Origin of the sequence: uncultured Brachybacterium sp. (assembly GCF_947500705.1) — a bacterium.
In the GTDB taxonomy this organism is placed as follows: domain Bacteria; phylum Actinomycetota; class Actinomycetes; order Actinomycetales; family Dermabacteraceae; genus Brachybacterium.
Window position 1 is genome coordinate 1 of record NZ_CANMSY010000005.1, and the last position, 228,674, is coordinate 228,674.

The window sequence follows — 228,674 nt, forward strand, 5'->3', positions numbered from 1 at the left end:
TGGTGACTCCACTCGGCCGCGTTGTCGAACAGCGCCTTGTACATGGCCTCGAACTCGCCCTGCTCTCCGGCGGCCTCAGCCGCCTTGGCGGCTTCAACGGAGTTGCCGTGCAAGGGCAGGTAGCGGACCACGAAGGTCACCCGGTCGCCGTATTCGGCACGAATCTCTTCGACCGCGGGATACAGGGATAGACAGGCTTCACATTCGAAGTCGAGGTACTCCACGAAGACGGCCTCGCCACCTTCCGAAAGCCGCGGGCTGTCCTCTCGAACGAGCTGACCCGTCGCGGTTCCCGTGGCCTCCGAGGGTGCCGTCTGATCTTCCTTGGGGTCGAGAAAGATCACGAACCCCGCGAAGACCAGGGCGGCTACGGCGATCAGCCCCAATGTGAGCTTGACACTCCTGCTCATGCGGGTCCTCCTGTGGTCGTCGGCTTTCGCAAATCGTCTCGGACGTGGCTGGGTGACTCCTGCGCAGCGGCGTGGCTGCGTGTCCGGGCGGCGCGCATTCCGTTGGCAATGACGGCCACCTCGGCGACCTCATGGACCAGGACGACCGCAGCGAGACCGAGGACTCCACTCAGTGCGAGGGGGAGGAGCACGACGATGATCAACAGCGACAGGGCAATGTTCTGGGTGATGATGCGCCGTCCACGACGTGCATGGTCGAAGGCGGCCGGGAGGAGGCGCAGGTCGTGCCCGGTGAATGCGATGTCGGCCGACTCAATGGCTGCATCCGAACCGGTGGCGCCCATCGCTATCCCGATGTCCGCGGCGGCCAGTGCTGGGGCGTCGTTGATGCCGTCACCAATCATCGCCACCGGAGCAGTGCGGGAGAGCTCGCTGATCGCGGCAGCTTTATCCTCGGGGCGCAGCGCGGCCCGGACGTCGCTGATCCCGGCCTGGGTTGCGAGGGCTTGCGCGGTGCGCAGGTTGTCTCCGGTGAGCATGGTGATCCCGATGCCTCGGTCGCTGAGGGTGCGGATCACCTCGGGAACTTCCGGCCGCAGCTCATCGCGTACTCCGATCGCCCCGACCGGCTCATGCTCGTGGTGCACGATGACCACGGTCATGCCCTGAGTCTCGAGTTCCTCTACTCGCTCCGCGAGTGCGCCCGATGCCAGCCAGCGCGGGCTTCCGACCGTGATCACGGCTCCGCCCACGACTCCCTGGATTCCCTGACCAGCCAGCTCCGTCACTTCGGTCGCCTTCGGTGCTTCGGGTGCAGCGGCGGTGATCGCGGCTGCCAGCGGGTGGGTACTGTGCTGCTCGAGCGCGGCCGCCCAGGCCACTACCTCGCTTTCGACTGCATCGGCAGTGAGGACGGCGGTGACGGTCGGCTGATTACGAGTCAGGGTGCCTGTCTTATCGAGAGCGACGTGGCGGATGCCGCCAAAGCGTTCGAAGATCGCACCGGACTTGATGACCACCCCGAACTTGCTGGCCGAGCCGATCGCCGCGACCACGGTGATCGGTACGGAAATCGCTAGCGCGCACGGCGATGCGGCGACCAGGACCACCAGTGCGCGGGTGATCCACAACTCCGGATCGCCGAGTATCGATCCGATCAGCGCGACCAAGGTCGCAAGGATCAGCACCCCGGGAACCAAAGGGCGGGCGATGCGGTCGGCGAGACGGGCGCGGTCGCCCTTTTCGGCTTGGGCCTGCTCGACCAGCTCCACGATAGTGGTCAGCGAGTTGTCCGTCCCCGCTGCGGTCGCCTCGACCTCGAGAGCTCCGGCGTTGTTGATCGCCCCTGCCGAAACCGCATCGCCAGGTTCGACCTCGACGGGAATCGACTCCCCGGTGATCGCGGAAGTGTCCAGACTGCTGTGCCCTGAGCGCACAATCCCGTCGGTCGCGATCCGCTCACCGGCGCGCACCAGCATCACCTGACCCGCTGTCAGCTCCCGTGCGGCGATCGAAGTCCACGCACCGTCGATGGAGACGGACGCGGTGTCGGGGACCAGCTTCAACAGGGCCCGCAGCCCGCCACGGGCCCGGTCCATCGCCTTATCCTCCAGCGCTTCGGCGATCGAGTAGAGGAACGCCAGTGCCGCGGCTTCCTCGACGTAGCCCAGGATCACCGCACCGACCGCGCTGATCGTCATCAGCAGACTGATGCCGAGCCTGCCCTTGAGCAGTGCCCGGATCGCGCCGGGCGTGAACGTTGAGGCGCCTAGAAGCAGGCCACTCCAGAAAAACGCAAGGGCGGGTATCTCCGCGCCGGACCACTCACAAAGGAGGCCAGTAAGAAACGCGATCCCGGAGAGCACGGGAAGGAGCACCTCGCGGTCCTTCCACCAGGGCCCGTCACCGTCGTCGTGATCGTCGACGTCGACGCTGTTCACCTGCGGATCCGTCACCGCGCTCACGCGAGAGCCCCCGCATCGCAGCAGCCCGGGACCGGGCAAGCAGGATTGAGGCACACGGCACTCTCATCGACCGCGAGAGTCACCTCGACCAGCGCGTTCAAGGCCGCGGTGAGGTGCGGATCGGAGATTTCATACCGGGTCTGCCGTCCCTCCGGCTCGGCGACCACGATCCCACAGTCCCGTAGACAACTTAGATGGTTCGATACGTTCGACCGCGTCAACTCAAGCTCGCGTGAGAGCACTGCTGGATAGCTCGGAGCCTCCAGAAGTGTCAGCAAGATTCGTGACCGCGTCGGATCTGCCATCGCACGGCCCAGGCGGTTCATGATGTCCAAACGAGAAGCAATAGTCAGCACAGGCTGACCATACAGTAGTCGCTGACCACTATGGAAGATCATGGCCGGAGCCAGGGTTCCCGCACCGGCCTCTCCACTGCTGCCGGTGCGTAACCGTGCATCAGTCCCCGTCAATGCAGGGCAGGACGATCATGTAGGTCACAGCGATAGAGCTAGACCTTCGAGTCGACTGGAAGGTCTAGCCTTCGGTGGTGCGAATCTCCGAGGTCGCAGCCCGGTCGGGTGTTCCCGCGACCACGCTGCGCTACTACGACACCATCGGTCTCATTGGGGCCCGCCGGGAAGCCAACGGGTACCGGTCCTATGACGACACCGTGTTAGAGCGCCTGGCCTTCATCGAGGCGGCCAAAGCCCTGTCACTGCCGCTCACCGAGATCGCGGGCCTGCTGGTCGTGGTCGAGGAGGAAACCTGCACGCAGGTCCGTGAGGCCCTGGCTCCCCGGCTGGCCGACCGCCTCCGAGAGGTCGATGAGCACCTCGCGGCGCTACAGCGGCTGCGGAATCAACTCGACTCTGCGAACCAGCGCGTCACCGCATGCCCGGACAGCGGCGCCGCGTGCCGCAGCGAATGCATCCTCCTAGATGACCGCCACCAGCCCTGTACCTCCCGTGACGCCCACGAAGGAGATCCCCGACTGTGAATCGCCTTGTCTCCTGGTGGGACACCCACCAGATCACCCTGTACCTGGCCGCTATCGCAGCCGGCGCCACACTTGGACTGGCTGCGCCAGGGCTCGCGCCGACGTTGGAGCACTCCATCGAGCCGGTGTTGATGCTGCTGCTGTTCGCCACGTTCCTGAGCGTGCCCCTGATCGAACTCGGCCAGGCATTCCGCGACCGGAGGTTCTTAGGCACCGTGCTCGTGGCGAACTTCGCGATCGTGCCGCTGCTGGCCTGGGCGCTATCACGGTTCGTCGCGGACGACCAAGGGCTCCTGCTCGGCGTGCTTCTGGTGCTGCTGACCCCATGCATCGACTACGTCATCGTCTTCACAGGCCTGGCTGGCGGAGCGCACGCGAAACTGCTGGCAGCAGCGCCCTTGCTGATGCTCCTCCAACTGGCGTTGTTGCCGCTGTACCTGTTCGTTTTCGCGGGCCGCGAGGTCGTCGGCGTGATCGACGTGGCCCCGTTTGTGGAAGCGTTCGTGCTGCTGATCGTGGTGCCGCTGGCCGCGGCGACGGCCGTGCAGGCGCTGGCGCGCCGTCACCAGTCGGGCCGAGCCATCGAAGGCGCAATGGCGCGGGCCATGGTTCCGCTGATGATGATCACCCTCGCGACCGTGATCGGTTCCCAGATCGCTGCGGTCGGCTCGCAGATCGGGACCCTGGCACGCCTCCTCCCCCTCTACACCGGATTCGTCGTTGGGGCTGTTCTCATCGGTGCGGTTGCCTCAAGAGCCACGAGGCTGGATACGCCATCGACGCGGGCGGTGATGTTCTCCGTCTCCACCCGCAACTCCCTGGTCGTCCTTCCCCTCGCACTGGCCCTCCCAGACGCATTTGCGATCGCGCCACTCGCAGTTGTCACCCAGACCCTGGTCGAACTCATCGCCATGGTCATCCTCGTCCGAATCGTGCCCGCAATCGTCCCGGGGACCAAAGAAACGGCCGTCCCGTAACCGACTGCCTCGAACTTGAGCGCTCTGTCCCCGCCGGGACTTTCGTGACAGACCTGCCTGCCATGCAGCGCCGAACACCTCAACAGGACATCCGGAAGACCTACTCCCTGGCCAACCGAGCACCTGCGGCACGAGATCCGAACACCTTCGCGCGAGGGTCGGCCGCGAGAACAATGCTCAACCGAACGATACCGTCCCCCGGCAATGGCTACGGACTGTTGCGCGCCTACCTCGCGACGAGCCGGGACCGGGCGGTCGAGTGAGACCCGGCCCTCAGCATCGCTCCGCGCACGCAGGCGCCGGTCGTGCTGTTCGCGCGTCGGAGACTCAGAGTCATGCTGGGAAGTCCTTCTGAAGGTCGGTCGAGAAGCGTGGCGGAGCATCAGCGGACGAGCCGGACCTCGGCGAGGTCGAGCGTCTCGTCGACGTGGCGGGCACCATCAGGAGTGAAGCCGTTGCGCTCATAGAACCGGCGCGCACGAGGGTTCTCCGCGGCGACCCAGAGCTGAGCAGGAACGTCGGCAGGAAGCACTGCCTCGAGCAGGGCCTGGCCGGCCCCGCTGCCGTGGAGCGCGGAGAGCACATAGAGCGAGTACAGCTCCCGGTCGCGCACCGGTGCATGTGGGCCGATCTGCCGCCCGGTATGCGCGATGGCGAGGCCGATGATCTGCCCAGCGGATTCCGCGACGGTCACGGCAACTCCGCCGTCGAGCCATCGCTGCCAGGTCGCAGCACGCTGCTCGAGCGTGTCGGTCTCCCAGTGCGAGGCCGGAAGCAGCTCGGAGTAGGTCTCGACCCATGAGGTGTGATGCACCGTCGCGCAATTGCGAGCATCGTCTGCGGTGGCGGGACGGATGCTGAAGGCTGGGCGCGGATCGCGCTGCCAGCGCACCCACGCAGCAGCCGTTCCAGGCCACGGGGCGGCGGCCGGGACGAACCCTTCCCGCTCGTAGAAGCGGCCGGCATTCGAGTTCTCCGAGACGTACTCGGTGAGCAGACCGCGCCCCCGCGCCCGTGCCCGATCCTTCGCGGCGGAGATCAGCTCATGCCCGATTCCTGAGCGCTGCTGCGAGGGCAGGACGTAGAGCTTCCATAGGACCAGGTCGTCCCCGAGCTCCGCGACCTCAGCCATGCCCACGACCCCCTGCGCGGTCTCGGCAACGTCGATGTCGCCGGCCTCGATGGCGGCACGGAGAGCATCCGCGCTCCAGTAGGTGTCCAGGGCGTCGAGGACATAGCGGGCGCCCTTGAGCGGCCCGTAGGTGGGAGGCCATGTCGAGAAGCCGATGAAGCGCACCGCGTCGAGGTCCTCAGCGACGGCCCGACGGATCGTGATGCTCATGACCGGCATGTATACCAGCCCCCGCGCTGATCGGCCCAGTCGCCACCTCCTGCGCTCTGCGGCCGTCCCGACGCCGTCTGTCACACCCCTCCCAGAGGCTTCGCATATACGTTCGAAGTCACGACCTGGACACCTTGAGCGCCACCCCTTCGGGGCGTACAGTTCGAACCCCTGTTCGAACATGTGTGCGAGGGGAACGGCGAGAGGCGGAAGGAGGAATCACGATGGGCACAGCACTCCAGATGGAGGATCGCGAGGAGCGTCTGTCCCGGGCTCGGGCGGCGCTGGGGGCGGCTGAGCGCTCCGCCGCGCGCTGGGGCGGGAGGATCGACCGCACCGCCCTGCAGTCGTCGGCGCCCCCTGTCGCAGAGCCCGCTGCGGGACCCGCCGATGACGGCCTCGGCACCCGTCTGCCGGTCCCAGGGCCGCTCGAGTCACTGTTCCCGCGCGGCAGCCTGCGCGCCGGCGGCTCCGTGGCGATCGAGGGTGCCGCGACCACCTCGCTGCTGCTGTCACTCGCGGTCGCCGCGGCGGGGGAGGACTCCTGGTGCGCGATCGCCGGCATGCCCGATCTGGGCCTGCGCTCCGCTCTGGACGCCGGTCTGGATCCCTGCCGCCTCGCCCTCGCCCCGGCGGGCGGCGACCAGCGCCCCCAGGTGCTCTCCGCCCTGGCCGACGGTGTGGGCGTGCTCGTGCTCGGCCCCGACCTGGACCTCGCCCCCGCGCTCTGGCGCAGCCTGCTGAACCGGGCCCGCACCGCCGACACCCTGGTCCTCGCCGCCACTCCGCCCGGCCGCGCCGACCTCACCCTGCGCGCCATCACCCGGGGCTGGGCAGGGCTCGGGACAGGCTCGGGCCGACTGCGCAGGCGCCGCCTCGAGATCATCTCCGACGGGCGGGGGATCACCGGGCAGCGCACCACCGAGGTGCTGCTGCCTCAGGTGCGCGGCATGATCGCCGACGCCCCGCACTCGCAGGGCGCAGAGGCCACGCAGAGCTCCGCACGGAACCGTGCGAGCACGGAGCCGGTGCGTCTGCTGCGCCCGGTGCGGAGGGCGGGCTGATGAGCACACCTGTGATCGCCACCGCGACCCGCACCGTCGCCGTCACCGTCCCGGACTGGCCGCTGCTGGCGGCGCTGGACCGCCACCAGCGTCGCAGCGAGAGCGAGGCGGAGGCTGTGAAAGAGACAGCGAGAAGGGCAGAGACAGGGGAGGCCCCGCCCGTGCTCGATCTCGCCGCCGCTCCGGTGATCCTGCTGGACCAGCACCGCGTCACCCATGCCGGGGCCGCCGCCCAGGCGGCCGGGGTGCTGCCGGGGATGAAACGTCGCGCCGCCCGCGCCGCCTGCCCCGAGGCACTCGTGCTGGAGGCAGACCGAGAGCATGAATCCGCCCTGTTCGAGCTGGTCGCCGCCGCAGTGGATACGATCGCCGCCGGGGTCGACGTGCTGCGTCCCGGGGTGCTGCTGATGTCCGCCCGCGGCCCCGCCCGCCACCGGGGCGGCGAAGGGCCCCTGGCGGAGCAGATCCTTGATGCGGTCGCCGAGCTCACCGGCTGGGACTGCACCGTCGGGATCGCCGACGGCCCTTTCGCCGCGCTGCTCGCCTCCCCGCGCGGGCGGATCGTGCGCGAGGGCCGCAGCGCCGACTACCTCGCCCCGCACCCGATCCAGACCCTGCGCAGCGCGCCCGTCGGCCCCGGCTGGGGACATCGCGGCCAGCCCTCAGCCACCCGCCCGGAGCGCAGGCTGGACCTCGCCGAGACCGTCGACCTGCTGCAGCGGCTCGGCATCACCACTCTCGGGGATCTCGCTGCGCTCCCATCAGCTGCCGTCGCGGATCGCTTCGGGCCCGACGTCGCGACCCTGCACCTGCTGGCCCGCGGCGAGGAGCCCACCCCGCCCGCGGCGCACCATCCCACCCAGCCGATCCTCGCCGAGACCACGCTGGAGACCCCGCTGGTGCGCACCGACCAGGCGGCCTTCATCGCCCGCCCGCTGGCCGAGCAGCTGCACGCGATGCTGGTCGCGAACGGCCTGGTGTGCACCCGGCTGCGGATCGTGGCCCGCACCGAGGGCGGCGAGGAGATGGAGCGCACCTGGCGGCACGACGGGGCGCTCACCGTCGCCGACGTCGTGGACCGCATCCGCTGGCAGTGCGACGGCTGGATCACCCGCGCCCGCCTGGGCGGGCCCGCGACCGGCGCGATCACCCGGATCGGCCTGCACCCGCTGCAGCTGGCCCCGGCCGGGGAGAACGCTCCCGCCCTGTGGGGCAGTGCCGGGGAGGCGACCCAGCGCGCCTCCCGCGCCCTCGCCCGAGCCCAGGGTCTGGCGGGGGAGGATGCGGTGCAGGTCCCCGCCCTCGCCGGCGGACGGCTGCTCGCCGAAGAGGTGACGCTGGTGCCCTGGCGCAGCGAGAAGCCCGCCCGGCGCGGAGGCCCTTGGCCCGGCTCCCTGCCGCGCCCGGTGCCCGCCACCGTGTTCCGCGAGCCGCCCGCGGTGCACCTCGAGGATGCCTCCGGCCGGCCCGTCGTGGTCACCGCCCGCGGACTGCTGAGCGCCCCACCCGCCCAGCTGCTGGTCAGCGCGCCCGGCACCCCGGCCCTGCAGCGGGCGGGACTGCGCGCCGGCTCCGGCTATCCGGTGCTCGGTCACGGCGCCCCCACCGTGATCGACGAGCGCTGGTGGGCGCGGGACGGCCACCGCGCCGCCCGCCTGCAGCTGGTGGTGCGCGGCGCGAGCGCCGAGGAGACCGCGGTGCTGGCGCTGTCCCGCACGGGGGAGTGGACGCTGGAGGGGTTGTATGACTAGGGAGAATCACTGATGGCCCGCTGGTTCCTGGGCCCCCCCGCGTGGAAGGACATCGAGGCGGTCCTCTCGGACCGTCCGGCGGAGCTGGTCTCCCCGCCGGTCGTCATCGAGCACACCGGGAAGGCCTCCGATGACGCGTATCGGCCCGCGCGCGCCGTCGACTATGCGGAGCTGCATGCCCACTCCCACTTCAGCTTCCTCGACGGCGCCTCGAGCCCCGAGGACATGGCCGCGCAGGCCGCGAGGCTGGGGCTCGGCGCGCTCACCCTGGTCGACCATGACGGGCTGCCCGGTGCGGTGCGCTTCGCCAAGGCCGCGGCGGAGGCGGGGATCGCCACCGTCTTCGGGGCCGAGCTGACCCTGGGCCTCGAGCCCGGGGCGGAGGCGGCGAGCGCCACCCCGGTGATCTCCGCGTCACGGACCGGCGTCCCGGACCCGGAGGGGGAGCATCTGCTGGTGCTGGTGCGCGACACGGACGGCTACCGGCAGCTCTCGGCCGCGATCGCCCGCGCCCACCTCGACAGCAGGCAGAAGGCCGCCCCGCGCTACCGGCTCGCCGAGCTCTCCCGGCTCGCCCGCGAGGGGCACTGGCAGATCCTCACCGGCTGCCGGAAGGGCTCGGTGACCCGCGCCGCGGCACCGCACCTGGAGGCCGGGGACCTCGAAGCGGCAGCCCACGCCGCCGCAGAGGCCATCACGCGCCTGCTGGAGCTGTTCGGACCCGGCAACGTCGCCGTCGAGCTGATCGCCGGCGGCGGGGGAGAGGCGGACGAGCTGCACGACGCCCTCGCCCAGGGCGCGCGCCTGGTGCGCGAGAGCCACGGCCTGGACGCGGTCTCCCTGCCGCTGGTGGCGAGCACTAACGCCCACTACGCCCGCCCGGCGGACAAGCGCCTGGCGGACACCCACGCCGCCCTGCGCGCCGGGGTCCCGCTCGCCCAGGCCGACCCCTACCTCTCCTCCCGTCCCGCGCACCTGCGCAGCGGCGAGGAGATGGCCCAGCTGCTGCCCCGCTATCCCGGCGCGATCGCCCACGCCGCGCGGCTGGGCCGGGACTGCGCCCTGGACCTGCGGCTGCTGGCCCCGGATCTGCCGCCCTTCCCGGTGCCGTCGGGGCATGACGAGGCCAGCTGGCTGATGGAGCTGGTGGAGATCGAGGGGCGCGAGCGCTACGGGCCCCGCCCGACGGCGGAGCGTCCCGAGCAGATCCCGGGGGCGTGGGCGCAGATCGACCACGAGCTGAAGGTCATCATCGACCTGCACTTCCCCGGCTACTTCCTGATCGTCCATGAGATCGTCGACTTCTGCGGTGGGGAGGGGATCCTCGCCCAGGGGCGCGGCTCGGCCGCCAACAGTGCGGTCTGCTACGCGCTGGGGATCACCGCGGTCGAACCCGTCGGCCACCACCTGCTGTTCGAGCGGTTCCTGGCGCCGGAGCGGGACGGCCCGCCGGACATCGACATCGACATCGCCTCCGACCGCCGCGAGGAGGTGATCCAGCACGTCTACGACCGCTACGGGCGGGAGAACGCCGCCCAGGTCGCCAACGTCATCACCTACCGGGCCAAGCTCGCGGTGCGCGACGCCGCCCGGGCGCTCGGCTACGACCCCGGCGCACAGGACGCCTTCGCCAAGCGGATCGAACGCTCCTTCTCCTCGCTCGCCGACGCCGACATCCCCGCCGACGTGATCGAGCTCGCCCACCGGCTGCGCGATGCCCCCCGCCACCTGGGCATCCACTCCGGTGGAATGGTGCTCGCGGACCGGCCGGTGATCGAGGTGTGCCCGGTGCAGTGGGCCGCGATGGAGAACCGCTCCGTGCTGCAGTGGGACAAGGAGGACTGCGCCGACGCAGGACTGGTGAAGTTCGACCTGCTGGGGCTGGGGATGCTCACGGCGCTCGACCACGCACTGCAGATCGTCGCCGAGCACCACGGCCAGCACTTCGAGCTGCGCACCCTGCCGCAGGAGGACGAGGCGGTCTACGACATGCTGTGCGAGGGGGACAGCGTGGGCGTGTTCCAGGTGGAGTCCCGCGCCCAGATCTCCACCCTGCCGCGGCTGCGACCCCGGGTGTTCTACGACCTGGTGGTCGAGGTGGCACTGATCCGGCCCGGCCCCATCCAGGGCGGCTCCGTGCACCCCTACATCCGGCGCCGGAACAAGGAGGAGGAGGTCACCTTCCTCCACCCGAGGCTGGAGAAGTCCCTCGGCCGCACGCTCGGGATCCCGCTGTTCCAGGAGCAGCTGATGCAGATGGTGGTCGACGTCGCCGACTTCAGCCCCGCCCAGGCCGATCAGCTGCGCCGGGCGATGGGCTCCAAGCGCTCCACCCAGAAGATGCTCGAGCTCTCCGACGCACTGTTCGAGGGAATGGCCAAGCACGGGATCGTGGGGGAGGACGCCGACGCGGTCCACCGCAAGCTGCTCGCCTTCGCCAACTACGGCTTCCCCGAGTCCCACGCCTACTCCTTCGCCTACCTCGTCTACGCCAGCTCGTACCTGAAGTGCCACTACCCGGCGGCGTTCACCGCGGCGCTGCTGCGCTCCCAGCCGATGGGCTTCTACTCCCCGCAGTCGCTGGTCGCCGATGCTCGCCGCCACGGCGTGCTCACGCGCGGACCCGACGTGCTGCGCAGCCGTGCCCGCACGGATCTGGAGACCGACGAGGAGCATCACGGCTACCGGATCGAGGGCGAGCTCCGCCCCCAGATCCAGGGGGAGGCCGCCGCGGCCGGGCCCGCGATCCGGCTGGGCCTGGACCAGGTGCGCGGGATCAGCACCGAGACTGCGGAGGCGATCACGGGGGAGCGGGAGCGCGGCGGGGCCTTCGTCTCGGTCCCGGATCTCGCCCGACGGGTGCGGCTGACCGCCCGGCAGCTCGAAGCGCTGGCCACCGCCGGGGCGCTGGACGCTCTGGCGAGCTCGCGCCGGCAGGCGCTGTGGGCCGCGGGGGCTGCCGCGCAGGAATCCCCGGGCACCCTGCCGCATCTCGCGATCGGTGCGCAGGCGCCGATGCTGCCGGGGATGAGCGAGGCGGAGCTCGCGACCGCCGATGCCTGGGCCACCGGCATCACCCTGGACGACCATCCGATGGCGCTGCTGCGCGAGCGGCTCACGAAGGACGGGGTGCTCTCGATCGTCGGCACCCGCGAGGCGGAGGACTCCACCCGGATCCGGGTCGCCGGGGTGATCACCCATCGCCAGCGCCCGGCGACAGCCGGGAACGTCACCTTCCTCAGCCTCGAGGACGAGACCGGGATCCTCAACGTGGTCTGCTCCCAGGGTTTCTGGGTGCGCCACCGGGCGCTGCTGCGCACCGCCCGGTCGGTCGTGCTGCGCGGCATCGTGGAGAACCGCACCGCGGCGGTGAGCCTGCTCGCCGACGACGTCACCGCCCTGGACCTGGCCGCGGCGGGAAGGTCCAGGGACTTCCAGTGACTCAGGCTGCCGCCGGGACCGCCCCCGCGCCCACCCGCACGGAGCGCCGCGCGAAACGGGCCCTGCGCGAGGCCACCAGTGTCAGCAGCAGCGAGACCGCCGCCCACGCAACGATTGCCAGCAGGGTGCTCGAGGTGCTCACCAGCGATCCGCCGAGCGCCGCATGGACCAGGCCCTGGGTGACGATCGACAGCGGCATCAGCGAGCCGATCGACTGCAGCAGCTCCGGGGCGGTCTGCACCGGCACGATCCCCACCAGCGTCACCACCTGCAGCACCATCAGCACGACCGAGGAGATCCGGCCGATCCGGTCGCCCAGGAGCGTCAGCAGCATCTGGTGCAGCGCGGCGAACATGACCGCCCCGGCGAAGGCCACCAGGCCCACCGACAGCGGGGATAGCGGCGAGATGCCGATGGCGGTGAGCACCGCCAGCACCGCGATGGTCTGCACCACCGCGATCAGCAGCGCCGGTGCCAGCGAGCGCAGCACCACCTGCCACATCGGCAGCGCCCGGTCCAGCAGGCTGCGCCGCAGCGCGGGCAGCAGCAGGAAGGTGCCGAAGGCGCCCAGCCACAGCGCGAGCGCGGTGACGAAGGGGAAGGTGGCGGTGTCCGCGCCGTTCGCCTCATTCTGCCGCTCCGCCTCGGTGCCGACGGGAGCGGCGGCCATCTCACCCATCCGGGTGCGCTCGCTCTCGGTGTACGAGGGCACGGAATCCGCACCCTCGCGCAGACCGCCGGCCAGCTCCTCGGTGCCCTCGGCGAGACCGGTGGTGCCCTCGGCCAGCTCCTCGGTGCCGTCCGCGAGCTCCCCGGAGCCGTCGGCCAGCTGCTGACTGCCCTGCGCCAGCTGCTGCGCGCCGGTGCCGAGCTCGGTCGCACCCTCGGCCAGCTGATCGGTGCCATCGGCCAGCGCTCCGGCACCGTCGGCGCTGGTCCGGGCGCCGGTGGCGAGCTGTGAAGCGCCCTCGGCGAGCTGATCGACGCCGTCGGCGTACTGCACCAGCCCGTCATGCAGGCCGCTCACCCCGCTCACCAGCTCCCCGGCGCCGTCAGCGCTGGTACGGGCACCGGTCGCGAGCTGCTGGGCCGCGGTGGTGAGACCGGGGTTCTCGGCGGTGCCGTCCCCGTCGAAGACGGTCCCGATGCCCTGGGCGTAGGTCGCCACGCCCTCGGTGCCCTGGACCAGTCCCGGCTGCTCCTCGGTGCCGTTGAGGCCATCGGCGATCTGCTGGACGCCGCCCGCAGCGGTGCTCGCGCCATCGCCCACGCTCTGCGCGGTGGCGGTCAGGCCGGGGTTCTCGGCGGTGCCGTCGCCGTTCACGATGGTGTCGAGACCGCTGGCGGCCTCGCCCACCCCGGCGACATAGCCGGTCATCCCTCCAGCCTGCTGGCACAGGCCCTGGGCCTCAGGATCATCGGGGTAGCGCTCGGCGAAGCTGCACGCGGACTCCAGCATGGAGTCGGACAGTGCGCTCATGCCGGGATTCTCCGCAGTGCCGTCGCCCTCCACGAGCCCGTCGATGCCGCCGGCGACCTCCTCCACGGACTCGGAATAGGTGACCACGCCCTGCGCCCCCTGGGCGAGGCCCGGCTGCTCGGGGGTGCCGGCGAGCCCGTCGGCCGCCTGCTGCGCGCCCTGGCCGAGCTCCGCGGTGCCCTCCGCGACGCTCTGTGCAGTGGGGACCAGGCCGGGGTTCTCGGCGGTGCCGTCGCCCGTGACCGCAGTCCCGACCTGGGAGACGCCGTCCGCGAACTGCTCGATGCCGGTGGCGAGCTGATCGGCGCCGGCCTCGAGGCCCGGGTTCTCCGGGGTGCCGTCGCCTTCCACGCCGGCGGCGAGCAGGGAGGCGCCATCGAGCAGACCCGGCTGACCGTCGGCGCCGTTCATCCCCTCTTGCAGTCCGAGGACTCCCTCGGCGAGATCCTCGCTGCCCGTGGCCAGCTCATCGAGGCCGTCGGCGAGCGTGCGGGTCCCGTCGGCCGCCTGCCAGGTGCCATCGGCGAAGGTCCACACCCCGCCGGAGAACTCCTGCGCGCCCTCGGCCGCCTCCTCGCTGCCGTCGGCGAGGGTGCGGGTGCCCTCGGCGAGCTCCTGGGTGCCCTCGTCGAGATCGTTCGTGCCCTCGGACAGCTCTTCTGCACCGTCGGCGGCGTCGCTGAAGCCCTTGCCGAGGTCGTTGAAGCCGAGGTAGAGGCCATCGAGGTACTGCTGCGCCATCTGCCCGCCCATGGTGGAGGCGGAGGCCTCGGCGACAGCGGTGCCCACCAGGGCGTTGATCTGGCCGCTGGCATCGTTGGTGGTGACCTCGAGAATCGCCTGGGTGGCCTCGGGGGTGCCGATCGTCGCCAGATCCTGCGAGAAGTTCTCGGGGATCACGACCACGGCGGAGTAGGTGCCGTCCTTCAGACCCTGCTCGGCGTCGTCCTGGCTGGTCAGCTGCCAGTCGAAGCCGGTGGTCTCCGGGGTGTCCTGCCCCTCGACGGTGCCAGGCTGGGTCAGCGCTCCCGCCAGCAGCCGACCGAAGGGAACGGTCTGGACCTCGCCGTCGGCGTCCTCGATCTCCGCGCCCGCATCGAGGTTCACGACCGCGGCGGGCACCGTGTCCAGGCGGTCCACGCGCCCGCTGAGCGCCCACATGCCCAGCGCCGCCACCAGCAGGGGCAGCACCAGGACGACGATCAGCGTGCGGGGGTGCGTCAGGCGGTTCATGCGAGGGCTCCTTCGGGGGACGGCGCAGCATCGGTGGACGGCGCAGCGTCAGGGGACGGCGCGGGGGAGCGTTGGACGGACAGGGCGAGCAGCCGGCGAGGATCGCGCAGGCTTCCCAGCAGGCGACGTTCGGCGTCGACGGGATGGTCGGCGCGCGAGCCGACGATCACCGTGGCGCCCTTCTCCAGCAGCGCGTCGAGGCGCTCGATGAGGGTGTCGTCGTTCACCGTGGCGGCGTGGGCGAGGTCCTCGATCTGTTCGATGACGATCACCGCCCGGCCGATGCCGCGGCCATCGATCTCGGAGAGTCGGGACGCGACCGGTGCGCCGGCGCCGATCCAGTGGGCACGGCCCTGGATCGCCCCGAGGTCGTCGGGGGCCAGGCGGTCGTGGACGGCGAGGATGCCGGAGGCCGGGGTGTGGCGGCCTGCGGCGAGCGCGAGGAAGGTCGCGCGCGCGGCGTCATCGGGTGCGCGCACCACCAGCAGGGTTCCCGGAGCGATGGAGCCGGTGAGCGGCCCCACGGTGCCGGAGGCGCCGAGCAGCGGCGCGACGACCTGGTCCAGGCGCAGCGCGTTCTCTCCGTTCTCCTCGGTCCAGCGACGGTGCTCGAGCACCGCGGCCAGCCCCTCACCCTCGACATCCACCGTCGGCAGCGCCCGGGACAGCCATCCCGGCAACCACCAGGCGTGCCGGCCCAGCAGCGCGAGCACCGCGGGCACGAAGGTCATCCGCACCACGAAGGCATCGACCAGCACTCCGACCGCGAGCGCCACGGCGATCGGCTGCAGCATGAACCAGCCGGAGGTCACGAAGCCGGCGAACACGGCGACCATGATCAGCGCCGCGGCGGTGACCACCGGGGCGTTGGCGGTGAATCCGCGTTCGATCGCGCCGCGGGCATCGCCGGTGTGCACGAACTCCTCGCGCATGCGGGAGACCAGGAAGACCTCGTAGTCCATGGCCAGGCCGAAGAGCACGCCCATCACCATGATCGGCATGAAGGAGACGACCGGGCCGTTGACGTCGACGAACAGCGGACCGTTGAACCACCCGTACTCGAACACCATCGAGGTCACGCCGAACGCCGCGGCGACCGAGAACAGATAGCCGACGGATGCCTTGAGGGGCACCCAGATGGAGCGGAACACCAGCGCCAGCAGGATGAGGGAGAGGCCCACCACGAACAGCGCGAAGGGCAGCAGGGCGTCGGAGAGCTTGTCGGTGACGTCGATGCCGACCGCGGTCGCGCCGGTGACGGTGACGTCGGAGATCGACAGCTCGTCCTCCCAGCCGTCGGCGCTGCCGCGCAGCGCGGCGACCAGGTCCTTGGTGGACTGGTCGGTGGGTCCGCCCTCGGGGATCACGATCACCACGGCCAGGTCGGCGCCCCGGTTGGGGGTCGCCATCTGGATCTCCTTGACATGGTCGAGGGAGGCGATGTCGCTCTCCAGCTCGTCGACCACGCCGAGTGGATCAGTGGTGTTGATGATGTCGGCGGTGACCAGCAGGGGACCGTTGTAGCCGGGGCCGAACTCCTCGGCGACCAGGTCGTAGGTGTCCCGGGCGGAGGTGCCCTGCGGCTCGGTGCCGAGGTCCGGCAGCGCCAGCTCGAGGTCCTTGATCGGGATGGCGAGGGCGCCGACGCCGATGATCACCAGCAGGATCGTCAGCGCAGGCACCTTGGTGACCAGGCGCACCCAGGTGCGGCCGAAGCTGCGACGGGGCCGTGCCTCCGGATCCGGGGCCGGCAGCCTGCCGCCGTGCTCCGCCATCCGTCGACGGATCTTGCGGGGGCGCAGCCGCTCACCGAGGATCCCCATCATCGCCGGGAGCATGGTGAGCGCGACGACCACGGACAGGGCGACAGTGGCCGCGGCGGCGACGCCCATCACCGTGAGGAAGGGGATGCCGGTGATGAACAGTCCCACCAGCGCGACGATCACGGTCATGCCGGCGAAGATCACTGCGCTGCCGGAGGTGGCCAGCGCCTTGCCGATCGATTCGAGGACGTCATCGCCCTGGCTGAGCTGGTCGCGGTGGCGCGAGAGGATGAACAGCGCATAGTCGATGCCGACGGCGAGGCCGAGCATCGCGCCGAGCGCGGTGGTCACCGAGGGGATCTCGACCCCGGCCGAGAGTGCGACCAGGGCGAGCATCGAGACGCCCACGCCGACGATCGCGGTGATGATCGGGATGACCGCAGGGATCAGCGAGCGGAACACGATCGCGAGGATCAGCAGCGCGACGATGACGCCGATCACCTCACCGGCGCCGAAGGGGATCTCCGCGCTCTGGAGCACCTGCCCGCCGATATGGGTGCCGAGCGAGGGGGTCTCCGCCTCCTCGACCAGCTGCGTGATCTCGGCGATGGACTCTGCGGGGTACTCCCCGTCGTACGGTGCCATCTGGAACTGGGCGATGATCGCGGTGTCGTCCTCGGTGCGCGTACCGGGGGCGAGGTCATCGAAGGGTGAAGGCGCCGCCGCGACGCCGTCGACGGCGGCGATCTCGCCCATCAGCGCCTCGATCTCGTCCTGATGCTCATCGACCGTGACGCCGTCGGGGGTCACCAGCACCACCTGGCCGGCGGTGCCGCCCAGCTCCGGGAACCGCTGGGCGAGAGCATCGATGCCGCGCTGCCCCTCGGTGCCGGGGATCTCGATGTCGGTGGCGAAGGTGCCGCCGAGGCCGACGGCGAGGCCGCCCACGATCAGCAGCAGTGCGATCCAGGCGCCGACGATCTTCCAGCGCAGGGAGGCCATCAGACGACCGAGGCGGTACAGGGACGAGGACACGAGACCTCCAGGACGGCACGAGCAGGGGGAGACGTCGGGCCCCACTGGAGACGCCCACGCATTCGATACACGAACGTATCGGTGCGATAGTATCGGCTGGTCCGCACGGACTTCAACGCCAGCTGCGCATTGCCGGGGTGAGAGTCATCCCACCCCAGCCCGCCCCCAGCGGCCCCACCGCACCCCCACGAGGAGCCATGAGCGATCTGTTCGAGCCGCTGCCTGAGTCCGCCGGCACCCGGCGCCGGGAGAACACGCGCGCCAAGCTCGTGCGGGCCTCGCTCGAGGTCTTCGTCGAGAAAGGTGTCGACGGTGCGACGGTCGACGATCTCGCCAAGGCGGCCGGGTTCACCCGCGGAGCCTTCTACTCGAACTTCTCCACCAAGGAGGAGGTCTTCACCGCTCTGTTCGACGAGGTGACCGCAGAGCTCATCGGCATCGCGAACAGCTCCGTCGAGGACGCGGTGGCCCAGGCCTCCGCTCAGAACTCCCGGCGACTGCCCGACCTCGACGATGCCGGCGTGATGCTCGCGGTGTTCGAGGGGATCCGACCCTTCGGCCGCCAGTGGTATCTGCTCTATTCCGATGCGATCGCGCACTCCCTGCGGGACGAGCAGATGCGGGTGGAGCTCGCCGTGCAGCGTGAGCGGCTGCGAGACGAGATCGGGGCCATGCTCTCGCTGCGGCTGGAGGCGTCCGGGGCCCGCGCACTGCTGGCACCGGAGGACCTCGCGCAGCTGCTGATCGGCATCTTCATCGACCTCATGCTGCGCGAGCACATGGAGCAGCGGGACGTCACCGAGCTTGCTGCGACCACCATCCTGGGCACGCTGCAGGCCTTCATAGCGCCGCGCGCGGACTGAGCACCGCGAGCGAGCGAGGGTCCCAGTTCGGGGTGGTCTGACCGTTTCGCCGCGACACGCCGGGTTCAGCAGCGACGGCTCCCCCGGGGAGCGGTTCCGCGTACGGTGGCCGCGGTGTGACGCTCGTCGCACGGTCTTTCCCTGCTTTCCCAGCTTCCCCAGCTTCCCTGCTTCCCCAGGAGACGCCATGTCGTCCTATCGACCCCGTCATCTCACCCCTCCTCCCGTTCCCACCGAGCCCGTCGGTGCCTCACGCCGGTCCGTGCTCCGCGGCGGAGTCCTCGGCGCCGCGGCCCTCAGCACTGGAGCAGCCGCGCTCGCGGCCCCGGCCGCGAATGCGGCCGGCATCTACGGCCAGGACGTCTCCGGCTGGCAGGGAGAGGTCGACTGGGCCGCCCAGGCCGAGCTCGGCTCCCGTTTCGCCTATGTGAAGGCCACCGAGGGTCGCAGCTATCGCAGTCCAGCCTTCGACCACCAGTACTCCGGTGCCGGGAATGCGGGTCTCGTACGCGGCGGCTACCACTTCGCCCGCCCCGACTCCGGCGGCCCCGAGGAGCAGGCGGACTTCTTCCTCAACAACGGCGGCGGCTGGAGCGAGGACGGCATCACCCTGCCCGGCATGGTCGACTTCGAGGGATATCACGGCCTGCCCCGGGACTACGGACTCTCCCAGCAGGAGATGCGCGACTGGATCGTCGGCTTCTCGAACCACTACCGCGAGCAGACCGGCCGGCGCCCGGTGATCTACACGAACCTGCACTGGTGGAACGACGTGGTGGGGGACTGGACCCCGAAGAACTCGCCGCTCTTCCTCGCCTCCTACAGCTCCTGCCGCCCCAGCACCCTGCCGGGACGCTGGTGGGGCTGGGAGATGTGGCAGTACTCGGAGTCCGGCCCGTTCGCCGGGGATTCGAACCTCTGGCATGGCAGCGAGGAGCAGTTCGCGCGCTTCGTCGGCGAATACGACTACGGCGCCGACGGCATCTGAGCCGACGGCAGCTGAGCGATACGTCGCACCGGACGGGCCGGGCCCTGACCTCATGGTCTCGGCCCGGCCCGCTGTGTACCCTGCCCCGGTGACTCAAGAACACAGCCCCCGCACACCGTCTCCCGCCCAGCACTCTGGAAGCCCGGCCGGCGCCGTCTACGCCGACCGGGGCAGCTCTCACTTCGACATACTCCTCGCCGCCATGGTCACCGTGGTCGTGCTCTCAGGGATCGGAGCTGCCAAAGGCGTCAGCTTCGGAAACATCCCCGGCACCGGCTTCGAGATCATCACCGATGGCGGCTTCTTCCTCTTCCCCCTCGCCTATGTGCTCGGCGACATCATCACCGAGCTGTACGGCGCCCGCAGCGCTCGCCGCGCGATCATCACCTCCTTCGCCGTCAGCATCCTCGCCTCGATCAGCTATCAGGTGATCATCGCGCTGCCCCCGTTCCCCGACGAGTACGGCCTGGCCAAGCAGGAGGCGCTCGAGCTCGCGCTCGGACCGGTGTGGATCGTGGTGCTCGCCGGGCTCGCAGGCTTCCTCGCCGGGCAGAGCCTGAACTCGTTCGTGGTCACTCGCATGAAGCAGCGGATGGGGGAGCGGGGCCTGATCGCCCGGCTGTTCACGTCCTCCGGCCTCGGCGAGCTCGTGGACACGATCATCTTCTGCTCGATCGCGTCGGTCGCGATCGGCATCACGACCTTCGAGCAGTGGGCCGAGTACACGATCCTCGGTGTCGTGTACAAGGTCGCCGTCCAGTACGCGATGATCCCGGTGACCGCCGCGGTGATCCGTTGGTTGAAGCGCACCGACCCCAGCTACCAGCGACGGCTGGCCGAGGCGCAGGAGTCCGCTGCCTGAGTCGGGCTATACGCATCGCAAGCGCTTGCATAGGATGGTCGGATCGAGCCGGGCGGGATCCCTGTGATCCCCCTGGCTCGACGTCTGACTGCCCGAAAGGAACACCCCGTGGCTCCCGCCGCCGACGACATCTCCCGCGAGGACGCTCGCGAAGAGCCGACCACCTCCACCGGCTCCCTTCCCACGATCACCGGCTCCATCCCCACCATCACCGGCGCGATCCCCGTGCTCGAGGATCCGGCGGACCACGAGATGGCCCGCCTCCCCGATGAGGAGCAGCTCAGCCGCACCCGCAGCAAGGTCACCGCGATGGTGATCCTCGTGCTCACCACGCTCAGCGCGATCGGCCCGCTCGCCACCGATATGTACATCCCGGCCTTCCCGGAAGTGGCTGAGGAGCTCGGCAGCACCGCCTCGATGATGCAGCTGACGATCACGGCGTTCTTCCTCGGCACCGCGAGCGGACAGGTCGTCGCGGGCCCTCTCTCGGACCGCATGGGCCGCCGTATCCCGCTGCTGATCGGCATCGTGCTGTGCCTGGTGGCCTCGATCGGCTGCGCCCTCGCCGGGGATGTGGAGATGCTCCTGGTGATGCGAGTGCTGCAGGGGATCGGCGGCGGCTTCGGCATGGTGCTGGGCCGCGCCGTGCTCATCGACATGACCGACGGCCCGGAACTGTTCCGGATCATGAACATCATGCAGGGCGTGGGCGGCGTCGCTCCGATCGTCGCACCGCTGCTGGGCGGCCTGATCCTCATCGTCGGTCAGTGGCGCGAGATCTTCCTGGTCATCGCCGCGATGTCGCTGGTCTCGCTGCTCGGGGTGATCTTCCTGATCCCCGAATCCCTTCCGGTCGCACGCCGTCACTCCGGCGGGTTCCGCACCTTCCTGAGGAATGTCCGGTCGCTGCTGCGCCGCCGGATCTTCGTGGCCTACCTGCTGGTGAACGCGTTCTCCGCCTTCGCGCTGATGGCGTACGTCTCGGCCTCCTCCTTCGTGGTCCAGGAGATGCTCGGATTCACCTCCACCGAGTACTCGGTGAGCTTCGCGATCAACTCGATGGGCATGATGGCGCTCTCGCTGCTCTCGGCGCGGCTCACCCGCACCATCCACCCGCGCGCGCTGATCCGCGTGGGTCTGATCGCGGTGTCGCTCGCGAGCTTCGCGCTGCTGATCGGCAGCCTGTTCCTGGACACCCCGGCGTGGATCGTGCTGCCGGCGTTCTTCTTCACCGTCGCGCCGCAGGGCATGATCTTCGGCAACGGCGGCGCCCTCGCCTCGGACCAGGCGCGCGAGTTCGCGGGCACCGGGTCGGCGATGCTCGGCCTGGGATTCTCCTTCTCGGCCTCGATCGCGGCGCCCCTGGTGGGCATCGCAGGCACGCAGTCCTCACTGCCGATGGCGATCACGATGGTGGTGGGAAGCCTGATCTCGGCGGGGTTCTTCATCATGGCCGGCCGGGGGAGCGGCACCGCGAACCCCCACACGGCCACGGCCTGAGCAGACCTGTCGAGCAGAACTGTCGAGCGAAGCTGTCGAGAGGAGCCGGCGATGATCCTGCCCGAGGTGCGCGATCCGCGCATGGTGACGGTCCGTCGTGGGGGCACCCTGCAGGACGAGCACCATCGGCTGCTGGCCCGCTGGGCGGCCGACTGCGCGGAGCACGTGCTCGTGCTGTTCGAGACCGTCCAGCCGGGCGACGCGCGTCCCCGGGATGCGATCGTCGCGGCGCGCGCCTGGGCCGACGGCGCGATGCCGATGATGCGCGCCCGGGCGCTCGGCGGGCACGCGATGGGCGCCGCCCGCCCGCTGCGCGGTGCCGCTCGCTTCGCCGCCTATGCCGCTGGGCAGGCCGCCTGCGTGGGCCACATCGCCGAGCATGATCTGGGTGCCGCCGCCTATGCGCTCAAGGCCGTACGCAGCGCCTCCGGCGATGACGCGCTGAGGAGCGAGCGGGACCGGCAGCGCGCCCGGTTGCCGGCAGCAGTGCGAGAGCTCGTGCTCGAGGACCAGCGGAGTCGGGACGCGATCTGCTGGTCGCTCTTCTCGCTGTGAGCCGGCGTCGTCCTGGTCAAGCCTCGTCGCGCGCGAGCATGGCGAGGTCGCGCACGGCGTAGCGCAGATGCTCGACCTCCTCGGTGAGCACCACCCGCAGACAGCGCCGCACCCGGTACTCGCGCTCGGGATAGCCGGGCCCGGGGTGCCGGTGCACACCCGGTCCAGCTCGTCCTCGGTGAGGTGGGTGAGCAGATGCTCCACGTCGGCCCGCCGTGCTGCGCGCACCTCCAGCACCTGCGCGAGCGTCGGCTCCGCCGCAGGGTCGAGCCCCAGCTCATCCACGATCTCGCGCGGGGTGCCTCCCGCCGGCAGGCCCCACGGGTGGTGCGGTGAGGGCTCGGCCAGCACGGCGGTCCCGATCCACGTATCGGCCGCGAAGCGCAGGTGCCGCAGCGTCTGCACGAGCGACCACTCGCCGTTCACCGAGGCGTGCGCGCGGGCCGACGGCGCCTCTCGCAGTGCGCTGAGCAGCTCGTCCCACCTGGCCTGCACGATCTGCCAGGCCCCACGGAAGTCCTCCGGAGTCTCTGCCTCGCGCGCCTCCCGGCGGCCCGGGTTGCGCGCATCGAGCACGCCCTGCACGTGCGCCGTGACGTCGACGTCATGGACGACGTCTTCTGCAGGGCGCCGCTCACGCTCACCGTGGTCCCGATGCTGTCGAGGATCCGCAGCCCGTCGACCTGGCTGTCACGGATCTCGAGGTCCCGCAGGTCGCCGCCGGTGATCCGTGCACCGCGCAGCATGAGGTCCCCAAGGAGCCGGCCGGGGGAGTCCGTGTGGTCCATGCGGATCAGTCTGCGGTCTCCGCCCGACGCACGGAAGGCTTCCCGGCGGACAGCCGAACCGATCCTGGCCAGCAATGATGCAGAGAACCTGCAGGTCAGGAGCATGTTTTTCGGGAGGATGGTGGGGGAGCGGCCGGTGGGTATGCACGGTGACGATCTGGCGAAACTGCATACAGCGTTTACGGTACGTAGTTCGGCGTTCACCTCTAAGATGCTGTGTTCGAGCTTCCGCTGCCAATGGCGAGTAAATGCCGTACCGAGCGCCAGGACGCCGAAGCTCTGGCGCAGGCGCAGGCGCATCAGCATCGGCGATCCGGCATCTGCGCCTCGACATCTGCACCTCGGCATCATCGTTAGTCGGCGCGCGAACCCGTCGTCGAATCGGCCCAGGCGACGGAACGGGTGACGGAACGACCCCCGGCCGCCGGGTCAACCCCTTCCATGCGTCGCCGATAATGCACGTTATGTAAAGTGGTGCCGGAGCGACGCCACAAGAGGGCACTCCGGACGGTCCTGCACCCTGCGCCCGGCGTCCTGTTCAGCTCACGCCGGCTCTACGGTCATGACCATGACGCAGTTCTTCAGCCCCTTGGGTCGGTCGTAGGCGAAACCGAGCCGCTCGTACAGACGGCGGGTTCCGTTGTACAGGAACGACGAGGACATCTTCTTGGTCTGGTGGGTCAGGTCGTGCGGATAGCTCTCGACCCTCCCGCCGCCTGCCATCGCGATCTGCTCCAGCGCTCCGGTGATCGCCAGCTCGGTGACACCCTGGCGCCGGTGGCGCTTGTCGACGAAGACACAGGTGATCCGGAAGTCCGGCGTGGTCGTGCTGGTGGCGTCGTACTGCTTGCGGTGGTGGATCGTCGGCAGCTCCTCCGGGGTGCCGTACTCGGCCCAGGCGATGGCCTCATCGCCGTCCATGACCAGCGCAGCGTGCGCCGTCCCCTGCTCGACATGGGCCTTCTTCAGCAGGCGATTGCCCTCGAAGCTCTCCCCGCGCCCTTCGCAGTCAGGATGGAAGTACAGGCACCAGCAGCCTCCGAAGATGCCGTTGTGCCGCTGAACCAGGGCCTCGAAGGCAGGCCAGGTCCGGATGTCCAGGGGCTCGATGCGGTACGTCGGTCCGTCGGGCATGTCAGTCCCTCATGCTCGCCGCGGGCGCCGGAGCGCACACGGCTCCCCTGTTGCCGTCCTGGTCGGCGATCACCACGAGCGAGGGTGCCTGTCCGTCATCGACGACGGTCCCACCGGCGGCAACGGCCGCCGCGATCCGCTGCGGTGCGACCTCCGGAGTCACGTACACCTCAAGATGGAACCGTTGCGCCAGGTCCAGGTCCTTCTGGGTGACCCACTGGACGATGTACTCGGTCTCCCCCTCGCGATAGATCGCGTCGTCACTGACCAGCTTCAGATCGACATGACCGGCGTCCATCGTCACTCGGGGATGATGTCCGAGCTCGGTTCCGACCTCGCCGATGTCCACGAGGAAACGCGCTCCCGCTTCGAAGTCGTCGATGAGATACCGGGCGTGCAGGCCCTGGGCGAGCTGGCACCAGTCCTTCAGGTGGGCTGCGGCGATCTGAGCTGTTCCGAGCATGTCCATGCGCTTGAGCGTAGGCGCGGCCCCACCCAGCCACCAGTCCCCTGCTCACCTCGATCTGCTGGCCGAGGGTCTCGAGTGCGCCGTGCTCAGAACGCGGCGACGACGCCCTGTCCGTCGGACCAGGTGGCGAGCAGCCGCACGGTGCCGTCGAGATCACCGATGGTGCGGGCGATGGTGAACGGCGCGCCCTCCAGCAGCTCGTCGCCCGTCGGCGGCTGCTCGCCCTCGTCGACCTCGAGGCTGAGTGTCACGCTCTGCGGCAGCGTCTCGCTCAGCGTCCCATCCTCGTCGTGGATCTCCAACACTGCCTGCTGCTGCTCCCCGCAGATCGCGCGACGGAAGCAGTCCAGCGCGGTCTCATCGGCCAGGCCGTCGTAGACGAAACGCTCCCCGAGCACCGAATGCTGCATGGTGGCCAGCAGATGCTCGTCAGCACCGTCGACCCGGGCCGGTCGATAGGTCAGCGGCAGATGGTAGGTCGTCTCCCCCATGCGCACCAGATGGCACTCCACGCCGACCTCACCCTCGGGGTCATCGAAGCGGTAGGTACCGAGCAGCTCGAGCTCACCGGTCTCGCCCCAGGAACGCTCGGACAGGAAGCTGTGCAGGATCTCGGTCTTGTTGGGGCTGAGCTCGGCCCGGTAGATGATCGCCATGTCTCCACGGTAGTGCCATGCTCCCCCGCGACACGCATGAGAGCTCCCACATCGGAGGTTCCTCGGGACCTCATCAAATATTCATAGACTTCCCGCATGACGCCCAGTTCGCCTGAGACGCACCACTTCCGCCCCTTGACTCTCCACAAGGTGGCGCTCTGGCTCATCGCTGTGGCCGCGGCGATCATCGTGATCGCCCTGGTGTTCCTGCTCGCGCATCAGCGCACCACCGGAGTGCTCTCGCAGAACCTGCACACGGTGTTCTGGTATTTCGATGTGGGGCGCGAGTACAACATGGCCACCTGGTACAACTCCGGGCTGTGGCTGCTGGTGGGTGCGCTGTCCGCGGCGATCGCGGTCGCCCGCTCGGCGCATCGCCGCTCCTGGTGGTTGCTCACCGCAGTGGCGCTGTTCGCCTCTGTGGATGAATACCTCGAAGTGCATGAGCGCCTGGACCTGCCGGCGGACCGTCTGCTCGAGCGCCTGCCCTTCGACCTCGGATTCTCGTGGGTGCTGTTCGGTGCACCGATCGCACTGGTGATCGGGGTGCTGCTGCTTCGCCTGGTCCTCGCCCTGCCCGCCCGGGCTCGCAACGGACTGTTCCTCGGTGGGGCGCTCTTCCTGCTCGGCGCGATCGGTGTCGAGAGCATGAACGGGATGATCCTCGCCGGCAACGACCACATCGTGAACAACGCCTACATCTACGGCACGATGCTCGAGGAGCTGTTGGAGATGAGCGGTGTCGCCGTCGCCTTCGCGTCCCTGCTCAGCCTCTTCCAGCATGATGCGCGCAACGGGATGCTGCGCCTGGATCCTGCGGTGCTGCCTCCGGTCAAGCCGCGGGAGGGATCGCCAGCTCCCCGCTGATCCGACCGTCGGCCATCGTGAGGAAGTGATCCGCCCACCAGTAGGCGGGTGAGCCTCAGCGGGACCCGGCCGCGTCGCCCAGGGGCACCAGCACCGGTTCGGTGCCCGTCGGGGAGAACTGCAGCACTGCAGCGCCGGGGTGAAGCTGTGGATCGCGCCGATAGCGCTCGTAGAGGGTGCGCTCGACCTCCATGTCCCCGGCGTCGGCGGCCACCAGCTGCGCGGCGATCTCGTCGAGCATGATGAGCAGTCCCTCCCCGTGCGACTCCCCCGGCGGTGGGATCGCGCCCCAGCCGTCCCAGAGCAGCAGTTCGTCCCCATAGCGGTGCGCGAGCTCCCAGAAGAGTTCGGAGAGCACGAAGTCGGCACCGCTGAGCGGATGATCGGGGGCCACGCCGTACGAGGAGGGGTCCAGCGAGCCGTCCCGCAGGTTGAGGTAGGCCTCGGCCGCGGTGGTGAAGGGTGCATCCGGGCCGGTGGCCAGGTCCAGCGGGTCCGGGAGCAGGCCGAACTCCGGGGCGACCTCGGGATCGAAGCGCCGCCAGCGCTGCCCGTCGAACATCTCCGCCACCACGTGGTCGTGATGCCACCCTTCGCGGAAGTAGTCGGCGAAGCCGACGCGGCTGCGCGCCGGGATCCCGTGATGGCGCAGGATGCTCACGGCGAGCAGTGTGTGGTCGCGGCAGCAGCCCTGCAGTCGATCCCCGATCGCCCGCTCCGCGGTGAGCGGCAGTCCCGGGTGGCGCTGCTGGTCCAAGGAGAGCTGCGCGGCGACCCAGCGCAGGTCCACGTCCGCCCGGCTGCTGGCGGGCAGATGCTCGGCCTCGGCGCGGTAGTGGGCCAGAAGGGTTCGCACCACCGGCCCGATGGCTTCCGGTACGGGTGGGATCTCGTCGAAGAGCGCCGCATGTTCGCCCGGGTCGCTGAACACGGTCTGGGGAGTCCAGTCCGAGGGGACGGGCAGGGTCGAGAGCGTCAGTGCCATCGATCCAGTATGGAGGCGGTGCTCGCCCGTGTCACCGCTCAGGCCGGTCGAGCAGTGACCGGACGGCGTGCAGCGAGGTGACCCGCTCGGCGTCCCCGGCATCCAGCTCGATGCCGGCGGTCTCCAGCAGCACCCCGCGCACACCCGCGGCACGGGCCGCGATGACATCACCGGGTCTGTCGCCCACCGCGAGGCAGTCCATGGGCGCGAGCGAGTGCCTTGCCAGGAGGGCGAGCACCATCGCCGGATCGGGCTTCCGCGCGAAGCCGTCGGGTGCGCAGACCAGGTCATCGATCGGCAGCTCCAGCGCCGTGAGCAGTGCGGTGGCGCTGCCCCGTTCCCGGTGCGTCGCCACCAGGTTCAGGCCGCCCGACCCGTGCACCGCTGCGAGCAGCTCCCGGGCTCCGTCCATCACCGCGGGCGGATGCTCCTGCCAGTGCTGCTTCGTCGCCTCATAGGCGGTGCGCAACCGGCGCTCCGACACCTCGTGCCTGGCGGCGAGGGTGCTGATCGCGTGGGAGCTCGAGATGCGCGTCAGCTGCCCCACCTCGCCCATCAGCTCCTCGCCGGGCTGCGGATCGAGCGCCGAGGCGAGGGCACGGTCCACATCGGGATAGGTGTCCACCAGAGTGCCGCCGAGGTCCCAGATCACTGCTCGCATCCGAACAGTCTGTCAGGGAGCGGACTGATTCGTCGCCCGCGCGGCTGCCGGTGTTCACTGAACCGGTGCCCCTGCTCGATCAGCTGCTCCAGCTCTCCGCCCTCACGCTCGTGCTGCTGATCGGCGCCGCGTTCGTGGCGGGCTGGGTGGATGCGGTGGTCGGAGGGGGCGGGCTGATCCAGCTGCCCGCACTGCTGACGGCTCTGCCGGCCGACGCCTCCACCGGCGCGGTGCTGGGCACGAACAAGGTCGCCTCCGCGGCGGGTACTGCCATCTCCTCCTGGACCTACGTCCGACGGATCACCCCGGTGGTGGCGACCGCCGTGCCGCTGGTGCTGTGCGCGCTCGCCGGGAGCGCCCTGGGCGCAGGCCTGGCGTCCTACCTCCCCCGGCCCTGGCTCTCCCCCATCGTGCTGGTCGCGCTCCTCGCCGTGGGCACCTATACCCTGCTGCGGCCCGCGATGGGGCTCGTGCACGAGCCCCTCCACAGCGGCCGTGCCCATGTGCTGCGCTCGGGCGGGATCGGTGGCGCGGTGGGCGTGTACGACGGGATCCTCGGTCCCGGAACCGGCACCTTCTTCATCATCGCGATGGTCGCGCTGCTGGGATACGGCTTCCTCGAGGCGAGCGTCCACGCGAAGGTCGCGAACCTCACCACCAACCTCGGCGCGCTGCTGGTCTTCGGACTGCAGGGCGAGGTGTGGTGGATCCTCGGGACGGTGATGGCGCTCGCGAACCTGACCGGTGGCTACCTCGGGGCCCGGCTCGCGCTCAAGCTCGGATCGAGGTTCGTGCGGGTGGTGTTCCTGGTAGTCACCGGCGCGCTCGCGCTGCGCCTCGCGGTCGATTCGGTGGCGCTGCTCACGTGATGTGTCCGCTCAGGATGGAATAGGCCTGCCGCGGATCTCGTTGCAAAGAGCGTCACCCGCGCCGCTTCTCCCGCGGCCTGTCGCCCTGGAGGTCATGATGGATCCGACGACTCTGTTCACCTACGAGCGTCACGTCGACTCGCGCGCCCTGCGCGGCCGGACCCTGCTCATCACCCTCGGCGCCTACAGCGATGCCGGCGATGCCCAGCGGATGGTCGACGATCAGCTGCTCAACACCCTCTCCAGCCGCGTCGTGGGCCGGCTCGACATGGACCAGGTGTTCGACTACGCGGGCCGTCGCCCCGAGGTGACCCTCCAGCTCGACCACTTCACGGAATACGAGAAGCCGGAGATCCTCCTGCACGAGGTGACCGCGCTCGACGGCGAGACCTTCTTCCTGCTCACCGGGCCGGAGCCGTCGTTCCAGTGGGAGCGTGTCGCCGGCGCGCTGCGGATCGTGGTCGAGCAGCTGGGCATCGAGCGCACCCTGCTGCTGCAGGGTTTCCCGGCGCCGGTCCCCCACACCCGTGAGCTGCCGGTGACCCGTTTCGCCGGCGACCCGGACTCGATCACCGTGCGCCGCACCATGCCGGGCAGCTTCCGGCTGCGTGCCCCCTTCACCGCGCTGCTGACCATGCGCCTGGCCGAGGGCGGCCATGAGGTGGTGGGGCTGACGGTGCACGTCCCCCAGTATCTGCACGAGATGACCTATCCGGATGCGGCGATCGCCCTGCTCGGGGCGATCACCGAGGAGCAGGGACCGGAGCTCCCCCTGGACGCGCTCGAGTCCCAGGCAGGGCCGGTGCGCGAGGCGGTGGCGGCACAGATCGACGCCCAGCCCCAGCTGCAGGAGATGGTCCAGAGCCTCGAGAAGAGATTCGATCGCATGATCACCTCCGGCGCCAACGCCGAGGTCCCCACTGCGGACGCGATCGCCGCCGAGGTCGAGGAGTACCTCGCGAGCTTCGACGCGGAGGGCGAGGACGGCGAGAGCACCTCGGACCCCGACGGGCCGGACGCCCCGGGCACTCCCGAGGCGCAGAGCGGGCCCGGCACCTTCGACGATCCTGAGACCCCACCCGCCGGTGCACCGAGCGATCCGGATTCTCCGAGCAGACCGACGGACACGCAGGATCCGGAAGCCTGAGCAGCGGGCTGACGCTCACGAGGCCCCACGCCGCGTGGGTGCTGACACCGGGTGCTGACACACTGCAGAACGCTGGTCCTGCTGGAGAGGTGAGCCCGGTCGGGCCGCTCGAACTGAGGTGTCGCCGAGCTCGGGCGCACCCGCACGCAGCGATCATGCCTTCGCGACGACAACCCTCCGGAGAGAACCTCAAGACGGTTGTCCTGAATCTGCGCCGGATCTTGCGCCAATCCTCATCGGTTCCCGACGGATGACTTGAGGTGGCCGCGGTGGAATCGAGTCAACGGGGGTCATCACGTCCTGATCCTCTCCGGCCCAGCCGCATAGAGGTATAGCCCATGAACTGCAGAGCAGGACAACCGATGAACGCCGTCGAGCTCACCGACCCCGACGGCGACGCTCTGACGATCACCTCGGACTCCGCGGGCATCTGGATCACGTGCAGCAGCGGCGGGGAAGAAGTCACGGTCGGACCATTCCCATCGGGCGGGTTGAGCGATGCCCTGGCCGAGGTTCGTCTCACGTCGAACGAGCTGCAGCGGAGCGTCGCATAGCGGCGGAGCAGCGCGCTTCAGCGCAGCGGGAGCGACTCCCCCGGCATCTCCCACGGCAGCTCAGGATCCACCACGGCGGTGACCTGGATGCCGGTGAGCGTGACGTTCCCTGCCAAGGTGGTCATGAAGGCGGTGTCCGCCGCGTCCTGGCCGGTCGCGATCCGCACCATCGAGGCGCGAGGCGCCAGATGCGTCGCATCGACCACCTGCCACGTGTCGTCGACCAGCGCCTCGACCACCAGGTGGAAGTCCATCGGACTGAGCCCTGGTGCATAGACGGACGAGCACCGGGCGGGGATCCCGCTCGCGCGCAGCAGCGTCGCGGTGAGATGGGCGTAGTCGCGGCACACCCCCTGACGCGCCAGGTACGTCGAACGGGCGGAATCCGTGATGGTGCTCGAGCCGGGCACATAATCCAGGTGGTCGTGCACCCAGTCGACCACCGCCTCCACGGTGCCTGCTCCGGTGGTGTCGCCGACGATCTCCGCGGCGATCCGCTCGAACTCATCGACCTCGCAGTAGCGCGAGGGACGCAGATGCAGCACGGCATCCGACTCGTCGCTCGGCGGCACGTCGGCAGCGCCCACCCCTGTCGCCTCGTAGACGATCTCCACCGCCCCCTCGGGAAGGCCGTGCAGCAGGTGCAGCCGGCTGCCGAAGCGGTCACGGGTCTCGGTGACAGGATGCTCGACCCCGTCTGCGAGAACCTGCAGCGACTCCTCCGCAGCAGGGGCGTCGGAGACCGCCACCAGCAGGGCGATGTCGGTGCCTGCGGCCACTTCGGCCCTCATCCACGCGCGCACATGTCTTTTCACCCCTCCAGTGTCCAGCATCTGGGAGGCGGAGGCGCGCGCTGCCGCCTGCCTTTGCCGGTGCGTGATCTGGCACATAGAGTTGTGACCCAGTCGTCACCACCTATTCCCCGGTCCTCCGGTCCGGTTCCAGGAGCAGCAGTGCAGATCTCCGTCCAGCTCTACAGCGTGCGCGAGGCATTCGCCGCCGACCCTGCGAGCACCCTCCAGCGACTTGCCGAGATCGGGTTCACCAGCGTCGAGCCCTACGGTCTGATGGACCATGCGGAGACCCTCCGAGAGCTGCTGCCGCAGTACGGGCTGACCGCCCCCTCCGCCCACGTCTCGCTGCTCGGAGCCGAGGATCCCGCCGAGGTCTTCGCCACCGCCGCCGCGCTCGGCGTGCGGACGGTGATCGACCCGCATCGGGACCGCGCGCACTGGACGCGCGAGGACGACATCCGAGCCACCGCCGAGCGGCTGGGCGAGCTCGCCGGGATCGCTTCGGACAACGGGGTGCGCGTCGGCTATCACAATCACGACTTCGAGGCCCGCCCGGTGTTCGAGGGGCGCTGCGGCCTGGAGGTCCTGGTCGATCATCTCGATCCGCGGGTGGTGCTCGAGCTGGACACCTTCTGGTCCGCCGTCGGCGGGACCGACCCGGCCGCCCTGCTGGACCGGCTCGGCCAGCGCATCCAGCTCGCCCATCTCAAGGACGGCCCCCTCCAGGGCCAGGTGCGCGATCAGCTCAGCCTCGGCGACGGCGAGATGGACGTGCCCTCGATCCTCGCGGCCGCCCCCTGGCTCGAGCTCGGGGTGATCGAGTTCGACGGCTACGACGGAGACATCTTCGAGGCCGTCACCCGCTCCTATCGCGTGCTGACCCAGCATCTCCGCGAGGCCCAGGCATGAGCCGGACCACCGGCCTCGTCGGAGTGGGCATCATCGGCGCGGGCGTCATCGCCGCCCAGTACCTCACCCACTTCGCGCAGATGCCCGTGGACTTCGATCACGCGGCTGCCACGCTCTGATCTGCAGCACCCCTGCCCCGCTGTTCCTGAGAACCACCCCGAGAAGGAGCATCACCCCATGTCCCATCCGCACACCCTGTTCACCGGCCAATGGGCCGACCTCACCCTCGACGAGGTCGCCGAGCTCGCAGCCGGCTGGGGATATGACGGGCTCGAGATCTCCGTCTCGGGCGAGCACCTGGACGCCTCGCGCTGGGACGACGACGAGTACGTCGCCGAGCGACTGGGGATCCTGGAGAAGCACGGGCTGAGGTGCTGGGCGATCTCCAACCACTTCAAGGGCCAAGCGGTCTGCGATGACCCGATCGATTTCCGCCACCAGGCGATCGTCGGCGCCGATGTCTGGGGCGACGGCGACCCCGAAGGCGTGCGTCAGCGCGCCGCCGAGGACATGAAGAACACCGCCCGGCTCGCGCAGAAGCTGGGCGTGAAGACCGTCATCGGCTTCACCGGCTCGAAGATCTGGAAGTACGTGGCGATGTTCCCGCCCGTCTCCCAGGACGTCATCGACGAGGGCTATCAGGACTTCGCCGACCGCTGGAACCCGATCCTGGACGTCTTCGACGACTGCGGGGTGCGATTCGCCCACGAGGTTCACCCCTCGGAGATCGCCTACGACTACTGGACGACCCGACGCACCCTCGAGGCGATCGGCCATCGCGAAGCCTTCGGCCTGAACTGGGATCCCTCGCACTTCATGTGGCAGGAGATCGACCCGGTCTCCTTCATCACCGACTTCGCGGACCGGATCTACCACGTCGACTGCAAAGACGTCCGGGTCCGCACGACCGGACGCAACACTCGCCTGGGCTCGCACCTGCCCTGGGGCGATCCGCGCCGGGGCTGGGACTTCGTCTCCTTCGGTCGGGGAGATGTGCCCTGGGATGCAGCATTCCGTGCGCTGCGCTCGATCGGCTACGACGGACCGCTCTCGATCGAATGGGAGGACGCCGGGATGGATCGGCTCCACGGCGCGAAGGAGGCCATCGAGCTGCTGCGCAGCCTGGACTACCCCGCCTCCGAGTTCTCCTTCGACGCCGCCTTCTCCCAGGAGGGTTGAGATGAACGACCACGGAAGGAACTCCGGAACTGAGCGCGAGGAGTTTGCGGCGACGTTCCTCGCCCTCGGCCCCACGGCACCGACGATCCTGCCGGGCTGGGATGCCGCCGCTCTTCTGGAGCATCTGCACCTGCGGGAGCGGGCACCGCACCTGATGCTTGCGCACCGGCTGCCGGGTCCCCTGGCCGGGCGAGTCCGAGCGGCGCTCGAGCGCTACCGCAGGACTCCCTGGGAACAGCGGGTGGCGGGCTTCCGCGCCGGCCCCGGCCCCCTCTCCCCCATCGGCCGACTCGATGCGCTCAGCGGCCAGTCGGAGCTGCTGATCCATCACGAGGACCTGCGCCGGGCGCAGGACGGCTGGGAGCCCCGGCGCCTTCCTGCCGCACAGGCCGAAGATGCGTGGCGGGCGGTCGGCCTGATGGCGCCGCTGACGATGTCGGTCCGCGCTGATGTCACCCTGGTCTCCTCACTCGGGGGCAGGCGCCTGCGCGCCCGCCACTCGGACGGGAGCCTGCGGGTCCATGGCGAGCCGCTCGAGCTGCTGCTGTGGGTCAGCGGCCGCGATGAGGTGGCCAGGGTGCAGGTCCACGGGGAGCCGGCAGCGCTGCGCGCGCTGCAGGACGGCCGACGAGGTCTGTGAGGAGTGGCAGGCGGGCCCGTGCGACCCGGCCTCAGCCGCGCTCGAGCAGGAACAGCCGCGGGTGGTGACCCTTCTGGAAGAACCGGTGCTCGCCGACGGGGCGCCAGCCGGCGGGTGAGGTCTCCAGCACCCGCTGCATCCTGGTGATCTCGTGGGTGAGCACGCCCAGCCGAGCCTGCGAGGCGGCGAGCTCTGCGGCCCGGCGCAGCAGCGCGGTCAGCAGCTCCTCGTTCGTCTCGTGCTCGCCGTGCAGAGTGCCCCAGGGCGGGTTGGTCACGAAGCGGGAGAAGCCCGGCTCGAGGTCCACCTGCAGCACGTCACCCACCAGCCAGTCCACCTTCCCCTTGCGTCGGGCGGCGCGCTGGTGCTCACGGGCGGCGTCGATCGCGGCGGGGTCCAGGTCCACTCCGACCGCCCGCGCCGGCGCCACCTCGTGCAGCTGCTCCACCAGGAAGGTGCCGGAGCCGCAGGTCATGTCCAGCAGCGTGTCGTCGGCCCCCACCTGGAGCTGATCGAGAACGGTCGCGGCGACGGTCGCATTGACCGCTCCAGGGTAGTCCACCGTGCGCCAGGCACGGGTGGCCAGCGGTCGAGGGGTGGTGCGCAGCAGCACCTGCCACGTCCCGGCTGGGGCTCCGCGCCGCACCCGCATCACCAGGTCGCCGTTCTCGGCGACCGGCACCTCGGCGAGTTCGGCGACGGCAGCGGCCAGGCGGCGCATATCGGGCGTGTCGGCACCGGCGGCCTCGAGGCGGAGTCCGTGGAAGCGCATCCTGGGCCGCTGGCGACGCACGTCCTCGAGCAGCTCGCCGAGCCGCTGCTGGACGGAGGTCTCGAGCAGCTCACGCGGCCGACGGGCAGGAACTGTAAGGCCTGTGGAGGCCGCGACCACGCGGCGCAGTCCCCGCACCGCATCGAGGTCGGAGGTGCTCAGCACCAGCTCGGTCGGTCCGACCAGACGTGCGAAGCCGAGCCGGCCCGCCTCCTGCAGGGCGCTCGCGCCGCAGCCGTCGAGCACCTCGAGCACCAGCTCGTGGGTGATCTGTCCCATCGATTCCCCCTGATCAGCTGTTCTTCGAATGATTCAGGCAGGTTACCGCCCGTCGTGGCGTCGGCGTGCAGGTGTGGTCGGTAGACTGCGGAGCGTGTTCATCGTGAGTGTGTGTTCCCTGAAGGGCGGCGTCGGCAAGACGTCCGTGACCCTGGGCCTGGCCTCTGCCGCCCTGCATCAGGGGGTGAACACCCTCGTGGTCGATCTGGATCCTCAAGGCGACTCGACCCTGGGGCTGCTCGGCGAGCCGGCGAGCACGCTGGACATCGCCGAGGTGCTGTCCTCGCCGCGCACCGAGACCGTCGACCGGGCCATCATCGAGACGCCCTGGGCGGCCGGAGCGGCCTCCCACCTGGACATCATCCCGGGCTCGAGCCGCTCGTCGATCATGGACTCCCCCGCACCGACACCCAAGGACGTGCGCCGCCTGCAACAGGCCCTCGACAAGCGCTCCCACCAGTACGACATCGTGCTGATCGACTGCCCGCCCTCGCTCAACGGCCTCACCCAGATGGCGCTGGCGGCCTCCGATCGCTCCCTGGTGGTCGCGGAACCCGGATTCTTCGCGGTGACCGCTGCGGATCGGGCGTTGAAGCTCGCCACCGAGATGCACGAGGACGGCATCGCGCCTCGGCTGCAGCCGCTGGGCCTGGTGGTCAACCGCTACCGCCCGCGCTCGGTCGAGCATCAGTACCGTCTCGCGGAGCTGCGGGAGCTGTTCGGCGACGCCGTGCTCGAACCCATCATCGAGGAGCGCGTCGGGCTCCAGCAGGCTCAGGGCGGCGCCGTGCCGCTGCACCGCTACGAAGGGGCTTCCGGCAAGCGCCTCACCGAGGACTTCGACGCCCTGCTCACCACCGTGATGGATTCACGCCAGAACTCCTGAGGCGCGGCGGGTCCTGCATCCCAGCAGGCCCTGCGCATCTGCTCCGCACAACAGAACGGCGAGCCCCTTCCCAGGGCTCGCCGTTCTGCTGTGCATCGGTCGTGCGGGCCGGCTCAGCCTGCCTGGCGGGAGCGGCGGCGTGCGGCCAGCTCGTCCTGGAGCGCGAGTGCCGCATCGTCAGCAGGGTTGACACCCGGCAGGCTCAGCAGGTCGTTCTCCACCTCGCGCCAGACCCGGCCCACGGCGATGCCGAACACGCCCTGGCCGCCCTGGACCAGGTCGAAGATGTCCTCGGCGGAGGTGCACTCGTAGACGGAGGCGCCATCGCTCATCAGGGTGATGCCGGCGAGATCGTCGATCCCGCGCTCGCGCAGAGCGCTGACGGCGACGCGGATCTGCTGGAGGGAGACGCCGGTGTCGAGCAGGCGCTTGACGACCTTCAGCACGAGGATGTCGCGGAAGCCGTAGAGGCGCTGGCTGCCGGAGCCGTGGGCGGCGCGGACGCCCGGTTCCACGAGCCCGGTGCGCGCCCAGTAGTCGAGCTGACGGTAGGTGATGCCCGCGGCCTTGCACGCGGCGGGGCCGCGATATCCGAGCTCACCCGGCGTATCCACGATGTCGTCGAAGAGCACGCCCTGGGCTGGCTCTGCGGGGACGGTGGACTGCTCAGTGCGATCATCGCCAGTGGCGTTCACGGGTACCTCCGGGTTCAGGCTCTCCGAGGGGGAAGGGTGAGAGCACCTGCTCAGAGTAGCGCGAAGTGCCCGTCGGTCGACAGCAACGCGCCGCCCGAAGGTCACGGAGAGGTGACGGCCCTCTCCCGGTCAGCGATCCCGGAGTGCGGTCCGCAGCACCGCGCCGTGCACGGTGATCATCGATTCGCCCAGGTCGCGTGCGAAGTTCTCGGCTTCCCCGCGTGCGGCGGAGTCGCCGGCGCGGGAGCGCGGGCTGGCGACCGAACGGATCATGTGCGCCTGCCTCTCCGCGGCGGTGCGCAGCATCACCAGGTGGCGTGGATGCAGGCCCTGCTCGGCCAGGTCCCGAGCTGCGCCGACGAGCTCCAGCTCGGTGGAACCGTAGAAGAGGGCACCATCGCCGAGCAGCCCGTACTGCTCGAGCTCTGCGAGGAAGGCCTCATCGACCGAGGCCTCACGGGCGAGGCCCCGCCGGTCCAGACGCACCGCCTGGAGCGAGGCGGTGGGGCCGGGGCGGGAGGCGATCGACGTGACCTCGGAGTCGACCCCGTGCTCGAGTAGGTGCTCCTTGATGACCTTGAGCGGCCAGAAGCGGTCCCGCTGGGCGCGCAGCACGAAGCGGAGACGGTCCACGTCCTCGCGGCTGTACTTGCGATAGCCCGTGCCGCTGCGCTCCGGGGAGATCAGGCCCTCGGACTCCAGGTAGTGCAGCTTCGAGTGCGCGAGGTCCGGGAACTCATCGCGCAGCATCTCGAGCACCTGCCCGATGCTCAGGCGCGCTGCAGCGGGAGAGCTCGGCCTGCGCGCGGCGGAGGCCGGCATCAGGTCAGGCCGTCCCGTGGAACAGGTGGTAGGTCAAGCGGTACTTGCCGATCTGGACTTCCTGACCGGCGTGGAGGCGAGCCTCGTCGACCCGGTCCTTGCCCACATAGGTTCCGTTGAGCGAGCCGAGATCCCGGACCAGGAAGCCATCGCCGTCACGCACGAAGGCGGCGTGCTTTCGCGAGACCGTCACGTCATCGAGGAAGATCTCGCTCTTGGGATGGCGTCCCGCGATGGTGGTCTCGGAGTCGAGCAGGAAGCGGGCGCCGAGGTTCGGGCCCTTCTGCACGATCAGCAGCGCACTGCGCGGGGGCAGGTTCTCGATCGCCCGGCGATCCTGGGACGAGAGACCGGGCTCGGTCTCCTCCAGGGGATCGTTGGGCGAGATCGCACTCAGCTTCGACGTGTGATCGAGATTCTCGTCGTTCCACTCGGTGTTCCCTGACACCTCGCACCCCTTCCTGGCCTGCAACGGACCCTGCGCAATGGCGCACAGGATTCGGCTCCACCATCTTTGCATGCGAATCGCCCTGTGGGGGACCTTCCAGGCGTGGTGACGTCAAGAATTGACGATCACTTGACCACCTGGGAGTGTTCGGGGTCCTTCAGCGGGACGGTGGCCTCCACCCGGACCCCGTCGTCGGCGGTGGCCGCGAGGGTCCCGCCGTCCCCGGCGACCGAGTCCGCGGCCCCGCCCGGGATCCGCAGCGCGGGCTCCATCACGGAGGGGTCACCGATCGCTCGGATCTCATAGGGCGCCTCGATCTCCGTGCCGTCCACCCGCAGGGAGCCCGTCGGGGTCGTGGTGACGGAGCTCGAGGCGATCACCCGGACATCCTCGATCTGGATCACCTCCGCCCCTGCGTTGCGCAGCTCCTGGATCACTCCCAGGAGAGTGGACGCGCGCAGCTCGCCGTTCGGGTCGTCGATCGAGACCACGACTCCCCGACCCTCGGCCGGGGCGGTCCCCGCGAGGATCTCGAGGTCCTCGAGGCGCTCCTCGGCGGCGTTCTGTGCGGCGACGTCGTCCTCCTGGCCGGAGCGCAGGGCCTCCAGGGTGCGATCGAGCTCCGCGTTCTCGACCTCGAGATCAGAGGCATGCCGCCCTGACTCGTCCAGCAGCCGCACCAGCTCCTGCTGGCTCGCGCCCTCGAGGGAGTCATCGCCCTGGCGCACCTGAGCGGCGATCGAGAGCCCGAGCAGGAGGCACAGCAGCCCCACGATCAGCTGGGAGAGGTTCGCCTGCGGGCGGAGGATGTCACCCAGCCGTCGCCAGACCAGCTTCTGCTGCGCCGGGGAGTCGGGCCTGCGGGTGCCGTCGCTCATGACCGGAACAGCAGGCGTCTGATCGCCGCCGCATTCGAGAAGATGCGGATCCCGAGCACCACGATCACGGCGGTGGAGAGCTGCGAGCCGACTCCGAGCTGATCGCCGAGGAACACCAAGAATGCTGCGATCAGCACGTTGAACAGGAACGAGGTGATGAAGACGTGGGAATCGAAGGCGCCGTCGAGGCTCGCTCGCAGACCGCCGGCGAGGGTGTCCAGGGCCGCCACCACCGCGATCGGGAGATACGGCTGGAGCACAGCGGGGACATCCGGCTGGACGATCACCCCGAGCACGATGCCCAGCACCAGTCCGAGAATGGCGATCATGGGGTTTCCTCCTCGGCGCCGCTGCCGGCGGTCGATGGCTGGGTCGAGCTGGGGGTCGGCGGGGTGTCCGGGGCACCTTGCGTCTCGTCGTCGAGCACCGAGGCTTCCCGGAGGGTGCCCACGGCGCGCGCCGGCACGGTGAGCTCCTCGCCGTCCTCCCAGGACATGCGGATGCCGTAGCGGGTCGAGATCTCGGTGAGGTAGTCGCCGGTCTCAGCCTTGAGCACGCTGGTGCGCAGCTGCTCGGAGCTGCCGAGCGCCGTGATCCTGTACGGCGGGGACAGGGGGCGGAAGTCGACCAGGACCGCGGAGCCCGCGGTCCGGATCGCGGTGGTGGCGGTGATGCGCTGGCCGTTGATGGCCACGGCCTCCGCGCCGGCGGCCCACAGCCCGTTCACGGCGATCTGCAGGTCCCCATCGGTCACGCGGTTCACGGTGCCGGCGCCGCCGCCGGGGCTCGACGGCAGCGGGGCGGAGTCTTCGAGCTCCAGGACCGTTCCCGGCCCGCTCAGCGCCACCCCTCCCCCGGCCCGCTCATAGCTGACCAGCTGGTCCGAGGCCCCGGCGTCGGTGCTGTCGAGGATGACGCCCTGGGCGTCGGCGATCTGGCCCTCGAGCTCGGCCTGGCGCTGCTCCAGCTGCTCGGCCTCGGTGCGGGTCTCGAGCACCTCCTGTTCCAGCAGGTCGCGCGGGCTGTCCTGCGCCCCGGCCTCGTGGCGCAGATCGAGCACGGAGACGGCGACCGCGAAGCCCAGCGCCAAGGCCAGCAGCAGGGTCACCCCCCGCATGATGCGGTTGTCGGGAGGTGCGGCCTCGGCGGCCGGATGCTCGTCCTTCCGCAGCGTGTCCACGCCGTACGGGTCCGCAGTGAGTGCGCGCAGCAGCGAGGTCGGCGAGTACGGCGTCTCGCCGTGCGGGGTCTCGTGCTCGCGTTCGCGCATGTCAGCAGTGTAGGAGCGGCAGCAGTGCGGAGCCGTCAGACCCGCGGGACATCCAGCTGCTCACCGAGCAGGGCCGAGAAGTCCGTGCGGCCGGCATCTGGCGTCTCGGGCGCGCTCGCCTGGACCAGGTATCTGCTCACGGTGGCGGAGAAAGGTCCCTTCCGCACCTGTGCCTGGAGGTGTTCGAGCATGTCCCGGTAGCCGTCGACATCGAAGTCCTCCGGGGCATCCCAGGGGGCCCGGCGCAGGTAGCGCAGGAAGGTCGGCACATCGTCGAACTCGAAGTGGCCGTGGAAGGTGTCTGCACGGTCCACGCGCAGGCCGGCTCTGGTGAGTGCGTGGACCGTGCTCTCGAGAGTCTCCTCTTCCTTCGGATCATCCATGCCGAACAGCTCGCGGATCTCGTGGCCGTCGTCTCGGCCCACCTGCTGGGTGAGGAAGGTGCCGCCGGGGCGGAGCAGCCGGGCGACGTCCGTCGCGTCGAAGGCTCCATGACGGTTCAGCACCAGTCCGAAGGCGGCGTCGGCGAAGGGCAGGCGCGATCCGGCGGCTTCCGGGTCGTGCTCGTGGACCTCGATGCCCAGCGGCGTCAGGCGCTCCCGGGCGGCAGGCAGGTGGGAGGCCCGTCCCTCGGTCGCGGTCGTCCCCTCCGGCAGCACATCCGCGAGGGAGGCGAGCACCTCTCCCCTGCCGGTGCCCAGGTCCAGCACCCGGTCCGCCATCGGGGCGAGGTTCTCCACCAGGGTGCGCCACCGCCACGGCGGCTCCGTCTCCCGAAAGCCGGCGAGGGCGGAGACGTCCCACCCCGTCGGCTGCTCCGCGAGGGCCTCTCGCCAGCGCTGCAACTGCTGCTCGTCGGTCATCATCGATCCTCCTGCGCGTCGGGTCCCGCTGGGTGGATGGTCTCGGCCATGGCGGGGGCACGGCCTGCGCCCACTATCGCATCCGCGTCCTCGCGGGCGGGTACGGCGCAGGTGCCGCAGGTCACGCACCGTCCGATTGGCTCCTAGGGCCCTGCTCGGGGTACTGTGATCCTCGGTCCTCCGGTGACGGAGGATCACGCAGGATCTCGGGCTGTGGCGCAGCTTGGTAGCGCACTTGACTGGGGGTCAAGGGGTCGCAGGTTCAAATCCTGTCAGCCCGACCGAGAGAGGCCGCTGACCAGTGACAACACTGGTCGGCGGCCTTCTTCATGTCCGCCCCCTTCGCCCGTGGCTGTCATTTGGCTGTCATGCCGTTCGGAGGCTGTCTGCCTGGCTGTCGCTCGGGCGAGCTCGCGGTCGCGGGCGGCGTCCATGGCGTCGGCGACCTCGTCGAGGCGGTCGGGCCACAGGTGGCCGTACACGTCGAGGGTCATCGAGGCATCGCGGTGACCCAGCATGGTCCGCACGACCTGGACGTCGGCCCCGGCGGCGATAGCTGAGGACGCGGCGGTGTGCCGGAGCTTGTGCGGGGTGAGGCCTCGCCCGGCGAGGCCGGCGTCGCTCGCGGCGTAGACGAACACGCGGTTGCGCCAGTTCCCATCGTTGACCGCTCCCCCGCGGGCGGCTCGAAACACGAACGCGTCAACGGGCTGGTCCTCGAGCAGGGGGCCGAGCGCGTCGACGACGGCTCGGGTGAGCGGGACGGCGCGGCGCTCGTGGTTCTTCGGCGTGTCGAGGACCCGGTTGCTGTCGGCGTCGATGGTCCACGTCTGCCGGACGTGAGCCCGGCGCGCGGCGAGGTCGACGTCACCGACTCGGAGCGCGGTCGCCTCGCCAATCCGAACGCCCGCGTAGGCGAGGAACAAGACCAACGCCCGGTCGGTGCGCGCGCCGGTGACCCCCTCGGCCGCGGTGGCGAGCGCTTCGACCTCGGCGTGATTGAGGAACACCATCTCCTGGTGCTCGGGCCGCGGCCGCTTCACCTTGTGCGCGGCGTTCGAGCCGACGCGCCCGGTATCGACCGCCCACTCGAGCACGGCGCTCGTGAGCGTGGTCAGGTGCTTGATCGAGTTCGCGGCGAGTGGGCCACGCTGGACCTGGCGGACCGTTTCACCGGTGCCACGCTTGACATACTCGGCGGGCGCGCGCCCGGCGGCGAGGTCGGCGACCCATGCGGCGACCTCCTCGCGGGTGATGGTGCCGACTCGGCGGTGACCCCACTGGGGTAGGACGTAGGTGCGAGCGTCGCGCCGGTAGCGGGCGAGGGTCGCGCCCTTGAGGTCGACCCGGGCGGCGAGCCAGGTGTCCCACAGCGCCCCGAACGTGACCTGCCCCGCATTCGGGTCGCGGTAGGTGCCGTCCCGGGTCGTGGTGCCGACATGCTCGGCGTAGTTCTGGGCGTCGACCTTCCGGGTGAACGCCTTGGTGCGGCGGCGGCGGGTGAGTGTGCCGCCGGGGCCGGGCTCCTCGGCCCACCAGAACACCTGCCAGCGTGAGCCCTTGCCGTGGCGGGCGGTGGGCTTGCCGTCCTTGCCCTTCCAGCGGTCGTCAATCCATGCGCGGGCCATTGTCAGGCCTCCTGTTCGATGACGGCCTCGCCGACGTGCGGGTGGTCTGCGGGTGCCCCGAAGTGCTCGGCCAGGGCTTCGCCGACTTCGGCGGGCGGATTCCTGATGGGGCGGGGCTTTGGGAACGGCTCGGGATAGGTGCCGCCGTTCCGGGCTCGCGCAATGATTCGCGTGACCGTGGCTGTGGGTATCTCAAGAGCGCGCACGACGGTGTCTCGCGGTGGTAGTCCCGCGAACGATGCGAGGGCGTGGACCATCACCACGAGCCCGTCTCGGGTCGCCTTGTCGGCGGCTGCCCGCTTGCGGAGGTCGTCGAGCATCTGTCCGTCGATCGGCCACCAGAAAGTGCCACCGTCGGGGGCGACCATGACGAGCGCCTGGGCGGTGGCTCTGAGGACTTCCTCGATCGGCGTGAGCCGGAACGCGGCGTAGTCGATGACCCCGTCGCGGCGGCTGAGCGTGACGCTGGGGCATCTGTAGCCCTCAGGGGTCGCGACGACCTCGAGGGCGAGGTCTATCCCCCGCCAGTTGGCGACGCCAAGCCGAAGCGCGAGCGGCCCGTAAATGTTCGGGGCGAGCTCAGCTAGGTCATGGTTTGACCAGGTCACCTGCCAATTGTCGATCGGTTCGTCCGCCCACCAGGGGCGTCTATTGGGAGTAGACATAGCGTCCACTTTAGCACTACTGAGCCGTGCACGGTTGCGTCTGGATCATCCCCGGCCTACGATTCCTGAATGACGCATTAATAGTTGCGTCCGGATCACTTAGGGAGTGGAGCAGATGAACAAGACGCGAGGGCACCTGACCCCGACGGACCTGTCGGAGCGCTTCGGCGTTCCCCTGAAGACCCTGGCAGCGTGGCGCTATCAGGGCACTGGCCCGGCCTTCATGAAGCTCGGCGGCGCGGTGCGTTACCGGCTCGAGGACGTCGAGGCGTACGAGACGGAGAACATGGTCGGGGCCGACCGATGAGCGCGGCCCAGATCCCCCATCGCTGCGGCGCTGAGTGCATCACCGACACCATGGACGGCTCCGCGATCCATTCGGACCTCGTCGGGACCGTCGAGGGCGTCGAGGTGCGCGCCGCTCACGCCGGCGCGGAGCCGCGTGTGCTTATCGACGCCGGCGGGCTGGTCGACATCGACCGGTGCGACGCCGTCCGCCTTGCCGTCAAGATTCTCACCGCCGCCGCCAGGTTCGAGAGCCCCGGCGCGCGATGAGCGGCGCGGGTCGCGCTGAAGGGGCGCGGTGGTGCGGATGAGCGGCGAGCTGGTGCGCGAGGTCCTCAGCCTCGCGCCGCGTGACCTAACACCCGCACAACTGCTTGTCCTCGTGGTGATAGCAGAGAGGTCCCAGACGCGAGCACGGGTCATCGGCGGGCGGCATATACCGGCGCGTGAGTGCTTCCCGGAGCGTGCGGACATGCTGCGCGATTGCCGCATGACGGAGGACAACCTGTCGAAGACATTGCAGCGCCTCGCACGGGGCGGGCTCGAGGTGCGTGTTCCGCTCGGCACGGACAAAATCGGCCGGCCGTTCTACGCGCGCTCCGGGCACCGGACCACGTACCGGCTGCCGAACTTCTCTGCCAGGGCGGACCAGGGTCCGGCCTCGGGTGATGGTTCGGCGACCAGCGACCGGAACGAAGCGACGCCAGGGCGGACCAACGTCCGGGCTGAGGGTGGACCGAGGTCCGGGCAGAGCAGGACCACTGTCCGCCCTGAGACCGGACCAGGGTCCGGCCCTAAACGGAACGTAACCGGAACAGAACCGGAACGGGAACCAGATTCCGATCGCTGGCGCGATCGGGGCCAACGCGGAGCGTTGGCCGCGGCGATCCCGGCGGATGAGCGCTTGGAAGTCGACGTCGAAGCCCTCGTCGATTTGGTCGCCGATCGCATGCACGGGTTCGAGGGCGTCGAGGAGTCCACAGCCCGCGGGATGCTCACGAGCGGCTCCCCCGTCCCGCTCGTCGTGAACACGATCGGCAAGGGCCGGCGCGGCGGCGAGGTCATCGAAGGGGAGCTTGCCACGGTGCCGCTGGCTGTTCCCTCGGAAGCAATGCGGCGGATGCAAGAGCAGGCAGGAGTTTGAGCATGACAACTCGAGCAGGACGGCCCCAGGTGCGGGCCTACGAGTGGCGGGACGGTGAGAGTCGAACGCCGGGCGCGATGGTCAAGATTCCGGTGACAGGCCGGAACTTCTGGATCCGCGGAACAGACCTCGCTCATGTCGCGGACCAGCTGCGTGCGGTCCACGAGCAGATCGAGGGCGAGAGCCAGCGATGAGCGAGCGCAGACTGCCGGCGCGGGACGACGACCGGACCTCCCTCGGGCTCGTGCCGGTGATCGTCGAGGACATGCACGACTGCGAGGACGGGTGGCGGCTGCGGGCCGCTCCCCTGCTCCGTATGCAAGCCCCATCTGGTGAGTCGGGTCGATCCGGTGACGGGTCTCGCGGGCTGGCGGATGGATCGATCGATGTTGCCGGCAAGGGGCCGGCGCGAGGGAAGGAGGAGGGCGTGATTAAGCGGGACGGGGTCGGGCTCAAGCATCGAGCAGGACGAGTGAAGGGAACACGAGGATGAACGACCGGAAACTTGGGCAGGACGAGCGCGGGCTGCTGACTGGCAGGGAGGTCGCCTTTGCGGCGCGTGACGCTGCCGGGTACCTCGAGGCGCTGTGGGTCGGGGACAAGGAGCGGGCTGGGTTGATCTGGGCCGGCGCGGATGAGCGTGAGCATGAAGCGATCGCGGGAGCGTTGGCGTCGATCGCGTTGACGGCGCTCCGTGCCCCCGAGAGCACGCCGCCGGGCCGGTTCGTAGGAATCGTTCAGGCGATGCTCGCGGACGGGGTTAACGAGATCGACGGGGCCGGCTGGTGAGCGGCTGGGCAGAAGCCCGCCCCGAGAACAGCGGGGGCGGGCTGGGGCCGGGTGAGGTGCCTGAGGGCACGCCGGGCGCGGTACCGATCCGGTTCGAGGTCGACGTGCTCGGGCGGCGCGTGCCGGTGGCGTGGACGGTACCGGCGGCGGGTGCCCGGGATTACTGGGACGCGCGGCGAACCGGTCCGAACCTGCTCGAACAGCCGTTCGAATAGCGGTAGTCTGTTCCTGTCGGTGCACGTAACGGCGAGGCGACCCGGGTTGGGCGCAAGTCGGAGGCGAGGCGCGGGACACGGAACAACCGGGACGACCGCCATGGGGGCGGTGTCCTCGGAGCGCATCAGGCGCGACCCTTGAGGGGTCGACGCGGCGCTCCCTCTCATTCCGGCCGCGCTCGCGACGTGATCGCGGCCCTCACACCACGAAGGGTGCAACCGATGAATCTCAAGAAGCAGCGGGCCGACGCGCTCGCCGAAGCGCAGGCGGTCGCCGATCAGGCGAAGGCCGCGGGCCGTGACCTCACAGCGAACGAGTCCGCGCTGATCGACGCGAAGATCAACGAGGTGCAGGAGCTCGACAAGAAGCTCGCCCGCGCGGCGAAGTCGATGGACGGCATCGACCGGCTCGCCGGCGTCGGCAAGTACGCGCCGAAGGACGCGAACGGGCTGCCCGGCCTCGACGACGACGGCACGGAGTGGCCGGCGCTGGATCAGTCCACGCCGACCGTGTTCTCGGCGAAGGCCGGTGGCGAGATGGTCGCCCGCCGGCTCATGACCGCGCATGGTCCCGGCGGGGTCAAGGCGTTGCCGACCGGGACCGCGCAGACGATCCCGGTCGTGATCGACGCGGACCCGGTGTCACAGGGTGGGCGGTTCGACACGATCCTCGACATCATCCCCGCGGTGACGACCCTCGCCCCGGCGTGGACGTACCGGCGCGCGACCGGCCGAACCCTGGCCGCGCAGATCGTCGGCACAGGCGAGATCAAGCCCACCTCCCAGCTCGAGTTCGAGGACATCACCAACCGGCTCGGCGTCATCGCGACCGTCGCCGGGCCGATCAGCGAACAGACCCTCCAGGACTACCCGGCGCTCGTCCGGTTCCTCCAGGGCGAACTGCTGCTCGACATCCGGCTCCGGCTCGAGGATGAGGTGTTCTCCGGCGACGGGTCGGACATCATCGCGGCCGACACCCCGGGCAAGGTCGTGGGAGCACACTTCCAGGGCCTGCTCAACACCACCGGGGTGCTCCAGCAGGAGTTCACCGGGGACGGGCTCGGGTCCCTCGCCGTCGCCGCGACACGGCTCGAGTCCGACGGGTTCACCGTCTCCGGCATCGCGATCCACCCGGACGACTGGGTGGCGCTCGCGACGACTCGGAACACCTCCGGGGCGTTCGACCTCAACGGCCCGGTCGACGCTGCGGCCCGCACCATCTGGGGTCACCCTGTGCGGCTCACGCGAGGCCTGCCCGCTGGGACGGCGATGGTAGTCACTGCCGGGTCCGCGGCGATTCGCCCCCACGTTCACGGCATGGACGTCCGCGCCGTCACTATCAACGACGACGCGATCCGCAACCAGGTGCGCATCCGCGCGGAGGGACGGTTCGCCTTCGACTGCTACCGGCCCTCCGGGTTCTGCGCGGTGAGCCTGACCGATACGACCACCGTCTGACCGGCGGTGCCCTGACCGGGCGGGCCCTCGCGTCCGCCCTTGGCCCCGCCGCTCCCTTCCGGGTGCGGGGCCTGCACGGCCCTCAGGACTGCGAGCCTGGGGGCTGTGCTCATGCCCGGAGGCGCTGTGCGGCCTGTAGACGGGCGAGACCGGGTGCAGCCTGGCCGGACGTCGATGACTCGCCGTCAGGCTCTTCCTGGCACCGCCGCGCGTCGCTGGCCGGCTCTCTCCCACTTGGGCGGGGTAGGGGGGTCGGAATCTCGGCGACCCGGGGTGCCCGAGTGAGGTTGCGGGTAGGCATCTCTCTCTCCGACGGGGTACCTGGGGGTCGCGCGCGCGGGCGCGCGCACGGTGTGGTGTCTACTGCGGGTCGACGGTCCTTCGCGACCAACGATCTTCCACTTTCCCGCTGTTGTATCGCCTCCAGCCGCGCTGGCGAACGTCGTTAAATTCGACCCATGCGGGCATTATCGCCGCCTGTCGCGTTGACTTTGTGACGTGCTCCCCGGGCATGAGCACGTCCCAATGTCCGACGCCCACATTCACTCGCGTACCGTCCTTAGATCTGACCTCGTCGCGGCTGCTGGGGTCGTACCGATGCATCGACTCGGTGAAAGTCCAGACCTGATAGATCGGTTCAGCTGATCCATTCAACAGGTGCAGAACAATCGGAGAGCCTTGAGCATCCGATTCGTTCCATATTGCAACTCGGCGGACTTCTGTAAGCGTCTCCTCCGTGGCCCGGGCTCGTTCTCGCTCGGCCTGACGCGTAAGTTCGGCATCGAGCTCTGACTGGGCCTTCTTGCGATCTTTGCGCTCGACCAGAAACAGTAGACCGGGCACCACGGCCGCGGCTATGGTCCCCACCGCCGTGGCGACTGTCCAGGCATCTGTCATGGCCGAATCATATGGTGTGGAACGCGGCGGCCACTCGGGATGGACGGTCGGGCATACTTCGGCGATGGACACCAACACCATCCTCGCGACCGGGCTTGTCGCGATTCTCTCGGCGCTCGTAGGCGCTCTGGTCCCCGGCCTGCTGGGCGTCTGGGCGGACTCCCGCGCGCGCACGGCGGCGCGTCACGAGGTGATTTCCGATCTAGCCGGCGAACTACTCGAGGGTTGCGAGCGGTACCTCGCAGCGGATAAGGATTTCCCGGTCATGAACTCACTTGCGGTGATTGCGGAGGGTTTCAGTGCGCCTCGGTCGGATGCGAGCCGGCGTCGGGATGACGAACGAGCGCGGTTGATGTCGCTCGCGGTGAGGATCAGCGCGCGACATCGGAAGGCCGGGCAGTCCGCCCTGAAACTTGTCGACGCGGTGCTGATTCAAGACGATTGGAACGCCGCAAGTGCGAAGTTCATCGATGACGTGAGCGGTATCATCCGCGGAGCCTGACGACGCCTCCGAGAAGCCGGCGAAGGGTCGTTGGGGGCGTCGTGGTGGTGCCAGGCGCGTGTCACGATCCGGCGAACGTCGGCAGGGGCAACGCCGGCGCGGGCGAGGTTGCCGGCGGCGATCGTGCCGCGCAAGTAGGCGAGGGGGCGTCGTTGAGGATCGCGACCAGTGCGCCGAGCTCGAGCTCCGCGGCGCAGGCCGGGATGGTCGAGCCGTCGATGATCTCTCGCGGGTCGATGTCGTCGAGGAGGGCGGCGGATGCTGGTGCCGTAGCGGTGTCGTGGGAATTTTCCGCCTCGCTGGGGAGGCTGAGCACCTGGGACTCGCAGCCATTGATCTGGTCGGCGACGTTGGGAAGGGCGGCGGTGAGTTCGCGGGCAGACGGCGGGGCATACTTCGCTCATGGAGCTGTTCCTTGCCTTGCTCGTCTTCGCATTCATCATGTTGCTTGTTCTCGCGGGCTTCGTCTGGCTCGTGTCAGGTCCTGAGCGATCGGATGCCGGCGCGGACTCGCCTCGATCTGATCCCGCGCCGGGACAGAATCGCGCCGCGCCCCGGCGTGCCAGCCCTCCGCCGTCTTCGAAGTCACGGAAGTACTTGAGCGAAGAGGAAGCTGCTTACTACCTGGTCCGAGATAGCGAGGGGCGGCTGCCGGTTCGGGTTGCAGGCGGGTTCTTCGTGCATGACGGGACTCGAAAGCAGGTGCCGCCGGGGAGTCGCCCGCTGACCCGCGCGGGGATGCGGAGCTTCCGGGTTCGAGGATCGTCCTACTACCCAGACGACTGCCTGGCTGCGGATACCTCGCCGGGGAAGCGTGCGCGGTTCAAGCGGGAGCCCGGGAACGAGTACGACCCGAACGCTGTCGCGGTTCTCGCGCTCGACGCTGACGGCAAGGCGCGGCGGGTCGGTTACGTGAACAAGGGCTACGCGCGGGCGCTCTCGAGGCGGCTCGAAGCGGGCGAGTCCATCAACGCGCGGTTCATGCGCGGCGCGCCCGCGGGCGTCGAGGACCAGGGGATCGCTGTCGTCGAGGCGACGGCGGACGACATGCGCCGGCTGTTCCGCCGGTAAGCATGGCGACGCCCCCGAGAACCGTGGTCCGCGGAGGCGTCGGGGGTGGCTGTCTGGCTGTCATTTGGCTGTCATGGCACCAGAATCGGACCGGTCTAATCGCTATCGGTCGGGAACCTTCGCCTGCCCTGTTCGTTCAGGTCATAGGCTCTATTCGGACCGTTTGGGACGCTTCGCGTTCTGTCCAGATTCGGCCCGGTTGGGTCAAGGGGTCGCAGGTTCAAATCCTGTCATCCCGACAAATGCCCTGGTGAGAACAAGTTTCTCGCCAGGGCGTTGTCTTTTTTAGCGGCGATGTGACCGCTAGAGTCGCGCCGGCTGGAGACCGCACGAGCCTCGAGTCACCATCACGACGGCGATCGACCTTCGAGTGCCGCACCCGGACCAGGGGCACGCGGGGTGAGCACAGAACGGGGCCGGCTGGTGGCCAAGGCCAAAGTCTCCCCCCATGTTCTCTCTTCGCCGCGACTCAAGACCAGGCAGGCAGTCTCGCCCGTCGCAAAGCTGCCCTTCCCGTCGGAGCTCCCACGCGAGAAGGAACTGCGGCCATGTCGGCGCGGCCACTCTCGGCTGTCGGGGCATCGATAGCGCCGCCCTCACGGGTCATCCACTGGGTCACCTCCCACGTACGCCTCGAAGTGCCCCTGCACCTCGGCTACCCGTCGGGGCGCTCTGGACCCACGTCGCGGCGGGAAGCCATCCCGCTGCACCGAAACGCATATTTGGCCGTCCGGGCACCATCTGCGGAGTGCTCAAGTTCTCTGCGTCAGGCTCCTCCAGCTGATTACTGAAGAGGTGTCCGGCCCTCTGTTGATGAATTTTGTATGACGCGTGAACTCAACGTGGCTCTTCCCAGATGAGGGTGTAGGTCGGCCGGGAGCGTCGGTCCGCAGATAGACGTCGAGGTCTCCCGACGATGGAGGTTCCTACGCCATCCGTCCGAAAGACCTCGACGTGTCCGACGCTACCCCGCCGGCCGGCTTCGGCCGCCCTGACCTGACCGCCTTCGCGTCTCATCCCAGTCGACCCTGATCGGGTCTGCTGACCCCCTCGACGAGAACGCAGCGACATCACAGCCACCCAACCCCGACCGGCCGGGAAGCCGGGGCACGTCACATGGCCTGTGCTGCTGGCGTGTCGAGTGGGTCATCCAGGGGCGACGCAGGAGCGTCGACGCGACGTGCTGAGAGGTGGTTCCAACCGGGCGCTAGGACACCGGCTACAGGCATGGCGATAGGTCAGGAACGGCGTCGCTCCCTGCGCAGGAGGGAGCGCAGAGTCTCGGCGTTCGCGTAGCCGACCCGTAGCGCGATCTCGGCGGAGGTGAAGTCCGTGGTTGCTGAGAGGTGCCGAGCTCGTTCGATGCGAAGCCGTTGGACGAAGCCGAGCGGAGTGAGGTTGAGCGCCGCACGGACTCGTCGTTCGAGGGTGCGCCGGCTGGTGCCGAGCGACTGCGCGACGAAGGCGACGTTGAACGGTTCGTCCAGGCGGGCGCGCACGAAGCGTTCGAACTCGACGACGATCGGGTCCTCGTGCCGGAGATGTTCGTAGGCGACGAAGGCCGCCTGCGACGGACGCTCGTCGATGATGAGGAGCTTGGCGACATGTTGGGCCAGGTCGGGGCTGATCGATCGCACGAGTGAGAGCGCGAGGTCGATGTGGGCGAACGCGGCGCCGGCGGTGACGAGGTTCCCGTCGACCACGACCATGGTGTCGAGATCGAGGGCGACGGTCGGATAGCGCTTCAGGAACTCCGGCCCCAGGAACCAGCTGGTCGTCGCCCGCCGATGATGCATCCGTCCGGTCTCGGCGACGGCGAACACGCCGGTGCACGCCGCGGCGATCCGGGTGGTCGCGTCGTCGAGGCGCCCGAGCGAGGCGATGACCGAACGAGCATCTCGGCTCTGGAGGGCGTCGTTGGTAGCGGCGGCCGTGAGGGTTCCAAGCGCAGGGACGACGACCACGTCGAACTCTCCGGACTCCGACAGCGGGTGGTCAACCGACAGGGTCATCGATGCCGTCGTGGTCACTCGCCGTTTCGGTCCGAGGATGGCGAGTTCGATCGGGTCGATCCGCGGGTCGATATCGCCGCGGGCTCCGTCGGCCACCCGCACGATGTCGATGATCGACGCGACAGCCGAACCGAAGCAGCCGTCGATCGCGATCAGTCCGATACGCATGACGTAAACAATAGCAATACTGTCGTATACGCCACTCCCCATCGGCCCTCGCTCGTCATACGCTGAACTCGTCCCACGAAGAACCCCGACGTCAAGGAGAGTCCCTCATGTCCACACCCGCATCACTTCCGTATGCCTTCGTCGCCAAGATCGTCGCGGCCGATGGACAGCACGACGCGGTCGCCGATCTGCTCGCCGGCGCTGTCGCACTCGCCAACGAAGAAGTGGGAACGATTGTCTGGTTCGCGGTCAGGACCCACGCCGACACCTTCTGGATCTTCGATGCATTCCCCGACGAGGCCGCTCGCGACGCCCACGCCAACGGCGCCATCGTCGCAGCCCTGATGGCCAACCAGCACCTCCTCGGCGCAGCACCCGAGATCCTGGCGGCCGACGTCCTCGCGTCCAAGCTCCCGTAGTCCGCCAACGCACGAGACGATCGCGCCCCGCCGAGCCGTCGCCAGGTCGCGACGCAACGCCACGCTGCGTTGCCGAGCGGTGCGAGGCCTATCGGCACACGGACAGGATGCCGGCCGCGAGCGCTCAGCCGGCGAGGGGTCCGTCGCAGAGGAGAGCGACGTCGGTGTCGGGCAGAGCCGTGAGGGGTCTTCTCAGATGACGGTGTAGGTCGGCCGGGAGCGTCGGTCCGCAGATAGACGTCGAGGTCTCCCGACGATGGAGGTTCCTACGCCATCCGTCCGAAAGACCTCGACGTGTCCGACGCTACCCCGCCGGCCGGCTTCGGCCGCCCTGACCTGACCGCCTTCGCTCGACTCGACGGCCTCGGTCTGAGCGTGACCGGACAACGACTTGAACCGGATCGTGCGGTCCTCGCGTGCCGCATGGTGGAACCAGATCAGTGGTGCCGACGGTGCGGCAGCGAAGGCGCTGCTCGTGACACCGTGATCCGGCGGTTGGCCCACGAGCCGCTGGGCTGGCGACCGACCGTGCTGGAAGTTGTAGTGCGCCGCTACCGCTGTGCCGACTGCGGACACGTGTGGCGCCAAGACACCAGCGCCGCGGCGGAGCCACGCGCGAAGCTCTCGCGCACCGGGCTGCGGTGGGCGCTGGAAGGGATCGTGGTCGCACACCTCACCGTCGCACGTGTCGCCGAGGGACTCGGGGTCGCGTGGGACACCGCCAACAACGCGGTCCTGGCTGAAGGCAAGCGGCTGCTGATCAACGACCCCACGCGGTTCGAGGGCGTGAAGGTCATTGGCGTCGATGAGCACGTCTGGCGCCACACCAGGCGTGGCGACAAGTACGTCACCGTGATCATCGACCTCACCCCGGTCCGCGATGGCGCCGGCCCAGCAAGGCTGCTGGACATGGTCGAGGGCCGGTCGAAGGCGGCGTTCAAGACCTGGCTCGCCGACCGCGACGACGCCTTCCGTGACGCGGTCGAGGTGGTCGCGATGGACGGCTTCACCGGGTTCAAGACCGCCGCTGCAGAGGAGATCCCGGACGCGGTCACGGTGATGGATCCCTTCCACGTCGTGCGCCTGGCCGGTGACGCCCTCGACAGGTGCCGGCGCCGGGTCCAACTCGCGATCCACGGGCACCGTGGGTTCAGGGACGACCCGCTCTACAAGTCGCGGCGCACGCTGCACACCGGCGCGGACCTGCTCACCGACAAGCAGAGCGACAGGCTACGCGCGCTGTTCGTTGATGACGCTCACGTCGAGGTCGAGGCGACCTGGGGTGTCTACCAGCGCATGATCGCCGCCTATCGCCACGAGGACCGGCAACGTGGCCGCGAGCTCATGGAGAAGCTGATCACCGACCTCAGCGCCGGCGTCCCCAAGGTGCTCACCGAGCTCACCACCCTGGGCCGGACCCTGAAGAAGCGAGCCGCTGACGTGCTCGCCTACTTCGAACGACCCGGCACCAGCAACGGGCCGACCGAGGCGCTCAACGGACGGCTCGAACACCTGCGCGGCTCCGCACTCGGGTTCCGCAACCTGACCAACTACATCGCCCGAAGCCTGCTCGAGACCGGCGGCTTCAGACCCCAACTCCTACACCCCCGATTGGGATGAGCCATCAAACGGTGCGCTAGGGCTCGATCCCGTTCGCATCAACCGCTCGATGCAGGACACGGGATGGTCAGTTCCGGGTCCGTCGAGAGGTTCGCCTGGCACCATGAGGACGTGAACTCACCATCCGCGGATCCCGATCTCGTCCCCGAACTGCTCGTCAGCAATACACAGGCGAGCATCGCGTTCTGGTGCGGTCTCTGCGGGTTCCAGATCAAGTATCAGCGTCCCGAAGAGGGCTTCGCCTACATCACGCGTGGGAGCGCGCACCTCATGCTCGAGCAACACGGCGTGGGCCGGAATTGGATCACGGCGCCGCTGGAGCCTCCACTCGGGCGAGGGATCAACTTCCAGATCAGCGTGGAGAGCCTCGATCCGATTCTCACTGCCCTGGACGACGCGGGCCACCCGCCGTTCATGACACCCGAGGAGAAGTGGTACCGCATCCGCGACCGTGAAGAAGCCGGCGTCCGACAGTTCCTGGTCGTGGATCCCGACGGCTACCTCATCCGGTTCCAGGCGTCACTCGGCCACCGTCATTCCCCGACTTGAGGCGAGTCCAGCTAACTGACGACGCTCACGAGTCGTCGCGGCCGGCCTCATTCTCGATGCCCGGGGCGGCGTCGCTCGCCCGACTGCACGGAGCGCGCGGACTTATCAATGTCGCGAATGCCTGGGGCAATGCCATGGCTCCATGCCTCCTTGGGCAAGTCTTGGAGTGCGGGGTGTCGGATCACCACTGAGGCACCGATGGGGAACTCCTCCTCGTCGCGCTGGTTTCGGTATTCCTCCACGTTTCCCTCTGCGCTCAGGAGCTCCAATCGGCGAGCCCAAGGCGCAGCTTCAGACCGGACCACCGGAACTTCATCCGCAAGGAACGCAGGGTCGAAAGTCGGGGCGCCGGATAAGTCCGGGTCGGTCCCGTCCGGACCGTCTTGACCTGGTCCGTCGCGGCCCGGACTGCCCTGATTTGATTCGCCCCCCAAACCAGTCCCACTCGGGCTACCGCCGCCTGGACCGATCCCCCTCGGGCCACCGCCCTGGGGACCCGCGGGTATGCCCGCCGAGCCGCACCCTCGATGCGCGAGATGCTCCAAAGGGAAGTGAACACTCTTCAGATCCGGCGCCCGCGGCGCGGAGGCCGTCGCCAGCAAAATCGCGTCGAGCACCAGGCTCACGCCCCCGGGAGTGCCGTCGAACAGGCTCCATCCTTTCGCCGTCATCGTCGTATGGTTGTGCAGCTGCAGGTGGTTGGCTCCGCTACATGCGCCGAAGGCGCTGCAGTGGAAGTCTCCAAATGACACTGGAGCCTTCTTCTTCGTGAAGGGCTGGCAGAGCCCGTTGAACAGAAGCATTCCTGGAATTCGGTGTCCGTGGGTGGCCGCCCACGCCACCATATTGGCCGTCTGCTGTTGCTTCCATTCGTCGTAACGCGAGGCCACTCGCTGCCTCGGGTACAGCCGTTTGGCCTGTAGAAGCAGATCCAACCACCGTCCAGGTGCGATCTCCACGTTCAGTTCGAGGTCTGCGCCGCTCGGCGCAGTGTGCTGCCCCGGGATGGATTGGGTGTACTTTCCCTCGAGGTTCCGGGAGTGAAGCACTGCGGTGACGCCGAGGCGCTTTCCCAGCAGCGCCAGGCGGCGGACGAGATTGATCGTGGAAATCTCCTCGTCCATCGGGGTGGGCGTCGCTGCAAGGTTCACGCCTCGAGTTTTCACGAGCTCATCCATCGTGACGATGTCCTTCATCGCGTGGAAAGACACGTCCCAGAGGAGTTCGTGCAGGGACAGGGCCGGGGGCACTCCGAAGTGATCCGTGTAGGTCATGCGTGCATCTTTGCAGGGCAACCGCCATCCACGGGCGGCATTCGTACCTGACCCGCGGCAGTCGGCCGGAACCGTCAGATGTCGCGCTGATCCTCGATGTCCGCGGTGGCGCGGTAGTCCTCGTCGGTGAGTGCTGCGGTGAAGATGTCGGGGTCGATGATCTCGTGCGGGACGGGACGTCCGTCTTCGACTGCGGAGGCGTAGGAGAGCCAGCCGTACATCATCGACAGCGGAAAGGCGTCGTCGTTGCCGCAGTAGCTGCGCCGGCGCCACAGCGCCCACAGGACGATCGATTGGGCGATGTCGGCGGTGATGGCGTCGCGGCGGGACTCAGTCCCTTTGCGGAGCTCGGTGAGGGTGAATTGGCCGTCTTCGCTGCTAGCGGCACAGGCAGCCATGACCCGGGCTGCGCCGGGCGGCATGGGGTCGGCGATGGCGATGAGGTTGATGTCCAGCAGCAGCCGTTCGCGGTCCCATTCGTCTTCGTCGTCGGGCACGAAGGTGACGTCGTTGCCGTCGCGGAAGGTGCCGAAGCCCGGATGCGGGGTTCGCCACGGGTCTGAGGGCGGGAGGGTGTCCAGGATCGTGGCGGTCACGCCGGTGGCCCAGGCGATGGTGAAGGCGGGGGTGCGGCGGGTCCATTCGCGGAAGCGGCGGTCGATGTCGACGCGGGTCGTCATGGGCACGAGGGGGTCGTGCGCGGCGGCGGCCCATTGGGCGAATGTGCGCCGGCGCGAGGTTGCTTCCTCGCGTGTGATCTCCATGATTCCGCCCGTCGTTCGCTCGAACTGCATCAGGTCATCGTTCCATGTCTGCCTGCAGGAACGAAGTCTCGTGCACTTGATTCGGTGCACCGTGGCATATAACCAGTATGAGCAACTCACTCGCAGTCATCGGACTGCCCCACGTGCGAGAAGCGCTGGAGAGCTTCGGATTCGAGGTCGTTTCCGGCGACGGGTTCCCCGAGGTCTCTCGGCGCATCCGCGAGGCGGCGGCCACTTCGTCGCTTCCGGTCCTGGTCGAGGATCACAAGCAGATCGGGCTCGAGCAGCTGATCTCCCGCCTGCCCGAGACAGCTCCGGTGGTGATCGTGCGCGGGGCGGACCCGATCCTTGGAGAGACGCGTAGTTCGATCCCGATGGCGTCGAGCCTGGGCGACTATCTCGGTGCGCTCGGGTTCCAGGATCTTGACCCGATGCTGCAGGGCGTCCGCGTCGAGGCCGACGGCACGATCCCCCAGCCCCTACCCGAAACGCTCCCAGCCCGGGAGCACCGTGTCGACTCAACCACGACTGAGCCCGACTCGTCTGATCGGGCGCCTGCCGAGCCTGTCGAGGACTGGCTGGACGATGAGGGCGACGATGCCGCGCATCCGGCACCGTCCCTCGCAGAGCCTGCGCCCGTCACCGAACGCGCCGCGGCGCAGTCGGCGCTGACGGACTGGCTCGAGGATTCCAACGATGATTCCGAGCCCGCGGCAGCGCTGTCGGGCGGCTCGGAAGCGGAGGATGAGGAGGAGTTCGACGGGTTCCACTCCCCCACCTCGCACAAAGGCTCGCGCAGTGCCCGGGTCGAGCCGTTACCGGATGAGAGCGTGCCGGTTTTTCCGGGCAGGCGTCGGATCGCCCTGCCGACCTTCGCCGCCGGCACCGACTCAGCGCCGATCTCCGATCCGGATCGGCAGCTCGATCTCCTGGACGAGGAGCTGTTCGACGGCCTCACGGACAGCCTCGAGGGGCCAGCCGTCGAGGGCGAGGTCGATGCCGATACCGCGCTGGATGACGTCACCAAGGCCAGTGCCACCAGACGCAGTCGGCGCAGCACCGCCCCCGCCGAAGTGATCGCCTGCTTTTCCGGGAAGGGCGGGGAGGGCAAGTCCACCCTCGCGCTGGCATTTGCACAGGCGGCCGCCGAGATTGGCGGCAAGTCGGTGTGCCTGATCGACGCGAACCGTGCCCAGGGCGATCTCGGCCTTTACCTGCGGATACGGACCACGGACCTCCCTTCGATCTACGACGCCGTCATGATCGGAGACATCGCCTCGGCGATCCTCTCCCCCGAGCAGTTGAACCAGGCACGGCAAGGCCGCGGCGATCACCTCGCGTTCTCGTTCGTCCAGGCGCCCCGACCGGTCAAGGGCAGCGAAGATATCTCTGCGGAGATCGCTACGGTCACGGCCGAGCACTACACCGAGGTCCTACAGATCGCACGGGCCCGGTTCGACCTGGTCATCATCGACACCCAGATCACCGAAGGCCTGGACACGACCGGCGTGATCGACCGGGTCATTGCGCCGCTGCTGGCGCGCGGGGGCTACGGGGTCGGGATTTGCGAGCTCACCACGCCGGGGGTGGAGAACCTGCTGGTGGCGATGGAGTCGCTTCGTCAGCACGGCGCCGAGGCGACGCGGATGATGTCGATCGCGAACAAGGTCCGGCCGTCGATCACCGACTACGGCAAGCTGCCGCTGCTGCTGGGCAGGGACTCGTCGTGGAAGGGCGCGATCCACTATGACGACCGCATCTACGACGACCTCGTCGCCCGGCGCATCCCCTACGCGGTCCCGACCCTCTACGGCGTTGTCATGGATGTGCTTCTCTCCGTCACCGGCGATCCGGAGTTCGACCTACGAGACACGGGAACGGTGCGACTTGGATTGCCGTGGTGGAAGAGGTGGCTGCGACGATGAACTGGGCTACTTCCGAGCAGCTGTGCACGCTCCTGGACCAGATGATCTGGGCGCGCTGCGCCACCGAACAGGCGCGACCGCGGCGCCGGGTGCGGCTGCACGCCTTGCCGCCGACCATGTGGATCCGCCCCGCCCGAGGCGTCGGCGGCCACAAAGCCGCTCGATCCGGCACTATGCCCGCCACCATCGACTGGCACCACGGGGCTCTGCACGCCGCCGACCCCGCCACGGGGCGCCCCGTCTCGGCAGGATGGAGCGTGGACGCCGCCGGCACACACCTGGCCGGCGCCATCGACCTCACCGAAGGACACACCGATCTCGGGCGCCCCACGGGCACGATGTGGCCCGCGCACCGTGCACCCGTGCTGTCCGCGTATCAGGCGACGCGGCTGCTCGATGAGTTCATCGAGCGCGGTGAGCTCGCACGGTGGACGATGCTCGCGCACCTGGAGCAGTTCGCCCAGGAGTGCGTCCATCAGGTTGCGGCGTCGATCTGCCGGGAGATCACCGGCATCGAGGATCACGAGACCGCGGTGCGGCTGCTTGATGATCAGCAGCTCGACCTCGTCGTCACCCACGTGCTCTACGGCTCTGCCGGCCCGGACAGCCGCATTCTGCGTTCCCTGGACCGTTGCCTGGACCCGGCAACCACTCGGAACGTCGACCCGATCCGGTATCTCACCACCCAGATCCGCCGGGACCTCGGCGACCAGGTCCGCGTCGCCATCGGCGATCCCCAGGTCGGCCCTCGAGTCCGTCGCGTCGCCCGCTCACTCGGCACCGGCGCCGGCCTCGAGCAGATCATCGACCGCTACAACGACCTCCACCCCACTGACCGGGTGTCCACCACCCGCGCCATCCGAGCATTGACCGTCGCCCCGTCGCTCGAATCCACCGCCGTTCGCAACATCGTGGAGGCCAGTGATGTCTGAGCACCCCACCGACGAGATCGACATGACGCTACTCATCAGCCAGCGACGCGTCGCCAACGCAGCGCGCGGCGAACTCCTGCAGCTGATCACGGACGGCACGATCACCCCGTGGGAGGCGATCATCGCCGCCGCGGCGTCTGGCGAGAAGCCGCTGCTGCGCCTGCGCCTGGAGCAGATCATCACCGCCGGCCCGGGGATCGGCGCCGCACGCGCCCGCGCCGTCATCGTCCAGGTGCTGCACATCCTCGAGGCCACCGAGTCCCGCACCGCGAACGGGCACGTCACCCTCGCCTACATCCTCGACGAGCAGGCCCGCGGACGGCGCCTGCTGGCGGTGCTGGATGCATTCATTTCCCATGGCCTGATCCAGCGGGCCCAGGACCTCACCGTCTGGCCGGGATTCCCCTTCGCCGCGCCGTGGAGCAGCTGCAGTCAGCTCTGAACGACCATGGTGATTCGTTGTCCGTCGACGGAAAGTTCGGCAAGCTCACCCATGGGGCCGTGAAGGACTTCCAGCGCTCGCATGGCCTGAAGATCGACGGCATCGTGGGCCCCGAGACGCGCGGCGCACTGAACGGCGGCGCATCGACCTCGGGCGGTGGAACCTCTGCTCCCGCCCCCTCGAACTCCGCGACGAACTCGCAGCAGGCGATCGTCGATGCCGCGCGCAGCCAGATCGGTGCCTCCTACTCGTGGGGGACCTCCAAGCCGGGCGTCAGCTTCGACTGCTCGGGTCTGAGCTCGTACGCGTACAAGCAGGCCGGTATCGACCTGCCCCGTACCTCGTCGCAGCAGGTTGCGGCTGGAACCACGATCTCGAAGTCCGAGGCCCAGCCCGGTGACCTCGTGGTGTGGCCCGGCCACCTCGGGATCTACGCCGGTGGCGACACGGTCATCGACGCGGGGCGCACCCCGGGTGCCGTCACGGAGCGGACCATCTGGGGTTCGCCGACCTTCGTCACCTTCCGCTGACCGCAGGTCGCAACGCCCGCGCAGAGGGAGCCCCGACCAACGGTTGGGGCTCCCTCTGCGTGTAGACGCAGCGTCGTCAGCTGATCGAGGCCAGCATTTCGGCGCAGGCCTGCTCGCAGCGACGGCAGGTGTCGGCGCAGACCTTGCAGTGCTCGTGCATGCCGGCGTGCTTCTCGCACTCCTCGGCGCAGGACCGGCACGCTGCCTGACACGCCTCGAGTAGAGCACGGTTGAGGGCGATGTTCTCGCCCGTCTGACGGGACAGGACGCGTCCGGTGGCTTCGCAGACGTCGGCGCAGTCCTGGTTCCGGCGGATGCACTGGGTCAACTCCGCCACCATGTCCTCGGCCAAGCAGGCGTCCGCGCAGGCTGTGCAGGTCTGGGCGCACTCGAAGCAGGCCTCGATGCATGCGGCGAGCTTCTGCTGGTCGATGGTGCCGAGGTCCTTCGGGTAGGTCTGAAGCATTGATGCGACGTGATGGGTCATGGTCCTGCTCCTTCTCGTTCCGAACGGACCGGCGGATACCAGCCCGCCTCGACGACGATAGCCAGGGCGCCCCGTAGGACGGAAGCGAGTAGACCGTCCGTTTCGGAGGCAATGCGGGCCGACTGGTCAGCGCGGTGCTCAAGAAGTCCAGATCTGGCCTTGAGGAGATCTTGACCTGGGGCGCATAGGCTGGTGCAAAGTGTGCTCTGACTAGGAGAGATTATGCGTTCTCGTCGTTCTTTCGGTCGCCTCGCGGCCGTCGTTTTCACCGGTGCGATTGTGTTTGCCGGATGCACCGACAACGGGTCTGACGGCGGTCAGACGTCGGGTGGGTCCGAGGCATCGGAGGCGTCCGATGGTGGTGGCCACGGGGGCATGGAGCACCCGATGGATGGCGGCCCAGCGCCTGAGGGGATGGAGCCTGCGGAGGATCCCGAGTTCCCGGTCGGCACGGAGGTGACGCTCACGGCGGACCACATGGAGGGTATGGAGGGGGCGACGGCGACGATCTCCGGTGCCTTCGACACCACGACCTACTCGGTCAGCTTCACCCCGACCGATGGCGGCGAGCCGGTCACTGACCACAAGTGGGTCGTTCACGAGGAGCTCGAGAACCCGGGCGAGGCACCGCTGGCAGAGGGCACCGAGGTGGTCATCACCGCTGATCACATGGCGGGTATGGAGGGTGCTGAAGCCACCATCGACAGTGCCACCGAGGAGACCGTGTACATGGTCGACTACGAGGCCGACGGGATGATGATGACGAACCACAAGTGGGTCGTCGAGAGCGAGATCGAGCCTGCGTGATGACCACCCCGTCGAGCCCTCGAAGTGCATTCGCCTCCTCCGGGGATGGGCCGCGTCGTCGCACTGTGCGGCTGCCCCGGCGATCGGTCTTGATCGGTGCTGGCTTGTTCCCGCTCGTGGTCGCCGGTTGCGGGACCGGCGGGTCCGAGCCCGCATCCGTCACGGGTGATCAGGAGTTGCTCCGGGAACATGGCTTCGCCGACGCGGACGCGCACGAGATCATCGACCGTCTCGAGGCGCTCCCGGTGGCTGAGCGACCGCAGGACCTGATTGCCAGCGTCACCGCGACGTCTCTTCAGCTCCAAGACGATGCAGAGCGAAAGGCCGAGCTGCCCCTTCCCGAGGACCAGTTCTACTTGTCGGTGGCCCCGTTCGTGGAGACCACCCACGAGTGCGCCTTCCACAGCCTGACCACCTGCCGCGGGGAACTGCGCAGCCGCGAGATCACTGTGAGTGTGGTCGACAGCGGCTCGGGCGAGGTCCTTGAGGAGGGCCCTCGCACCACGCATGACAACGGGTTCATCGGTTTCTGGCTGCCGCGCGGGATCACCGCGGAGCTCACGTGCACCCTCGAGGACTACACAGGGACCGCGTCCATCTCGACTCAGGCGGAGGATGATCTGACCTGTCTGACCAGTCTCCAGCTGACGTGAGCAGGCGAAGCACCCGGTCTGCCTTCTGGCACTCGGTGGTCGGCCCAGCTGGGCGGAGCGCGGCACGGCCCAGTCCGAGCAGGCGGACCGTGCTCCAGCTGGGATGGAGCCTGCTCGTCCTTGCCCCCGTCCTCGCGGCGTGCAGCAATTCCTCAGATGTGGCGAGTGAGGCGAACGCCGGGTACGTCTCCGGCGATGGCGTCGTCGTCGAGATCCCCCCAGAGGGACGCGCCGATCCTCTGGCGATCCAGGGAACCACCTACGACGGCGACGACTTCGACTCCACGGCGCTGCGCGGCGCACCCTTGGTGCTCAACATCTGGTACGCCTCGTGTCCACCATGCCGGCTCGAAGCCCCCGCGCTGAAGGCCGTGCATAGCGAATACAACGCCCGGGGAGTGGCATTCATGGGCGTGAACACCCGCGACCAAGCGGGGCCGGCCGCCGCGTTCGAAACGACCTTCGGCATCACCTACCCCTCGATCCCCGATCCCGACGGAGTCGTCATCTCTTCCATGGACGGCAGCGTCTCGCCCAACGCCGTCCCCACGACTTTGATCCTGGATGCTGAAGGACGAGTAGCCGCCCGGATCACGGGCGCGGCCAACCAGAGCACCCTCGAGAGCCTCCTGGATACCGTGCTGGCGGAGGCCGCCTGATGGGTGAACTGTTCGCCACCACCGTGCTGAGCGGACCCCTGGCCGCAGCCCTGCTGCTGTCGATCGTGGCTGGTCTGGTCGCGTTTCTGTCTCCGTGCGTGCTTCCTGTGGTCCCTGGCTACCTGGGATACATCACCGGGCTCACCGGACCGGGCACCGGGCCGCGTAGCAACAGTGATCCGGGCGAGCGTCCGTGGCGCCTGGTCGCCGGCGCGGTGCTGTTCGTGGCTGGATTCACTGCGGTGTTCCTGGTCATCGGCGGCTTCGTCGGCGCCCTCGGGTCATTGATGGTCCAGTACACCAGCGCGATCAATCGGATCTCCGGGGTGCTGGTGATCCTCATGGGACTGGTGTTCGTGGGAATCTTCCCCCGTCTCTCCGGTGAGAAACGGATCCGGAAGCGCCCCGATGCCGGACTCGCCGGCGCACCCCTGCTCGGGATCACGTTCGGCTTCTCCTGGACTCCGTGCATCGGCCCAACGTTCGCCGCGGTCGCCGCGCTCAGCCTCGGGGAGGCCTCCGCGAGCCGCGGCGCACTCCTCGCGTTCGGCTACGCGATCGGGCTCGGGATCCCGTTCATCCTCTTCGCCCTCGTGTTCCGGCGCGCCCTCGGCATCTCCAAAATGCTGTCCCGGCATCGCCGCACGCTCCAGATCGTCGGTGGCTCCGTGCTCATCGCCATCGGACTCCTGCTGGTCACCGGCGTGTGGGAGCAGTGGATGGCTCTCCTGCAGGTGCGGATCGGCAACTTCACTACGATCGTCTGAGGGGTGCGTTCCGCCGTGCGCGGCGGGCTCAGCGGTCAGCGGTCGCACGAGGAAGCCGAATGGTGAAGGTGGCTCCCTGTCCGGGCCCCTCACTGGCTGCGGCCATGGTCCCGCCGTGCGCATCGACGAGGGCGCGGCTGATCGTCAGGCCGATGCCTGAGCCGGAGTTGTCACGGGTGCGGGAGCTGTCGGCGCGGAAGAACCGTTCGAACAGGCGTGACCGGTCCTCATTGGTGAAGCCTTCGCCGTCGTCCGCTACCGTGATCTCCACCGTGCTGCCGTGGGTGGCTGCCGAGACCGTGACGGTGCCTCCGGGGGAAGTGTGCCGTAGAGCGTTGCTCAGCAGGTTTCCGAGGACTTGGGCGAGGCGGTCCGGGTCCGCGTGGATCGTCACGGAGTGGGGCAGGGCCGTTTCTCGTCGTAGTGCCACGCCCGCTGTCTCGAACCGTTCATCCCATGCCGGGAGTATCGACTCCAGCAGGTCGTCGACGGCGAGGGGGTGCAGCTGTACCGGGAGCTGGCCCTCCTCGGCCCGGGACACTTCACTGATGTCGTCAGCCAGCCGCGAAAGTCGCATGGTCTGGCTGGCGAGGATGGGCATGGCTGCCTCCGGCTCGATGACGCCATCGGCCATCGCCTCGTGATGTGCCGAGAGGGTGGCGATGGGGGTGCGCAGCTCATGGGCGAGGTCGGAGAGCAGTTGGCGTCGGGTCTCCTCGACGGCGTCCAGGCGCGCTGCCATGTCGTTGAGCGTGGCGGCCAGGGAGTCGAGTTCGGTCCCGGCTCCGACGGAGGGCACGCGCGTGGAGTAGTGGCCGCGGGACAGTTCATCGACAGCCGAGGTGAGGCCGTGAAGCGTCTGGCGGAGTCGTCGTGCCAGGTTCCAGGTGACCAGGCCGGCGGCCAGGAGGGAGACCACCAGTCCGACCCCGAGGGCAAGTGCGAGCGCGTCACGGTAGGCGCGTTCGATGTGGACGAGCTCGTCGCTGCCCACCGGGAGATCGGTCTGGAGCAGGTGGTAGTGGAAGACGGCGGGCCCGATGATCACCGTCAGCACCGTGATGGTGAGCGCGCCGGCGAGCAGCACGATGAGCTGGCCGATCATCAGGCGCGAGGCCAAGCTGGTGCTAGGGCGAACCGTTCGCACAGATGTATTCGGTGCGGTCACGAGCTCACCCCTTCCCCATCCGGTACCCGATACCGCGCACCGTGGTGACGAACCGTGCAGACTCAGCCGTCTCGTCGAGTTTTCGTCGGAGGTTGGCGATGTGCACATCGACGAGATGGTCATCTCCGAGCCAGCTGTCTCCCCAGACGGCCTCCATCAGCTGTCTGCGACTGAAGGCCTGGCCAGGACTGAGCGCCAGGGTCATCAAGAGTCCCCTCTCGGTGGGGGTCAGCGGAAGTGGCCGGCTGGCGAGCCGCACCTCCTGGGCAGCTGTGTCGATCTCGAGCTCTCCAAAAGTGCGCACTGTGTCCGAAGACGCCGTCCCGGAATCGGCGCGGGGCCTGCGCAATACGGCCTGGACCCGAGCGACGAGCTCACGCACGCTGAACGGCTTGGTGAGGTAGTCATCCGCCCCCACCGACAGCCCCACCAGGCGGTCCACCTCCTCTGACCGTGCCGTCGTGATCAGCACGTAGCAGTCGGAGAAGGCGCGGATCCTGCGCATCACCTCCAGACCGTCGAGCCCGGGCAGGCCGAGATCGAGGACGATCACGTCCGGTGACAGAGTGCGGGCTGCCTCCACCGCCTCCGGACCGCTCCGCGCGCTCGCAGTCGCGTAGCCGGCCTTCACGAGATACGCCTGGACCACATCCGACAGCGCGGCTTCGTCCTCGACGACGAGAACCATCGCCGCTGCTCGATCCGTTTCACTCCTCATGGCTCCAGTCTGGTCCCCGTCCCTGGAGATCGCGTGTCTACGGAGGCGCAGACGGACTATCTGGACCAGATCTTGAGGAACTCTCGACGAGAACTTCGCCCGCCCCGGGGGAATCTGATGTGGACCGTGCCGCGTACGAACTCGACCCACTAAGGGAGCTGCTCGATGATGCCTACCGATGCGATGTCGTGGCTGATGTGGGTGATAGTCGCCCGTCTGCTCGCTCTCCTCTGGGCCTCGGCACTGCTGCTGGCATGCACCGTGCTGCCCGGGCGCCCCCGACGCGCGCGGGACGAGAACGAGGCGATCGGAGAACTCTCACTGCGCCTCGCACGAGGCGAAATCACGGCCAACGAGTTCGAACAACAGCGACAACTGGTCCTGACGGCTTTTCGGCCATGACACCACCCCCTCACTCGAGAAGGACTGCACCTGTGAAGACCGTTTCCCGCCGCACCGTGTTCACCGGAGGTCTCGGCGCAGCAGCCCTGACGCTCGCGGCATGCGGTAACCGCACCACCTCGACCGACGCCGGAGCATTCCCGCCGCCTCCAGCCCTGACGCCGAAGGCCGGTCAGAATGTCGTCACCCAGGCCCTCGCCGCGGCGCCGACGACGGTGGACCTCGGAGGGAAGACGGTCTCTACTTGGGCATACGGCGAGAGCCTCCCCGGGCCGCTGATCCGCGCCACAGCTGGCGATCTGCTGCGGATCACGCTCGAGAACCGCCTGCCCGAGGCCTCCACGATCCACTGGCACGGCATCCGACTGCACAATGCGGCCGACGGGGTGCCGGGGATGACGCAAGATCCGGTCGAGCCGAACACCTCCTACACCTACGAATTCGTCGCCCCCGATCCCGGCACGTACTTCCTCCACTCCCATGTCGGCCTGCAGCTCGACCGCGGGCTTTACGCCCCACTGATCATCGACGACCCCGACGAACCCGGAGACTACGACGCGGAATGGATCGTGACCCTCGATGACTGGATCGATGGGACCGGGCAGACTCCCGATGAGGTCCTGGCTGCGCTGACCGGTGCCAGCCCCTCGGATTCCGGCGGCATGGACCACGACGACATGCCAATGGGCGACGACCCCGCCGACGGGGGATCCGGAGGCATGGACCACGGCGACATGCCCATGGGCGAGGAGCCCTGGGGCGATGCCGGCGACGTGACCTACCCCCACTTCCTCCTCAACGGCCGGATCCCCGAAGCGCCGGAGATCTTCGAGGCGAAGCCCGGCCAGCGCGTGCGCCTGCGCCTGATCAACGCCTCCGCCGACACCATCTTCGCCCTCGCGCTCGGAGATCACGATCTCTCTGTCACCCACTCTGACGGATTCGCCGTCGAGCCGGTCACCGCCAAGGCGCTCTATCTCGGCATGGGCGAGCGGTACGACGTGGTGGTCACCGTGAAGGACGGCATGTTCCCTCTGGTGGCGCGTCCTGTCGGGAAGACCAGCGGCGGCCAGGGGCTCGCCGTGTTGAGGACCGGTGCCGGGGAAGTGCCCGCTGCGGACGTCCGGGTCCGAGAGCTCGACGGGGAGGCCCTCATCGGATCTACTCTGGAGCCGGCCGAGGCGGCGCGACTCGAGGACCGCGCAGTTGACACCGAGCTCGGGCTCTCGTTCCAAGGCTCGATGCAGCCGTACCAGTGGGCCATCAACGGCGCCCCCTACGGGCAGAACACTCCACTGAGCATCCGTGAGGGGCAGCGGGTGCGCATCATCGCGACCAACCAGACGATGATGAGTCACCCCCTCCACATCCACGGGCATACCATCGCCCTGCCATCGGGGCTCCGAAAGGACACGGTGATGATGGCACCCATGGAATCGTTCGCTCTCGACTTCGATGCGGACAATCCGGGCCGGTGGGCAGCGCACTGCCACAACGCGTACCACCAGGAGGTCGGCATGATGACCGGCATCGACTACGCGCCCTGACGCCGTGGGTTCCGGCCCCCGGCGCCGAAGTAGGTCGACATTGGTGTCGCCCTCCTGGGCCTCGATCAAAGGCGAGCGGGCCATCTGGTCGGAGTCAGCGGCTTGGATTCTGGCGCCGACTTGAGGGATGTCATGCCACCCCTCCGCGCCTCGATCACGCCGATGGTCACAGCGGATTCCGACCCCTCGACATATACCCCCTAGGGGTATATTGTCGGACGCATGAACGCTGGCAACCAGACACACCGTCGAGACCACGGAGGACCCGGCATGCAGCACCCTCATCCTTCCCCCACGCCTCAGGACGCCCACACCGGCAGTGCTGAGCACGAAGCTCCCGACGCGCTTCACGACCACGGAACTCACGGAGACCATTCGGGACACGAGGGTCACTCAGGGCACGGGGGCCACGCCGGTCACGGGGACCACGTCGGGCAGTTCCGGCGGCTGTTCTGGATCAACCTGATCATCGCGATTCCGGTCGTCGTGTTCTCACCGATGTTCGCGATGCTGCTCGGGTACAGCGTTCCCGACTTCCCCGGTTCCCTATGGATCGCCCCGCTCCTCGGCACCGTCATGTACGTCTGGGGTGGCCGTCCGTTCCTCACCGGCGCCGTCTCCGAGATCCGTTCCCGTCAGCCCGGGATGATGCTGCTGATCGGGCTCGCGATCACGGTCGCGTTCATCGCCTCCTGGGGAGCCACCCTCGGGATTCTCGACCACCAGCTGGAGTTCTGGTGGGAGCTCTCCCTGCTGATCGTGATCATGCTGCTCGGCCACTGGGTCGAGATGCGCTCCCTCGCCCAGACCACGTCCGCACTCGACTCCCTGGCCGCGCTGCTGCCCGATATGGCAGAGCGCATCGACGGTGACGAGCTCGTGAGGGTCTCGCCGACCGAACTGCAGCACGGGGACCTGGTCCTGGTGCGCCCGGGGGCGAGCGTCCCGGCCGACGGCACGATCCGCGAGGGTCGCGCCGATGTGGACGAGTCCATGGTCACCGGCGAGTCCCGTCCCGTGACGCGCTCTCCCGGTGACTCCGTCGTGGCGGGCACCGTCGCCACCGATTCGAGCCTCCGCATCGAGGTCACCGCCACGGGTGACGAGACCGCCCTCGCCGGAATTCAGCGCCTGGTGACCGAGGCGCAGAACTCCTCGTCCCGGGCGCAGCGCATCGCAGATACCGCTGCGGCGTGGCTTTTCTGGTTCGCTCTCGGCGCTGCCGTGATCACCGCGGTCACATGGTCTCTGCTCGGCATGCCCGATGCCGCCGTGGTGCGCACGGTGACGGTGCTCGTGATCGCCTGCCCCCACGCTCTGGGGCTCGCGATTCCGCTGGTGGTCTCGATCGCCACCGAGCGCGCTGCTCGTGGCGGAGTTCTGGTCAAGGATCGCCTTGCCCTGGAGGCCATGCGCACGGTCGACGCCGTCCTGTTCGACAAGACCGGCACTCTCACCAAGGGTGAGCCCGTTCTCGCCGAGATCATCACCCGCGGTGCGGACGAGAGCGAGGTGCTGGCCCTGGCAGCTGCCGCCGAGGCGGAGAGCGAGCATCCGCTCGCGCGCGCCATCGTCGCCAGGGCCCAGGCCGAAGGAGCGCAGATCCCTGCGGGCTCCGACATCAGCTCCACCCCTGCGCTGGGCGTGAGTGCCCAGGTGGACGGGCACGAGATCCGCGTGGGCGGTCCCCGACTGCTCGAGGAGACCGGAGTGAGCGAAGTCGACGAGGCTGAGGCCTGGCGCCAGGAAGGCGCGATCATCCTCCACGTCCTCCGCGACGGCGAGGTGATCGGCGGCCTCAAGCTCCACGACGAGGTGCGCCCCGAATCTCGCGACGCCATCGATGCCCTGCACAGCTTGGGGGTCGAGGTCGTCATGATCACCGGTGACGCCGAGGCGGTCGCGAACAGCGTCGGCCATGAGCTCGGTATCGACCGTGTCTTCGCCGGGGTGCGGCCCGAGGACAAGTCCTCGAAGGTCGCCCAGCTCCAGAAGGAGGGCATGAAGGTCGCGATGGTCGGCGACGGCGTCAACGATGCCCCTGCCCTTGCTCAGGCCGATGTCGGCATCGCCATCGGTGCCGGCACCGATGTCGCGATCGCCTCCGCTGGGGTCGTGCTGGCCAGCTCCGATCCACGCTCTGTGCTCTCGGTCATCGAGCTCTCCCGCGGCGCCTACCGGAAGATGAAGCAGAACCTCTGGTGGGCTGCCGGCTACAACCTGATCTCTGTGCCGCTCGCGGCGGGCATCCTCGCCCCCATCGGGTTCGTGCTGCCGATGTCCGTCGGAGCGATCCTGATGTCCCTGTCCACCATCGTGGTCGCCCTGAACGCCCAGCTCCTGCGACGCCTCGACCTTCGCCCGGAGGCGACCGTCGCCGCCGTCCGCGCTCGCCGCGGACCCAGTCTCACCGAGCGGAATCACTCATGAACACAGTCCCCAAAACCGCGGAGGGCCATGCCTGTCACAGCGGGCCTCACGGATATATCCAGGACAAGCCCCGCTATCTCAATCGTCTCAAGCGCATCGAAGGTCAAGCGCGGGGGATCTCCCGAATGATCGACGAAGACGTCTACTGCATCGACATCCTCACCCAGATCTCTGCCCTGGACAGCGCGCTGGAGAACGTTGCGCTGGGCCTACTCGGCGACCACCTCCACCACTGCGTACTCGATGCCGCCCGCGAAGGAGGAGACGAGGCCGAGATCAAGCTAAGTGAGGCCTCTGACGCGGTAAGGTGCCTCGTCAAGTCGTGAAGAGATCCGGGGGCTTGCGTTCCCTCTGTCAGCTCGAACGGCTGCGCACCTACAGGCCGATCTTGCCCGCTGTTGAGTCTTCGAAGGCGCTGGCGGGGCGCACGTACCGTGCGAGGGAGTCCAGTCGACGGTGTCTGGTGGTGCGGGAGATCGCCATCGGGTCGACGCCCTCCTCTGCGGCGGATGTCGCGTGTCCGGCACGCAGTGAGTGCCCGGAGACCCAGGTCTGGGCGACTCCTGCGGTGTGGGCGTAGTCCTTCCCGCTGGTGCCGGCGGCTGCGGCGCGGGCCTGGATGATGCGGGCGATCGAGCGGTCCGACAATGCAGCGTTGGCGATCCGGGAGTGGTTGTAGATCCGGGAGAACACGGGGGTTCCATCTCCGAGGCGTCTGCCGCTGGCTTCGAGCCACGCCTCGAGTGCGAGCACCGGGCAGGTCTCGGGGTGGGCGCCGAGGGGGATGCCGATGAGGTCTCCTCTCCCGGTCTGGTCGGTCTTGGAGCGGCGTATGCGCAGCAGCAGGCCGGCATCCTGGCGGGCGATGTCGTTCGTGGTGAGTGCCGCGATCTCGCTTCTGCGCTGGGCGGCGGCAAGTCCGAGGAGGAGGATTGCGCGGTCGCGCTTGCCGGTCGCGGTCTCAAGGTCGTCCATCGCGTCGATGATCTGACGCATCAGGGTGGTCGTCAGAGGTGATGCTCGACGGGAGGGTGCGGTCCCGAGCGTCCTGCCGGCGGAGCGGAGTGCCTGGCGGACTCCGTGGTGGGCGGTGGGGTCATCGAGGCCTCCGTCCAGGTGCGCGGCGGCGATCGCGGCGACGTCACGGGAGATCGTCGAGTGTGCGACGTACGTGGACCGGTGCGCGATGTAGGACGCGACGACCTCCGGGCCCGTGGGCAGACCTGGGTAGCCGCGCTCCTGGCACCAGGCCGTGAAGGTGCGCATCGCGGAGGCGTAGGAGCGTCTGGTCTCGGCGGAGCGACTGGCCGCGAGGAGAGTGCCTACGTTCTGGGCGTCCTCGAGCCTGACCGGCGTGGGCAGTGGCGTCCGCTTCTGGATGGCTCTGGTCATCTGCCCTCCTGTGTCTTCTCCCTTGCTGCAGGGTATCGGGGGTCAGCCGGCGCTCTCGTGTTCCTGGCTGGCGACCCAGGAGTTGACTCCGGAGACGCGGTAGCGGACACGTCCACCGAGCTTGACGTAGGTGGGCCCCATGCCGAGGCTGCGCCAGTTGGCGAGGGTTCCAGTGGAGAGTCCGAGGACGTCGGCGACGTCGTTGGCGGTCATCAGTTCGTCGAGCGTGACGACATCGTGGACGGCGGGCTTGCGGGGCATCGTGACCTCCGAAGTGGTGGGGCCGCGGTTCGGCCCTTGTACCCCGCGACAGTGGGCGGGGATTCACAGAACCTGTCGCGGAGGTAACGGCGCACGCAGGCGGCCTCACCGTGCGTCACGCGATGTGTGCCTGGTCCGACCTGCTCGTGAACCAGCAGGAGTGCCTCGATACGGCCATGCGGGGGACGCACGCGATGTCTGTGCAGGAGGTGCAGAGGGCGACGAGGGCTCAGACCGTGTCGACCTTCGCTGGGCTGGGAAGTCATCGGACGGACTTCGCTCGAGGACGCGGTGACCGTAGGCTGATGTGATCGGCGAGAGGAGGTGCGTGCATGTCTCGCGCCGCGACCACCAGGTTGGAACCTGGAGAGCACAGCATCGACCGGGCTCAGGTATTCCCGTACCGCGACGGCTTCGCCATCCGATGGTCGATTCGGCTTCATAACGGGCGGCTCATGCGCCCGCTCACTCAGGGTCCAACGAAGGGCAAGGTGAGGGCTCGCGCGAGGGCGCGGGCTGCAGACCTGCTGAGCAGTTCCAGCGACGGCAGGTGGAAGGGCACCAGCGACACCCTCGACTATCTGGACAAGGTCACGCTCCCGGCCATCCGTGCCGAGCGACTGGCCGACACGACGACCCGGCGCTACGAGCTCGCGTACCGGCTTCTGCGCGGGGAGTGCGGCGACGAGGCATGCAAGCACACCCATTCTCTGGCCGGCTTGTCGCTGCGAGAGGCGATGCGGCCTCGAGCCCTGATCTCGTGCCTGGAGGAAATCGGGAGACTGCACGGCGCAGTCAACGCGAAACATGCCAAGACGGTCGCGAAGAAGTACCTGGCGGCGCCACTGCGCGTGGATGAGGTGATCGAGTACAACCCCCTCATCGAGCTGGATCTCGACCTGTCCGGGGCGAAGAAGCCCGCATACTCGCGGGGCGGCCGGGCGCTGACCGCGGAGCAGTACCGCGCGGCGATCGAGTACCTGCTGGCCGCCGATCCGGAGGACGTGGAGGCGCCGAAGCGTGGACGGTGGACGCACGGGCAGCGGGTGGTCGAGCGGGCCGCGTGCATCGACATCGTGCTCGCGCAGGCGACGACGGGGCTGCGGACCTCTGAGCTGTGCATGAGGCCCACGGACGACTGCCACGTGGACGATTCGGGAACGTTCATCGTTGAGTTGTCGCCGGAGGCCACGAAGACACGGACGGGTCGCCCGGTCCCTGTCCTAGCCCCTGCGGTGAGCAAGCGGTTGGCGGCGAGGCTGGAGTCGGGGTCTCCGTGGCTGTTCCCGTCGCCGACGGACCCGGCCAAGCCGTGGGATCCGCGCAACCGGGATAGGAAGCTCGCGGCGATGTACAAGGAGCTGGCCGAGAAGGTGGACATCGAGATGTTCGAGAATGAGCGCGGGCACTCGTGGCGCACGACCAACAACACCCTGTTGTACGACGTGCTGCCGGAGGCGACCCGCACTCGGTTGTTCGGGCATACGGCAGCCGTGAATCGGCAGCGGTACACGGCGGTCACGAGCACGGAGGCTGTGGTCTCTGCGGCAGCCGCCATGTTCGAAAGTGACCGCTAGAGTGACCGCTAGCGGCGGGATTTGGCGGTCACATCCCGGAACCTCCGTGAAGCGTGTGGCTGCAAGTATCCGCTCACTGCCAGCGCATTCGTCGTCCGACCTGGGCATCTACCCCTAGTTCGCTCCGAGTCAAGGGGTCGCAGGTTCAAATCCTGTCAGCCCGACCAGTACAGGCTTACTCAAACCTTTGGACTGAGTAAGTCGGTACAGGGTCACAACAGGGCTTCCCGTGGAAACACGGGAAGCCCTGTTTTCATGTTCGCACCCACACTCACCGTCGTTCTCCGCATTGGACAGCTCGAAGCGGTGTTGCTCCTGCCAGGAGTGAAGAGCGGCATTGACCATCGTCCGCTCAGCCTTGACGCTGAGCTCACTTCCCGAGACGTACACCCGCAGGCGCGTATAGAAGGCCGCTAGCAGGCTACGTCGGACGGTGTCAGGCAGACTGATGTACAGCTCACGCGGATTCTCAAGGGACTGATGCGCGATCAGGTGTCAGCTGAGGTTAGGCCGCCAGGCTGACGGTCGGGTTCATGATGGCCTCGTACTCGATGGGGGTCAACCGGCCCAGACGGGCCTGTCGACGGCGACGGTGGTACGTCCTCTCGATCCAGGTGACGATTGCGATCCGCAGCTCTTCCCGGGTTCGCCATCGACGTCGGTTCAGGACGTTCTTCTGCAGCAGAGCGAAGAAGGACTCCATCGCTGCGTTGTCCCCGGCCGCACCGACTTTCCCCATCGATCCCACGAGGTGGTGACGGTTCAGAGCGTGCACGAATTTTCGCGACCTGAACTGAGATCCGCGGTCCGAATGCACGATGCAACTGGCAGCGTCAGGACGCCTGGATATTGCGTTGTCCAGGGCGTTTACCGCGAGGCGAGCCTTCATCCGGTCGCTGATGGAGTAGCCCACGATCCGGCCGGAGAACACGTCCTTGATCGCGCAGAGGTAGAGCTTGCCCTCGTCGGTCCAGTGCTCGGTGATATCCGTCAGCCAGAGCTCGTTGACGTCGTCAGCGGAGAAGTCCCGCTTCACGAGGTCATCGTGGACCGGCGGGCCCGGGCGCTTGCCGTTCTTCCCACGCTTCTTCCCGAACACGGACCACCACTGGTTGTCTCGGCAGATCCGCCACGCGGTCCGCTCACACATGCGCTGGCCAGCTGCCTCCGCTTCGCCGGCGAGGAAGCGATATCCGAACTCGGGATCATCCCGGTGGGCATCGAACAGCGCGTTGGCACGGTAGGCCTCGACCAGCTCGGCCTCGGTGACCTGCTGTTTGCGCCAGCGGTAGTAGGGCTGGCGAGAGAGCTTCAGGACCCGCAGGGACACCGCAACGGGGATCCCGTCGGCGGCGAGCTCGCTCACGAGCGGGTAAAGGATTTTCCCGGCAGATTCGCCTGGGACAGGTATGCAGCAGCACGGCGGAGCACCTCGTTCTCCTGCTCCAGCAGCCGGTTCCGGCGTCGGAGCTCGCGCAGCTCGGTGGAATCCTCACGGGTCTTCCCAGGCCGGTTGCCGTCCTCGACGTCCGCTTGGCGCATCCAGTTCGTCAGGCAGGACTCGGAGATCCCGAAGTCCTTCGCGATCACGGAGAGCTTCTGGCCGGGTTCACGGTTCCTCGCGACGCGGACGACGTCCTCACGGAACTCTTGGGGATAGGGAGCGGGCATGGTGCACATCCTTCCCTGTGACGCTCCTCAGCGCCACAGATCATGTGACACCTGATCGTGCGGCAGTCCCGAACGCTCTACCTCGAGCTGTGTGGATGCGTTTCGTAGGTCAGACTTGAGGGCAGCTTCATTGGCACTGTTCTGGATGCCGATGTAACTGACGATACTTATCGCAACTAATATGGCGATGACCACGATGACGATCAGTAACTCAACGATAGTGAAGCCGAAGTTGCGCTTTCGCGCCTGGCCTGCCAATGAAAGCGTTTGCATATTGCTGTCTACTATGCGCAACTTTGCAGCATTGTTCAACCGTCACAATGTCGTAGTTTTTGCAACGATGGTTGTGCATAGAATCGTAAGCGCCCAGTATGTACGACCCAATCGAAGGCTAAGGGTACCCGGTTCGCGAACGGAAGCCTTCCGTAAAGATGGACAAAGTCTGCGAGGAGCGCATGCTCCAGCTCGGCAATGCGCCCATCGTCTGCACCAGGAGCGGCCTTCCAGCACACCGTCAGGTCCATTGCATCGGCAAGCTGGAAGATCCACACCCCGCCGCTGTGATTATCTGCCCGTCCATCGCCCGTGCGCCTGTACTGCTTCAGCCGACGATGGATGCCATCGTGGTTGCGGCCAGCCGTAGCCTTCCCGATGTATACGACCTGAGCACCCGGCACCCACTCACGCTCAAGCAGCGCTACGTCAACCGTGAAGGATTCGCGCTTGGTCGCCAGACTCTGATCGAGGAAGACGGGTGCCGAGTCGGATTCACGAAGCAGGACGTAGATGCCCGGGTCCGTCGGCGGACGGCTTTCTCGAAGCGCGCCGAACCGGCAGAAGCCCAAGTATCCAGCGTCCTCAAGGCCCCGGCGACTCCACGTCGCCGGGGCGTACTCGCTGAACGACTCCATGGGATGAACCCTACTGCTGAGCCCGGATCTCACGTCGCACCCTAGTAGAATGTCGTTATCTCGCTTGCGTGGGTGTCAGCCTTGTACTTGAGGCCAACTTGATACCGCCTGATTGATCCATCGGAGCTGGGAAACGCGACCTGAATGCTATACATCATTGCGTCGTTCTCCGGCGCAGGCACGTCACCTCGGGTGCCATGAATGAAGCGCAGGTTGTACACGAGCCCGCGGGCCAGCTTCTTTTGAACCTCGGCGACGAAACCGCCCGGGTCCAGCCCGTCGAGCCCCGCTCCGCTGAGTGAACTTTTGTGATCCTCCCGGAGGTACTCCAGTCTGGAGTCGTCGATCGTAAGCCCGCTCGTCGATACAGGTTGTTGGTCGCCACCAAGCGCCGTTAGCGCGAAGACGCTGTCTTGTGCCGCCCATTGCGGGATTCCGTTGTCGAGTCGGTAGTCAAGGTACGTTCCATAGTTGAGATCGTCCACGCCGACAGGTACTAGACCGCTGGACGCGAACGGATAACCGGCCAAGTTCGGTGCCTCACCTTCGATTTGTGTGGTAATGACCTTGTCGCCGGACCGGAGACCAACCTGAGGCAGGAGCATGCCGGTCATGATCGGCTTCCAGGTTGTTGTGTCGACATACCCGATATATGCATCTGTCGATGCGCCAATTGCCACGTGAAGCTTCTCGCGATGTCCCTTAGAGAGGTTGGTGACGTGAGCGACGAAGTAGTGCTGGCTCGGGACGCGTGGGAACGGCCTCTGTCCTACTAGGTACTTGTCTAGTTGCTCCCACACAAGCCCCGAGGGCAAATTCACGATATCCCCCACCGAAAGCGCTGTTGTGGTCGGCCCAACCTGCGCCACCGCGGGGACCCAGTGGTCTGCTATTTCGAGCCCGTAAAAGTCACTATCAATACGAGTTGAATCGAAGAAGAACGCTGCCTCATAGCGCCGATTGTTCGGCACGAGCGCGCCCTTGAGTGACGCGTACTTGATGCCGACCGCCGCAAGCTGGCTCTCGACGCTGAGGTAGCCACCCAGAATGAGCGCGCGCACGGCCCGTGGCCCAAGTTCAAAGGCTTCAACGAGACTGGTCAGACCCACATTCGTGTAGTTGTTGAGTGAGTGAATCGTGAAAGGTTCCACCGGCACACGTCGCTTCCTCGGGAGTCATCGTTGGCGCCGCCCATACTTGCACTCCCCGCCGGTGCGACCAAGTGCCACCGTAGCCCTGGCTCCCCACAGATACGAAGGTGGCGCGACCGGCCCATCCGGCCTCGGAAACGACGCCGACACCACCTACGTCGTCAGTTAGATCCGTGCGCCTCGTTGTACGCGTCCTCAACGTTCTTGGCCAGTCGGCCGCGATCGGACACCTCGTAGCCGTTCTCGCGCGCCCAGGAGCGAATCGCGTTGAGCTGCTCGGGGCTGCGGCCGGACGAGCGCTTCTTCGAGAAACCCACCGTGCCACCAGGTGCGGACGTTGCGCGCCGCGCGTGCTGCTGCCACTTACCGAGATCAGCTCGGATGCTTGCCGCGTTCTCGGCGTTGAGGTCGATCTCCCAGGCCTTGCCGTCGTATGAGAACACGAACGTCTCGGTGGCCTCAGTGCCGTCAATGTCGTCGATAAGCAAGGTTTCAATCTTACGTGCCATCGGAAGGTTCCTTCGGTTAGCTCATTATTGAGTCGACACAGATGTTCCCCGGGATTACCCGTGGAGTCAAAACCTCTGTCGACCTCGCTAGAGTATGTCCATGAGCAGTCCTACACAGGCCGACGACGCACTACTGAGCGCCTCGTTCTCGCTCTACTCGAATCCGGGGGCCTACGCCCTGCTACTTGGCGCAGGCGTGTCGGCCTCGAGCGGGATCCTTACGGCGTGGCCGCTCTTCATGGATCTGGTCGGTCAAGTTGCAACGCTTGAGGGCGAGGAGCCGGAGGATCCAGAGGCCTGGTACCTCGACAAGTTCGGAGTCGCCCCCACGTACGAGGGCGTCCTGGAGAAGCTCGGCCCTACCCAGCATGAGCGGCAGCGCCTGCTGCGCGGCTACTTCGAGCGCAGTGCGGAGGACATCGAGGCGGACGAAAAGCTCCCGACCCCTGCGCATCGGGCGATCGCCCGGCTCGTACGGGCTGGCGCAGTGCGGGTGATCGTGACGCTCAACTTCGACCACCTGATCGAGCAGGCAATCCGCGACGAAGGCTTGGAGCCGACGATCGTCGCCAGCCCGGCAGACATCACGGGCATGGCACCGCTGCACACGCTGGACTGCTGCGTCGTGCACTTGCACGGCGACTATCTTGACCCGACCTCGATGCGCAACACGGTCGACGAGCTCGGCGAGTACGACCCGGCAACGCAGAACCTGCTCGAGCGCATTCTGCAGGACTACGGGCTGATCGTGGCGGGTTGGTCTGCTGCGTACGACCCAGTGCTGCGTAAGGCCATTGCGGAGCACTATTCTACGCGGTTCACGATGACGTGGATTGAACGGAGCGAGGCGAAAGAAGATGCCGCGCAACTACGCATATTGAAGAAGGGCGTAGCGGTCACGGCGGATGCAGACACGGCCTTCGGGCATCTCGCCGACGGCGTCGCGGCGCTCACCGCACGGCAGTCGAGACATCCGCTCACGATCCCGGTTGCCGTTGAGACAGCGAAGCGCGAGCTGGCCGGCCGTCCCGTGGCCATCGGGCTCCACGATCGTCTGCGTCAAGAGCTTGGCCGGCTGCACGACCGGCCCGAGTTCTACGTCTACACCCAGAAGGACCCCGGCCCCTACGAGGAGCTGGTCGAACGGGTTGAGGAGGCGACTCTGCTCCCGGCGGCGCTCGTGGCGACTTTGGCGTATTGGGGGAGCCCGGAGACCGATCGCTGGTGGCTCAGCGAGGTTCCGCGCTTCGCGACCGGGGTTGACGGGAGCGGTTCTGTCAGGCTTCTGAACTTACGTGTCGTCTCAGGGGCCATGCTGTTTTACGCGGCAGGGATCGCCGCAGTAGCTGCACAGCGCTACGACCTGCTCGGCCAGCTCTTCGCTGCGCGGCGATCTAGGGGCCAAGGCAGAGCCTTCGAGACACTTGGAGCCTCCCTCCGCTCGTCCTCTACGTACTACGAAGACGCCTCTGATCGTGATACCCGGCTTCACGGAAAACTCGCGCCACTACTGCAAGACGTCCTAAAGATCGGACACGAGCCACTTGAAGACGCATGGCAAGCGTTCGAACTACTACGGATGACCTGGGTCGCGACCCAGCACCAATCGTTCGATGAACTGCGCGATGAATACTGGCGCGCCGACGACAAAGTCCTAAGCACAGAAGAGCTTGCTAGAGCCACTGAGGAGCCGACGGATACGTTTGATGACGTTCGGGCGACCGAGCATAGGTTCGCGTTCGAGGCGCGCGATAGGCATCTCGGTCGGCTCGGCCGTCTCGCGCGGGTCGGTCGGCCACACATCTTGGCGAGCGAGCGGGAGATGCGCGATGACTGGGCTCCGAACCCGGTCGTTCGTAGGCTTATTGACGACGTGCAGCTCGACGGGAATGCAAGCCCGCTCGTCACCACAGGACTATTTCGGAAGAGCGGTGACGCGCTGCTCGCGATGCAGGCCGTATCCGCAGTACTCGGAGCGACAGCAACTGATCTGATCGAGAAACAGCTGCCTCCTGGCGGGGGAGCAATGCCTTGGGAAATTTGGCTGGACAGCGGGCTGCCGCCAGTGCGTGAAAGTCCGGGTGATCGCTAGTCGATTGGTTTGGAGCCTCTTAGGGCTTAACGTGCCAGCCATCGCCTTAGCCAACTTGTATTGTTAACAGCTCTCAGGGTCAAGTCCTGGACCATAACCCTGGGTCACTTAAAATGTCCCCCAGCTCGCATCGCCCTTGAGCCACGGGCTGTAAGCGGCTGAATCCATGCCGAGCGCCGGGCAAGCTTCGGCAGATTGAGAAGTGGGACCGACATGCACTTCACTAAGCCCGATGGATGAGCCGATGCGAAAGTATGATTCGCTGCCGGAGGGTCGGGCGCCGAGAACAAAACTAACCCCATCTGATCAATATAGAAGGTAATGGTATGGGTCAGGCTCTCTAGTCAACCTACTTCCCGCCGGAAGGGCTCCGCGTATCTCAATGTGATTTATCGGATAGTGCGAATTCTCTACGCCAAACATCTGTATTAGCTTGGCGGCGCTCTGAAGGTCAGACTTTTTTACCGACTCCTTCGCCCTCTCCTGGATGCCAGCGTAAGCAACGATACTGATCGCCGCCAGAATCGCAATAACTACGATGACGACCAGTAGCTCAACGATCGTGAACCCTTTATTCGGGCCCCCCGATGCGTTTTGGGGTGCGTGTCGTGAAGTTGAAAGCGGTGGTGTCAAAGCGTGGAAGCAACATGGGGCTCGCCGGCCAGTAGTCGGGCGAAGGATTCTGTCGGTGTCAGGAAGCCGAGTCGGCGTCGGGGTCGGTTGTTGATCTCCTCGGCGATGGTGGTGAGGTAGGGCTGGTGGTCGGGGATCGCGGTGCCCTTGGGGAGGTACTCCCGGTAGAGCCGGTTCGTGTTCTCGTTGCTGGGCCGCTGCCAGGGCGAGTGAGGGTCGGCGAAGTAGACCGGCATGTCCGTGGCCAGGGAGACCTTCGCGTGTTGCGCCATCTCGGAGCCCTGGTCCCACGCTAGCGAGGCCTGCATCATCCTGGGCAGCTCGGTGAAGTACTCGATGACCGCGTCCGCGGTGCCCTCGGCATGTTTGGAGGGCAGGGCGAGCAGGCCGGTGAACCCGCTCATCCGCTCTACCAGGGTCGCGGCGCACGAGGCCCCGTTCTTCCCGATGATCAGGTCGCCCTCCCAGTTCCCCGGCACCCGCCGCTGCGCGGCGTCCTCGCCCCGTTCCGCGATCGGGACCATCCCCACGATCGGCCCGCCCCTGGTCCGGCCGGTGGTGCGGGGCCGGCGCTTGGTCCGTTTGGACTGTAAGAAGATCCCACGTTTGGCGAGTTCTCCGCGGGGGATCGCGTAGATGTACTGGTAGATCGCTTCTCCGCTGACGGTGCGGCCCTGAGCGTCGGGAGAGTTCGCCATGCGGTCAACGGTCGGGTCTGCGGCCTCCAGACGCAAGCGGCCCGCGATCTCGTTCGGCGTCCACGACGCCGCGAGGTCGGCGTTCACTCGGGCCTCGAGCACGGGATCCTTCGCGACTTTCCTGACCTGTGGGCGCGAGCGCTGGCGCTGCGCTTTCACGTCCGCGGTCACGGCTTGATAGCCACGGGTCTTCGTCGAGTTCCGTCGCATCTCCCTGGAGACCACTGACGGGCATCTGCCCAGGTGAGAAGCGATTCGACGGACTCCCCACCCGGCCTTCGATCCCGTTGAGATCTCCATCCGCTCCGCGAACGTGAGCCGCCGCCGCACCATCCCAGGCCTCCTCGCCTCGAGCCCCCACCGACCGGGAGTGTTGCTACGACGCTATGACACCACCGGGAGGCGGGCCAGGTGCTGGGCTCGGTGAGGTGTCAGAGGCTTCGCGTAGCTTCGGAGTAGATGCCCAGCCAGAGGAGATTCCAGTGTCGGCGAATGCCTATCCCTACCCCGTCGCCGTCTCACGCCTCACCAAGGGCGAACAATCTCGCGAGTCGCAGAACTTGAGAGCCATACGTTGGCTCCTGGAGCAGCCCGGCGGCTCGGTAGTCGTCGTGACGCCCCGCGCTGACATCCCCAGCGAGAGCCTCACCAAGCTGGTGGCGAAGACTGGCGTGGCGCACATGAGATGGCGCGGATCCTCCATGGGGTCGCTCGCGGGCCACCGTGCAATCGTTGCCTGGCCGGATCGGCAGCACCTGAATGATCTGTGCGGCGTCAAGGTGGACGCTCTCGCCGTCATCGAATGGGGCGAGCCGGAGACGGAGGAGTGGATCGAGGATGCCAACCCGGTGCAGCTGTACGCCGACCGCATCGTTGAGCCTGCTGAGCCGGCCGATGCCACGGGAGCAGTGGGTTCGCTTCCGGAAGGCGTGGAAAACGTACTGCAGTACCTGGCCCTGACGGCTCAGGAGTTCGGCACCGACATGGAGTGGCACGAAGAGCAGAAGCTCAAGGCGGACATGATGCACCGGCCCGAGCGATGGGCCGGCGTCACGGTGAAGCAGGTGCGCGAACGGTGTCGCGCGCTCGGGCTGTCGCCGATTGACGTCGACACCATCGGTGGCTACCTCCAGCGGCGGAAGGATGGCGGCCGGTTCCGTGTAGATCGTTCCTATCGAGGGTTCCAGTTCAACTGATATCGCGGTTGCGGGCAAGGTAGCCGACGGCGTCACCTCACGTCGGCTGATTCGCCTTCGTCGGATCCCGCAGCACCACCCCAGCCTTGAGGATCGCCATGCGCATGGTCTCTTGGTTCACCTTCAGCACCTCGGCAACCTGAGACAGTGAGCTTCCCGCTTCATACAGGCGAGCCGCTTCTGCCACCTGCTGCTTGGTGAGCGGCTGGCGGCGGACCACCACGCTGTTGGCGCGCAGGATGCCGAGGATGGTGGAATTGGCGACGCCGTACTCCTTGGCCAGAGCGGTAGAGGTCTCCCCTGCGCTGTAGCGGGAAGCTACATCAGCACGAGCGGTGTCGCTGAGGCGGTTCCACTTGCGGTGCGGCTTCGTGATCGCGGGATTTCGTGGAGCCGTGTCCGGTGAGCGGTCCGGGCGGACGGCCACAGGAGCGGCTGTATCGGGCCTGGTAGCGGCCAGAATCGGCGCTACGACCCCTGTTACGGAATATGTGGAACAGAGGTCAATAAGGTCGACCGAGAGAGAGCACCCTCCCACCTGCTGGTGGGAGGGTGTTCTGCATTCTCCACCTCTCCGCATGCTCAGCCCCTTCCGGTCCCGGACCGTCAGCTCTTCACGGGCCCCACCCAGATCTGCTGGGCGTTGGTGAACTCGCGGATGCCGTGCGGGCCCAGCTCGCGGCCGTAGCCCGAGCGCTTGATCCCGCCGGAGGGCAGGCGCGGATCCGATTTCACGATCCCGTTGACCGCGACCTGCCCCGCCTCGATCCGGCGGGCCAGCGCGACCCCGCGCTCGGTCTCGGTCCAGATCGCGGCGCCGAGCCCGTAGGGGGTGTCGTTCGCGAGGGCCAGGGCATGCTCCGCATCATCCGCCGCCATCACCACGGCGAGCGGCCCGAAGGTCTCCTCGGTGCAGGCCGCCATTCCCGGCTCGACCCCGGTCAGCAGCGTCACCGGGTAGAAGAAGCCCTGCCCCTCCGGCATCTCTCCGCCGAGGACCAGGGTGGCGCCGGCCTCGACGCTCGTGGTGACCTGTCGGTGCAGGTTCTCGCGCAGCTCCTTCCGAGCGATCGGCCCCACCTTGGTGGCCGCATCGCGGGGATCACCGACCACCAGGTCCCGCAGCTGGGCGGTGAGCAGTTCGACGAACTCGTCGTGCACGGAGCGCTCCACGATCACCCGCTTCGCGGCGATGCAGGACTGGCCGGCGTTGATGATCCGCGAGAGCGCCGAGACCTCCGCAGCTTTCGCGAGATCCGCATCGGCCAGCACGATGCAGGGGTCGGAGCCTCCGAGCTCGAGCACCGCGGGCTTGATCTCGCTCCCGGCGATCGAGGCGACCTTCGCCCCGGCCCGGTCCGAGCCGGTGAAGGAGACCGCCTGGACACGGGGATCGCGGATCACCTGCTCGACGTCCTCGGTGGCGGCCAGCAGGGTCTGGAAGACGCCCTCGGGAGCACCGGCGGCTCGGAACACCTCCTCGAGCGCGGCGGCGCAGCCCGGCACATGCGGGTCGTGCTTCATGATGGCGGTGTTCCCGGCCATCAGCGCCGGAGCGCAGAAGCGGAAGGCGACCCAGAACGGAGCGTTCCAGGGCAGGATCCCGAGCACCGGCCCCAGCGGCAGGTACTGCACGTAGGAGGAGGTCGCGTCGGACTCCAGATGTTCCTCGGCCAGGTACTCGGGACCGAACTCTGCGTAGTGCTCGGCGGCCCACGCAGATTTCGCGACCTCGCCCCGGGCCTCACTGATCGGCTTGCCCATCTCCTCGGTCATCAGGGGTGCGAGCTCCTCGGTGTGCTCGCGCAGATAGGTCGCGACATTGCGCAGCACCTCGGCGCGCTCGGCGAGGGTGGTGTCCTTCCAGGAGGTGTACGCGGCCTGGGAGCGATCGATGGTCGACGTGATCTCCGCGGGGGTGGCGGCGGGCACCTCGCGGACGACGGCACCGGTGGTGGGATCGATGGCGGTCAGCACGGTCATAGGGTGCTGCTCCTCTCAGAAGCGGGGGGCGAGCACGGCGCCGGTCGGGAAGGACCGGGCGGAGCTCTCGTGGACGGTGAAGTCCTCGGGCAGGGTGAAGAACGACTCGCAGCCATTCTTCGTGATGTGGACGGTGTCCGAGATGCCGACGGTCTTGTTCCCGTCCACGCCCCACATCCACGGCAGCAGGTGGAAGGTCATGCCCTCCTCGAGCTGCCGCTCATCGCCTTCCAGGAGGGAGACGATGTACCCCTCGTCCCAGGAGGGCGGGAAGGCGATCCCGATCGAGTAGCCGGCGCGGGTGACCAGCTGGGCACCCACGTCGTTGCTCTCGATGCGGGTACGGGTCAGCTCCGCGATCTCGGAGACGGTCACCCCCGGCTTCATCAGGGCTCGCAGCTCCGCGAGGGTCTGCTTCATCAGCTCCTGCGCGGAGTGCATCGAGTCCGAGAGCGCCCCGTTGACCACGGTGCGCATCATCGCCGTGTGATACCTCCGGTAGCACCCGCCGACCTCGAGGAAGACGTGCTCGCCGGGCCGGATCATGCGGCCCTCCCAGGTGGAATGACCGATCATCGAGCGAGGGCCGGAGGCGACGTAGGGCGCCACCGCCGGGAACTCCCCGCCCGCCCGGAACATCGCCGAGGTGATCGCGGCGGCCACATCGTTCTCGGTGGCCCCTGCCATGGCCGCGCCGAGCCCGGCGGCCATCCCGGCCTCCCCGGCATAGGCCGCGAGCTGCATCACCTCGATCTCCGCGGGCGACTTGCGGATCCGTCCCTCCTCGACGATCCCGAAGCAGTCCACGAGCCCCTCGCCGAAGGCCTCGTGGAAGCGGTCCTGCTGATAGGCGGGGAAGTAGTAGCTGTTGCGCTCGTAGCCCACCCGGGAGTCCCCCAGCCGCAGGTCGCGCAGGGTGCTGACCAGCTCGAGGATCGCGTCTCCGCTGTCGGGATAGGCCCGGGAGTTCTCGAGCCAGGTCCGCGCGATCACGTTGGACTCCTCGAGGGCGCGGGTGATCATGACCGAGTCCGCGCTGAGAGGGACGATCAGGGCCTGGAAGTAGGAGTACCCGGTGGTCTGATAGTCGGTGAGGTACATCAGGTTCTCGGGGTCGGTGATGATCACCGCGTCCAGCTCCCGCTCCGTCATCCGCCGCCTCAGCTCCCCCACCCGTCGTTCGTACTCCTCGGGGGCGAAGGTCATATCGGACCGACGGCGCATCAGAGGGCCCTCGCCGCAGCGTCGATGGCCTGCTCGAGCAGTTCCAGGCCCTCCGTCAGGTCGATCTCGGGGATGGTCAGCGGCGGGATCAGCTTGATCACCCGGCCTCCGCTGCCGCACGGGCCGATCAGCAGTCCGCGCTCGAAGCACTCCGTCTGGACCTGTTTGGCGAAGGCCCCGTCCCCGGTGTCCAGCGCCTGCATCATCCCGCGACCGCGCACCTCCCACTCCTGCTCGGGATGGGCGGCGGCGATGGCCTCGAGCTTCTCGCGCATCTGCTCGCCCTTGGCGAGCACATCGGCGAGGAAGGTCTCGTCGGTGAAGTAGTCCAGCGCGACGGTCCCGGCGACGAAGGAGAGCCCCTGCCCGCGGAAGGTGCCGGTGTGGGCGCCGGGTGACCAGTTGTCATCGACGCTCGGCTTGTTGAGGTTCATCGCGATCGGGGTGCCGAAGCCGCCGAGCCCCTTCGCCAGCGTGATGATGTCCGGGTCCAGATCCATCCCGTCGAAGGAGAAGTAGCCTCCGGTGCGTCCCACCCCGGCCTGGATGTCGTCGATGATGAACAGCGCCCCGACCTCGCGCGCGAGGTCCTGGATCTCGTGCAGCCATTCCCTGCTGGCGATGTTGACGCCGCCCTCGGCCTGGACCGGCTCGATGAGGAATGCTGCGGGCGGGGTGAGCCCGCTGGAGGGATCACGCAGCGCGGCGGCGTAGTCGGAGACGCCGGTGCGGCCACCTGGTGCGGTCTCGAAGGGCAGGCGCACGACATCGGTGAGGGGAACTCCGGCCCATTGGCGAAAGGCCTCGTTCGCGGTCGCTGCGAGCGAGCCGAGGGTCATGCCGTGGAAGCCATGGCTGAAGGCGACGATCTCGCGCCGGCCGGTGGTGAGGCGAGCCAGTTTCAGCGCGGCCTCGACCGCGTTGGAGCCCGTGGGTCCCATGAACTGCATCCGGTGGTCCATCCCCCGCGGGGCCAGGACCACCTCGTGGAAGCGGGAGATGAAGTCACGTTTGGTGGTCGTGTAGGTGTCCAGGCTGTGCGCCACGCCGTCGGCCTGGAGGAATTCGATCATCGCCTCCTTCATCTTCGGGTTGTTGTGCCCGAAGTTCAGGACCCCGGCCCCGGCGAAGAAGTCGATGTAGCTGGTGCCGTCCTCGTCGACCTGGCGGGCGTTGGATGCGGAGGCGAACACTGTCGGATAGGCGCGGCAGTACCCGCGGATCTCGGACTCATGCTGCTCGAAGATGGTGCTGTCCATGAAGGGCCTCCCGTCGCGGTGCAGGGCGACCTCGCTCGTCACGCCCGGCCGCATAGCGATGATCGCCCCGTCTGGCAAGTGATTGCCGGTGTGCCGACCCTCACTCACCCGAGGCGGTTCCGTCAAGGGGCCGGCTCGAGAGGGCAGTGCCCACCACCGTGAGCCGGTGCGCCTGCGGGCGCGTCGCGGACGGGCGGACCCGCTCGCGGAGTCAGGCGCCCCGGCTGCCTCGAGCGTCTCCCCAGTCGACCCCCTCCAAGGAGAGGTCCGAGGCCATGTCCTCGAGGAAGCCGATGACGATTCGGCGCTCGGCGGAGCCGAGCCTCCTCGCGGCATCCACGCGGCGAGCCTGTTGAGCGCCGATCGTCCGCATCGCTGTCGCGCGGGTCGAGGGGTCCACGCGCACGACCAGCGCGCGACGGTCGGTGGGGTGCCGCAACCGCTCGATGTGTCCAGCGTTCTCGAGACGGTCCAGGAGCTTCGTGGTCGATGCGCTCGAGATTCCCAGCGTCCGGGCGATCGCCCCGGGCGTCGCCTCCGATCCCGTGTTCTCGCTCACGATGGCAAAGTGCAGGGCGCGCATGTCGGTCTCGCTGAGCTCCATGTACCTCAGGGAGGCCTCCGAGAGGGCCTTCTCCGCGGCGCGCAACCTCGAGAGCGCCTCCATCAGAGCGTCGATCTCCTCGATGTCCTGGGCCTCAAGGTCGCTGTAGTCGATCAGCTCCTGGTGCGGATCGCTTGCGGCCATCGAGAACATCGACCGCGTGGCGCTCTCTCGAGCCCGCGGTGCCGACCCCTCTTCTGACGTCTCCATGGAAACAACACTACTCCTCAGAACGTCACTAAGTATATATCTTAGCTAACTACTAATCTGTGAGACACTGTCCCGGTCACGCCACTTCGAAGGGACGATCATGGCCTCCAGGAAAGATTCGACGGCCGGCTCCGGTGAGCCGACGCACCGCCGCAGCACGCGAGTGATCCCGCGAGTGCTCCGCGTGCTGATACCGGCGCTGCTGATCATCGCGTGGCTCGCGGCGGCGGCAGTGGGCGGGCCGTACTTCGGCCGGGTCGAGGAGGTCTCCTCCAATGACCGCACCGCGTATCTTCCCGAGACTGCTGACGCGACGCAGGTCTCCCTCGTCTCCTCGGACTTCCTCGGATCGGATTCGCTGCCCGCGATCGTCGTCATCACCTCGGACGAGGAGATCGATGACCAGGTGACTGCCGAGCTCGAGAAGACCAGCACCGACCTGGCGCAGATGGACGGGATCACCGGCGAGATCTCACCGGTGATCATCTCGGACGACGGCCTCGCCGCACAGCTCTTCCTCCCGCTCGACCCGGAGGCGGACATCGGCGAGCTGACCACGGAGATCGAGACGACGTTGGCAGCCGATCTGCCCGCAGGCCTCACCCCGTACGTGACCGGCCCGGCGGGTTTCACCGCCGATCTCGGTGCCGCCTTCGCAGGCATCGACGGGCTGCTCCTGGCCGTGGCGCTCGCGGCGGTGTTCGTCATCCTCATCATCGTCTATCGCTCGGTGATCCTTCCCGTGGTCGTCCTCGCCACGAGCGTCTTCGCACTGTGCGCTGCTCTGCTCACGATCTGGTATCTCGCCGCCGCGGACATCCTGCTCCTGTCCGGACAGACCCAGGGGATCCTCTTCATCCTCGTGATCGGCGCCGCCACCGACTACTCCCTGCTGTACGTGGCCCGATATCGCGACGAGCTCCGCCACACCCGGCTCCGCAGGGCCGCGACGATGAAGGCTCTGCGCGGAACCATCGAACCGGTGCTGGCCTCGGGCGGCACCGTCATCGCCGGCCTCCTCTGCCTGCTGCTGTCAGATCTGAAGTCGAACAGCACCCTCGGCCCCGTGGCGGCCATCGGGATCCTCTTCGCCATGGCGGCGGCGCTGACCTTCCTCCCGGCCGCGCTGTACGCGATGGGCCGGGTGGCCTTCTGGCCGCGCCGCCCCCGCTTCGAGCCCGACGCGCCCGAGGCCGGCGCCGACCCTGCCGACCACGGCATCTGGGGACGGATCGCAGTCGCTGTCCGACGCCGGCCCCGGCGCATCTGGATCATCACCGCTCTGATCCTCGCGGTCGGCTGCCTCGGGGTGACCCAGCTGCGAGCCGACGGGGTCCCGCAATCCGACCTGGTGCTGTCAGAATCCTCCGCTCGCGAGGGCCAGATAGCGCTGAGTGAGCACTTCCCCGGCGGATCAGGGACCCCCGCCCAGATCCTCGTCGACGACGCGGCCCTCCAGGACGTCACCGACATCCTGCTGGCATCGGACGGTGTCGATTCCGTGACGGTCACTGCTGAGGACTCCCCCAGCGGCTCTGCTCCCGTCACCGAAGAAGGCATCCAGCCCCTGGGCCCGCCCGGCACGCCTGCCCCGGAACCCACCGTCATCGAGGGCGACGTCCTCCTCCAGGCGACCCTCATCGACGCACCCGACTCTGCGGCAGCCGAGGCCACCGTGCGCGAACTCCGCACCGAGTTCGCCGCGCAGGACGTCACGGCGCTGGTCGGCGGGCCCACCGCGATCTCGATCGACACGAACGACGCCTCGGCTCATGACCGGGCACTGATCATCCCGATCGTCCTCGTCGTGATCCTGCTGATCCTGATGCTCCTGCTCCGCTCGATCCTCGCTCCGATCCTCCTGATCGCCACCACGGTGCTGTCCTTCGGCACGGCGATGGGGGTGGCCGCTCTGGTGTTCAACACCCTGTTCGACTTCCCCGGCGCCGATCCGGCGGTCCCCCTGTACGGGTTCGTCTTCCTGGTCGCTCTCGGCATCGACTACAACATCTTCCTGATGACCCGGGTCCGAGAGGAGTCGCTGAAGCATGGCACCCGCGAGGGGGTCGTGCGCGGCCTCGCCGTCACCGGCGGGGTGATCACCTCGGCCGGCATGGTGCTCGCGGCGACCTTCGCGGCGCTCGGCGTGATCCCGATCCTGTTCCTCGCCCAGCTGGCATTCATCGTCGCCTTCGGCGTGCTGCTGGACACCTTCGTGGTCCGCACCCTGCTGGTTCCGGCTCTCGCCCTGGACCTGGGCAAGATCATCTGGTGGCCTTCGAAGCTGTGGAGGTCGGGCCGGGCGTGACGTAGCCCGCAGGTTCTGAGGCCCTGAGCCTCAGAACCTGCGCGACTTCCTAGACTTGCCGCATGAGCGCGACCCCCTCCTCCCTGACCCCGCCCGAGTCCGCCACGGCGCTGAACGAGTTCGTCCTCACCGTCGTGTGCGCGGACGCTCCCGGCATCGTCCATGCGGTCACCGGAGCGATCGTGGAGGTCGGCGGGAACATCACCGAGAGCCGCCAGTTCGAGAGCGGCACCACCCACCGGTTCTACCTCCGGCTCCAGGTCGTCACCGCGGCCCCGCTCGCGCAGCTCGAGGCCGCGCTGTCCCCGGTGGTGGAGCGGTTCGGGCTCGAGCACCGCATCGACGTGGTGGGCCGGCCCCTGCGCACGCTGGTGCTCGGCTCCACCGCGAAGCACTGCGTGAACGATCTGCTGTTCCAGGTCGAGGCGGGGAACCTGCCGATCGAGATCCCGCTGATCCTCGCGAACCATCCCACCCTCGAAGGGTTGGCGGGCTTCTACGAGGTGCCCTTCCAGCACCTGCCCACCAAGGGCGACGGCGCGAAGGCCGCCTTCGAGGAGCGGGTGCGCGAGGCGATCACCGAGCACGACATCGAACTAGTGGTGCTGGCCCGCTATATGCAGATCCTCTCCCCCGAGCTGTGCGCTGAGCTCGCCGGTCACTGCATCAACATCCACCACTCGTTCCTGCCCGGATTCAAGGGCGCGAACCCCTACCGCCAGGCCTACGCGCGCGGGGTGAAGCAGATCGGCGCGACCGCGCACTTCGTGACCAGCGACCTCGACGAGGGACCGATCATCGAGCAGGACGTGATCCGGGTCGATCACACCCGCTCCCCGCAGGAGCTGATGGCGATCGGTCAGGATGCCGAGGTGCGGACGCTCCGCCAGGCCGTGACCTGGTTCGCGCAGTCCCGCGTGCTGCTGGACGGGCCCCGCACAGTCATCTTCCGCTGAGGCCGAGCTGGGAAGACCAGCTTGGAAGACAAGCTCGGAAGACCTGCTCAGAAGACGGGTCGGCCACCGGTCACTCCGAGCACCGTGCCGGAGACATAGCTGGCCTCTGCGGGGCTGGCCAGGAACACGAACGCTCCCGCCACCTCGGAGGGCTGCCCCGCGCGGCCCAACGGGGTGTTCGCCCCGAAGCTCACGTAGTCGTCGCTGACGCGCGTGGCGACGTTCAGCGGAGTCCAGATCGGTCCTGGCGCGACCGCATTGACCCTGATCCCGCGCGGGCCGAGGTCCGCCGCCAGGTTGACGGTCACATTGTTGATCGCCGCTTTCGTGGACGCGTAGTCCATGAGAGGGACCGAGGGATCGTAGCTCTGGATCGAGGAGCAGTTGATGATGCTCGCCCCCTCGCCCAGATGCCGGGCCGCCTCCTGGGTGATCCAGAACAGTGCTTCCAGGTTCGTGGTGAGCGTGCGGTGCAGCCGCTCGGAGCTGATGCCCTCGAGCCCCTTGGGCTCCGCTCGGCCCCATTGGAAGGCCGCATTGTTCACCAGGATGTCGAGCCGGCCGTGTTCCTGGACGGTGCGGGTCACGAGCGACCGGGCCAGCTGCTCATCCCGGATGTCTCCAGGAAGGAGCAGGGCGCGCCGTCCCGCCTGCTCGATCCAGTGTCGCGTCAGCTCGGCGTCCTCCTGCTCCTCGGGCAGGTACGAGATCGCCACATCGGCGCCTTCTCGCGCGTAGGCGATCGCGACTGCCCGCCCGATCCCGGAGTCTCCCCCGGTGATCAGTGCGGACATGCCCTGCAGGCGGCCGTGGCCCACGTAGCTGCCCTCGCCGTGATCTGGGACCGGCTGCATGGGTGACGTGAGTCCGGGCGGCTCCTGGGCCTGCGCGGGGAAGGAGGGCTCTCCGTCACGGGTGGACAGGGCACGGGCATGTTCGGCGACCTCGGAGGGCAGGGGCTGATCGGCGTGCTCGGTCATCGGGGCTCCTTCGTCATCGGCTGTATCCCCACGCTAATGCGTGATGGCCGGGACCCTGCAGAACGACCGGTCGGGCGCGCCGGAGGAACCCCCGTGCTCAGCCCTTCACCCCGCCGGCCGCGGCGAAGCCCTGGCCCAGACTGCGACCGAGGAACAGGTACAGCACCACCACCGGAAGCGAGTAGAAGATCGAGAACGCTGCCAGCTGACCGTAGGCGACCTGCCCGTACTGCGAGGAGAAGGTGTACAGGGTGACCGCGGCGGGAAGGTTCTCAGGACTCAGCAGCAGCATGAACGGCACGAAGAAGTTGCCCCACATCATCACGAAGGTGAAGATCGTGGCGACGGACAGCCCGGAGCGCATCAGCGGCAGGACCACCGACCACAGCGCCCGGTAGACGCCCGCCCCCTCGGTCCAGGCGGACTCCTCGATCTCGATCGGCACTCCGTCCATGAACCCCTTGGTCAGGAAGATGGCGTACGGCAGGGAGCTGGCGCCGAGGAAGAGGATCGCCCCGCCCATCGAGTCGATCAGGTTCACCTGCACGAACAGCGAGTAGACCGGGATCATGATCGCCGTGATCGGCAGTCCGGTCGAGAAGATGATGGTCAGCAGCAGGGGCCGCTTGGCGCGGAAGCGGAATCTCGACATCGGGTAGGCGCACAGCACTGCCGCGACCATCGTCACGACGGTCGCGCCGCCGCACAGGATCAGTGAGTTCGCCAGCGGCCGGAAGGTGGTCTCCGCGTTCCAGATCGCCGCGAAGTTGCCCAGCGACCAGTTCTCCGGCCAGGAGACCGACAGGGTCGCCTCGGTGTTGAAGGAGGCCAGCACGACCCACAGCAGCGGCACCAGGAAGGCCGCTCCGATCACGATCATCACAGCGGTGCTGGCGATCGTGCTGCTGCGCTCCCTCGACCCCGTGCCGGAGCGGCGGGGGCGCCGGACGGCCTCGCTCCGCGGGGCGGGGGACGACTCACGGGTGGCGGTGTCATCGGTCGTGGTCATCGCTTGTCCTCCTCGGGCAGCAGGCGCAGGTACACCAGTGAGGCCAGGGCCCCGATCAGCAGCAGCAGGAGGGCCACGGCGGTGCCGTAGCCGAGCTGTCCGTAGGAGAACGCCTGCTCGTACATGTACAGCGGCAGGGTCTGGCTCTGTCGAGCCGGGCCGCCTCCGGTCATGATGAAGATCAGCCCGAACACCGACAGCGTCTGCAGCGTTGTCAGCATCAGGTTGGTGGCGATCGCCGGTCGCATCAGCGGCAGCGTCACCGACCGGAAGCGGCGCACGGGGCCGGCGCCGTCCAGCGAGGCCGACTCGTAGACGTCTGCGGGGACAGCGCTCAGCGCCGCCGAGTACACCAGCATCGAGAAGGCGGTGCCGCGCCAGATGTTCGCGAAGGACACCGCGATGATCGGGGCGCTGAACAGCAGGCCGACCGCGCCGGAGGTGCCCCTCAGGCGCGGGGTCGTGCCCGGCCGACGCCCTGTGCGTGCTCGGCGTCGGCGTAGCGCATGCCGGGCGGGACCTGCGCGAGCTCGAACCACGAGGCGGCCCGCGGCAGCAGCCGCACGTCCTGCCAGGGAACTTCGAAGGCGGGATCACGCCACAGCGTCAGCCCGATCTCCTCACGGCGACCGGCCGCGACCAGCGTGAGCCGGCGCAGCCGGGAGAGCGGGTGGGGATCTGCCCGGGAGGCAGCGGGGATCGCCACCACGCCGCCGAGATCCAGCGGCCAGACGGTCTCGCCCCAGTGCAGGCTCGCATGTTCCGCGGCGCCGCTGATCACGGCTGGCGGCCGCAGATCAGCAGCAGACACCGGGACGGGGGCGAGCGGGGTTCCACGTTCGAGGACCTCCTGCTGGACCCAGGCACCGGGCAGCAGGGGCGTCCCCCCGACCGAGACGTCCACCAGGATGGACTCGTCGAACGGCTGAAGCGGGACGCTGAGCAGGCCGCCTCGCGTCATGTCTCGCCGGGGCACCGCGATGACCCTCACCACGGCAATGTCGCCGGGCCGGTCGGTCAGCGTGATCCTCACCCGGGTCCCGGGCAGCGGGTCGATGCGCCTCATCGGCGGAACCGCGCTTCAGAGCGGTCCTCGAGCGCCCATCGGAGCTGCTCGGTGAAGCGTGCGTTCATCGGTGGTGCGGCCTCGATGGGGAACCAGCGCGCCTCGGTGTTCTCACCATCAGCGGGATAGGGCTCGGACTCACCGTCGGCCTCGCACAGGAAGCACACGTCCAGGTACTGCGCCTGGTCGCCGTTGCGGTAGGTGATCGGCGGCAGGGTGCGCACGTCGATCAGGCGCAGCGCGGTGCACCGGATGCCCGCCTCCTCGGCGACCTCGCGCACCGCCGCGCGGGCGGGTTCTTCGCCGGGATCGATGATTCCGGTGACTGGGGTCCAGGCCCCGTCATCCGCACGTCGCACGGCGAGCACGGAGGTCCGTTCCCGGTCGAGCACCAGGGCGGTCACGCCGGGCATCCACAGCAGTTCGTGCCCCACCCGCTCGCGCAGGGACAGGACGAAGTCCGGGGTCGCGATGGCAGCTCCTCCCAGCAGTCCAGCGGCGTCAGCCACCCATCAGGAACGGCAGGGTGGCCACCCCGAAGATGAGCACCATGAACACCACGTACACGATGATGAACAGCACGATCAGGGCCAGCATCACCCAGAAGAGGATCCAGCCGATCTTGTTCATCTTCTGAGCGGAGTACGGATCGCTGTCCATCTGCACCAGGGCGATGATCCCGAAGATCGCCGGAATCGTTCCTCCACAGAGGAAGCCGACGACGATCAGGATGATCGCGCTGGACTGGAGCTTGCTGCGGTCCGGCAACGGACCTTGGGGGTGATAGCTCATGGCTCGCGGATCCTTGTCGCTCAGGCCGTGGAGACGGGCAGGTCAGTCCTTCGGCAGGTCAGTCCTTCAGCGGGCGCCCATGGGCGTCGCGCTCGAAGGTCGGGGACTTCGCGAGCACCATGATGCCCTCGATGAGCCCCCACCAGGCGCCGATGCCGCACGTGAGCACGGTGACTGCGATCTGGATGATGCCGATCGTGGTGTAGCCCAGCAGGAAGCGGTGGACTCCGAATCCGCCGAGGAAGATGCCGAGCAGACCCACCACCAGGCGGCTCTGCGGCTCACCCTGGGGTGCCGGTCCCCCGGCAGCGGAGGGTGCCTGTCCGGCGCCGGCCGGGCCGTATCCGGCCCCGCCCTGCCCGTAGGGATCGGAGGCGGAGGCGCCGGAGCCCTGTGCCGGGGTCCAGTTCTGCTGCGGCTGCCCGAACGGATCGGACGCAGAGCCGGCAGAGGGCTGGGCGTACGGGTCGTTCCCGGCCACGGGCTGCTGGCCGTAAGGATCCTGCTGGCCGTAGGGGTCCTGCTGGCCGTAGGGGTCCTGCTGGCCGTACTGCTGCGCTCCCGGTGCCTGCTGGCCGTAGGGGTCCTGCTGGCCGTGCTGCTGCGCTCCCGGTGCCTGCTGACCGAAGGCGTCCTGCTGGTCCGCAGGCTGCTCGGCCGGCGGCTGCGCCCACGGATCCTGCTGCGGCTGGGCATAGGGATCCTGGGAACCCTGCTGCGCGTCGAAGTCGTTCCCCTGGGTGTTCCAGGAGCCGTTGTCACCGGGATTGCTCATGCCGGACACGATACGTGAGGCGACCGGGGTGACGCACCTCGGGTGGGCGCGGTCCGCAGCAACAGCCTCAGCGCTTGCGCTTCTCGCGGATCCGCACACCGATCACGATCGGTGACCCCGTGAACTCGAAGTCCTCGCGCAGGCGGCGCTCGATGAAGCGGCGATAGCCGTGCTCGAGGAAGCCGCTGGCGAAGATGACGAAGCGCGGTGGACGGGTGCGGGCCTGCGTCGCGAACAGGATGCGGGACTGCTTGCCGCTGCGCACGGGATGGGGATGGGCGGCCACCAGCTGGCCCAGGAAGGCGTTGAGTCTGCCGGTCGGGATGCGCTGGTCCCAGGACTCCAGCGCCGCCTCGAGCGCAGGCACCAGGCGGTCGGCATGACGGCCCGTCTCGGCGGAGATGTTGACCCGAGGCGCCCAGGCGACGTGTGCGAGATCACGCTCGATCTCCCGCTCCAGCGTCTTGTGCCGCTCTTCGTCCAGCAGGTCCCACTTGTTGAACGCGAGCACGAGGGCACGACCGGACTCCAGGACCATGTCGATGATCTTCAGGTCCTGGGCGGAGATCGGCTCGGAGGCCTCCAGCAGCACCACTGCGACCTCGGCCCGGTCCAGGGCGGAGCGGGTGCGCAGCGAGGCGTAGTAGTCGGCGCCCTGGGACTGGAGCACGCGGCGCCGGATGCCGGCGGTGTCCACGAAGGTCCACTCCCGGCCGCCGAGCATGATCTTCTCGTCCACCGGGTCCCGGGTGGTGCCGGCCACGTCGTCGACCACCACCCGCTGCTCCTTGGCGAGCCGGTTGAGCAGCGAGGACTTGCCCACGTTCGGCCGACCCACCAGGGCCACCCGGCGGGGACCGCCGTCGGCGGGGGCGCCGCGCCCCTCTTCGGGCATCGCAGCCAGCACGGCGTCCAGGAGGTCGCCGGATCCGCGCCCGTGCAGGGCGGAGACCGCATGCGGCTCCCCCAGGCCCAGGTTCCACAGTCCGGCGGCCTCGAGCTCGCCGCGCTGGTCATCGACCTTGTTGGCCACCAGCACGAGAGGCACCCTGGCCTTGCGCAGCACCTTGAGCAGCTGCTCATCGGTGGTGGTGACACCGACGTTCGCATCGACGATGAACATCACCACATCGGCGAGGGAGACGGCCACCTCGGCCTGCTCGGCGACCCGGTAGGCGATGCCCTGGACCCGGTCCTCCCAGCCGCCGGTGTCGACCAGCCAGAAGTCCTTTCCGGACCATTCGGCCTCATAGAAGACCCGGTCGCGGGTCACCCCGGGTCGGTCCTCGACGATCGCCTCGCGGCGTCCGAGAATACGGTTGACCAAGGTCGATTTGCCGACGTTGGGGCGGCCCACCACCGCCACCACCGGCAGGTTCCGCTGGGTCTCTGGCGCCAGCTCTTCGGACTCCTCCCCTGTCAGCAGGGCCAGGTCCTCGTCATCGAGCTCGTAGTCGGACAGGCCGGCCCGCAGCGCGTTCTCGATATCCGCATCGGTGGGACCGTCGCTCGAGGCGTTCGCCATCGGGGCGTGCTCCGAGGTGGCCGGCTCGCGGCGGGCGGGCACGGGCTTGCCGTGCTCGGCCTCCTCCTGCGCCGTCTCGGCCGCGGCGACGAGCATCAGCACCCGCTCGACGACGTCCGCGATGCCGAGGCCCGTGGTGTCGAGGGTCTCGACGCCGTCGGCGGCGGTGAGGAACTCCGAGACGGTGGAGTCGTCGCGGTCACGGCGCAGCACCTGATCGGCCATCCGGGCGCGGGTGTCCTCGTTGTCCTCGAGGTCGAGCTCGGCGGCGCGGCGGCGCATCCGCTCCTCGTCGGAGGCGATCAGCAGCACCCTGACTTGGGCGTCGGGCGCGACCACGGTCGTGATGTCGCGACCTTCGGCGACGCAGAAGCCGCGTTCATCGGCAGTGGCGTAGAGCAGCTCGCGCTGGCGCTGCTGGAGGATCGCGCGCACCAGCGTGTTGGTGGCGACATTGCTGACCCGCTGGGAGATGCGCTCGGTGCGGATCTCCGCGGTGATGTCGAGGCCCCGCACCACGACGGTCGCGCCGTCGGGATCGGTGCCGAGCTCGAGGTCGAGCTCCTCGGCGGCCTGGGCGACGGCCTCGCGGTCGGTGAGGTCGATGCCGCGGTCCAGGCAGTCCCATGCCACGGCGCGGTACATCGCACCGGTGTCGAGGATCCCGCCCTCGAGGGCGTCCGCGACATAGCGGGAGACCGTGGACTTGCCGGAGCCGGCCGGTCCGTCGATCGCGATGGCGATGCCCCGGACGGGGCCGGTGCTCGCGAGAGAGGAGGGGTCGTGCGGCGCGCTGGTGTGCATCCGGCAAGGATACGGGGCGTTCAGGACTCCGCGACGGTCCAACCGCGTGCGGAGAGCTCCCGCGTGAGCAGCTCCTCACGGGAGGCGTCCACGGCGAGGTGGCCGAGGCCCACCTGTCGCCCGTAGTTGTGCTCGAGGTGGAAGTCCTCGAGGTTGACCCCGATCTCCCCCATCTCGGTGAACAGCCGACCGAGCTCGCCGGGGCGATCCGGCACCAGCACCGTCACGGTGGAGAAGGCGTCGGAGGCTCCGCCGTGCTTGCCGGGGATGCGCCGCACCCCGCGGTTGCCGTCGGCGATGAGCTCGGCGAGGGCCCGACGCGAGCCGACGGCCGGGTCCGGGTCCCCGGGCATCGTGGCGAGAGCCGCGAGGATCCCGTCCAGCCTGCCGCGCACCCCGTCGAGCACGTCGCTGATCGCCTCGGCATTGGCACCGAGGATCTCGACCCACATCCGCGGATCGGAGTCGGCGATGCGGGTGGTGTCGCGCAGGCCCTGCCCGGACAGCCCCAGGGCCGTCTCACCCGGCTCCAGCAGCGTGGTCGCCAGCAGGCTCGAGAGCACCTGTGGCACGTGCGAGACGTGAGCCACGGCGGTGTCGTGCTCGATGGCTCCCATCACCACCGGCACCGAGCCGATCGCGGTGGCGACGCCCTGGAGCCGGCTGATCGCCTCGGGGCGGGTGCTCGGATGGGGCACGATCACGAACGGACGCCCACGGAACAGGTCCCCACGGGCGGAGATCACACCCGCGACTTCCCGTCCCGCCATCGGATGGGCACCGATGTACCGGGTGAGGTCCTCGGCGTCGACCTCCTGGGAGATCCCCTGCAGGACGATCCCCTTGACGCTCGCAACATCGGTGACCAGCGCCTCCGGCCAGGTGTGCAGGGCCTCCACGACCAGCTGGGCGGTCGCATCCGGCGGGGCCGCGACGACCACCAGCTGCGGGGCGGGTCCGGCGGGGTCGGCAGCGTGCCCCACTCCCAGCTCGACCGCGAGCGCCATGGTGCCCGGGGAGACGTCCTCGACCTGCACGCTGGCTCCGGCGGCGCCGAGCGCCATGCCCAGCGAGCCGCCGATCAGCCCGGTGCCGATGATCCGGATCGGGGAGGGCACCAGCGACATCGCGGGCCGCGACATCGCGGGCCCGGAGGTCACAGCCCGACCTCGGCCATCAGGGTGCCCAGCTCACGGCCCGTCAGCTCCCGGGTGCTGCCCGAGTCGAGATCGCCGAGCAGCACCGGACCGATCCGGGTGCGGATCAGCGCGGTGAGCTCGAATCCCTGCGCGGCGAACATGCGCCGCACGATGCGGTTGCGTCCCTCATGCAGGGTGACCTCGACCACCGCTTCGCGGCCGTCCTGGGCGAGCACCCGGGCGCGGTCGGCGCGGGCCGGGCCGTCCTCGAGCTCGACTCCCTCGCGCAGAGCCTTCACGAGGCCCCGGGGCGCACCGCCCGGTGCCTCGAAGCGGCACACGTAGGTCTTCTCGACCTCGAAGCTGGGGTGGGTGAGGCGGTGGGCGAGCTCGCCGTCGTTGGTCAGCAGCAGCAGCCCTTCGGTCTCGTAGTCCAGCCGGCCCACGTGGTAGAGCCGCTGGGAGTGGGCGGCGGTGAACTCGGAGAGGTCGCGTCGGCCCTCCGGATCGCTCATCGCAGAGACCACATGGCGGGGCTTGTTCAGCACCAGCGTCAGCTTCGTCTCGTCCAGCTGGAGACGGCGTCCGTCGACGTGGACCACCTGGGTGGCGGGATCGATCCGCACGCCCTGCTCCTGGACGACGACCCCGTCGATCCGCACCCGACCGCTCGAGATCAGGGTCTCGCAGGCCCGGCGGGAGCCGAAGCCGGCGCGGGCCAGCACCTTCTGCAGCCGTTCGCCGTCCTCGCGATGGGGTTCGGGGGCGAGGCCGTCCGGGTCTGTGGTCGGCGCCACCGGGGTGCCCGCCTCGTCGCGCAGCCGGACCCGCTTCGGCGGGGTGAACGCGCTGCGGCGACGCTGCGGCCGGCCGCTCGCACGACCTGCGGCACCGGGGCGCTCTCCACCGCGCCGATCGGCGGCCATCAGGCCGCCGCACCGCGGGAGATGAGCTCCCGGGCGAGCTGGCGGTAGGCGTCGGCGCCCTTGGTGGAGGAGGCGAAGGAGATGATCGGCTCGGCCGCCACGGAGGCGTCGGGGAACTTCACCGTCCGGTTGATCGTGGTGTGGAAGACCTTGTCCGGGAAGGCACCGACCACCCGCTGGCACACCTCGCGCGAATGCAGGGTGCGGGGGTCGAACATGGTGATCAGGATCCCGTCGAGCTCGAGACGGGGATTGATGCGGTCCTGCACCTTCTCGATCGTCTCCACCAGCAGGGCCACGCCGCGCAGGGCGAAGTACTCCGCCTCGAGCGGGATGATCACGCCGTGGCTCGCCGCGAGGGCGTTCACGGTCAGCAGGCCCAGCGAGGGCTGGCAGTCGATGATGATGACGTCGTACTCGTCGGCCACCGGGCGCAGCACGCGGGCCAGGGCCATCTCGCGGGCGACCTCGTTGACCAGGGTGACCTCGGCGGCGGAGAGGTCGATGTTGGCCGGGAGCACATCGAGGTTCTCGGTCGAGGTCTCCTGGATCACGTCATGCACGTCATGGCCGCGCTCCATCAGCAGGTTGTAGACGGTCACGTCGAGGTCGTAGGGGTTCACCCCGGTGCCGGCGCTGAGAGCTCCCTGCGGGTCCAGATCCACCAGCAGCACCTTGCGCCCGAGCTCGGCCAGGGCCGCCCCGAGGTTGATCACGCTGGTGGTCTTCCCCACCCCGCCCTTCTGATTCACCATCGAGATGATGCGAGCCGGCCCATGGGAGTCGAGCGGGGCCGGCTCCGGGAGCTCCGGCATCGGTCGGCCGGTCGGGCCGAGATCGATGTCCAGCTGCTGGGAGGAGGTCGGGCTCACGTCGGTGTCCTGTCGTCGGCGTCGTGGTCTGGTGGTGCGGAACGATCCGTGACCGGGCCGGAGGAGATCCGGCCCCGTGGTCCGGAGAACAACGGCTGCACCATGCCGTCCGCGTCCCGCACAGGTCGTCCCCGAGGGATCGGGCCCGGCAGGGACGTCGCGCCGGACAAGTCTAAGCCCCTCACCGAGCCCGGGGGTGGGCACCGGCGTGGGTCTCGCGCAGGGTATCGACGGTGACCTGGGTGTACAGCTGCGTGGTGGTGACCGACGCGTGGCCCAGCAGCTCCTGCACGCTGCGCACATCCGCGCCGCCGTGCAGCAGATGGGTGGCGTAGGAATGGCGCAGGGTATGAGGGCTGATCGGCTCCGGCAGATCGGTCAGCTCCGCGGCCTCCGCGGCGCTGCGCACCACCTGCCAGGCGGCCTGCCGGGTGAGCCGAGTGCCGCGGGAGCCCAGGAACACCGCCGGCGAGCCGCTCCCCCGCGCCGCGAGCGCAGGACGGCCGCGCGTCCGGTAGGCCTCGAGCGCCGCGAGCGCGAATCGTCCCACCGGGAGCACCCGGTGCTTGTCGCCCTTGCCGCGCAGCACGGCTGCACGCTCCTGGGGGTCGATGTCGTCGAGATCGAGTCCGGTCGCCTCCGAGATCCGGGCGCCCAGCCCGTAGAGCACCTCGAGCAGCGCGCGATCGCGCAGCGCACGCTCGGTGGCGTCCCGCCCGGTCCCGGGGCGGCCGGCGGCGTCGATGAGCGCCTCGACCTGGTCGATGCTCAGCGGGTGCGGGAGCCGTCTCGGCAGCGCCGGCGACGGGACCAGGCGCGAGGGATCGCCAGTGGTGGAGACCCGTTCGGCGTCGAGGAAGGAATGCAGTCCCCTCACCGCCGCCAGGGAACGGGCGGCGGAGGCGGCGGAGAGAGCGCTGCCCCCGTCGGCGCCGGTGCGCACCGACTGCAACCATGCCCCCAGCTGCTGCGGATCCACCGCGGTGGGATCCACCTCCCGCCGGGCCAGATCGGCCAGATAGCGGGTGAGGTCGCGGCGGTAGGCCGACAGGGTGTTGGCCGAGAGGCCGCGCTCGATGCGCAGATGACTCAGGTACTGCTCGAGGATCCGGCGCTCAGCGGGACCCAGGCTCCGCTCCCCGGTGGGCTCCGGACGCTCCCCGGTGCGGCCCGGGCCTTCCGCGATGGGCTCCGGACCGCCGGCGGTCACAGGGTGACGAAGGGATCGATCGCGAGGGCGACGAAGAGCACGGTGAGGTAGGTGATCGAGCCGTGGAAGACGGTCATCGGGCCCAGGGCCTTCCCGGTGAGACCACGACGCACGCGCAGCGCATAGCGGATCACCAGGTAGCCGAACCACAGCCCCGAGGCGACGGCGGCGATGCCGTATACCCAGCCCGTCGATCCCAGCGGGATGATCGCGAGGCTCGAGGCGATCATCAGCGTGGTGTGCATGATCATCTGGCGGGCCACGGTCGCCTTCGAGGCGACGACCGGGAGCATCGGCACGCCGGCATTGGCGTAGTCCGCGGCGAACTTCTCGGCCAGCGGCCAGTAGTGCGGCGGGGTCCAGAAGAAGATCACCAGGAACAGCAGCACCGCGGTCCAGGACACCGTGCCGGTCACGGCAGCCCAGCCGATCAGCACCGGCATGCACCCGGCGATCCCGCCCCAGACGATGTTCTGGCTGGTGCGGCGCTTGAGGATCATCGTGTAGAACACGACATAGAGCAGGATCGCGCCGACCGCCAGGGCTGCCGAGGCCGCGTTGACGAGCAGTCCCAGCCACAGCGCGGAGATGATCGAGATGGAGATGCCGAAGATCAGGGCTGCGCGCGGGGACACCGCTCCGGACGGGATCGGCCGGTTGCGGGTGCGCTTCATCTTCGCGTCGATGTCCCGCTCGAGGTACATGTTCAGGGCGTTGGCCCCGCCCGCTGCGAGATAGCCGCCGATCATGGTGTTGAGGATCAGCCACACCGAGGGGAACCCGCCTGCGGCGAGGAACATCGTGGGGATCGTGGTGATCAGCAGCAGCTCGATGATGCGCGGCTTGGTCAGCGCCACATAGCTGCGGATCACGGAGCGTGCGGACTGCGGTGCCCGTCCACCGCCCCTGCGTGCGTCCTGGACCGAAGCTCCCTGGGTGGCGGTCACCGCCCACCGTCCTTCCTCTGAGCGCGGCACGACAGCCGCGTGAACCACGCCAGTCTAGGCCGTGCCCTTTCCGGGCGGCACCAGGCGCGAGGTGAGAACCCGCACCGTGTCGTCTGATCCTCCCGCGCCATCCTGCAGCGCCGTCCAAGCGCAGGAGGCGCACGACATCATGCCACGGCAACAGGCTGGACAGGCGAGCGGCACGGATCACGCCCGACTAAGGTAGGCGCTGTCGCCTCGGACCGGGAACCCGCACGTCGTAGGACGTGCAGCCGGGATCGCCCGCCGAGGCCTGTCGATCCACGCGGCCGAACGGCCGCACACCGGCGAAAGGAAGCACCCGATAATGACGGAGAACTTCAGGGCCCCCGAGGGCTGGACCGAACTGGACAAGCGTGCGGTCGACACCGCGCGCGTCCTCGCCGCCGATGCGGTGGAGAAAGTAGGCAACGGGCACCCGGGCACCGCCGTGAGCCTCGCTCCGGCCGCCTACCTGCTCTACCAGGACGTGATGCGTCACGATCCGAAGGATCCGGCGTGGCTCGGGCGGGACCGCTTCGTGCTCTCGGCCGGCCACTCCAGCCTCACCCAGTACATCCAGCTCTTCCTCGGCGGCTTCGGCCTCGAGAAGAAGGACCTCGAGGAGCTGCGCACCTGGGGCTCGAAGACCCCGGGCCACCCGGAGAACTTCGTCACCGACGGCGTGGAGATGACCACCGGCCCGCTGGGCCAGGGCATCTCCTCCGCGGTCGGCTTCGCGATGGCGCAGCGTCGCGAGCGCGGTCTGCTCGACCCCGAGGCCGCAGCGGGCACCAGCCCCTTCGACCACTTCACCTACGTGATCGCCTCTGACGGCGACCTCCAGGAGGGGGTCAGCAGCGAGGCCAGCTCGATCGCCGGCACCCAGCAGCTCGGCAACCTGATCGTCCTCTGGGACGACAACGAGATCTCCATCGAGGGCAACACCTCGATCGCCTTCACCGAGGACACCGCCGCACGCTACGAGGCCTACGGCTGGGACGTGCGCACCGTGGACTGGACCCAGGGCGGCAGCGCGTACCTCGAGGACGTCGCGGCGCTCAAGGCTGAGATCGTCGAGTCCCAGAAGGTCACCGACAAGCCGACCTTCATCCGGCTGCGCACCGTCATCGGCTGGCCGATCCCCGAGCTGGCAGGCAGCCACTCGGTGCACGGCGCGAAGCTGGGCACCGAGGGCGTCGCTGGTCTGAAGCAGGCCGTGGGCCTGGACCCGGAGCAGCAGTTCCAGGTCGACGAGGACGTGCTCGCACACACCCGCGCTCTCGCCGAGCGCGCGGCCTCCGCGAAGGCGGAGTGGGACAAGGGCTACCAGGCATGGCGCTCCGCGAACACGGAGAAGGCCGCTCTGCTGGACCGGCTCCAGGCCCGTGAGCTGCCGGAGGGCTTCGCCGAGGCGTTCCCGAGCTTCGAGGCCGACGCCAAGGGTCTCGCCACCCGCGCCGCCTCCGGCAAGGTCCTCGAGGCCCTCGCACCGGTCATGCCGGAGCTGTGGGGCGGCTCCGCCGACCTCGCCGGCTCGAACAACACCACCATGAAGGGCGAGCCGTCCTTCCTCCCCGAGGAGCTCAGCTCCTCCGAGTTCACCGGTGACAAGTACGGGCGCACGCTGCACTTCGGCATCCGCGAGCACGGGATGGGCGCGATCCTCACGGGGATCTCGCTGCACGGGCTGACCCGCCCGTACGGCGGCACCTTCTTCCAGTTCTCCGACTACATGCGTGGTGCGGTACGCCTCGCCTCGCTGATGAAGGTCCCGGCGACCTATGTCTGGACCCACGACTCCATCGGTCTGGGCGAGGACGGCCCCACCCACCAGCCGGTCGAGCACCTGGCCGCCTACCGTGCGATCCCGAACCTGTCGATCGTGCGCCCCGCGGATGCGAATGAGACCGCGCAGGCCTGGAAGGCGCTGCTCGAGCGGGATCACGGCCCTGTCGGCCTGATCCTCTCCCGACAGGCGATGCCGACCTTCGACCGCAGCGAGTACGCGGGCGCGGAGAACCTCGCCAAGGGCGGCTACATCATGAAGGAGGCCTCGGCAGAGCCGCAGGTCATCCTCATCGGCACCGGGTCCGAGCTGCAGTACGCCGCAGAGGCGCAGAAGCAGCTCGAGGCCGCGGGCATCCCCGCCCGTCTGGTCTCGATGCCGTCGCTGGAGTGGTTCGACGAGCAGGACGAGGCGTACCGGGAGTCCGTGCTCCCCGCCTCGGTCACCGCTCGGGTCTCCGTCGAGGCCGGGATCGCCATGCCGTGGTACCGCCTCCTGGGCACCCACGGCCGCGCGGTCTCGCTCGAGCACTACGGTGCATCCGCCGATGCGGGCACCCTCTTCAAGGAGTTCGGCTTCACCGCCGAGGCCGTGGTCGCGGCGGCGAAGGACTCTCTCGCCGCAGCCGGGGCCTGACTCCCTGCGGGGCGGGACCTCCGGGTCCCGCCCCGCTGCTCCTCCCTCCCCCTCACCTCTCCCCTCAGCTCCCCCCTCAGCTCGGTTCGCCGTCGTCCGCGGACGCAGAGGTTCCCTTCCTCACCTCGAGGAAGGATCCGGCCCTTGAGACCGTTGCATCGGACGACAGCAGTTCGACACAGGGCGCACAGCGCCCGGAAGGAACGACATGGCTCAGAACACGAACACCCAGGCCCTCTCCGACGCCGGGGTCTCCATCTGGCTCGATGACCTCTCGCGTCAGCGGATGTCCTCCGGGAACCTCCAGGAGCTCATCGACAGCCGCAACATCGTCGGCGTGACCACGAACCCGTCGATCTTCCAGGCGGCGATCTCCGGCCGTTCGGAGTACGACGCGGACATCGCCCGCCTCGCAGCGGAGGGCAAGGACGTCGAGGGGATCGTCGAGGTGCTCACCACCGACGACGTGCGCAGCGCCGCCGATCTCTTCGCCGGTCTCCACGCCGCCACGCACGGCTTCGACGGTCGGGTGAGCATCGAGGTCGACCCGCGCATGGCACATGGGGCCGACGAGACGATCGCCCAGGCCAAGCATCTCTTCGAGGTCGTCGGCCGCGAGAACGTGATGATCAAGATCCCCGCGACCGAGGCGGGCCTGCCGGCGATCACCGCGGTGATCGCCGAGGGCATCAGCGTCAACGTCACCCTGATCTTCTCCGTCGACCGATACCTCGCCGTGATGGACGCCTACCTCGCCGGTCTCGAGCAGGCCGCGAAGGCGGGCCAGGACCTCGCGAGGATCCACTCCGTCGCCTCCTTCTTCGTCTCCCGCGTTGACGCCGAGATCGACGGCCGGCTCGAGGCGCTGGACACCGAGGAGGCGCTCGCGCTGAAGGGCCAGGCGGGCGTGGCGAACGCGCAGGCCGCCTTCGGCAAGTACCTGGAGGTCTTCGGCTCCGAGCGCTTCGAGGCGCTCAAGACCGAGGGCGCCAACGTGCAGCGTCCGCTCTGGGCGTCGACCGGGGTCAAGAACCCGGACTACCCCGACACCCTCTACGTGGACAACCTCGTCGCCGCTCCGAGCGTGAACACCATGCCCGAGAAGACTCTCGAGGCCGCTGCGGACCATGCCCAGCTCAAGGCGGCACTGAACGCCGAGACCGCCACCGCGGGCGAGGCCGTGCTCGAGCGGGTCGCCGAGGCCGGGGTCGACCTCGCCGACGTCTTCGCGCTGCTCGAGCGCGAGGGTGTCGAGAAGTTCGAGAAGGCCTGGAACGAGCTGCTCGCCACGGTCTCCGAGTCCGTCGAGTCCGCCCGAGCCTGACTCTCCGAGGAGCACGGCCCCTCCCCCTGGGCGGGCCGTGTTCCTCTGTTCCGTGTCCTAGAAAGGACGAACGTGACCGCCTCTCCCACTCCCCCCACCGGGACCGACGCGCCGAATCCGCTGCGCGATCCCCGCGACCGCCGGCTCCCGCTCATCGCCGGACCGAGCTCCATGGTGATGTTCGGCGTCACCGGCGACCTGGCCCGCAAGAAGCTGCTGCCCGCGATCTACGACCTCACCCACCGTGGCCTGCTGCCGCCCAGTTTCGGGCTGGTCGGCTTCGGTCGTCGCGAATGGTCCGACGACGACTTCGCCGATTACGTGCGCAAGAGCGTCTCCGAGCACTCCCGCACCGGTTTCGACGAGAGCGTCTTCGAGCAGCTGCGCGGCGGGCTCCGCTTCGTCACCGGCACCTTCGATGACACCGCCGCCTTCGAGAAGCTCACCGAGGTCGTCGGCGAGCTCGATCGCACCCGTGGCACCGGCGGGAATCACGCCTTCTACCTCTCGATCCCGCCGGACGCCTTCCCGCAGGTCTGCGGGCAGCTCGCGGACTCGGGGCTCAACACCCCCCGCGACGGGTCCTGGCGCCGAGTCGTCATCGAGAAGCCCTTCGGGCACGACCTCGCCTCCGCCCGCGAGCTCAATGACGTGGTGGAGAAGGCGTTCCGTCCCGAGGACGTCTTCCGCATCGACCACTACCTGGGCAAGGAGACGGTGCAGAACATCATGGCGCTGCGCTTCGCGAACCAGATGTTCGAGCCGATCTGGAACTCGAACTATGTGGACCACGTGCAGATCACGATGGCCGAGGACATCGGCATCGGCTCCCGGGCCGGGTACTACGACGGCATCGGCACCGCTCGGGACGTGATCCAGAACCACCTGCTGCAGCTGCTCGCGCTGACGGCGATGGAGGAACCGGTCACCTTCCGTGCCTCTGATCTGCGTGCCGAGAAGGAGAAGGTCCTCGCTGCTGTGGAGCTGCCGGAGGATCTGGCGGCCCACACTGCCCGCGGCCAGTACGTGGGTGGCTGGCAGGGTGGCGAGCAGGTGCGTCCCTATCTCGAGGAGGACGGCATCCCCGCCGATTCCACCACGGAGACGTTCGCCGCGATGCGCCTGGACATCGCCACCCGTCGCTGGGCCGGTGTGCCCTTCTACCTCCGTGCGGGCAAGCGCCTGGGGCGCCGTGTCACCGAGATCGCGGTCGTCTTCAAGCGTGCGCCCTTCCTGCCGTTCCGTTCCACGGACACCGCGGATCTGGGCCAGAACGCGATCGTCATCAGGGTCCAGCCGGATGAGGGCGTCACCATGCGCTTCGGCTCGAAGGTCCCCGGCACCCAGATGGAGGTGAGGGACGTGTCCATGGACTTCGCCTACGGCATGAACTTCACCGAGGAGTCGCCCGAGGCGTACGAGCGGCTGATCCTGGACATGCTGCTCGGCGATCCGCCGCTGTTCCCGCGGCAGAAGGAGGTCGAGCTCTCCTGGAAGATCCTCGACCCCATCACCGAGTTCTGGGCCGAGAACCTCGACCCCGCCCCGTACCGCCCTGGCACCTGGGGCCCCGATACTGCGCACGAGATGCTCGCCCTCGACGGGCGTACCTGGAGGCGACCGTGATCACCACCCTGACCGACACCACCGCGTCGGCGATCAACAAGCAGATGATCGAGATGCGGGAGACGTTCGGTGCGAACACCATCGGCCGAGTCCTCACCTTGATCATCGTCGCCACCGGTGACGTCGAGGAGCCGCTCGAGGCGGCCATCGCCGCCAGCCATGAGCACCCGGCCCGGGTGATCGTGGTCGATGCGGAGCCGGACGCCGAGAGATCCGGGCTGGACGCGGAGATCCGGGTGGGCCGTGACGCCGGCGCCGGGGAGATCGTGATCCTGCGCGCCCGCGGGGACGTGCAGTGGTCGCTGGACACCCTGGTGATGGCGCTGCTCCTGCCGGATGCGCCGATCGTGACCTGGTGGCCGGAGAACGCTCCCTCCTCCCCGGTCCACGACGTGCTCGGCTCGATGTCCCAGCGCCGCATCACCGACTCCGCCGGCTGCCAGGACCCGTTGGGCACCCTCAAGCGGCTGCGCCGCGGCTATGCGAGCGGCGACTCCGACTTCGCCTGGGCCCGGCTGACCCGCTGGCGCGGACTGGTCGCGAGCGCCTACGAGGTCCCGCCCATCTCCACCCCCCTCAAGGTGGAGGTCGTCGGCACGGTCGACAATCCCTCGGTGGTGCTCATGGCTGGCTGGCTCGAGCACGCACTCGGGATCGACGCAGAGGTGCTGCCGCCCCACAGCGGCGACGTCGACTATGCGGGCGTGCACAGCGTCCGTCTGGTCCGCGAGGACGGCACCATCGACCTCACCCGGGTCGATGACGCCTCGATCGTGATGAAGCTCCCCGGTGACGACACCGGTCAGCACGTCACGATGCCGCGCCGCACCCTCGCCGAGCTCATCACCGAGGAGCTGCGCCGGCTGGATCCCGACGAGGTCTACGGCGAGGTGCTCGCCGGCACCTACAGCAGCATCGATGACACCGCCACCTTCGCCGGGGGCAAGCCCGATCCCGTCGATCAGGTGCTGCCGGACGCCGACGGGGTCGCGGCCGCCGCTGCGGAGCACACCGCACAGCAGCTCGCGGCTGCGCTCGAGGAGCGTCCGATCGCCCATCTCGTGCTCACCGGTGGGACCGTCGGGACCAAGACCGCCGCTGCGCTGCCCGCGGCACTGGAATCCGCGGGGGTCGATGTGAGCCGCCTGCACCTGTGGTGGGGCGACGAGCGCTTCGTGGGACCGGACTCCGAGGAGCGGAATGAGGTGGCGGTGCGGGAGTCCCTGCTCGCACCGCTCCAGGCCGGCACCAAGATCCCTGCCCGCAACATTCATGTGATGCCCTCCCCCGCCGATGGCATGTCCCTGGACGATGCCGCCGCCTGGTACGGGCAGCAGCTGGACCAGATGGGCGGCGATCAGCCGTTCCGAACCCGCGGCCGGGCGTTCTTCGACGTGGTGCTGCTGGGCGTGGGACCTGATGGTCATATCGCCTCGCTGTTCCCCGAGCATCCGGATCAGCGGCAGGTGGCAGCGAGCGCGATCGGAGTCACCGACTCGCCGAAGCCGCCTTCGGAGCGGATCTCGCTGACCTGGCCGGTGCTGAACTCCTCCCGCCATGTGGCGCTGCTGGTCGCCGGCGAGGAGAAGGCTGGGGCGGTGCTCGACGGACACCGGGACATCAACCCCTGGCAGGTTCCCGCCTCCGCTGTGCGCGGTCTTCAGTCGACGACCTGGTTCCTCGACACCGCCGCCGCCGGGCAGCTGCCCGGATGAGCGGTCCCACAGGACGCTGAGAACGAGGGAAGGGCCGGTCACCATCACGGTGACCGGCCCTTCTCAGCAGATTCGGGTGCCCAGGTCCAGGAGTGTCGGCAGGCTCACCGGACCCAAGCCGCCGGACCCAGCAGGGTCAGCGGCTCAGAGCATCTTCTCCACGATGCCCAGGCCCACGGCGCACAGGCCCCAGCCCACCGCGACACCGACCGTGAGGCGGTTGAGATTGCGCTCGGCCACCCCGGAGGCGCTCGCGTTGGAGGAGACACCGCCGCCGAACATGTCGGAGAGCCCACCGCCACGTCCCTTGTGCAGCAGCACGAACATGATCGTGAGCAGACCGAGGACGGCCAGCATGATCTGAAGGATGAGCTTCAGCAGGGGCAGATCCACGAGTGCAGACACCTTCCACGGGGTAGGACGGACTGATCAAGCATACGGCACGGGCCGGACCCGAGAGGGGTCCGGCCCGCGTGGTGCGGCTTACGTCGCTCAGCCTCTGCCGGCTGCGGGCCTCAGCCCTGGTAGCCCGCGATCTTGGCGAACTCCTCGGCCTTCAGCGAGGCGCCGCCGACGAGGGCGCCGTCCACATCGGCCTTGCCCATGAGCTCGACCACGTTGGACGACTTCACGCTGCCGCCGTAGAGGACGCGGACCGCGTCGGCCACCGCATCGCCGTGCTGCTCGCGCAGCGACTCGCGGATGGCCTGGCAGACCTCCTGCGCGTCCTCTGCGCTGGCGACCTCGCCGGTGCCGATCGCCCACACGGGCTCATAGGCGATGACGATCTTCGTCGCCTGCTCGGCGGTCAGGCCCTCGATGCCGCCCGTGAGCTGCGCGAGGGTGAACGGCACATGGTTGCCGGCCTTGCGCTCCTCGAGCGGCTCTCCGACGCAGAGGATCGGGATGAGCCCAGCGGCGAAGGCCGCGCGGACCTTGGCACTCGTGACCTGCTCGTCCTCGCCGTGGTACTGGCGACGCTCCGAGTGGCCGACGGCGACATAGGTGCATCCCAGGGCCTTCAGCATCTGGCCCGAGATCTCACCGGTGTAGGCACCGGACTCGTGCTCGGAGATGTCCTGCGCGCCATAGGCGATCGGCAGCTTGCCGGCATCCACGGCGACCTGCACGGTGCGCAGGTCCACGAACGGGGGGAGCACGACGGTCTCGACGAGGGAGGTGTCGAGGGGCTTGAGCTGCTCGCCCAGCTCCTCGACCAGGGCGAGGCCCTGCTTCCAGTCGAGGTTCATCTTCCAGTTGCCCGCCATCAGCGGGGTACGGGTGGTCACTTGGCGTCCTCCTCGAGGATTGAGATGCCCGGCAGGGACTTGCCCTCGATGAGTTCGAGGCTCGCGCCGCCGCCGGTGGAGATGTGCGAGTAGAGGGATTCGTCGAATCCGAGGATGCGGACCGCGGCGGCGGAGTCGCCACCGCCGACCACGGTGTAGCCGGGAGCCTTCGACAGCGTCTCGGCGACGCTCGAGGTGCCCTTGGCGAAGCTCTCGAACTCGAAGACGCCCATGGGGCCGTTCCAGAACACGGTCGCGGCATCGGCGATCTTCTCGCCGAACAGCTTCGCCGTCTCCGGGCCGATGTCCATGCCCTCCTGATCCGCGGGGATCTCGGAGGACGGGACCACCGTCGCGGGTGCGTCGGCGGAGAACTCGGGCGCCACGACGGTGTCGACCGGCAGGACCAGCTCGACCCCGTTCTTCTCGGCGCGCTCCAGGTACTCACGCACCACGTCGAGCTTGCTCTCGTCGAGCAGCGACTTGCCGACCTCGTAGCCCTGCGCCTTCTGGAAGGTGTAGGCCATGCCGCCGCCGATCAGGATGCGGTCGGCCTTGCCCAGCAGGCTGTCGATGACCCCGAGCTTGTCGGCGATCTTCGCGCCGCCGAGCACCACCACGAAAGGGCGCTCCGGGGAGTCGGTGACCTTGCGCAGCGACTCGACCTCGCGCAGCACCAGCTCACCGGCCGCCGAAGGCAGCAGGGTCGCGAGCTCGTAGACGGAGGCCTGCTTGCGGTGGACGACGCCGAAGCCGTCGGAGACGAAGGCGTCGCCGAGAGCGGCGAGCTCCTGGGCGAAGGCGAGGCGCTCCGACTCGTCCTTCGAGGTCTCCGCCGCGTTGAAGCGCAGATTCTCGAGCACGGCCACCTGTCCGTCAGCGAGGCCGGTGACGACCTCCTGGGCGGAGGCGCCCACGGTGTCGGTCGCGAAGGCGACGTCCTGGCCGAGCAGCTCTCCGAGCCGGGCGACGACGGGACGCAGCGAGTACTTGTCCTCGGGGGCGCCCTTGGGGCGTCCGAGATGAGAGATGACCGCGACCCGGGCCCCTGCCTCGACGAGGCGGGTGAGGGTGGGCAGAGCGGCGCGGATGCGGCCGTCGTCGGTGATCGTGGTGCCGTCCAGGGGGACGTTGAGATCGGCTCGGACGAGCACGCGCTTGCCGCGCAGCTCTCCGAGCGCGTCGATGGTCTTCAGCACGATGATGGTTCCTTCGGTTCGAGGCCGGGCGGCGCCGGAGCGCCGGGACGGCCGTGGGACGAGCGGAGCCCGCCGGAGGCCGACCCCTCGGGGTGGCGACCGGCGGGCTCCGGGGATGTCCTGGTCGTCCGGGGACGACGCGGGAATCAGAGGGAGATCAGAGCGACTTGCCCACGAGCTGCGAGAGCTCGACGAGGCGGTTCGAGAAGCCCCACTCGTTGTCGTACCAGGTGAAGACCTTCACCAGGTTGCCGTTCACCTTGGTGAGCTGGCTGTCGAAGATCGAGGAGTGCGGATCGCCCTCGATGTCCTTGGAGACGATCGGATCCTCGGTGTAGCGCAGGATCCCCTTCAGCGGGCCCTCTGCAGCCTTCTTGATGGCGGCGTTGATCTCCTCGACGGAGACCTCGCGCGATGCCTCGAAGGTGAGGTCGGTGATCGAGCCGGTGGGGACCGGAACGCGCAGCGAGTAGCCGTCCAGCTTGCCCTTGAGCTCCGGCAGCACCAGCGCCACGGCCTTGGCCGCACCGGTGGTGGTCGGGACGATGTTCAGCGCGGCCGCACGTGCACGGCGGGGGTCCGAGTGGGGGCCGTCCTGCAGCACCTGGTCCGAGGTGTAGGCGTGGACGGTGGTCATCAGGCCCTTGACGATCCCGAACTCGTCGTTCAGCACCTTGGCCACGGGGGCGAGGCTGTTGGTCGTGCAGGACGCGTTGGAGATGATGTGGTGGTTCGCGGGGTCGTAGTCGCCCTCGTTCACACCGATGACGAAGGTGCCGTCCTCGTTCTTGCCGGGGGCCGAGATGATGACCTTCTTGGCGCCGGCCTCGATGTGGGCCTTGGCCTTCTCGGCGTCGGTGAAGATGCCGGTGGACTCGATGACGACGTCCGCACCGATCTCGCCCCACGGGATGTTCTTGGGATCGCGCTCGGCGAACGCCTTGATGGTGTTCTCCCCGACGGTGATCGAGTCGTCGTCGTACGAGACGTCGTAGGGCAGCACGCCACCGATCGAGTCGTACTTGATGAGATTCGCGAGCGCGGCGTTGTTAGTGAGGTCGTTCACACCGACGATCTGGATGTCGGCCTTCTGCTCGAGTGCGGCGCGCAGGAAGTTACGGCCGATGCGGCCGAATCCGTTGATTCCAACCTTGATGGTCAAGGGTTCCTCCTAGATTCGCAGAGAACTGCGAAATTCCGGTACTGACATGGTGCGCACGCCCTTGTACGCTCGGACGGCGCCGGAAGTGACCGACGACCACGACGATCTTATCAACGTCCTGGGTCCGGTGACGGGGGTAATCGGTCCTCGTCCACTCCGTGGTCGGTTCCGGGCATGCCCAGATCCTCCGCGCGCTTGTCCGCAGTGGCGAGCAGGCGCCGGATCCGCCCGGCCACGGCGTCCTTGGTGAGGGGCGGATCCGCCAGACGGCCGAGCTCCTCGAGGCTCGCCTGACGGTGCTCGAGGCGAAGCTGGCCCGCCGCCTGCAGATGCTCGGGGACCTCATCACCGAGGATCTCCAGCGCCCGCTGCACCCGCTGCCCGGCAGCGACCGCCGCGCGGGCGGAGCGGCGCAGATTCGCGTCGTCGAAGTTCGCCAGTCGATGCGCGGTCGCCTTGACCTCTCGCTTGGTGCGGCGCTCCTCCCAGCTCTTGACGGTCTCGTGCGCCCCCATGCGGGTCAGCAGCATGGAGATCGCGTCTCCGTCCCGCAGCACCACGCGATCGGTCCCTCGTGCCTCGCGCGCCTTGGAGGCGACGCCCAGCCGGCGGGCGGCCCCGACCATCGCGAGCGCGACCTCGGGGCCCGGGCAGGACAGCTCCAGCGCTGAGGAGCGTCCCGGCTCGGTGAGCATCCCCCGGGCCAGGAAGGCTCCGCGCCAGGCGGCCTCCGCGTCGACCGTCGCCCCGCCGACCACGAAGGGGGGCATCCCCCGCACCGGCCGGCCCCGGGCATCGAGCAGGCCCGTCTGCCGCGCGAGCATCCCGCCCTCGCGGTCGACCCGCACGATGTAGCGCGTGGTGCGGCGGATCCCGGAGGGGGCGAGGACGGCGAACTCGGCCCGATGCCCGTACATGTCGGCGATGATGCCGTGCAGGCGGCGGGCGACGGCCGCGGAGTCCAGCTCCGCCTCGACCACCACCTTCCCGGCGATCAGGTGCAGTCCGCCGGCGAAGCGGAGCATTGCTGCTGCTTCGGCCTTGCGGGCGGAGGGTCGGCTCACCTCGAGGTGGCTCAGCTCCTCCTTTGCCTCACCCGTCAGAGCCATGCAGATCCTCCTCGGTGGTGGGGGCCTTCGCCCCCGTGATGCGGTGCTCGATGCCCTCATGATCGGGCTCGACATCGCCGTAGACGTCGTCGAAGAGATCACGGTACGCGGCGGCGAGCCGGACCGGGTCGTGGTGGGGTGTCCCGTCGCCCACGCTCACCTGGCGCAGGAGGGTGCGGATGCCGCGGGTCTGCGCCGCCTCGGAGAGCTCAAGGGCGTCCTCCAGGGTGGTGGGGTCCGCCAGCAGCGCGTCGAAGCGTGTGCCCTTCGCCCGTTCCAGCAGCACGTCGAGCATGTCCAGGCTGGTCATGCCCTCAGCCTCCTGCGTTCCCACCGAGAGGTTGGTGGTGATGCAGCGTCGAGCGGGGCTGGTGCGGATCGCCTCGGCGATCTCGGGGATCATCAGGTGCGGGAGCACGGAGGTGTACCAGGAGCCGGGGCCGACGATGATCCAGTCGGCACGGCCCAGCGCATCGATCACGTCCTGCGGGACCCGCGGCCGCTCCGGGATCAGTCGGATGTCCTCGACCCGGCCCTCTGCGGTCGCGACCTGCCACTGCCCGGAGACCGTGCGCAGTGCGCCGTCGGCCCCACGCACCCGGGCCTCGATGTCGAGGGGGTCCAAGGCCATCGGCAGCACCCGCCCTCGGGCGCCGAGCAGCTCGGCCATCTGATCCAGTGCCTCGACCGGGTCCTCGAGGATCTGCCAGAGCGCCACGATCAGGAGGTTTCCCAGCGCGTGCCCGTCGAGCTCGCCGTTGGTCGAGAAGCGGTGCTGGATCACATCCCCCCAGATCGATCCCCAGTCGGAGTCCTCGCACAGCGCCGCGAGCGCCATCCGCAGATCCCCTGGGGGCAGCACGGGCATCTCGGTCCGGATCCGGCCGGAGGAGCCGCCGTTGTCGGCGACGGTCACCACGGCGGTGATGTCATCGGCCAGCAGCCGCAGGGCGCGCAGGTTCGCGGCCAGACCGTGGCCGCCGCCGAGGGCGACCACCCGCAGCGGGCGCTGCGGATCACCGCGTCGGCCCCGCCGTGCGCTGGCCGAACGGTCCGCGCCGCGCAGACGATGTCCCCGGGAGCGCGGTGCGATGCTCATTCGCGCCCCAGATCGCGATGGCGGATCCGTACGGCGTGCCCGCGACGGCGCAGCTCCTCGCCGATCTTCTCCGAGACGGCGACGGAGCGGTGCTTGCCGCCGGTGCAGCCGATGGAGAGCGTGGTGAAGTGCTTGTTCTCGGCGGTGTAGCCACGCAGCACGGGCTGGATCATCTCGAGATAGCGGTCCACGAACTCCTGCGCGTTGGCGTCCTGCAGGACGAAATCCGCGACCTCGGGATCGGTCCCTCGTTTCGGTCGGAGGTCCGGGACCCAGTAGGGGTTGGGGATGAATCGGACGTCGCTGACGTGATCCGCTTCGAGCGGGATCCCGTACTTGAAGCCGAAGGAGAGCATCGTCACGGTGAGCTGCTGCTCCTCGCTGGTGCCGAAGACGGTGCGCATCTTCATCGTCAGCTGGTGCACGTTCAACGGGGAGGTGTCGATGACCAGATCCGCCATCCGCCGGTAGGGGGCGAGCATCTCGCGCTCCCGACGGATGCCCTCCAGCACGCCTTCGTCCCCCTGCAGCGGGTGGGGGCGGCGCACCGAGTCGAAGCGACGCACGAGCGTGGATTCGTCGGCGGTGAGGAACACCAGGCGCAGGCGCAGATCGGCCTTGCGCAGATCGGCGACCACATCGGAGAGCTCGTTGAAGAAGGGACCGGACCGGGGATCGACGACCACCGCGAAACGGTTCGCGCGGCCCACGGCCGTGGCGCGCAGCTCATAGAGCGTTCCGATCAGCTGCGGGGCGATGTTGTAGACGACGTACCAGCCCATGTCCTCCAGGGCGTGGGCTGCGGTCTCTCTCCCGGCTCCGGCCAGGCCGGTGATGATGACGACGTCACCGCGGGTGTCAGTGGTGGGGGTCAGTACGCGCTCCTCGGTCACGAGCGCTCCTTCCGGGGTCGGGGACAGGGGGCGGGCAGGGTCAGCGGTCGAGGATCTCGCCGGTCGCCATGTCCACGGTGACGCCGAGCTCGCCGTCCTCCTGGACGGCCTGGGCCTGGTCCTCCTGGTCGGATCGTAGCGCGAGCGCGATCTGTGCGGCCAACGCGGGCCCGATCCCGTCGACCTCGGCCAGCTGCTCCTCGCTCGCCGCGCGGATCGCGGAGACCGTCACGAAGCGGTCCAGCAGCGCGCGCCGACGAGCAGGGCCGAGCCCGGGGATGCCGTCCAGGGCGCTGGCCTGCATGGCGCGGCCGCGCTTGGAGCGGTGGTAGGTGATCGCGAAGCGATGCGCCTCGTCACGCAGGCGCTGGACCAGGAAGAGCGCCTCGCTGGTGCGCGGCAGGATCACCGGGTAGTCATCCCCCGGCAGCCAGATCTCCTCGAGCCGCTTGGCGATGCCGGCCAGGGCGATGTCGGTGATGCCGAGGTCGTCGAAGGCGCGTTGGGCGGCGGCGACCTGGGGCGGGCCGCCGTCGACCAGGATCAGCGAGGGCGGGTAGGCGAAGCGCCGGTACCTGCCCTGCTCCTCCTCGGCCGGCTCCGGCGGGTCGAGGTGGTGCTTCAGCCGCCGGGAGATGACGTCGTACATGGAGGCGGTGTCATCGCGGGCGGCCTCGCCGCTGACGGCGTAGCGGCGGTACTCGCTCTTCTTGGGCAGGCCATCCTCGAAGACCACCTGGGAGCCGACCACGTTGGTGCCGTGGGAGTGGGAGATGTCGAAGCACTCGATGCGCAGCGGCGGTTCGGCGAGGTCGAGCGCCTCCCCCAGATCCTCGAGCGCCTTGGTGCGGGCGGTGAGGTCGCCGGTGCGCTTCAGACGGTGCAGGCGCAGCGCCTCGGTCGCGTTCTCGCCGACGGTGAGCAGCAGGTCCTTCTTCTCGCCGCGCTGCGGGACCCGCAGGTCCACCCGTGGGCCCATCAGCTCGAGCACCTGCTCGCGGTTCCGGGGCAGGATCGGGACCAGCACCTCCTTGGGCGCGGGGCTCTCGGCGTAGAGGGTGGTCAGCGCGCGCTCGATGAGGTCGGGGCCGGTGGACTCGTCGAGGATCTCGGCGGTCCAGCCGCGCTGGCCGCGGATCCGGCCGCCGCGCACGTGGAAGACCTGCACGGAGGCTTCGAGCTCGTCCTGGGCGAGGCCCACGAGGTCCGCGTCGGTGGCGTCGGAGAGCACCACGGAGTTCTTCTCCATGACCTTGTTCAGGGCTTTGAGGTCGTCGCGCAGGCTCGCGGCGGTCTCGTAGTCCATCGCCGCGGCGGCGCCCTTCATCTGCTGCTCGATGCGGCGGGTGTACTTCGAGGTGTTGCCGGCCATGAAGTCCGCGAACTGCTCGGCGAGGCGGCGGTGCTCGTCCTCGGAGATGTCCCCGACGCAGGGCGCGGCGCATTTGCCGATGAAGCCGAGCAGGCAGGGCCGCCCTGCCCGTTCGGCGCGGCGGTAGACCCCGGCGGTGCAGGAGCGGATCGGGAACACCCGGAGCATCAGATCCAGGGTCTCGCGGATCGCGCCCACCTGCGGGTAGGGCCCGAAGGTGCGGTCGCCCTTGGCGCGGGGCCGACGGGTGATGTGCACTCTCGGCACCTTCTCCCCCATCGTGATCACCAGGTAGGGGTAGGACTTGTCGTCGCGGAACTTGACGTTGAACCGCGGGTCGAACTCCTTGATCCAGGTGTACTCGAGGGTGAGCGCCTCCACCTCGGTCCCCACCACGGTCCACTCGACGCTCGCTGCGGTGGTGACCATCCGCCGGGTGCGCTCGTGGAGGACCGCGAGATCCTGGAAGTAGTTGACCAGGCGCTGGCGGAGGTTCTTCGCCTTGCCCACGTAGATGACCCGCCCGTGCTCGTCACGGAACCGGTACACCCCGGGCCGGGTGGGGATCGTCCCGGTGGCGGGACGGTAGGTCGCCGGATCCGCCACTACGAGATCTCCGCTGTCACCGCTGCCACTGCTCGGCGCGTCATGAGCGGAGACCTGCTCGTCCGGTGGCGAGCATCGGGGCGAGGAAGTGCCCGGTGTAGGAGCCCGGGGTCTGCGCCACCTGCTCCGGGGTCCCGGTGGCGACGATGCGGCCGCCGCCCGAGCCGCCCTCGGGGCCGAGGTCGATGACGTGGTCGGCGGTCTTGATGACGTCGAGGTTGTGCTCGATGACGATCACCGAGTTCCCCTTGTCCACCAGGCCGTTCAGCACCTCGAGGAGCTTGCGGACGTCCTCGAAGTGCAGGCCCGTGGTGGGCTCGTCGAGCACGTAGATGGTGCGGCCGTTGGAGCGCTTGTGCAGCTCGGAGGAGAGCTTCACCCGCTGCGCCTCGCCGCCCGAGAGGGTGGTCGCGGACTGGCCGAGCTTCACGTAGCCGAGGCCCACGTCGACGAGGGTCTGCATCTGGCGGCGGATCGCGGGGACCGCATCGAAGAACTCGAGCGACTCGGCGATGGACATGCCCAGCACCTCGGCGACGTTCTTGTCCTTGAACTTCACCTCGAGGGTCTCGCGGTTGTAGCGCTGGCCCTTGCAGACCTCGCACTGGACGTAGACGTCCGGCAGGAAGTTCATCTCGATCTTCAGCGTGCCATCGCCGGAACAGGCCTCGCAGCGGCCGCCCTTGACGTTGAAGGAGAAGCGCCCGGCGGTGTAGCCGCGGATCTTCGCCTCGTTGGTCTGGGCGAACAGGGTGCGCACCCGGTCCCAGACCCCGGTGTAGGTGGCGGGGTTCGAGCGGGGGGTGCGGCCGATCGGCGACTGGTCCACGTGCACGACCTTGTCGAGGTGCTCGAGGCCGGTGACGCGCTTGTGGCGGCCGGGAACGATCCTGGCGCGGTTCAGCTCCTTGGCGAGCACCGCGTAGAGGATGTCGTTGACCAGCGAGGACTTCCCGGAGCCGGAGACGCCGGTGACCGCGGTGAGCACTCCGAGGGGGAAGGAGACGTCCTGCCCGGCGAGGTTGTTGGCGCGCGGCGCGACGACCTTGATCATCCGCTCCTTATCGGTCTCCCGACGGGAGGCCGGCAGCGGGATCTCGAGCGCGCCGGAGAGGTACCGCCCGGTGAGGCTGGTCTCGTGCTGCCTGAGCCCCTCCACCTGGCCGGAGTAGACGACCTCGCCGCCGTGCTCGCCGGCCAGGGGACCGATGTCCACCACCCAGTCCGCAGCGTTGAGGGTATCTTCGTCATGCTCGACCACGATCAGGGTGTTGCCCAGGTCGCGCAGCCGTTCGAGGGTGACGATGAGCCGTTCGTTGTCCCGCTGGTGCAGGCCGATCGAGGGCTCGTCGAGCACGTAGAGCACGCCCACCAGGCCGGAGCCGATCTGGGTGGCGAGCCGGATGCGCTGGGCCTCACCGCCGGAGAGGGTGCCGGCAGCGCGGGAGAGGGAGAGGTAGTCCAGGCCCACGTCGAGCAGGAAGCCGAGCCGGGAGCGGATCTCGCGCAGCACCTCGTCGGCGATCTGCGCCTCCCGCACCCCGAGCTCGAGGCTGTCGTGGAAGGCGTGCGCCTCGCGGATCGACATCTCGGTGACCTCGGCGATGGAGCGCCCGCCCACGGTCACGGCGAGCACCTCGGGTCGCAGCCGAGCACCCTTGCAGACCGGGCACGGGACCTCACGCATGAACTGCTCGTAGCGGTCCTTGGCCCAGTTCGACTCGGTGTCGGTGTGGCGGCGCTCGAGGAAGTGCATGACGCCCTCGAAGCCGGTCGAGTAGGTGCGCTCGCGGCCGAAGCGGTTGCGGTACTTCACGTGGACCTTGTGGTCCTTGCCGTGCAGCAGCGCCTCCTGCGCCCGCTCGGGCAGGGCTCGCCAGGGGGTGTCCATCGAGAAGCTCAGCTCCTCGGCGAGGCCGGCCATCACCTCGAGGTGACGGTCGGTGGAGCCCATCGTCCAGGGGGCGATCGCGCCCTGGGCAAGGGTGAGGTCCTCGTCGGGGATCACCAGCTCGGGGTCGACCTCGAGCCGCTGGCCGAGCCCGGTGCACTCGGGGCAGGCACCGTAGGGCGCGTTGAAGGAGAAGGTGCGGGGCTCGATGTCGTCGATCGCGAGCGGATGGTCGTTCGGGCACGCGCGCTTCTCGGAGAAGCGGCGGATCCGGTCCGGATCCGTCTCGTCCAGGTCCACGAAGTCGACCGACAGGATCCCCTCGGCCAGCCGCAGCGCGGTCTCGACGGAGTCGGTGAGGCGGCGACGCGAGTCCGGCTTCGCCGCGAGGCGGTCCACCACCACCTCGATCGTGTGCTTGAACTTCTTGTCGAGGGTGATCTCCTCGTCGAGCCGGCGGTTCTTCCCGTCGATCCGAGCGCGGGCGAAGCCCTGCGAACGCAGAGAGCTGAGCAGGTCCGCATGCTCGCCCTTGCGACCCTGGACGACCGGGGCCAGCAGCTGGAAGCGGGTGCCGGGCTCCTCCCCGAGCAGGGTGTCCACGATCTGCTCCGCCGAGGAGGAGCTGACCTTCTCCCCGCAGACGGGGCAGTGCTGCTCGCCGGTGCGGGAGAAGAGCAGGCGCAGGTAGTCGTAGATCTCGGTGATGGTGCCGACGGTGGAGCGGGGGTTGCGGTTGGTCGATTTCTGGTCGATCGACACCGCAGGGGAGAGCCCTTCGATGAGGTCGACGGAGGGCTTGTCCATCTGGCCCAGGAACTGGCGCGCATAGGCGGAGAGCGACTCCACGTAGCGGCGCTGGCCCTCGGCGAAGATGGTGTCGAAGGCCAGGGAGCTCTTGCCGGACCCGGACAGGCCGGAGAACACCACCAGCTTGTTGCGGGGGATGTCGATGTCGATGTTCTTGAGGTTGTGCTCACGCGCACCACGGACGACCAGGGAATCACTCACCGGACCATCTTAGGGGCGCACACCCACCTTCGAACAGTTGTTCGGAGGAGAGGTGGGCGACATACTGGACCCATGAGCGATCACCACTACACCGGACACGTCGAGCCAGGGAGCGAACCGATGGTGCGCGACCTCCGCCACCTGCAGATCCGCAAGCTCTCCGTGGGTCCGATGAACAACAACGCCTACCTACTGACCTGTCGGTCGAGCGGCGCGCAGCTGCTGATCGACGCCGCCGCCGACACCGACGCGCTGCGCCGCATGGTCGCCGCAGGCGGGGAGCACAACGGACTGGACCTCATCGTCACCACCCACTCCCATCACGACCACGTAGGGGCCCTCGCGGAGATGATGGCCGCCACCGGCGCCCGCACCGCCGCCGGCGAGGCGGACGCCAAGGAGATCACCGAACGGATCGACCTCCCCCTCGCCCACGGCGACGTGCTTGAGTTCGGCGAGCAGCAGGTCGAGATCATCCATCTGCGCGGCCACACCCCGGGCTCGGTCGCGGTGCTGCTGCGCGCCGGGGACGAGGGAGATCACCTCTTCACCGGGGACTCGCTGTTCCCGGGCGGGGTGGGCAACACGAACCAGGACCCGCAGCGCTTCGCACAGCTCATCGACGACGTCGAGCAGCGGATCTTCGACCGGCTCGGGGACGAGACCTGGGTGTACCCCGGTCACGGCGATGACACGACGCTCGGCGCGGAGCGCCCCTCGCTGGCGGAGTGGCGCGAGCGGGGCTGGTGACCGCTCCCCCGCCTCCTGCAGCCCCGCCCCTCGCTGCCGTGCCTGTCCCCTCCTCGCCCGCATGGTGCGTCCTCGGTCGCGGTGACGGCGGACTCACCCGGCTCGTCACGCTGGATCAGGAGGGCACCGCGCTCGGCGCCGAGGAGGTGACGGCCGACGGGTTGGCGGCGCTCGTGGCCCGGTACGAGGCGGAGCATGCTCCGCGCTGGGTCTGGAGCGATGCGGCGGCCTGGTATCCGCGGCTGCTCGCGGCCGGGATCACGCTCGAGCGCTGTCATGATCTGCGGCTGATCCATCGGATCCTCTGCCACTCGGAGCTCGTCCAGGACGCGCAGGCACTGCGTGCGGCAACGGGCTGGGACGCGCCGCTGGACCCCCACGAGCCGGTGAAGGACAAGGGTGCCACCCTCTTCGAGCTCGAGCTCGGCTCGCCTCGCTCCGGTGCCGTCCCCTCGGACGCGGAGGAGACTCTGGCCGAGTTCGAGCGGCAGCGCCTCGCGATCGACGGGGCGCAGGATCCGGCCCGGCTGCGGCTCCTGATCGCCGCCGAGTCCGCCGGAGCGCTGATCGCCGCGGAGCTGCAGGCCGCCGGGATCCCCTGGGACGTGGCCCATCACGACCAGATCCTCACCACTGCCCTCGGGCCGCGCCCCTCACCCGGTGCGCCGCCGGCACGGATGGTGGAGACCGGCGTCGAGGTGCGCACGGCCCTCGGCGATCCGCTGGTGCCGCTGGACTCCCCACCGAAGCTGCTGCGCGCCCTGCACCGGGCCGGGATCGACGTGCCCTCCACCTCGCAGTGGGAGCTGCAGGCGCATGAGCATCCGGCCATCGAGCCGCTGCTGCGGTACAAGAAGATGTCCCGCCTGCTCACCGCCAACGGCTGGACCTGGCTCGATGAATGGGTCCACGAGGGGCGCTACCGCCCGGTCTATGTGCCGGGCGGGGTGGTCACCGGGCGCTGGGCCTCGAGCGGCGGCGGGGCGCTGCAGATCCCGCGCCAGCTGCGCCCAGCCCTGCGCGCCGATCCGGGCTGGCGGCTGGTGAGCGCCGACGTCTCCCAGCTGGAGCCGCGGGTGCTCGCGGCGATGTCCGGGGACCGGGCGATGATCACCGCGGGGGCCGGGAAGGATCTCTACTCCGGGATCGTCGAGGCGGGGATCCTGCAGACCCGCCAGGAGGCGAAGATCGGAGTGCTCGGCGCGCTCTACGGCGGGACCACCGGGGACAGCGGGCGGGTGGTGCCCAGGCTGCGGCGGAACTTCCCCGCGGCGATGGCGCTGGTGGACGGTGCTGCCGCGACCGGGGAGCGCGGCGGGACCGTGACCACGTGGCTGGGCCGCTCCTCCCCCGCCGTCGACGACGCCTGGACCCAGGCCCAGCGCGCCGCGAACCAGCCCGACGCCGGGCCCGGTCAGCAGGAGGCGGCGCGGCGCTCGGCCCGGGACCGCGGGCGCTTCACCCGGAACTTCGTGGTGCAGGGCACCGCCGCGGAATGGGCGCTGTCCTGGATGGCGGCGCTGCGGCTGCAGCTCGCCCGCTTCGAGGAGGTGCCGGAGTCCGCGGCGGCCGCGCCCTCCGGACCGGTGTTCTCGCGCCGTGCGCACCTGGCGTTCTTCCTCCACGACGAGGTGATCGTCCACGCCCCCGCTGAGCAGGCCGAGGCCGCCGCCGCGGCGATCACCCGGTCGGCCGAGGCGGCCGGACGCCTGCTGTTCCCCGGCAGCCCGATCGACTTCCCGCTGGACCTGCAGATCAGCGAGCGCTCGGCGGAGAAGTGAGGGCCTCGAGCGCTGAGATCAGCTCAGCGGCCAGCGCCGCGACCCTCTCCTGCCCGAGCAGCGGCGTGATCGGCTCGGAGAACCACTGCTCCCACACCCCGTCCAGCTGAGCCGTGGTGATCGTGCCGTCGGCGAGGAGGAGCGCGGAGATCGTCTCCGCCTCCGGCTGGTACTCGTCGGCCGGGGTTCCCCCGGGCCGCCCGGCGGTGAACTCCATCGGATCCGCTGCGGTGAGCAGCTCGAGCACGCGCTCCTCCAGCTGCTCGGCATCGCTCGACGTGCGCATTCGCGCCTCGAGGACGGCCATCGCCAGCGTGAACGCGCCGGAGGCGATCCCCATCCATACCCGGGGTCCGGGCACCCCGCGCCGGCGCAGCAGATCCTCGATGCCGCGGTCCACGCGGATGCTCGCCGCACCGGCTCCGGCGGCGATGCCCCCCAGCGCGAGGAAGAGGGCACTCTCGGAGACGGTCGGGATCCGCGGGCCTGTCGCGACCTCCACCTCATCGTCGAGGATGCGCGGGCCGCCGCGCCGCAGCGCGAGGAAGAGGGTTCCCGTCAAGAAGAGCCCAGGAAGGACGACATAGCCGGTCCGCACGGTGCGCGGGAGGCGGTGCAGAGGGATCATCCCGACACCGGTGGACACGATCGTGCCGGCGGCGAGGGAGACCAGTCGGGTGCGGGAGAGCTGGGGCACGGGTCCTCCTGGATCGGGGCCGCGGAGAGCGGAGTGCGGCCGAAGCTATCGAGCCTCCGCACCCGGCGCACACCGACGATCGTCGGCGACTCGGGAGACGTTCGCCGCCGCGGCGGTGCAGATCGATCACCGCCCGGATGTCCGTGCGGGCCGACAGGGGATGATGAGCAGATGCGCCTATGGTCCCTTCACCCCGGCCACCTCGACCGCCAAGGCCTCACAGGCTGCTGGCGTGAGTCATTGCTGGCCCAGGCCGTGCTCGCGGGGCGGACGCGAGGCTATCGCTCGCACCCGCAGCTGGAGCGGTTCCGGGCCCAGGCCGACCCGCTCACCGCCGTCGGCGCCTATCTCGACGCACTGGCCGCAGAGGCGACGGCGCGGGGATACCGCTTCGACCGGACGAGGATCCTCACTGCGCCGGCCGGCGGTGCACCCCCTGAGCCGATCCTCGTCACCGACGGGCAGCTCGCCCTCGAATGGCGGCACCTGCTCTCGAAGCTCGAGCGCCGCAGCCCCGACCGCTGGCAGCGCGAGCAGCAGCTCGACGGCCCCGACCCGCATCCGCTGTTCACGGTCGTACCGGGCGATGTCGAGCCGTGGGAACGGGAGCCCGCATGAGGCAGGACAGTTCCCAGACCGGACAGGCAGGCGTACATTTGAAGGACCCTTGGGAGGAGTGCTCATGAACCGGGCTATGCGCTTCCACCGATCACCGTTCGGCCGTTTCATCAACTCGTCGGCCGGCCGGGCCTTCCGCCTCGCTGCAGGGACTGTCTTCCTCGCCGTGGGACTGCGTCATCGACACACAGCCGCCGGGAAGGCGTCCCTGTTCTGGAGCGTTCTTCCCCTGTCGGCCGGCGGACTGGACCTCTGCTACGTCAGCGCGGCGCTGGGCGGACCCCTTCGAGGTGCGGCCTGCCGAGCGCAGGCACGCACGTGACACCTCTCTGGCGAGCACACGGCCCGCACCAGGCAGAGCCTGGTTCGCCGGCGGCCCCTCGCCCGTAGCCGTCAGCTCGAGCGCTGGATTGCGCGCAGCTCCTTCTTGAGCTCCTGCACCTCGTCGCGCAGACGCCCCGCGACCTCGAACTGGAGGGTCTCGGCGGCCTGGTGCATCTGCGCGGTCATCTCGTCGATCATCCCGGTCAGCGCGCCGACGGGATCGTCCCCGAGGTCCACGCTGCGGCCCTTGACCGCATCGACCGAGTTCGCACGTGCCCGGTCCCGGGCCACCCGGTCCTTCCCGGAGCGGTAGTCGGTGGACATCAGCGTGTCGGTGTCGATGTCCTCGCGGGCCAGCATGTCGGTGACATCGGCGATGCGCTTCCGCAGCGGGGTGGGGTCGATGCCGTTCTCGAGGTTGTAGGCGACCTGCTTCTCCCGGCGCCGGTTCGTCTCCTCGATCGCGGACTCCATCGAGTCGGTGATCCGGTCCGCGTACATGTGCACCTGACCCGAGACGTTGCGGGCCGCACGGCCGATGGTCTGGATCAGCGAGGTGCGCGAGCGCAGGAAGCCCTCCTTGTCCGCATCGAGGATCGCCACCAGCGACACCTCGGGCAGGTCCAGGCCCTCGCGCAGCAGGTTGATGCCCACCAGCACGTCGTACTCGCCCAGTCGCAGGGAGCGCAGCAGCTCGATGCGGCGCAGGGTGTCGACGTCCGAGTGCAGGTACTGGACCCGCACCCCGTTCTCGAGCAGGAAGTCGGTGAGGTCCTCCGCCATGCGCTTGGTCAAGGTGGTGACCAAGACGCGCTCGTCGCGCTGGACCCGCTTCTCGATCTCCTCGCGCAGGTCGTCGATCTGACCCTTGACGGGCTTGACGATCACTTCGGGGTCCACCAGGCCCGTCGGCCGGATGATCTGCTCGACGTAGCCGTCGGACCTTCCCAGCTCGTAGGCGGCGGGCGTGGCGGAGAGGTAGACCGTCTGGCCTGTGCGCTCGGTGAACTCGGAGAAGGTCAGCGGCCGGTTGTCGAGCGCCGAGGGCAGACGGAACCCGAAGTCGACCAGGGTGCGCTTGCGGGAGCGGTCCCCTTCGTACATCGCGCCGATCTGCGGGACGGTCACATGGGACTCGTCGATCACGAGCAGGAAATCCTCGGGGAAGTAGTCCATGAGAGTGTTCGGAGCGGTGCCGGGTGCACGGCCGTCGAGGTGGCGGGAGTAGTTCTCCACCCCGTTGGTGGAGCCCATCTGGCGCAGCATCTCGAGGTCGTGGGTGGTGCGCATGCGCAGCCGCTGCGCCTCGAGCAGCTTGTTCTGGTGCTCGAGCTCCTCGAGCCGTTCGGCGAGCTCGATCTCGATGGTGCCGATCGCACGGGAGAGCCGTTCGGGGCCGGCGACGTAGTGGGAGGCCGGGAAGATGTGGATGTGCTCCTCCTGCCGGATCACCTCTCCCGTCAGCGGATGCAGGGTGTAGATCGCGTCGATCTCGTCACCGAAGAACTCGATGCGGATCGCGAGCTCCTCGTACATCGGGATGATCTCCACCGTGTCGCCGCGCACCCGGAAGGTGCCGCGCTCGAACGCGATGTCGTTGCGGTCGTACTGCATGTCCACGAAGCGGGTCAGCAGCTCGTCGCGGTCCAGATCCTGGCCGACCTTCAGCTGCACCATCCGGTCCACGTACTCCTGGGGGGTGCCCAGGCCGTAGATGCAGGAGACGGAGGAGACCACGACCACGTCACGGCGGGTCAACAGGGAGTTGGTGGCGCTGTGGCGCAGCCGCTCCACCTCGGCGTTGATCGAGGAGTCCTTCTCGATGTAGGTGTCCGACTGCGGGACGTACGCCTCGGGCTGGTAGTAGTCGTAGTAGGAGACGAAGTACTCCACCGCGTTGTGCGGGAGCAGCTCGCGGAACTCGCTCGCGAGCTGGGCGGCGAGGGTCTTGTTGTGCGCCATGATCAGCGTGGGCCGCTGCACCTGCTCGATCAGCCAGGCGGTGGTCGCGGACTTGCCGGTGCCGGTCGCGCCCAGCAGCACCACATCCTGCTCGCCGTCGTTGATGCGGCGGGTGAGGTCGGCGATCGCGGTGGGCTGATCGCCCGAGGGGCTGTACTCGGAGACGACTTCGAAGGGATGCTCGGAGCGGACCAGATCGGTGACGGGACGCATCCCCCGAGCCTACGACCCGTGGCCGACGGACGATACGGCCGCCCGGCGCCGTCAGCGCAGGGCGGAATCCTCGAGCCCTGCGAGGATCGCCTCGAGGGCGTGCCGGGCGCGGCCGGCGAGGGTCACCCGGCCCGCGGTGTTCAGCACCAGACGGTCGGCGCGACGGATCCGTTCGCGGTCGGTGACCTGGGCGGCCATGATCGACTCGACGTAGGCGCGGTCCTTGCCGCGATCGCGCATCACCCGGGCGAGGCGATCCTCACGCCGGGCGAGCACCACGACGACCGCGCGGTAGTCCGCCTCCTGATGCTTCTCCAGCAGCAGGGGGCTGTCATGGATGACGAGCCGCTCCCCCGCCCGGGCCGCCTTCTGCTCCTCGCAGGCCACCGACTCCTGGACCCGGGACAGGACGATGCGTTCGAGGTCCCCCCGGGCAGCGGCATCGGCGAACACCAGGCGCGCCATCGCCGCCCGGTCGATCGTGCCGCCCGCCGTGCGGAACTCCTCCCCGAAACGAGCGATGGCCTCCTCGACGCCGTCCCCGGGCAGATCGAGCACAGCGCGGGAGTGGGCGTCGAGGTCGATCACCCGGTGCCCGGCCTCGCGCCAGAGCTCGGCGACGGTCGACTTGCCGGAGCCGATGCCCCCGGTGAGGCCCAGGCGCAGCGGAGAGGTGAGCGTGGTCATGGCCTGATCGTACGGTCTGACGCTCCCGCCCGGCGCGTACTACCGTCGGGCCTGTGGACCCTCTCGAGCTGCTCGTGACCAACGACTTCCTGCGCATCCTGGATCTGGTGGGGGTCTTCGTGATGGGTGTTGCGGCCGGCTCCCTGGCCTCCCGGCTGAACTTCGATGCGGTGGGCTTCGCGATCATCGGCATCGCTGCCGGACTCGGCGGCGGGATCGTGCGCGATCTGATCCTCGACTTCGGCGTACCGGCCGCCTTCTCCGGGCCGTGGTACCTGACCTGCGCTCTGGCAGGGGCGGCCTTCTCCTTCTTCATCTCCACCGAGGGGCCCTGGTGGCGGCGCATAGTGACGGTGCTGGACATCGCCGCGATGGGGCTGTGGGCGGCGACCGGCACCGCCAAGTCGCTCGGCTATGGGCTCGACGTGCTCCCGGCCATCCTCTTGGGGGTCATGAGCGCGGTGGGCGGCGGGGTGATCCGCGACGTCCTGGTGGGACGGATCCCGGCAGTCTTCGGCGGAGGCCCGCTGTACGCCACCGGGGCGCTGGTCACCGCGGTGCTGACCTGGGGAGTCTTCGCGCTCGGGCTGCCCTCGGGCACGGTGATGGTGGCCGTGACGATCGGGTCGCTGCTCGCCGGGGTCGCGGCCTGGCGCCGCTGGACGCTTCCCGCCCACAGCGAATGGCAGGTGACGATGTCCGCCTCCCAGCTCAAGCAGCTGGTGCGCCGAACGCGCAGGAACGAGCGGGAACGGGTGGCGCTCGAGACCGGGGCGATCCCGGTGGTCGATGCGGGCACCGACGATCTGGCCCAGGACACTGTCGCGGAGGACTTCGACGCCGGCGGCTACGAGGACCGCATCTTCCCCGCCGCCCACCCCTCAGCCGCCGCCGACGTCGAGGAGCTGCCGGGGACGGCCGAGCACGAGCGCCGCATCCGCGAGGACGATGACCCGACGGGCCGCGGGCGCTGACGAACGCTGCTCAGGGGCGCAGCAGCTCGAGCATCCGGGAGACGTCCTCAGCGGCGAGCTGACCGGGGGCGGAGCCGGCACCGACGGTCGCGAACGTCGCGGCGCTGCCGAAGGTCTCCGCTGCGACCCGGCTGCTCGCACCGAGTGGGCCCATGCTGATCGCGATGTGCGGGCCGGAGAGGTCCTCGGCGATCGTGAGGCTCGCCGAGAGCAGGGTGAGGACATCCCGTGAGCTGCGTGGGGTGACGGCGATCTTCGGGACGTCGGCACCGAGCCGGCGCTGGGAGCGCAGGATCTCGACCATGGTCTCCTCCGCCGGCGTCGAGTCCATGTCGTGGTACGAGCCGACCACCACGGTGCCGTGACGGTGCGCGGCCGAGATCACCCGGGCGACCGTCGCCGGGTCGCGTGAGGTCTCGATGTCCACCAGGTCGACGGCGGCCTGGGTGCCCGCGCGGCGACCGCTGATCAGGCTCTCGAGCAGGATTCCCAGATTCTGGTCCGAGATCGGTCTGGCACCGCCCTCGGCGGAGGTGCGGAAGGTCACCAGCAGAGCTTTGTCCGGGCCCAGCTGCCCTCGCAGCCGGGGCAGTGCGGCGAGCACCGCATCGCGGTGATCCGAGACGTCCTCGAGGTCCGGTCGGAACCGGTCCAGGCGCCACTCCAGGATCCTTGCCCGGGTGCCCACGGCAGCCGCAGCCTGATCCAGCAGCGACTCCTCGTCGGGCTCGACCAGGGGCACGATGATCTCCGGCCGGGCCCTGCCCAGTTCGATGCCGCGCACCGTGGCGGTGCGGCGACGGACGTCGGTCGCCGGGGTGGCGACGCTGTCGGTGGTGGTCTCTTCCTCGGGCGTGGTCTCGTGGTTCATCTCGGTCCTCACTCCTCGGTGATGGCGGCGTAGGCGGAGAGCAGCAGCGCCGGGTCGGGTCCCTCGATCCGGGAGACTGCTCCGACGCGGTCGAGCACCACGAAGCGCAGCAGCCCGGCCCGGGTCTTCTTGTCCCGCTTCATCGCGTCCTCCAGCTTGGGCCACTGGCGGTCGCGGTAGGTGGTGGGCAGTCCCAGTGAGGTGAGGATCCTGCGGTGGCGATCGACGTCGGCCTCGGAGAGCTTGCCGGCGAGATGGGAGAGCTCTGCCGCGAACATCATGCCCACGCTCACCGCGGCGCCGTGCCGCCACAGGTAGCGCTCGTTGCGCTCGATGGCGTGGGCGAGGGTGTGGCCGTAGTTGAGGATCTCGCGGTTGCCCTGCTCGGTGAGGTCTTCGGAGACCACCTCCGCCTTCACCCGGATCTTGCGTTCGAGGAGCTCGCGGAAGGCGTCGCTGGTGACGTCGAGCGCCGCGCGAGGGTCCTCCTCGATGATCTCGAGGATGCGTTCATCGGCGATGAAGCCGCCCTTGACGACCTCGGCCATGCCGGCGGCGACGTCGTTCGCCCCGAGCCCGGCGAGCACATCGAGATCGGCGAGCACCGCGATCGGCGGATGGAAGGCACCGACGAGGTTCTTGCCCTCGGAGGTGTTGATCCCCGTCTTCCCGCCCACGGCCGCATCCACCATGGCGGCGACGGTGGTGGGGACCTGGAGCACGTCGATCCCTCGCAGCCAGGACGCGGCGACGAAGCCCGCCAGGTCGGTGGCGGCGCCGCCGCCCAGCCCGATCACCAGGTCGCCACGGCCGATCTCGGCCTGCCCGCAGACTCCCCACAGGAATCCGGCGACCTGAGCGGTCTTCGCCTCCTCGCCGTCGGGGATCTCGGCGGCGAAGGCCTTGCGTCCCGTCTCCGCGATGGACTCCCGGATCTGCTCGGCCACCACGTTCAGGCTGGGCTGGTGGATGATCACCACCCTCAGTGCGCGCTCGGGCAGCAGGGCGGGCAGTTCGGCCAGCAGGCCGCGGCCGACGTGCACGTCGTAGCCGCCGGTCGGGGTGGTCACCGGGATGACGGTGGTGCTCATGCGGTCTCCTTCTCGGGATCGGTCGGCAGGGGGAGCTGCAGTGTCCGGATGATGGTGCGGGCCACGCGCGCGGGGCTGCCGTGACCGGAATCGATGCGGTGCGCCGCCACGTCGCGGTAGCTTCCGCCGCGCTCCTCGGCGAGCTCGCGCCAGCGGGCCATGGGGTCCCGGCCCTCGAGCATCGGGCGACCTGCGCCGTAGGAGAGGCGCCGGGCGGCGATGTGCTCCTCGACCTCGAGCAGCACGACGGGCAGGCCCCGCAGCAGCTCGGCGGACGCCGGATGCAGGGGCGCGCCGCCGCCCAGGGAGAGCACCCCGCCACATTCGGTGAGGGCCCGGGCGAGAGTCCGGGACTCGAGCTCGCGGAAGGCGGGCTCGCCCTCCTCCGCGAAGAGAGCGGGGATGCTGCGTCCCGCGGCCTCGACGATCAGTGCGTCCAGATCGGCGAAGTCGACTCCCAGCCGAGCGGCGAGAGCGCGTCCCACGCTGGTCTTGCCGGCCGCCATCGGGCCGATGAGGATGACGAGCGGGCTCATCACGAGGCGGGGTCCGGCCGGCGGTCGGTCAGTGCCGACTGCAGAGCGTTCGTCCCCTCCAGGTGGGCGCGGATCTCGGCGACGGAGTCGCCGCCGGTCTTCTCGAGCAGCGCGTCCGCCAGGGCGAGCGCCACCATCGCCTCGGCGATCACCGCGGCCGGTGCCACGGCGCAGGTGTCGGAGCGCTGGTGGTTGGCGGTGGTCTGCCCACCGGTGGAGACGTCGACCGTGCGCAGCGCACGGGGGACGGTGGAGATGGGCTTGAGGGCGCCGCGCACGCGGATCACCTGGCCATTGGTGATGCCGCCCTCGAGGCCGCCGGCGCGGTTGGTCACGCGCGGGAAGGTGCCCGAGGCGCCGGAGCCATCCTGCTGCTGCGCGCCGTCGGTGGCGAGGATCTCGTCGTGCGCCTCGGAGCCGCGACGACCGGCGGTGGCGAACCCGTCGCCGATCTCGACCCCCTTCATCGCCTGGATGGACATGATCGCCTGGGCCAGCTTGCCGTCGAGGCGGCGGTCCCACTGGATGTGGGAGCCGAGGCCGACGGGCGCTCCGTAGGCCAGCACCTCGACCACTCCGCCAAGGGTGTCGCCATCGGCCTTGGCCGCATCGACCTCGGCGACCATCGCCGCGGAGGTGCGGCGGTCGAAGCAGCGCAGCGGGTCGGCATCCAACGCAACGAGATCCTCAGGCGTGGGCAGCGCCGCCTCATCGGGGACGCGCACGCTCCCCACCTGGAGGGTGTGGGAGACCAGCCGGATCCCGGCGGCCTGCTCGAGCAGGGCAGCGGCGACCCGGCCGGCCACCACCCGGGCAGCGGTCTCGCGCGCGCTCGCGCGTTCGAGGATCGGGCGGGCCTCGTCGAAGCCGTACTTCAGCATCCCGGAGAGATCGGCGTGCCCGGGGCGCGGCCGCGAGAGCGGACGGTTGCGCGCGATCTCGCGCTCGTCCCCGGTGCCGGCATCGACCAGGAGGTCTTCACGGGCCACCGGATCGGCGCTCATGACCTTCTCCCACTTCGGCCACTCCGAGTTCGCGACCTCGATCGCGAGCGGGGAGCCGAGGGTCCTGCCGTGCCGCAGCCCGCCGTGGACGGTGAGGACGTCCTGTTCGAACTTCTGGCGGCTGCCACGGCCGTGCCCGAGCCGACGACGCGCGAGCGCGTCCTTCAGATCGTCACTGGTCAGCTCGATACCGGCGGGGACGCCGTCGAGCAGGGAGATCAGAGAGGGGCCGTGGGATTCCCCGGCCGTGAGCCAGCGCAACATGGCGTTCATTCTGTCATGGCGCGCCGAGGTCACGAACCCGCGTCCGTGCGGTGGCGGACCGGGCGAGGCGCGGCCGCGCCGCGAGCACCCGGCCCGACTGCTCTCAGTCCTCGCCCAGCTCCACCGACTCGAACGGAGTGAGCTGCCCGACCAGCGGGACCACGTCCGCGATGCCGTCGAGCACCGCGGTGGGCCGGTACGGATAGCGGACGATCTCCTCCTCTCGCGTCGATCCCGAGAGCACCAGCAGCGAACGCATCCCCGCCTCGAGACCGGATTTCACATCCGTGTCCATCCGGTCTCCGATCATGATCGACGTCTCCGAGTGGGCACCGATCCGGTTCAGCGCGGTGCGCATCATCAGCGGGTTGGGCTTGCCGACGTAGTACGGCCGGATCCCGGTGGCCGCGGTGATCATCGCCGCGACCGAGCCGGTCGCCGGCAGCGGCCCCTCGGCACTGGGGCCGGTGACGTCCGGATTGGTGGCGATGAACTTCGCCCCTCGGGTGATCAGACGGATCGCGCGGGTGATCGCCTCGAAGGAGTAGGTGCGGGTCTCCCCCAGCACCACGAAGTCCACATCGGAGTCGGCGAGGATGAATCCCTCCTCGTGCATGGCGCTGGTCAGGCCGGCCTCGCCGATCACATAGGCGGCTGCTCCCGGCTGCTGCTCCGCGAGGAAGCGCGCGGTGGCCAGGGCGCTGGTCCAGATCGCGGTCTCAGGGATGTCGATGCCGCTGCGGGAGAGTCGTGCCCGCAGGTCCCGCGGGGTGAAGATCGAGTTGTTGGTCAGCACCAGGAACGGGCGACCGTACTGCTGCAGCGCAGCGATGAAATCCGCTGCCCCGGGCAGCGCGGCGTCCTCGTGGACGAGCACTCCGTCCATGTCGGTGAGCCAGGAGTGGATCGGGTGGTCGGAGAGCGCGGTGGTCATGGCACCAGTCTGCCGCACCACCGCCCCCGGACGCGACGACGGGCGCCACCCGAAGGTGACGCCCGTCGTCTCTGTCAGTCGCTGATCAGCCGATCAGCAGCGGATCAGTTTCCGGTGAGCTTGGCGCGCAGGGCGGCCAGGGCCTCGTCGGAGGCGAGAGTGCCCTCGTCCGCGGAACTCGACTGGTAGGAGGACTGCGACGCGGGCGCCGAGGACTCCGTGGAGGAAGAGGATGAGGACGACGTGGAGGCGGCGGCCGGAGCGTTCGCGGACTCCTCGTCAGCCTTGATCGCCTCGACGACCTGCGCCTTGTGAGCGGTCCAGCGCTCGTACGCAGCCGCGTACTGGCCTTCCCACACCTCGCGCTGGGCGTCGTAGCCCTCGAGCCACTCGTTGGTCTCCGGATCGAAGCCCTCGGGGTACTTGTACTCGCCGTTGGCGTCGTACTCTGCAGCCATGCCGTAGAGCGCGGGATCGAAGGTCGAGTCGTCGCCCTCGGGGTCCACGCCCTCGTTCGCCTGCTTGAGCGACAGCGAGATGCGGCGACGCTCGAGATCAATGTCGATGACCTTGACGAAGACGTCCTGGTCGACGGTGACGACCTGCTCGGGCAGATCAACGTGGCGCTGAGCCAGCTCGGAGATGTGCACGAGGCCCTCGATGCCGTCCTCGACGCGCACGAACGCACCGAAGGGAACGAGCTTGGTGACCTTGCCCGGGACGACCTCGCCGATGGCGTGGGTGCGGGCGAAGAGCTGCCACGGGTCCTCCTGGGTCGCCTTCAGCGACAGGGAGACGCGCTCGCGGTCCATGTCCACGTCGAGCACCTCGACGGAGACCTTCTGGCCGACCTCGACAACCTCGGAGGGGTGGTCGATGTGCTTCCAGGACAGCTCGGAGACGTGCACCAGGCCGTCGACGCCGCCGAGATCGACGAAGGCGCCGAAGTTGACGATGGAGGACACAGCGCCCTCGCGGACCTGGCCCTTCTGGAGGGTCTGCAGGAAGTCCGAGCGGACCGCGGACTGGGTCTCCTCGAGGTAGGCACGGCGCGACAGGACCACGTTGTTGCGGTTCTTGTCGAGCTCGATGATCTTCGCCTCGATCTCCTGGCCGACGTAGGGCTGCAGGTCGCGCACGCGACGCATCTCGACGAGGGAGGCGGGGAGGAAGCCGCGCAGGCCGATGTCGACGATGAGGCCGCCCTTGACGACCTCGATGACGCGGCCGGTGACGACGCCCTCGTCTTCCTTGATCTGCTCGATCGTGCCCCAGGCGCGCTCGTACTGTGCGCGCTTCTTGGACAGGATCAGGCGGCCTTCCTTGTCCTCCTTCTGGAGAACCAGGGCCTCGATCTCGTCGCCGACCTCGACGACCTCGCCGGGGTCGACATCGTGCTTGATGGACAGCTCGCGCGAGGGGATGACGCCCTCGGTCTTGTAGCCGATGTCCAGGAGGACTTCGTCGTGATCGACCTTCACCACAGTGCCTTCGACGATGTCGCCATCGTTGAAGTACTTGATGGTCGCATCGATGGCTGCCATGAGTTCGTCGGCGCCGCCGATGTCGTTGATGGCGATCTGGGGGGTCGTGGTGTCGGTCATGTAGGTAAGGACTCCGTCGGGACAGGAAATGAGTAGGGTCGATGGACGTGCAAGCCCTCCGAAGAGGGCCTGTCGGTGCCCGTGCCGCGTACGACGTGGTGAACACGGCGCGGCCGGCTCGGCCACAGACCTTCGAAAGCCTAACAGCCCAGGCGAGGAACCGCGAGGGCAGGACGGTCCGGAACGCGGGTGGCGGATGTGAGTTCCGTCCTGATCCTCCCGCTGCGGCTCCCGTGGCCCCGAGTCGTCCGTGGATCTCGCCGTGCGCCCTGCCGAGGGGGCCTCAGTGCGCCGCCTCGCGCCAGGTGCGGCCGATGCCGATCCCGACCTCGAGCGGCACCGAGAGCTGGTAGGCGGAGTCCATGCCGTCCTCGACGATCTCCCGTACCTGGTCGATCTCGCCGGGCGCGACCTCGACCACGAGCTCGTCATGCACCTGGAGCAGCATCCGGGACGAGAGCTCCGCGTCGCGCATCCGCTGCTCGACGGCGAGCATCGCGAGCTTGATGATGTCCGCGGCGCTGCCCTGGATCGGCGAGTTCAGTGCCACCCGCTCGGCGTTCTCACGGCGCTGGCGGTTGTCGGAGGTGAGGTCCGGGAGGTAGCGGCGGCGGCCGAGGATGGTCTCGGTGTAGCCGGTGGTGCGGGCCGTCTCCACGCTCTGCTGGAGGTAGTCGCGCACCCCGCCGAAGCGTTCGAAGTAGCCGTCGCGCAGCGCGGTCGCCTCGGCGCGGGAGATCCGCAGCTGGCGGGACAGGCCGAAGGCCGACAGCCCGTAGGCCAGGCCGTAGCTGACCGCCTTCGTCTTCGAGCGCATCGCCGGATCCACCGCATCGGGGCTCACCCCGAACACCCGTGAAGCGACGAAGTTGTGCAGATCCTCGCCGGAGTTGAACGCCTCGATCAGGCCCTCATCCTCGGAGAGGTGCGCCATGATGCGCATCTCGATCTGCGAGTAGTCGGCGGTCAGCAGGGACTCGAAACCGTCCCCGGCGACGAAGACGTCGCGGATCCGCTGCCCTTCGGCGGTGCGCACGGGGATGTTCTGGAGGTTCGGCTCGGTGGAGGCCAGCCGCCCGGTCGCAGCGGCGGTCTGCTGGAAGGTGGTGTGCACGCGGGAGCTGCTGTCCACCACCTTGTCCAGACCCACCAGATAGCCGGTCAGCTTGCTCATCTCGCGGAAGCGCAGCAGCCAGGAGAGGAAGCGATGGCCGGCGGAGTCCGGGTCCAGGGACTCGGAGAGGTCGGTCAGCGATTCGGCGTCGGTCGAGTGGCCCGAGGAGATCTTCCGCGTGGTCGGCAGCGAGAGCGTCTCGAACAGCACCACCTGCAGCTGCTTGGGTGAGGCGAGGTTGACCTCCTCCCCGACGATCTCACCGGCCTCACGCTTGGCCTGGGCGACGAAGCCCTCGAACTCCTGGCGCAGCGAGGCGACCTCTTCGCCGTCGAGCGCGATCCCGCGCTCGTGCATGGTCTCTAGCACCGCCTGCAGGGGACGCTCGAGCTCGTCCAGGATGCGAAGAGCCCAGGGCTCCTGTGCGAGGCTCGCGCTGAGCGCCGCCGCCGCCGGGTGGAGCGCGGCAGCAGCTGACGCGAGGCGGGAGCCCGCGCGGGCGACGTGCTCGGCGCGCACCTCCGGGGTCTCCTTCGAGAGGGTCGAGGGGGCGGGCTTGCGGGGGCGCGGCTCGAAGGTCGCGCCGCCGAACTCGGTGCCGAGCGCCTCCGCGTCATAGGTGCGGGCACCGGGCCGCAGCACGAAGGAATCCAGGGAGAGATCGTGCAGCTGGGCCTGGGGGCGGTAACCGTGCTCGGCCAGCCAGGAACGGACCGCCGGAGCATCGGCGACCAGGATCTCCGTCGCGCGATCGAGAGCGGAGGCGAGCAGGGAGGAGCTCTCCGAGTCGAGCCGTTCCAGCGCCACCGCACCGCGGGCATCTGCTGTGGCCAATCCCAGCAGTGCACCGCCGCGGACGTCGTCGACCACATCGAGGGCGAGGACCTCGCTCCCCGTGTCCAGCAGCTCCTGCAGTCCGGTGACGTCCTCGATCGTGAGGGCCTCGACGGTCTGCTGCTCCTCCTCGGCGACCGCCGCCGCCACCGTCTCGCCGAGCAGCGCCGCCGGCAGGTCCCGGCGGATGGTGTCACCGAAGGCCAGGTCGTCGAACACCTCGAGCGTGCGGGTGCGGTCACCGCCGCCGAGGGCGTAGTGCGCAGGATCCTCGGGCAGGTCAAGAGTGGTGTACGCGGCATTCATCAAGCGGTTCCGCTCGACGGCTTCGAGATTGTCGCGCAGGGACTGACCGGCCTTGCCTTTGATCTCGCCGGCGTGGGCGATCACCCCGGGCAGGTCGCCGTACTGGACGATCCACTTCGCGGCCGTCTTCGGGCCGACGCCCGGGACACCGGGGAGGTTGTCCGCCGCCTCACCCACCAGCGCCGCGAGGTCCGAATAGCGCTCCGGGGGGACGCCGTACCTCTCCTCCACGGCCGCCGGGGTCATCCGACGCATCTCGGTGACGCCCTTGATGGGCTGCAGCAGGGTGACCTTCTCACCGACCAGCTGGATCGCATCGCGGTCGCTCGTGACGATCAGCGCCTCGTCGCCCGCGGCCTCGGCGCGCGCGGCGAGGGTGGCGATGATGTCGTCGGCCTCGTAGTCCTCGTAGGTGAGCCAGCGCACCCCCAGGGCATCCAGCACCTGTTGGATCAGACCGATCTGGCCATGGAAGGCCGCCGGGGTCTCGTCGCGACCGCCTTTGTACTGGTCGTAGATGCGGTCACGGAAGGTGCCGCCGGGCAGGTCGAAGGCGACCGCGAGGTGCGTCGGCCGCTCGGAGGCGACCACGTTGATGATCATGCGGGTGAAGCCGTACACGGCGTTGGTGGCCTGCCCTCGGCCATCGCTGAAGCCCTCCGCCGGCAGGGCGAAGAAGGCGCGGAACGCCATCGCATGCCCGTCGATGAGGAGGATCCGCTGGTCGTCGGTGTCACTCGCAGTCATGGGGAGCAGTCTCCCATGTCGCGCCGACCCCTGCCTCCCCGCCGGGTTGTGGCACGCTCGTGGCATGACCGCCAGCAATCGCCCTGACCACCTCGATGCTCCCCCGCTGAGCCCTCAGCTACGCGCGCACTTCGCCCCGCTCCTGCGCGGCACCCTGGTGGAGCGGTGCGGGATGGAGCTGCGGACGCTCGACGCGTCCGGCGGGACGATCAGCATGCCGGTGGCAGGCAACCTGCAGCCGGCCGGGCTGCTGCACGGCGGGGCGACGATCGCCCTGGCGGAGACCATCGCGTCGTTCTGCGCGATCCTGCGGGCCCGCGAGGTCCACGGCGACGGTGCGCAGGCTGTGGGAACCTCGGTCTCCGCGCTGCATCATCGCTCGGCGAAGCAGGGTGCAGTGCTCGGAACCTGCCGCGCCCTGCATCTCGGGCGCCAGGTGGCGAGCTATCTGGTGGAGGTGCACGACGAGCAGGGCACGCTGCTGAGCACGATCACCGTCTCCACCCAGCTGCTCGCGCCGCGCTGACCGACGCGCACGCCCCGCGGCTCGGAACCGGCACGGCTCAGCACGGTCTCACCTCCTCGGGAGACTCGAAGCTGCCGTCTCCCCTACTCGGGAGCCTCGAAGTTCTTCGCGGTGCCGCGCTGCAGCACATTGGCCTCGGACCAGGTGTACTCGCGGAGCTCTCCGAGCCGGGCATCGGACTGCGGGCCCAGCTCGAACTTCCCCATCCGCCCGGAGTACGCGACGGTCGCCCTCTCCCCCGCCTCCAGCGCCGTCCTCATCACCTGACGGCACGCGCCGTAGTCGCTGCAGGCCTCCGTGCCCGTCAGGATCGCGGGGATCGCCGCCGCCAGCGCCGTCCCTTCGACCGAGAGCGCATGCTGAGCTGCCAGGCAGGCCATGGTGAATGCGTCATAGCCCTGCTGCGAATAGGCATACCCGAAGCGCAGGAAGTCGGCGCTGATGTTGAGCATCATGTTCTCGTGCTCGATCGTGAGCTCGGCGCCCGGTTCATAGCTGGTCGCCGAGGTCAGAGAGTCCGGAGAGAGATCCTTCGCCACCTGTTCGCGCGAGTAGTCGACCGTCGCCGCCGGAGCGAGCCGCTTGGGGAACTCGACGGTGGGCCGCTGCCCCTCATCGAGAGTTGCGTCATAGAGCGCCGACAGGAAAGGGGCGGCCTCTGCGCCGCCGTTGAAGACCAGCAGGGCCGGCGGGGCATCGGTCACCGCCTTCACCCGGGCTGCGATGTCGCCGAAGTTCCCGACCTCGTAGAACTGCTGGGAGAGCACCTCTCCGCTGCGTGGCGCGAGGATCTGCTCGAGTTCGAGCAGCAGGCTCCTGCCCTGCAGGGTGTCCTCCGAGAGATAGGCGATCGTTCCGGGCGGTCCGGCCTTATCCGCCGTGCTCCCGATCGCGATCTCGGCATACTGCGCCGCCATCGTGCGATCCGTGGGAGAGAGTCGCACCAGCAGGTTCGCGGTCTGCACCTCCGGCTCGCGCAGATCCCGGCCGGAGGTGAACACATCGATCACCGCCATCCCCGCCTCGACCAGGGCTGGCATCGCCGCGATCAGCGACTCCTCGTCGATCGACGTGATCACGCAGGTCACGCCGGAATCGGCCATACCCTGGATGACGGTGGAGAGATCCTCCCCGGGCTCCTGCATCACGTACCGCTCGGAGAGCTCGACCTCATAGCCGAACAGCCCGTCCCAGCGGGCGTTCACATCGATCCGGGCCATGGTGATCGAGACCGCGATCGCGTCCTCGAAAGACGCCATCCGGCCGTAGTTCGCACCGATCTGACCGATCACCAGCGGGGTCTCGGGTTCCGAGAGGGCTGCAGCCGTGGCCGCGGGAGTGGTCGCGCGACGACGCCCTCGACGCATGCCGCCTTCACCGCAGGCCGTCAGCGCGCCCGTCCCGAGCACCCCCGCTCCGAGCCCGCGCACCAGCGTGCGCCGTGAGATCGCCATCACCCCGCAGCTCCCCTTCCGTCCCGGCCCACCCCGGCCCTGGCGATGTCAGTCCTTGCTCTGACCACCCAGCTGATCGATCACGGCATCCGCGACCTCGCGCATCGTCAGGCGACGATCCATCGACGTCTTCTGGATCCAGCGGAAGGCCTCCGGCTCGGACAGGCCCATGTTGGTCTGCAGCAGGCCCTTGGCACGGTCCACGCGCTTACGGGTCTCGAAGCGCTCCCCGAGGTCGGCGATCTCCGACTCCAGCTGCGTGATCTGCTGGAAGCGCGAGATCGCGATCTCGATCGCCGGGAGCAGATCCGCCGGGGTGAAGGGCTTGACGACGTACGCCATCGCGCCGGCATCCCGTGCGCGCTCGACCAGCTCGGTCTGCGAGAACGCGGTGAGCATGACCACGGGGGCGAGGTTCTCCTCACCGATCCTCTCGGCGGCCGTGACGCCGTCCATCTGCGGCATCTTGACGTCCATCACCACCACATCGGGGCGCAGCTCGCGCGCCTTGGCCACAGCGCTCTCCCCGTCACCCACAGCTGCGAGCACCTCGTAACCGGCCTCGGTGAGGGTCTCGACGATGTCCATGCGGATCAGGCTCTCGTCCTCAGCCACCACAGCGGTGCGACGCGGCGCGCCGTCGCCGGGAAGTGCCTCGTCCTGGGCGTCGTCGGGAAGTGAAGTCATATCGTCAGTCATGTCGCCCTGTGTTTCAGTGTGGGCCTTGCGCACAGGTGCTCAGCACCCGCACGGTCGAGGCCGGTGGTCATCAGCGGTATCCTAATCCAGCCCTCCCCCGCGGGGGGCCAGGCCGGGTTGGCGGAATGGTAGACGCGGCGCACTCAAAATGCGCTGTCCGTGAGGGCGTGCGGGTTCGAGTCCCGCACCCGGTACCTGCTCGAAGATGACGATGGCGCCCGACAGCTTCACAGCTGCGGGCGCCATCGTCGTGAGGAGGGTCTCGCTCAGCCCTGCTGAACTCGCTGCGCTTCTACCGCACGCGGCCTCGCAGGACGTCGCTCAGCCCTGCTGAATCAGGCCTGCGGACCCGCAGCGATGTTGCTCGCCTCGATGCGGGCGGACTCGGTGCCGTCGAGGTCGCCGATGCGGTGCACGCGCAGGGTGTTGGTCGAGCCGTGGACGCCGGGGGGCGAGCCCGCCGCGACGATGACCAGGTCGTTCTTCTGGAGGCCCTTCTGCTCGCGGAGCAGATCGTCGACCTTGCCGACCATCGCGTCGGTGTCGCTCTGCATCGGCACCAGGTGCGACTCGATGCCCCAGGTCAGAGACAGCTGGCGAGCGATCTCGGGGTACGGGGTCAGCGCCAGCAGGGGGATGGTGGGCCGCAGACGCGAGAGCCGGCGCGCGGTGTCGCCGGACTCGGTGAAGGTCACCAGGTACTGCGCGGAGAGCTGATCGCCGATCTCGGCGGCCGCACGGGTGATCGCACCGCCGCGGGTGTGCGGGATGGTGCCCAGCGGAAGGATGCGGTCTGCACCGTTCTCCTCCGTGTTGGTGATGATGCGGGCCATGGTGCGCACGGCCTCGAAGGGATACTTGCCCACGCTGGTCTCGCCCGAGAGCATGACCGCGTCGGCGCCGTCGAGGATCGCGTTGGCGCAGTCCGACGCTTCGGCGCGGGTGGGGCGCGGGCTCTCGATCATCGACTCGAGCACCTGGGTGGCGACGATCACGGGCTTGGCGTTGCGTCGCGCGAGCTCGATCGCGCGCTTCTGCACCAGCGGGACCTGCTCGAGCGGCATCTCGACGCCGAGGTCGCCGCGGGCGACCATGATGCCGTCGAAGGCACCGACGATCGAGCGCAGCGCCCGGACCGCCTGCGGCTTCTCGATCTTCGCGATGACGGGGACCCGGCGGCCCTCCTCCTGCATGATCCGCAGGACGCCATCCATGTCATGCGCATCGCGCACGAAGGACAGTGCGACGAGATCCGCGCCGAGGCGGAGGCCGAAGCGGAGGTCCGCGATGTCCTTCTCGCTCATGGCGGGAACCGACACGGCGACGCCGGGCAGGTTGATGCCCTTGTTGTTGGAGACCGGTCCGGGGACCTCGACGACGGTGACGACGTCGGTCTCGGTGACCTCGGTGACGCGCACCGAGACCTTCCCATCGTCGATCAGCAGGACGTCGCCGGGGCGGCAGTCGCCCGGCAGCCCCTTGAACGTGGTCGAGACCCGCTCGCGGCTGCCCTCGATGTCGTCCGTGGTGATGGTGAGGCTCTCGCCCACCTCGAGCATGTGCGGGCCGTCGGTGAACTTGCCGAGGCGGATCTTGGGACCCTGGAGGTCGACCAGGACGGCGACGTTCTTGCCGAGGTCCTCCGCCGCACGACGGATGTTCGCGTAGACGCTCGCGTGGTCGTCGTGCGTGCCGTGGCTGAAGTTCATCCGGGCGACGTTCATCCCCGCTTCGATCAGCGTGCGGATCTGCTCGTAGGAATCGGTCGCCGGCCCGAGTGTGCAGACGATCTTCGCTTTGCGCATGTCAACCCATCTGTAGTTCGTGTGCAGGGCCGCGACCCTCTTCAGCATTCTGCGGGCCCGCGCGCGTGCGCTGCCCTAGGGCCGCAGCATCGCGTATTCGACCCCTAGTGTTTCATACTGTGACGGGCTTCTCGCCGGGGCTCACGGGCCGAGACAGGGATGTGGCCCCCATCAGGTGCTCGTCGACCGCTGCGGCGCAGGAGCGTCCTTCCGCGATCGCCCACACGATGAGGCTCTGACCGCGGGCGCAGTCCCCCGCGGTGAACACCCCGTCCACGGTCGTCGCCCAGTCAGCATCGTGCACGATGTTGCCGCGTGAGGTGATGTCCACTCCGAGCGTGGTGAGCAGTCCCTCCTCGTCGGCGCCGGTGAAGCCCATCGCGATGAGCACGAGCGTGGCGGGCAGCACCGTCGCGGTGTCCGGGGTGGGGACGCGTGCGCCATCGACGAAGCGGGTGCGCGCCACCTCGAGCCCGCTCACCGCGCCCTCGGCGTCGATTTCGAAGCCGGTGGTCGACGCGAGGAAGGAGCGGTCACCGCCCTCCTCATGCGCGGTGGATACCTCGAAGAGGAGCGGGTGGGTGGGCCAGGGCTGGCGTTCGTCCCGCTCGAGGGGCGGCTGGGTGCCGATCGCGAGGGTCGTCACCGAGCGGGCCCCCTGACGCAGAGCGGTGCCCAGGCAGTCGGCGCCGGTGTCGCCGCCGCCGATGATCACGACGTCCTTGCCCTCGGCCGAGATCGGGCTCCCGACCCAGTCCCCCTCCACCAGGCGGTTCGCCTGGGTGAGGTACTCCATCGCCGGGTGGATGCCGGTGGCCTCGCGCCCGGGGACGGCGAGCTCGCGCGGCACGCTCGCGCCGGTGGCGAGCACCACCGCGTCGAAGCGGGAGCGGAGCTCCTGCACGCTCAGGGCCCCCTTCCCCGTGCCGCCCACGTCGACCCCGGTGCGGAAGCGGGTGCCCTCGGCGCGCATCTGCTCGAGGCGTCGGTCGATGAAGCGCTTCTCGAGCTTGAACTCGGGGATGCCGTAGCGCATGAGTCCGCCGAGGCGGTCGTCACGCTCGAGCACCACCACGGAGTGGCCGGCCCGGGTCAGCTGCTGCGCGGCGGCCAGGCCCGCGGGGCCCGAGCCGACGACGGCGACCGAGCGGCCCGTCTGGCGGGTGGGCTCGACCGGGTCGAGCCAGCCCTCGTCGAAGGCGCGCTCGACGATCGAGAGCTCGATGTTCTTGATCGTCACCGGCGGCTGATTGATGCCCAGCACGCAGCTGGACTCGCACGGCGCCGGGCAGGCACGCCCGGTGAACTCCGGGAAGTTGTTGGTGGCGTGCAGGCGCTCGTTCGCCTCCTGCCAGTCCTCGCGGTAGACCAGGTCGTTCCACTCGGGGATCAGGTTGCCCAGGGGGCAGCCCTGGTGGCAGAAGGGGATGCCGCAGTTCATGCAGCGTCCGGCCTGCCTCGAGACGACGTCGAGCGTGCCCTGCTCACGCGCCTCGTACACCTCGCGCCAGTCCATCAGCCGCAGCGGCACAGGCCGGCGAGCCGGCAGCTCACGGTCGCGGTAGCGCAGGAATCCGCGGGGATCAGCCATGGGTGGCCTCCAAGATCTCGTTCCAGACATCGTTCGCATCGGGGTCGTTGCCCCGGGCCACCGCGTCCTCCCGGAGCGCGGTGATGGTGAGGAAGGCGCGCGGCGCGATCTCGGTGAGCCGCGCGAGCAGCTCCTCCTCGTCCGCGAGCAGCGCGGCTGCCCGATCGGAGCCGGTGCGCACGGCATGGTCCCGCACCGCCTCGAGCACGAACTCGCGGTGCTCGTCCTTGACGGAGCTGAGCGCGAAGCCCACGGCGTCGGCCGGGTTCAGGCGGCTGGGGTCGAGGTCCAGCACGAACAGCGTGCCGCCGCTCATGCCGGCGCCGAGGTTGCGCCCGGTGGGTCCGAGCACCAGCACGGCGCCGCCGGTCATGTACTCGGCGCCGTGGTCGCCGATGCCCTCGACCACCAGCGTCGCCCCGGAGTTGCGCACGCCGAACCGCTCGCCCGCAGAGCCGGCCAGCAGCAGACGTCCGCTGGTCGCACCGTACGCGCAGGTGTTCCCCGCGATCGGAGCCGAGGTCACCGACGGGGCGGTGCCGGCGCCGTGGCCGACGGCGATGATGCCGCCGGAGAGGCCCTTGCCGACGTAGTCGTTCGCATCGCCCGTCAGGTGCATGCTGATGCCGCGCGGGAGGAAGGCGCCGAAGGACTGGCCGCCTGTGCCCTCGAGGTCCAGCACGATCGAGTCGTCCTCGAGTCCGTCCCCACCGGTGCGGCGGGTGACCTCGTGGCCGAGCAGGGTGCCGGCGCTGCGCTGCACATTGCGCAGGGTGTCCTGCAGGCGCACGGTCGGCACCGCGCCGCTGAGCACGCCGTCGGCCGCCGCGATCCAGGGATGGTCGGGGGCGCGATCCAGGTGGTGGTCCTGGCCTCGCCGACGACGGCGGAAATCACCTTCGTGGATGGTGGGCGGCGCGAGGATCGCCGCGAGATCCAGGCCTTCCCGCTTTGCGGCGCCGAGCACGCTGCCGGCCCGTTCGCCCTCGGCGAGGGCGAGCAGGTCGCTGCGGCCGATCGCCTCGTCGAGGGAGCGCAGCCCCAGCGCGGCGAGGTGCTCGCGCACCTGCTCGGCGATGAAGCGGAAGAAGGTCACCACGTGCTCCGCCTTCCCGGTGAAGCGCGCACGCAGCTCCGGGTTCTGCGTGGCGACGCCCACGGGACAGGTGTCCAGGTGGCACACGCGCATCATCACGCAGCCGGAGACGACCAGCGGTGCGGAGGCGAAGCCGTACTCCTCCGCGCCCAGCAGCGCCGCGATGACCACGTCGCGTCCGGTCTTCAACTGGCCGTCGACCTGCACCGTGATCCGGTCGCGCAGGCCGTTCAGCAGCAGGGTCTGCTGCGTCTCCGCGAGGCCCAGCTCCCAGGGGGTGCCCGCGTGCTTGAGGGAGTTCAGGGGGCTGGCGCCGGTGCCGCCGTCGTGGCCGGAGATCAGCACGACGTCGGCATGCGCCTTGGAGACGCCCGAGGCCACGGTGCCCACGCCGAAGCGGGAGACCAGCTTGACGTGCACGCGCGCCGCGGGGTTCGCGGACTTCGCGTCGTGGATCAGCTGGGCGAGGTCCTCGATCGAGTAGATGTCGTGATGCGGCGGCGGGGAAATCAGCCCGATGCCGGGAGTGGAGTGCCGGGTGCGGGCGATCCACGGGTACACCTTCTCCGGCGGCAGCTGCCCTCCTTCTCCGGGCTTGGCGCCCTGGGCGATCTTGATCTGGATGTCCTTGGCGAAGGTGAGGTACTCGCTGGTGACCCCGAAGCGGCCCGAGGCGATCTGCTTGATCGCGCTGCGGCGCTCCGGGTCGCGCAGCCGCTCGGGGTCCTCGCCGCCCTCGCCGCTGTTGGACATGCCGCCGAGCTGGTTCATCGCGATCGCGAGCGTCTCGTGAGCCTCCTGCGAGATCGAGCCATAGCTCATCGCGCCGGTCATGAAGCGACGGGTGATCGCGTCGACCCCCTCCACCTCCGTCAGCGGTACGGGCTCCAGGGCGCCGGTGCGAAGGCGCAGCAGGCCGCGGAGCGTCATCAGCCGCTCGTGCTGGTCGTCGACCTCGTCCGTGTAGCGGCGGAACTCCTCGAACTGGCGGGTGCGGGTGGAGTGCTGGAGACGGAAAACCGCCTCGGGGGTGAACAGGTGCGGCTCGCCCTCGCGTCGCCACTGGTACTCGCCGCCGACGGGGAGGCTGCGGTGCGCGGGGTGCTGGCCGTCCACGGGATAGGCCAGCGCATGGCGGGCCGCATTCTCCTGGGCGATCACGTCCAGCGTGATCCCGCCGATCCGGCTGATGGTGCCGGGGAACCACTCCTGGACGAGGTCCTGCGCGAGGCCGACGGCCTCGAAGATCTGTGCACCGCGATACGAGGCGACCGTGGCGATGCCCATCTTGGACATGATCTTCAGGACGCCCTTGCCGAGCGCCCGGTTCAGGTTCGCGACCGCCTGCTCGGTGCTCACGTCGCTGATCACGCCGCGCTCGACGAGCTCCTCGACGCTCTCCATCGCGAGATAGGGGTTGATCGCGCTCGCGCCGTAGCCGATCAGCAGCGCGGCGTGGTGGACCTCGCGCACGTCACCGGCCTCGACCAGCAGCGCTGCGGAGGTGCGTCGCCCGGTGCGCACCAGATGGTGCTGCACCGCGCTGGTGAGCAGCAGCGAGGGGATCGGGGCGAGGACCTGGTTCGCGTCACGGTCCGAGAGCACCAGGAAGGTGGCGCCCTCGTCGATCGCGCGCCCGGCCTCCTCGCAGATCTCGTGCAGGCGCAGCTCGAGTGCGGCGGTGCCCCCTCCCACGGGGTACAGGCCCCGCAGGCGCACGGTGTGGAAGTCGGCGGTGGCCGGGTTCGCGTCGATCGCGACGATCTTCGCGAGCTCATCGTTGTCGAGGATCGGGAAGTCGAGCGCGAGCTGACGCGCGTGCTGGGGCGTGGCGTCCAGCAGATTGCGCGAGCGGCCCAGGGCCACGCCCAGGGAGGTGACGATCTCCTCGCGCAGGGAGTCGAGCGGAGGGTTCGTGACCTGCGCGAACATCTGCGTGAAATAGTCGAACAGCAGTCGCGGACGCTCCGAGAGCACGGCGATGGGGGTGTCGGTGCCCATCGCGCCGAGCGGCTCGGCGCCCTTGGACGCCATCGGCGCGAGCAGGATGCGCAGCTCCTCCTCGGTGTAGCCGAAGGTCTGCTGCCGGCGCACGACGGAGGCGCGCGAATGGGTGATGTGCTCGCGCGCGGGCAGCTCGGAGAGGGCGACCTTCTGCTCGCGCACCCAGGTGCGATACGGGTGCTCGGTGGCGACGGCGCGGGTGATCTCCTCGCTGGGGACGATCCCGCCCCGCTCGAGGTCGAGCAGGAAGATCTCGCCCGGCGCGACGCGGCCGGTGCGCGCCACGCCGCTGCGGGGCAGGTCCACGAGGCCCGTCTCGGAACCGAGCACCACCAGGTCGTCCTCCATCACCCAGTAGCGCAGCGGGCGCAGACCGTTGCGGTCCAGCCGGGCGCCCACCCGGGTGCCGTCGGTGAAGACCACGGCGGCCGGTCCGTCCCACGGCTCCTGCAGGGCGGCATGGAACTCGTAGAAGGCCCGCAGGTCCGGGTCCATCGAGCGGTCGTTCTCCCATGGCTCGGGGATCAGCATCATGAGCGAGTGCACGAGGGAGCGGCCGCTGAGGTGGAGCAGCTCGAGCGCCTCGTCGAGGCTCGCCGAATCCGAGGCGCCGGGGGTGTTGACCGGCATCAGGCGAGCGAAGTCCTCGCCGAAGGCGTCGGTGGACATCGACCCCTCGGCGGCCCGCAGGCGGTTGCGGTTGCCGATCACGGTGTTGATCTCGCCGTTGTGCGCGAGGGTGCGGAAGGGCTGCGCGAGCGGCCAGGCCGGGAAGGTGTTGGTGGAGAAGCGCGAGTGCACGATCGCGAGCTCCGAGGCGAAGCGGGGATCACGCAGATCCGGGTAGAACTCATCCAGCTGCTCCGGGGTCAGCATCCCCTTGTAGACCATCACCCGGGTCGAGAGCGAGGGGAAGTAGCCCACCGTGGAGTGCTCGACGCGGCGGCGGACGGCGAAGGCCGCCCGCTCGAGCGCAAGGCCGGTGCGTTCCTCCTCGAGGTCGCTCAGGAAGACCTGGACCATGTCGGGGCGGACCGCTTCGGCGGACGGGCCGACCAGCCCCTCGGTGACCGGGACCTCACGGGTGCCGAGCAGCACCAGGCCCTCGTCAGCGGCGATCTGACCCAGGGCCTCGAGCACAGCGGTGCGACCGGCCCTGTCGCGGGGGACGAAGAGGGTGCCGGCGGCATATCCGCCCCGCGCCGGCAGGTCGAGCCCGCTGACCTCGCGGAGGAAGGCGTCGGGCAGCTGGACGGTGATCCCGGTGCCGTCGCCGGTGTCCTCCTCGGCACCGACCGCACCGCGGTGCTCGAGATTGCGCAGCGCCGTCAAGGCGTGCTCGACGATGTGATGGCCGGGGCGGCCCTGCAGGGTCGCGATCATCGCGACACCGCAGGAGTCCACCTCGCTGTCGGGGTGGTAGAGGCCCTGGGCGGCAGGCAGGGCGGAGAAACGGGAATGCAGAGGGAGCATGACGCAGAGAACCCTTCGACGGGGCGGCCGGTGACGTGCTCGTCATCCGTGACGAGCGCCCGGTGCCGGGGCGCGCTGCCCGTCCTGGCGATCTGCGTCGCTCGGGGGTGCGGTGCCTACGGTCCGGGGGAGGGATCCGCGGCTGCGGAAGGAGGCGTGCCGGACTTCTCCGTCCCGTCCTCGTCGGGGCCGTTGCCCGCAGTCTGCGCGGGCAGCCCGAAGGAGCCGTCCGCGGCGACGACCTCTCCCCCGCGCCGCTGCCTGCGGATCGTCAGCATCACGAACATCCCGATGCCGACCAGCGCCATCACCAGAGCGATCAGGGTGTGGATGCGCATCTCACCGATCATCAGCACCGGTTCGCTGCGGATCGCGTCGATCCAGGCGCGGCCGGTGGAGTAGATCGCGACGTAGGCCCAGAAGATCCGTCCGCCGGCCCACTGGTAGCGGCGGCTGAGCAGCAGCAGGACAGCCAGTCCTGCGAGGTTCCACAGCTGCTCGTACAGGAAGGTGGGGTGATAGGTGCCGGGGACGCAGCCGCCGATGGTCTGGCCGTTGGTCACGCAGGTCACCTCCCATGCCCACCAGGCATCGAGCGCGGGCCCGTAGAGCTCCTGGTTGAACCAGTTGCCGAATCGCCCCAGCACCTGGGCGATCAAGAGGGTGGGCGCGACGGTGTCGGCCAGGGCGGTGAACGAGACGCCCTTATGGCGCGCCATGAACCAGACCGCGAGGGCGCCGCCGGCCACTGCGCCGTAGATCGCGAGCCCGCCCTGCCAGATGTAGAGCACCGCGAGCGGATCGCCGTCGGGCCCGAAGAAGGGCGCAGGCGAGGTGAGCACATGCCAGATGCGGGAGCCGACGATGCCGGCGATGATCGCGACGAAGATGATGTCGAAGAAGGTGTCGCCGTCACCGCCGCGCCTCTCCCAGCGCTTGGTCGCCCACCACATCGCCACCGCGATCCCGGAGAGGATGCACAGGGCATAGAAGTGGATCGTCAGCGGACCGAGGGAGAGCGCCGAGATCGGCGAGCTGGGGATCATCGCGGCCTCTCCTGTCCTCGGGTCATCGGGTCATCGGGTCATCAGTTCATCGGGCGTCGTGCTGTCGGGTCAGGCGCGGGCGCGCTCGACGCCGGCGCGGAGGTCGTCGGCCACGGCCGCGAGCGCGGTGCGGGCTGCGGCATCGTCGTCCTGGTTCTCGAGCAGCGCCCGGACGAAGGCGGACCCGACGATCACTCCATCAGAATACGCCCCCACCTGCGCGGCCTGCTCACCGTTCGAGACGCCGAGCCCCACGCAGACGTTCTTCGCCCCGGCGGCGCGGGTGCGCTCGACCAGGCCCTCCGTGGCTGCGGAGACGCTCGCCCGGGTCCCGGTCACGCCCATGGTGCTCGCGGCATAGACGAATCCCCGGGTGTGCGAGACCACATGCTCGAGCCGGTCGCGGGGTGAGCTGGGGGCGACCAGGAACACGCGGTCCACGCCGTGCCGCTCGCTCGCGGCGATCCAGTCCGCACCCTCATCGGGAATCAGATCCGGGGTGATCACCCCGGCGCCGCCGGCGGCCGCGAGATCGCGGGCGAAGGCGTCGGGGCCGTAGGCGAGGATCGGGTTCCAGTAGCTCATCACCAGGATCGCGGCGCCGCGACCGGACAGCGCCTCGACGGCCTGGAGCACGTGACGGGTGCGGGTGCCGGCCTCCAGGGCCGAGGCTGCCGCCTGCTGGATGACCGCCCCGTCCATGACCGGGTCGGAGTACGGCAGACCCAGCTCGATCATGTCGGCGCCGTGGTCGATGAGGATGCGGGCGGCCTCGATCGAGCGCTCGAGGTCCGGGAAGCCCACGGGGAGGTAGGCGATCAGCGCGGCCCGGTTCTCGGCGCGGGCGCGGTCCAGGACCTCGTCGGCGCGCAGCCGGTGGCTCTCAGCGGTGGTCATCGGGACTCCTCTGCCTGGTCGGTGGTCGCGCGGGCCGCAGCGCGCAGCGCGGTCAGATCTGCTCGGGCGGGCTCGTCGCCGACCAGGCCGAACCAGCGCGACGCGGTGTCCACGTCCTTGTCCCCACGGCCGGAGAGGCTCACCAGGATGACGGCGTCCTCGCCGAGCTCACGGCCCAGCACCAGGGCCCCGGCCAGGGCATGGGCGGACTCGATCGCGGGCATGATGCCCTCGGTCATGGAGAGCAGGGCGAAGGCCTCCATGGCCGGGCCGTCGTCGATCGCGCGGTACTCGGCGCGGCCGATATCCGCCAGCCAGGCGTGCTCCGGGCCGACGCTGGGATAGTCCAGGCCGGCGGAGACCGAGTGGGAGGGGACCGTCTGGCCGTCCTCGTCCTGCATCACGAAGCTGCGGGCTCCATGCAGCACCCCGGCGGTGCCACCGGTGATGGTCGCGGAGTGGCGGCCGGTGGTAACCCCATCGCCTCCGGCCTCACAGCCGATCAGGCGCACCAGCGGGTCGGTGTCGTCGAGGAAGGCGTGGAAGATCCCCATCGCGTTGGAGCCGCCGCCCACACAGGCGACCACCGCGTCGGGCAGTCGTCCCACCCGTTCGAGGGTCTGGGCGCGGGCCTCCTCACCGATGATGCGGTGGAAGTCCCGCACCATGGCCGGGAAGGGGTGCGGGCCGGCGACGGTGCCGAGCAGGTAGTGGGTGGTCTCGACGTTGGCGACCCAGTCGCGGAAGGCCTCGTTGATCGCATCCTTGAGGGTGCGTGAACCCTGCTCCACGGCAATCACCTCCGCCCCCAGCAGGCGCATCCTGGCGACATTGAGCGCCTGGCGCTCGGTGTCCTCGCCGCCCATGTAGATGGTGCAGTCGAGGCCGAACAGCGCCGCTGCGGTGGCCGTCGCGACCCCGTGCTGGCCGGCGCCGGTCTCGGCGATCACGCGCGTCTTGCCCATGCGCTTGGTCAGCAGCGCCTGACCGAGGACGTTGTTGATCTTGTGGCTGCCGGTGTGGTTGAGGTCCTCACGCTTGAGCAGGATGCGGGCGCCGCCGGCGAGCTGGGAGAACCGCGGGGCCTCCGAGAGCAGGGAGGGCCGGCCGGTGTATTCCGCGGCGAGATGCTGCAGCTCGGCGGTGAACTCGGGGTCGATGATCGCCTTCTCGTAGACCTCGGTGAGCTCGTCGAGGGCGGGCACCAGCGCCTCGGGCAGGAAGCGGCCGCCGAAGTCACCGAAGTAGGGCCCTGCCTCGGAGCGCAGCTCCGAGATGGGCCGGGTGAGGTCGGTGACGACCCGCTCGGAGAGGGGACGATCGTGGTCGGGGCTGCTCATGCCTGAGCTCCTTCCGTGAGGGGGCGACCGCGACGGGCCACCTGGCGGTATGACATCGCTGCTGCGGCCGGGTCTCCCGAGGTGACGAGCGCCTCTCCGACCAGCACCGCGTCGGCACCGGCCGCGGCGTAGGCCTCGACATCCTCCACCGAGAGGACCGCGGATTCACCGATCGCGAGCGGTCCGGCGGGGATCCGGCGCAGCAGGTCCGCGGCCCGCGAGAGGTCGACGGTGAGGTCCTTGAGGTTGCGGGCATTGACTCCGATGATGTCTGCTCCGAGCGCGAGGGCTCGGCCCAGCTCCTGATCGGTGTGGACCTCCACCAGCGCCTGCATGCCGAGCTCCGTGATCAGGTCGTGCAGCTCACGCAGCCGGGCGTCGTCGAGGGCGGCCACGATCAGCAGCACCAGATCGGCGCCGTGGGCGCGAGCCTCGTACACCTGGTACGGCTCGACGACGAAGTCCTTGCGCAGCACGGGCACCTCGACCCGGGCACGGACCGCATCGAGGTCGGCGAGGGTGCCGCGGAACCGACGCTGCTCGGTGAGCACGCTGATCGCGGAGGCACCGGCACTCGCATAGGTGGCGGCGAGCTCGGCCGGCTCGGGGATCTCCGCGAGGGCGCCCTTGGAGGGGCTGGAGCGCTTGACCTCGGCGATCAGCCCCATCGTCGCGCCGTCTCCGAGCAGGCTCGCCCGCGCGTCCAGGGCCGGGGCGGCCGCACGTGCCAGGCGCTGGATCTCGGCATCTGGCACGGCGGCACGACGCGGCGCGAGGTCCTCGCGCACGCCGTCGATGATCTCGTCGAGGACGGTTCCGGTGGTGGTCACGCAGGCCTCCTGCAGCAGGTCGGAGCGGGGGCGGCACGCCGTGCCGCCGGGATTCCAGGGAGACGTCGATCCCCGGGGATCGTCGCGGGCGGGGTCAGCCGCCGACGTAGGAGATCGGGGCGAGGAACCAGAAGGCCGGCAGATTCCTCAGCACCGCGAACAGGACTGCGATCATGACCAGGGCCAGCAGCACCGTCGTGCTGGGCATCAGGTCCGTGCGCAGTCCCCTGGCACGGCGCACCGACCAGGTCAGCAGCCCTGCGGCGAGCAGCGGGATCGCGATGGTGATCAGCGCATTGCTCCGCAGTGCCAGCAGCAGGTCACCGGCGAGCAGGGAGTGCACGGCCCGGATCGCTCCGCAGCCGGGGCACTCCAGCCCCGTGAGATGGTTCAGGATGCACAGCGGGACATGGGTGCGGAACGGGTCGAAGACCAGCTGCACCCCGGCGGCGACGGCCAGAGAGCCGATGCCGATCGCGAGCGGCAGGAGGGCACGGCGCGGGCTGCGGGCGGGAGCGCGGAGCACGGCGTCGCCGTGCCTCGTCCTCCCCGCGTCGATCACCTGGCGTCGGCCTCGGCAGGTCGGTGGGAGCGCGCGTTGTGATCAGCGCTGTCCTCAGCGGTCTCCGCCGCGTGCTCGATGCCGTAGCCACGGGGCTGGCCGAGCCCGGCCAGGGAGAGCGCTGCGCCGGCCACGATGGCGAGCACGACGATGCCCGCACCGATCCAGATCAGAATGCTCATGTCCGGCAGGATCATGCCGGCCGCGATGGGGATCGAACCGAGGACGATGCCGAGGTTCATGGTCCAGCCCGCAACGGTCTTGCCCTCGTTGTGGTGAGGGGGCGGCGGCACAGCGTAGGTCTTCGGCATGATCCTTCTCCAGTCAGGGTCCCGGTCGGGCCCATTGTGCCACGTCATCCGCCGCCCGAGAGGCCCGGTCCGCGACGTGGCGCGGGACCCTCGTCGCGTCCGGTGAGGAGCATCACCCGGCGGTGGCGGGTCGTTCCGGGACGGGAGGCTCGGGCCCGTCGTCCTCGATGTCCGGGTCCCCCGCGCCGCCCGGCTCATTGCTGAGGATGCTCGGGTCCTCGCCACGGGTGAGAGCGTCCCATGCCGCCGCCGGGTCCTCGGCGGGATCACCGCGTCGCGCCGGCGCCGCGAGGGCCGCGCTGCGGTAGCGGCTGCCGGTGGGCCAGGTCCGCCCGACCACCAGCACGAGCACGCCGACCACGGCGACGGCGAGTGCCGGGATCAGGGTCAGCAGCGGCCAGGCTGTCGCCTCGGCCTGCAGCGCGGCCCCGAGCACTCCGGTCGCGGAGGCCACCGCGGAGCCGGCGGCGTCCTGCGGTGCCTGCGCCGCGGAGTAGGCGGCGAAGGCCGCCCCCGCCCCGGCCGCGATCAGCACCGGTCCGGTCAGAAAACGTAGCCAGGCGGAGGAGAGCGAGGTCGCGAGGGAGGCGGCGATCGCCGCGAGGGAGAGTGCCAGCACCGCCGGGGCCGCCTCTGCTCCCATCACCTCGACCTGCTGGACGGTACCGGTCAGATCTGGTGCGGTGGCATGGATCCAGCTGGTACGGGTCGCACCGGCCAGCAGCGCCGAGGCCGCCGTCGCGGCGAGCACGGTGGCGCGGCGGCTGAGACGGACCGGACGCTCCGGGCGGGCGGAGCGCTCGGGCCTGGCTGGGCGCGGGGTCGGGGACTGCGCGCTCATGCTGGACGGAGTGTCTCGGCGGCAGCCGCGGCACGCAGCGCGGCGGCGGCCTTGGACTGGGTCTCGCGGTGCTCCATGGTCGCGTCGGAGTCGGCGACCACTCCCCCACCGGCCTGCACGTGTGCGGTGCCGTCCTTGATCACCGCGGTCCGGATCGCGATCGCCATGTCCATGTCACCGGCGAAGTCGATGTAGCCGACGGTGCCTCCGTAGACACCGCGCCGCACGGGCTCCAGGCGGTCGATGATCCGCATCGCCGAGGGCTTCGGCGCGCCGGAGAGGGTCCCGGCCGGGAAGGTCGCGCGCAGCGCATCGTAGGCGAGCGCCCCCTCGCGCAGATGCCCGGTGACGGTGGAGACGATGTGCTGGATATGGGAGAAGCGCTGGATGTGCATGAAGTCGCGCACCACCACGGTGCCCGGGGCGCAGAACTTCTGCAGATCGTTGCGGGCGAGGTCGACCAGCATCAGGTGCTCGGAGCGCTCCTTCGGATCGGCGAGCAGCTCGCTGCCGAGACGCTCATCCTCCTCCGGGGTCGCGCCGCGCGGCCGTGAGCCCGCGATCGGGTGGGTGGTGGCGGTGGTCCCGCGCACCGTCACCAGAGATTCCGGGCTCGCTCCGACGACGTCGATCGGCTCGCCCTCGGCGTCGACCGTCCGCAGCAGGTACATGTACGGGCTGGGGTTCATCCTCCGCAGCACGCGGTACACGTCCAGCGGGTCCGCGGAGACCGGCAGCGAGAACCGCTGCGAGGGCACGACCTGGAAGATCTCGCCGTCGATGATGTCCTGGACCGCCTCGTGGACGGCCCGCTCGTACTCGAGCTGCGAGGTGCGGGCCTTGGGTTCGAGCTCGCGCACCGCGTCATACACGATCGGCCCGGTGCTCACCGGCGTGCGCAGGCGCTCACGCATCCGCTCGAGCCGCGCGAGCGCATCGTCGTACGCCGCATCGACCCCGTCGTCCGTCGCGTTGAGGTTCAGGGCGTTGGCGACCAGCACCACGGTCGAGTCATGGGCGTCATGGATCACCACGTCCTCGGCGAGCAGCATCGAGAGGTCCGGCAGGCCGATCTCGTCCGGCGGGGACGCGTCCAGCTTCTCCCAGTGACGCACCGCGTCATAGGCGATGAAGCCGACCAGCCCCCCGGAGAACGGCGGCAGGTGCGGCTGGCGCGCAGCGTGGAAGGCGCTGGTGACGGCGCGCAGCGCCTCCACCGGGCTGCCTGAGGTGGGCACTCCCGCCGGGACGTCACCGCGCCAGTGCGCCTCGCCGTCGCGCTCGGTGAGGACGGCCCGCGCCCTGGTGCCGATGATCGAGTAGCGCGACGCCTCCCCCTCCCCCGCTGATTCGAGCAGGAAGGTGCCCCGGGTGTCGCCGTCGGCGGTGAGCCGACGGTAGAGCGAGACCGGGGTGTCCTCGTCGGCCAGCAGGCGCACGCTGAGCGGCACCACCCGCTGGCGAGCGGCGAGCTCGCGGAAGGTCCCACGGTCCGGGGTGACCACGCCGAGCGCGTCCCCCTCCCGACCCCCGACCTGCTCCGGATAGGCCGCGGCGCGAGCGGTGTCGGCACGGGCGGCGGGGTCGCCGGGGCCGGTCTCGGGAAGGACGCTCATGCGGTGCGCTCCGTGGGGTCGAGGACGACGGCGTGGAGATCGCCGCCGTCGAAGCAGGTGTCGGTGCCGCGGTGGCAGGCTGCGCCGACCTGGTCGACGCGGACCAGCAGCGTGTCGGCGTCGCAGTCGAGGGCGACGGAGCGGACCCATTGGACGTGGCCGCTGGTGTCGCCCTTGCGCCAATACTCCCCGCGAGAGCGGGACCAATAGGTGACGCGGCCCGTGCTGAGGGTGCGATGCAGCGCCTCGTCGTCCATCCAGCCCACCATCAGCACACGCTGGTCGGTGGCGTCCTGCACGACAGCGGTGAGCAGGCCGTCGGCATCCCGCTTGAGGCGGGAGGCGAGGTCGGGGTCGAGACCCGAGGCGGGCAGGCCGCGGTCAGCGGCAGCGCGGTCAGCGGTGCTCACAGTGCGCGCTCCAGCTCCTCGGCACGGTCCTTGCGCTCCCAGGTGAACTCGGGCAGCTCACGACCGAAGTGGCCGTGCACCGAGGTGAGCGCGTAGATCGGGCGCAGCAGGTCCAGGGCGTCGATCAGTGCGGCGGGGCGCAGATCGAAGACCTTCCGCACCGCAGCGGCGATCTGGTGCGAGGGGGCGTGGCCGGTGCCGAAGGTCTCGACGTACAGGCCCACCGGTTCGGCGACCCCTATCGCGTAGGCGATCTGCACCTCGCAGCGGTCGGCGAGACCGGCGGCGACGATGTTCTTCGCGATCCAGCGCATGGCGTAGGCGCCGGAGCGGTCCACCTTCGAGGGGTCCTTGCCGGAGAAGGCTCCGCCGCCGTGGCGGGCCATCCCGCCGTAGGTGTCCACGATGATCTTGCGGCCGGTCAGTCCCGCGTCTCCCTTGGGCCCGCCGAGCACGAAGCGTCCGGAGGGGTTGATGTGGGTGACGACATCCGAGGTGTCCAGACCGAGGCGCTCGAGGTCCTCGAGCACCGGGGCGATCACGACCTTCGAGATCGCCGGGGCGAGCTGGCTGATCAGGTCGACCTCCTCGCTGTGCTGCGTGGACACCACGATCGCCTCGACGCTGCGGGCCACACCGTCCTCGTCGTAGCCGATCGAGACCTGGGTCTTCCCGTCGGGGCGGAGGTAGGGCAGCACTCCGTCGCGGCGAGCGGTCGAGAGGTTGCGGGTCAGGCGGTGCGCGGCGTGGATCGGCAGCGGCATCAGCTCCGGGGTGTCGCGGCAGGCGTAGCCGAACATCAGACCCTGATCTCCGGCGCCGAGCCGGGCGAAGGCCTCTGCGGTGGAGTCTCCGCGGGTCTCGAGCGAGTTGTCGACCCCCTGGGCGATGTCCGGCGACTGCGCGCCGATGGAGACCTGCACACCGCAGGAATCGGCGTCGAAGCCCTTCTCGGAGGAGTCGTAGCCGATCTCCCGGATCACGTCGCGCACGATCGTCGCGACGTCGCTGTAGCCGGAGGTGCGGACCTCGCCGGCGACGTGGACGAGCCCGGTGGTGACCAGCGTCTCCACCGCGACGCGCGCATCGCGGTCCTGGGCCAGCAGATCGTCGAGGATCGCGTCGGAGATCTGGTCGCAGATCTTGTCAGGGTGCCCTTCGGTGACCGATTCGGACGTGAAGGTGCGCAGCTCGCTGGAGGTCATGAGGTTCAGGGTACTTCCGGGAGGGCGGCGACGAGTTCGTCGAGCACCGCGTGGGCGACGGCGGTCTTGCTGCCCTCGGCGCGGGCGACCTCCTCGCCGTCTCGGTCGAGGATGCGCACCGAGTTGTCGGCCGCGCCGAACACCCCCGTGCTGATGTCGTTGAAGACCAGCAGGTCCGCGCCCTTGCGCCGCGCCTTGGCACGCGCCAGGTCAAGAGCCGTGGAGCCCTCGCCGCCGGTCTCCGCCGCGAAGCCCACGATCGTGGGACGTGCGGAGTCTGCGCGGTCCAGCACACTGTGACGCAGGATGTCCGCGGTGCGGCGCAGGGCGATGGCCGGGACGGAGTCCTCATCACCATCGTCCTTCTTGATCTTCGCCTGCGCCCGCGCGGCGGCGGTGAAATCGGCCACTGCTGCGGCCATCACCAGTGCATCCACCTGTACCCGATGCTCGGCGACGATGCTCGCGAGCTCTGCGGCGCTGCCCACGTCGAAGCGCTCGGCGCCCGGCGGGGTGTCGAGGTCGACGTTGGCGGCGGCCAGGCGCACCCGGGCGCCGCGGACCAGGGCCGCGTGGGCGAGTGCCCAGCCCTGCTTGCCCGAGGAGTGGTTGGCGAGGAAGCGCACCGGGTCGAGGTCCTCGCGGGTGCCGCCGGCGGTGATCAGCAGCTCGCGGCCGCTGAGGTCGCGCCGGACCGCTCCGTGCTGGTCCCGCGGGGCGGTGATCGCCGCTCTCGCGGCCTCGAGGATCGCGGTCGGCTCGGGGAGCCGGCCGGGCCCGGAATCGGGACCGGTGAGGCGGCCGACGGCCGGTTCGATCACGGTGATGCCGCGCTCGCGCAGCACCGCCACGTTCTCGCGGGTCGAGGGGTGCTCCCACATCTCGGTGTGCATCGCGGGCGCCACCACGACGGGAGCGCGCGTCACCAGCAGCGAGGCGGTCAGGAGGTCATCGGCGCGGCCGATCCGCATCCGTGCGAGCAGGTCCGCGGTGGCAGGGGCGATCACCACCAGGTCGGCCTCCTGGCCGAAGCGCACGTGCGCGACCTCATCGACGTCCTCGAAGACGGAGGTGAGGACCGGATGGTGGCTCAGCGCCTCCCAGGTCGCCGCCCCGACGAATTCGAGGGAGGCGGCGGTGGGGAGGACGCGGACGTCGGCCCCTTCACCGACAAGACCGCGCACCAGGTGCGCGGTCTTGTATGCGGCGATACCGCCGCCGACTCCGATCAGGACGCGAGCCCCGGCGAGGGGGCGCGGCAGGATGGTCATCGGTTCAACCCGGCGTGGGCCGGGTCAGAGGGTGAAGCCGGACGGCGGGACCTCAGGAGCGTCGTCGCCGAGCATCAGCGGGGCCGGAGCGTTCGGATCCGGCTCGTTCTGCGCGGCGTACTCCTCCTCGTCGATCTCGCGGACGGTCAGCAGGCCCTCATCGATCTCACGCAGTGCGATCGAGAGCGACTTCTCCTGATTGTCGACATCCACCAGCGGACCGACGAACTCGAGCAGCCCTTCGGAGAGCTGCGAGTAGTACGCATTGATCTGGCGGGCGCGCTGGGAGGCGTAGAGCACCAGGGCGTACTTGGAATCGACGGTCTCGAGGAGACGGTCGATCGGGGGGTTCGTGATGCCTTCGGGCTGAGCGACTGTTCCGGCCACGGATGTCCCTTCATGAGTTTCGGCGTGCGACGCTTCAGGATACGCCCTTGCGAGCGCGAGGGCGAGGTCGAGAGCGTGCGTGGTCAGGTGAGGTCGCGCACGCCGAGCAGGCGGGCGAGCTCGTCGGCGGCGCGGTCCACGGTGTCGTTGACGATGGTGACGTCGAACTCGCCCTCCGCGGCGAGCTCGATCCTCGCCGTCTGCAGGCGGCGTTCCCGCTCCTCGGAGTCCTCGGTGCCGCGCCCGACGAGTCGGTCCACCAGGGTGGCCCAGTCCGGCGGGGCGAGGAACACGAAGCGTGCCTCGGGCATCGACTCGCGGATCTGCCGCGCTCCGGCCAGATCGATCTCGAGCAGGACCGGGCGTCCCTCGGACACCTTCTGCTCGACAGGACCGCGCGGGGTGCCGTACTTGTTGCGGCCGTGCACCACGGCCCACTCGAGCATCTGCCCCTGCTCGATCAGCGAGGAGAAGTCCTCCTCGCTCACGAAGCGGTAGTGCACGCCGTCGATCTCACCGGGGCGCGGAGCCCGGGTGGTGGCGGAGACGGACAGCCAGATCTGCGGATAGCGCGCGCGGATCGCCGCGGAGACGGTGCCCTTGCCGACGGCGGTGGGCCCGGCCAGCACGGTCACCGGGGCCGACGCCTTCACGGCGCCGGCCCCGGTGGAGTGGTCGATCACTCGGAGAAGTGTGCGACGAGCTTCTCAGCCTGGTGGGAGCCGAGGCCGCGGATCTTGCGGGAGGGGGAGATGCCGATCTCCTCCATGATCTGCTGGGCCTTGACCTTGCCGACACCCGGGAGGGCCTCCAGCAGGGCGGAGACGCGCAGACGACCGACGACCTCGTTGGTCTCGGCCTCCGTGAGGACCTTCTTGATCTCCTCGCCGCGGTGTCCGGCGCTGTCCTTGAGCCGAGCCTTGATGGCGGCGCGCTCGCGACGAGCCTCGGCCGCCTTCTTCAGGGCGTCGGCCCGCTGCTCAGGGGTGAGGGGAGGGAGAGCCACTGTTCTTACCTCTTGTTCTCTTGCTGGTGACGAGGAGATCCGGGAGGACCCCGATGTGGGAAGAGCGTAACCCCATATCCGTGGCCGAGCGCACTTCTGACACGCTTCGTCGCTGGTCCGGTGCAGATCGGGGGCTTCCGAGGGGGCCCGGGCCGGGGCCTGCCCACTGCCCGATCCCGTCCTCAGGAGGCGTCGGGAGGACCCGTGTAGTCACGGCGCAGCTGATCGGCCCGGCGGCTCAGGGAGTCCGGGTCGGGGCCTGCCCCCAGGAGCCCTCGGGACACCGATACCAGGACGTGACCTGCGTTTTCACCGAAGACCTCCCCCATCTGGGCAGGTCCCGCGCCCTGTGCTCCGAAGCCCGGTGCGAGCAGCGGGACCGACGGTGCGACGCGGTCCAGGCCGAGCCGGCGATAGCTGTCGCCGACGGTCGCGCCCACGACCAGGCCGATGCTCGACCACTCCCCCTGACCTGCGCCGCCGACCGCTTCGGCGTGTCGCGCGATCTCCTGCGCCACCGGCGTGTCCGCTGCGGTGAGGGCGTGCTGGACCTGGGGTCCGTCCGGGTTCGAGGTCAGCGCGAGCACGAAGAGTCCCTTGCCGTGCTCGGTCGCGAGCTGCACCGCGGGGTCCAGGGATCCGGTGCCCAGGAAGGGGCTGACGGTGATCGCGTCGGCCTCGAGCGGGGCCCCCGGCCGCAGGTGGGCGTCGGCATAGGCGGCCATGGTCGAGCCGATGTCACCCCGCTTGACGTCCAGGATGCTGAGCACCTGGGCGTCCCGCGCGCTCTGCAGCAGCTCCTCGAGCACCGCGACCCCGGCGGAGCCATGGCGCTCGAAGAAGGCGGACTGGGGCTTGATCGCAGCGACCCGGCCGGTCACCGCGGTCAGGACGGTCCGGGAGAACTCCCGCAGGCCCTCCGGGGTGTCCGGGAGCCCCCACGCCTCGAGCAGCGAGGCGTGGGGGTCGATCCCGGCGACCAGCCGGCCGTGCTCGGCGACGGACCGCTGCAGCCGGGAGCCGAAGCTCCTCCCCTGCGTCGTCACGCGCCGACCTGGGCGGCGCGCACCGCGCTCAGCCGTGCGGTGTGGTCCTGCAGGCTCGTCACCTCGAAGGGCTCGACCGGTCGCGCCTCGATCGCCTGCACCGCGGCCTGGAACTCCTGGAGCGTGGTGATCATCGGCACGTCCATGCTGGTCGCGGCGGCGCGGATGGCGTAGCCGTCCACCCGGGCGTTGGAGCCGGAGGGGGTGTTCATCACCAGGTCCACCGTGCCGTCCTCGATCAGCTCGATGACGCTCGCCTCGTCGCCGGCCTCGGAGGCCTTGCGCAGCACCCGGCACGGGATGCCGTAGCGGCGCAGCACCCTGCCGGTGCCCGCGGTGGTGAGGATTTCGAATCCGAGCGCGGCCAGGCGTGCCACCGGCAGTGCGAGCGACCGCTTGTCCCGGTCCGCGACCGAGACGAAGGCGGTGCCGGCGGTGGGCAGGCCCTGCCCGGAGATCGCCAGCTGCGACTTCGCGAACGCCAGCGGGAAGGTCGAGTCCAGCCCCATCACCTCGCCGGTCGAGCGCATCTCCGGCCCCAGCACGGAGTCCACGGCCTTGCCCTCGCGGGTGCGGAAGCGCTTGAACGGGAGCACCGCCTCCTTGACCGCGATGGGTGAGTCGTCGGGCAGGTCCATGCCGTCGCCCCGAGCGGGGAGCACGCCTCCGCGGCGCAGGTCCGCGATCGAGGTGCCGGCCATCAGCAGCGCGGCGGCCTGGGCCAGCGGCACTCCGGTGGCCTTGGCGACGAAGGGCACCGTGCGGGAGGCGCGCGGGTTGGCCTCGAGCACGTAGAGCACCCCGTGGGAGAGGGCGTACTGGATGTTCAGCAGGCCCCGCACGCCCACGCCCTCGGCGATCGCGAGGGTGGAGGTGCGGATCCGCTCGAGCACCGCGTCGCTGAGAGTGATCGGGGGCAGTGTGCAGGCGGAGTCCCCGGAGTGGATGCCGGCCTCCTCGATGTGCTCCATCACGCCGCCGATGTAGAGGTCGGTGCCGTCGTAGAGGGCGTCGACGTCGATCTCGATGGCGGTGTCCAGGAAGCTGTCGATGAGGATCGGGGCCTCGGCGCGGCCGCCGTCGGGCAGGTTGCGGGCCACGTAGTCCACGAGACCCGCCTCGTCGAAGACGATCTCCATGCCGCGTCCGCCGAGCACATAGCTCGGGCGCACCAGCACCGGATAGCCGACCTTCGCGGCGACCTCGGTCGCATCGCTGAGTCCCCAGGCGGTCCCGTAGGGCGGCGCGGGCAGGTTCGCCTCGGCGAGCACCGCGCCGAAGTGGCCTCGGTCCTCGGCGTTGTCGATGGCCGACGGGCTGGTGCCGATGATGGGCAGCCCCTCGGCCTCGAGGCGGCGAGCGAGCGAGAGCGGGGTCTGACCGCCGAGCTGCACGATGACGCCGGCGACGGGGCCGGCGGCCTTCTCCGCCTCGTACACCTCGACCACGTCCTCGAAGGTGAGCGGCTCGAAGTAGAGGCGGTCGGCGATGTCGTAGTCGGTCGAGACCGTCTCGGGGTTGCAGTTGATCATGACCGTCTCGTAGCCGCCGCCAGGCAGCTCCGGGTTCCCCAGCGCCATCGCGGCGTGCACGCAGGAGTAGTCGAACTCGATGCCCTGACCGATGCGGTTGGGGCCCGAGCCGAGGATCAGCACCGCAGGACGTTCGCGCGGCTCGACCTCGTTCTCCTGGTCGTAGGTGGAGTAGTGGTAGGGGGTGGCGGAGGCGAACTCCGCGGCGCAGGTGTCGACCGTCTTGAAGACGGGATTGATGCCCAGCGCCTCGCGCACGCCCTTGACCACGTCACCGCTGCGCCCGGACAGCGCGCCGATCTGGTCGTCGGAGAGACCGTGGCGCTTGGCCAGGGAGAGCAGCTCCGGGTCCAGCACCTGCGCGCCGCGGATCTCCGCAGCGATCTCGGCGACCAGCAGCATCTGATCGAGGAACCAGCGGTCGATGGCGGTGGCCTCCACCAGCCGGTCGAGCGTCTCGGTCGGATCGAGGATCCCCTCGGCGGCGGACCACAGGATCCGGGCGATGTCGACCAGCCGCTCCGCGGTGGGAGTGCGCGAGGCCTCCAGCAGCTCGGTGACCTCTGCGGGCGACGGCGGGGTCCCCAGGTAGGAGAGGGAGGCGCCCTTGACGTCGATCGAGCGCTGCGCCTTGCCGAGCGCCTCGGTGAAGTTTCGGCCCAGGGCCATCGCCTCGCCGACGCTCTTCATGGTCGTGGTCAGCGTCGGATCCGCCGCGGGGAACTTCTCGAAGGCGAAGCGGGGCACCTTGACGACCACATAGTCCAGCGCGGGCTCGAAGCTCGCCGGGGTGGTGCCGGTGATGTCGTTGCGGATCTCGTCGAGCGTATAGCCGATCGCGACGCGGGCGGCGATCTTCGCGATCGGGAAGCCGGTGGCCTTCGAGGCCAGCGCCGAGGAGCGGGAGACGCGCGGGTTCATCTCGATGACCACCACGCGCCCGGTCTCGGGGTGGGTCGCGAACTGGACGTTGCAGCCGCCGGTGTCGACCCCGACCTCGCGGATGATCGCGATGCCGAGATCCCGCAGGGTCTGCATCTCGACATCGGTGAGGGTGAGGGCCGGGGCCACGGTCACCGAGTCGCCGGTGTGCACGCCGACCGGGTCGACGTTCTCGATCGAGCAGATCACGACGCAGTTGTCGGCGCTGTCGCGCATCAGCTCGAGCTCGAACTCCTTCCAGCCCAGGATCGACTCCTCGAGCAGCACCTCGGAGGTCGGCGAATAGTGCAGGCCGTCGCCGCCGATGCGGCGCAGGTCCTTCTCGTCATAGGCCATGCCGGAGCCGAGACCGCCCATGGTGAAGCTGGGGCGCACCACCATCGGGTAGCCGAGCTCCTCGGCTCCGGCCAGCAGATCGTCCATGCTGTGGCAGATCTTCGAGCGCGCGGATTCGCCGCCGACCCGCTCGACGACCTCCTTGAACAGCTGACGGTCCTCCGCCTTGTTGATCGCGTCGAGGCTGGCACCGATCATCTCGACGCCGAACTCCGCCAGGGTCCCGTTCTCCGCGAGCGCGATGGCGGCGTTCAGCGCGGTCTGGCCGCCGAGGGTGGGCAGCAGAGCGTCGGGCCGCTCCTTCTCGATGATCGTCCGGATGATCTGCGGGTCGATCGGCTCGATGTAGGTGGCATCGGCGATCTCCGGGTCCGTCATGATCGTGGCCGGGTTGGAGTTGACGAGGATGACCCGCAGGCCCTCCTCGCGCAGCACTCGGCAGGCCTGGGTGCCGGAGTAGTCGAACTCCGCGGCCTGGCCGATGACGATCGGGCCGGAGCCGATGACCAGGACGGACGAGATATCGGTGCGACGGGGCATCAGGACTCCTTGGATGCAGAGCCGGCGCGGTGCGCAACAGCGAGCTCTGCCAGACGATCGAAGAGGGGCGAGGCGTCGTGCGGGCCGCCGGCCGCCTCGGGGTGGTACTGGACCGAGAAAGCCGGCCGGTCGAGGCAGCGAAGACCCTCGACCACCTGGTCGTTGAGGCCGACATGGGAGACCACCACGCGGCCGTAGCGGCCGCCGTCGTGGGGGGCGAGGTGCTCGCCCTCGATCGGGAGATCGACGGCGAAGCCGTGATTGTGGGCGGTGATCGCCACCTCACCCGTCTCCCGGTCCTGGACAGGCTGGTTGATGCCGCGATGGCCGAACTTCAGCTTGTAGGTGTCGAAGCCGAGCGCCCTGCCCAGCAGCTGGTTGCCGAAGCAGATGCCGAAGAAGGGCAGGCCGGCGTCGAGGACGCCGCGCAGCAGCTCGATCGGGGCGGTCGCCGCGGCGGGGTCCCCCGGGCCGTTGGAGAAGAACACGGCATCCGGGGCCAGCGCCAGCAGGTCCTCGAGCGAGGTCGAGGCCGGCAGCAGGTGCACCCGCAGCCCGCGCAGGAGCATGCTGCGAGGGGCGGCGCTCTTGATGCCGAGGTCGAGGGCGGCGATGGTCGCGACCACCTCGCCCTCGGGCTCGAGGGTCACGGGCTGGGCGATGGTCACCTCCTCGATGAAGCTCGCCCCGGTCATCGCAGGCTGCTCGCGGACCTGGGAGAGCAGCTCCTCCTCGGAGGTCGCCAGGGCGTCCCCGGAGAAGACGCCGCCGCGCAGGGAGCCGTGCTCGCGCAGCCGACGGGTGAGCATGCGGGTGTCGATGTCGCTGATGCCCACGATGTCGCTGCTGATGAGCAGCTCGTCCAGGGTCTGCTCGGCGCGGTAGGAGGAGGCGATGCGGCTGGCGTCGCGCACGGCATAGCCGCGCACCCACACCTTCCGTGACTCCATGTCCTGGGCGTTGGCGCCGGTGTTCCCGATATGGGGAGCCGTCTGCACGACGATCTGACCGGCATAGGAGGGATCCGAGAGGGTCTCCTGGTAGCCGGTCATCCCGGTGGTGAAGACGACCTCACCGAGGCGGGAGCCTCGCGCCCCGTAGGCGGAGCCGCGCAGGATGGTGCCGTCCTCGAGGATCAGCAGCGCCTTCTCCGTGCGCAGGCGGTGGCTGGGCGCCCTGGTGGGGGCGAGGGAATCTGGGGACGCGGTGGAGGTCATGCGTTCTCCTTCCGGGAGAGCAGGAGGTCGTGGTCGGCACGCCGTGCGAGGCGAAGTCCGGTGTCGAGGAGCTGGTCGCCGAGGCGCCAGCGGATGATCAGGAGGCCGTCGCCGCCGATGAACTTGCCGGCCATGCCAGGGCCCGAGGTGAGCTCGGTGACGTCGGCGCCGGGGATGGTGAAGCTCCGGGCGCCTTCGCGCTCGAGCCGCCACGAGCCCTGGTCGCCGAGGGTGACCGCAGCGTTCGACCGCTGCCCGAGGCCGTGGGCGACGACCCGCTCCAGCGGCTGCTCGGCGAGCACGGTGTCGACATAGACGGCGGCGACCGGGCCGTGGGTCACCGCCTCCCCGAGCTGCTCGAGGGTGGCGTCCTCGGGAACGGGAAGCTGCTGCTGGGACCGTCCGCGCCGATGCCAGCCCCAGGCCATCGCGGCCAGGATCAGCACGAACAGCACCGCGAGCAGCAGGACGGGGATGAGCGGATCGCTCATCGCTCGACCACCTCGCCGTCGCGCACGGTCGGGCGTCCGGCGAGCACGGTGAGCCGGTTCAGGCCGGGCAGTTCGAGGCCGGCGAAGGGCGAGTTGCGGCTCAGCGAGGCGTGCTGGTCAGGATCTGCGATGCGGACCGGCCGCGGGTCCCAGACCAGGACGTGAGCCGGGGAGCCGGGCGCGAGGGCCTGTCCCTGGTCCTCGTCACGTCCGATCTGCGCCGGCTTCTCGGACATCACCCGGGCGACGTCCCGCCAGCTGAGGCGGCCTTCGTCGACCATCGTCAGCTGGACCAGCGCGAGTGCCGTCTCCAGGCCGGTCATCCCCATCGCGGCCTGATCCCACTCGCGGTCCTTGGCGTCGCGCGGGTGCGGAGCGTGATCCGTGGCGACGATGTCGATGGTGCCGTCGGCGAGGCCGTCGCGGACCGCCTGGACGTCCTCGGCGGTGCGCAGCGGCGGGTTGACCTTGAACACCGCGTCGAACTGCCGCACGTTCTCGTCGGTCAGCAGCAGATGGTGCGGAGTGACCTCGGCGGTCACCTCGATGCCGCGCTGCTTGGCCCAGCGGATGATGTCGACGCTGCCGGCCGTGGACAGGTGGCACACATGCAGGCGGGAGCCGACGTGCTGGGCCAGCAGCACGTCGCGGGCGATGATCGATTCCTCGGCGACCGCGGGCCAGCCGGCCAGGCCCAGCTCCGCCGAGACCACGCCCTCATGCATCTGGGCGCCCTCGGTGAGGCGGGGGTCCTGGGCGTGCTGGGCGATGACGCCGTCGAAGGACTTCACGTACTCCAGCGCACGGCGCATCAGCACGGGATCGTGCACGCACTTGCCGTCATCGCTGAACACTCGGACCTTCGCACGAGAGTTCGCCATCGCGTCGAGCTCGGCGAGCCGCTCGCCCGCCAGGCCCACGGTCACCGCGCCCACGGGGCGCACGGAGCACCAGCCGGCGCTGTCGCCCCTCCGGGCGACCTGCTCCACGACGCCGGCGGTGTCGGCGACCGGGGTGGTGTTGGCCATGGCGTGCACCGCGGTGAAGCCGCCGCGGGCCGCGGCGCGGGTGCCGGACTCGACGGTCTCGGCCTCCTCGCCGCCGGGTTCGCGCAGGTGCGTGTGGAGGTCGACCAGCCCGGGGAGCACGATGCAGCCGTCGGCGTCGATCACGTCGGTGCCCTCGGGAGCGTCGAGGTCGGTGCCGATCGCTGCGATGCGTCCGGCGACCAGGAGCACGTCCTGGGCGTCCTCGCCGTAGGGGCGGCCGCCCCGGATCAGGAGCGGGGCGGGCGAGCCCGCACCGCCGGCCGCACCAGCGGAGGCGGCAGCGGCGGTCGCCTCGGCGGCGGTGGTGTCAGCGGTGGTGGCGTGCTCAGTGGTCACGGGGGGCCTCCCGGGCGTCGGTGGCGAGCAGGTGGAAGAGGACGGCCATCCGGACGAAGACGCCGGAGGCGACCTGTTCGACGATGACGCTGCGGGGGGAGTCCGCGACCGCCCCGGCGATCTCGAGCCCCCGGTTCATCGGGCCCGGGTGCATCACGAGGGTGTGCTCGGGCAGGGTCGCGGCCCGGGCGGTGGACAGTCCGTAGCGGCGGGAGTACTCCCCCACCGTCGGGAAGAAGCCGCCGCCGACCATGCGTTCGCTCTGCACCCGCAGCATCATCACGGCATCCGGGCCGGTCGCGAGCGCCTGGTCGAGGTCATAGCTGATCTCACAGGGCCAGGCGGAGGCGCCGACGGGCACCAGGGCGGGCGGGGCGACCAGCGTGACCCGGGCACCGAGCAGGGTCAGCAGCAGCACGTTCGAGCGCGCCACGCGCGAGTGGAGGATGTCGCCGACGATGACCACGTGCATCCCGGCGAGGTCCGCGGTGGGATCCCCCGGGCGCAGGTGTCTGCGCATCGTGAAGGCGTCGAGCATCGCCTGGGTGGGATGCTCGTGCGCGCCGTCGCCGGCGTTGATGATCGGCTGCTCGATCCAGCCGGCGTGGGCGAGCAGGTGCGCGGCGCCGGAGGAGCCGGAGCGCACCACCACCGCGTCGGCGCCCATGGCCTGCAGGGTCAGCGCGGTGTCCTTCAGCGACTCGCCCTTGGAGAGGCTGGAGCCCTTGGCGGAGAAGTTGATGACATCCGCGGAGAGCCGCTTGGCGGCGGCCTCGAAGCTGATCCGGGTGCGGGTCGAGTCCTCGAAGAAGAGGTTCACCACGGTGGTGCCCACCAGGGTGGGCAGCTTCCGGATCGAGCGGGACTGGGTCTGTGCCATGTGCTCGGCCGTGGCGAGCACCTCGAGCGCCTCGTCCCGGGAGAGATCGGCGATGGTGATGAAGTGCTTCATGCCCTCTCCCCCTCGGGCCGTGCGGCGGCCGGGCGCACGATGTCCACGGCATCTGCGCCGTCGGTCTCGACGAGCTGGACGTGCACCCGCTCGTTGCGCGCGGTGGGAAGGTTCTTGCCGACGTGATCCGCACGGATCGGCAGCTCCCGATGGCCGCGGTCCACCAGCACCGCGAGTCGTACCGCGGCGGGCCGGCCGATCGCACCGAGGGCGTCGAGGGCCGCACGGATCGTGCGTCCGGAGTACAGCACGTCATCGACCAGGACCACGATGCGGCCGTCGATGCCTGAGCGCGGGATCCGGGTCGGGCTCGGCGCGCGGGTGGGATTGCTGCGCAGATCGTCGCGGTACATGGTGATGTCCAGCGCGCCGTACAGCTCGGTGAGGTCCGCGCCGTCGGGGCGGCCCTCTGCCCGGGCTATCTGCTCCGCCAGGCGCCGGGCCAGCGGCACTCCCCGATGGGGGATGCCGAGCAGGACCAGATCATCGGCTCCGTGACCGCTCTCGAGGATCTCGTGGGCGATGCGAGTGAGCGCCCGCCGGATCTCTTCGGGGCCGAGCACGCGGGAGCGGTCCGCGGCAGGCACCGGATCGTTCGTCGCGGGCCGGCGGCCCGCAGGCGAATCGTCATTCATCGTTCGTCTCCCTTCGACGCCTCTCAGGACGTGTCGTTAAAGGGTCTGTCGCTCATGCGAGCGGTGCCGAGCCTAGAGGGCGGGCGCCGGGCGATGCCGGGGTGACCGCCCCTCGGACTGGTGGCGGGGGTGACGACGGCGACCCGGAGGGGCCGCGCCGCCGCCGGCTCAGGAGAGCAGGCCGCGCACCTCGACCAGCCGCTGCAGGAGCCCGTTGACGAATCGTGGTGAGTCGTCGGTGGAGAGCACCTCGGCGATCTTCGTGTACTCGCCGATGATCGCTCCGCGGCCGGACTCGTCCTCGCCGTAGAGCAGCTCGGCACTGCCCAGACGCAGGATCGCGCGGTCCACCGCGGGCATCCGGTGCAGCGGCCAGTCCCGGGAATGGGTGGCGAGGTCCTCGTCGATATCGACCGCATTCGGGGCATAGAGCTCGACGAGCTCACGGGAGCGCTGCGGAAGCGGGGTCTGCGCCGCCGTGCGACGCAGCCGCTCCTGCAGCACGCCGAGCACCTCACGCTGCTTCGCATCGGCTTCGAAGAGCACGTCGATCGCCCGGATCCGGTCACGCGAACGGCTGTGGAGCCGGTCGGAGGGGGCGGGGACGGTGCGCTCGAAGGTGACCTCGGCACCCTCGCGGGTGGGGTGGGGCAGGCCGGGGACCCGGCGGATCTCCGGGGCCCCGGCGTCCTCCGGTGCGGAGGATTCGTCCCGCGCGGAACCTGAGGTCACTTGACGCGCTCGAGATAGTCGCCGCTGCGGGTGTCGACCTTGACCTTGTCGCCCTCGTTGAGGAACAGCGGGACCTGGATCTCGCGCCCGGTCACGAGCGTGGCGGGCTTGGTGCCGCCGCTGGAGCGGTCGCCCTGGAGGCCCGGCTCGGTGAACTTGATCTCGAGGACCACGGAGGCCGGCAGCTCGACGAACAGCGCCTCACCCTCGTGGAAGGCGATCACCACGTCCTGCTCCTCGATCATGTAGTCCTTGGCACCGCCGACGGTCTCCTCGGTGAGGCTGGTCTGCTCCCAGCTGCTGGTGTCCATGAACACGTACATGTCGCCGTCGAGGTAGGAGAACTGCATGTCGCGGCGATCGACCGTGGCGGTCTCGACCTTGAGGCCGGCGTTGAACGTCTTGTCCACACCCTTGCCGGACATCACGTTCTTCAGCTTGGTGCGCACGAAGGCCGGGCCCTTGCCGGGCTTGACGTGCTGGAACTCGACCACGCTCCACAGCTGCTGGTCCAGCACCAGGACCATCCCGTTCTTCAGATCATTCGTCGTCGCCATGAGTCTCCTCGGTAGTCGTCTGGGCGTGCCCAGGATAGCGCGCAGGCACGTGTGCGCCGGGGTGGAGCGGGCACTCAGCGAGCCGACGTGAGGTCGATCATGCTCAGCAGCCGTACGGCCAGCGGATGAGCGGCGCTCTCCTCGCGCCAGCCGCTGGTCTTCACCGCCCGGGAGACCGTCTGCTGGGTCACCCTGAGGCGCTCGGCGAGCTGCGCCTGGGTGGCCCCGGGATCCTCACGCAGCCTGCCGACGGTCTCGCGCTGGCGGCGGTTCCGAGTGCGGATCATCCACACCACCAGACGCAGCACGGCCTCGGCATCTGCGGCGGTGTCCCGATGACGGTCATCAGCGGCCCTCACCGCCACGGGGACCTGGGAGGTCGTCACCGCCGCCTGCAGCGCCGCGGTCGCAGAGTCGACGGCAGGTCCGGAGATCTCGCGCACCGAGCCGGGCAGCGGCCGGGTCACGGCGCCGATCCCCAGGCCTGTCGCGAGCGGGCCGATCTCCGCCGCACGCAGCAGCACCTCGAGGGCGACCTCGGCCCGCTCGGCGAGGACCAGTGCCTCGGGACCCATCGTGCGCTCAGGTGCCGGCGACAGATCCAGCCCCTCCAGCGCGGAGAGCAGTGCCGGGATCGGATCGCCCTCGTCGCGGCCGTGGCCGCGACGGCCGGAGAGGGACAGGACGAACACGGCGACTCCTCGACGATGCAGGGCAGGGACGGCAGATATCAGGTGTTCGTGACGATACAGCGAATTATCGTTGAGTGCCGGGGTGTGGGAGCGGTGCCCGTGTCGAGCTCAGGCGAGCTCGATGAGCTCCTGGTACTCCGCGTTCCAGAGGTCCTCGACCGCGTCGGGCATCATCAGCACCCGCTCGGGGTTCAGCGCCGCCACCGCGCCGGGATCGTGCGAGACCAGCACCACGGCGCCCTCGAAGGCCGCGAGCGCCCCGAGGATCTCCTCGCGGCTGGCGGGGTCGAGGTTGTTCGTCGGCTCGTCCAGCAGCAGCACGTTCGCGCTGGAGACGACGAGGGTCGCGAGCGCGAGACGGGTCTTCTCGCCACCGGAGAGCACGCGGGTGGGCTTGTGGACATCATCCCCGGTGAACAGGAACGAGCCGAGGATCTTGCGGGCTTCGACCTCGGGCAGCTCATAGGCCGCGGTCATCATGTTCTCGAGCACCGTGCGGCCCAGGTCGAGGGTCTCGTGCTCCTGGGCGTAGTAGCCGATCCGCAAACCGTGACCGGGCAGCAGTCCGCCGGTGTCCGGCTCATCGACCCCCGCGAGGATCCGCAGCAGGGTGGTCTTGCCGGCACCGTTGAGCCCGATGATGACGACCTTCGAGCCGCGATCGATCGCGAGATCCACGCTGGTGAAGATCTCGAGGCTGCCATAGGACTTCGAGAGGTCCTGGGCCATCAGCGGCGTCTTGCCGCAGGGGGCGGGCTTCGGGAACCGCAGGGAGGCGACCCGGTCCTGCTGGCGCTCGCCCTCGAGCCCGTCGAGCATCCGCTCGGCGCGCTTGAGCATGTTCTGGGCGGCGACCGCCTTGGTGGCCTTGGCTCGCATCTTCTCGGCCTGGGCGGTGAGCTGGGTGGCCTTCTTCTCGGCGTTCGTCCATTCGCGCTTGCGACGCTTCTCGTCGTCCTCGCGCTGGCGCTGGTACAGCTTCCAGCCCATGTTGTACATGTCGATCGAGGCCCGGTTGGCGTCGAGGTAGAACACCTTGTTCACGACGTGCTCGACCAGCTCCACGTCGTGGCTGATGATGATCAGCCCGCCGCGGTAGGTCATGAGGTACTCGCGCAGCCAGACGATCGAGTCATGGTCGAGGTGGTTGGTGGGCTCATCCAGGATCATGGTGGCGGCCTGGGAGAACAGGATGCGCGCGAGCTCGACGCGGCGCCGCTGGCCACCGGAGAGGGTGCCCAGCTCCTGCTCGAGCAGACGGTTGGGCAGGCCCAGGTTCGCGGACATCCGCTTCGCCTCGGCCTCGGCCGCATAGCCGCCGGCGGCATCCAGCTCCGCCTCGAGCCGCGGGTAGCGGTTCATCGCCTTCTCCCGCCGCGCCTCGGTGAGGCTCATGTCCCCCATCTCCTCCTCGGCGCGACGCAGCTTCTTGAAGATCCCGTCGAGTCCGCGCGCGGAGAGGATGCGGGAGAGCACAGGTTCGGTGTCCTCCCCGCTGTGGGTGTCCTGAGGCAGATAGCCGAGCTCGCCGGTGACCTCGACACTGCCCTCGGAGGGGTCCAGGGTGCCGGAGAGCACCTTGGTCAGGGTGGTCTTGCCGGCGCCGTTGCGGCCCACCAGCCCCACCCTGTCCCCTGCGGTGATCTGGAAGGAGACGTCGCTCATGAGCAGCCGGGCGCCGACGCGGATGGCGAGGTCGTGCACGGTGATCACTCGATGGTGCTCCTGTTCGAGGGGGCGGTGGCTCGGTGCGCAGCGGACGGACGGGCCCGCGCGGAGCCTGGACCACTCTAGGTCGCCGCGCCGTTCAGAGCACGCGAACAGCGCTCACGGTGCCGCGTTCCACAGCACAGCTCCCTTCGGCGCCCAGTAGATGAGATGCTGAGCCGAGCGGCCATGATCGAGGCCGAACAACGCTGCAGAGAGGCGCGCCATGCGGATCGGGGTACCCCGGGAGATCAAGAACAACGAGAATCGCGTGGGACTGGGCGCTCCCGGCGTCCATGAGCTCGTGGCACGCGGCCACGACGTCGTGGTCGAGACGGGCGCCGGCGTGGGTTCACGCGTGAGTGACGAGGACTACCGTGCCGCCGGAGCCACGATCCTCGACTCCGCCGCAGAGGTCTGGGCTCAGGCCGAGATGATCATCAAGGTGAAGGAGCCGCTCCCCCAGGAGCACGGCTGCCTGAGGAAGGATCAGATCCTCTTCACCTACCTCCACCTCGCCGCGGATCGGCAGCTCACCGAGGCGCTCCTGTCCTCGGGAGCCACAGCCATCGCCTACGAGACGGTGCAGCTCCCCGACCGCTCGCTCCCGCTGCTCGCACCGATGAGCGCCATCGCGGGCCGGCTCGCCACGCAGGTCGGCGCCTACCACCTGATGGCGCCGCTGGGCGGTGCCGGGGTGCTGATGGGCGGAGTACCCGGAACGAGCGAGGCGAACGTGCTGGTCGTCGGGGGCGGCGTGGTCGGCGAGCAGGCCGCGATGATGGCGCACGGCCTGCATGCGAACGTCACCGTGATGGATCTGAACGTCGCCCGGCTCGGGCAGATCGCGACCATGCACCACGGCGACATCCGTACCCGCTACTCGACGACCCTGGACCTGGCCGAGGAGATCAGGAAGGCGGACGTAGTGGTCGGCTCGGTGCTGATCCCGGGCAAGCGAGCACCGAAGCTGGTGACCGATGAGATGGTCTCGACGATGAAGCCGGGCTCCGTCCTCGTGGATGTGGCGATCGACCAGGGCGGGTGCTTCGAGCACTCCCGTCCCACCACGCACGACGATCCCACCTTCCGCGTCCACGACACCGTCTACTACTGCGTGGCGAACATGCCGGGCTCGGTGCCGGTGACCGCGACCGCGGCGCTGAACAACGCGACCCTCCCCTACATCCTGAAGATCGCCGGGGCGGGCTGGCGCGAGGCCCTGCGCTCCGACGGTGCGCTCGCCAAGGGTCTGCACACCCACGAGGGCAGGCTCACCCACGCAGGAACCGGCGAGGCCCACGGGCTCGAGGTCACCACCGCGGAGCAGATCATCGGCTGACCCCGGCTGCCGCCAGCCGTGGCCGGCAGGGACGGCCGTGGCCGGCAGGAACGGCAGTGGACGAGAAATGTCCCCGGAGGACCGATGCGGGTCATCGCATCGGTCCTCCGGGGACATTTCGTTCCCCGGCCGCGGGGCGCCCCGGCGGACGCGGGGTGCTCCGGCCGGGGGCACGGTGCTGCCGGACGGCGCCGGCGCGCTGAGTCTCAGCTCAGAGGTTGAAGCCGATCGCGCGCAGCTGCTCGCGGCCGTCCTCGGTGATCTTCTCCATGCCCCACGGCGGCATCCACACCCAATTGATGCGGTGCGTCTCGGTGATGGGGTCCAGCGCCGCGAAGGTCTGCTCCTCGAGCACATCCGTCAGCGGGCAGGCGGCGGAGGTCAGGGTCATATCGATGACGGCATTGCCGTCCTCGACGGTGACGCCGTAGACGAGGCCGAGATCGACGACGTTGATCCCGAGCTCGGGATCGATCACGTCCTTCATCGCCTCGATGACGTCGGCGTCGGTCACCGTCGCGTCAGGGGTCTTCTGTTCGGTCATCGCATCCTCCCGAGGGGATAGGGAGCGCAGGAGCTGCTCCTGAAGGGGTGGGGCCGGTCCGGCCCGGGGCGTTCTGTCCCGGGCCGGACCGGCGGGTGGCGTCAGGCGCCGACGAGGAAGCGGTCGTAGCCCTCGGCCTCGAGGCGCTCGGCCAGCTCCGGGCCGCCCTGCTCGGCGATCCGGCCGTTGACGAAGACGTGGACGAAGTCCGGCTTCACGTACTGCAGGATGCGGGTGTAGTGGGTGATCAGCATGATGCCCACCTCGGAGTTCTCCTTGACGCGGTTGACGCCTTCGGAGACCACGCGCAGCGCATCGACATCGAGGCCGGAGTCGGTCTCGTCGAGAATGGCGATGCTGGGCTTCAGCAACTGCATCTGGAGGATCTCGTGGCGCTTCTTCTCACCGCCGGAGAAGCCCTCGTTGACGTTGCGCTCGGCGAAGACGGGATCCATCTTGAGATCCGCCATCGCACCCTTCATGTCCTTGACCCAGGTGCGCAGCGCGGGGGCTTCGCCATCGATCGCAGTCTTGGCGGTGCGCAGGAAGTTCGAGACGGTGACGCCGGGGACCTCGACCGGGTACTGCATGGCGAGGAAGAGCCCCGCACGGGCACGCTCGTCGACGCTCATCGCGAGCACGTCCTCACCGTCGAGCAGGACCTCGCCCTCGGTGATCTGGTACTTGGGATGGCCGGCGACGGCATAGGCGAGGGTGGACTTGCCGGAGCCGTTGGGACCCATGATGGCGTGGGTCTCGCCGGCCTTGATGGTGAGGTCGACGCCCTTGAGGATCGCCTTGGTGCCCTCAGGGGTCTCGACGGAAGCGTGGAGGTTCTTGATCTCGAGGATCGACATAGGTGGTTCTCCTTGACCAGGGATGCTGGTGGATTCGTGAGGTCGGAAGGACGCCGTGGACGGACGCCCGAAGTGTTCAGGTGGCGGGGGCGACGGTCGGATCCACCAGGATCTCGCCGCTGCTCTCGTCGATCCGCACGGGGAAGACCCGTACGGGAAGAACCGCGGGAAGCTGCAGGGGACGACCTGTGACCAGGTCGAACTGGCTGCCGTGCTTCCAGCATTCGATGGTGCAGCCCTCGACGTCGCCATCGCTCAGCGCGATCTCGTCGTGCGAGCAGAGGTCCTCGAGGGCGTGGACGCCACCGTCCTCGGCGCGCACCAGGGCGATCTCGATGTCGCCGACGACGACATCGATCGCCTCGCCGGGGGCGAGGTCGGCCAGGGTGGCGACGGGGACGAAGGCGTCCGTCATCAGCTCATGCTCCGTGCGAGTTCGCCCTCGATCGAGGCCGAGAGCCGCTCGCGGATCTCGGGGACGTCGATCTGCTGGATGATCTCGGCGAAGAAGCCGCGCACCACCAGGCGACGCGCCTCGATCTCGTCGATTCCGCGGGCACGCAGGTAGAACAGCTGCTCGTCGTCGAAGCGACCCGTCGCAGCGGCGTGGCCCGCGCCTTCGATCTCACCGGTCTCGATCTCGAGGTTCGGCACCGAGTCGGCGCGTGCCCCCTCGGTGAGCAGGAGGTTGCGGTTGAGCTCGTAGGTGTTGGTGCCCTCGGCCTCCTTGCGGATCAGCACATCGCCGACCCACACCGAGCGGGCGTTCTTGCCCTGGAGCGCGCCCTTGTAGGCCACGTTGGAGGTGCAGCGCGGTGCGCTGTGGTCGATGAACAGGCGGTTCTCGAAGAACTGGTTCTCATCGGAGAAGTACAGACCGAGCTTCTCGATCTCGCCGCCGGTCGCTGCGTACTCGCCGATCGAGTTCAGCCGGACCGCGCTGCCACCGAGCGTCACGGCGACATGCTTGAGCGTCGCGTCGCGGCCCACGCGGGCGTGATGGGTGGCGATGTGCACCGCGTCGTCATCCCAGTCGTGCAGGGTGATGACGGTCATCTGTGCGTTGTCGCCGACGATGATCTCGACGTTCTGCGCGTACTGCGCAGAACCGGCGTGGTTGAGCACGAAGGTCGCCGAGCTCGACTCCTTCGCCTCGAGCACGATGTGCGCGTTGGCACGGCGCTCGGCGCCCCGACCGGTCACATCCACCCGGAACGGCTCGTCGTAGGCGACGTTCTTCGCGGCGACCAGGTGCAGCGCCTGCGCGGTGCGTGCGGAGGCCACCGCCGCGGCCAGGTCCTCGGGCACCAGGACGGTGCCGCGCGGAGCCTCGCCGGGCGCCAGGGTGGAGATCTCCGGAGCGCCCTCAGGCACCGTGACCTGGTAGTCCACCGCAGCGTCGCCCTCACGGTCGTCGGTCGCGACGTCCTGGAACAGGGGCGCGAAACGGCGCAGCGGGGTGAAGCGCCACTCCTCGACATCGCTCTTGGGGACCTCGTGGTCCGAGACCTCGAAGGAGCGCTTGCGCGCGCCACGGTTCGAGGCGGCGTGGGCGGCGGAGACTTCCTGCCCGGGCAGGGTCAGGTTCTCCTCCTCCAGCTCCGGCGCCGCGGTGGTCTCGACGTCGTCGAGGGCGGTCTGGGCGGCGACCGGGGCGGCCCCGGCGGCGTGGCCCACGGCCTCGTTCGCGGCCGGGTCTCCGGCGTTCTCGGAACCCTTCACATCAGTGGTCGTCATCAACCGACTGCTCCTTCCATCTGCAGCTCGATCAGGCGGTTCAGTTCGAGGGCGTACTCCATCGGGAGCTCGCGGGCGATGGGCTCGATGAACCCACGCACGATCATGGCCATCGCCTCGGTCTCGTCCATGCCACGGCTCATCAGGTAGAAGAGCTGCTCCTCGGAGACCTTGGAGACGGTGGCCTCGTGGCCCATCTGGACATCGTCGACACGGACGTCGACGTAGGGGTAGGTATCGGTGCGGGAGATGGTGTCCACCAGCAGCGCATCGCACAGCACGGTCGAGGCGGAGTGCTCCGCGCCCGGCATCACCTGCACGAGGCCTCGGTAGGAGCTGCGGCCACCACCGCGGGAGACCGACTTCGAGACGATCGAGCTCGAGGTGTGCGGTGCCATGTGCACCATCTTCGAGCCGGTGTCCTGGTTCTGGCCCTCGCCCGCGAAGGCGACCGAGAGGGTCTCGCCACGGGCGTGCTCGCCCATCAGCCAGACGGCCGGGTACTTCATGGTGACCTTGGAGCCGATGTTGCCGTCGACCCACTCCATCACGCCGCCCTGTTCGACGATCGTGCGCTTGGTGACCAGGTTGTACACGTTGTTCGACCAGTTCTGGATGGTCGTGTAGCGGACCCGGGCGTCCTTCTTCACGATGATCTCCACGACGGCGCTGTGCAGCGAATCCGACTTGTAGATCGGCGCGGTGCAGCCCTCGACGTAGTGCACGTAGGAGCCCTCGTCGGCGATGATCAGCGTGCGCTCGAACTGACCCATGTTCTCGGTGTTGATCCGGAAATAGGCCTGCAGCGGGATCTCGACGTGGACGCCCTTGGGGACGTACACGAACGAGCCGCCGGACCAGACCGCGGTGTTCAGCGCGGAGAACTTGTTGTCACCCGAGGGGATGACGGTGCCGAAGTACTCCTTGAAGAGCTCCGGGTGCTCCTTGAGCGCGGTGTCGGTGTCCAGGAAGATGACGCCCTGCTCCTCCAGATCCTCGCGGATCTGGTGGTAGACGACCTCGGACTCGTACTGCGCGGCGACCCCGGAGACCAGACGCTGCTTCTCGGCCTCGGGGATGCCGAGGCGGTCGTAGGTCTCCTTGATGTCCGCCGGCAGGTCCTCCCAGGAGGTGACCTGCTTCTCGGTGGAGCGGACGAAGTACTTGATGTGGTCGAAGGCGATGCCCGAGAGGTCGGGGCCCCAGGTGGGCAGCGGCTTCTTGTAGAACAGCTTGAGCGCCTTCAGGCGGCGCTCGAGCATCCACTCGGGTTCGTCCTTGCGGGCCGAGATATCGCGTACGACGTCCTCGGACAGACCGCGGCGCGCGCTGGCCCCGGCGGAGTCCTCGTCGTGCCAGCCAAAGGCGTAATTGCCGATGGAGTCGATGATCTCGTCCTGTGTGAGCTTTTCTGGTGCGCTCGTCATGGTGTCCTTCCCTCGGTGAGTGGAATGTGGGTCGTGCAGACGTGGGCGCCCTGCGCCAGCGTGGCAAGACGCTGGACAGGTGCTCCGATGATCCGGGAGATGACGCGGGACTCGGCCTCGCACAGCTCGGGGTGATCTGCGGCGACGTCGAGAACCGGGCAGTGTCCGTGGCACAGCTGGGCCGTGACGAGCGTACGCGGTGCGACGCCCGACTCCGGGCCCCTGCCGGGCAACGGCACATGGAGCGGACGCACCGTGGTGGCATAACCCCGCTCGGTGAGCAGCTCGGAGAGCAGCTCGAGCTTGCGGGTGACGGTGATGTCCTCCCCCGCCTGCTCGCGCTCGGCGACCCGTTCGGCCAGCACGTTCTCCCAGTCGGCGATGCGGTGTTCCGCCAGGGCGGTCACCGCCTCGCTCCCACCCAATCGGGCGAGCTCGTCCATGGCCATCACTGCCAGCTCGTCGTACCCGCCGGGCAGGTCCTCGTGGGCCGAGGGTGAGAGCACGAACGACTTGCTGGGCCGGCCACGGCCGCGAGGGGCGAGGGGAAGCTCGTGCTCGGCGATGACTCCCTCCACCTCGAGCGCCGCCAGATGGCGGCGCACCGCAGCGCTGGTGAGGCCGAACAGCTCAGCCAGCCGACGTGCAGTGATCGGGCCGTGGGTCGAGATCGCGTCCACGAGGCGGTCACGCGTGGTCTGCGTGACACCCGTCTCGCCGCCTGGTGCTATGCCTGGTGCGGTCATGATCGCCTCCTCCTGCCGTCGCACCTTTGATTTTACAACATATGTGTTGCCAAATACGCGTCAGCCCTTGTGCGCCACAGCACGAAGGATCCCCTTACCTGGAAGGATGGGGGCACCGAACCTTTCCGCCTGGCATGTGCGAGACTCCGGCCCCACCCGCGAGCGAGCCCCGCGCGCCCGTCGGAACCGCCGACCCCGCTTCCATTTAGTGCCAGTTTCAACTATTCTGGTGTCGTCTTCACCCCGACCCTCGAGGAGCCTTCCGATGACCACGGACAGCACACAGCCTGCCAGCCCAGACTCTCCCGCCGCGGAGGGCGAGCACTCGACCCGCGGCGCCTATGTCGCCACCGGCGAGTCCTTCGACCGCGACATGAACTACATCGACGACCGCATCACCCTCGACGGCCGTGACGGCTGGCCCGTCGAGGTGGACCGGTACCGGCTGATCGCTGCTCGCGCCTGTCCCTGGGCGAACCGCACCCTGATCTCCCGGCGGCTGCTCGGCCTGGAGGACGTCCTCTCCGTGGGCATGCCCGGCCCGACCCATGACAAGCGCTCCTGGACCTTCGATCTCGACGAGGGCGCAGTGGATCCCGTGCTGGGTTACGAGCGACTCCAGCAGGCATACTTCGCCCGCTTCCCGGACTACCCCCGCGGCATCACCGTCCCCGCGGTGGTGGAGGTCCCCACCAAGGCAGTCGTCACCAACGACTTCCAGCAGATCACTCTCGACTTCGCCACCCAGTGGACCGAGCACCATCGCGCCGGCGCACCGGACCTCTACCCCGAGGAGCAGCGCGAGGCGATCGACGCGCTGAACAGGTGGATGCTCCATCACGTGAACAACGGGGTGTACAAGGTCGGCTTCGCAGGCTCCCAGGAGGCGTACGAGCGGGAGTACCTCGCGCTGTGGGAGGCCCTCGACGAGCTCGAGCAGCGCCTGGGTCGCAGCCGTTATCTGATGGGAGCCTCGATCACGGAGGCGGATGTTCGCCTCTTCCCGACCCTGATCCGCTTCGATCCTGTCTACCACGGCCACTTCAAGGCGAACCGGCAGACGCTCTCGAGCATGCCGAACCTGTGGAACTACACCAAGGACCTGTTCACCACCCCCGGCTTCGGGGACACGGTCGACTTCGAGCAGATCAAGCGCCACTACTACTTCGTGCACGAAGATCTGAACCCCACCCAGGTGGTGCCGCTGGGCCCCGACCTGGACCCGCTGCTGGAGCCCCACGATCGGGAACGCTTCGAGACCGACACCTGGGGGCCCGGGGGCACCGCTCCCGCAGCCCCGCTGGCCGCCGAGGTGGTCGATCCCACCCACACACCCCTGCAGGTCACCGGCCGCTGACAGTGACATGGCCCGGCACGCATGACCGGTGACTCACCTCGGGTGCCGGGTCATGCGCGTCGCGGCCTACGATAGTGGGCGCCATGGACGACCACTCCCCTGCCCTCGTCGCCGACGACCTCTCCCTCAGCTACGGCTCCGTCCGTGCGCTCGACGGGCTCACGCTGACGGCCGAGCGCGGCGCCGTCACCGCGCTGCTGGGAAGCAACGGTGCAGGCAAGACCACCGCCATCTCCTGCGCCACCGGCCTGCTGCACCCCGACGGCGGCACCGTTCGGGTGCTGGGCGCAGACCCCTGGCGCTCGAGCCCTGAGCATCGAGCTCGGGTGGGGGTGATGATCCAGGACGGCGGACTCGCCTCGGGTGCCGGGGCGATGCAGCTGCTGCGCTACGGCGCGAGCCTCCACGCCGCCCCCCTGGACGTCGAGGAGGTGGCAGAGCACCTGGGCATCGACGATTTCGCCCGCACCCTGGTGCGGCGCCTCTCCGGCGGCCAGCGTCAGCGCCTCGCGCTCGCGCTCGCCATCATCGGCCGCCCGGACCTGGTCTTCCTGGACGAACCCACCGCAGGGATGGACCCCTCGATCCGCCGCCGCGTGCGGGAGCTGATCCGCGGGCTCGCCCGCACGGGAACCGCCGTCGTCCTCACCACCCATCTGATGGATGACGTGGTGGGCCTTGCCGATGCGGTCCAGGTGATCTCGCGTGGTCGGGTCCTCGCCTCCGGTTCCGTCCAGGATGTGATCAACGCCCACCGCGCGGCCGACGGCGCCCTGGTGGTGCGGGCCACCGCCTCCGGCATCGACCCACTGGTGGCACCCGCGCTCGAAGCCGATCTCCGTGCGGCCGCCGCACGCCATGGCGCCGAGCTCGAGATCAGCTCGGGCGGCGCGGCCGACCTGGAATCCGTGCTGCTGGACCTGATGGATGAGGAATCCCGATGACCACCCTCCCCACCTCCCCTGCCGCTGCGGGGCCTGGGCGCAGCCCCCGGCCCGCACCCGCACTGCGTCGGATCCTCTCCCACGCCGGGCTCGAGGCGAGGGTCCTGCTCTCCAACGGGGAGCAGCTCACGGTCGCCGTCGCCCTGCCCGCCATGGTGCTGATCGGGCTGTGGCTGCTCCCGCTGGGCCGGCTCGAGGGCGTCGCCGCCATCGACACCGCCGTCGCCGCGACCTTCGCGACGGCCCTGATCTCCACCTCCTTCACCTCACAGGCCATCCTCACCGGCTTCGACCGCCGCAACGGAGTGCTGCGCTGGGTGGCGACCACGCCGCTGGGGCGCGGCGGGTACCTGGCCGGCAAGATCCTCGCGACGCTGACCACCCATGTCCTGCAGGTGATCGTGCTGGGGCTGATCGCGCTGATCATCGGCTGGCGGCCCGAGCTGCCAGGGCTGCTGGGGCTGCTCCCGGTATGGCTCGTGGGCACCGTCGCCTTCGGAGCGCTCGGCATGCTGGTCGCAGGGACGCTGCGCACCGAGGCGGTGCTGGCCGTCTCGAACCTCGTCTTCGTCCTGATGATCGCGGCCGGTGGCGTCGCCTTCCCCGTTGCGGCCTATCCGCGGATCCTGGGCGGCCTGGTCGACCTGCTGCCCTCCGGTGCGCTCGGCGAGCTGATGCGGGCGTGCCTGGCCTCCGGGCCGTTCTCCGTCGGCTCGGTCGTGGTGCTGCTGCTCTGGGCCGTCGGCGGGGTGCTCGCCGTCATGCGCTGGTTCCGCTGGACGGACAGCTGACCAGACCAGACGGTGAGCCTCCCGGAATGCGTCGTCGGTCGCATCCGCCCGCATCGCCCAGCGTTCTCACCGCGGCAGAATCTAGACTCTGAGGCATGTCCAGTCCCGTCGCTGCCGCGCCGCGCGCCCCCGAGCGCCACCGGCGCCTGACCACCCTGCCCGATCCCCTCCTGCCCTCCTGGGGCCCGCGGCGCCGAGCCCGGGTGGCCACGGTGGTGTTCTGGGGGAACCTGCTCTCCCAGATGGGGATCATCCTCTCGGGCGCCGCGGTGCGGCTGACCGGCAGCGGGCTGGGCTGCTCGACCTGGCCGAACTGCGAGCCGGGACAGTTCACGCCGGTGCTGACGATGGAGGCGGGCATCCACCCGTTCGTCGAGTTCGGCAATCGCACGCTGACCGGGGTGCTGACAGTGTTCGCGGTGGCGCTGCTGCTGGTGAGCTGGCGCTGGCTCGCGCACAAGGGTGCCGGCTTCCGCCGCCTGGCCCTGGTGCCCCTGATCGGCACGGCCGTCCAGGCGCTCGTCGGCATGGTCGTGGTGTTCGCGGATCTGCACCCGGGCGTCGTCAGCCCCCACTTCCTGATCTCCCCGGTGCTGACCGCGGTCTCGATGGTGCTGCTGGTGCGCCTCTACGACGGCGACGGCGCGATGCGGCGGGCGGTCCCGGTGCGCGCCCTCCAGGTCTTCGTGCCGCTCGCGGTCGTGGGCTTCGTGGTGCTGGTCCTGGGCACGATCGTCACCGGCACCGGCCCGCATTCCGGGGATGCCGGAGAGGTCACCCGGATCGCTCTGAACCCGATGCTGGCCTCGCGGATCCATGCCCTGTCGGTCTACGCGTTCTGCGTTCTGCTCGCGGCGCTGCTGATCGTGCTCCATCGAGCCGGCGCACGGAGGGAGGCGATCGTCGCCGCCTGGTGGCTGGTGGCCCTGACCCTGGTCCAGGGCATGATCGGCTACATCCAGTACTTCCTCGGACTGCCGGAGCTGATCGTGTTCCTGCACCTGATCGGCGCGGCACTGTTCGGCGCGGGGATCGCCTGGGTGGGAGCGCGCCTGGTCAGCTGGCAGGAGCCGCAGCCCGCTGCGGTCGCGGCCGGCGACTCACCCCACAGCACGGAGGCGTGATGATCCTCGGCAAGCGCCGCCGCAGCTCCACGCAGGAGCTGCCGACCCTGGCTCAGGCCCGGCCGGCCGGCGAATTCGTCGCCTCGGTGCTCTCGCACCTGCGCGAGGTCGTGGACGTCGGCTGGAACCTGCTGGAGGTGGACGCCGAGGCTCACCGGATGATCCGGGAGGCTGGCGCGACCAGCTGCTACATCGAGTACCACCCGGTCTTCGGGGCCTCCCCCTTCGGGCATGCGATCTGCACCTCAGTCAATGACGGGGTGCTGCATGGCCGTCCCCATGACCGCATCCTGGAGGATGGCGATCTGCTCTCCCTGGACTTCGCCGTCGAGGTCGAGGGGTGGGTCGCGGATTCCTGCCTCTCGGTCATCGTGGGCACGCCGCGCGAGGAGGATCTCCAGCTGATCCGCGACACCGAGCGGGTGATGTGGGCCGGCATCGACCAGGTGCGGGCCGGGAACAGCGTGGGCGACATCGGCCATGCTGTGATGAACGAGGCCCACGCGCTCGGATACACCATCAACGAGCGCTTCGGCGGCCACGGCGTGGGACGCACCATGCATGAGGCGCCCTTCGTGCCCAATCACGGCACGCCCGGCGGCGGCCCCACGCTGGTGGCGGGGCAGCTGATCACTGTGGAGCCGTTCCTGGTGCCCACCACCTCGGAGCTGAAGGTCGACGAGCGGGACGGCTGGACGCAGCTCTCGGCCGACGGCTCCCGCGGCGCCCACGCAGAGCACACCCTGCAGGTCACCGATGGCGCGCCGATCATCCTCACCGCCCGGGCGGACGACCCCTCCCCGCGGAGCTCGCTGGGCTGAGCTGACGCGTCAGCTCCCCTGCAGGAGGGAGCGGATGCTGCCGGCGATGCCTGCGGCGTCCAGTCCCTGCGCCGCGAGGATCGCATCGCGCTTGCCGTGCGGGATGAACTCCAGGTCGACCCCGAGGCAGCGCAGGGCCGGGCCGGGGGCTGCCAGCGTGGCGCGCCGGCCGAGCCGGGTGCCGAGTGCCGCGCCGATCCCGCGCTCGGCCAGGCCGTCCTCGAGCGTGACGACCGCGCGGGCGCTCGCCGCCAGCTCCAGCAGCTCCTCCCCCAGCGGCAGGGCCTGCAGCGGGTCGAGGAGGACGAGGTTCAGCTCGGGATGGGTCACCTCGAGCTCTTCGGCGGCCTCGAGTGCGCGGCCCGCCAGGGCACCGATCGAGACCAGCAGGATGTCGATGGGAGCATCCGCGTCACCGACGAGCACCTCGCCCGAGGGCAGCTGGGCGAGGGCGGGCAGCTCCGGCGGGCAGGCACCCTTGGGGAAGCGCACCAGTGACGGTCCGGGAGTGGCCAGAGCGGCAGGGACCGCGGCGTCGAGACGGGCGGCATCCCGAGGTGCCCACAGCGAGAGCCCGGGCACCGTCGTCGCGAGCGCAAGGTCCCAGATGCCGTGATGGCTGGGGCCGTCATCACCGGTGACACCGGCCCGGTCCAGGGTGATGGTGACGTCCTCGGAGTGCAGGGCGACATCGAGCAGCAGCTGGTCGATCGCCCGGTTCAGGAAGGTCGCATAGAGGGAGACCACCGGCGTGCGGCCACCCGCGGAGAGGGCGGCGGCGGTGTCGAGCGCGAGCTGCTCGGCGATGCCGACGTCGAGCACGCGTTCCGGCATCTCCTGCTGCATGGGGGTGAGGCCCACAGGGTCGATCATCGCGGCGCTGATCGCGACCACGCGCTCATCGGCGCGAGCGGCGGCGAGCATCGCGGCACCGAAGCGCGAGGTCCAGGTCTCGGCCGGGGCTCCCGGCGTCGGCTGCTCGTGGACGGGAGTCGGCTCCTCGGCGGTGAAGGGACCGGTGGCGTGCCAGTGGTCGACGGTGTCGGATTCGGCACGTGCGAAGCCGGCGCCCTTGCGGGTCAGCACGTGGACGAGCACGCCCGAGCCGGTAGGGTCCTCCGCGGCGCGGCGCGCCGCGGCCAGGGCGTCGGCGAGGGCCTGGAGATCATGACCGTCGACCGGTCCGAGATAGCTCAGCCCGAGTGTGGTGAAGAGGTCCTCGCCGGCGGCGATCCGACCGGCGCGGAGCTCGGAGAGATGCTCGGCGATCCCGCCCACGGTGGGGGCATAGGACCGGGTGTTGTCGTTGAGCACCACGATGGTGCGGGAGCCGTGATCGGAGGCGAGCAGGTTGAGAGCCTCAAGGCCCACCCCACCGGTGAGGGCGCCGTCGCCGATCACCGCGACGGCGGTCGCGTCGGCTCCGGCGAGCCGGTGGGCGCGGTCCAGTCCGTGGGCCCAGGCGATCGAGCCCGAGGCGTGGGAGTTCTCGACCAGGTCGTGGACGGATTCTCCCCGGTCCGGGTAGCCCGCGATGCCGCCGGCGGTGCGCAGCCCGGGAAGATCGGCGCGCCCGGTGAGCATCTTGTGCACGTAGGCCTGATGACCGGTGTCGAACACGATCGGCTCGGCCGGGGAGCGGAACTCTCGGTGCAGGGCGATCGTCAGCTCGACGACGCCGAGGTTCGGACCGAGGTGGCCTCCGCTGTGCGAGCAGATCTCCACCAGGCGCCGGCGCAGCGTGCGCGCGAGTCCGGGCAGCTGTGCGGCATCCAGCATCCGCAGCGCCTCGGGATCGCTCGGGATCGGCACCTCGGGCGGGGGCGTCGCGGCATCCGCAGCCGGTGCCGAGGGGTGAACCGGTGCCGATGATGCAGACGGCGCGGTGGGCGTCGCGGCAGCTCGCCCGTGGCGCGGGGTGGTGGAGCGGTGCTCAATGGTGGACACGCGTGGTCCTCCCTCAGGGACGGGGCCGGAACTCGACCAGCCTAGGTCCTCCTGACCTGTAGCGACGCGAAACGTGATCACATCTGTGCACATCTTCACCGGTGATTCACGGGCCGTGGCGCCGGTGTGCATCACGGTGCAGAGCCGCCGAGCAATGGTGCACTCGGGTGCTCTTCCAATCCGCCTCGATCCATGCCGCACCGATCCATGCCGCCCCGACTCGCCGGAAGCCCGCCGTGACGCGACGACGCCCCGACCCTTCAGGGCCGGGGCGTCGTCGCGCTCAGATCAGGCTCGACCGTCTGACCGACTTCCTGCCGCTCGCTGTTCGCAGCACGTCAGTCGGTTCAGGCGGCGACCAGCGAGCGGAGCACGTACTGCAGGATGCCGCCGTTGCGGAAGTACTCCGCCTCGCCGGGGGTGTCGATGCGCACCGGCGCGTCGAACTCCACCGAGGAGCCGTCGTCCTTCGCCGCGAGGACCTTGACCGTCTTCGGGATGGAACCCTCGTTCAGGGCGGTCACGCCGGTGAACGAGAAGGTCTCCGTGCCGTCGAGCCCGAGGGACTCGGCGTTCTCCCCTGCGGGGTACTGCAGGGGCAGCACGCCCATCCCGATGAGGTTCGAGCGATGGATCCGCTCGAAGCTCTCGGCGATGACGACCTCGACGCCGAGGAGCTTGGTGCCCTTGGCCGCCCAGTCGCGGGAGGAACCGGTGCCGTACTCCTTGCCGGCGAGGACCACCAGCGGGATGTCCTCGGCGGCATAGGCCTGCGCCGCGTCGTAGATGAACTCCTGCTCACCGGTCAGCAGGTTCTTGGTGTAGCCGCCCTCGACGCCGTCCAGGAGCTGGTTCTTGATGCGGATGTTCGCGAAGGTGCCGCGGATCATCACCTCGTGGTTGCCGCGACGCGAGCCGTAGGAGTTGAAGTCCTTGCGGGCGACCCCGTTCTCCTGCAGGTAGTGCCCTGCCGGAGAATCGAGCTTGATCGCACCGGCGGGCGAGATGTGGTCGGTGGTGGTCGAGTCGCCGACCTTGACCAGCACGCGTGCACCGGAGACGTCGGAGACCGGCTCCGGTGTCGCCGTCATGCCCTCGAAGTACGGGGGCTTGCGCACGTAGGTGGACTCGGCATCCCACTCGAAGGTCGCGCCCTCGGGGGTGTCGAGGTTCCGCCAGCGCTCATCGCCGGTGAAGACGTCCTTGTAGTCCTCGGTGAACATCTCCTGGGAGATGGACTCCGCGATGACCTTCTCCACCTCGGTGGGATTCGGCCAGATATCGCGCAGGAAGACGTCTGCGCCGTCCTTGTCCTGTCCCAGCGGGTCGTTCTCGAAGTCGAAGTCCATCGTGCCCGCGAGCGCGTAGGCGATGACCAGCGGCGGCGAGGCCAGATAATTCATCTTCACGTCGGGGTTGATGCGGCCCTCGAAGTTGCGGTTGCCCGAGAGCACCGCGGTGACGGCGAGGTCCTTCTCCGCGATCGCGTCGGAGATCTCCGAGTCCAGCGGACCGGAGTTGCCGATGCAGGTGGTGCAGCCGTAGCCGACCAGGTGGAAGCCGAGCGACTCCAGGGCGGGCCAGAGCCCGGCCTTGGTGTAGTAGTTCGTGACGACCTGGGAGCCGGGGGCCATCGAGGTCTTCACCCAGGGCTTGGCGACCAGGCCGCGATCGACCGCATTCTGCGCGAGCAGACCCGCAGCCATCATCACCGAGGGGTTCGAGGTGTTGGTGCACGAGGTGATCGAGGCGATCGAGACGATGCCGTGATCGATCGAGAAGTCCCGACCGCTGACCTGCACCGGGTTCGAGGCCCGGCCGGTGACGTGCTGGTGCTCGGGGGCGGAGCCGCCGGAGTCGTTGTCCGAACCCTGGCTGGCGGGATCCGAGGCGGGGAAGGTGCCGGCGTCGTCGCCCTCCTCGACCTGGTGGCCCTCGCCCGCGTAGGACGGGAGGACCTCACGGAAGGATTCCTTGGCCTGGGTCAGCACGATGCGGTCCTGCGGACGCTTCGGGCCGGCGATCGAGGGCACCACGGTGGACAGATCCAGCTCGAGGTACTCGGAGTACGCGACCTCCTGCGAGGCGTCGTGCCACAGGCCCTGGCGCTTGGCGTAGGCCTCGACCAGCGCGAGCTGCTCCTCGGTGCGCCCGGTGAGACGCATGTAATCGACGGTCACCTCGTCGATCGGGAAGATCGCACAGGTGGAGCCGAACTCGGGGCTCATATTGCCGATGGTCGCGCGGTTCGCGAGCGGCACCTGGGTGACGCCCTCGCCGTAGAACTCGACGAACTTGCCCACCACGCCGTGCTGACGGAGCATCTCGGTGATCGTGAGCACCACGTCCGTGGCGGTCGCCGCCGGCGGGATCTCACCGGTCAGCTTGAAGCCGACCACACGCGGGATCAGCATGGAGACGGGCTGGCCGAGCATCGCGGCCTCGGCCTCGATGCCGCCGACGCCCCAGCCCAGCACGCCCAGGCCGTTGACCATGGTGGTGTGGGAGTCGGTGCCGACGCAGGAGTCCGGATAGGCACGCAGGGCCCCATCCACCTCGCGGGTCATCACGGTGCGAGCCAGGTACTCGATGTTCACCTGGTGGACGATGCCGGTGCCCGGGGGGACGACCTTGAAGTCGTCGAAGGCGGTCTGGCCCCAGCGCAGGAACTGGTACCGCTCACGGTTGCGCTCGTACTCGAGCTCCATGTTCTTCTCGAGCGCGTCCAGGCGGCCGGCCACGTCGATCATCACCGAGTGGTCGATGACCATCTCGGCCGGGGCGAGCGGGTTGATCTTCTCGGGATCGCCGCCGAGCTCCTGCATGGCCTCGCGCATGGTGGCGAGGTCGACGACGCAGGGCACGCCGGTGAAGTCCTGCATGATCACGCGGGCCGGGGTGAACTGGATCTCGACCGACGGATCGGCAGAGGGCTCCCAGCCTGCCAGGGCGCGCACGTGGTCGGCGGTGATGTTCGCACCGTCTTCGGTGCGCAGCAGGTTCTCGAGCAGGATCTTGAGGCTGTAGGGAAGCTTGTCGGCGCCCTCCACGGCGTCGAGCGCGAAGATCTCGTAGTCGGTACCGCCGACGGTGAGATCCTGTTTCGCGGCGAATGAGTCGACAGTGCTCATCAGGCGAACTCCTTTGGTGTGGGAATGACCCCTCCATCGTAGGCGCGCATTCCGCGCCAGGCGGAAGAACGCTCACCTCGCGATGAACCACTGCTCATGCAGGTCGACCGAGGGGACGCCGGTTCGATACGGCATATATCTTGAAGTCAAGATAAATAGTACCACGGCGGGTGCACGCGACCTGACACCTCGTCAGCTGGTCTGCGGGTGTGTCGAAGCTCGCCCGCATGCAGCCGCTCCCGGGTCCTGTCGGTCTGCGCCCCGCGCCTCGTCAGGCTGCTCAGGACGAGACGCGCTCCAGCACCACGACCGACTCGAGGTGGTGGGTGTGCGGGAACAGATCGAAGGCGCGCAGGTCCGCGATCTGCCACCCCTTCTTCTCGATCGCCGCGAGATCCCTGGCGAGCGTGGAGGGTTCGCAGGAGACGTACACGATCCGCTGCCGCACGGCGGTGGCCAGCAGGTCCATCAGCTCGGTACCGGCGCCGCTGCGCGGCGGATCCAGCACCACCGTGTCCACGCCCCCGCGGCGGGCTCGCACCCAGTCCGTCACATCCGCGGTCGCGGTCGAGACCTGGGGCAGGTCCTCGAGGTTCTCGGCCGCGAGCTGCGAGGCGCGACGGTTCCCCTCGACGGAGACGACGGAGCCGTCGGCCCCCACCTGCTGGGCGGCGACCGCGGCGAAGACGCCCACGCCGCCGTACAGATCCCAGGCGCTGCCGCCGCGCGGGGCGCGCAGCGTCGACTCGACCACGTCGCTCAGGAGCTCTGCGGCGCGTCGGTGCGACTGCCAGAAGCCTGTGGCGCTGACCGCGAACATGCGCTCCCCGAGCCGTTCGTGGACCATGCCGTCCCCGCGCAGCGGGACCAGGCCGCGCCCGGTGCGGACGGAGACGTCAGCATCATTCCAGGACTCCGGGATGACGACCATGGCGGGGTCCAGCTCGCGGCCGATCAGCACCACCGAGGCAGGGCCCGCCGAAGGAGCGACCGCATCGATCGCCTCGGTCCCCTCGGGCGCCGTCCACTCCCCCAGCCGCAGGTCACGGATGGCCTGGGCCGAGAGCGGGTCCTCGCCCACCGGACGGACCTCATGCGAACGCCAGCCGCGCATACCGACTCGCCCATCGGCGTCGACCGCGTAGCGTACGCGCGTGCGCCATGCCATGCCCTCGGCGTCGTGCGGTGCCGGCTCGACCTGCACCTGGTCGATCGGGAAGCTCGACACCCCTGCGCGGTGGAGCAGCTCCTGCATCACCTCGCTGGCGATCCGGCGCTGGGCCGGCAGCGCGATATGCGCCCACTCCGCGCCTCCCACTCCGTCGATCCCGGCTTCCTCCCAGACCGAGGGGACCCGGTCCGGACCCGCCTCGAGGACGTCGAGCGCCTCGGCGCGCCAGAAGCGTGCGTTCGCGGCCTCGTCGGGGTCCTCGAGCAGTCGGGCCGTCACGGTCTCGCCCGGAGTGGTGCCGCGGACGAACACGACCCGTCCCTCATGCCGCGCGACGAAGGTGCCGCCGGCTGCGGGTGGGCCGACGGTGAGGGTCAGAAGGCGCCCGCCGAGGGCGGAGCTGCTCGGCGCGGTGTCGGCATCGGAGGTCATCGGACCACTCTCTTCCCGTCCGCGCGGGGGAACGACGCGGACCGTGGCTGCTCGATCTGGGGAGAGGTTCCGCGCAGATCTGCCATCGGGCGCGTGGAACCCTCCGTCCATTGTCTCATCCACTGGACGGTCCTGGCGCCCGGGGCGGCGGCGACACGGCGGAATCCCCTCACACAGATGCTCGACTCACACAGATGCTCGACGTCGCTCGCGGCGGGCCAGCAGTCCGCGATGCATGAGCCACACCAGGTAGGCGATCACCGCGAACGCGGGCAGGCCCATCGCGATCTTGGCGGCGCCGAGCGCAGCGACCTGCCCCGTCAGCAGCAGCGGGAGCTGCACGGCCAGCTTCGCGGCGTAGAGCCCGACGAAGAGCAGCGTGGCCCGGGTGTAGACCCGGCGTGCGTCAGGGTCCTCGGCCCAGTCCTTCACCCCGGGATCGAGCAGCCCGACGAAGATCCCGACCAGCGGCCGCCGCAGCACCAGGGTGGTCAGCAGGACCAGCAGCGAGACGGCGTTGGTGACGATGCCGGGCCAGTAGAAGTCGGAGCCCTCCCCGGAGCGGATCGCGAGCACCGCGCCGAGCGCGACCCCGAGCAGGCCGCCGAGCACCGTGGCCGGGCTCTGGCGCTGCACGATCCGTGCGATCAGCAGCACCAGGACGACCACGACCGCGGTCACGGCCGCGACCATGACCGAGCGGGTGACGACGAAGAGCACCACGAACAGCAGCGTGGGCAGCACCGACTCGGCGATGCCGCGGGGACCCCCGATGGCGTCGGAGACGGAGAACTCCTCGTCCTGCAGCACGGCACCCAGCCCGCTGCGGGACGTCGACGACCGGTCCTCGGGCACGGCGCCTGGTCCCTGCTCCGGTGAGGCATCCTCGCTCACGGGGGCGCAGTCGGGCGGGACATCAGGCAGGTGCTCGCCCTGAGAGCCGGCGGCGGGCACCGCGGGGCTCACCCGACCTCCGTGATCTCTGGACCGCGTGCCAGCGGGTCCAGCGGACCGGCACCGACCTGGTTCAGTCCCGGACGCTCACCGGGCAGATGCAGCGGGATCAGCTCCTGGGGCGCCATCGCCTCGGAACCGCGCACCACCACCAGTCGGGAGATGAGGGTCTCGAAGCGGCGCGACTGCTCCTTGTCGCCCAGCGCCTTGCCGGTGAGGATCGCCCGGACGAACCAGCGCGGCCCGTCGATGCCGATGAACCGCGCCGGGCGGTATCCCGTGCGCCCGTCGGTCCGCTTCACGGGCAGCCGGGTGATCAGCTCGGTGCCGAAGACCCCGGGCCGGGTCTCGGCGGTACCGCCCTGCTTGACCACGGAGTCACGCAGGGAGGTGCGCACGTCCTCCCACAGGCCGCGGGTCTTGGGGGCGGCGAAGGCCTGGACCTGGAGAGAGGAGCCGGCGATCACCAGGTTCGCCCCGGTGACCGAGCCGCTGCGCTGGTCGACCTCCATCCGCAGCTCCATGCCGTCGATGGCCGGGACGCGAAGCGCTCCGAGGTCGATCCGGTCCTCCGCGGGCGCCTCGGACTCGTCATAGGGGCCGTTCTCGAGGTGCTCACCACGCAGCGGGGCGGAATCGGCATCCACCTCGCGATCGCGATCGTCTGCTCGCTCGGTCGCTCCGTCGTGGCTGACGTCCTCGCGGTCCGGCGGGTCGGTCGCCTCCTGCGAGATCTCCGCATCCGGCGAATCGGATTTCAGCGAGTCAAAGGCATCGAGGCCGTCGATCTCCTCGACCTTCTGCTGCTTCTTGCGAGAGAACAGTCCCATGGTCATCCCTCCGTGGTCTCGTCGGCTGTCGTGGCCGTCGTGGCCGCTGCGCTCATCGTGGCCGCACCGAATCCGCCGCTCGAGCCGAAGCCTCCCTGCGCCCGATCGGTCTCCTCCAGGTCTGCGACCTCCTGCAGCACCGGGGCGATGAACGGCACCACCACGAGCTGCGCGATGCGGTCTCCGACGTGGAGGGCGAACGGCTCCGTCGGATCGGTGTTGTGCAGCGACACCTTGACGGGACCTCGATAGCCGGCATCCACGATACCGGGACCGTTCAGAACGGTGATCCCGTGGCGTGCCGCGAGCCCGGAGCGAGGGCAGACCATGCCGACGGTGCCTGGTGGCAGCGCGAGCGAAAGGCCCGTGTCCACCAGCGCGCGCCCGCCGGCGGGGATCACGAGGTCCTCCGCACTGGCGAGATCGAGCCCTGCATCGTCGGCATGGGCCCGCTCGGGCAGCGCCGTCGCGCCGCTGCGGCGGATACGCAGGAGGGGATCGCCGGCGGCAGGCGCGGCGTCCGCATCGTGCGACGAGGTTTCAGCGTGATCGACAGACATGGGCACAGGGTATGCCGTTCCGCCGCCCTGCTCCCAGTGAGCTCGGAGCCTCGCAGGATGGGCCGGGGACATCCAGGTGCTGCGTGAGACGATGACGGCATGTCCGCAGCAGCTGATCGCCCCGCTGATCACCCCTCCCCCGTCCCGGCAGGCACCGCCGCCGCTCACGACGAGACCACCGTCCTGTTCCGTGAGCACCTGTTCCCCGGACCCACGGTCTGGGTGGTCGCCGTCACCATCGGTGCCGCGCTCGGCCTGATCCTGGTCCCCCTGAACCTCACGGTCGCGATCGTCTTCTCCGTCGTCTGCATCCTCGCCCTGCTGATCCTGGTCCACCAGTACTCCCCCGTGCTCGAGGTGGCGAACGGTCGGTTCCGCCTCAGCCGCGCCCAGATCGATGTGGAGCTGCTCGGCGACCCCCTCCCGCTCGACGGAGAGGACTGGGCTCGCACGGTCGGACAGGACTTCGAGCCGCTGGCCCATCACTGCATCCGTGGATGGACCCGCTCCGGGCTCCGGGTCGAGGTGCTCGACCCGGAGGATCCGATCACCGCCTGGGTCGCCTCGACCCGCCGTCCCGACGACCTGGCCCTCGCGCTGAGGACCGCGAAGCAGCTGAAGGCGCGCCAGAGCAGCTGAGCGCCGGGGGTGCGCACCCCTCGCATGACGACGGCGTCGTCCCCCGCTCGGGGGACGACGCCGTCGTCATGCGAGGCGAGCACGAGTCACGCCGCGGCGCACTCCTTGCAGATGATGAGGGTGCCCTCGACGTGGTCGATCTGGCTGCGGTGCTTCACCAGGAAGCAGCTCGCGCAGGTGAACTCGTCCGCCTGGCGGGGAAGCACCCGCACGGAGAGCTCCTCCCCCGAGAGATCGGCACCGGGGAGCTCGTAGGAGTCGGCGGCGTCCGCCTCGTCCTCATCGACGGTGGGGGTCGCCGTCTCGTTCCGGCGTCCCTTCAGCTCCTCGATGGAGTCGTCATTCGATTCGTCGTCGTTCTTGCGCGGGGCGTCGTAATCAGTGGCCATCTACGGTCCGTTCCTGGTTGTCATCGGGGTTCATCCGACCTGGGTGGCTAGGGGCAGTTCCGCGCCGGCGAGTCCTCTCGGGCCACTTCGGGTCGGCCCGGGTCTCAACGCTGAATGCGGCGGCATTATTGCAGAGCGACCTGCGACTCACAACACGGCGTCCGCCGGAGGCCGCAACACGCGGACGCCAGAGCCCCTGGGAACCGGCACTGCAGCGTCGTACACGATATGGTCACGGCCTAGACTTCTGCATGCAAGCGACCAGGCTCCGACGGAGAGGACGACGATGCGCGAGCTCGAACTCGACGGGATCCATGACGACGGGGAACATCTGCTCCTGGTCGACTCCGACGGCGAGCGGTACACGCTGCGCATCGACCGGGCCCTGAGGGCCGCGGTCCGCTCCGACCGCCCGGCTCTGAACATGATCCAGGCGGCGGACTCCACGCCCGTCCGCCCGCGGGAGATCCAGGCGATGCTCCGTTCCGGCCGCAGCGCCGAGGACATCGCCGATGCCTCCGAGATCCCGCTCGAGCGGGTGCGCCGGTACGAAGGCCCGGTGCTCGCCGAGCGTGAGTGGACCGCTTCTCGCGCCCGCACCTTCCCTGTCGGCCGCGGCGGTCCGGCGCTGCAGGTCGTCGTCGCGGAGCGACTCGCCGCCCGAGAGGCCACCGGGGAGACGGCCTGGGACGCCTGGCGCCGCCAGGACGGCACCTGGACGCTCGAGCTGACCTTCTCCGCCGGTGGTCGGACCCGCCAGGCGCACTGGGTCGCCGACATCGACAACCGCAGCGTCTCGCCGGTGGACGACGAGGCGCGCTGGATCAGCGACGAGGATGCGCCGGCCGAGCCGACGCGCGGCCGCGGCCGGCTCCAGGCCGTCAAGAGCGCGGTCTACGACCTCGAGGCCGACGGTTCCCTCGAGGGCAGCCCGGCGGAGCCCTCCCGTGCGCGCACCTGGAATCCTCGCCGCGCCGTCGCCGATGACCACTCCTCCTTCGAGGATCACCCCTCCGTGATCGACGATGGCGAGCTCGACGCCCTCAACGCGCGTCGCGGCATGCGCTCCGTTCCCCGCCCCGACGATTCCGCGACCGTCTGGTCCGGACTCGACGAGGACTCCGGGACCGAACTTCCTGAGACGAACGCCGCAGTCCCCGCCGGGCCCTCCGCCGACGAGGCCGACCTCGAGGCGCTCGAGGAGCACTCCACCCAGAGTGATCGCGAGGACGCTCTCGGCGACAGCACCGAGGACGACACCGCCACCGCCGCGGGATCCGACGTCGCCGACCAGGGCCAGGACCAGGAGGGCGATCTCTCCTCGAGGTCAGGGCACGCCGAGGAGCCCGAGGCCGAGATCCAGTACCAGGACACCGTGGATCTCACCCCGTTGCCCGGATTCGACGCCGTCGGCGCGATCACGCCCGGCGCCGCGGACGAGGCGCCGGCGAAGAACGCGGGGCAGGGAGAGAACGCGGAGAGGTCTGCGCAGAACCCGGCGGACGGTCCGGCGAAGAGCACGAAGAAGCCGCGTCCGAAGAGCAGGCGCGCCTCGATGCCGAGCTGGGACGAGATCGTCTTCGGCTCGAAGCAGGACTGACCCCGGAGCTGGCCCGCTGATCAGACCTCGGTGCGCAGAAGCGGCACCCAGGATTCGGCGGCGGTGAGCGAGCCGTGCACACCGATCATCTGCCGTGCGGAGTCCGGTCGCCGGGAGAAGTCGTCGACGCTCCAGCGACCCCGGGACAGCACCAGCAGGTCCGGTATGCGCCCGGAGACCCGCTCGGTCACCTCCGCCCCGACCGGGCCCAGCAGGGCGCTGGCGAGGATGTCCTCGCGGCGCAGCACCAGGGCCCGCTCCCCCAGCAGCGCCTCGAGCTCAGCCGCGAGCTCCTCGGCAGCGCCGTCCCCGCGCACCGCATGCAGTGCGAGTGCCCGGGCCTCCCCCGAGACCTCATGGATGAGGCGCAGGAGCCGCGGGTGGTCCGCGAGGTCCGTGGTGAGCTCGGGCGAGGTGTCGACCATGCCATGGTCCGCGGTGAGGTGGATCCTGGTGCCGCGCGGCAGCCGCCGCAGCAGCGTCCCGATCAGGGCATCCACCTCGGCCAGCGCGTCACGCCACTGCTCGGAGTCGACGCCATGGCGATGTCCGGCGTGGTCGATGTCATCGACATGGAGATGCACGAGCCCGTCGGCGCCTGCGCGGCGCAGGGCGGCGCGGACGACGTCGACGCGATCAGAGCGACCGTGACCGCGGAACTCCCAGCCCCGGTAGGCGACGTCGCTCAGATGCGAGGCGGCATGTCTGCTCGGGCCCACCTGGACCGCCCGTCGTGATCCGGAGCCGACCAGGGTCGGCAGCGGCATCCAGCCGTGCGGGTCGGTGCCGGTCGCTCCGCTGATCTGGTTGAGGCTGCGACCTGTCTGCGGATCGTAGGTGAGATAGCCGAGGACCCCGTGCTCGATCGGTGCCGCTCCGGTGTGCAGCGAGACCATGGCGCTCGAGGTGGTCGACGGTGCCACGGTGCGGATCCGCTGGGTCTGCGCCTCCAGACGGCGCAGGGTCGGGGTGAAGGCCCGGTGGTCACGCAGCAGATTTGCGCCGAGGCCGTCGACCAGCACCACCAGGTCCCTGCCGGGCTTCGGCCCCTCGACCAGCGGGCGCAGGACGTCCAGCAGGCCGGGCCGGGCCCCGCCCGCGAAGGGCGGAGGCAGCAGATCTGAGGGCCAGGCCTTCGCGGTGCCGGGCTCGTGGCGGGCGAGGGGTCCAGGTGTCGCGGCGTTCACGCCGGCTCAGGCCCCGGCCGCATCGATCGCGTCGATCAGCTGGTCATGGAAGGCCAGCGCTTCCTCGACCGCGCCGGTGCCGTCAGCCAGGGCGCTGATGCGCAGGGCGAGGTCCGAGGGGGCGATGGAGCCGGTGTATCCGTGGTCCAGCTGGCAGCCGGGGTCCTCGCACACCGCCCGCTCGAGATCCACCCGGCGGCTGCCGTCCCAGGTGACGCCGAGGGTGATCTCGGACTCCTGTCCGGGGTTGAGCTGCCCGTCGGTGTCGAAGACCTGCGAGAGACCGGTCGCGGTGATCCGCTGCAGACGGATCCGCTCGGTCGTGGAGACCACCTGGCTGGGATTGAGCGCATCGGCGGGATCATCATCGAGGTGGGTGATGAGCAGGTGAGTGGGGGTGAGCACCAGGACGGTGAGATGACGGCGCACCTCCGGCCCGTCGAAGGTGGTCTCGGGACGCACCAGATGGGCGAGCGGGGAGCGGCCTCGCAACGAGCGCTCCAGACTCTGGGCTGCCGCCTGGGGGAAGTACCCGGCGGTCTCGAGAGCCTTGAGCAGGTCGGTGGGAAGTGCGGTGGTCATCGTGCCATTGTTCCACGCTCCGACCGGACGGGCGGCGCTGCTCAGGACCCCGGTGGACCGGACAGCGTGCGCCGGGCCCCGTCGGTGCGGTTGGGAGCGGGTGCCAGCCGTGCCCGGGCTCCGACGACGGTGAGGCCGTGCTGCGCGACCAGCACCGGGTACAGCTCGAGGGAGGCCACCTCGGGGAGGTCCTCCGCGAGCAGACCGATGCGGACCACCAGATCGGCGAGCGCCGCCCGGTCCGCCGGAGGCAGGCCGCGCATCCCCCGGAGCTTCACCGCGGTGGCCGGAGCATCCACCAGCCGCGCCGCAGCGCTCTCGCTGAACGGCGGGATCGCATAGGCGATGTCATCGAGCAGGTCGGTGGCGTCCCCCGCGACCGACAGGGAGACCACGGGACCGAGGGAGGGGTCCTCGACGCTGCGCACCACCATCGGCACCCCGGCGGGTGCCATCGCCTGGACCTCGAGCGGCGCGCTCGAGTAGGACAGCTCACGGCGCATGGACTCGACGGCGTGACGCAGCTGGACCGCGTCGGGGATGGCGAGCCGCACCCCGCCGAGGTCCGACCGATGGCGCAGCACGGGGTCCGTGGACTTCAGCGCGACCGGATAGCCGATCTCCGCGGCCTGGGCGAGGGCGTCCTCGGCATCGGTGATCCTCCGGGTGGCCAGCTGATCGATGCCATAGGCGGCCAGCAGTGCGGCCGTCTCCGCGGTGGAGAGATCCACCGCGGACGCCGCCGGGGAGGGTGTCAGCGACTCCACCAGCTCTCGGGCGGCCGCACGATCGATGCCGTCGCGCTGGGCGGGCTCCGCGTCATCCGCCTCGGGGCGCAGCGCGGCGGCGAGCATCCCGGCCCCGGCGCGCACCACGGCGAAGGGGGTGGCATGCACCGGCGGCAGCGAGAGATCGGTGCGCACTGCTCGCTGCACCTCGGCGAGACGATCGACGGTGGTGACGAGACAGACCAGGAGCACCACCTCGGAATGGCGGGCCACGATCGACATCTGCCGCAGCACTTCGGTGGCATCAGCGATCTGGGGGTCGACCATGCCGGCGATCACAAGGTCGACCTCTCCCAGCGCCGCCATCGTGGTGAAGGCACGCTGGATGAGGCGCGGATCCGGGGAGAGCGGGACGCTGTGGTTCTCTGCGACCACCTCGAAGCCGGCCTGACCGGCGGCACCGCGCAGTGAGGAGCCCAGAGCCGCCGTGTTGGAGAGCAGCCCGACGCGCCGGCCGAGCGGAAGGCCCTGCCGTCCGATCGCATCGACCACGTCGAGCAGGTGGTCCACTCCCTCGGTCCGCACCACCCCGGCGGAGTCGAGCACCTGGTCCATGGCCCGGCGCGGCAGGGTGAAGGGGCGCACGTCGTGTCCGGGCGGCAGGTGGGACTCGCTGCCGGGGGGCCGCAGCACGATCAGCGGGGTGGTGCGGGTCAGCCGGCGCGCGATCCGGGTGAACTTGCGGGGGTTGCCCATCGATTCCAGGGCCAGCCCGATCACGCCGACCCGCTCGTCGTCCTCCCAGTGCTGGAGGGTGTCGTTCAGGGAGACGTCGGCGCGGTTCCCCACTCCCACGAACTCGTGCAGGCCGATGCCGCGGGCATCGGTGCCTGCCAGCAGCATCGCCGAGAGCGCCGTGGACTGTCCGGCGAGCGCGACCGTTCCGGGCTGCGGCATCCGGGGGGCCAGGGAGACGCTGATGGCGTCGTCACCGGTGCGCAGGAAGCCGAGGGAGCCGGGTCCCAGCAGGCGCATGCCGTGGAGTCGTGCGCGGGCCACCAGCTCGCGCTGCAGCAGGCGGCCTTCGTCGCTGTCGGAGAATCCCTCGGTGGGGATCAGGACGCTGCGCACCCCGATCGCGGCGCATTCCTCGATCGCCTCGAGGCAGGCCTCGGGACGCAGCGCGATCACCGCGAGGTCGACGGGGCCCGGGACGTCGCCCACCCTGGCCCAGGTGCGGTGACCCCTCACCTCGAGGACGTCACGGGAGATGAGGTGCACGGTGCCGCCGTATCCCGAGTCCTCCAGCGCGGTGAGGAAGCGGCCGCCGGCGGAATCCGCGCGGGAGGAGACGCCGATCAGCAGCACGGACTGCGGGTGCAGGAGCCGTTCCATGGCTCGGGACTCGGCGCGGTGCTCGCGTTCCGCCATCACCGCGAGGGAGCGGGCGGTGGGGTCGATCCGGAAGGAGACCATCACCACGCCGTCGTCGAGCACCCGGGCGACGTCGAAGCCGGTCTCGGTGAAGACCTTGATCATCTTCGTGTTCTGCGGGAGCACTTCGGCGGTGAACTCGTTGATGCCGCGCTCCCGGGCCGCGGCCGCGAGATGCTCCAGCAGCACCGAGGCCAGGCCCGTGCCCTGGCGGGAGTCCGAGACGTTGAACGCCACCTCGGCGGAGCGCGGCTCGGTGCGGTCGTAGCGGCCGACGGCGACGATCTCCGCTCCGACCAGCGCCACCAGGGCCACCCGGTCCACGTGGTCGACGTGCGTGAACCGATCGAGGTCGCGCCGGGACAGCGTCGGCATCGCAGCGAAGAAGCGGAGGTACCGGGACTGCTCGGACTGCCGCTGGTGGAAGTCCTGGAGGGCGTCGGCGTCCGTCGGCAGGATGGGGCGCAGGTGCGCGGCGGAGCCGTCGCGCAGGGCGATGTCCGCCTCCCAGTGGGAGGGGTAGGTGGGCTCGTGCTCATCCTCGGGCCGGGCACGGCGTCGCAGTGATCGCAGGCCGTCGCGTCTTTCCGCCATGGGTGGATCCTATCGTCGCAGCGTCGAGGTTGACGGGATTCACGTCCCGTCAGGGTGGCCGGTTCCCCGGAACGTGGCCGGTCATGCGCCATGATGTTCTCCATGGCCCGATCACGCAGCACCAAGACGCCCGCCGGTGAGGACGCGGTCGACGAGAACATCGTCGACATCGATGTCACCAGCGAGATGGAGTCGTCGTTCCTCGAGTACGCGTACTCGGTGATCTACTCCCGGGCGCTGCCCGACGCGCGCGACGGGCTGAAGCCGGTCCAGCGGCGCATCCTCTACATGATGGCCGACATGGGGCTGCGCCCCGAGAAGGGCCATGTGAAGAGCCAGCGGGTGGTGGGCGAGGTGATGGGCAAGCTCCATCCCCATGGCGACACCGCGATCTACGACGCGCTGGTGCGGATGGCGCAGCCCTTCAACATGCGGTTGCCGCTGGTGGACGGACACGGGAACTTCGGCTCCCTGGACAACGGCCCCGCCGCCCCGCGCTACACCGAGGCGCGACTGGCGAAGGCGGCGCTGCTGATGACGGACTCGCTGGGCGAGGACGTCGTGGACATGATCCCGAACTATGACAACCAGCTCCTCCAGCCCGAGGTGCTGCCCGCCCAGTATCCGAACCTGCTGGTGAACGGCGCCTCCGGGATCGCCGTGGGAATGGCCACGAATATGGCACCCCACAACCTGGTGGAGACGATCGCCGCCGCCCGGCATCTGATCGACCACCCGGAGGCGGAGCTCGAGGAGCTGATGCGCTTCGTGCCGGGACCGGACCTGCCCACCGGCGGCCGGATCGTGGGGCTCGAGGGCATCCGGGATGCCTACCGCACGGGCCGCGGCTCCTTCAAGATGAGGGCGACGACCCGCATCGAGAACGTCACCTCCCGCCGCAAGGGCATCGTCGTCACCGAGCTGCCGTACCAGGTGGGTCCCGAGCGGCTCGCGGAGAAGCTGCGCGACGCGGTGCAGGCCAAGCGGGTCCAGGGCATCACCGACTACCAGGACCTCACCGACCGCCACCACGGTCTGCGCCTGGTGCTCACGGTGAAGTCCGGCTTCGACCCCGAGGCCGTGCTGCAGCAGCTCTACCGGTACACGCCGCTCGAGGAGTCCTTCGGGATCAACAACGTGACCCTCGTCGAAGGGCAGCCCCGCACGCTGGGCCTCAAGCAGCTGCTCGAGGTGTTCGTGGATCACCGGCTGAAGGTCGTGCGCCGCCGCACCGAGCACCGCCTCAGCAAGCGCAAGGCCCGCCTGCACCTGGTCGAGGGTCTGCTGCTGGCGATCCTGGACATCGATGAGGTGATCCAGATCGTCCGCCAGAGCGATGATGCCGAGATCGCCCGGACCCGCCTGATGACGGTCTTCGACCTCTCCGAGATCCAGGCGGAGTACATCCTCGAGCTGCGGCTGCGCCGGCTGACGAAGTTCTCGCAGATCGACCTCGAGGCCGAGCGCGATGACCTGCGCCGCGAGATCGAGCAGCTCGAGGAGATCCTGGGCTCGGATGCGGTCCTGCGTCGGCTGGTCTCCGACGAGCTGGCCGCCGTGGCCGCCGAGCACGGGGACTCCCGCCGCACCGTCCTGCTCGAATCGGCGGAGAAGCCGGTCATCTCGGCCGCCGGCTCCCTCGAGGTGGCGGACGAGCCCTGCCATGTGCTCCTCACAGGAACCGGCCTGGTCGCACGGGTCACGGGACAGGGCCCGGTGCTGCGCGAGGGCACCCGCAGCTCCCATGACGTGGTCGTCTCCCAGGTGCGCACCACCACGCGCTCGAGTGTCGGCGTGGTCACCGACGGAGGCCGCGTGCTGCGGCTGTCGGTGGTGGACCTGCCTTCGCTCGCACCGACCGCCGGGGCGCCCTCGCTCGCCGGGGGCACACGGTTGGCGGACCTCATCGATCTCGAACGGGAGGAGCGGGCGCTCGGGCTGATCCGGCTCGGCGAGGAGGATCTCGCCCGAGGCGGGGCGATCGCGCTCGGCACCCGGCAGGGTGTGGTCAAGCGGGTGCAGCTCGAGTTCCCGAAGGCCGACGGCTTCGAGATCATCTCCCTCAAGGACGGCGATGCCGTGGTCGGGGTCGTGGACCTCGAGGAGGACGAGGACCTGGATCTGGTCTTCATCACCGCCGAGGCGCAGCTGCTCCACTTCCCCTCCTCCGGGGTCCGGCCGCAGGGTCGCAGCGCCGGAGGCGTGGCCGGGATCAAGCTCGGCGCCGGCGACCGGGTGGTGTCCTTCGGAGTGATCGATGTGACCGCGCCGGCCGATGTGGTGACCGTTGCCGGCAGCTCCGGCACCCTGCCGCTGCTGCAGAACGGCTCTCTGAAGGTCTCCTCCCTCACCGAGTACCCGCCGAAGGGGCGGGCGACCGCCGGGATGCGCTGCCATCGATTCCTGCGCGGCGAGGACGCGCTGATCGGAGCCTGGGTGGTGCCCCACCCCGCCCGTGCCTCCTCCGAGGCAGGGCAGCCGATCGACCTGCCCGAGCCCACTGGGCGCCGGGACGGCTCCGGCACCCCGGTGGCCGTGCCGATCGCGGCCATCGGCTGAGCGGTGGGCGCCGCGATGAGCCGGGACGTGCCTCCGCCGACGCCCACCGACAGCCCGCAGTCCCCCCGACGGCCCTCCCGCGCCGCACGGATGGAGTCCCGGCATGTCGGCGTCGGCGTGGCCGGCGTCCTGGTGGGTCTCGTCGTCGGGCTGATCGCCCTGCGCGGGACCGCACCGCTCGCAGGGACGGGATCGATCGGCCAGGTCGCCGGGCTGACGGTGTTCGGCTGCGGAGCGGCGACGGCCGCCCTCACGCTCTCGACCCTCACCCGGGACTCCCTGCCCTGGTTCGGAGGGCGTCACTGGGGGCGACGCGCGATCGATGTCCTCGGGCTCTCCCTCGTCTACGGGATCCTCGGGCTGTTCCTGACCGGTGCCCTGTTCGGGGTGTTCCAGCAGGCCTTCCAGGGAGTGGCGCTCGACCGCCTGGCGGGCACCTTCTGGGTAGCACTCGCGGGCGGCGGGGCGGCCTACATCACCTCCGCGGCGGCCGCCTCGCTCACCGGTCGCTCCCTGGCGACCCTGCTGGCCGCCTTCCTCACGGTGGGCGTGCTCGCGAGCGCCATGAACGCGGCAGATCCCTACTGGTGGGAGCGGTACTTCTCCGAGCTCGGCGAGGGTGGTGACCTCTCGAGCTTCGCCTTCAACCTCACCCTGCTGCTGACCGGGGTCGCGCTGGTGACCGTGGCCGAATTCCTGGCGCACGACCTGGACCGCTGGGCTCGCAGCGCCGGGGAGTCGCGATGGCTGATCACCACGGTGCGCTCCCTGCTCACCGCGGTCGGGGTGCTGGTCGCCCTGGTCGCGGTGATCTCCCGGACCGTGAGCGTCTTCTGGCACGACGTGGTCGCCCAGTCGCTCGTGGTCGTCTTCGGACTCACGCTGCTCGCCGTGCCGGTGCTGCTGCGGCGACTGCCCGGTGCGCTGATCGCCGTCACCGCCACGGCCTTCGCCCTGCTGGTGACCGTGATCGTGCTCTACCTGGGGGTGGACTACCTGAACATGACCGCTTTCGAGATGGGCGCGGCAGCGATCGTGTACGGCTGGCTGCTGCTGTTCATCCGCACGGTCTCGGCCGCTGCGGAGGACACGGAGGAGCGGACCCCGACCCCAGCCCCGGATGTCGGTCCCGTGCCCGCTGCGACGGCGCGGCAACCAGCTGAGTCCTCGGATCATCAGCCCAGTGACGTGCGACCATGAGGTCATGAACTCTTCCGGCACCGATGCCCCCTCCGCCTCCGTCCCGCTTCCCGACGGTGTGCGCCTCGCGCAGGTCCACGGGGTCGACGCCCTGCTGGTCGACACGCCTGCCGCGACGGCCGAGCTCCTCTTCGATGGCGCGCACCTGACCAGCTTCGTCCCCGCCGGTGAGGCGGATCTGCTGTGGATGAGCCCGACCTCCGCCTTCGGCGAGCGTGAGGCCGTGCGCGGGGGCATCCCGCTGATCGGGCCCTGGTTCGGACCGGGTCGGGACCTGGCGATGGAGGTCAAGCACGGCTGGCTGCGCAACCTCCGCTGGGATCTGGCCACGGCCGAGCGGGAGGGAGACGAGGTGGTGCTCACCCTCCGCACCCCCGAGGACGTCAAGGCGCTCACCGCCTCCGTCCAGTACCGCATCGGCACCGAGCTGGCGGTCGATCTCACCATCACCGCCGGGCCTCGTCCGCTCGAGCTCGAGGCCGCGCTGCACACCTACCTCGCCGTCGGCGATGTGCGAGAGATCGAGATCCGCGGGCTCGAAGGCGCTGACTTCCTCGACAACACCCGCGGCCTGGCCCCCGACGTGCTCCCGGCCGAGCCGCTGCGGCTGACCGCCGCCACCGACCGGGTCGTCGACTCCACCGCCGTGGTGACCATCGCCGACGAGAAGAACGCGCGCCGCATCGTCTCCACCGCCCGCGGCACCGCGAAGACGGTCGTCTGGAACCCCTGGGACACCCTGGTGACCGGCATGGCCGACATCCCCGATACGGCCTGGCCCGAGTTCGTCTGCATCGAGCCCGCTGTCGCCAAGGACGGCTTCGTGGCCCTCGAGTCCGGACAGTCGCACACCATCGGCGTCACCTACCGCATCGAGCACTGAGCCCCGGACTCCTGAGGACGCCGAGACCCGGCTCCGCAGAAGGAGCACCTGACCTGGACCCGGTCGCCCCGCTCAGGGGCGGCCGGGTGCTCGGCATCGGCCGAAGGATATTCCGTTGCGGGCACAGAGGCTGAGGTGGTCGACTGTCCGTATGGAGATGCACATGACCCCGACCACGAGCCCGGCGATTCCGGTCGCCTCGTCGTCCGGTGGCGCCGCCTCCCCCACCCGGCATCACGGAGCACCCGTGACTCTGCGAGCAGTCGAGGGGGGCCGCAGCACCGCCGATGGCGCCGGCCTCACGGCGAGCTGACGGAGCACACCGCTCGACGCCCTGCCGGGCGGCGCAGGCCCCGGCGCCGCTGAGAACACTCCTCGCCGCTCGATGCCTCGAGCTGCGAGCGCACCCTCCTGCGCGCTTCACGGACAGTCTCTGTCCGCTCGGTGCAGGACCCTTGCACACACCACTCCTCCAGGAGCCCCACCATGTCCATGCACGCCACCGTCGATACTCGCAGCCCGACCTTCCCACTCCCCAGCACCAGTGCCACCCGCACCCTGGACCAGCTCATGCAGACCGTCGACGAGCAGACGGTCGAGGCGCTGCTGCAGTCGTTCCTCGCCCGTCGCCGCGCGGTGCGTCAGGCTCGTCGGGAGCTGGCCGCCGAACAGGCGCACCGCGAGCACGAGCTCCTCGTGCAGCGCACGGTGCTCGGCGCAGGCCTCACCCACCTGCGGTGAGGCCCGGGTCCCACCCTGTCCGATGCTCGCCATGTCGCGGCCCGTCCGGATCCTTTCCGGGCGGGCCGTGCTGAGTCCCGAGCACAGCCCGTTCGCCGCAGCGGCCGCAGGGATCGCCCTGCGCCCGGCAAAGCCTCACACCCTGCGCAAAGGCGTCACGCCCCGCTGCGAAGCTCCACGATGACGAGCTCGCGCGGGTTGTTCACGCGCACCCCGACGCTGCTGTTCCCGAGCCCTCTGCTGATCACCATGGTCGTCCCCTCGAGCTCATGCACGCCCTCGGTGAGCGTCGGGAACATCCCCTGGTGCGGTGCGTACAGCCCTCCCACCCCGGGAATGCGCACCTGCCCGCCGTGGGCGTGCCCGGAGAGCACCAGATCGACTCCGGTTCCGGTGTAGCTGCCCAGCTGCTCCGGACGATGTGCGAGCAGCACAGTGGCGGCGTCCTCCGGCAGGTCGAGTCCGGCGAGCAGACCAGCGGCATCCCGGCGGCTCTGCCCTGCTGCGGTGCGCAGCCACGGGTCGTCGAGACCGGCCACCGTCAGCTCGACCCCGGCACTCCGCAGCTCGACGGCCTCATCCCGCAGCACCGTGATGCCCTGCGCCTCGAGGCCCGTGATCAGCTCCGCCATGAGAGTCGAATCTGCCTCATGGTTGCCGAGCACGACGTACGTCGGGGCGATCGACTGCAGCCGCTCGGTCATCGTGAGCACGCCGTCCAGCTGCGACGTGCGGTAGTCGATGAGGTCCCCGGTGAGGGCGATCAGGTCCGGCTGCGCGGCCGTGGTCGCCGCGACCACCCGGTCCTGGAAGGTGCCGAACTGTGCGGCATGCAGATCGGAGAGCTGGGCGATGCGCAGACCATCGGCCGCCCTCGGCAGGTCGTCGAGGACCACCTCATAGGTGGTGACATCGAGCCGGCGGTTGTCCCACAGCAGCCAGCCGCCGGTGCCGAGCAGCAGCAGGATCAGCACCAGCCCGACAGCAGCGAGCCGCTGCGTCCGGGGGCGGATGGTCGCGGCTGCTCGGTCGGCGACCGAGAGCGGGGCGCTCACCGCACGGTGATCCCGTCGGCCGCCATCGCTGCCTTCGCCTCGGAGATCGTCATCTGCTGGAAGTGGAAGACGCTCGCGGCGAGCACGGCATCGGCGCCTGCATGGACCGCGGGCGCGAAGTGCTCGGGCTTCCCGGCGCCGCCGGAGGCGATCAGCGGCAGGGTGGTCGCCTCTCGGGCGAGCGTGATGAGCTCGAGGTCGAAGCCCTGCTCGGTGCCGTCGGCGTCCATCGAGTTCAGCAGGATCTCCCCGGCCCCGCGCTCGGTCACCTCGCGGATCCAGGAGATCGCGTCGATGCCGGTGCCGCGGCGACCGCCGTGGGTGGTCACCTCGAAGCCGGAGCCGGAGCGCGCAGTGCCCTCGGGAGTCTCGTCGGTGACGCGGCGGGCGTCGATCGAGAGCACCAGCACCTGGTTGCCGAAGCGGCGGGAGATCTCGCTGATCACCTCGGGGCGGGCGATCGCGGCGGTGTTCACCCCGCACTTGTCCGCCCCCGCCCGCAGCAGCTGGTCCACGTCCTCGGCGGAGCGCACCCCGCCCCCGACGGTCAACGGGATGAAGATCTGCTCGGCGGCCGCCCGGACCACGTCGATCATGGTGTCGCGGCCGCCGGAGGAGGCGGTGACATCGAGAAAGGTGAGCTCATCGGCACCCTCGGCGCCGTAGCGGGCGGCCAGTTCGACCGGATCCCCCGCGTCGCGGAGGTCCTTGAAGTTCACACCCTTGACGACGCGGCCCGCATCGACGTCCAGGCAGGGGATGACTCTCACGGCGACACTCATGCGTCGATCCTCTCCATATCGAGCTCTTCGGCTCCTTCGATGATGAACTGCTTGCGTGGGGCGACATCGGAGCCCATCAGCAGCTCGAAGACGGCGCTGGCGGCCTCGGCGTCCTCGATCCGCACCCGCCGCAGCATGCGGTGCCCGGGATCCATGGTGGTGTCTGCCAGCTGGTCGGCGTCCATCTCCCCCAGGCCCTTGTAGCGCTGGATCGGCTCCTTGTACTTCTTCCCGCGGCGTTCGAGGTTCTTCAGCAGCTTGTTCAGCTCCGCCTCGGAGTAGGTGTAGACCAGCTCGTTCTTCTTCTTGCCCCCGTGGATGATCTCCACCCGGTGCAGCGGCGGCACAGCGGCATAGACCCGGCCGGCCTCGACCAGCGGGCGCATATAGCGGTGGAAGAGAGTCAGCAGCAGGGTGCGGATGTGGGCGCCGTCGACGTCGGCATCGGTCATCATGATGATCTTGCCGTAGCGGGCGGCGTCCAGGTCGAAGGTGCGACCCGAGCCGGCACCGATCACCTGGATGATCGCGGCGCACTCGGTGTTCTTCAACATGTCCGTGATGGACGCCTTCTGGACGTTCAGGATCTTGCCGCGGATCGGCAGCAGGGCCTGGAACTCCGAGGAGCGGGCGTTCTTCGCGGTGCCGAGCGCGCTGTCGCCCTCGACGATGAACAGCTCGGAGCGCTCCACATCATGGGTGCGGCAGTCGGCGAGCTTGGTGGGCATGGTGGAGGACTCCAGCGCGTTCTTGCGGCGCGAGACCTCCTTGTGCATGCGGGCCGCGATGCGGGCGCGCATCTCCGAGACCACCTTGTCGATGACGAGGGCGGCCTGCTCCTTCTCCCCCTTCTTGGTGGAGCTGAGGAACTCGGTCAGCCGGTCCTCGACGACCTTCGCGACGATCGCGCGGATCGCCGGGGTGCCGAGCACCTCCTTGGTCTGGCCCTCGAACTGCGGCTCGTCGATCCGCACGCTGACCACCGCGGTGAGCCCGGCGAGGGTGTCATCCTTCTCGATCTTCTCGTTCTTCGTGTTGAACTTGACCCGCCGGGCCTGGTTCTCGACCTGCTTGCGCACGGTCTTGACCATCGCCTGCTCGAAACCGGTGACGTGGGTGCCGCCCTTGGGCGTGGCGACGATGTTCACGAAGGAGCGCAGTGTGGAGTCGAAGTCCGATCCCCACCGCAGAGCGATGTCGACCTCGCAGCTGCGCTCGACCTCGGTGGAGACCATGTGGCCGTTCGCATCGAGCACCGGGACCGTCTCGGTGTACTCCCCTGCGCCCTGGAGGCGGATCACGTCGGTGATCTTCTGATCCTGGGCGAGGTACTCGACGAACTCGCTGATCCCGCCGTCGTACTTGTACACGCGGGTGGTCGGCTGATCGGGCGAGGCCTCGGGGCGGAGGTCGCTGACCGAGATCTTCAGGCCCGGGACCAGGAAGGCGGTCTGCCGAGAACGACGCGTGAGGTCGTCCAGGGAGAAGTGGGATCCCTTGACGAAGATCTGCGGGTCTGCCCAGTAGCGCACACGGGTGCCGGTCACACCGCGCCTGGCCTTGCCGACCACCCGCAGCTCCCCGGGGCCCGCCGCCGGGGTGAATGCCGAGTCGGGGTCCGGGCCGTCGGCATCGTCGAAGATGCCGGGCTGGCCCCGCTGGAAGCTCATCGCATATGTCTTGCCTCCGCGGTCGACCTCGACGTCGAGGCGTCCGGACAGGGCGTTGACGACGCTCGCACCCACGCCGTGCAGGCCTCCCGAGGCGGCGTAGGACCCACCGCCGAACTTCCCTCCGGCGTGGAGCTTGGTGTAGACCACCTCGACGCCGGTGAGGCCGGTACGGGGCTCGACGTCCACCGGGACGCCGCGTCCGGTGTCGCGCACCTCGACCGAATGATCGGCGTGGAGAACCACCTCGATCGCGTCGCCATGCCCGCCGAGCGCTTCGTCGACCGAGTTGTCGAGGATCTCCCAGAGGCAATGCATGAGACCCCGGGAGTCGGTGGAGCCGATGTACATGCCGGGACGCTTGCGCACAGCCTCGAGACCCTCGAGGACCTGGAGGTTGCGGGCGTCATAGGCGGACTTCTTCAAGGCACTGGGGGTGGACACCCCCCAGATCCTACGGGTCCGGACGCACGGATCCGGGCATTGGCACCTGCCGCACGGCTCACAGCGCGGGGCGCGGCCCACCGCTGCGAGCGGCTGGGCTCACAGGGTGTTGCGCCCCCAGCGAACCGAGGCTGTGGATACTCCCCTCGCACCACCACTCGATGCTAGAAATGACCACATGAACCTCACTCTCGAAGCCCCCCGGCTCACGGCACACGACCGCTGCGACCGCTGCGGTGCTCAGGCGTACGTCAAGGTGCTCCTCGAGGCCGGCGGCGAACTGATGTTCTGCGCGCACCACGCTCGCGCCCATCAGGACGCCTTCACCAGCGTCGCCGCCGAGATCATCGACGAGACCGAGCGTCTCCACCTCAAGCCCGAACTGCTCGAGGACTGATCACGGACCTCAGAGCCTGATCGCTCCCATCGCCGAGAAGGGCGCCCACTTCCGTGGTGGGCGCCCTTCTCGTCTCCGGGGCCATTCCTGGCGACTCCGTCGGACCGTCGCATGGCGGACGGTCGCCTGTCGGACCGTCACCTGCCGGACCGTCGCATGGTGGTCAGTCGCGCAGGAGCTGTTCCGCGTCGATCGCGTACTCGACCCAGCTGCTGCCGCGGTTCTCTCGGGGTTCCCGGTTCCCGGTGGCGGTGAATCCGAGACGCTCGTAGAGACGCTGCGCGGGAACGTTGGTGTCGTCGACGTCCAGACGCAGATCCGGTCGCCCGAGCGCGAGGGAGAGGTCGGCGAGCGCCGTGAAGAGGGCACGAGAGATTCCTGTGCCCCGGGCAGCAGGGCGGATCCAGAGCGAGACGATGTGCGCGCGGTCCGCAGGGATCACATGTTCGGGGGTATAGCCGGTGGGAAGCAGCGCGATCCCGCCGAGCACTGCTCCTTCGCTGCGGGCTTGGAGATGGATGCGCGGTCCGGCGATCTCCGCACGCCATTGCTGCTCATCGCGCCTGCGGGCCTCTGCCGGGTCCGCCCAGAACGCCTCGGGGTCCGCAGCGAGCATGTCCAGACGCAGCTCCCGATGGCTGCTCCAGTCCTCACCGGTGACCCGATGGATCCGCAGCGCAGTCGAGGGGATCCTCGCCGTGGTGGTCCTCATGCCGGTATGCCGTCTCCCGGATTCTTCCTCGTCGTTCCCGCTTCTCGCGGCTGCCGCTCTTCATCATCCGTCTGCCGACGGACGGAGAACGGGCCCGGCTCCCGTGGAGCCGGACCCGTCGTCACTGCTGGTGCTCAGTCGAGGTAGTCCCGCAGCACCTGCGAGCGTGAGGGGTGGCGCAGCTTCGACATGGTCTTGGACTCGATCTGACGGATCCGCTCACGGGTCACGCCATAGACCTTGCCGATCTCATCGAGGGTCTTGGGCTGACCGTCCTCGAGCCCGAACCGCATCGAGACCACCCCGGCCTCACGCTCGGAGAGGGTGTCCAGCACCGAGTGGAGCTGCTCCTGCAGCAGGGTGAAGCTCACCGCATCGGCCGGGACCACTGCCTCGGAGTCCTCGATCAGGTCACCGAACTCGCTGTCACCGTCCTCACCGAGCGGGGTGTGCAGGGAGATCGGCTCGCGGCCGTACTTCTGGACCTCGACAACCTTCTCCGGGGTCATGTCCAGTTCCTTGGCGAGCTCCTCGGGGGTGGGCTCCCGGCCAAGATCCTGCAGCATCTGCCGCTGGACACGGGCGAGCTTGTTGATGACCTCGACCATGTGCACCGGGATGCGGATGGTGCGGGCCTGGTCCGCCATGGCACGGGTGATGGCCTGACGGATCCACCAGGTGGCGTAGGTGGAGAACTTGTAGCCCTTGGCATAGTCGAACTTCTCGACGGCGCGGATCAGGCCGAGGTTGCCCTCCTGGATGAGGTCCAGGAACAGCATCCCGCGACCGGTGTAGCGCTTGGCCAGCGACACCACCAGGCGCAGGTTGGCCTCGAGCAGGTGGTCCTTGGCGGCGCGGCCGTCCTGGGAGATGATGGCCAGCTCGCGACCGGCCTTGGTCTTGGCGATCGACTCATCGCCCTTGAGCTTCTGCTCGGCGTAGAGACCTGCCTCGATGCGCTCGGCCAGCTCGACCTCCTGCGCGGCGTTCAGCAGCGCGACCTTGCCGATCTGCTTGAGGTAGTCCTTGACCGGGTCGGCGGTGGCGCCGGCGGTGACGACCTGCTGCGCAGGGGCGTCGTCCTCGGAGGCGTTGAAGATGAAACCGCCGGACTCCTCGACCTTCGTCTCGGTCGCGGACTTGGCCTTCTTCGCCTCGGACTCCTCCGACTCTTCCTCGTGGTCGGAGTCGACCTCGTCGGTCTTGGGCGCGGGACCCTTCTTGGCGGCCGGCTTCCGGGTCGTGGTCTTACGAGCGGGGGCCTTCTTGAGAGGGGTCTTCGGTGCGGTGGTGTCAGCGGTCTCGACGGCGTCGGTCTCGACGGCCTCGGAGCTCTCCGCTGCCTTCGTGGCCGCGGCGCTTGTCGAGCGCTTCGCCTTGGAGGCGGTCTCAGCAGTACTGGAGGAGGTCACAGAGTTCCTTCTTCCGGCGGCGGCCCGGCGTGGGCTGTCCGCCACACTCGGGCGATCGGTCTTCTCGGCGCGGCTCGCGGTCTCCGCTCCGTGCCGTGTCCCCGGTCTCTACCGGTTTCACGGCGCACGAACGCACGGTGCCGTCAAGCCTGTTGAGTATAACGCCGCCTGCGGTGGTTTATTCCCACCGGCTCAGGAGCCTGTGACGCCGCCGACCCCACCCGTGCGGTGGTCGTCCTTGACGGCGAGGACCGGGCAGGCCGCGCCGAGCACGACCCGGCGGGCCGAGGCACCCAGGTTCAGCTTCCCGATGGGCGGCTTCCGGCGCAGTCCGATCACCACCAGGCTCGCCGCGACCTCGTCCACGACCGAGAGGATGAACTCCCCGATGTCGTTCTCGAGGCTGCTGCGCACGGTGACGCCGGCCTGTTCGGCTCCGACCTCGCGCAGCTCGTCCCGGACCTCGTCCTCGGTGGCGGCGGTCATCCCGCGTTCAGCGTCGTGATAGAGGTGCGAGGCGATGACCAGCTCCTCCCCCGTGCGCGCTCCGTAGCGAAGGGCGGCCTTCAGTGCAGCCCGCCCCTGACCCGACGGGGAGTACCCCACGACGATGCTCATGCGACGTCTCCTCCCTGCGACCGTGCAACGGTGCACTCACACCGGCTGACCCAGCTTAGTCGCCGATCAGGGTGCCGATCCACTCCTCGAGTCCCGGATGGGCGAGCAGGAAGGCATCATGCCCGACGGGTGACGCGGCCACCTGCCACTGCGCCTGCGGGACGTGCTGGGCGATCTCCTCCACCAGAGCCGGCGGGAAGAGTCGGTCGGAATTGATCGCGACCACCAGGGTGCGGGCTCGAACTCGGCCCAGAGCCTGGACCACACCCCCGCGACCGCGGCCGACGTCGTGGGTGCTCATCGTCTGCGCGAGCGTGATGTAAGAGTTCGCGTCGAACCTGCGTGCGAGCTTGACCGCATGGTGATCGAGATAGCTGGTCACCTGGTGCCTGCCCCGTCCGTCATAAGGGTCCTCCAGCCCCTGAGCCTGATTGCCGAAGCGACTCTCGAGCTCTTCAGCCGTCCGATAGGTGGTGTGCGCGATCCGCCGGGCGATGCCCAAGCCGCTCCTCGGCCCCTGCCCGTTGCCGTCGTCGTAGTAGTCCCCTCCCCGGAATTCCGGGTCCAGCTGGATGGAGGCGATCTGAGCGTTGTTCCAGGCGATCTGGTCCGCAGTCGCCCTGGCAGAGGAGGCGATGATGCAGAGCCGCTCCACCTCGTCGGGATGGGAGACGCCCCACTCGATCGCACGCATGCCCCCCATCGAGCCTCCGATCACGAGCGCCCAGTGCTCGATGCCGAGCAGGTCCCGCAGTCGACGCTCCGCAGCGACCTGGTCACGAGTGGTGATGACGGGGAATCGCGAACCGTAGGGGCGGCCGTCCGCCGCCGGGGAGCTGGGCCCCGTGGTGCCCTGGCACCCCCCGAGCACGTTCGGTGCGATGACATGGAAGCGGTCGGTGTCGATCGGTCTGCCGGGGCCGACCATCTCTTCCCACCAGCCGGCGCTGGGGTGGCCCCCTCCGGCGGGGCCTCGCACGTGGGAATCGCCGGTCAGCGCATGCAGCACCAGCACGGCGTTGCCACGGTCCGGATCCAGCTCGCCCCAGGTCTCGAAGGCGATGGTGACGTCGTCGAGCACTTCTCCGTTCTCGAGGGCGAGCTGACCGATCTCCACGAACTGCCGGTCACCGGCTCCCCTCTCCGGGCGCCAGGCTCCTGACTCCGGGACGGACGCCGTGGCAGCAGACGGCGCGTGCGGGGCACTGTCGTGCGAGGGGATTCCCGCATCGACATGTCGGTGCTCTCCGAGGACGGTCATCGGTGCTGCTCCTTCGGTGGCCTCCCCCGCGCAAGGCGTCGCGGTGACCCGGTTCAGCTGCTGGGCCACCAGGCGGGGAAGATCGGTGTATCGGTCATCCGTGAGAGCAAGGGTGCCAGAGTCGACTCCGGTTCCTGCTCCCGGAGCTCATCGACGAGACGCCCCGCGGTGGCGAAACGGTGGTTCCACCATGCCAGCAGCACCAGCAGGGCGGTCAGAGCTCGCCATGCGGACCGTGCGATGCGGCGTTCTGCCGGCAGTGCCGCCGCCATGGTCGCTGCAGCGACACGCCGAAGCTTCTCGAGCCCCACATACGATCTGCCACCTGCGCAGATGTCCTCATGTGGCTGCCACTGCCGATCATTGACCAGCGTCTGCAGAAGCGTTTCGCGCTCGATGGTGCGAAGACCGCCGTGCTCCACGAACTGGGCCAGCAGCTCCCAGTGGAGCCGGTCGGCGGCGACCGCGGACAGCAACGACGCGATGTGTTCATATTCCGTCATCTGCTCCGTCGGCGAGAGGCCCGGGGCACTGCCGGCAAGTCTGTCCAGCGCCGAGAGCGCCGCGGCGAAGAGACGACCGGGGTCCGCCTCCGAGGAGAGGTCGAGTGCAGGGAGTCGGAGTTCGTGACCGATCCGCTCCAGCATCGGGTCTGCGGACTCCTGGTGCGGGATGGGGCGGCCGGTGAGGACGGCCGATGCCGCGGCACGGGTGTCCGAGAACGGGCGCAGCGGTCCGGTGGCGGCCAGACCGAGGTCGCCTGCTGCTCCGCCCCGTGGATCCCTCTCCAGCTGCCAGCAGGTCGAGCTCGCCGCGCCGTGGATGAACAGCAGCTGGAACGTGGACTCCGCTGAGGCCTGGGACTCCAGCGTGTGCGCGGCGATGTCCAGGAGCTGCCCGGCGCGGCGCATGACCTCGTCGACCACCGGGTCCAAGAGGTCCTGGTAACCGTCGCCGAGGACGATCAGCGCATGGACGACGTGGCTGCCGCGATCCCTCATCAGCGAGAGGTGGCGCTCGAGGTTCTCGCCGCCTCCGGGGCCGAGCAGATCTGCCAGCGCCGAACGCGTGATCATCGGCGGGGAGCCGTTCCCCCCGGAACCGGCGAGGATCAGCGAGTCCGTGGGCAGCTCCCGCAGGCACAGCCTGGCCTCAGCGAGCAGCTCTGCGGGGTCATGGACATCGAGGAGGTGGCGGCCGTGATCGGCGGGGGTGATGTGTGTCGTCATGCCTCAGACCCTCACCGATCTGGCGACCCTGCGGGCCGCAGCCCGCCACCTTGGGGATGGACAGCCGCTGTGGAGGAACCGTCCGCCGGGCCGGCCGTACCGCTGGACGTGGGAAGATCGGTACGCCCGCCAGAAAGGAAGCTCCCGATGCCCTCCTCCCTCACGCCGCCTCGCGGTGACCGCCTGCAAGCGTTTGACGAACTGCTGGTGGAGCGGGTCTCAGAGATCACCCGCACCGAGCTGGCTGCGCATCAGCGGCACCTCGAGGAGATCTCACCGGAGGCCGCCGCACAGATCGATGCGCTCACGAGCTATCTCCAGGGAGGGAAGCTGCTGCGCCCCCGTTTCTGCTTCTGGGGCGGAATGGGGGCACTGGACCGGGATCCGGAGTCGTCGGAGGTGGATGCCCTGGCCCGACTCGGCGCCGCGATCGAACTGATCCAGGCAGCGGCGCTGATGCATGACGACGTCATCGACCACTCCCCGATGCGGCGTGGACGACCGGCTCTGCACGTGCAGGCCGAGCAGGAGCATCGCAGCGCCGGCCTGGCCGGCAACCCGGAGGAGTACGGGATCGCGATCGCGATCGTGCTGGGTGATCTCGCCCTGAGCTGGTCCGAGCAGATGGCCTCCGGGGTTCAGGGAGACCCTGCCCTGGTGCACCGTGCCCGTCGCGAGTTCGATGCCCTGCGCACCGAGGTGATGTCCGGGCAGTACCTCGACATCCTCCACCAGGCAGGCGGGTTCGCCTCTGCTCCGGACGCAGAGCTGGCCGCTCTCTCCGTGATCCGGTGGAAGACGGTCCCGTACACCGTGCTGCGGCCGGTGCGGATCGGCGCCGCTCTCGCAGGGGCTCCGGATCCGGTGCTGGACGCTCTCTCGGCCTGGGCGATCGAAGTGGGCACAGCATTCCAGCTGCGCGACGACCTGCTCAGCGTGATCGGAGATCAGGACGAGACCGGCAAGCCGATCGGTGGGGACATCATCGAGGGCAAGCGCACCGTGCTGCTGGCACGGACACGGGAGGCCGCTGGCGCCGGTGGGCGAGCACTTCTGGACGAGGTCGTCGGCAACGCCGAGGCGGACGAGTCGCAGATCGCTGCCGTCCATGCGCTGATGGTGTCCACCGGCGCGGTCAGCTCCGTGGCGCAGGAGGTGCGGCAGCGGGCGGCACGAGGCCGTGCGCTGCTCGAGGGCACCGCAGATCTGGGCGAGCTGGGCCGCGCAGGACTTCAGGCGCTCGCTGACCTCGCCACCGATGTCGACTCGCTGCCCGGGTGACCGCAAGGGCCCGCGGCTCAACGAGGACGGCTCACCGGCACCCGGGAGCGGAGGAGCAGGGCGAAGGGCTAGTGCACGGTCAGAGCGCGAGGGCGAGAGCTCGCCGGCGCACCTCGCCGCGCTGTCCCTTGCGCAGCTGGTCGATCGGCCTGCCTGGCAGCGTCTCGTCCTCGGTGAACAGCCAGCTCAGCACTTCTTCATCCGCGAAGCCGCCGTCGCGCAGCACGGTGATGGTCCCCGCGAGATGCGGGATGATCTCGCCGTCGGCGATCAGCAGCGCCGGCACCATGCGCACCACGGGCTGCCCGCGGCGCACCGCGATCAGCTGACCTTCCTCGATCAGGCGCCGCACGCGCGAGACCTCCACGTCGAGTCGCTCGGCGATGTCGGGGAGGGGAAGCCAGTCGGTGATGAGGGATTCGAGTTCGTTCACGTCACCAGGGTGCCACGCGCGGACTGCACGCGCATCCCCGCGGCGATCGCTCCCTCTCGGTCGTGCATCACACCACCGCCGCCATACAGCGTGTGTCGGTCCCGATTCCGTGATCGCTGTCGACCTAGATTGGCATCGTGAGCTCGGCAACGTCGACTTCCCCCGGCATCAGCCTGCTCCTCGACGACCGCTATCGGGTCGAGGAGCCGATCGCGCGCGGCGGAATGGCGACGGTGCATCGCGGGCACGATCAGCGGCTGGACCGCGTCGTCGCCCTGAAGATCATGCACCCCCACCTCGCGATGGACGAAGATTTCCGGCGGCGCTTCGGCCGGGAGGCCCGCTCAGCGGCCCGTCTCGCGCATCGCAACGTCGTCGGTGTCTTCGATCAGGGTGAGGATGCGGACCGCATCTATCTGGCGATGGAGCTGGTCGAGGGCGAGACGCTTCGAGCGCGAATCGTCGACCAGGAGCGGCTCACGATCCGCGAGAGCCTCGCCATCACCGCCCAGGTGCTCGAAGCGCTGGTCGCCGCGCACGACGCAGGCATCGTCCACCGGGACATCAAGCCCGAGAACATCCTCATCGACCGCAGCGAGCTGGTGAAGGTCGCCGATTTCGGCCTTGCTCGCGCGATCGGCTCGAACAACTCCTCCGCGAGCGCCACCCTGCTGGGCACCGTGGCGTACATCAGCCCGGAAGTGGTCACCCAGGGGCACGCGGACGAGCGCAGCGATCTCTATTCGCTCGGTGTGGTGCTGTTCGAGATGCTGACCGGGCGTCAGCCGTTCATCGGCGACCAGCCGGTGCACATCGCCTTCCAGCACGTGCACGAGGACATCCCGGCGCCGTCCACGCTGGTCTCCGGCATCCCGCGCGAGCTGGACTCGCTGGTGACCTGGGCAGCAGCGCGCCCGGTCGAGCAGCGGCCGGCCTCCGCCGCGGATCTGCTGCGGGCGGTGGAGGAGCTGTCCGTCACCCTCCCGGCCGCGGTGCTGGAGACTCGACCCGAGCAGCTCGGCGACACCGACACCTCCGATGTGCCGCGACTGACCACCTCGCTCGATGAGGTCGCCTCCGAGCTGGGGCACGGCCCGCGCGCGTTCCCTGCGGCGCTGCTGGCTCCTGGCGAGGAGGACGCAGCGGCCGCCGGCGATGCTCCCGAGCCGTCCGCGCCCTCGGCCTCCCGCACCGCATCGACATCCACCTCCGCGGAAGGCGCGGTGGCGCACGGAGAGGAGCCGCAGGCCGCGGAGATCGACGAGGACGACGAGACTCCGCGCGTGGTCACGATGCGAACTCCGCGCACTCCCCGGGGCCGGCATCTTCCCCGAGGCACCCGTCGGCGCTCCCGGCTGATGCGACTGCTCGCCGCTCTGAGCCTGGTCGCCGCCCTGGGCACCGGGGCATGGGGTGGAGGCGACTGGTACCTGAACACCGGGCCCGGCGCGGACCGCACCATCCCTCTGGTCACCGGTGCCACGCTCGGAGATGCCGAGGCGGCGCTGACTGCTGCAGATCTTGCGGTCCACACCGAAGAGCGCTTCGACGACACGGTCCCGGCCGGACATGTCATCTCCTCCTCGCCCTCGACCGGGACCTCGGTGAAGAAGGGGACGGATGTGGAGGTCGTGGTCTCCAAGGGAGAGCAGACCTTCCCCGTCCCCCAGGTCGTGGGCAACGACCTCGAGAGCGCCCGCACCCAGATCGAGGAGCTCGGCCTGGTGCTGGTGGAAGACGATCCGGCATTCTCCGAGACGGTCACCGAGGGCGAGATCATCTCCCAGTCCGCCACCGCGGACGCCCTGCCTGTCGGCGGCGAGGTGCACGTGGTCGTCTCTCAGGGACGTCAGCCGATCACGGTCCCGGATCAGACCGGCAACAGCGCCGGCGCCGCCCGCTCCGCGCTCGAGACAGCCGGCTTCAGGGTGACCGCCGCACAGGCGCACTCCGGAAGCGTGCCGCAGGGTGCCGTGATCTCGCAGTCCCCGGCCTCCGGGTCGCTGTTCCGCGGCGACACCGTCCACCTCGTCACCTCGTTGGGGCCGGAGATGGTGTCGGTCCCGGACGTCTTCCGCCAGCCGGAGGCCGAGGCGAAGGCGACGCTCGAGGCCGCCGGGTTCGCGGTGACCGTGGTCCATGACAAGGGTGATCCGGTCTTCGGCCTCGTCTACGAGCAGTCAGCGGCTGCGGGTGGCGAGCTGGAGAAGGGCTCGACCATCACGCTGAAGGTCTTCTGATCCTGCTCCGGGTCCTCTGATCCTGCTCCGGGTCCTCTGATCCTGACGCCGATCTTCTGCCCCTGCTGCCGAGGACGACGACGCCGGCGCCTCCCGAGCAGGGAGAGCGCCGGCGGTGCATGGCCCGCTGCCGGTTCAGCGGCGGGAGAGCATCTCCGAGACCAGGAAGGCGAGCTCGAGGGACTGCTGATGGTTCAGCCGCGGGTCCACCAGGGTCTCGTAGCGACGGGTCAGGCCCTCCTCGTCGATCGAACCGGCGCCGCCGAGCACCTCGGTGACATCGTCGCCGGTGAGCTCCATGTGCAGGCCGGCCGGGATGGTGCCCAGCCCCTGATGGACCTCGAAGAAGCCGACGACCTCGTCGAGGATGTCCTCGAAGCGCCGTGTCTTGTAGCCGTTGGACGAGGTGATGGTGTTGCCGTGCATCGGGTCGGTCACCCAGGCCACCTGGGCACCGGAATCCCGCACCCCTTCGACCAGGGCCGGCAGACGCTCACGGATCTTCCCGGCGCCCATCCTGGTGATGAAGGTCAGCCGCCCGGGCTCGCGCTCGGGATCGAGCTTGTCGATCAGCCGCAGCGCATCATCGACGGAGGCATCGGGGCCGAGCTTCACGCCGATCGGGTTGCGCAGCCGGGCCATGAAGTCCACGTGCGCCCCGTCGAGCTGCCGGGTCCGCTCACCGATCCAGAGGAAATGACCGGAGCATCCGTAGATCTCCCCGGTGCGGGAGTCGATCCTCGACAGGGCCTCCTCGTAATCCAGCAGGAGAGCTTCATGCGAGGCATAGAACTCCACGACCTTGAGCGCATCGAAATCCGCGCCGATGGCGTCCATGAAGCGCACGGCCTTGTCGATCTGCCCGGCGAGCTCCTCGTAGCGGTCATAGCCGGCGCCGGAGGTGAACCCGCGGTTCCAGGAGTGGACCTCCCGCAGGTCGGCGAAGCCGCCGCCGGTGAACGCGCGCAGCAGATTCAGAGTCGCCGCGCTGGTGGTGTAGGTCTTCCACAGCCGCTTCGGGTCAGGGATCCGCGACTCGGGAGTGAAGGCGAACTCGTTGACGGCGTCCCCTCGATAGGTCGGCAGGGTCACTCCGTCGCGCGTCTCCTCGTCGGCGGACCGCGGCTTGGCGAACTGCCCGGCCATCCGGCCCATCTTCACCACCGGCACCGAGGCGCCATAGGTGAGCACCGCAGCCATCTGCAGGATGGTGCGGATCTTGTTGCGGATGCGATCCGCGGTGGAATCGGCGAAGGTCTCCGCGCAGTCGCCACCGGCGAGCAGGAACGCCTCTCCCTTCGCGGCAGCAGCGATGCGGTCACGCAGCACGTCGACCTCGCCGGCGAAGACCAGAGGCGGAGCGGAGCGCAGATCGTCGAAGACGGTCGCGCGTGCGTCCTCGTCGGGCCACACCGGCTGCTGCACCCGCGGATACTCGCGCCAGGCGCCAAGAGCTGCCAGGCCGTCATCCGCCGAGGACAGGGTGAAGGCATGCGCGCGGGCGGGGGCATCGGGGCTGAATTGAGTCACGAGCACAGGGTATCCAGTCCCCCGCTGAAGTGGTGGGTCGATCCCACCAGCCGGTCCTCGCACGGAGGCATCGCACTGCGGGTCACACCGCGGCGTCGGACTCCTCTGCTCCTGGGGGCCGGCCCGCCGCGGCACGCATCCGCTGCTTCACGACACTCGCGTACTCCTCGGATCGTTCCTGGTCCGAGAGGGCGAGGATGCGATCCATCACCGCATCGGTCACGGCCCGCAGAACCTTCGCCTCCTCCGCCCCCTGCATCGCAGCGGTGATCTCCTGCACGTCCACGGGCTCGCCGACGACGGCATGGATCCGGGGGCGGCGGCGCGGGAAGAACTTCCGTCCGCGCTGAGCCTCGAAGGCGCCCCTCATCGCGACCGGGACGATGGGCGCTCCGGTGGCCAGCGCAAAACGGGCCACCCCGGTCCTGCCCCGGTAGAGCCGACCGTCCGGGCTCCGAGTCCCCTCGGGAAAGATCCCGAGCACCTCTCCGCGTTCGAGCACCGCCAGCCCGGCCTCGATCGCCGATCTCGAGGCGCTGCCGCCGCTGCGGTCCACGGGCATCACGCGCAGCCCCCGCATCACCGCCGCCACCACCCGATGCAGCGGGGAGCGTCCCGAGAAGATGTCTGACTTCCCCAGGAAGTGAACGCTGCGCCGCACTTGGCCGGGGAGGAACACCGTGTCGGAATAGGCCTGGTGATTGGAGGCGAGGATCACCGGCCCCTGGTCCGGGATGTGTTCGGTTCCGCTGATGGTGGGGTTCCACAGCACCCGCACCACGCCCATCACGAAGGGCTTGGCAATCTCGTACAGCACTGACGTACTCCTGGATCGGTGCGCCGGCGAGCGACGAAGGGACGGACCTGGTGGATCTGGATGCGACGATGTACCCATGGCGTTCAGCGAACTGTCCCGCCCCTGGAGCGCGCGGGCTCACTCTAGCCCGCGTGGCGGCCTGCTCCTCTGCCATGGATTCACCGGTTCCCCGCAGTCGATGCGACCCTGGGCGGAAGATCATGCCGCACGGGGCTGGGCGGTCGAGCTGCCGCTGCTGCCTGGGCACGCCCGCACGGAGCAGGAGCTCGCCGCGACCCGCTGGCAGGACTGGTACGGGTGCGTTCGCGATGCGGCGTGGGAGCTCTCCCAGGAGCACGGCCCCATCGCGGTCGGCGGCCTGTCGATGGGCGGGGCGCTCGCCCTGGCGCTTGCGGCCGACCCGCAGCTGCGGGGACGTATCGCCGCCGTGGTGGCGGTGAATCCGGGGATGACCCTGCCCCCGACGGCGAGCGTGGCGGAGCTGATCTCCCCTGTGGTGCGGACGTTGCCGGGGATCGGCTCCGACATCGCTCTTCCCGGCGCGGTGGAAGAGGCGTACGGGAGACTGCCGGTGCGCGCCGTGGTTCAGCTGCGTCGATTCTTCCGTCGCACCCGGCAGCAGCTGGGCGCGGTGGAGGTGCCGCTGCTGCTGGCAACCTCCCACGTGGATCACACGGTTCCTCCCACGGACAGCGATATCGTCGCAGCCGGGGTGCGCGGGTCGGTGGAGCGTCTCGCCCTGCCTCGCAGCTATCACCTGGCACCGCTGGATCACGACGCCGAGCTGCTGTTCGAGACCTCTGCGCGTTTCCTGGACCAGCAGATCGCAGGCTCGGGAGGTGGAGGATGACCTCGGATCCCGGCAAGTCCCGCGACCCCTGGGACGTGGACGCAGAGTTCGCCCGAATGCTCGAGGGCGAAGGTCTGGTGCTGCGGCCCGGCGATGCCCCGCGCGAAGCTGCCGCCGACGACCACTCCGCCCCCGGGGAGGGCTCGCCGGGCGATTCGCCCGAGGACGACGCCCTGTGGTCCTTCAGCGCCGACTCCCCCGCGGAGCCCCCCAGCTCGGAATCGATCGCACGGTCCCGGGCCCAGCATCCAGCGGCCGGCCTCGGTGACCCCACCGCAGGGCTCCGCGGCGCCGTCGGCCCGCGGGAGCTGGATGACGAGGAGGTCATCTATGGGGATTTCGAGCCGCCGGACCCTGATCTGCCGACCCCGTCGGAAGCCGCGCTGTGGTCCTGGACCGCGCTGCTGGGCGGCTTCGTGCTGATGCTGGTGGCCACCGTGACGCCCTCCCTGCCCACCTTCCTGGGCTGGATCGGTGGGCTCGCCGCGCTGGGCGGGCTGGTCTCCCTGCTGCTGCGCGCCCCACGGAATCACGACGACGAGCCCCACGACGGCGTCGAGGTCTAGCTGCGTGCGAGGTCCGCGGCGCCGACGATGCCTGCCCGGTTGCCCATGCTCGCAGGCACGAACGGTGCCAGCGATCGATGCGCTCGGGCGGTGAGGTGCTGGGAGTAGGCCGCGCGCGCAGGCTCGAGGAGCAGGTCCCCTGCGGCCACGACGCCGCCGCCGACGACGACGATCTCCGGGTCGAGCAGCGCTGCGATCGAGGCCACCCCCGCCCCGAGCCAGGTGCCGATCTCGGCGATCAGCTCCTGCGCACCAGGATCTCCCTGCTGAGCGAGCCGGGTGATCATGGGACCGTCGATGTCCTTCCGCACCCCTCCGGCGGCCTGCACCAGCGGGCCCAGCAGCGGATCTCCGGCCGAGGCGCGACGCTTCGCGGTGCGCACCATGGCGGTGCCCGCGGTGTACTGCTCCAGGCAGCCGCGTCGGCCGCATCCGCACCACTGCCCGTCGGGCACGGCGGTCATGTGCGCGACCTCCCCGGCGAACCCTGCGGTGCCGCGCACGAGATGGCCGTCCATCACGATCGCGCCGCCCAGTCCGGTGCCCACGGTGACCATCAGCATGTGCTTCGCCTCGGTCGCGGCACCGAAGCGGTACTCGGCCCAGCCCGCGGCATTGGCGTCGTTCTCGATGACCACCGGCAGCCCGGTGAGCCGCTCGAGCTCGTCCGCGAGCGGATGCTGGCGCCAGGCGAGGTTCGCGGCGAAGTTCACGGTGCGCCGATCCGCCCCCACGAATCCGGCAGCGCCGACGCCCACCCCGACGACGTCGTGCTGGGCACGCAGCTCGGCCACTGCGTCCGCCACCGCCGCCTCGATCAGCGCGGCGTCGGTGGCCGGGGTGCTGCGTGTCGTGGCGGCGATGATCTCGCCCTCCTCGTCGACCACCCCCGCCGCGATCTTGGTCCCGCCGATATCCACTCCGATGGAGAGCATGCTGCTCCTGTCCGCTTCTGCTGTGCCGAGGGCGGCGGGCGTCGCTGGTCCGCGAGAGGCCCTGTCCCACCTGCCTGTCGCGGCCCATCGTAAGCGTCCCCTGCCGTAGAATCGTAGCGACCCCACCAGCGCTTCCGGACGGGCGTCCGGTACGCCGCCAGCACGCCACCGGCCGGATCGAAGGAGATTCGATGAAGCAGTACACCTCCCCACCGCAGCATGAGAGCCGGCCCGAGGAGAACTCGACGGATCTCCTGCTCGGCAGGTTCCGCTCGAATCCCTCGGTACCCATCTTCGAACTCCTCCAGGACGACGGCACCTACGCCCCGGTGAGCACCGCCGATTTCATCGCCGAGGTGAAGCAGACTGCCAAGGGACTGATCGCCTCCGGCATCGCCCCGGGTGACGCGGTCGCGATCCTCTCCCGCACACGCTACGAGTGGACGCTTCTGGACTGGGCCGTCTGGTGGACCGGCGGCGTGAGCATCCCGATCTACGAGACCTCCTCCCCCCACCAGATCCAGTGGATCGCCTCGGATTCCGCGGCGACACTCGTCGTCGTCGAGTCCACCCGCCATCGGGAGGACGTGGAGTCGGTGCGGGGCGATCTGCCCCATCTCACGAATATCGGAGTGCTCGACGATGGCTTCCTCGCGGAGCTGAAGGCGCGGGGCGCGGAGGTGAGCGACGAGGACCTCGAGGCCCGCCGCACATCCCGCAGGATGGACGACATCGCGACCATCATCTACACCTCAGGGACCACCGGACGCCCCAAGGGCGCGGAGCTCACCCACGCGAACTTCGTGGACACCACCCGCAGCGCCCTCAACCTGCTGGGCAAGGAGGTGCTGCCTCCCGGATCCAGGCTGCTGATGTTCCTGCCCATGGCACACGTCTTCGCGCGCCTGATCACGGTGCTCGCCGCTGCCCAGCCGGTCACCACCGCCTTCACCGCCGATACGAAGAACCTGCTGCCTGATCTGGCTGCTTTCCAGCCGACCTTCCTGCTGGCCGTGCCGCGTGTGTTCGAGAAGGTCTACAACGGCGCGGAGGCCAAGGCGATCGCCGGCGGCAAGGGCAAGATCTTCACCGCCGCCTCCGAGGCTGCCATCGCCTATTCCAAGGCGCTCTCCGCCGGCAAGGTGCCCTTCACCCTGAAGGCCAAGCACGCACTGTTCGACAAGCTGGTGTACGGCAAGCTGCGTCAGGCGATGGGCGGTCAGGTCTCGTGGGCCGTCTCGGGCGGCGCACCGCTGGGTGCGAGGCTGTCCCACTTCTTCCGCGGCATCGGGGTGACGATCCTCGAGGGCTACGGCCTCACCGAGACCACCGCACCGATCAGCGTGAACCTGCCCTGGGATGTTCGCCCCGGCACCGTCGGCCCGCCGCTGCCCGGATCGACCGTCACGATCGATGACAGCGGCGAGATCCTGGTCAAGGGCGTGATGGTCTTCAAGGGCTATCACAACAACGCCGAGGCCACCGCCGAGTCGATGCGGGACGGCTGGTTCCGCACCGGCGACCTCGGCGCACTCGATGAGAACGGCAACCTCACCATCACGGGCCGCTCCAAGGAGGTCATCGTCACGGCCGGCGGCAAGAACATCTCCCCGGCCCAGCTCGAGGACCAGTTGCGCTCGCACCCCCTGGTCAGCCAGTGCGTGGTGATCGGCGACCAGAAGCCGTTCGTCGCCGCGATCCTCACGTTGGACGCCGAGATGCTCAGCACCTGGCTGAAGAACAACGGGCTCCCCGACATGAGCGTCGCCCAGGCCGCGCAGGACGAACGCATCCGGGCCGAGCTCCAGACCGTCGTGGACCGGGCGAACAGCTCCGTCTCGCGGGCTGAGTCGATCCGTGCCTTCGAGGTGATCGATTCGGACTTCACCGAGGAGAACGGCTACCTCACCCCGTCGCTGAAGCTCAAGCGCAACGTCGTGGTCAAGGACCTGGCGGAGATCATCGACAGGATCTACTCAGGCTCGAAGCCGACGAGCTGAGCCGGGAGGGCCGCGGCCCTCGACGGCGAACGGCCCCGATGGCCCGGTGTCGCTGCACCTCTGCAGCGACGGCCGGCTGTCGGGGCCTCGTCATATCCTTCGACCATGTCTGCACGCGGCCAGTTGAGCTTCGATGATCTCGGTACCCCGCTGGCGGAAGCCACCCTCGTGGTCGTCGACCTCGAGACCACGGGCACCGATGCCACGAGCGACGCGATCACCGAGATCGGAGCCGTGAAGGTCCGCGGCGGCGAGGTGCTCGGAGAGTTCCGCACCTTCGTGGATCCCGAGCGGCCGATCCCTGCCTTCATCGCCTCCCTCACCGGGATCACCGACGCCTCCGTCGCGGGAGCGCCGTCGATACGCATCGCGCTGCCGATGTTCCTGGACTTCGTCGGCGGTGCCGCGCTGGTGGCGCACAACGCCCGCTTCGACATCGGATTCCTCAGCGCCCAGGCGGCGGCCTGCGAGATCAGCTGGCCGCGTCCTCAGGTGCTCGACACCCTCGCGCTCGCCCGCACCGTGTTCCGGCGGGACGAGGTGCGCAACCACAAGCTCTCGACGCTTGCCGCACATGTCGGAGCGAGCATCACACCGGATCACCGAGCACTGTCCGACGCCCGCGCCACCGTCGATGTGCTCCACGCGATCATCGCCCGGCTCGGCCCTGCCGCGACCACGCTCGAGGATCTCAGCTCCGCCCACCGCAGGGTCAGCCCGGCCCAGCTGCGCAAGAAGCACCTCGCCTCGACGATCCCCAGCGTTCCCGGGGTCTACCGCTTCTTCGACGCCCAGGGAGCCGTGCTCTACGTGGGGACCTCCCGCGATCTGCGATCGCGAGTGCGCACGTACTTCACCGCCGCAGAGACCCGTCGCAAGGTGCTCGACATGCTCCCCCGCGCAGAATCGATCGGAGTGATCGAGTGCGCCACCCCCACCGAGGCACGGGTGCGCGAGCTGCGGATCATCGCCCAGGAGAAACCACCGTCGAACCGCCATGGACTCACTCCTGAGAAGGCGCATTGGCTGCGACTGGGCGGTGGCACGGAGGGTCTGCGAGGAGCGCGGCTGGCCCGGACCGAGGAGGACGGCTCCGCCCAGATCGGTCCGCTGACCTCGAGACATGACATCGAGCCGCTGCGCGGCCTGCTCACTGATGCGATACAGGGGCGGGGCGCCGCTCTCGAGGCCGGTGCACGGGGCGTGCCGGACCCCGATGCCGGTCACCACGAGCGGCTCCGGCGAGCGATGCGGGAAGATCCCCGCGAGGTGCTCGATCACGTCGCAGTGCGCCTGCGCGCACATGTCGGGTCCTCACGGTACGAGGACGCGGAGAAGCTGCGAAAGCTCGCTCTCACCTATCTCGCAGCAGCTCATCGCGCCTCTCGCCTGCGTGCGCTGGCCGACGTTCCCCTGCTGATCTCTGCGCGACCGAGCTCGGAGCCGGTGATCGGCGGGCGTGGTTGGGAGCTGCTCGCCGTGCGGCATGGACGCTTCTCGGGGACGACGCTGGTGCCCGGGCACAAGGATCCTCTGCCCTTCGCGCGCTCGCTGGCGCTCACCGGCATCGGAGAGGCGGAGCTGGCCGCCCCGCTGTGCCAGGGCTACCA

210 protein-coding genes, 2 tRNA genes and 3 pseudogenes (1 of these 215 running past the window's edge) are annotated in these 228,674 nt (G+C 69.3%); 79 read left to right on the plus strand and 136 right to left on the minus strand.

All coding sequences use genetic code 11. From position 1 onward, the window contains the following. The 3 genes from Q0937_RS10135 to Q0937_RS10145 form a co-directional block, all read right to left on the minus strand. On the minus strand, window positions 1-410 hold a 410-nt coding region (locus Q0937_RS10135), incomplete at its 3' end, for a thioredoxin domain-containing protein (RefSeq protein ID WP_299303209.1). Then, a complete protein-coding gene (locus Q0937_RS10140; RefSeq protein ID WP_239376759.1) occupies window positions 407-2,413 on the minus strand; it encodes a cation-translocating P-type ATPase in 2,007 nt (668 codons plus the stop codon). The genes Q0937_RS10135 and Q0937_RS10140, both read right to left, overlap by 4 nt. Continuing rightward, window positions 2,371-2,730: a helix-turn-helix transcriptional regulator gene (locus Q0937_RS10145; RefSeq protein WP_103384713.1), complete on the minus strand. Its 360-nt coding sequence runs from the start codon at window positions 2,728-2,730 to the stop codon at window positions 2,371-2,373. The genes Q0937_RS10140 and Q0937_RS10145 overlap by 43 nt, the downstream gene beginning before the upstream one ends. Before the next feature lie 191 nt (window positions 2,731-2,921). On the opposite strand from Q0937_RS10145, the gene Q0937_RS10150 reads away from it, so the two are divergent. Next, window positions 2,922-3,371, plus strand: coding sequence for a MerR family transcriptional regulator (locus Q0937_RS10150; RefSeq protein WP_103384714.1), 450 nt, complete (start codon window positions 2,922-2,924; stop codon window positions 3,369-3,371). Beyond that, window positions 3,368-4,348, plus strand: a complete 981-nt coding sequence (locus Q0937_RS10155) for an arsenic resistance protein (RefSeq protein WP_239376756.1) — start codon at window positions 3,368-3,370, stop codon at window positions 4,346-4,348. The genes Q0937_RS10150 and Q0937_RS10155 overlap by 4 nt, the downstream gene beginning before the upstream one ends. A gap of 382 nt (window positions 4,349-4,730) precedes the next feature. Here the strand turns inward: Q0937_RS10155 and Q0937_RS18020 are convergent, their stop codons facing one another. Then, window positions 4,731-5,690: a GNAT family N-acetyltransferase gene (locus Q0937_RS18020; RefSeq protein ID WP_363323222.1), complete on the minus strand. Its 960-nt coding sequence runs from the start codon at window positions 5,688-5,690 to the stop codon at window positions 4,731-4,733. Between the two features lie 224 nt (window positions 5,691-5,914). Between Q0937_RS18020 and Q0937_RS10170 the strand changes: the two genes are divergently transcribed. Genes Q0937_RS10170 through Q0937_RS10180 form a run of 3 tightly spaced genes read left to right on the plus strand, consistent with a single transcriptional unit; the run spans window position 5,915 to window position 11,946 of the window. Further along, window positions 5,915-6,754 carry a hypothetical protein gene (locus Q0937_RS10170; RefSeq protein ID WP_299303218.1) on the plus strand — a complete coding sequence of 280 codons (840 nt, stop codon included), beginning with the start codon at window positions 5,915-5,917 and terminating at the stop codon, window positions 6,752-6,754. Next, entirely contained in the window at window positions 6,754-8,505 is a 1,752-nt protein-coding gene (locus Q0937_RS10175; RefSeq protein WP_299303220.1) for a DNA polymerase Y family protein, read from the plus strand. The genes Q0937_RS10170 and Q0937_RS10175 overlap by 1 nt, the downstream gene beginning before the upstream one ends. A gap of 12 nt (window positions 8,506-8,517) precedes the next feature. Then, complete coding sequence (locus tag Q0937_RS10180) at window positions 8,518-11,946, plus strand: error-prone DNA polymerase (RefSeq protein ID WP_299303222.1); 3,429 nt, start codon at window positions 8,518-8,520, stop codon at window positions 11,944-11,946. 1 nt (window position 11,947) lies between these two features. On the opposite strand, the gene Q0937_RS10185 is transcribed toward Q0937_RS10180, so the two are convergent. Beyond that, on the minus strand, window positions 11,948-14,659 hold the full coding sequence (locus Q0937_RS10185) for a YhgE/Pip domain-containing protein (protein WP_299303224.1): 2,712 nt from the start codon (window positions 14,657-14,659) through the stop codon (window positions 11,948-11,950). After that, window positions 14,656-17,457: an MMPL family transporter gene (locus Q0937_RS10190; RefSeq protein WP_299303226.1), complete on the minus strand. Its 2,802-nt coding sequence runs from the start codon at window positions 17,455-17,457 to the stop codon at window positions 14,656-14,658. The genes Q0937_RS10185 and Q0937_RS10190 overlap by 4 nt, the downstream gene beginning before the upstream one ends. Before the next feature lie 197 nt (window positions 17,458-17,654). Between Q0937_RS10190 and Q0937_RS10195 the strand changes: the two genes are divergently transcribed. From Q0937_RS10195 to Q0937_RS10215, 5 genes are all read left to right on the plus strand, one after another. Further along, complete coding sequence (locus tag Q0937_RS10195; protein WP_299303228.1) at window positions 17,655-18,320, plus strand: TetR/AcrR family transcriptional regulator; 666 nt, start codon at window positions 17,655-17,657, stop codon at window positions 18,318-18,320. 187 nt (window positions 18,321-18,507) lie between these two features. Next, the gene (locus Q0937_RS10200) at window positions 18,508-19,308 is read left to right on the plus strand and encodes a GH25 family lysozyme (RefSeq protein ID WP_299303229.1); all 801 of its coding nucleotides are present in this window, start codon (window positions 18,508-18,510) and stop codon (window positions 19,306-19,308) included. Window positions 19,309-19,396: 88 nt separating this feature from the next. Beyond that, window positions 19,397-20,170, plus strand: coding sequence for a queuosine precursor transporter (locus Q0937_RS10205; RefSeq protein ID WP_299303231.1), 774 nt, complete (start codon window positions 19,397-19,399; stop codon window positions 20,168-20,170). 108 nt (window positions 20,171-20,278) lie between these two features. Beyond that, complete coding sequence (locus Q0937_RS10210) at window positions 20,279-21,670, plus strand: multidrug effflux MFS transporter (RefSeq protein WP_299303233.1); 1,392 nt, start codon at window positions 20,279-20,281, stop codon at window positions 21,668-21,670. Between the two features lie 51 nt (window positions 21,671-21,721). Continuing rightward, window positions 21,722-22,225, plus strand: a complete 504-nt coding sequence (locus tag Q0937_RS10215) for a putative immunity protein (protein WP_299303234.1) — start codon at window positions 21,722-21,724, stop codon at window positions 22,223-22,225. A gap of 16 nt (window positions 22,226-22,241) precedes the next feature. Here Q0937_RS10215 and Q0937_RS10220 read toward each other — a convergent pair whose 3' ends face one another. The 5 genes and pseudogenes from Q0937_RS10220 to Q0937_RS10235 all read right to left on the minus strand — a co-directional run bounded on the left by Q0937_RS10220 (window position 22,242) and on the right by Q0937_RS10235 (window position 25,272). Continuing rightward, window positions 22,242-22,382 (minus strand): hypothetical protein, encoded by a 141-nt coding sequence (locus Q0937_RS10220; protein ID WP_299303236.1) that lies wholly within the window; start codon window positions 22,380-22,382, stop codon window positions 22,242-22,244. A gap of 44 nt (window positions 22,383-22,426) precedes the next feature. Beyond that, window positions 22,427-22,810 (minus strand): annotated as a pseudogene (locus Q0937_RS18025) (DinB family protein); the annotation flags it as partial. A 746-nt stretch (window positions 22,811-23,556) separates the two neighbouring features. After that, a complete protein-coding gene (locus tag Q0937_RS10225; protein ID WP_299303238.1) occupies window positions 23,557-24,147 on the minus strand; it encodes a GNAT family N-acetyltransferase in 591 nt (196 codons plus the stop codon). Between the two features lies 1 nt (window position 24,148). Then, window positions 24,149-24,616 (minus strand): 4a-hydroxytetrahydrobiopterin dehydratase, encoded by a 468-nt coding sequence (locus tag Q0937_RS10230; protein ID WP_299303241.1) that lies wholly within the window; start codon window positions 24,614-24,616, stop codon window positions 24,149-24,151. Between the two features lie 86 nt (window positions 24,617-24,702). Then, a complete protein-coding gene (locus tag Q0937_RS10235) occupies window positions 24,703-25,272 on the minus strand; it encodes a maltokinase N-terminal cap-like domain-containing protein (RefSeq protein WP_299303243.1) in 570 nt (189 codons plus the stop codon). Between the two features lie 96 nt (window positions 25,273-25,368). On the opposite strand from Q0937_RS10235, the gene Q0937_RS10240 reads away from it, so the two are divergent. Beyond that, the gene (locus Q0937_RS10240; RefSeq protein WP_299303246.1) at window positions 25,369-26,139 is read left to right on the plus strand and encodes a hypothetical protein; all 771 of its coding nucleotides are present in this window, start codon (window positions 25,369-25,371) and stop codon (window positions 26,137-26,139) included. Between the two features lie 55 nt (window positions 26,140-26,194). Here Q0937_RS10240 and Q0937_RS10245 read toward each other — a convergent pair whose 3' ends face one another. Both Q0937_RS10245 and Q0937_RS10250 read right to left on the minus strand, forming a co-directional pair. After that, a complete protein-coding gene (locus tag Q0937_RS10245; RefSeq protein WP_299303248.1) occupies window positions 26,195-27,124 on the minus strand; it encodes a transglutaminase-like domain-containing protein in 930 nt (309 codons plus the stop codon). 31 nt (window positions 27,125-27,155) lie between these two features. Continuing rightward, on the minus strand, window positions 27,156-27,785 hold the full coding sequence (locus Q0937_RS10250; protein ID WP_299303250.1) for an HAD family hydrolase: 630 nt from the start codon (window positions 27,783-27,785) through the stop codon (window positions 27,156-27,158). A 65-nt stretch (window positions 27,786-27,850) separates the two neighbouring features. Here Q0937_RS10250 and Q0937_RS10255 point away from each other — a divergent pair, with 65 nt between their 5' ends. The 3 genes from Q0937_RS10255 to Q0937_RS10265 all read left to right on the plus strand — a co-directional run bounded on the left by Q0937_RS10255 (window position 27,851) and on the right by Q0937_RS10265 (window position 30,355). Beyond that, on the plus strand, window positions 27,851-28,654 hold the full coding sequence (locus Q0937_RS10255) for a TSUP family transporter (RefSeq protein ID WP_299303252.1): 804 nt from the start codon (window positions 27,851-27,853) through the stop codon (window positions 28,652-28,654). A 97-nt stretch (window positions 28,655-28,751) separates the two neighbouring features. Continuing rightward, window positions 28,752-29,801, plus strand: coding sequence for a PAC2 family protein (locus tag Q0937_RS10260; protein WP_299303254.1), 1,050 nt, complete (start codon window positions 28,752-28,754; stop codon window positions 29,799-29,801). 362 nt (window positions 29,802-30,163) lie between these two features. Then, window positions 30,164-30,355 (plus strand): hypothetical protein, encoded by a 192-nt coding sequence (locus tag Q0937_RS10265; protein WP_299303256.1) that lies wholly within the window; start codon window positions 30,164-30,166, stop codon window positions 30,353-30,355. Between the two features lie 17 nt (window positions 30,356-30,372). On the opposite strand, the gene Q0937_RS10270 is transcribed toward Q0937_RS10265, so the two are convergent. After that, window positions 30,373-31,134, minus strand: a complete 762-nt coding sequence (locus tag Q0937_RS10270) for a transglutaminase family protein (RefSeq protein ID WP_299303258.1) — start codon at window positions 31,132-31,134, stop codon at window positions 30,373-30,375. A gap of 174 nt (window positions 31,135-31,308) precedes the next feature. On the opposite strand from Q0937_RS10270, the gene Q0937_RS10275 reads away from it, so the two are divergent. Genes Q0937_RS10275 through Q0937_RS10290 form a run of 4 tightly spaced genes read left to right on the plus strand, consistent with a single transcriptional unit; the run spans window position 31,309 to window position 33,877 of the window. Beyond that, a complete protein-coding gene (locus tag Q0937_RS10275; RefSeq protein WP_299303260.1) occupies window positions 31,309-32,058 on the plus strand; it encodes a sugar phosphate isomerase/epimerase in 750 nt (249 codons plus the stop codon). Beyond that, window positions 32,055-32,177: a hypothetical protein gene (locus tag Q0937_RS10280; RefSeq protein WP_299303261.1), complete on the plus strand. Its 123-nt coding sequence runs from the start codon at window positions 32,055-32,057 to the stop codon at window positions 32,175-32,177. The genes Q0937_RS10275 and Q0937_RS10280 overlap by 4 nt, the downstream gene beginning before the upstream one ends. A gap of 58 nt (window positions 32,178-32,235) precedes the next feature. Then, window positions 32,236-33,237 carry a sugar phosphate isomerase/epimerase gene (locus Q0937_RS10285; RefSeq protein WP_299303263.1) on the plus strand — a complete coding sequence of 334 codons (1,002 nt, stop codon included), beginning with the start codon at window positions 32,236-32,238 and terminating at the stop codon, window positions 33,235-33,237. A gap of 1 nt (window position 33,238) precedes the next feature. Next, complete coding sequence (locus Q0937_RS10290) at window positions 33,239-33,877, plus strand: TIGR03085 family metal-binding protein (RefSeq protein WP_299303265.1); 639 nt, start codon at window positions 33,239-33,241, stop codon at window positions 33,875-33,877. A 31-nt stretch (window positions 33,878-33,908) separates the two neighbouring features. Here the strand turns inward: Q0937_RS10290 and Q0937_RS10295 are convergent, their stop codons facing one another. Further along, a complete protein-coding gene (locus Q0937_RS10295) occupies window positions 33,909-34,928 on the minus strand; it encodes a methyltransferase (RefSeq protein WP_299303267.1) in 1,020 nt (339 codons plus the stop codon). 94 nt (window positions 34,929-35,022) lie between these two features. Here Q0937_RS10295 and Q0937_RS10300 point away from each other — a divergent pair, with 94 nt between their 5' ends. Beyond that, complete coding sequence (locus Q0937_RS10300; RefSeq protein ID WP_299303269.1) at window positions 35,023-35,814, plus strand: ParA family protein; 792 nt, start codon at window positions 35,023-35,025, stop codon at window positions 35,812-35,814. Between the two features lie 113 nt (window positions 35,815-35,927). On the opposite strand, the gene Q0937_RS10305 is transcribed toward Q0937_RS10300, so the two are convergent. The 7 genes from Q0937_RS10305 to Q0937_RS10335 form a co-directional block, all read right to left on the minus strand. Next, window positions 35,928-36,509 (minus strand): MerR family transcriptional regulator, encoded by a 582-nt coding sequence (locus Q0937_RS10305; protein WP_299303270.1) that lies wholly within the window; start codon window positions 36,507-36,509, stop codon window positions 35,928-35,930. A gap of 129 nt (window positions 36,510-36,638) precedes the next feature. Then, entirely contained in the window at window positions 36,639-37,331 is a 693-nt protein-coding gene (locus Q0937_RS10310; RefSeq protein ID WP_299303272.1) for a MerR family transcriptional regulator, read from the minus strand. A 4-nt stretch (window positions 37,332-37,335) separates the two neighbouring features. Next, window positions 37,336-37,779 carry an FHA domain-containing protein gene (locus Q0937_RS10315; protein ID WP_299303274.1) on the minus strand — a complete coding sequence of 148 codons (444 nt, stop codon included), beginning with the start codon at window positions 37,777-37,779 and terminating at the stop codon, window positions 37,336-37,338. A gap of 125 nt (window positions 37,780-37,904) precedes the next feature. After that, window positions 37,905-38,657, minus strand: coding sequence for a DUF881 domain-containing protein (locus tag Q0937_RS10320; protein ID WP_299303276.1), 753 nt, complete (start codon window positions 38,655-38,657; stop codon window positions 37,905-37,907). Continuing rightward, window positions 38,654-38,986: a small basic family protein gene (locus Q0937_RS10325; RefSeq protein ID WP_299303278.1), complete on the minus strand. Its 333-nt coding sequence runs from the start codon at window positions 38,984-38,986 to the stop codon at window positions 38,654-38,656. The genes Q0937_RS10320 and Q0937_RS10325 overlap by 4 nt, the downstream gene beginning before the upstream one ends. Further along, window positions 38,983-39,927 carry a DUF881 domain-containing protein gene (locus Q0937_RS10330; protein WP_299303280.1) on the minus strand — a complete coding sequence of 315 codons (945 nt, stop codon included), beginning with the start codon at window positions 39,925-39,927 and terminating at the stop codon, window positions 38,983-38,985. The genes Q0937_RS10325 and Q0937_RS10330 overlap by 4 nt, the downstream gene beginning before the upstream one ends. Before the next feature lie 35 nt (window positions 39,928-39,962). After that, the gene (locus Q0937_RS10335) at window positions 39,963-40,793 is read right to left on the minus strand and encodes a class I SAM-dependent methyltransferase (RefSeq protein ID WP_299303282.1); all 831 of its coding nucleotides are present in this window, start codon (window positions 40,791-40,793) and stop codon (window positions 39,963-39,965) included. A gap of 204 nt (window positions 40,794-40,997) precedes the next feature. On the opposite strand from Q0937_RS10335, the gene Q0937_RS10340 reads away from it, so the two are divergent. Further along, a tRNA-Pro gene (locus tag Q0937_RS10340) sits at window positions 40,998-41,071 on the plus strand. On the opposite strand, the gene Q0937_RS10345 is transcribed toward Q0937_RS10340, so the two are convergent. Both Q0937_RS10345 and Q0937_RS10350 read right to left on the minus strand, forming a co-directional pair. Then, window positions 41,063-42,418 carry a site-specific integrase gene (locus tag Q0937_RS10345; protein ID WP_299303284.1) on the minus strand — a complete coding sequence of 452 codons (1,356 nt, stop codon included), beginning with the start codon at window positions 42,416-42,418 and terminating at the stop codon, window positions 41,063-41,065. The genes Q0937_RS10340 and Q0937_RS10345 overlap by 9 nt on opposite strands. A 2-nt stretch (window positions 42,419-42,420) precedes the next feature. Further along, window positions 42,421-43,026, minus strand: coding sequence for a hypothetical protein (locus Q0937_RS10350; protein ID WP_299303286.1), 606 nt, complete (start codon window positions 43,024-43,026; stop codon window positions 42,421-42,423). Window positions 43,027-43,198: 172 nt separating this feature from the next. Between Q0937_RS10350 and Q0937_RS10355 the strand changes: the two genes are divergently transcribed. The 6 genes from Q0937_RS10355 (at window position 43,199) to Q0937_RS10380 (ending at window position 46,974) form a co-directional block, all read left to right on the plus strand. Next, the gene (locus Q0937_RS10355) at window positions 43,199-43,390 is read left to right on the plus strand and encodes a helix-turn-helix domain-containing protein (RefSeq protein WP_299303287.1); all 192 of its coding nucleotides are present in this window, start codon (window positions 43,199-43,201) and stop codon (window positions 43,388-43,390) included. After that, the gene (locus tag Q0937_RS10360) at window positions 43,387-43,638 is read left to right on the plus strand and encodes a hypothetical protein (protein ID WP_299303289.1); all 252 of its coding nucleotides are present in this window, start codon (window positions 43,387-43,389) and stop codon (window positions 43,636-43,638) included. The genes Q0937_RS10355 and Q0937_RS10360 overlap by 4 nt, the downstream gene beginning before the upstream one ends. A 37-nt stretch (window positions 43,639-43,675) precedes the next feature. Further along, complete coding sequence (locus Q0937_RS10365) at window positions 43,676-44,512, plus strand: hypothetical protein (protein WP_299303291.1); 837 nt, start codon at window positions 43,676-43,678, stop codon at window positions 44,510-44,512. 2 nt (window positions 44,513-44,514) lie between these two features. Next, window positions 44,515-44,706, plus strand: a complete 192-nt coding sequence (locus Q0937_RS10370; protein WP_299303293.1) for a hypothetical protein — start codon at window positions 44,515-44,517, stop codon at window positions 44,704-44,706. Between the two features lie 295 nt (window positions 44,707-45,001). Beyond that, complete coding sequence (locus Q0937_RS10375; protein ID WP_299303295.1) at window positions 45,002-45,301, plus strand: hypothetical protein; 300 nt, start codon at window positions 45,002-45,004, stop codon at window positions 45,299-45,301. A gap of 437 nt (window positions 45,302-45,738) precedes the next feature. Further along, the gene (locus Q0937_RS10380; protein ID WP_299303297.1) at window positions 45,739-46,974 is read left to right on the plus strand and encodes a phage major capsid protein; all 1,236 of its coding nucleotides are present in this window, start codon (window positions 45,739-45,741) and stop codon (window positions 46,972-46,974) included. Window positions 46,975-47,334: 360 nt separating this feature from the next. Here the strand turns inward: Q0937_RS10380 and Q0937_RS10385 are convergent, their stop codons facing one another. Continuing rightward, the gene (locus Q0937_RS10385; RefSeq protein ID WP_299303299.1) at window positions 47,335-47,943 is read right to left on the minus strand and encodes a hypothetical protein; all 609 of its coding nucleotides are present in this window, start codon (window positions 47,941-47,943) and stop codon (window positions 47,335-47,337) included. Between Q0937_RS10385 and Q0937_RS10390 the strand changes: the two genes are divergently transcribed. Further along, window positions 47,936-48,373: a hypothetical protein gene (locus Q0937_RS10390; RefSeq protein ID WP_299303301.1), complete on the plus strand. Its 438-nt coding sequence runs from the start codon at window positions 47,936-47,938 to the stop codon at window positions 48,371-48,373. The two genes, Q0937_RS10385 and Q0937_RS10390, sit on opposite strands and share 8 nt — an antisense overlap. Window positions 48,374-48,434: 61 nt before the next feature. On the opposite strand, the gene Q0937_RS10395 is transcribed toward Q0937_RS10390, so the two are convergent. Further along, a complete protein-coding gene (locus Q0937_RS10395; protein WP_299303303.1) occupies window positions 48,435-48,689 on the minus strand; it encodes a hypothetical protein in 255 nt (84 codons plus the stop codon). An 86-nt stretch (window positions 48,690-48,775) separates the two neighbouring features. On the opposite strand from Q0937_RS10395, the gene Q0937_RS10400 reads away from it, so the two are divergent. After that, window positions 48,776-49,444, plus strand: a complete 669-nt coding sequence (locus Q0937_RS10400) for an HIRAN domain-containing protein (protein WP_299303305.1) — start codon at window positions 48,776-48,778, stop codon at window positions 49,442-49,444. Window positions 49,445-50,682: 1,238 nt separating this feature from the next. Here the strand turns inward: Q0937_RS10400 and Q0937_RS10405 are convergent. After that, window positions 50,683-51,624, minus strand: coding sequence for a GlxA family transcriptional regulator (locus Q0937_RS10405; protein ID WP_299303306.1), 942 nt, complete (start codon window positions 51,622-51,624; stop codon window positions 50,683-50,685). A gap of 107 nt (window positions 51,625-51,731) precedes the next feature. Between Q0937_RS10405 and Q0937_RS10410 the strand changes: the two genes are divergently transcribed. From Q0937_RS10410 to Q0937_RS10420, 3 genes are all read left to right on the plus strand, one after another. Beyond that, window positions 51,732-52,043, plus strand: a complete 312-nt coding sequence (locus Q0937_RS10410) for a putative quinol monooxygenase (RefSeq protein WP_033107114.1) — start codon at window positions 51,732-51,734, stop codon at window positions 52,041-52,043. Window positions 52,044-52,337: 294 nt separating this feature from the next. After that, window positions 52,338-53,663: an ISL3-like element ISPfr2 family transposase gene (locus Q0937_RS10415; protein WP_299303308.1), complete on the plus strand. Its 1,326-nt coding sequence runs from the start codon at window positions 52,338-52,340 to the stop codon at window positions 53,661-53,663. 111 nt (window positions 53,664-53,774) lie between these two features. Beyond that, a complete protein-coding gene (locus tag Q0937_RS10420; RefSeq protein ID WP_299303310.1) occupies window positions 53,775-54,212 on the plus strand; it encodes a VOC family protein in 438 nt (145 codons plus the stop codon). Window positions 54,213-54,259: 47 nt separating this feature from the next. Here Q0937_RS10420 and Q0937_RS10425 read toward each other — a convergent pair whose 3' ends face one another. Together Q0937_RS10425 and Q0937_RS10430 are read right to left on the minus strand one after the other, a co-directional pair. Continuing rightward, window positions 54,260-55,486, minus strand: a complete 1,227-nt coding sequence (locus Q0937_RS10425) for a hypothetical protein (protein WP_299303312.1) — start codon at window positions 55,484-55,486, stop codon at window positions 54,260-54,262. Between the two features lie 74 nt (window positions 55,487-55,560). Continuing rightward, entirely contained in the window at window positions 55,561-56,250 is a 690-nt protein-coding gene (locus Q0937_RS10430; RefSeq protein WP_299303314.1) for a hypothetical protein, read from the minus strand. A gap of 107 nt (window positions 56,251-56,357) precedes the next feature. Here Q0937_RS10430 and Q0937_RS10435 point away from each other — a divergent pair, with 107 nt between their 5' ends. Genes Q0937_RS10435 through Q0937_RS10450 form a run of 4 tightly spaced genes read left to right on the plus strand, consistent with a single transcriptional unit; the run spans window position 56,358 to window position 60,079 of the window. After that, on the plus strand, window positions 56,358-58,175 hold the full coding sequence (locus Q0937_RS10435; protein ID WP_299303316.1) for an AAA family ATPase: 1,818 nt from the start codon (window positions 56,358-56,360) through the stop codon (window positions 58,173-58,175). Then, window positions 58,172-59,107: a hypothetical protein gene (locus Q0937_RS10440; RefSeq protein WP_299303317.1), complete on the plus strand. Its 936-nt coding sequence runs from the start codon at window positions 58,172-58,174 to the stop codon at window positions 59,105-59,107. The genes Q0937_RS10435 and Q0937_RS10440 overlap by 4 nt, the downstream gene beginning before the upstream one ends. Beyond that, on the plus strand, window positions 59,100-59,549 hold the full coding sequence (locus Q0937_RS10445; protein WP_299303319.1) for a hypothetical protein: 450 nt from the start codon (window positions 59,100-59,102) through the stop codon (window positions 59,547-59,549). The genes Q0937_RS10440 and Q0937_RS10445 overlap by 8 nt, the downstream gene beginning before the upstream one ends. Before the next feature lie 17 nt (window positions 59,550-59,566). Beyond that, window positions 59,567-60,079, plus strand: a complete 513-nt coding sequence (locus Q0937_RS10450; protein WP_299303321.1) for an NlpC/P60 family protein — start codon at window positions 59,567-59,569, stop codon at window positions 60,077-60,079. A 76-nt stretch (window positions 60,080-60,155) separates the two neighbouring features. On the opposite strand, the gene Q0937_RS10455 is transcribed toward Q0937_RS10450, so the two are convergent. Beyond that, window positions 60,156-60,566, minus strand: a complete 411-nt coding sequence (locus Q0937_RS10455) for a four-helix bundle copper-binding protein (protein WP_299303323.1) — start codon at window positions 60,564-60,566, stop codon at window positions 60,156-60,158. Window positions 60,567-60,788: 222 nt separating this feature from the next. Between Q0937_RS10455 and Q0937_RS10460 the strand changes: the two genes are divergently transcribed. From Q0937_RS10460 to Q0937_RS10475, 4 genes are all read left to right on the plus strand, one after another. Further along, window positions 60,789-61,373 carry a YdhK family protein gene (locus Q0937_RS10460; RefSeq protein WP_299303324.1) on the plus strand — a complete coding sequence of 195 codons (585 nt, stop codon included), beginning with the start codon at window positions 60,789-60,791 and terminating at the stop codon, window positions 61,371-61,373. Between the two features lie 65 nt (window positions 61,374-61,438). Beyond that, window positions 61,439-62,026 carry a CueP family metal-binding protein gene (locus Q0937_RS10465; protein ID WP_299303326.1) on the plus strand — a complete coding sequence of 196 codons (588 nt, stop codon included), beginning with the start codon at window positions 61,439-61,441 and terminating at the stop codon, window positions 62,024-62,026. A 35-nt stretch (window positions 62,027-62,061) separates the two neighbouring features. After that, window positions 62,062-62,685: a TlpA disulfide reductase family protein gene (locus tag Q0937_RS10470; protein WP_299303691.1), complete on the plus strand. Its 624-nt coding sequence runs from the start codon at window positions 62,062-62,064 to the stop codon at window positions 62,683-62,685. Next, window positions 62,685-63,452, plus strand: a complete 768-nt coding sequence (locus Q0937_RS10475; protein WP_299303327.1) for a cytochrome c biogenesis CcdA family protein — start codon at window positions 62,685-62,687, stop codon at window positions 63,450-63,452. Before Q0937_RS10470 ends, Q0937_RS10475 begins: the two co-directional genes overlap by 1 nt. Window positions 63,453-63,480: 28 nt before the next feature. Here Q0937_RS10475 and Q0937_RS10480 read toward each other — a convergent pair whose 3' ends face one another. Beyond that, window positions 63,481-64,557 (minus strand): cell wall metabolism sensor histidine kinase WalK, encoded by a 1,077-nt coding sequence (locus Q0937_RS10480; RefSeq protein ID WP_299303329.1) that lies wholly within the window; start codon window positions 64,555-64,557, stop codon window positions 63,481-63,483. Window positions 64,558-64,624: 67 nt separating this feature from the next. Next, a complete protein-coding gene (locus Q0937_RS10485; RefSeq protein ID WP_299303331.1) occupies window positions 64,625-65,338 on the minus strand; it encodes a response regulator transcription factor in 714 nt (237 codons plus the stop codon). A 165-nt stretch (window positions 65,339-65,503) separates the two neighbouring features. On the opposite strand from Q0937_RS10485, the gene Q0937_RS10490 reads away from it, so the two are divergent. From Q0937_RS10490 to Q0937_RS10505, 4 genes are all read left to right on the plus strand, one after another. Further along, window positions 65,504-65,740 carry an SHOCT domain-containing protein gene (locus tag Q0937_RS10490; protein ID WP_299303334.1) on the plus strand — a complete coding sequence of 79 codons (237 nt, stop codon included), beginning with the start codon at window positions 65,504-65,506 and terminating at the stop codon, window positions 65,738-65,740. 32 nt (window positions 65,741-65,772) lie between these two features. Further along, the gene (locus Q0937_RS10495; RefSeq protein ID WP_299303336.1) at window positions 65,773-67,287 is read left to right on the plus strand and encodes a multicopper oxidase family protein; all 1,515 of its coding nucleotides are present in this window, start codon (window positions 65,773-65,775) and stop codon (window positions 67,285-67,287) included. Window positions 67,288-67,557: 270 nt separating this feature from the next. Then, window positions 67,558-69,717: a heavy metal translocating P-type ATPase gene (locus tag Q0937_RS10500; protein ID WP_299303338.1), complete on the plus strand. Its 2,160-nt coding sequence runs from the start codon at window positions 67,558-67,560 to the stop codon at window positions 69,715-69,717. Further along, the gene (locus Q0937_RS10505) at window positions 69,714-70,043 is read left to right on the plus strand and encodes a metal-sensitive transcriptional regulator (protein ID WP_299303340.1); all 330 of its coding nucleotides are present in this window, start codon (window positions 69,714-69,716) and stop codon (window positions 70,041-70,043) included. Before Q0937_RS10500 ends, Q0937_RS10505 begins: the two co-directional genes overlap by 4 nt. Window positions 70,044-70,092: 49 nt before the next feature. Here Q0937_RS10505 and Q0937_RS10510 read toward each other — a convergent pair whose 3' ends face one another. Together Q0937_RS10510 and Q0937_RS10515 are read right to left on the minus strand one after the other, a co-directional pair. Beyond that, window positions 70,093-71,109 (minus strand): tyrosine-type recombinase/integrase, encoded by a 1,017-nt coding sequence (locus Q0937_RS10510; protein ID WP_299303342.1) that lies wholly within the window; start codon window positions 71,107-71,109, stop codon window positions 70,093-70,095. Between the two features lie 42 nt (window positions 71,110-71,151). Continuing rightward, on the minus strand, window positions 71,152-71,370 hold the full coding sequence (locus Q0937_RS10515; RefSeq protein ID WP_226851004.1) for an AlpA family transcriptional regulator: 219 nt from the start codon (window positions 71,368-71,370) through the stop codon (window positions 71,152-71,154). A 332-nt stretch (window positions 71,371-71,702) separates the two neighbouring features. Between Q0937_RS10515 and Q0937_RS10520 the strand changes: the two genes are divergently transcribed. Continuing rightward, entirely contained in the window at window positions 71,703-72,947 is a 1,245-nt protein-coding gene (locus Q0937_RS10520) for a tyrosine-type recombinase/integrase (RefSeq protein WP_299303345.1), read from the plus strand. 505 nt (window positions 72,948-73,452) lie between these two features. On the opposite strand, the gene Q0937_RS10525 is transcribed toward Q0937_RS10520, so the two are convergent. The 5 genes from Q0937_RS10525 to Q0937_RS10545 all read right to left on the minus strand — a co-directional run bounded on the left by Q0937_RS10525 (window position 73,453) and on the right by Q0937_RS10545 (window position 77,189). Beyond that, window positions 73,453-74,618 (minus strand): IS3 family transposase gene (locus tag Q0937_RS10525; protein ID WP_299303347.1). Its coding sequence is split into 2 segments (ribosomal slippage): window positions 73,453-74,331 and window positions 74,334-74,618, totalling 1,164 coding nucleotides; the frame shifts between segments, so codons are not numbered across the junction. Between the two features lie 27 nt (window positions 74,619-74,645). Continuing rightward, window positions 74,646-74,930: a prepilin-type N-terminal cleavage/methylation domain-containing protein gene (locus Q0937_RS10530; protein WP_299303348.1), complete on the minus strand. Its 285-nt coding sequence runs from the start codon at window positions 74,928-74,930 to the stop codon at window positions 74,646-74,648. After that, window positions 74,927-75,529, minus strand: coding sequence for a hypothetical protein (locus Q0937_RS10535; RefSeq protein ID WP_299303350.1), 603 nt, complete (start codon window positions 75,527-75,529; stop codon window positions 74,927-74,929). The genes Q0937_RS10530 and Q0937_RS10535 overlap by 4 nt, the downstream gene beginning before the upstream one ends. A 41-nt stretch (window positions 75,530-75,570) precedes the next feature. After that, window positions 75,571-76,680 carry a hypothetical protein gene (locus Q0937_RS10540; protein ID WP_299303352.1) on the minus strand — a complete coding sequence of 370 codons (1,110 nt, stop codon included), beginning with the start codon at window positions 76,678-76,680 and terminating at the stop codon, window positions 75,571-75,573. A gap of 161 nt (window positions 76,681-76,841) precedes the next feature. Next, window positions 76,842-77,189, minus strand: coding sequence for an Lsr2 family protein (locus tag Q0937_RS10545; RefSeq protein ID WP_299303354.1), 348 nt, complete (start codon window positions 77,187-77,189; stop codon window positions 76,842-76,844). A 100-nt stretch (window positions 77,190-77,289) separates the two neighbouring features. On the opposite strand from Q0937_RS10545, the gene Q0937_RS10550 reads away from it, so the two are divergent. Then, window positions 77,290-79,281 carry an SIR2 family protein gene (locus Q0937_RS10550; RefSeq protein ID WP_299303356.1) on the plus strand — a complete coding sequence of 664 codons (1,992 nt, stop codon included), beginning with the start codon at window positions 77,290-77,292 and terminating at the stop codon, window positions 79,279-79,281. A gap of 306 nt (window positions 79,282-79,587) precedes the next feature. Here Q0937_RS10550 and Q0937_RS18030 read toward each other — a convergent pair whose 3' ends face one another. Both Q0937_RS18030 and Q0937_RS10555 read right to left on the minus strand, forming a co-directional pair. Then, window positions 79,588-79,914: a prepilin-type N-terminal cleavage/methylation domain-containing protein gene (locus Q0937_RS18030; RefSeq protein WP_363323223.1), complete on the minus strand. Its 327-nt coding sequence runs from the start codon at window positions 79,912-79,914 to the stop codon at window positions 79,588-79,590. Next, window positions 79,911-80,945, minus strand: coding sequence for an IS30 family transposase (locus Q0937_RS10555; protein ID WP_299303358.1), 1,035 nt, complete (start codon window positions 80,943-80,945; stop codon window positions 79,911-79,913). The genes Q0937_RS18030 and Q0937_RS10555 overlap by 4 nt, the downstream gene beginning before the upstream one ends. A 149-nt stretch (window positions 80,946-81,094) precedes the next feature. On the opposite strand from Q0937_RS10555, the gene Q0937_RS10560 reads away from it, so the two are divergent. Next, window positions 81,095-81,808 (plus strand): hypothetical protein, encoded by a 714-nt coding sequence (locus Q0937_RS10560; protein ID WP_299303359.1) that lies wholly within the window; start codon window positions 81,095-81,097, stop codon window positions 81,806-81,808. Between the two features lie 37 nt (window positions 81,809-81,845). Here Q0937_RS10560 and Q0937_RS10565 read toward each other — a convergent pair whose 3' ends face one another. From Q0937_RS10565 to Q0937_RS10585, 5 genes are all read right to left on the minus strand, one after another. Continuing rightward, window positions 81,846-82,235 (minus strand): hypothetical protein, encoded by a 390-nt coding sequence (locus Q0937_RS10565; protein ID WP_299303361.1) that lies wholly within the window; start codon window positions 82,233-82,235, stop codon window positions 81,846-81,848. A gap of 179 nt (window positions 82,236-82,414) precedes the next feature. Then, on the minus strand, window positions 82,415-83,791 hold the full coding sequence (locus Q0937_RS10570) for an NAD-dependent succinate-semialdehyde dehydrogenase (RefSeq protein ID WP_299303363.1): 1,377 nt from the start codon (window positions 83,789-83,791) through the stop codon (window positions 82,415-82,417). A 15-nt stretch (window positions 83,792-83,806) separates the two neighbouring features. After that, window positions 83,807-85,015: an ectoine hydrolase gene (doeA, locus tag Q0937_RS10575; protein WP_299303365.1), complete on the minus strand. Its 1,209-nt coding sequence runs from the start codon at window positions 85,013-85,015 to the stop codon at window positions 83,807-83,809. Continuing rightward, entirely contained in the window at window positions 85,015-86,274 is a 1,260-nt protein-coding gene (locus Q0937_RS10580; protein ID WP_299303366.1) for an aspartate aminotransferase family protein, read from the minus strand. Before Q0937_RS10580 ends, doeA begins: the two co-directional genes overlap by 1 nt. Before the next feature lie 211 nt (window positions 86,275-86,485). Beyond that, complete coding sequence (locus Q0937_RS10585) at window positions 86,486-87,088, minus strand: MarR family winged helix-turn-helix transcriptional regulator (RefSeq protein ID WP_299303368.1); 603 nt, start codon at window positions 87,086-87,088, stop codon at window positions 86,486-86,488. Window positions 87,089-87,188: 100 nt separating this feature from the next. Between Q0937_RS10585 and Q0937_RS10590 the strand changes: the two genes are divergently transcribed. Further along, the gene (locus Q0937_RS10590) at window positions 87,189-89,396 is read left to right on the plus strand and encodes an efflux RND transporter permease subunit (protein WP_299303370.1); all 2,208 of its coding nucleotides are present in this window, start codon (window positions 87,189-87,191) and stop codon (window positions 89,394-89,396) included. Window positions 89,397-89,458: 62 nt separating this feature from the next. Further along, on the plus strand, window positions 89,459-90,352 hold the full coding sequence (locus Q0937_RS10595; protein ID WP_299303372.1) for a formyltetrahydrofolate deformylase: 894 nt from the start codon (window positions 89,459-89,461) through the stop codon (window positions 90,350-90,352). Window positions 90,353-90,399: 47 nt separating this feature from the next. Here the strand turns inward: Q0937_RS10595 and Q0937_RS10600 are convergent, their stop codons facing one another. From Q0937_RS10600 to Q0937_RS10660, 13 genes and pseudogenes are all read right to left on the minus strand, one after another. Further along, a complete protein-coding gene (locus Q0937_RS10600) occupies window positions 90,400-91,332 on the minus strand; it encodes an SDR family oxidoreductase (protein ID WP_299303374.1) in 933 nt (310 codons plus the stop codon). A 97-nt stretch (window positions 91,333-91,429) separates the two neighbouring features. Then, window positions 91,430-92,212, minus strand: a complete 783-nt coding sequence (locus Q0937_RS10605; RefSeq protein WP_299303694.1) for a carbohydrate ABC transporter permease — start codon at window positions 92,210-92,212, stop codon at window positions 91,430-91,432. Window positions 92,213-92,337: 125 nt separating this feature from the next. After that, a pseudogene (locus Q0937_RS10610) lies at window positions 92,338-92,766 on the minus strand (sugar ABC transporter permease); the annotation flags it as partial. 23 nt (window positions 92,767-92,789) lie between these two features. After that, on the minus strand, window positions 92,790-93,407 hold the full coding sequence (locus tag Q0937_RS10615; RefSeq protein WP_299303376.1) for a hypothetical protein: 618 nt from the start codon (window positions 93,405-93,407) through the stop codon (window positions 92,790-92,792). Continuing rightward, on the minus strand, window positions 93,404-93,916 hold the full coding sequence (locus Q0937_RS10620) for an NUDIX domain-containing protein (RefSeq protein ID WP_363323224.1): 513 nt from the start codon (window positions 93,914-93,916) through the stop codon (window positions 93,404-93,406). The genes Q0937_RS10615 and Q0937_RS10620 overlap by 4 nt, the downstream gene beginning before the upstream one ends. Next, window positions 93,909-94,199, minus strand: coding sequence for a hypothetical protein (locus Q0937_RS10625; protein ID WP_299303378.1), 291 nt, complete (start codon window positions 94,197-94,199; stop codon window positions 93,909-93,911). The genes Q0937_RS10620 and Q0937_RS10625 overlap by 8 nt, the downstream gene beginning before the upstream one ends. Before the next feature lie 58 nt (window positions 94,200-94,257). After that, entirely contained in the window at window positions 94,258-94,974 is a 717-nt protein-coding gene (locus Q0937_RS10630) for a TM2 domain-containing protein (protein ID WP_299303380.1), read from the minus strand. Between the two features lie 67 nt (window positions 94,975-95,041). After that, a complete protein-coding gene (gene der / locus Q0937_RS10635; protein WP_299303382.1) occupies window positions 95,042-97,303 on the minus strand; it encodes a bifunctional cytidylate kinase/GTPase Der in 2,262 nt (753 codons plus the stop codon). 20 nt (window positions 97,304-97,323) lie between these two features. Beyond that, window positions 97,324-98,463, minus strand: a complete 1,140-nt coding sequence (locus tag Q0937_RS10640; protein WP_363323225.1) for a prephenate dehydrogenase — start codon at window positions 98,461-98,463, stop codon at window positions 97,324-97,326. After that, on the minus strand, window positions 98,460-99,368 hold the full coding sequence (locus Q0937_RS10645; RefSeq protein WP_299303384.1) for a pseudouridine synthase: 909 nt from the start codon (window positions 99,366-99,368) through the stop codon (window positions 98,460-98,462). The genes Q0937_RS10640 and Q0937_RS10645 overlap by 4 nt, the downstream gene beginning before the upstream one ends. Beyond that, a complete protein-coding gene (locus Q0937_RS10650) occupies window positions 99,368-100,240 on the minus strand; it encodes a ParA family protein (protein WP_299303386.1) in 873 nt (290 codons plus the stop codon). Before Q0937_RS10650 ends, Q0937_RS10645 begins: the two co-directional genes overlap by 1 nt. Before the next feature lie 181 nt (window positions 100,241-100,421). After that, complete coding sequence (locus Q0937_RS10655) at window positions 100,422-101,369, minus strand: site-specific tyrosine recombinase XerD (RefSeq protein ID WP_299303700.1); 948 nt, start codon at window positions 101,367-101,369, stop codon at window positions 100,422-100,424. Between the two features lie 77 nt (window positions 101,370-101,446). After that, window positions 101,447-102,397, minus strand: coding sequence for a heme o synthase (locus tag Q0937_RS10660; RefSeq protein WP_299303388.1), 951 nt, complete (start codon window positions 102,395-102,397; stop codon window positions 101,447-101,449). A 346-nt stretch (window positions 102,398-102,743) separates the two neighbouring features. On the opposite strand from Q0937_RS10660, the gene tkt reads away from it, so the two are divergent. From tkt to pgl, 4 genes are all read left to right on the plus strand, one after another. Then, the gene (gene tkt / locus Q0937_RS10665; RefSeq protein WP_299303390.1) at window positions 102,744-104,840 is read left to right on the plus strand and encodes a transketolase; all 2,097 of its coding nucleotides are present in this window, start codon (window positions 102,744-102,746) and stop codon (window positions 104,838-104,840) included. Between the two features lie 208 nt (window positions 104,841-105,048). Beyond that, on the plus strand, window positions 105,049-106,164 hold the full coding sequence (gene tal / locus Q0937_RS10670) for a transaldolase (RefSeq protein ID WP_299303391.1): 1,116 nt from the start codon (window positions 105,049-105,051) through the stop codon (window positions 106,162-106,164). A 72-nt stretch (window positions 106,165-106,236) separates the two neighbouring features. Further along, window positions 106,237-107,790: a glucose-6-phosphate dehydrogenase gene (gene zwf, locus Q0937_RS10675; protein ID WP_299303393.1), complete on the plus strand. Its 1,554-nt coding sequence runs from the start codon at window positions 106,237-106,239 to the stop codon at window positions 107,788-107,790. After that, window positions 107,787-109,505, plus strand: a complete 1,719-nt coding sequence (pgl, locus tag Q0937_RS10680; protein ID WP_299303395.1) for a 6-phosphogluconolactonase — start codon at window positions 107,787-107,789, stop codon at window positions 109,503-109,505. Before zwf ends, pgl begins: the two co-directional genes overlap by 4 nt. 144 nt (window positions 109,506-109,649) lie before the next feature. Here pgl and secG read toward each other — a convergent pair whose 3' ends face one another. The 9 genes from secG to uvrA form a co-directional block, all read right to left on the minus strand. Next, on the minus strand, window positions 109,650-109,892 hold the full coding sequence (gene secG, locus Q0937_RS10685) for a preprotein translocase subunit SecG (RefSeq protein ID WP_299303702.1): 243 nt from the start codon (window positions 109,890-109,892) through the stop codon (window positions 109,650-109,652). Window positions 109,893-110,020: 128 nt separating this feature from the next. After that, entirely contained in the window at window positions 110,021-110,794 is a 774-nt protein-coding gene (gene tpiA, locus Q0937_RS10690) for a triose-phosphate isomerase (protein WP_299303397.1), read from the minus strand. Then, window positions 110,791-111,993, minus strand: a complete 1,203-nt coding sequence (locus tag Q0937_RS10695) for a phosphoglycerate kinase (protein ID WP_299303399.1) — start codon at window positions 111,991-111,993, stop codon at window positions 110,791-110,793. The genes tpiA and Q0937_RS10695 overlap by 4 nt, the downstream gene beginning before the upstream one ends. A 157-nt stretch (window positions 111,994-112,150) precedes the next feature. Then, complete coding sequence (gene gap / locus Q0937_RS10700; protein WP_299303401.1) at window positions 112,151-113,155, minus strand: type I glyceraldehyde-3-phosphate dehydrogenase; 1,005 nt, start codon at window positions 113,153-113,155, stop codon at window positions 112,151-112,153. A 110-nt stretch (window positions 113,156-113,265) separates the two neighbouring features. Further along, on the minus strand, window positions 113,266-114,264 hold the full coding sequence (gene whiA / locus Q0937_RS10705; RefSeq protein ID WP_299303403.1) for a DNA-binding protein WhiA: 999 nt from the start codon (window positions 114,262-114,264) through the stop codon (window positions 113,266-113,268). After that, window positions 114,248-115,363, minus strand: coding sequence for a uridine diphosphate-N-acetylglucosamine-binding protein YvcK (gene yvcK / locus Q0937_RS10710; protein ID WP_299303405.1), 1,116 nt, complete (start codon window positions 115,361-115,363; stop codon window positions 114,248-114,250). The genes whiA and yvcK overlap by 17 nt, the downstream gene beginning before the upstream one ends. After that, window positions 115,360-116,256: an RNase adapter RapZ gene (rapZ, locus tag Q0937_RS10715; protein WP_299303408.1), complete on the minus strand. Its 897-nt coding sequence runs from the start codon at window positions 116,254-116,256 to the stop codon at window positions 115,360-115,362. The genes yvcK and rapZ overlap by 4 nt, the downstream gene beginning before the upstream one ends. 40 nt (window positions 116,257-116,296) lie before the next feature. Further along, window positions 116,297-118,234 (minus strand): excinuclease ABC subunit UvrC, encoded by a 1,938-nt coding sequence (gene uvrC / locus Q0937_RS10720; protein ID WP_299303410.1) that lies wholly within the window; start codon window positions 118,232-118,234, stop codon window positions 116,297-116,299. A gap of 40 nt (window positions 118,235-118,274) precedes the next feature. Further along, a complete protein-coding gene (uvrA, locus tag Q0937_RS10725) occupies window positions 118,275-121,136 on the minus strand; it encodes an excinuclease ABC subunit UvrA (protein WP_299303411.1) in 2,862 nt (953 codons plus the stop codon). A gap of 72 nt (window positions 121,137-121,208) precedes the next feature. On the opposite strand from uvrA, the gene Q0937_RS10730 reads away from it, so the two are divergent. Further along, complete coding sequence (locus tag Q0937_RS10730; RefSeq protein ID WP_299303413.1) at window positions 121,209-121,886, plus strand: MBL fold metallo-hydrolase; 678 nt, start codon at window positions 121,209-121,211, stop codon at window positions 121,884-121,886. Between the two features lie 38 nt (window positions 121,887-121,924). Next, window positions 121,925-123,667, plus strand: coding sequence for a bifunctional 3'-5' exonuclease/DNA polymerase (locus tag Q0937_RS10735; RefSeq protein WP_299303415.1), 1,743 nt, complete (start codon window positions 121,925-121,927; stop codon window positions 123,665-123,667). Here Q0937_RS10735 and Q0937_RS10740 read toward each other — a convergent pair. After that, window positions 123,642-124,364, minus strand: a complete 723-nt coding sequence (locus tag Q0937_RS10740; RefSeq protein ID WP_299303417.1) for a hypothetical protein — start codon at window positions 124,362-124,364, stop codon at window positions 123,642-123,644. The two genes, Q0937_RS10735 and Q0937_RS10740, sit on opposite strands and share 26 nt — an antisense overlap. Before the next feature lie 171 nt (window positions 124,365-124,535). Here Q0937_RS10740 and Q0937_RS10745 point away from each other — a divergent pair, with 171 nt between their 5' ends. Further along, window positions 124,536-124,982, plus strand: coding sequence for a pyrimidine dimer DNA glycosylase/endonuclease V (locus Q0937_RS10745; RefSeq protein WP_299303419.1), 447 nt, complete (start codon window positions 124,536-124,538; stop codon window positions 124,980-124,982). 64 nt (window positions 124,983-125,046) lie between these two features. Further along, window positions 125,047-125,304 carry a hypothetical protein gene (locus tag Q0937_RS10750; RefSeq protein ID WP_299303421.1) on the plus strand — a complete coding sequence of 86 codons (258 nt, stop codon included), beginning with the start codon at window positions 125,047-125,049 and terminating at the stop codon, window positions 125,302-125,304. A gap of 71 nt (window positions 125,305-125,375) precedes the next feature. Here Q0937_RS10750 and uvrB read toward each other — a convergent pair whose 3' ends face one another. Continuing rightward, the gene (gene uvrB, locus Q0937_RS10755) at window positions 125,376-127,481 is read right to left on the minus strand and encodes an excinuclease ABC subunit UvrB (protein WP_299303423.1); all 2,106 of its coding nucleotides are present in this window, start codon (window positions 127,479-127,481) and stop codon (window positions 125,376-125,378) included. A 51-nt stretch (window positions 127,482-127,532) separates the two neighbouring features. Then, window positions 127,533-128,168 (minus strand): dephospho-CoA kinase, encoded by a 636-nt coding sequence (gene coaE, locus Q0937_RS10760; protein ID WP_299303425.1) that lies wholly within the window; start codon window positions 128,166-128,168, stop codon window positions 127,533-127,535. 53 nt (window positions 128,169-128,221) lie between these two features. On the opposite strand from coaE, the gene Q0937_RS10765 reads away from it, so the two are divergent. After that, window positions 128,222-129,142 (plus strand): trimeric intracellular cation channel family protein, encoded by a 921-nt coding sequence (locus Q0937_RS10765; protein WP_299303427.1) that lies wholly within the window; start codon window positions 128,222-128,224, stop codon window positions 129,140-129,142. Between the two features lie 10 nt (window positions 129,143-129,152). Here the strand turns inward: Q0937_RS10765 and aroD are convergent, their stop codons facing one another. From aroD to polA, 7 genes are all read right to left on the minus strand, one after another. After that, entirely contained in the window at window positions 129,153-130,013 is an 861-nt protein-coding gene (aroD, locus tag Q0937_RS10770; RefSeq protein ID WP_299303429.1) for a type I 3-dehydroquinate dehydratase, read from the minus strand. 8 nt (window positions 130,014-130,021) lie between these two features. After that, the gene (gene aroB / locus Q0937_RS10775) at window positions 130,022-131,104 is read right to left on the minus strand and encodes a 3-dehydroquinate synthase (RefSeq protein WP_299303431.1); all 1,083 of its coding nucleotides are present in this window, start codon (window positions 131,102-131,104) and stop codon (window positions 130,022-130,024) included. Continuing rightward, window positions 131,101-131,640: a shikimate kinase gene (locus tag Q0937_RS10780; RefSeq protein ID WP_299303433.1), complete on the minus strand. Its 540-nt coding sequence runs from the start codon at window positions 131,638-131,640 to the stop codon at window positions 131,101-131,103. Before Q0937_RS10780 ends, aroB begins: the two co-directional genes overlap by 4 nt. After that, window positions 131,640-132,908 carry a chorismate synthase gene (gene aroC, locus Q0937_RS10785; protein ID WP_299303704.1) on the minus strand — a complete coding sequence of 423 codons (1,269 nt, stop codon included), beginning with the start codon at window positions 132,906-132,908 and terminating at the stop codon, window positions 131,640-131,642. Before aroC ends, Q0937_RS10780 begins: the two co-directional genes overlap by 1 nt. A gap of 103 nt (window positions 132,909-133,011) precedes the next feature. Continuing rightward, window positions 133,012-133,842 carry an HAD-IIA family hydrolase gene (locus Q0937_RS10790; RefSeq protein ID WP_299303435.1) on the minus strand — a complete coding sequence of 277 codons (831 nt, stop codon included), beginning with the start codon at window positions 133,840-133,842 and terminating at the stop codon, window positions 133,012-133,014. 104 nt (window positions 133,843-133,946) lie between these two features. Next, a complete protein-coding gene (gene rpsA / locus Q0937_RS10795; protein ID WP_299303437.1) occupies window positions 133,947-135,446 on the minus strand; it encodes a 30S ribosomal protein S1 in 1,500 nt (499 codons plus the stop codon). A gap of 283 nt (window positions 135,447-135,729) precedes the next feature. Continuing rightward, complete coding sequence (polA, locus tag Q0937_RS10800) at window positions 135,730-138,447, minus strand: DNA polymerase I (RefSeq protein WP_299303439.1); 2,718 nt, start codon at window positions 138,445-138,447, stop codon at window positions 135,730-135,732. A gap of 64 nt (window positions 138,448-138,511) precedes the next feature. On the opposite strand from polA, the gene Q0937_RS10805 reads away from it, so the two are divergent. Beyond that, window positions 138,512-138,973, plus strand: coding sequence for a hotdog fold thioesterase (locus Q0937_RS10805; protein WP_299303441.1), 462 nt, complete (start codon window positions 138,512-138,514; stop codon window positions 138,971-138,973). An 83-nt stretch (window positions 138,974-139,056) separates the two neighbouring features. Here Q0937_RS10805 and Q0937_RS10810 read toward each other — a convergent pair whose 3' ends face one another. After that, window positions 139,057-140,427, minus strand: a complete 1,371-nt coding sequence (locus tag Q0937_RS10810; protein WP_299303442.1) for an ABC transporter substrate-binding protein — start codon at window positions 140,425-140,427, stop codon at window positions 139,057-139,059. Between the two features lie 48 nt (window positions 140,428-140,475). Then, a complete protein-coding gene (locus Q0937_RS10815; RefSeq protein WP_363323226.1) occupies window positions 140,476-141,114 on the minus strand; it encodes a response regulator in 639 nt (212 codons plus the stop codon). Between the two features lie 123 nt (window positions 141,115-141,237). Between Q0937_RS10815 and Q0937_RS10820 the strand changes: the two genes are divergently transcribed. Continuing rightward, window positions 141,238-141,320, plus strand: a tRNA-Leu gene (locus tag Q0937_RS10820). A 141-nt stretch (window positions 141,321-141,461) separates the two neighbouring features. On the opposite strand, the gene pyk is transcribed toward Q0937_RS10820, so the two are convergent. From pyk to Q0937_RS10960, 28 genes are all read right to left on the minus strand, one after another. Beyond that, window positions 141,462-142,931 (minus strand): pyruvate kinase, encoded by a 1,470-nt coding sequence (gene pyk, locus Q0937_RS10825; RefSeq protein ID WP_299303446.1) that lies wholly within the window; start codon window positions 142,929-142,931, stop codon window positions 141,462-141,464. Between the two features lie 112 nt (window positions 142,932-143,043). Further along, window positions 143,044-144,522 (minus strand): glutamate synthase subunit beta, encoded by a 1,479-nt coding sequence (locus tag Q0937_RS10830; RefSeq protein WP_299303448.1) that lies wholly within the window; start codon window positions 144,520-144,522, stop codon window positions 143,044-143,046. Beyond that, complete coding sequence (gltB, locus tag Q0937_RS10835; RefSeq protein WP_299303450.1) at window positions 144,515-149,095, minus strand: glutamate synthase large subunit; 4,581 nt, start codon at window positions 149,093-149,095, stop codon at window positions 144,515-144,517. Before gltB ends, Q0937_RS10830 begins: the two co-directional genes overlap by 8 nt. Window positions 149,096-149,211: 116 nt before the next feature. Then, window positions 149,212-150,141, minus strand: a complete 930-nt coding sequence (lgt, locus tag Q0937_RS10840; protein ID WP_299303452.1) for a prolipoprotein diacylglyceryl transferase — start codon at window positions 150,139-150,141, stop codon at window positions 149,212-149,214. Window positions 150,142-150,210: 69 nt separating this feature from the next. Continuing rightward, a complete protein-coding gene (trpA, locus tag Q0937_RS10845; RefSeq protein ID WP_299303454.1) occupies window positions 150,211-151,038 on the minus strand; it encodes a tryptophan synthase subunit alpha in 828 nt (275 codons plus the stop codon). Continuing rightward, a complete protein-coding gene (trpB, locus tag Q0937_RS10850) occupies window positions 151,035-152,378 on the minus strand; it encodes a tryptophan synthase subunit beta (protein ID WP_299303456.1) in 1,344 nt (447 codons plus the stop codon). Before trpB ends, trpA begins: the two co-directional genes overlap by 4 nt. Next, the gene (gene trpC, locus Q0937_RS10855) at window positions 152,375-153,208 is read right to left on the minus strand and encodes an indole-3-glycerol phosphate synthase TrpC (RefSeq protein ID WP_299303458.1); all 834 of its coding nucleotides are present in this window, start codon (window positions 153,206-153,208) and stop codon (window positions 152,375-152,377) included. Before trpC ends, trpB begins: the two co-directional genes overlap by 4 nt. A gap of 94 nt (window positions 153,209-153,302) precedes the next feature. Beyond that, a complete protein-coding gene (locus Q0937_RS10860; protein WP_299303460.1) occupies window positions 153,303-153,734 on the minus strand; it encodes a DUF2752 domain-containing protein in 432 nt (143 codons plus the stop codon). Between the two features lie 32 nt (window positions 153,735-153,766). Next, entirely contained in the window at window positions 153,767-154,081 is a 315-nt protein-coding gene (locus Q0937_RS10865; protein WP_299303462.1) for an HGxxPAAW family protein, read from the minus strand. Between the two features lie 112 nt (window positions 154,082-154,193). After that, window positions 154,194-154,922, minus strand: a complete 729-nt coding sequence (locus Q0937_RS10870) for a Trp biosynthesis-associated membrane protein (protein WP_299303464.1) — start codon at window positions 154,920-154,922, stop codon at window positions 154,194-154,196. After that, window positions 154,919-156,538 (minus strand): anthranilate synthase component I, encoded by a 1,620-nt coding sequence (locus Q0937_RS10875; RefSeq protein WP_299303466.1) that lies wholly within the window; start codon window positions 156,536-156,538, stop codon window positions 154,919-154,921. Before Q0937_RS10875 ends, Q0937_RS10870 begins: the two co-directional genes overlap by 4 nt. Beyond that, window positions 156,535-156,948: a phosphoribosyl-AMP cyclohydrolase gene (gene hisI / locus Q0937_RS10880; protein ID WP_299303468.1), complete on the minus strand. Its 414-nt coding sequence runs from the start codon at window positions 156,946-156,948 to the stop codon at window positions 156,535-156,537. Before hisI ends, Q0937_RS10875 begins: the two co-directional genes overlap by 4 nt. Further along, complete coding sequence (gene metK / locus Q0937_RS10885; RefSeq protein ID WP_299303470.1) at window positions 156,945-158,153, minus strand: methionine adenosyltransferase; 1,209 nt, start codon at window positions 158,151-158,153, stop codon at window positions 156,945-156,947. Before metK ends, hisI begins: the two co-directional genes overlap by 4 nt. 5 nt (window positions 158,154-158,158) lie before the next feature. Then, window positions 158,159-159,424 carry a bifunctional phosphopantothenoylcysteine decarboxylase/phosphopantothenate--cysteine ligase CoaBC gene (gene coaBC, locus Q0937_RS10890; protein WP_299303472.1) on the minus strand — a complete coding sequence of 422 codons (1,266 nt, stop codon included), beginning with the start codon at window positions 159,422-159,424 and terminating at the stop codon, window positions 158,159-158,161. A gap of 24 nt (window positions 159,425-159,448) precedes the next feature. Continuing rightward, window positions 159,449-159,811 (minus strand): DNA-directed RNA polymerase subunit omega, encoded by a 363-nt coding sequence (gene rpoZ / locus Q0937_RS10895; protein WP_299303474.1) that lies wholly within the window; start codon window positions 159,809-159,811, stop codon window positions 159,449-159,451. An 83-nt stretch (window positions 159,812-159,894) separates the two neighbouring features. Beyond that, entirely contained in the window at window positions 159,895-160,494 is a 600-nt protein-coding gene (gmk, locus tag Q0937_RS10900) for a guanylate kinase (protein ID WP_299303476.1), read from the minus strand. Further along, a complete protein-coding gene (gene mihF / locus Q0937_RS10905; RefSeq protein ID WP_299303478.1) occupies window positions 160,491-160,817 on the minus strand; it encodes an integration host factor, actinobacterial type in 327 nt (108 codons plus the stop codon). The genes gmk and mihF overlap by 4 nt, the downstream gene beginning before the upstream one ends. 182 nt (window positions 160,818-160,999) lie before the next feature. Continuing rightward, window positions 161,000-161,863: an orotidine-5'-phosphate decarboxylase gene (gene pyrF / locus Q0937_RS10910; protein WP_299303480.1), complete on the minus strand. Its 864-nt coding sequence runs from the start codon at window positions 161,861-161,863 to the stop codon at window positions 161,000-161,002. After that, window positions 161,860-165,213 carry a carbamoyl-phosphate synthase large subunit gene (gene carB, locus Q0937_RS10915; protein ID WP_299303482.1) on the minus strand — a complete coding sequence of 1,118 codons (3,354 nt, stop codon included), beginning with the start codon at window positions 165,211-165,213 and terminating at the stop codon, window positions 161,860-161,862. Before carB ends, pyrF begins: the two co-directional genes overlap by 4 nt. Next, window positions 165,213-166,430 (minus strand): glutamine-hydrolyzing carbamoyl-phosphate synthase small subunit, encoded by a 1,218-nt coding sequence (carA, locus tag Q0937_RS10920; RefSeq protein ID WP_299303484.1) that lies wholly within the window; start codon window positions 166,428-166,430, stop codon window positions 165,213-165,215. Before carA ends, carB begins: the two co-directional genes overlap by 1 nt. Beyond that, window positions 166,427-166,921, minus strand: coding sequence for a hypothetical protein (locus Q0937_RS10925; RefSeq protein WP_299303486.1), 495 nt, complete (start codon window positions 166,919-166,921; stop codon window positions 166,427-166,429). The genes carA and Q0937_RS10925 overlap by 4 nt, the downstream gene beginning before the upstream one ends. Beyond that, on the minus strand, window positions 166,918-168,201 hold the full coding sequence (locus Q0937_RS10930; protein ID WP_299303706.1) for a dihydroorotase: 1,284 nt from the start codon (window positions 168,199-168,201) through the stop codon (window positions 166,918-166,920). The genes Q0937_RS10925 and Q0937_RS10930 overlap by 4 nt, the downstream gene beginning before the upstream one ends. 94 nt (window positions 168,202-168,295) lie before the next feature. Continuing rightward, on the minus strand, window positions 168,296-169,258 hold the full coding sequence (locus Q0937_RS10935) for an aspartate carbamoyltransferase catalytic subunit (protein WP_299303488.1): 963 nt from the start codon (window positions 169,256-169,258) through the stop codon (window positions 168,296-168,298). After that, window positions 169,255-169,893, minus strand: a complete 639-nt coding sequence (gene pyrR / locus Q0937_RS10940) for a bifunctional pyr operon transcriptional regulator/uracil phosphoribosyltransferase PyrR (RefSeq protein WP_299303490.1) — start codon at window positions 169,891-169,893, stop codon at window positions 169,255-169,257. The genes Q0937_RS10935 and pyrR overlap by 4 nt, the downstream gene beginning before the upstream one ends. 168 nt (window positions 169,894-170,061) lie before the next feature. Further along, window positions 170,062-170,625: a transcription antitermination factor NusB gene (nusB, locus tag Q0937_RS10945; RefSeq protein WP_299303491.1), complete on the minus strand. Its 564-nt coding sequence runs from the start codon at window positions 170,623-170,625 to the stop codon at window positions 170,062-170,064. Beyond that, the gene (gene efp / locus Q0937_RS10950) at window positions 170,622-171,182 is read right to left on the minus strand and encodes an elongation factor P (protein WP_299303493.1); all 561 of its coding nucleotides are present in this window, start codon (window positions 171,180-171,182) and stop codon (window positions 170,622-170,624) included. The genes nusB and efp overlap by 4 nt, the downstream gene beginning before the upstream one ends. Window positions 171,183-171,256: 74 nt before the next feature. Further along, entirely contained in the window at window positions 171,257-171,874 is a 618-nt protein-coding gene (locus Q0937_RS10955; RefSeq protein WP_299303495.1) for a winged helix-turn-helix domain-containing protein, read from the minus strand. 108 nt (window positions 171,875-171,982) lie between these two features. After that, window positions 171,983-173,587: an ABC-F family ATP-binding cassette domain-containing protein gene (locus tag Q0937_RS10960; RefSeq protein WP_299303497.1), complete on the minus strand. Its 1,605-nt coding sequence runs from the start codon at window positions 173,585-173,587 to the stop codon at window positions 171,983-171,985. A 220-nt stretch (window positions 173,588-173,807) separates the two neighbouring features. On the opposite strand from Q0937_RS10960, the gene ald reads away from it, so the two are divergent. Continuing rightward, window positions 173,808-174,923, plus strand: coding sequence for an alanine dehydrogenase (ald, locus tag Q0937_RS10965; RefSeq protein ID WP_299303499.1), 1,116 nt, complete (start codon window positions 173,808-173,810; stop codon window positions 174,921-174,923). 211 nt (window positions 174,924-175,134) lie between these two features. On the opposite strand, the gene Q0937_RS10970 is transcribed toward ald, so the two are convergent. The 6 genes from Q0937_RS10970 to Q0937_RS10995 all read right to left on the minus strand — a co-directional run bounded on the left by Q0937_RS10970 (window position 175,135) and on the right by Q0937_RS10995 (window position 180,234). Continuing rightward, window positions 175,135-175,467 carry a metal-sulfur cluster assembly factor gene (locus Q0937_RS10970; RefSeq protein ID WP_299303501.1) on the minus strand — a complete coding sequence of 111 codons (333 nt, stop codon included), beginning with the start codon at window positions 175,465-175,467 and terminating at the stop codon, window positions 175,135-175,137. 101 nt (window positions 175,468-175,568) lie between these two features. Further along, window positions 175,569-176,324, minus strand: coding sequence for a Fe-S cluster assembly ATPase SufC (gene sufC / locus Q0937_RS10975; protein ID WP_299303503.1), 756 nt, complete (start codon window positions 176,322-176,324; stop codon window positions 175,569-175,571). 76 nt (window positions 176,325-176,400) lie between these two features. Next, complete coding sequence (locus Q0937_RS10980) at window positions 176,401-176,739, minus strand: non-heme iron oxygenase ferredoxin subunit (RefSeq protein ID WP_299303506.1); 339 nt, start codon at window positions 176,737-176,739, stop codon at window positions 176,401-176,403. Continuing rightward, the gene (sufD, locus tag Q0937_RS10985) at window positions 176,739-178,061 is read right to left on the minus strand and encodes a Fe-S cluster assembly protein SufD (protein WP_299303508.1); all 1,323 of its coding nucleotides are present in this window, start codon (window positions 178,059-178,061) and stop codon (window positions 176,739-176,741) included. Before sufD ends, Q0937_RS10980 begins: the two co-directional genes overlap by 1 nt. Beyond that, entirely contained in the window at window positions 178,061-179,488 is a 1,428-nt protein-coding gene (sufB, locus tag Q0937_RS10990; protein ID WP_299303510.1) for a Fe-S cluster assembly protein SufB, read from the minus strand. The genes sufD and sufB overlap by 1 nt, the downstream gene beginning before the upstream one ends. Further along, on the minus strand, window positions 179,485-180,234 hold the full coding sequence (locus Q0937_RS10995; RefSeq protein ID WP_299303512.1) for a metalloregulator ArsR/SmtB family transcription factor: 750 nt from the start codon (window positions 180,232-180,234) through the stop codon (window positions 179,485-179,487). The genes sufB and Q0937_RS10995 overlap by 4 nt, the downstream gene beginning before the upstream one ends. 265 nt (window positions 180,235-180,499) lie before the next feature. Between Q0937_RS10995 and Q0937_RS11000 the strand changes: the two genes are divergently transcribed. The 5 genes from Q0937_RS11000 (at window position 180,500) to map (ending at window position 185,271) form a co-directional block, all read left to right on the plus strand. Then, window positions 180,500-181,591, plus strand: coding sequence for a glutathione S-transferase family protein (locus Q0937_RS11000; RefSeq protein WP_299303514.1), 1,092 nt, complete (start codon window positions 180,500-180,502; stop codon window positions 181,589-181,591). Window positions 181,592-181,674: 83 nt separating this feature from the next. Then, window positions 181,675-182,535, plus strand: coding sequence for an ABC transporter ATP-binding protein (locus tag Q0937_RS11005; RefSeq protein ID WP_299303516.1), 861 nt, complete (start codon window positions 181,675-181,677; stop codon window positions 182,533-182,535). Next, on the plus strand, window positions 182,532-183,326 hold the full coding sequence (locus Q0937_RS11010) for an ABC transporter permease (RefSeq protein WP_299303518.1): 795 nt from the start codon (window positions 182,532-182,534) through the stop codon (window positions 183,324-183,326). The genes Q0937_RS11005 and Q0937_RS11010 overlap by 4 nt, the downstream gene beginning before the upstream one ends. 95 nt (window positions 183,327-183,421) lie before the next feature. After that, window positions 183,422-184,450, plus strand: a complete 1,029-nt coding sequence (locus tag Q0937_RS11015; RefSeq protein ID WP_299303520.1) for a heme A synthase — start codon at window positions 183,422-183,424, stop codon at window positions 184,448-184,450. Further along, window positions 184,450-185,271 carry a type I methionyl aminopeptidase gene (gene map / locus Q0937_RS11020; protein WP_299303522.1) on the plus strand — a complete coding sequence of 274 codons (822 nt, stop codon included), beginning with the start codon at window positions 184,450-184,452 and terminating at the stop codon, window positions 185,269-185,271. Before Q0937_RS11015 ends, map begins: the two co-directional genes overlap by 1 nt. A gap of 9 nt (window positions 185,272-185,280) precedes the next feature. Here the strand turns inward: map and Q0937_RS11025 are convergent, their stop codons facing one another. The 6 genes from Q0937_RS11025 to dut form a co-directional block, all read right to left on the minus strand. After that, window positions 185,281-187,218, minus strand: coding sequence for a 1-deoxy-D-xylulose-5-phosphate synthase (locus tag Q0937_RS11025; RefSeq protein WP_299303523.1), 1,938 nt, complete (start codon window positions 187,216-187,218; stop codon window positions 185,281-185,283). Between the two features lie 347 nt (window positions 187,219-187,565). After that, on the minus strand, window positions 187,566-190,349 hold the full coding sequence (acnA, locus tag Q0937_RS11030; RefSeq protein WP_299303525.1) for an aconitate hydratase AcnA: 2,784 nt from the start codon (window positions 190,347-190,349) through the stop codon (window positions 187,566-187,568). 280 nt (window positions 190,350-190,629) lie between these two features. Next, window positions 190,630-191,952: a class I SAM-dependent RNA methyltransferase gene (locus Q0937_RS11035; RefSeq protein ID WP_299303527.1), complete on the minus strand. Its 1,323-nt coding sequence runs from the start codon at window positions 191,950-191,952 to the stop codon at window positions 190,630-190,632. Between the two features lie 186 nt (window positions 191,953-192,138). Beyond that, window positions 192,139-192,918: a DUF3159 domain-containing protein gene (locus tag Q0937_RS11040; protein WP_299303529.1), complete on the minus strand. Its 780-nt coding sequence runs from the start codon at window positions 192,916-192,918 to the stop codon at window positions 192,139-192,141. Then, window positions 192,915-193,736, minus strand: coding sequence for a DUF3710 domain-containing protein (locus tag Q0937_RS11045; protein ID WP_299303531.1), 822 nt, complete (start codon window positions 193,734-193,736; stop codon window positions 192,915-192,917). The genes Q0937_RS11040 and Q0937_RS11045 overlap by 4 nt, the downstream gene beginning before the upstream one ends. 2 nt (window positions 193,737-193,738) lie before the next feature. Beyond that, on the minus strand, window positions 193,739-194,296 hold the full coding sequence (dut, locus tag Q0937_RS11050) for a dUTP diphosphatase (protein WP_299303533.1): 558 nt from the start codon (window positions 194,294-194,296) through the stop codon (window positions 193,739-193,741). A gap of 99 nt (window positions 194,297-194,395) precedes the next feature. Between dut and Q0937_RS11055 the strand changes: the two genes are divergently transcribed. Further along, on the plus strand, window positions 194,396-194,935 hold the full coding sequence (locus Q0937_RS11055; RefSeq protein WP_299303535.1) for a DUF3093 domain-containing protein: 540 nt from the start codon (window positions 194,396-194,398) through the stop codon (window positions 194,933-194,935). An 86-nt stretch (window positions 194,936-195,021) separates the two neighbouring features. Here Q0937_RS11055 and Q0937_RS11060 read toward each other — a convergent pair whose 3' ends face one another. Next, on the minus strand, window positions 195,022-195,324 hold the full coding sequence (locus Q0937_RS11060; protein WP_299303537.1) for a DUF4193 domain-containing protein: 303 nt from the start codon (window positions 195,322-195,324) through the stop codon (window positions 195,022-195,024). 286 nt (window positions 195,325-195,610) lie between these two features. On the opposite strand from Q0937_RS11060, the gene sepH reads away from it, so the two are divergent. Next, window positions 195,611-196,924, plus strand: a complete 1,314-nt coding sequence (sepH, locus tag Q0937_RS11065) for a septation protein SepH (protein WP_299303539.1) — start codon at window positions 195,611-195,613, stop codon at window positions 196,922-196,924. A gap of 20 nt (window positions 196,925-196,944) precedes the next feature. Here sepH and Q0937_RS11070 read toward each other — a convergent pair whose 3' ends face one another. Genes Q0937_RS11070 through Q0937_RS11080 form a run of 3 tightly spaced genes read right to left on the minus strand, consistent with a single transcriptional unit; the run spans window position 196,945 to window position 201,449 of the window. Beyond that, the gene (locus Q0937_RS11070; RefSeq protein ID WP_299303541.1) at window positions 196,945-198,111 is read right to left on the minus strand and encodes an alkaline phosphatase family protein; all 1,167 of its coding nucleotides are present in this window, start codon (window positions 198,109-198,111) and stop codon (window positions 196,945-196,947) included. A gap of 6 nt (window positions 198,112-198,117) precedes the next feature. Next, window positions 198,118-198,693 (minus strand): DUF5998 family protein, encoded by a 576-nt coding sequence (locus Q0937_RS11075; protein ID WP_299303543.1) that lies wholly within the window; start codon window positions 198,691-198,693, stop codon window positions 198,118-198,120. A gap of 41 nt (window positions 198,694-198,734) precedes the next feature. Continuing rightward, the gene (locus tag Q0937_RS11080; RefSeq protein WP_299303545.1) at window positions 198,735-201,449 is read right to left on the minus strand and encodes a GNAT family N-acetyltransferase; all 2,715 of its coding nucleotides are present in this window, start codon (window positions 201,447-201,449) and stop codon (window positions 198,735-198,737) included. Between the two features lie 102 nt (window positions 201,450-201,551). On the opposite strand from Q0937_RS11080, the gene Q0937_RS11085 reads away from it, so the two are divergent. The 5 genes from Q0937_RS11085 (at window position 201,552) to Q0937_RS11105 (ending at window position 206,832) form a co-directional block, all read left to right on the plus strand. Continuing rightward, window positions 201,552-204,008 carry a DNA topoisomerase (ATP-hydrolyzing) subunit A gene (locus Q0937_RS11085; protein WP_299303547.1) on the plus strand — a complete coding sequence of 819 codons (2,457 nt, stop codon included), beginning with the start codon at window positions 201,552-201,554 and terminating at the stop codon, window positions 204,006-204,008. 27 nt (window positions 204,009-204,035) lie between these two features. Next, on the plus strand, window positions 204,036-205,208 hold the full coding sequence (locus tag Q0937_RS11090) for a hypothetical protein (RefSeq protein WP_299303549.1): 1,173 nt from the start codon (window positions 204,036-204,038) through the stop codon (window positions 205,206-205,208). Window positions 205,209-205,212: 4 nt separating this feature from the next. Continuing rightward, window positions 205,213-206,091 carry a D-hexose-6-phosphate mutarotase gene (locus Q0937_RS11095; protein WP_299303551.1) on the plus strand — a complete coding sequence of 293 codons (879 nt, stop codon included), beginning with the start codon at window positions 205,213-205,215 and terminating at the stop codon, window positions 206,089-206,091. Window positions 206,092-206,254: 163 nt separating this feature from the next. Next, on the plus strand, window positions 206,255-206,404 hold the full coding sequence (locus Q0937_RS11100; RefSeq protein WP_299303553.1) for a hypothetical protein: 150 nt from the start codon (window positions 206,255-206,257) through the stop codon (window positions 206,402-206,404). 173 nt (window positions 206,405-206,577) lie between these two features. Beyond that, window positions 206,578-206,832, plus strand: a complete 255-nt coding sequence (locus Q0937_RS11105) for a hypothetical protein (protein ID WP_299303555.1) — start codon at window positions 206,578-206,580, stop codon at window positions 206,830-206,832. A 155-nt stretch (window positions 206,833-206,987) separates the two neighbouring features. Here the strand turns inward: Q0937_RS11105 and Q0937_RS11110 are convergent, their stop codons facing one another. From Q0937_RS11110 to Q0937_RS11120, 3 genes are read right to left on the minus strand one after another with little or no spacing between them, the layout of a single operon-like run. Then, window positions 206,988-207,887 (minus strand): metallophosphoesterase, encoded by a 900-nt coding sequence (locus Q0937_RS11110; protein ID WP_299303557.1) that lies wholly within the window; start codon window positions 207,885-207,887, stop codon window positions 206,988-206,990. Continuing rightward, window positions 207,884-208,669: an imidazole glycerol phosphate synthase subunit HisF gene (hisF, locus tag Q0937_RS11115; RefSeq protein WP_299303559.1), complete on the minus strand. Its 786-nt coding sequence runs from the start codon at window positions 208,667-208,669 to the stop codon at window positions 207,884-207,886. The genes Q0937_RS11110 and hisF overlap by 4 nt, the downstream gene beginning before the upstream one ends. Then, window positions 208,666-210,783 carry a type IIA DNA topoisomerase subunit B gene (locus Q0937_RS11120; RefSeq protein ID WP_299303560.1) on the minus strand — a complete coding sequence of 706 codons (2,118 nt, stop codon included), beginning with the start codon at window positions 210,781-210,783 and terminating at the stop codon, window positions 208,666-208,668. Before Q0937_RS11120 ends, hisF begins: the two co-directional genes overlap by 4 nt. Before the next feature lie 178 nt (window positions 210,784-210,961). Here Q0937_RS11120 and Q0937_RS11125 point away from each other — a divergent pair, with 178 nt between their 5' ends. Beyond that, window positions 210,962-211,180 carry a hypothetical protein gene (locus tag Q0937_RS11125; protein ID WP_299303562.1) on the plus strand — a complete coding sequence of 73 codons (219 nt, stop codon included), beginning with the start codon at window positions 210,962-210,964 and terminating at the stop codon, window positions 211,178-211,180. A gap of 163 nt (window positions 211,181-211,343) precedes the next feature. On the opposite strand, the gene Q0937_RS11130 is transcribed toward Q0937_RS11125, so the two are convergent. From Q0937_RS11130 to Q0937_RS11150, 5 genes and pseudogenes are all read right to left on the minus strand, one after another. After that, window positions 211,344-211,892: a GNAT family N-acetyltransferase gene (locus Q0937_RS11130; RefSeq protein WP_299303564.1), complete on the minus strand. Its 549-nt coding sequence runs from the start codon at window positions 211,890-211,892 to the stop codon at window positions 211,344-211,346. A 134-nt stretch (window positions 211,893-212,026) separates the two neighbouring features. After that, window positions 212,027-213,367 (minus strand): annotated as a pseudogene (locus tag Q0937_RS11135) (RNA polymerase sigma factor); the annotation flags it as partial. 129 nt (window positions 213,368-213,496) lie between these two features. Continuing rightward, window positions 213,497-213,922, minus strand: coding sequence for a universal stress protein (locus Q0937_RS11140; protein WP_299303566.1), 426 nt, complete (start codon window positions 213,920-213,922; stop codon window positions 213,497-213,499). A gap of 55 nt (window positions 213,923-213,977) precedes the next feature. Next, window positions 213,978-215,183: a homoserine O-acetyltransferase gene (locus Q0937_RS11145; RefSeq protein ID WP_299303568.1), complete on the minus strand. Its 1,206-nt coding sequence runs from the start codon at window positions 215,181-215,183 to the stop codon at window positions 213,978-213,980. Between the two features lie 53 nt (window positions 215,184-215,236). Then, window positions 215,237-216,412: a hypothetical protein gene (locus Q0937_RS11150; RefSeq protein ID WP_299303570.1), complete on the minus strand. Its 1,176-nt coding sequence runs from the start codon at window positions 216,410-216,412 to the stop codon at window positions 215,237-215,239. A gap of 147 nt (window positions 216,413-216,559) precedes the next feature. Here Q0937_RS11150 and Q0937_RS11155 point away from each other — a divergent pair, with 147 nt between their 5' ends. Beyond that, window positions 216,560-217,693 carry a polyprenyl synthetase family protein gene (locus Q0937_RS11155; RefSeq protein WP_299303572.1) on the plus strand — a complete coding sequence of 378 codons (1,134 nt, stop codon included), beginning with the start codon at window positions 216,560-216,562 and terminating at the stop codon, window positions 217,691-217,693. Window positions 217,694-217,772: 79 nt separating this feature from the next. Here Q0937_RS11155 and Q0937_RS11160 read toward each other — a convergent pair whose 3' ends face one another. After that, complete coding sequence (locus Q0937_RS11160; protein ID WP_299303574.1) at window positions 217,773-218,126, minus strand: Rv2175c family DNA-binding protein; 354 nt, start codon at window positions 218,124-218,126, stop codon at window positions 217,773-217,775. Window positions 218,127-218,263: 137 nt separating this feature from the next. On the opposite strand from Q0937_RS11160, the gene Q0937_RS11165 reads away from it, so the two are divergent. Beyond that, a complete protein-coding gene (locus Q0937_RS11165) occupies window positions 218,264-220,366 on the plus strand; it encodes a Stk1 family PASTA domain-containing Ser/Thr kinase (RefSeq protein ID WP_299303575.1) in 2,103 nt (700 codons plus the stop codon). A gap of 135 nt (window positions 220,367-220,501) precedes the next feature. Here Q0937_RS11165 and Q0937_RS11170 read toward each other — a convergent pair whose 3' ends face one another. After that, window positions 220,502-221,896: a class II 3-deoxy-7-phosphoheptulonate synthase gene (locus Q0937_RS11170; RefSeq protein ID WP_299303577.1), complete on the minus strand. Its 1,395-nt coding sequence runs from the start codon at window positions 221,894-221,896 to the stop codon at window positions 220,502-220,504. Window positions 221,897-221,978: 82 nt separating this feature from the next. After that, the gene (locus Q0937_RS11175) at window positions 221,979-222,713 is read right to left on the minus strand and encodes a 1-acyl-sn-glycerol-3-phosphate acyltransferase (RefSeq protein ID WP_299303579.1); all 735 of its coding nucleotides are present in this window, start codon (window positions 222,711-222,713) and stop codon (window positions 221,979-221,981) included. Window positions 222,714-222,789: 76 nt separating this feature from the next. Between Q0937_RS11175 and Q0937_RS11180 the strand changes: the two genes are divergently transcribed. Together Q0937_RS11180 and Q0937_RS11185 are read left to right on the plus strand one after the other, a co-directional pair. Further along, window positions 222,790-223,563 carry a carboxylesterase gene (locus tag Q0937_RS11180; protein WP_299303581.1) on the plus strand — a complete coding sequence of 258 codons (774 nt, stop codon included), beginning with the start codon at window positions 222,790-222,792 and terminating at the stop codon, window positions 223,561-223,563. Continuing rightward, window positions 223,560-224,129, plus strand: coding sequence for a hypothetical protein (locus tag Q0937_RS11185; protein ID WP_299303583.1), 570 nt, complete (start codon window positions 223,560-223,562; stop codon window positions 224,127-224,129). Before Q0937_RS11180 ends, Q0937_RS11185 begins: the two co-directional genes overlap by 4 nt. On the opposite strand, the gene Q0937_RS11190 is transcribed toward Q0937_RS11185, so the two are convergent. After that, complete coding sequence (locus Q0937_RS11190) at window positions 224,126-225,064, minus strand: ROK family glucokinase (RefSeq protein WP_299303585.1); 939 nt, start codon at window positions 225,062-225,064, stop codon at window positions 224,126-224,128. The two genes, Q0937_RS11185 and Q0937_RS11190, sit on opposite strands and share 4 nt — an antisense overlap. Before the next feature lie 191 nt (window positions 225,065-225,255). Here Q0937_RS11190 and Q0937_RS11195 point away from each other — a divergent pair, with 191 nt between their 5' ends. Together Q0937_RS11195 and Q0937_RS11200 are read left to right on the plus strand one after the other, a co-directional pair. Further along, window positions 225,256-227,064, plus strand: a complete 1,809-nt coding sequence (locus Q0937_RS11195) for a long-chain fatty acid--CoA ligase (RefSeq protein ID WP_299303587.1) — start codon at window positions 225,256-225,258, stop codon at window positions 227,062-227,064. A gap of 105 nt (window positions 227,065-227,169) precedes the next feature. Then, window positions 227,170-228,674, plus strand: partial view of a DEDD exonuclease domain-containing protein gene (locus Q0937_RS11200; protein WP_299303589.1) — the 5' portion only. It continues 154 nt past the right edge of the window; only the first 1,505 of its 1,659 coding nucleotides appear in the window; the start codon lies at window positions 227,170-227,172; its stop codon lies beyond the right edge, outside the window.

Bases quoted from the DNA above. Each gene is read 5' to 3' on its own strand.
- Q0937_RS18020 (WP_363323222.1), bottom strand. From the start codon at position 5,690: ATGAGCATCACGATCCGTCGGGCCGTCGCTGAGGACCTCGACGCGGTG.
- Q0937_RS10170 (WP_299303218.1), top strand. From the start codon at position 5,915: ATGGGCACAGCACTCCAGATGGAGGATCGCGAGGAGCGTCTGTCCCGG.
- Q0937_RS10175 (WP_299303220.1), top strand. From the start codon at position 6,754: ATGAGCACACCTGTGATCGCCACCGCGACCCGCACCGTCGCCGTCACC.
- Q0937_RS10180 (WP_299303222.1), top strand. From the start codon at position 8,518: ATGGCCCGCTGGTTCCTGGGCCCCCCCGCGTGGAAGGACATCGAGGCG.
- Q0937_RS10185 (WP_299303224.1), bottom strand. From the start codon at position 14,659: ATGAACCGCCTGACGCACCCCCGCACGCTGATCGTCGTCCTGGTGCTG.
- Q0937_RS10195 (WP_299303228.1), top strand. From the start codon at position 17,655: ATGAGCGATCTGTTCGAGCCGCTGCCTGAGTCCGCCGGCACCCGGCGC.
- Q0937_RS10200 (WP_299303229.1), top strand. From the start codon at position 18,508: ATGTCGTCCTATCGACCCCGTCATCTCACCCCTCCTCCCGTTCCCACC.
- Q0937_RS10215 (WP_299303234.1), top strand. From the start codon at position 21,722: ATGATCCTGCCCGAGGTGCGCGATCCGCGCATGGTGACGGTCCGTCGT.
- Q0937_RS10225 (WP_299303238.1), bottom strand. From the start codon at position 24,147: ATGCCCGACGGACCGACGTACCGCATCGAGCCCCTGGACATCCGGACC.
- Q0937_RS10230 (WP_299303241.1), bottom strand. From the start codon at position 24,616: ATGGACATGCTCGGAACAGCTCAGATCGCCGCAGCCCACCTGAAGGAC.
- Q0937_RS10235 (WP_299303243.1), bottom strand. From the start codon at position 25,272: ATGGCGATCATCTACCGGGCCGAGCTCAGCCCCAACAAGACCGAGATC.
- Q0937_RS10240 (WP_299303246.1), top strand. From the start codon at position 25,369: ATGACGCCCAGTTCGCCTGAGACGCACCACTTCCGCCCCTTGACTCTC.
- Q0937_RS10245 (WP_299303248.1), bottom strand. From the start codon at position 27,124: ATGGCACTGACGCTCTCGACCCTGCCCGTCCCCTCGGACTGGACTCCC.
- Q0937_RS10250 (WP_299303250.1), bottom strand. From the start codon at position 27,785: ATGCGAGCAGTGATCTGGGACCTCGGCGGCACTCTGGTGGACACCTAT.
- Q0937_RS10260 (WP_299303254.1), top strand. From the start codon at position 28,752: ATGGATCCGACGACTCTGTTCACCTACGAGCGTCACGTCGACTCGCGC.
- Q0937_RS10265 (WP_299303256.1), top strand. From the start codon at position 30,164: ATGAACGCCGTCGAGCTCACCGACCCCGACGGCGACGCTCTGACGATC.
- Q0937_RS10280 (WP_299303261.1), top strand. From the start codon at position 32,055: ATGAGCCGGACCACCGGCCTCGTCGGAGTGGGCATCATCGGCGCGGGC.
- Q0937_RS10285 (WP_299303263.1), top strand. From the start codon at position 32,236: ATGTCCCATCCGCACACCCTGTTCACCGGCCAATGGGCCGACCTCACC.
- Q0937_RS10290 (WP_299303265.1), top strand. From the start codon at position 33,239: ATGAACGACCACGGAAGGAACTCCGGAACTGAGCGCGAGGAGTTTGCG.
- Q0937_RS10295 (WP_299303267.1), bottom strand. From the start codon at position 34,928: ATGGGACAGATCACCCACGAGCTGGTGCTCGAGGTGCTCGACGGCTGC.
- Q0937_RS10310 (WP_299303272.1), bottom strand. From the start codon at position 37,331: ATGCCGGCCTCCGCCGCGCGCAGGCCGAGCTCTCCCGCTGCAGCGCGC.
- Q0937_RS10320 (WP_299303276.1), bottom strand. From the start codon at position 38,657: ATGAGCGACGGCACCCGCAGGCCCGACTCCCCGGCGCAGCAGAAGCTG.
- Q0937_RS10325 (WP_299303278.1), bottom strand. From the start codon at position 38,986: ATGATCGCCATTCTCGGACTGGTGCTGGGCATCGTGCTCGGGGTGATC.
- Q0937_RS10330 (WP_299303280.1), bottom strand. From the start codon at position 39,927: ATGCGCGAACGCGAGCACGAGACCCCGCACGGCGAGACGCCGTACTCG.
- Q0937_RS10335 (WP_299303282.1), bottom strand. From the start codon at position 40,793: ATGATGACCGACGAGCAGCAGTTGCAGCGCTGGCGAGAGGCCCTCGCG.
- Q0937_RS10345 (WP_299303284.1), bottom strand. From the start codon at position 42,418: ATGGCCCGCGCATGGATTGACGACCGCTGGAAGGGCAAGGACGGCAAG.
- Q0937_RS10355 (WP_299303287.1), top strand. From the start codon at position 43,199: ATGAACAAGACGCGAGGGCACCTGACCCCGACGGACCTGTCGGAGCGC.
- Q0937_RS10360 (WP_299303289.1), top strand. From the start codon at position 43,387: ATGAGCGCGGCCCAGATCCCCCATCGCTGCGGCGCTGAGTGCATCACC.
- Q0937_RS10365 (WP_299303291.1), top strand. From the start codon at position 43,676: ATGAGCGGCGAGCTGGTGCGCGAGGTCCTCAGCCTCGCGCCGCGTGAC.
- Q0937_RS10370 (WP_299303293.1), top strand. From the start codon at position 44,515: ATGACAACTCGAGCAGGACGGCCCCAGGTGCGGGCCTACGAGTGGCGG.
- Q0937_RS10375 (WP_299303295.1), top strand. From the start codon at position 45,002: ATGAACGACCGGAAACTTGGGCAGGACGAGCGCGGGCTGCTGACTGGC.
- Q0937_RS10380 (WP_299303297.1), top strand. From the start codon at position 45,739: ATGAATCTCAAGAAGCAGCGGGCCGACGCGCTCGCCGAAGCGCAGGCG.
- Q0937_RS10390 (WP_299303301.1), top strand. From the start codon at position 47,936: ATGGACACCAACACCATCCTCGCGACCGGGCTTGTCGCGATTCTCTCG.
- Q0937_RS10400 (WP_299303305.1), top strand. From the start codon at position 48,776: ATGGAGCTGTTCCTTGCCTTGCTCGTCTTCGCATTCATCATGTTGCTT.
- Q0937_RS10405 (WP_299303306.1), bottom strand. From the start codon at position 51,624: ATGCGTATCGGACTGATCGCGATCGACGGCTGCTTCGGTTCGGCTGTC.
- Q0937_RS10410 (WP_033107114.1), top strand. From the start codon at position 51,732: ATGTCCACACCCGCATCACTTCCGTATGCCTTCGTCGCCAAGATCGTC.
- Q0937_RS10425 (WP_299303312.1), bottom strand. From the start codon at position 55,486: ATGACCTACACGGATCACTTCGGAGTGCCCCCGGCCCTGTCCCTGCAC.
- Q0937_RS10430 (WP_299303314.1), bottom strand. From the start codon at position 56,250: ATGGAGATCACACGCGAGGAAGCAACCTCGCGCCGGCGCACATTCGCC.
- Q0937_RS10435 (WP_299303316.1), top strand. From the start codon at position 56,358: ATGAGCAACTCACTCGCAGTCATCGGACTGCCCCACGTGCGAGAAGCG.
- Q0937_RS10440 (WP_299303317.1), top strand. From the start codon at position 58,172: ATGAACTGGGCTACTTCCGAGCAGCTGTGCACGCTCCTGGACCAGATG.
- Q0937_RS10445 (WP_299303319.1), top strand. From the start codon at position 59,100: ATGTCTGAGCACCCCACCGACGAGATCGACATGACGCTACTCATCAGC.
- Q0937_RS10455 (WP_299303323.1), bottom strand. From the start codon at position 60,566: ATGACCCATCACGTCGCATCAATGCTTCAGACCTACCCGAAGGACCTC.
- Q0937_RS10460 (WP_299303324.1), top strand. From the start codon at position 60,789: ATGCGTTCTCGTCGTTCTTTCGGTCGCCTCGCGGCCGTCGTTTTCACC.
- Q0937_RS10475 (WP_299303327.1), top strand. From the start codon at position 62,685: ATGGGTGAACTGTTCGCCACCACCGTGCTGAGCGGACCCCTGGCCGCA.
- Q0937_RS10480 (WP_299303329.1), bottom strand. From the start codon at position 64,557: ATGATCGGCCAGCTCATCGTGCTGCTCGCCGGCGCGCTCACCATCACG.
- Q0937_RS10485 (WP_299303331.1), bottom strand. From the start codon at position 65,338: ATGAGGAGTGAAACGGATCGAGCAGCGGCGATGGTTCTCGTCGTCGAG.
- Q0937_RS10490 (WP_299303334.1), top strand. From the start codon at position 65,504: ATGATGCCTACCGATGCGATGTCGTGGCTGATGTGGGTGATAGTCGCC.
- Q0937_RS10500 (WP_299303338.1), top strand. From the start codon at position 67,558: ATGCAGCACCCTCATCCTTCCCCCACGCCTCAGGACGCCCACACCGGC.
- Q0937_RS10505 (WP_299303340.1), top strand. From the start codon at position 69,714: ATGAACACAGTCCCCAAAACCGCGGAGGGCCATGCCTGTCACAGCGGG.
- Q0937_RS10510 (WP_299303342.1), bottom strand. From the start codon at position 71,109: ATGACCAGAGCCATCCAGAAGCGGACGCCACTGCCCACGCCGGTCAGG.
- Q0937_RS10515 (WP_226851004.1), bottom strand. From the start codon at position 71,370: ATGCCCCGCAAGCCCGCCGTCCACGATGTCGTCACGCTCGACGAACTG.
- Q0937_RS10520 (WP_299303345.1), top strand. From the start codon at position 71,703: ATGTCTCGCGCCGCGACCACCAGGTTGGAACCTGGAGAGCACAGCATC.
- Q0937_RS10535 (WP_299303350.1), bottom strand. From the start codon at position 75,529: ATGGAGTCGTTCAGCGAGTACGCCCCGGCGACGTGGAGTCGCCGGGGC.
- Q0937_RS10545 (WP_299303354.1), bottom strand. From the start codon at position 77,189: ATGGCACGTAAGATTGAAACCTTGCTTATCGACGACATTGACGGCACT.
- Q0937_RS10550 (WP_299303356.1), top strand. From the start codon at position 77,290: ATGAGCAGTCCTACACAGGCCGACGACGCACTACTGAGCGCCTCGTTC.
- Q0937_RS10555 (WP_299303358.1), bottom strand. From the start codon at position 80,945: ATGGTGCGGCGGCGGCTCACGTTCGCGGAGCGGATGGAGATCTCAACG.
- Q0937_RS10570 (WP_299303363.1), bottom strand. From the start codon at position 83,791: ATGACCGTGCTGACCGCCATCGATCCCACCACCGGTGCCGTCGTCCGC.
- doeA (WP_299303365.1), bottom strand. From the start codon at position 85,015: ATGCGCCGTCGGTCCGATATGACCTTCGCCCCCGAGGAGTACGAACGA.
- Q0937_RS10580 (WP_299303366.1), bottom strand. From the start codon at position 86,274: ATGGACAGCACCATCTTCGAGCAGCATGAGTCCGAGATCCGCGGGTAC.
- Q0937_RS10585 (WP_299303368.1), bottom strand. From the start codon at position 87,088: ATGGAGACGTCAGAAGAGGGGTCGGCACCGCGGGCTCGAGAGAGCGCC.
- Q0937_RS10590 (WP_299303370.1), top strand. From the start codon at position 87,189: ATGGCCTCCAGGAAAGATTCGACGGCCGGCTCCGGTGAGCCGACGCAC.
- Q0937_RS10595 (WP_299303372.1), top strand. From the start codon at position 89,459: ATGAGCGCGACCCCCTCCTCCCTGACCCCGCCCGAGTCCGCCACGGCG.
- Q0937_RS10600 (WP_299303374.1), bottom strand. From the start codon at position 91,332: ATGACCGAGCACGCCGATCAGCCCCTGCCCTCCGAGGTCGCCGAACAT.
- Q0937_RS10605 (WP_299303694.1), bottom strand. From the start codon at position 92,212: ATGATCGTGATCGGAGCGGCCTTCCTGGTGCCGCTGCTGTGGGTCGTG.
- Q0937_RS10615 (WP_299303376.1), bottom strand. From the start codon at position 93,407: ATGAGGCGCATCGACCCGCTGCCCGGGACCCGGGTGAGGATCACGCTG.
- Q0937_RS10625 (WP_299303378.1), bottom strand. From the start codon at position 94,199: ATGAGCTATCACCCCCAAGGTCCGTTGCCGGACCGCAGCAAGCTCCAG.
- Q0937_RS10630 (WP_299303380.1), bottom strand. From the start codon at position 94,974: ATGAGCAATCCCGGTGACAACGGCTCCTGGAACACCCAGGGGAACGAC.
- der (WP_299303382.1), bottom strand. From the start codon at position 97,303: ATGCACACCAGCGCGCCGCACGACCCCTCCTCTCTCGCGAGCACCGGC.
- Q0937_RS10645 (WP_299303384.1), bottom strand. From the start codon at position 99,368: ATGGCCGCCGATCGGCGCGGTGGAGAGCGCCCCGGTGCCGCAGGTCGT.
- tkt (WP_299303390.1), top strand. From the start codon at position 102,744: ATGACGGAGAACTTCAGGGCCCCCGAGGGCTGGACCGAACTGGACAAG.
- tal (WP_299303391.1), top strand. From the start codon at position 105,049: ATGGCTCAGAACACGAACACCCAGGCCCTCTCCGACGCCGGGGTCTCC.
- whiA (WP_299303403.1), bottom strand. From the start codon at position 114,264: ATGGCTCTGACGGGTGAGGCAAAGGAGGAGCTGAGCCACCTCGAGGTG.
- yvcK (WP_299303405.1), bottom strand. From the start codon at position 115,363: ATGAGCATCGCACCGCGCTCCCGGGGACATCGTCTGCGCGGCGCGGAC.
- Q0937_RS10730 (WP_299303413.1), top strand. From the start codon at position 121,209: ATGAGCGATCACCACTACACCGGACACGTCGAGCCAGGGAGCGAACCG.
- Q0937_RS10745 (WP_299303419.1), top strand. From the start codon at position 124,536: ATGCGCCTATGGTCCCTTCACCCCGGCCACCTCGACCGCCAAGGCCTC.
- Q0937_RS10750 (WP_299303421.1), top strand. From the start codon at position 125,047: ATGAACCGGGCTATGCGCTTCCACCGATCACCGTTCGGCCGTTTCATC.
- uvrB (WP_299303423.1), bottom strand. From the start codon at position 127,481: ATGCGTCCCGTCACCGATCTGGTCCGCTCCGAGCATCCCTTCGAAGTC.
- coaE (WP_299303425.1), bottom strand. From the start codon at position 128,168: ATGACCACGCTCACCTCTCCGCTGCGCCTGGGCCTCACCGGGGGCATC.
- aroD (WP_299303429.1), bottom strand. From the start codon at position 130,013: ATGAACCACGAGACCACGCCCGAGGAAGAGACCACCACCGACAGCGTC.
- aroB (WP_299303431.1), bottom strand. From the start codon at position 131,104: ATGAGCACCACCGTCATCCCGGTGACCACCCCGACCGGCGGCTACGAC.
- Q0937_RS10780 (WP_299303433.1), bottom strand. From the start codon at position 131,640: ATGAGCCCGCTCGTCATCCTCATCGGCCCGATGGCGGCCGGCAAGACC.
- aroC (WP_299303704.1), bottom strand. From the start codon at position 132,908: ATGTTGCGCTGGCTCACGGCCGGGGAATCCCACGGCCCCTCTCTGATC.
- Q0937_RS10790 (WP_299303435.1), bottom strand. From the start codon at position 133,842: ATGACCACCGCGCTCTCCGACCACCCGATCCACTCCTGGCTCACCGAC.
- rpsA (WP_299303437.1), bottom strand. From the start codon at position 135,446: ATGACCGACACCACGACCCCCCAGATCGCCATCAACGACATCGGCGGC.
- polA (WP_299303439.1), bottom strand. From the start codon at position 138,447: ATGACTGCGAGTGACACCGACGACCAGCGGATCCTCCTCATCGACGGG.
- Q0937_RS10805 (WP_299303441.1), top strand. From the start codon at position 138,512: ATGACCGCCAGCAATCGCCCTGACCACCTCGATGCTCCCCCGCTGAGC.
- Q0937_RS10810 (WP_299303442.1), bottom strand. From the start codon at position 140,427: ATGGCGATCTCACGGCGCACGCTGGTGCGCGGGCTCGGAGCGGGGGTG.
- Q0937_RS10815 (WP_363323226.1), bottom strand. From the start codon at position 141,114: ATGACTTCACTTCCCGACGACGCCCAGGACGAGGCACTTCCCGGCGAC.
- pyk (WP_299303446.1), bottom strand. From the start codon at position 142,931: ATGCGCAAAGCGAAGATCGTCTGCACACTCGGGCCGGCGACCGATTCC.
- Q0937_RS10830 (WP_299303448.1), bottom strand. From the start codon at position 144,522: ATGGCTGATCCCCGCGGATTCCTGCGCTACCGCGACCGTGAGCTGCCG.
- gltB (WP_299303450.1), bottom strand. From the start codon at position 149,095: ATGCTCCCTCTGCATTCCCGTTTCTCCGCCCTGCCTGCCGCCCAGGGC.
- lgt (WP_299303452.1), bottom strand. From the start codon at position 150,141: ATGATCCCCAGCTCGCCGATCTCGGCGCTCTCCCTCGGTCCGCTGACG.
- trpA (WP_299303454.1), bottom strand. From the start codon at position 151,038: ATGACCACCGCTGAGAGCCACCGGCTGCGCGCCGACGAGGTCCTGGAC.
- trpB (WP_299303456.1), bottom strand. From the start codon at position 152,378: ATGAGCAGCCCCGACCACGATCGTCCCCTCTCCGAGCGGGTCGTCACC.
- Q0937_RS10865 (WP_299303462.1), bottom strand. From the start codon at position 154,081: ATGCCGAAGACCTACGCTGTGCCGCCGCCCCCTCACCACAACGAGGGC.
- Q0937_RS10870 (WP_299303464.1), bottom strand. From the start codon at position 154,922: ATGAGCGCGCAGTCCCCGACCCCGCGCCCAGCCAGGCCCGAGCGCTCC.
- Q0937_RS10875 (WP_299303466.1), bottom strand. From the start codon at position 156,538: ATGAGCGTCCTTCCCGAGACCGGCCCCGGCGACCCCGCCGCCCGTGCC.
- metK (WP_299303470.1), bottom strand. From the start codon at position 158,153: ATGACCTCCAGCGAGCTGCGCACCTTCACGTCCGAATCGGTCACCGAA.
- coaBC (WP_299303472.1), bottom strand. From the start codon at position 159,424: ATGACCATCCTGCCGCGCCCCCTCGCCGGGGCTCGCGTCCTGATCGGA.
- carB (WP_299303482.1), bottom strand. From the start codon at position 165,213: ATGCCCCGTCGCACCGATATCTCGTCCGTCCTGGTCATCGGCTCCGGC.
- carA (WP_299303484.1), bottom strand. From the start codon at position 166,430: ATGACCTCCACCGCGTCCCCAGATTCCCTCGCCCCCACCAGGGCGCCC.
- Q0937_RS10925 (WP_299303486.1), bottom strand. From the start codon at position 166,921: ATGAGCGATCCGCTCATCCCCGTCCTGCTGCTCGCGGTGCTGTTCGTG.
- Q0937_RS10935 (WP_299303488.1), bottom strand. From the start codon at position 169,258: ATGAAGCACTTCATCACCATCGCCGATCTCTCCCGGGACGAGGCGCTC.
- pyrR (WP_299303490.1), bottom strand. From the start codon at position 169,893: ATGAATGACGATTCGCCTGCGGGCCGCCGGCCCGCGACGAACGATCCG.
- efp (WP_299303493.1), bottom strand. From the start codon at position 171,182: ATGGCGACGACGAATGATCTGAAGAACGGGATGGTCCTGGTGCTGGAC.
- ald (WP_299303499.1), top strand. From the start codon at position 173,808: ATGCGGATCGGGGTACCCCGGGAGATCAAGAACAACGAGAATCGCGTG.
- Q0937_RS10970 (WP_299303501.1), bottom strand. From the start codon at position 175,467: ATGACCGAACAGAAGACCCCTGACGCGACGGTGACCGACGCCGACGTC.
- sufC (WP_299303503.1), bottom strand. From the start codon at position 176,324: ATGTCGATCCTCGAGATCAAGAACCTCCACGCTTCCGTCGAGACCCCT.
- Q0937_RS10980 (WP_299303506.1), bottom strand. From the start codon at position 176,739: ATGACGGACGCCTTCGTCCCCGTCGCCACCCTGGCCGACCTCGCCCCC.
- sufD (WP_299303508.1), bottom strand. From the start codon at position 178,061: ATGACGACCACTGATGTGAAGGGTTCCGAGAACGCCGGAGACCCGGCC.
- sufB (WP_299303510.1), bottom strand. From the start codon at position 179,488: ATGACGAGCGCACCAGAAAAGCTCACACAGGACGAGATCATCGACTCC.
- Q0937_RS10995 (WP_299303512.1), bottom strand. From the start codon at position 180,234: ATGACCGCACCAGGCATAGCACCAGGCGGCGAGACGGGTGTCACGCAG.
- Q0937_RS11000 (WP_299303514.1), top strand. From the start codon at position 180,500: ATGACCACGGACAGCACACAGCCTGCCAGCCCAGACTCTCCCGCCGCG.
- Q0937_RS11005 (WP_299303516.1), top strand. From the start codon at position 181,675: ATGGACGACCACTCCCCTGCCCTCGTCGCCGACGACCTCTCCCTCAGC.
- Q0937_RS11010 (WP_299303518.1), top strand. From the start codon at position 182,532: ATGACCACCCTCCCCACCTCCCCTGCCGCTGCGGGGCCTGGGCGCAGC.
- Q0937_RS11015 (WP_299303520.1), top strand. From the start codon at position 183,422: ATGTCCAGTCCCGTCGCTGCCGCGCCGCGCGCCCCCGAGCGCCACCGG.
- map (WP_299303522.1), top strand. From the start codon at position 184,450: ATGATCCTCGGCAAGCGCCGCCGCAGCTCCACGCAGGAGCTGCCGACC.
- acnA (WP_299303525.1), bottom strand. From the start codon at position 190,349: ATGAGCACTGTCGACTCATTCGCCGCGAAACAGGATCTCACCGTCGGC.
- Q0937_RS11035 (WP_299303527.1), bottom strand. From the start codon at position 191,952: ATGACCTCCGATGCCGACACCGCGCCGAGCAGCTCCGCCCTCGGCGGG.
- Q0937_RS11045 (WP_299303531.1), bottom strand. From the start codon at position 193,736: ATGGGACTGTTCTCTCGCAAGAAGCAGCAGAAGGTCGAGGAGATCGAC.
- dut (WP_299303533.1), bottom strand. From the start codon at position 194,296: ATGTCTGTCGATCACGCTGAAACCTCGTCGCACGATGCGGACGCCGCG.
- Q0937_RS11055 (WP_299303535.1), top strand. From the start codon at position 194,396: ATGTCCGCAGCAGCTGATCGCCCCGCTGATCACCCCTCCCCCGTCCCG.
- Q0937_RS11060 (WP_299303537.1), bottom strand. From the start codon at position 195,324: ATGGCCACTGATTACGACGCCCCGCGCAAGAACGACGACGAATCGAAT.
- sepH (WP_299303539.1), top strand. From the start codon at position 195,611: ATGCGCGAGCTCGAACTCGACGGGATCCATGACGACGGGGAACATCTG.
- Q0937_RS11075 (WP_299303543.1), bottom strand. From the start codon at position 198,693: ATGACCACCGCACTTCCCACCGACCTGCTCAAGGCTCTCGAGACCGCC.
- Q0937_RS11080 (WP_299303545.1), bottom strand. From the start codon at position 201,449: ATGGCGGAAAGACGCGACGGCCTGCGATCACTGCGACGCCGTGCCCGG.
- Q0937_RS11085 (WP_299303547.1), top strand. From the start codon at position 201,552: ATGGCCCGATCACGCAGCACCAAGACGCCCGCCGGTGAGGACGCGGTC.
- Q0937_RS11095 (WP_299303551.1), top strand. From the start codon at position 205,213: ATGAACTCTTCCGGCACCGATGCCCCCTCCGCCTCCGTCCCGCTTCCC.
- Q0937_RS11100 (WP_299303553.1), top strand. From the start codon at position 206,255: ATGACCCCGACCACGAGCCCGGCGATTCCGGTCGCCTCGTCGTCCGGT.
- Q0937_RS11105 (WP_299303555.1), top strand. From the start codon at position 206,578: ATGTCCATGCACGCCACCGTCGATACTCGCAGCCCGACCTTCCCACTC.
- hisF (WP_299303559.1), bottom strand. From the start codon at position 208,669: ATGAGTGTCGCCGTGAGAGTCATCCCCTGCCTGGACGTCGATGCGGGC.
- Q0937_RS11125 (WP_299303562.1), top strand. From the start codon at position 210,962: ATGAACCTCACTCTCGAAGCCCCCCGGCTCACGGCACACGACCGCTGC.
- Q0937_RS11130 (WP_299303564.1), bottom strand. From the start codon at position 211,892: ATGAGGACCACCACGGCGAGGATCCCCTCGACTGCGCTGCGGATCCAT.
- Q0937_RS11140 (WP_299303566.1), bottom strand. From the start codon at position 213,922: ATGAGCATCGTCGTGGGGTACTCCCCGTCGGGTCAGGGGCGGGCTGCA.
- Q0937_RS11145 (WP_299303568.1), bottom strand. From the start codon at position 215,183: ATGACCGTCCTCGGAGAGCACCGACATGTCGATGCGGGAATCCCCTCG.
- Q0937_RS11150 (WP_299303570.1), bottom strand. From the start codon at position 216,412: ATGACGACACACATCACCCCCGCCGATCACGGCCGCCACCTCCTCGAT.
- Q0937_RS11155 (WP_299303572.1), top strand. From the start codon at position 216,560: ATGCCCTCCTCCCTCACGCCGCCTCGCGGTGACCGCCTGCAAGCGTTT.
- Q0937_RS11180 (WP_299303581.1), top strand. From the start codon at position 222,790: ATGGCGTTCAGCGAACTGTCCCGCCCCTGGAGCGCGCGGGCTCACTCT.
- Q0937_RS11185 (WP_299303583.1), top strand. From the start codon at position 223,560: ATGACCTCGGATCCCGGCAAGTCCCGCGACCCCTGGGACGTGGACGCA.
- Q0937_RS11190 (WP_299303585.1), bottom strand. From the start codon at position 225,064: ATGCTCTCCATCGGAGTGGATATCGGCGGGACCAAGATCGCGGCGGGG.
- Q0937_RS11195 (WP_299303587.1), top strand. From the start codon at position 225,256: ATGAAGCAGTACACCTCCCCACCGCAGCATGAGAGCCGGCCCGAGGAG.